Origin of the sequence: Chloroflexus sp. MS-CIW-1 (genome assembly GCF_030444705.1) — a bacterium.
In the GTDB taxonomy this organism is placed as follows: Bacteria; Chloroflexota; Chloroflexia; order Chloroflexales; family Chloroflexaceae; genus Chloroflexus.
Genome location: NZ_JAUBWR010000001.1, coordinates 1,032,501 through 1,263,186, shown reverse-complemented (window position 1 = coordinate 1,263,186; position 230,686 = coordinate 1,032,501). Strand labels below are relative to the sequence as shown.

Below are 230,686 nucleotides of genomic sequence, written 5' to 3'. Positions count from 1 at the left end.
GCTTCACCCAGCCATTGCGGATGGCGTCGACAACATACTTTGCATCGCTGTGGAGTTTTACCTGCATTGGACGTTTTAACGCCTGTAGGCCAACAATGCAGGCCATAAGTTCCATACGGTTGTTCGTGGTCAGGCGAAACCCACCGGAAAGCTCTTTGTAATGGTGGTTGTAGCGTAACACAACCCCGTATCCACCAGGCCCTGGATTCCCAATCGCACTACCGTCAGTGTACATTATGACGATGTTGGCCGGTGTTTGTGAATGGTCAGGACGGGCTACCATGTCTGACGTTGCCAGGATTTGTTGCGCCAGCGCCTGATCCCCTGGCGTGAGTGAACGAATCCATTCATCCGCAGCCTCAAGCGTCGCGAAGCCTTTGTATAGTGCATTGGGAAAGCCTTCAACCTGGGCTGCTGCCCCTTCTGCGCCATGCCATTGTTTGTAGAGAGCAGGCTTGCGCCCACGCACGACGAGGTAGTATGTTTTTTTCGGTGCCATTGTTGTGCCGTGTCTATACTAGTTAACCTGACGATACTATACCACCTTCGCGTCCGTTACAAAAACGCACTACGGATCACACTGAGCAAGATGATTCCAGGTAGAACTCTCCGTGATCTCTATGTACTCTGGTTAGGATCGCCTTTTTTGCCCTTGACTTTGGCGAAAATCTCAGGTATAGTGCTTATGTCAGTATTTGCACATTGAACAGCCGATCAGGCATGAAGGAGGTGATGCCCATGGGTAGTAGTAAGCATACGGGCGTCACCGCTGGTGAGGCTCGCTAGACTTCACCGAACCGGTGACCCCTTCCTCCGCGAGAGACGTTGCACAACAACGTCTCTTTTTTTGTGTAGCGGGTCTCCAATTCACACCAGTGCGGCATCGTTGATGGCACAGCAGCACTATCCCCTACCTGTTATGGTGTCGGTTGGGGAAGGTATATCCGACTGTGACGGGTGCGGCATTGCCTACCCGTCATCGTGCGGTACGGAAAAACGTGATCATGTCAAGCATTCCGTAAAGACTGGCGCTCTTGAAGGTGATACTTGTACCGGCTGTATGTTGTAGCGCGACAGCTTCCCATCGTAGCATTTCATTTTGCGCTGCTTCGGCCAGCGCTGCATTCGCGAAATAGCCCAACGTAATGTGAGGCATATATGGTTCGTATGCTGCAATGCCAAACCGATTACGAAACATTGCATTCCAGGTGCTTCGTAATTGGATCAACGTCATAAACGAGTCAGTGGTGTCAGGGGTTGGGGTTAACAAAGCCACTAACGCAGACTGATGAACAATGACCAACTTTTGAACGGTAAAGCTGACTGTCCACCCTTTCCGTCGGATAAGCGGTGAACCGGCAATTGTCCCGCTAATCAGGTTTCCGTGGCTGAGCGCACCGGGAATATCGATCAAGAGATCGTCCATCCGTTGTCGCATGTGCGGTAATGCCTGCCCCACATTCCCATCGTTTGGCCCATCCCATAACGTGACATGGTACGTCGATGGAGGAAGAGCACAAAACAGATACTTTTGCAACAGCAGATCGGGATTTAACTGACACATCGTGGCGCGCAGACCGCGATAAAGCGTATATTCAGGAATGGCATCTAGCGCGCAATCGAGCCGCAACCATGGTCCGTCACGGCGTAAACCAATATTATCAAAAAGAATGGTTAAACCGCGATATGAGGCCCAGCGTGGTGCGAAACCGGCAATTTTAGGATTGGTGATGGTCAACATGACGACCAGACGATTCGATAGTTCGTAGATGCCTATTAGCGTTAGGTCATTGGGTACAAGGCGTCATATATGTACGTTGTTCAGGTCTTCTCCCTCAGAATAAGTGTTCCAAACCCGCCCTACCGTTGTCGAAATATTCCATCTTTGATTGCACTGCAAAAACTCTCTACGGAGCACACAGCGTACACAGAGCGTGTAAAGTTTATGAATAAAAGGATAATTTTTGGCCATTAGGCGCATGGAAGAAAAATGTTCACAACCCTATGTTCAATGAAAGATAACATTATCTTTCGTCTCTGCGATCTCCGTGGTCTCTGTGGTGGAAAGATCACCTTTTTGCAGTGAAGTCATCTTTTTGGCTAAGATCGGTGTATACGTTATAGCATCTCACACTCGTTTTGCTGCCAAATATCCTGAAGATGGTCTTTAGCGAAGTGTGAATTCACCAATAAACAAGTGGTTCTGGTGAGGGCGAACAGTATCGAAGTCGGTTTGTTCGCCCCACCCAAAATTTTAGACGATGGCTTTACACATGCCAGTACCTGCGCTTAACCTTCAACCGCCTTCAGGTCTTGAAGTATCGGTTGTGCCGCCTTCGTTAGTTCATTATTCACATCGGCAAACACTGAGCTTGGTGCTTCGCCATTGACGATAATCCGCTCCAGACCTTTGCCGATGATCTGGTCGCCGTTACGCACAAAGACGCGGGCTGCATCCTGGGCACGGGTTTTCGGCAATTGATCGACGGCGGTCTTGAAATTCGGATTCTGCTTGAAGAACTCGATCATTTCTGGGGTTTGCTTGGTGCTGATCCGGACTGGCATGTAGCCGGTACTGCGCGCCCAGACTCCTGCACTGGTCGGATTGGTAGCAAAGGCGATGTACTTCATTGCTGCCAGTTGCTTCTCGGCGGGTGCCCGACTGACAATCGCCAGGCCGGCGCCGCCGGTCGGACAACCAAAGTTAGTCTCACGGGGTAGGAAACCAACGCCAACCGGGAAGGTTGCGTTCGCCTGGATGCCGGCCAGTGCACCGGTTGATGCCATCATCGAGGCAATCGCGCCACCAATGAAATCTTGATTCAGATTTGGTGACAACACAGCCCATTTCTCTTTGAGAACCGTATCCTGATAGAACTGGGCTGCACGAAGCGTGTTGGGATCGGTCATTGTCATAGTAAAGTCGGGGAGAGAGTATTGACCGCCGAATTGCCAGACCACACCCTGAAAGAGCCAGGCAATGTAGCTGGCGCCGTTGGGATGACCGAATGCTGCCCGACTGCCGTCGCTCTTTACCAGTTTTGGTGCCCACTCAGAAAACTCGGCCCATGTTTCTGGCGCACGGTCGGGCAAGCCCGCTTCAGCCCAGATGCTCTTGTTATAGTAGAAGAGGGGAGTACTGCGGGCGAACGGTATCCAGTAATGGACGCCTTTTCGCACCCCTTCATTGAGCAGAACCGGTTCGTAGTCGTTGAAATCGAGGTTAACCTGACGGGCCAGATCGTCAAGTGCTGTGATCGCGCCGGCAAGGTAGAAGCCGAACCACCATACATCTGAGAGCAAGATGACATCAGGGGTAGTATTGGCCTGCAATGCTGCCGTGAACTTCTGTGCCGTCTCTTCGTAGTTACCCTGGAACTGATACTCAACTTCGACCTCATTCTGAGATTCGTTGAACGCCTTGACCATCGCCTGCTCGGCTTCTCCCAGATTACCGCTAAATGAACCCCAGTAGGTAATCTTTACCTTCGAGCCGGGCTGGCTTACGACTGCTGGTGCAGTAGTTTGCTGGCTCGTTGATTGTCCACTCTGCCCACCACAAGCTGCCAAAACCGCTGCACCGCCGCCTACCATCATCAGACGCAGTAATTCGCGTCGGGTGAATGTCCGCTTCATGTTTGCTCCTTCTTTCACAGAACTTGGACCGAAGGGGAAAAGACCATCTATTTGCATACGGAGTGGATACCGCTATGCACCAAATGTTTTGCGAATTACCTGTATTACGAGAGCGATATGCCCTGGCACGAGAGAGACTCCACCGTCGTCCTAACCCTTCACCGCACCGGCAGTCATTCCTTCGACGATGGCGCGCTGGGCGAAGAGGAAGGTGATCAAGACTGGTATGATCAGAAATAGTGAACCGGCCATCACAACTCCCCAATTGGTTAGACCCTCGCTGTTGCGTAGCCAGAAGACACCAATCGGTAGTGTGCGCATATTGGTGGTGTTCGTGACAATGAGCGGCCAGAGGAATTCATTCCACTTGCTCACTATTGATAGCAATGCCATCGTGACGATAGCCGGTTGCGTTATCGGTGCTACGACACTGAACAAGATGCGCAAATGTCCGGCTCCATCAACATGCGCCGCTTCCAGTATTTCGTGGGGAACGGCCATAAATGCCTGGCGTAGCAAAAAGGTACCGTAAGCAATAGCCGCGCCTGGGATAATGATGCCCTGGTAGGTATTAATCCATCCGAGTCGAGCAACAGTCAGATAATTGGGCACAATGGTAATCTCAGTCGGTACCATCAGGGCTGCCAGCAATAGCAGGAAGACAAGGTCTTTGCGCGGAAAACGCAGATAGGCTAACGCATAAGCAGAAAACAGCGCCAGAATCACTTCAATCCCTGCACCAAAGAATGTGGTGATAAAGCTATTCAGGTAATATCGTCCGAAGGGGGCCGCTTCCCATGCTGCCGAAAAGTTGTTGAACGTAGGTTTGGCCGGCCACCACGTTACCGGTAGCGAGTAGATTTCCCGCGTCTCTTTAAAGGACGCCATCACCGTCCAATAAACTGGGAGACCAATGATAAGCACAGCAACAATCAGGGTAAGATAACCGGCAATACGCCATCCCAACAACGAAAGCGGGATGTGTCGACGGCGTACAACGACTGGTTTAATCGCCTGCTCAAGTTCGTTAATCGTTGCCATATCTATCCACGTTTCAACACAAACTGCTCTGTTATCACAAATGCCTGTGCCTTATCCGTAAGTTACTTGTCGCTCGATATACCGGATTTGCACAATCGTCAAGAAGAGCATGATCAGGAATAGGACAATCGCAACCACGCCAGCCTTGCCGGCATCGTAAGAGACAAATCCCAGCTCATAAAGGTGAAAGATGAGCGTAGTCGTTGCGTCAGCCGGGCCACCATTGGTTAGCACACGAATAATGTCAAAGGCTTGAAAGCAGGTCAGGACACTGGTCACTGAGAGGAAGAAGGCAACTGGCGAGAGGCCGGGGAGCGTGACATTCCAGAACCGCTCCCATGCGCCGGCGCCGTCTACCCGTGCCGCATCGTACAACTCTCGTGGAATATTCTGCAGACCGGCAAGATAGATAACAACAGCGTAGCCGAGATTTTTCCATACGTAGACAATGATCACCGCCGGCATCGCCCAAAATGGATCGGCCAGCCAGTTGGGTGAGTCAAGACCGATAAAGCCTAGCAATTGATCGATAAGTCCGTAGCGTGGATCGAAAATATAGCTCCAAACTACTGCTACAACCGCGCCTGACATCACTACCGGTGAAAAGACGATGGCACGCGCAGTGTTTCGGTAGCGTAGCGGTTGATTGAGCAGCAGGGCCAGGAGTAATCCTAAAATGAGGGTCAATCCAACCGAACATATCGTGAACGTAGCGGTTTGCCAAATAATGTTCCAAAACCGCCGGTCGCTAAACGCATCGATGTAGTTTTGTAGACCGACAAACGTCATTGTTGGGCGGAGAAAATCCCAACGTACCATGCTAAGGTAGATGTTGTAGAGTAGCGGCCAATAAGTGAATACTGCAAAAAGGAACAGATTAGGACCGATGAAAAGTGCAAACAATAACCATTCGCGGTGTTCGCGCCGTACCGTATTTGGGTGTTGCTCTTGTTTGGGCGTGTACGTGGCCATACAAATCCATTACATTGGCTTTTCAGTCGTGTGGTCATCGTAGTATACAGAGATTAATCGATCATCATTGAATTATTAAGAGAAAGTTAAGCACAATAGGTGGTTAGGTTAAGTTAAACTTTTCACAATTCGCCGATACAATAGTAATTTCTTTTCTGAAACGATAGCGGTATTGATTACGTATCATTAGGTGCGTTGATTTGATCAAGTTGGTAGTACATTGGTTTTGATAAGGTGCTACCATGGAAAAGGACTTGATATGTTATCGGTTGAGCTAGACAAATCGACGAACTGGCTTCATTAGGCTTTTCTAACGTCGATGATGTCGGATAGGGAAGACTGCTATCTACCGGTTTCACGGTATCGTCTATCGAGGTTGGGTGAAGATACAACCATTGAACTGCCGCAGTAGTCGAGCGAGGAGTGCATGCTCAGAATCTCCCGTGTCATTGCTAGTATCTACCTCTTAGCCACTATTCTGATGGCCACGACAACGGTGATTTTTGGCCCAATTGGATGGTCTCCATTTCCGCTCGCCGCTGCCGCGCCACCAATTCGGGTCGAACTGGCTGTCAGTTCCGAGAAAGAAGCCTGGATTCGGAGTGCCCTTGAACGGTTTGCTCAGACGAACCCAAACATCAACGGTCGCCGGATTGAAGTTCGCTTCCGGGTAGCCGGTTCGCGTGGCTTGATCGAGGCCATCGAACGCGAAGGGTATCAACCGACAGCCATCAGCCCGGCCAGTATGATTCAAATTGATGAACTGCGCCAGATACGACCCGATCTCTTGCGCGATTCGGTCTCACCTCTGGTCTTCTCGCCAATCGTGGCTCTCATGCGTGATGCCCAATCAACCGCCGGAATTACAAATCCGTGGTTATTATGGCAGCGTGAACTCCCCGATCAGGCTAAAGCGGTGAAGGTCGGGATTTCTTCACCCGTCTCAAGTAATGGGGGGTTGCAGACGCTAATCGTTTTGGCCGCACAGTATCATCAGACTGCTCAATTGAATGTTGGCCGGGTACGCGACCCTGGGTTTCGTGATTGGTTGCAACAACTGAAGGTACCGGCTTGGCCAGATAGTACTGGTACGTTGACAACCGATTTCGTTATTCGGCCCGGCGTGTATGACATCATTACGACCTACGAAAGTCTCGCGCTGCAGGTGTTTCGTCAGGCCGAAGGACGTTTCTTGGAGGTACGAGTCTACTATCCTGAGACAACATTGCTCAGTGATCATCCCTTTACCATTCTGACGGCGCCTTGGGTTGATAGCGCCGAACGAGCGGCGGCGCTTCGCTTACGTGATTTTTTACTCAGCCCATCAGAGCAGACGATTGCGATGCACGAATATGGTTTTCGTCCGGTTATCCCGCAGGTAACGATCAATCTTAATGACCAGGAATCGCTTTTTGGTCGTTACCGTGATCTCGGTTTACAACTCGATCTAAAGACACAACTCGAGAACCCTTCGCAAGCGGTTGTAGAGGCGCTCATTTCAACCTGGCAGGATGTGTTCAATCAGTAACAAAATATGTGTTGGTGGAATGACAGCGGCAGATGTGCAGATATACCGGTTCTGACAGACAATCATCAGGCTAGAACCGCTACGTACCGGGAAAGAATGTATGAATGCCTTACGTATAGCAGCCTTACGACCTCTCTACCTGCTCGTGCTGGTAGCGGCAATATTCGGCGGCTTAACTATCACCATCTGGTGGCTTCCGCTCGGCTTGATAGTTTACGGTGTTGCAGTGTGGATGGCCGCCCAAGACCCACTTCTGACGTTGCCCCCGCCTCGGCCGCGTCCGCGTATTACCAGCCCAACGCTGCGTGCGCTTATCCGCGAGATTGAACGCTCACAAAAGGAGATCGAACAGGCGGTCGCGGGCGTTCAAGGGCCATTAACCGGTATTCTCAATAATGTTGTATCACAGACTCGTGATTTGCTCGAAGAAGCGTACTACCTGGCTGATAAGGGACAGATTATTGAACGCTACTTCAAAGACAATAATTACCAGAAACTTGAACAACAACTGACGCAACTAAACTGGCAGATAAGTGCAACCATCGATCCTTTTACCCGTCAACAACTTGAAGAGCGTCGGCAAGCTCTTCTGACCCAGCAAAAACATTTTCAGGATTTGCGGGTTTATTTCGATCGTATTCAGGCACAACTGGCAAATATTGATGCCAGCCTCGATACTATTTTGGCCGAAACGATCCGTTTGCGTACTGCTGATGCAGTAGCGATGTCATCAGCCAGTGGTGCTGTTCAACAACGGCTAGACGATTTGCGTAGCGATATGGAGGTGTTCCGGAAAGTGCTCGACACGGCAATGACGGGTATCTAGGCTATTTGGGTTTTGTCGGTCTGGAACTTCAAGCGCACCGCCACTCTGTACAGAGACGTTCATACTGACCTTTAGCCTCCCATTCACACGGTACTGGCGTAGCGCTGACCCTCAGCATACGCCCGACATACCCTGTCGCCCTGGGAGCGCGGGCCGCTGGCCCGCATCCTGCGGTGTCCGCGTTGGAAGCGCACCTGTCTGGTGAACGAACAACGCGCCACGAGTGATAAGCGGCTTCCAGCCCCTCAGCATACGCCCGACACACCCTGTCGCCCTGGGAGCGCGGGCCGCTGGCCCGCATCCTGCGGTGTCAGCGGAGCAAGCGCACCTGTCTGAGGAGTACACCTCTAATGTATTGATAAGCATAATCGGCGAGAGAACAATCCCTGACGAAGACCACTGTTTGTACGGGAAGCAGTTCTACACATGCTGCGGATAGATTAAGGTGAGGGGATTGCTGTACCGTAAATCGACCGGTACGAGCGCAGTCGGACAACAGCTTCGACAAGATTTCACTCGAACAAAAAAGAACGCGGGCCTCTGGTACGCGCTCCCAAGGTATAGGAGTATGACCGTCGGAGCGAGGCGCTGCTTTGCCCTAGCGAACGGAGGTAATTCGTTTTCCGGCGAGCGTCGTTGTTCCCGTAGGTATGTACATTCTGACATAGTATAATCAAATTGTACATTCGTTCATCAAAAGGATGTTGCCGTATGATTTCTCGATGGTTCAGGCTCTGTATCACCCTGATGCTACTCCTCACGCTCCTCAGCGGTTGTGGGGAACGCTTACCTTTTGGTCTAAGCAACGCGGATGCGCTCAAGATTACTATTGCCTACAGTCCAGAAAAAGATAAATGGCTTACCGAACAAATTGCCCGCTTCAACGAGCAACGAATCACGGTCAACGATCGGCGCATCGTGGTAGAAGGGATCAACAAGTCGTCGGGGGCTGCCCGTACCGAGATTAAGAACGGTACGCTGAACGTCACCGTCTGGAGTCCATCGGCCAGCACCTGGCTCGAGGTACTTAAGCAAGAGACCGGCAACCAGAATGTCGCTGTTTCAAATAAGCCTCTCGTGCTGACACCGGTCGTTATCGCAATGTGGAAACCGATGGCAGAAGCGATGGGCTGGCCCAATCGACCCATTGGCTGGAAAGATATGCTCGAACTGACCAACGATCCGCAAGGCTGGGGGCGCTTCGGGCATCCTGAATGGGGGCGTTTTTCGTGGGGGCACACCGACCCTGAAATCAGTACCACCGCCCTCAGCACCTTAATCGCCGAGTTCTATGCCGCCACCGGTAAGCGCGATGGGTTGACCGTCGCCGATGTGCAGAGCGAACAGGCGACCGCCTTTATCCGTCAGCTCGGACAGAGTATTAAGCACTACGGTTACAATACGTTGGTCTTCAGTGAGAACATGAAGAAGTTTGGTATGAGCTACATCTCGGCTTTCCCGATGGAGGAGATTACGCTCATCGACTTCAATAAATTCAATCCACCACCGACGCCGTTAGTGGCGATCTATCCAGCAGAGGGTACCTTCTGGCACGATAACCCATTCATCATAATGGCGAGCGCCAGCGCCGATGAACGGGCGGCCGCCGAACGGCTCTACGAATTTCTGCTCAGCGAAGAGAGCCAACGGGCGGCGATGTCCTATGGCTTTCGTCCGGCCAACCCCAATGTTCCACTCACCGACCCGATCAGTCCGGCCTTTGGCGTTAATCCGCAAGGGATTCAGACGGTGTTGGCGGTACCTCCGGCTGAGGTAATCGTTGCCGTTAAAGACTCGTGGAAACTAAACCGCAAGCGTGCAGATATTCTGCTGGTGGTCGATACCTCTGGCTCGATGGAAGGTGACAAGCTGACGATGGTGAAAGCAGGTATCGAGACCTTCTTGCTGCGCATTTTGCCGGAAGACCGACTTGGGCTGATCACCTTTGACTCAAAGGCGCGGCTGGTCGTACCGATGGCGCCGTTAAGTGAAAACCGGATTGCGCTGCAAACGGCAGTACAGGAGATGCGGGCTGCAGGACGCACGGCACTGTTCGATGCTCTCGACCTGGCCCGGCAAACGTTAGAGGAACTTCCGCCAGCGGAGGATGACCGAATCCGGGCGATTGTGTTGCTATCTGATGGTGCGGATAACGCGAGCCAGATGTCCTTGGCTCAACTCCGTAATGCGTTCGATGAGAGTGGCATTTCGATTTTCCCGGTTGCCTATGGGAGTGATGCGGATCGGCAGGTGCTTGATGCTATTGCCGAGTTTAGCCGTACTATTGTCGTAGTGGGTGATACTGGCGACATTGCACAAATCTTTGAGAATCTCAGTCGTTATTTTTAGAGGGTTTATGTCTGCAGGATTGCTGGCGACCTCTGTCTTTCCTCCACTGCCCATCACGCAAGCGGGGGACGTAGCTACTGGAAACGGTATCATCCCATTTCAGAGATCTTATGGTATCATGAAGGCTCCTGATCGGCGAACAAACGGAGTACTGCAAGCGATAAACGTCATCGGAATACCCGACTCGCGCAGTCGTCTAGAAGCGCGGGCCATAGGCCCGCATCCTGCAATGGCAGTGGTGGAACAGCGTCCGTTTCAGAAGCACGCTACAGGGGCGGGTTCCAAACCCGCCCCTACCATACGCTCACAGGAATTACCAGCGCACGACCAGAGGCCTAATTATAGACTACTGTCGGCGCGGAACGCAGCGCGCCGTCGCCCACGCTACGGACATTCCGCTCACTCCTCGCGACTCTTCCCTCTCTTCTCACCACTGCCGGGCAAGATGAAAACTTTGAAAACTCCTACCTAACAAATCTGAACATCGTGTGCATTTTTCATAATCTTTCAATCTCCGCAACCACAGGCTACCTTCTCAAAATGCAATGATTGCCATATAATAGACGAACAAAACAGAGTTTCCAGAAGGATAAGGACAAATGGTTGCGCGCTCAATCCACCCTTCCCGCACGCCGGTGGCAACTCCCGATGAGGGGCTAGTCGCTGATCTCCTTCCTCCAATGTTGGTCTTGTTGGCTACGTTGGCAGCGGCTATCATTGGTCTCTTGCTCCTTAACCGGTGGGATGGTAATTTCTGGCCTTACGCGATCATTCTGCTGCTGATGGGCTTTCTGGCAGTGAGTGATCGCTTTCGGCGAAGAGGCGATTACGACAAGGCCAGTATGGTTCTTGTAACCGCTCTAACAATCTTGCCGGTACTGAGCTGTGCTGCTTTTGGTTTTGTTAACAACATCTTCCTGTATCTTTCAGTCCTTGGTGTCTTTGCCGCTGGAATTATGGTGTCTTCGCGGGCACCGTTTCGGGCTGCGCAGGCAGCTATTCTGCTCTATCTGATCCTGATTCTCGCAGCCGACCTGATCGGTCAGCCTCGACCAACTTGGTTTGAGGTTATCGGTCAGCTTCTCTTCCAGATCGCACTTTTACTGGGTGCAGCAACGCTCAGTTGGGCGGCGGCTTACGTAGTGCGGGGTACGATACGCTGGGCTATTGATACGGCTCAGAAATCAGAACGGCGTGAGCAGTTGTTGCGCGAGACACAAGCAAACCTGGAGCGAGCGTTGTTAGAACGTGATTTCTTGAATGAACAACTCTACCGCACAACCCTGGCCCTCGAAGAGGCGCGGGCGATGGCTGAGGCAGCCTATCGCTCGAAGTCGAACTTTATGGCGACAATGTCGCACGAGCTTCGTACTCCGCTCAATATTATTATCGGTTTTAGTACGGTAATTCTGGAACATCCTGAAATGTACGGCGATGTCAAGCTCGACGAGCAGATCTTGCAAGACATTGCTGAAATTCGGCGTAGTGGTCAGCATCTGCTCGGCCTGATCAACGATATTCTCGATCTGGCGAAAGTTGAGGCCGGTAAACTTGAGCTTAATAAGACAAATCTGCAATTACTGCCCTTACTTGAAGAGACCATACGTACCGCACAGGCATTGATCAACGACCGTCCCATTCAACTGCGCCGTGAATACTGTGAACCCCTACCGACCGTGTTTGCTGATGAAGTGCGGGTGCGGCAAGTCCTGCTCAATTTGGTCTCGAATGCCTGTAAGTTTACGCATTCGGGTGAAATTGCGGTTGGTGCCCGCGCCGATAGTAATGAGGTGATTGTGTGGGTGCGTGATACCGGAATCGGGATTGCACCAGAGGATCAGGAACGCATTTTCCAACAGTTTGAGCAGATCGAACATGCGGATACCCGCCAGCACGCCGGTACTGGGCTTGGTCTCGCGATCTGTCGCTGGTTGGTCGAATTGCATGGCGGGCGGATGTGGCTAGAGAGTGAGTTGGGGAAGGGTAGTATCTTTTTCTTCTCATTGCCGCGCACACGGGCAGGTGGGGAATCGCCGTTGTAGCGTGCTGGAAAGCCGTCAATGAAGTCGGCTCATTGTCATTGATGATGGTGTCTAGCGAAGGAGCAGGGAACGATGGCCAGAATTCTACTTGTCGATGATGTATACACGGCCCGTTCGATGTTTGAACGTGTGCTCCGTCATGTCGGCCGACATGAGGTGCTTGCGGTGGGGAGTGGTGCTGAGGCGCTGGCGAAGGTACGGGAATTTGCCCCTGATGTCATCATTCTCGATATTAGTATGGCCGACCGCGATGGTCTAATGGTATTGCGTGATCTACGGGCAATGGGTGTCACGTGTCCGATAATTGCCCACACCGCCCGTACCGAAAGGACACCGGGTGAGTTTGTGGCACAGGGTTTTGATGCCTACGTGCCGAAGACGGGTAATCTCACCAATTTGCTGAGCACCGTGCGCGATCTGGTTGGGCGCTGAACGAGCCAGATCGTTCGTTCAGATGACAATGAGGTCACATAGCGTCTACGGCAGGTGAATTGCATGAGGGAACTGTGGATGCTATCGCACGTCTCTGCCGGTATGTGCAGGTTTGTACTAGAAGTTCTTCGTGTAGTTAATGTGGAAAACTTGTGGAAAATCTGTGGATGCAAAACTGATGGCATTCCTCAATTGTGAATAGTAAGGGATTCCTACGTGTTCAGTGTCTATACGGCGGGCCTGGCACAGGAAACCCTGACCACGCAGTCGCTTGGAAGCGTGGTTTTCCGGCTCGCATGTTGCAGTGGACAGTGCAGGGAGTAAGCGGTTAAAAGCTCTCATCCTTCCCCAACTTCTGTTCTCTCCTGGACGAGGGTAAGGACGGGGATGGTCGAAGATGGTTGCGAACCCATCCCTCTCGCCATTGCTCACTTCTCTCCTCTCTCCTCTGTCAACATTGCCTGAAAAACTTTGCAAGGCTCTCTTGACCAGTGGGGGTCATGCAAGGTTCCGCTGGTTCGTTCAACACGAATACCATGCCTTCGGTTACAATTGAGAGGGAGGGTAGTGATCGGGTATGGGAGGTGTTGTGACCGTTGATCTTGTGCGCGGCATGCGTGATGTGTTACCGGCAGAATACACGCTGAGCCGACGTATTCAGACGATATTAGAACGGACGATGTCCGCTTACGGTTTTCAGATGCTCGATACACCGATTATTGAGCATCGAGAACTCTATCTCCGTAAATTAGGTGAAGATTTGGTTGGTAAGGTTTACGAGTTTAGCTTTGGTGGGCGCGATCTGGCGTTGCGACCGGAGTGGACGGCGTCGGTGCTGCGGGCATATGTGGCTGGGATGCAGGATCAGCCGTTACCCTTGCGTCTAAGCTACGCTGGGCCGGTGTTTCGCTATGAACGTCCACAACGCCACACCTATCGTCAGTTCACGCAGGTAGGTGGCGAGATTATTGGTGGGCTGCCACCACGTGCCGATGCCGAGGTGATCGCACTGGCTTGCGCAGGACTGGCTGCGGTAGGCGTAACCGATTACACAGTGCGGATCGGTCACATCGGTCTGGCACGTGAGTTGCTGAGCCGTTTCAATCTGCCTGAACGTACCCGTGGATTATTGATTTGGAGTCTCGAACGGTTGCGCGCTGAAGGAATAACACCGGTGCGCGAACGGGTGCTGGCGAACCTTGGGACACCGCCAGAGGGTCTTGAGTTACCGGTTGGGATCAATGACGAAGAGGCAGTCATCTGGCTTGAGCGAGTGCTGGCAGCAATGCAGATCGATCTCCGTACTGGTACCAGAAGCCCCTCAGAGGTCATACAACGCTTGCTCCGCACATTACGACGTGCTGATGAGCAACCACTGGTTGACGCGGCCCTCGATCGATTAGTACGCCTGGCGGCAATCGGCGGTGCACCCGCCCAGGCAATGCCGCAATTAGCCGATCTGCTCGGTGTCGAGTCAGTGGCGTTTCGTGAGTTACAGGCCATTCTTGAACTGTTAGAATCGCATGCGGTACCTTCCGCTTGTATTACCATCGATGGTGCGCTTGGCCGTGGTCTCCACTACTATACCGGCTTGATATTTGAGATTTATGATCGAGAAGGGAGTCAGCTCTGTGGCGGAGGGCGATACGACGATCTAGTAGGAGCGCTGGGTGGGCGGCAGCCAACTCCGGCGGTTGGTTTTGCCTACGGGCTAGAACGAGTAATGGCAGCCGCCGCTATTGAAGCCGATGAGGTGCCCCAGACCGTATTGGTCGCAGCCGTCTATGACGATGATTATCCGTATGCGTTGCGGGTTGCCAGACGGCTTCGCGCTAGAGGCTATACGGTGGTGCTCGATGTACGGGGACGTAGCGTGAAAGATAATCTACGCGATGCCACACGCCGTCATTTTACGGCCGCTGTTATCGTAGGGGCCGACGAACGGGCGGGGGAGTACATCGTCTGGCGCGATCTGGCGACGCGAACCGAACAGCGGATTCCCTTTGCCGCGTTAGGAGGAGACCTATGAGTTCTCTACCGTGCTGGGGGCGCGCTACAGAGTTGTTATTCGCGCAACAACAACAGATCGTTACTCGTACTCCGGTCTGTTGGCTGCCATGGGCGACCTATACGACGTATGGGAATCACTTGCCCTTTGGCACGCCTGGGTTTATCACGACAGCGATTGTTGAACGGGCTGCTCAGCGCGTGGGTGGGGTGGTGTATCCTGTCTTGTGGCGTGATCTCGATCTTGACATAAACCTGTTTCGCCAGATGCTCACGGCACGGTTGACCACGGTTGCCGGTCAAGCGTTTCAGATTGCCGTTGTTGTGGGTCGCTCGGAAAACACCACCGACGACCTGTCCATCATAGAAGTTGCAGAGTCAGCGCAACATCAGCATCGTATCCTCGTGCTGGCTGTTTCGCCGTTCGAGCTGGTTGACGAGCAGATGCAGGATCACGGTGCCATCTGGGAAACGTCGTTGATGCTGGCGATTCGGCCTGATTTAGTAGATGTGAACCAAATCGTAGACCACGATGGGCAAGATGTCCGTCATGTCGCCAGCCCATCGCTTGGCCAACAGGCATTGCATCTGGCCGGTGAACGGCTTGCTGTTGCGGTACGTGATCTTTTGGAACGTCGTGATACGTCAGTCATTGCTGCGCTCTATCAGCAGCGTCGTGTGCGCTATACTTCACAACTGCTATGACACTTCGTTTTGCAATCCCTTCAAAAGGCTCTGGTTACGATGCAACAATTGCCTTGCTTGAGAGCTGTGGTTTGCGAGTGACACGGGCCAATCCACGCCAGTATACGGCGGTGTTACGCGGGCTTCCTGATACCGAGGTCTTGCTGCATCGGCCGGCGGACATTGTGTTGAAGGTGGCCGAGGGGGCAATCGATCTCGGTGTAACCGGTTACGACCTCTTACATGAACTCCGTGGTGACGATGATGATGTGTTGATCGTGATTGACGATCTCGGTTTCTGGCGGGTAGAACTGGTCTTTGCCGTCCCGCAGAGCTGGATTGATGTAACCTCGTGGGCCGATCTGGCCGATCTGGCGGTAGAGTTTCAGTCACGCGGTCGCCGATTACGGATTGCTACCAAATATCCCAACACAGTACGACGTTTTTGCTATGCGCATGGTATCAATGTCTTTGAGCTGGTTGAATCGCAAGGGGCGACCGAAGCTGCGCCTGGCCTTGGCTATGCCGATATTATTGCCGACATTACTGAAACAGGTACTGCCATTCGCGAGAATCAATTGAAGATCGTCGGTGGGCCGTTGCTACGTTCGCAGGCGGTACTCATCGGTTCCCGGCGTACACTGCGCGGGAACCCTTCCCGGCTCGAGCTGGTGCGTCAACTTTGTGAATTGATCGAAGCGCGCCGACGTGGGCGTCTCTTCTACTCGCTGACTGCCAATCTCCCCGGTACCTCGGTCGAAGAGGTCGGGCGTAAGGTCACGGCTCGTCATGAACTGGCCGGTTTGCAGGGGCCAACGATTGCACCGGTCTGGAGTAAGTTTGCCAGTGATAGCGGCTGGTACGCTGTGAACGTCGTAGTGCCGCAAGAGGAGTTACTACCGGCTATCGATTATCTGCGGAGCATCGGGGCGAGCAGTGTGACAACAGTGCAGGTACAACACGTCTTTCGGGCACAGAGTGAGGCGTTTGCGCGACTCTGCGCACGTCTCGGTGAGGAGTAGGTATGAGCCAGTATAGTGCAGCTGGCGTTGATATTGCCGCCGCAACACGAGCTAAAGAGTTAATGGCAGCCGCAGTGCGTAGTACGCATGGGCCAGCAGTATTAGCCGGAATGGGTGCGTTTGGTGGTTGTTTTGATGCGGCTCTGGCGCTGGCCGGAATACAAGCGCCGGTGTTGGTGAGTAGTACCGATGGTGTTGGCACCAAGACCCTGGTGGCTGCCGCGGTAGGCCGCTATGATACAGTGGGGCAAGACCTGGTTCATCACGCGGTGAACGATATTCTGGTGCAGGGTGCACGTCCGCTTTTCTTTCTCGACTATATCGCCGTTGCAAAACTCGATCCGGTCCAGGTGGCAGCGATTGTGGCTGGGGTTGCCGAGGGATGTCGGGCCACCGGTTGTGCGTTGATCGGTGGTGAAACAGCCGAAATGCCCGATGTCTATGCACCGGGCGCCTTCGATCTGGCCGGTACGATTGTTGGCGTGGTCGAGCGGTCGGCAATGTTACCGCGTACCGATATTATCGCTGGTGATGCCATCGTAGCCCTTCCGAGTACCGGTTTGCACACTAATGGCTATTCGCTTGCGCGACGGCTCGTGAAGCACCATTTTGCGACCGAAGGTTATGCGGCGCGTCCGGCTATGCTCGGTGGGCAAACAATTGGTGATGCGTTGTTAGCTGTTCATCGTTGTTACCTGTCAGAGGTGATTGCATTGCGCGCCGTGGTGCCGGTGAAGGCGTTGTGTCACATTACCGGTGGCGGCATTTACGATAATCTGCCACGGGTCCTCCCTGCTGGGCTGGGGGCTGAGATTGTGCGAGGAAGCTGGTCTATTCCGCCAATTTGCCAGTTGCTGGTTGAACTTGGGCGCCTTGACGAACAGGAAGCGTTTCATACCCTCAATATGGGGCTAGGCATGCTGGTGATTGTGCCTGCCGAGATGGTGAACCAGGCTCTGGCAACAATCCCAGAAGCACGCCTGGTTGGCCGGGTAACAGCAGGACCGACTGTACGGCTGGTCGATGCGTGAAGGAGACAATTATGGAACTGGGCGCTGTACTCGCTGAAGGTAAGACCAAAATCGTGTATGCGCATCCATCCGATCCCGATCTAGCAATTCTGTATCACAAAGATGGGATTACTGCCGGTGATGGTGCGCGCCGAAGTGTGATTGAAGGTAAGGGGGCATTGGCCGGGCAGACAACGGCAAATGTGTTTCGATTACTTAATCGGGCCGGAATTGCGACACACTTTGTCGATGCACCTGAACCAACATTGACCGTCGTTCGCCGATGTACGATGATCCCCCTTGAAGTGGTCATGAGGCGCTTACCGGCAGGTTCGTATCTGCGTCGTCATCCTGAAGCTGTCGGCCAACGCTTCGATCCGCCGTTGGTCGAGTTCTTCTTGAAAGATGATGCCCGCCACGATCCCCAAATCTCACCCCAAGAGATCACGTCACAGGGCATTGCTTCGCCTGCTGAAGTAGAGCAGATGATTCATACCGGGCGTGAAGTCTTCTTGACGCTGGAAGCGGCATGGCAACGGCTTGACGTCACCCTGGTCGATCTCAAAATTGAATTTGGGCGGACTACCCAGGGGAGTCTGGTGGTGGCTGATGTGATTGATAACGACTCATGGCGTATCTGGCCTGGTGGCGACCCTGAACGCATGCTCGATAAGCAGGTCTACCGTAATGCGCAGATTGTGGATGATGCGCTCCTTGCCGATGTGCGTGCGCGTTATGCGTTTGTGACCGAGCTAACCGGTCGTTGGTGAGCCGTAACTGATCACAGTTTAGAGGGTATTGCCGGTTAGGAGTGAGTGGGACGATCGCGGTTCAATTCTGTCGCACGCTCCCCCTTCCTCACGAAGGGGGAGCGTCGCATTTGGGACGCTGAGAGCGAGGTTCAACCCTGTTACACGCCTGTCTTTCCACTCCACCGGCGGGTGAGAGTCGTCCACCGATATGGATCGTTCTTTCGCGTCACTTCGTCGTATCTCCCCTTCCTCTTCCACAATGGAAGATGAGAAGGGGGCTAGGGGGAAGGTGAGGGCGCTAGACGTGCCGGATGAGACGTGTGCTGGCTCCTACGCAGGCGCCTAGGTACGCGGCTGTAACCCATCGGTTGACGCTTTCGTACCCTATCGCGGGCGGGTTGGGCACAATCTCTGCACACAGCAACTGCTACGGTATCGCGGTCGGCATGAGCGTCGGCACCGGAATCCGTATCGGATCGAGCAAGAGTGGTGGTGTCGGGGTAACGACGGGGGTCGGTACTACCGTGCTACCAGGGAGGCTGATAACCTGGCTTACCAATACGATCAACACCAGTGAGGCAATAATGAGCGCAATGAGCTGAGGACGAAGACGGAATTGACGGCTTAGCTCCTGAATCCGGCGCGTCGGTACACCGGCATTCGTAGCGATTGGTGCAAAGCGCGGCCGACGTTGCTGTGGTATCGTCGTGCGAATAGTTCGCACTGCTACAGGAGGTGCTGGCGCCACCGGTGGTTCGCCGAGGCGAAAGAGTTGTTCGCCACCCGGCGCCAGATAAAGCTGGGGTGCTCCCCAGGCTTCCTGTGCACCGGCTAGCGCCGCTCGCCCGAGGGTAACAGCAAGATCAACCGGTTCGCCACTCGCCAGGGCCTGATAACAGGCCACACTCCAGCGTGCCTGCGCCGCAGCGCCGAGTTCGGGAAGCACGACTACAGCACGACCGTCGTGCTCGTGTAATCCGCTGGCGAAACTGGTACAAACTGAAAACGGACTACCAGCAACCGTTAGCAAACGCAAATCTTCGATCCCAACCAGCAATTCAGCAAGCTCACCAGCGGTCACTGCTCGTCCTAAACGCATACGTGCTGACTGACGGGGTGGTTGTTCAAACTCACCGATCAGATAGAGAATATGGCGCGGCTCGGCAGCCAGTTCGGCAACAATCTCATCGGCAGTTGCTTCACGCAATCGGTCAACAATGAACCGACCAGAACGCACCGGCTCAACCAGCGCCTCGCCCAAGGCGTCGGCAACCGCCTCGTAGCCACGCGCTACAGCAATCAACAGACGCAACGGCCCTGCCACCCGACGCGGAGGTAATGGACGCGGCGAACGTGCGCTAACACGCACCAGCGTGTAATCATCACGAATTGCAGGCTGCCAATGCTGATCACCTCTACTCAGTGAAAGCCACTCCCACGGCAAAACTACCAGCTCAGGTGCCTCAATTTCGAGTCGTAGTTGCATCCGGGCTTTGTGATCGATAGCTTCACGGGCGGTTTCGATCAATAACTGCCGTAGGGGAGGCGGCAACAACAATTCTCCCAATTCGCTGCCGGCTACTGCCGGTGTTTCCGACACCACTGGCGGGGGCATCACTGCTTCAGCCCTACGACCACCGCAGGTTGCCCGAAGTGGATAGCCCTGCGGAGTGCGTGTTGCAATCTGAATATGAAATGGTATGACAATCTCTTGCATGCCAATATGCAGATATAGACGCTTTGTCTCTGAATATAACACGCCTGACCGCGACTGTCTACCGCATATTGTCGTGTCGTTCAGGGATTTTCGGCGTTTTCCTTCTACCCAACAATAGTGTAGGGGCGGGTTCCCACCTCACGTAATGGGGTATGGAATCGCCAACCGCGCAAAACGCGAACAATGTAACCTTTACTAAATTTCTTATGGTATGATTACGGTCAGATCAAGGTGTTTCGTTTGGGGAGTTACCGGCACGGAACCCGTTTGAGGCATGGCAAGGGCGAGATATGCCCTTAGAAAGGACATCGCGATGACCGTGCCACTTGATGCAGCCTATGCCGATCAACTCGATGCTGCTGATGATTTAGCGGGGTTTCGGCAGGCGTTTGTGCATAAAGAGCCAGAACTGATCTATCTCGATGGCAACTCCCTGGGTCGCTTACCGAGAGCTGCTATCGATATGGTCACCGATCTGGTACAGCGGCAGTGGGGGGAACGGCTAATCCGTGGTTGGAACGAGGGTTGGTTTGATTTACCCGAACGGATCGGGGCCAAAATCGCACGTCTGATCGGTGCTGCTCCCGATGAGGTGATCGTTGCCGATAGTACCTCGGTGAATCTGTTTAAGCTGGTAGTAGCTGCACTCCGCGCCCGTCCTGGTCGAGTGCGTATTGTGAGCGATGACCTCAATTTTCCTTCCGATCTGTACATCTTGCAAGGAGTGGCCGATCTGCTCAATGCCGGGCACGAAATTGCGCTGGCCTATTCAGCCGACGGTATTCATGGCCCAGTTGAAACGATTCTTGGTCTGCTTGATCACAGCACGGCTTTGCTGACGTTATCGCACGTAACCTTCAAGAGTGGCTTTCTCTACGATATGAAGGCGCTTACTGCTGCTGCGCACGCTGTTGGCGCCTTGACCTTGTGGGATCTCAGCCATTCCGTAGGTGTGGTGCCGATTGATCTCAACGGCAGCGCTGTCGATCTGGCAGTTGGCTGTTGCTATAAATATCTGAATGGCGGACCGGGCGCACCGGCCTTCTTGTATATCCGGCGTGATTTGCAAGATCGGTTGGTGAACTCTATTGCCGGCTGGATGGGTCAGCAGAATATGTTTGATTTTGACCTTACCTATACCCCTGCATCCGGCTTACGCCGTTTTTTGACCGGTACACCGCCAGTGGTGTCGCTAGCGTTGATTGAGCCAGGGGTTGATCTGGTATTGGCGGCTGGGATTGAACGCTTACGTGCCAAATCGATAGCGCAAACAGAATATCTGATCGGCTTGTGGCAACAGCGGCTGGCACCGCTAGGGTATACGCTAAACTCGCCACGAGACCCGGCACGCCGTGGTTCACATATTTCACTCGGTCATCCGGCGGGGTTGGGTATTGATCTGGCGCTCATTAATGAACTGAATGTTCTGCCTGATTTTCGTGCTCCCGACAACATCCGGCTCGGTATTGCACCACTTTATACCAGCTTTCGCGATCTGCACACCGCCGTTGAACGATTGGCGCAAGCAGTCATTGAAAAGCGTTATCTGAAGTATCAGGCTAACCGTCCGACTGTTACGTGATTATTGTGCCTGTGCACGTTGCTGCAACCGTTCACGATCACGTATAACGATCTGTCCTCGGCCACTCCTGATCAAGCCATCGTCACTGAAATCGGCCAGAATACGACTGACCACCTCGCGGGATGTCCCCAGTTCGGCAGCAATGTGTTGATGAGTGGCGTAGAGAACAGGAGGTTCGCCGGCAGCATGTTGTAACAGAAATTCGGCCAGCCGTACATCGACCCGCCGAAAGGCGATTTCGTCAACGATAGCCATCACGGTCGCTAACCGCTGTGAGAGTAATTTAAAGACGTAATCGCGCCATTCACCATAGCGGTTGATCCAGTCGCGAAATGTGAACTGGTCGATCACGAAAGCGGTGGTGTCTTTTTCCACGACGGCAATGGCCGGAAACTGTCGTGCACTTAAGACACAGCTCGTGGTTAGAATGCAGCTCTCGCCGCGACCGAAGCGGTAGAGCGTGATTTCTCGCCCCGTTTCACCGATTTTGAACACACGCACAGTACCGCTGCTGAGCACAGCAAATACACTACACTCATCGCCTTCTGAAAAAATAGTCGTACCGGCTGGGAGATGAAGAAGCGTCGCTTGGGTGGCAAAATCGCGCCCAATCGGTGTTGTCGGATCGTTGAGAAAGGGCAGTATTTCACCGGCGATACGCAGCTCTTGCGGTTTGAGCATACCCTACCCCGTCTCACAATGGCTGTGTCTGTAAAACGCAGGATGTAGTTGCGAATTCATATCACTCCTTCTGTTCGAGCAGCATCGCAATCCGTTCGGCCAGCAACCGTAGGCGCACTGGCTTGGCGAGATAATCGTCAGCACCGGCTGCCAGACACCGCTCGCGATCACCCGGCATCACCAGGGCAGTCAAGACAAGGATCGGGATACGACGAGTGGTCGGTTGAGCACGTAAATGTCGCATAACCTCGATCCCGTCCATTGTGCGCAGGCGAACATCGAGCAGCACCAGACACGGAAGTTCACCCTGTACGTAGGCCAGCGCCTCTTCACCTGATTCGACATGGACAACCTGATAGCCACAGCGATTCAGGTATTGGGCAAAGAGGGTTGCACTCGCTCGATCATCTTCGACTAGCAAAATAGGACGATCACCGGCCAACGGTGATGCGGTTGGCACTGCTGTAGCATGGGCTTCTTCAGCTTCGCGCTGACTGGTGAGTTGCTCGAGAAAGGATTGCTGCTCTTGTGGTTCCCACGGCAACGTCACGTGGAAGCGGCTGCCAATACCTGGCTCACTTTCGAGACCGACACTCCCGCCGTGAAGCCGGGTTAGTTTGGCAACGAGTGCCAGACCAAGCCCACTGCCGGTTACTTCTTTTTGCCGTTCGCTCTCGATTTGTTGGAATGGCTCAAATAGACGAGCAGCATCTTCTGCTGAAATACCAATACCTGTGTCCCAGACTGTAAATCGCACTGCACCAACTTCAGGTTCACCGCGTACTTCCAGTCCTACCTGCCCTCCAGCAGGCGTGAACTTGATCGCATTTGAGAGCAGATTGATCAGAATCTGACGCAAACGACGGGCATCGGCCAGAATAACCTTTACACTCGGATCAATGTCGTAAACGAGCTTTAGCTTAGCCCGATGTGCCATATCGGCCACCATGGATCGTAAGGACTGACAAACATCTTGCACCGAGACCGGTCCTAGGTCTAGCTCAAGACGCCCAGCTTCAATCTTGGCAATATCGAGATAATCATTGATCAACGAGAGCAGGTGTTGTCCGCCTTGTTTGATGCCATTGATGGCGCTCATTTGCTGATCGCTGAGCGGTCCGACTAGTTGAGCTTGTAAAACATCAATCAAGCCAAGAATGGCAGTGAGTGGTGTCCGAATTTCGTGGCTCATACTGGCCAGAAATTCATCTTTGATCTTTGTTGCCTTGAGTAAGCCAGCATTCACACGGGCCAATTCAACATTCTGTCGTTGGAGACGATCTTTCAAGAGTTGCAATTCATTTCGCTGCTGCGATCGTAGTTGTTCGACGATACTGCGTTGCGTAGTATCGGTAATGATCTGGATCAGGCCGGTAATTGTCCCTCGATCATCAGTGAGTGGGATGGTCAAAAGGTCGAGGTAAAGTAGAGAACCATCGGGTAACTGACGGTTGATCAGCGGTAACTGAAGGCGATCACGCTCACCTTTGAGGATTTCAGCCAATGCGGTTTCATTGCCAAACAGTTCTGGTAGCAGATCGGTGAGCATCACGCCAATCGGTGGTACACCGCCTATCAGGGCCAGCATCCCACCCGCGCCCTGGATGCGCAGGTCGGGATCGACGATCAGATACGCACTGCCGGTCTCGCACAAAACCTGTTGTTCAACCGATAACGACATTGTATGAGCTCCTGGCTTAGGGTTGGGGGAATGGCGTGACAATGGCTGGCGGGATTGGCCGTACCAAACCAACCCACTGCGATGGTACCCAGCCGATAAGTTGTACCGCCTGTTGATCGATTCGCACATCAACGCGCACTTGATACCAGTCTCCGTATTGAGCGAGCACGATGACCGGTGCATTACGCGGCGCAACGATGAAGCTCCGCTCACTCTTTTCATCAGGCGCACTGTATAGAAACACATTTCCCGTCATTACACCGTCGTATGGTATTGGCGTTGCCGTTGGTGTCGGTGTACTTGTTGGGGTTGGTGTTCGGGTAGGTGTTGCCGTTGGCGTTGGGGTAGCGGTTGGCGTTGGGGTAGCGGTTGGCGTTGCGGTCGGGGTGGCCGTGGCCGTTGCGGTTGGTGTCGCGGTCGGGGTGGCCGTGGCCGTTGCGGTTGGTGTCGCGGTCGGCGCAAACAGTACTGCCATGCGCGCTTCGACACTCATAACCCACCAGCCGCACATAAAAAGTGGCGACAGGGCAATCAGGAACAGGATCACTAGAATTGCGCGTTGCAGAAAGGTGTTAGTCGGTCGAGAACGTTTGTCCTGTCCAGAAGATAACGAAATTCGTTGCCGTATCAGCGCTTCAGCTTCACGAATCAATGTTTCGTCGTCGCCTGCAAAGTTGCGCAGCCGTTCGTAGCGCCCTTCATGAATCGCTACCAGCGTTTGCCGTAACTGTTCACGAAATCCGGCCGGCTCAACGCCGCTAATAACGGCGGCGAGGTACGCTGCACTGCCGCTAGCAATCACAATCTGGCGTGACTCATAACTGATCGCGCCCAGTTCATCACCTTCGCCAAGCGCATCACGGGCAAAATCCCGAATCGCGGTCAACATCCCACTAACCAGATCGCGGTCAGCGGCGGGAATGCCAGGTGCAGCAAGATGGCAGATCAGAATACCAGAGTCGCGTTGAATCAGGAAGACCTCTTGCACCGAGAAGGGCAGTTGACGGCGGAGCGCATACTCACCCGCAGAAATTCCTTGGGCCCGCGCTTTCCAATATCCTGGATCAAGCATTAGGAGGGGACCACTGCGAATGCGCGAGTCAATCTGTGAAGCCAAATCGCGGATCGCTTCGGTCGCAGCGCGAGCGATCATAGCGCCAATCACCGGATAGAGCGCGTCGATTATATCTTCACGCGCCTGGTACACCTGCTGACGAATCGCTTCACCGATAACTGGTGCAAGAGCACGGGCGATCTCATCTTTAGACGTGTGAATCTGCTCGGCCAGAATGTCGGCAATGACCGGGCTAATCTTATCAACCAGCGCTTCTGGTTTTAAAAGCACACGTCGTAGCTCTTCAATCGCCTGACTCGACGGCGGTTCAGTGGTCATAGTCGCCTATGAATCCTCTTTTGTTGCAGAAAGGCCATCGAGCAAACCGGCTACTGTACTTCCAGTCTCGAGCCGGGTAGCAATTTCGATCAGCATACTGGCCAATGCCTTACGGTCAGTCTTCTGATTATCGAGGCGGTCAGCGATCCGACGCAACTCGGTACGCAAGGCATCTTCGGTATTGCGCAGCTCGCGGCGGAGCGACTGCGTTCGTTGCTCAAGCAGATCACGTGTCTCAGCCAATCCGGCTCGCCCAGAACGAATTTCCAGATCATGATGGTTCTGTACTCGTCGCAATTCGCTGACGCCTTCACCAAGACCATTGATGGCAGCTTCATGTTGCCGACTCTGGGCTACAACCTGTTGTAAGAGCGCCTCACGAGCACGTTGCCGCTCAATCTCGCGGCGCAGGTCGTCGTTCAGGCGGCGTGTCTCAATATCGAGCGCATCGAAGCGACGCTGTATCGTCTTTTCAACCTCACCTAGGCGGTCTTGCAACTGACGCACGTCTTCGGTTAGATGTTCGATCTGGCGCCGGAGATCGCTAAAGGTTCGTGCATATTCCTCCATCTGTGGGCCGAAGAGAATTTCGCGCAGACGATCAACTTCAGCCTGGCGTGGTTGGCGAGCACTCGAGCCGAGAATAATCTGCCGTACTCGCTCAAGCTCTTCAGCTTCCTGTGGGCTGTTAATGCCGTTCGCTTCGTTGGTCATACACGCCTCCTTTGCTGTCTGATCTGCTGTCCTAAGCTCTGGAAAGCCTCGCTCACTCCTTGACCGGTACGGGCGCTGGTAGCGTGCCAGGCAGCTTTCAGTGTAGCGGCAAAACTGGCAATCTCTTCGTCGTCGATCCGTCGTTGGTTGGTGAGATCGATTTTGTTGGCGGCAATAACCAATGGAGTATCAGGACTGGCTTGGTGAAAGGCGGTAGCGTATTCGCGTAATGCAGGCAATGTGTCAGGGCGCGTGACATCACAGACCAGGAGTGCACCAGCCGCACCGCGATAATAATTCTGGACGATCTGATCGAGTTTCTCGCCCCCGGCGGTGTCCCAGATGATCAGATCGATGTCAGTCTGATCGATCTGTAACGTGTGGCGACTGATCTTTACGCCAAGCGTACTGAGATACCGCTCATCGAAGATACCTTCAACAAAGCGGCGGACGAGACTGGTCTTGCCGACGGAGAACTCGCCGAGCAGGCAAATTTTGGCAACAAGTCGAGACACGGCAATGAACTGATGTGTATGCCATCTTTGCAGGGCAATATCTTTACTCTTGCGCTTAGTATACCATAAGTTGTGCGACCAAATTGTATTTTGTATACCATAATTTGCCCGACCGAATAGCAGTTTGTTTTGCGGTAACGCAGATGGTTCACAATCTTTTCTAATCCTTGACTGTCCGATAAAAGATCTTCTTTTCAACAGTGATCACAGGAAACGTAACGAGTTTTGATTTTTGCGAAATAAAAGGGGACATTTCACTAAGTAAAAATTGATCATTCAAAACAACTACAGCATGGAAACGGAAAAAGCTTATGTTCAACTCCGAACGCATTCGTATTCGCGGTGATAATACCTGCATTTTAGTCATTTCCCGATGCTTTCTAGCGTTGTAGCGCAATAATCGTCTCGATATGCGGTGTTTGCGGAAAGAGATCAATAGGTTGCACGAGTGTTATCTGATAATCAGCCGTAAGTAATGGCATCAAGTCACGCCCGATCAGGCCTGGATGGCACGAAATGTAAATGATTCTTGCTGGAGCATGCGCAATGATCGCCGAAATAAGGGCTGGATGGCACCCACGACGGGGTGGATCGAGAATTGCAGCCTGAAACGGGCCTGGTAGATTGGCAACCGTCCGCTCGGCAACACCGGCGATGAAGTGAACGTTCTGAATCTGGTTGTCTCGTGCACTCTGACGACCATCATGCACAGCCGGTTCATGCGCTTCAACCGCGATCACTTCATCGTAGAATCTGGCCAGAGGCAGTGCAAAACTGCCAACACCGCTGTAGGCATCGAGTAAACGACCGCCGTGAGGCGCCAGCGCGGTTTGTACTATAGCCACCATCCGTTCAGCCTGCGCGTGATTGACCTGAAAAAAGCTGTTGAGGCTTAGCCGAAAGACAACATCATCAAGTTCATCGTAAATGTGCGTCGTTCCCAGTAGTGGCTCGTCATTGAGAGTGATACCGGCCAGGCCAGGAGTTGATGCCATCCAGCTTGTAGCCAATCGCACCAGCGCCGGGTAGTCGGCAGGCAACGTAGGCGACAGGCGAGCCGCAGCATAGCCGTAAGCGGCGCTGGCTCGCAGCGTGACTTCGTTGATCAAACCGGCAAACGATAACTGGCGCAGGCCCGCCAGTGCTTCTCTCAGTACCGGCAGCAGCAAGGGATCGTCTGTCAGATCAATCACCGTCTTTGTGCCCGTAGCGTGATAGCCAAGCGCAGAACCGTCAACATGGAGACGAGCACTATTGCGGTAGCCCCAGGGTTGCGGTGCGGCGATGACCGGTTGGATCGGAACTGCAATATTCGGTAGAAACTTACGTATCTGTTCGGCAACAATTGCGCCCTTCAAACGTACCTGGGCCGGATAGTCAATATGTTGCCATGGCACATGATCGCCAGGGCTGACCCGAGGCGCTATCCGTTCGGGTGCTGCACGCAGGATTTCGCTGACAGTAGCGCGCAGGAAGCGGGTATGACGTTCGTAAACATTGGCTCGTACCCGTTCTCCCGGTATGGCTCCGCTTACGAAGACAACTAGCTCCTCTAACCGCCCAACGCCGTCGCCGCCCTGAGCGATCCCCTCAATCTCAAGTTCGATAGTCTCGGTCATACAAATCTCTGTCGCGTAAGATGTCGGCATTTCCATTCCGAATCCACGATAGCTCCTATGTGGTAGTTTTGGGAAATTATAACTGCCTCTACACTGGTGAAGATAGGCGAGGGAAAAAACCTTGAAAAGGTCGAATCCGCTCGCACTGATAATACCAAATGTCATACGAAGCATGCTTGTCAGGTTTGTTATATCTGTCGGAAATAAAATTCATAGATCTGTACATCTCGATACAAAGTTCCGGCAAGAGGTTATGGTATACTACTCTCTAAACAAATGCACAACGTGATGCGATTGGGCCATGCTGCCGAGACTTTACTCATGTTGGGAAGTGTTGTAAAACATCATGGCTGTTACAGACAGCCTTCCCGGTATCCGCTACTCATCACTGGTATGTAACCTGATGGGAGGATTGTAAAGGTGAACGATTCCATCGCGATTGAACTCCGTGATGTTGTCAAACGGTTTGGCGACGTGGTTGCAGTCGATCACGTGAACTTACAAATTCGTGATGGCGAGTTTTTTTCGTTGTTAGGGCCGAGCGGTTGTGGTAAGACATCAACGTTGCGCATGATCGCCGGTTTTGAGTTACCAACCGCAGGAAGTATCCTCATTCATGGGAGAGAGATGGGGATCACGCCACCACATCTGCGGCCGGTCAATACCGTTTTCCAGTCGTATGCCCTCTTTCCTCACATGACAGTAGCGCAAAACATTGCGTTTGGCTTGGAGATGAAAAAAACGCCGAAGGCTGAAATTGCCCAACGAGTGAAAGAGGCCCTTGATCTAGTACGGTTAAGTGGGTTGGAAGAACGCCGTCCCCGTCAGCTCTCCGGCGGTCAACAACAGCGGGTCGCCCTGGCCCGTGCACTCGTAAACCATCCTGAAGTGTTGTTGCTCGATGAGCCACTGGGTGCGCTTGACCAGAAATTACGCAAAGAGATGCAGCTCGAACTGAAGAGCCTACAGGCGCGGGTGGGGATCACCTTCGTATTCGTAACCCACGATCAGGAAGAGGCATTGACGATGTCGGATCGGATTGCGGTTATGAATAAGGGGAAGGTCTTACAGGTTGGAACGCCAACGGAAATCTACGAGCGTCCCAACTGTCGCTTCGTTGCCGATTTTATCGGCGAGACCAATTTCATCGATGGGCTGGTGATTGGGCGCGACGGGAACTATACCGTCATAGAGACGCCGGATGGGTTGCGTTTTCGTGGGCTGGCTACTCGGCCGTTGAGTGATGGCACAGCAGTAACCTATTCAATCCGCCCGGAAAAGGTGCGCTTGCTGGCAGCCAATGGTGAGGTGCCGATCGATGGCTTAGCCGGTACGGTGCTGACCGTTAACTATATTGGGAGTGACACGCGCATTACCGTTCGGATCAATGACCGTCGTACTATTGATGTGTGGGAACAGAATACCCGTTCGACACTTGACCGTGATGAGTACTGGCAACCGGGTGAACCGGCCGTCGTTGTCTGCCCGCCTGACAATGCGCTGGTACTGAGTGAATAGGGAGGGAGCGATGGCAATGCTTCAACAGCAGCAGCAACGTCGTGATCGCATACGGCTGATGTTGTTACTGACGCCTGGTTTGCTCTGGCTGGTGCTCTTTTTCGCCTTGCCGTTGGTGATTATTGTTATCTACAGCTTTATGACGAACGACGCTTTAGGTCGTGTAGTCTACCAGCCAACGCTCGATAACTATATTACGATCTTTACTCAGAGCCTGTACATCAATGCCTACTGGCGGTCGATCTGGACGAGTGTCTTGACTACAGTGATCTGCTTGTTGCTCGGCTACCCGCTCGCACTCTTCATCGCTCGTAGTCCGCAGCAATGGCGCATGCCACTGCTTATGCTCATACTAATTCCATTCTGGACAAATTTTCTGGTGCGGATTTACGCCTGGCAGATCATTCTGGCAAATAACGGTCTGCTTAACGGTCTGTTAGAGTTTATCGGTATCGGTCGTTTGTCGTTGATTAATAACGAGGGAGCAACACTGATCGGCCTGATCTACGGCGAGTTACCGTTTATGGTCTTGCCACTCTACGCGGCTATTGACCGTTTTGATTTTACCCTGATGGAGGCAGCAGCCGATCTAGGCGCTAGTAAGGTACAGGCTTTTCTACGTATTATGCTCCCGATGACAATGCCAGGAGTTGTTGCTGGCTCGGTGTTGGTCTTTATTCCTACGCTCGGTCAGTTTGTGGTCTCAGAACTGCTGGGTGGGGCAAAGGTTGACTATCTTGGGAATCTGATTCAGCGCCTCTTCCTGCGTGCCAATCCGATCAACTGGCCACTTGGATCGGCAATGGCTGTATTAATGATGATCGTCTTGCTGGTGTTGATTATGTTGTACTTCCGCGCCACCACGGAGGAAGAACGATGATCAAGACGGCGCCTGCTGCAACGACGCTGGCCCGCGCACGCGGGGTATTTGCTGAAGGTCGTTTGACCTGGAGTGGACTGGTGCTCACCATCTTTTCGATCTTGATCTATCTATTTCTATACGCGCCAATCGTCATTCTGGTGATTTTTTCGTTCACCCGCGATGAGTTCGGTGTTCGTTGGACAGGCTTTACCTTGGATTGGTACATTCGCCTGTTTAACAACCCCCGTATGATGGGCGCCGCCTGGAATACACTGGTTGTTGCCAGTGTGTCAACAGTCGTTTCGACCATTATCGGAACCCTGCTAGCTATGGCGATGGAGCGGTATCGTTTTCGCGGGCGTGGCGCGATGGAAGGGTTGATCTATTTACCAATCGTAGTCCCCGAGATCGTCATGGCTGTTGCGCTGCTGGCATTCTCGGCGATTGCGTTCGATGTGATCAAGCTGGTCACCGGCGAAACACTGCGCCGTAATCTTACAACCGTCACTATCGGCCACATCGCATTTAGCATCTCTTTCGTCGTGGTAGTTGTACGTACCAGTCTTAAGAACTTTGATCGGCGATTGGAAGAAGCTGCTGCCGATCTCGGCGCTAATAGCTGGAACGTCTTCTGGCGCATCACGTTTCCATTGATTTTGCCCGGTATTATCGGTGGCGCCTTACTTGCCTTCACGCTCTCTCTGGATGATTTCATTATCTCGTTATTCCTCTCTGGGCCGGGGACATCTCTGTTACCGGTCGAAGTGTATAATCGGGTGCGACGTGCGGTAACGCCGGAAATTAACGCGATCTCAACCCTGATGCTGCTCTTGTCGATGGTGCTGGTCGCACTGTCACAACTATTGCAGCGACGTCGATAGTCAGGAATCGCAGTAGCGAGGGAGGTCAAAATGCAGATGCTCCGAAGCGTGTTGCTGGTAATGCTGCTGGTACTAACCGCGTGTGGCGGCGGTGGTGCTGCAACCAGCCCAGGGAACGAGTACGGTACTGGCGGGGGTGACAGTGGATCAACCACGACTGATGGGGTTGATCGCAGTAAGCTCGCGAGTAAGCTCTACTTCTACAATTGGTCGGATTACATCGACCCTGCTATTCTCGAACAATTCAAAGCTGAATACGGGGTCGAAGTGGTCGTTGATACTTACGATAGTAACGAGGATATGCTGGCGAAGATACGTGCTGGCAATTCAGGATACGATATTGTCGTACCTTCTGACTATGCGGTGCAGATTATGATCGCCGAAGGGCTGGCTGTACCAATTGATAAGTCACTCCTCTCGAATATAGTCCATCTCGATCCGAATCTGCTCGATCAATACTTCGATAAAGGCAATGTCTATTCAGTTCCGTATATGTACGGTATCACCGGTATTGCCTACAACACGAAGTTCTTCCCGAATGGGATTGATAGCTGGGCGGCTATTTTTGAACCCGACCAGATCGCCCAATTTGCCGGTAAGTTTAGTATGCTCGATGACTCTCGTGAAACGCCGGGTGCTGCCCTGCGCTATATTGGTCAATCCCTCAACTCAACTGATCCGGCAGCATTGGCACGGGTGAAAGAGATTCTGTTGGCGCAGAAGCCGTACCTTGCCGCCTATAACAGTTCTGACGTCAATCGCAAGCTAGCCAGTGAAGAGTATGTGATGGCTCATGCCTGGAGCGGTACGGCAATGCAGGCGCGCAATGGGCTAGGCGATGAGTTCAGTGGTAATCCGAACATTGCCTTCGTGATTCCGAAAGAGGGTGGTATGATCTGGATGGATAATCTTGTTATCCTGAAAGATTCACCCAATGCCTATACTGCACACGTCTTCATCAATTTTCTAATGCGTCCAGAAGTTTCAGCTCAGAATACTGAATATATCGGTTACCTGACACCGAACAAAGATGCGCTTGAATTAATCTCGCCGGAAGTGCGTGAGCTATACGCGCAGGGATTTGCTCCTGATGAAGCGATGTACCAGCGTCTCGAGTGGGCAGTGCGTAACGAAGGTACAACTGCGTTCGATGATCTGTGGACGGAGATCAAGAGTAAATAATGACGATGCCGGTGAACGCTGTGTCGGAGCGTACTCATGCGCTCCGACACGACCCACGTTTTGCGATCGTTCCATCCCGTGCGCTGTTTATCCGGTTGCCTGCCGCCGTTTCAATTCGTAGCGAATCAGACCGGCTACACTCATTTGGGTCCAGCTTCGGGCAACGACCCCGGCTGGCCCGTCTTCCGGGTAGGGAACCCAACGAGCCGCCAGTGCTGCTATATCAGGATCGCCATCCGCCAATGCCCGATTGACCAGTTCAACCAGCTCCTCAAGTCGTTCAGCGGCCCGATCAAGCTGATAGGTCACGTCATCGTGAGGCCCGTAGTGCGTAAGATAAATCCGGGGGAGATCGAGAGCGCGTAACCTGGCAATGGTTGCCCGATGCGCTTCAAGATCATAGGTAGGTACCGGTGTAACCGGGAAAGCGAGGCCCCAGCGATCCATTGCCAACCCGGCGGCATCGCCGATGAACAATCCGCCGCTCTTGTGGTCGAGGTAGGAAAGGTGATCGGGCGAATGGCCGGGCGTTGCAATAGCCGTCAGGACAACATCACGCCCTAAATCCAGGTAAAGCTGTTCGGCAGGTCGGATACGTTCAGCGGGAATAGGGAGTAGTTCACCGTGTAGCGGCCAGGCTTCCTCTCCAACTGCTCGCCGCACGCTGGCCATCAGTTTAGTCGGATTCACCAGGTGTTCGGCTACACTGCTGTTGATGTAGACAAACGCATTTGGCAATGCCGCTGCCAGATGTCCTGAACCACCTGCGTGATCCATGTGGATGTGGGTACAGAGAATGTGTCGAACGGCGGCGCGGTCGATGCCCAGCGCGTCCAACCCGGCCAGTGTTTGCGGTACGGTCAGTGCCGTACCAGTTTCGATCAGAGCGATCTCCTCACCAGTTACGACGTAGGTCACACCGACGCCGGGTAGCCCTAGCAATTCATGGTCAATGGCCCAAATGTGACTATCGACTGCAAAAATCTCCATCCTTCTCCCTCGCTGGCTGAAATGAAGACAATCCGAGACGATTTCCTACTTCACGACAGGTAAAGCAGAGTCGCCAGGTTGTCAGAGCGTCACCTAATTTCGCCGACGTCGCCGACGCCTGACATCATTGCCAGCTTTCGCGGACGAATCCGGTGGTGCAGTTTTCGCTGGCGGGGTCGGCGTGGTGGCCCTCGGTGGCTGAGATGATGCTGGTTTGGCCGCCTTATTGACGGTAGTCGCTGTTTCTTTGTCTTGCTGATCACCCTGGCGACGGCCACGCGGCTTTGGTGTTGTCTTCGGCTCTGAAACCCGCTTTGATTCTACAGCGGGCGGTAACACAGGAGTAGGTAACACATGAGGAGATGGTGGTAGCTGAGGTAAATCATCGTCTTCCAGCAGACTCAGATCATCATTCCAATCAAAAGTATCAATCTCATCACGGAGCAGGCGCTGCTCACCACGTTCGGGCTTCAAGGTCGAAGCGGGTGTAATCCCTTCAGCAGCACGGGCACGGGCCAACGCAACCACCTGCTCGGTGGCAATCGTGATTTGCGGGATGTCGTAGGTTTCAATCATTCCACTGCTAGCCAGTTGTACCAACACCTGCTGTTTCAGCACATGTTGACCAATGACCTCACCCGGCCCATCTGGGGTCATGACCCATGTCCCGCGCTTGGGTAACTGGGCGCGCATTTCGATATACTGCTCATGCTCGTAGGAAAGGCAACAAAGCAGGCGTCCACAGACACCGCTAATCTTGCTCGGATTGAGTGGCAGGTCTTGATCTTTCGCCATCTTGATTGTGACCCGTGCGTAATCGGGTAAGAAAGCGGTGCAGCAGAGAATACGACCGCATGGTCCGATGCCACCAAGCATTTTGGCTTCATCACGTGGCCCGATCTGGCGTAATTCAATACGGGTCTTGAACATGCGTGCCAGATCACGCACTAATTGGCGAAAATCGACGCGCTGATCGGCGGTAAAGTAGAAGGTCAGGCGTGAGCCGTCAAACGAGTATTCGGCCTTTACCAGCTTCATTGGCAAGCCGTGCTCTTTCACCTTTTCGGCGCAGCGGGCCAGGGCCTCAGCGTGATACTGTTGCAGTTCGGCCATCCGTGCCAGATCGCTTAGCTCGGCTCGCCGCACTACTGGCTTCAGTTCACCGATAATTTCTTCATTACTGACTTCGCGGCGCTCAAAAGCTACTTTAGCCAGTTCCTGTCCTCGTACTGTTTCGACTATCACTTGATCGCCGACGTGTAGATCGAGATCTCGTGGATCAAAGTAGTAAACTTTTCCACTATCTTTGAAGCGAATACCAACGACAACCGGCATAGTGTATCTTTCCTTAAGGAATGTCTTTCATTCCTATAATCGTGGTAGTAGTGCACTTGCTGCACAATTATGGCCCGGTATAGGCAATCGTTGCCTGTCCACCTAGTTTAGATCGTCGTCCTAGCACTTTATAAGCACGAACCCGTTGCTGCTTCCCCTTCAATTGCAGCTCACCCATCTCTTGCAGTTCAAACTGGTCACTAACCAGACGTGCCGTATCTTCACCGATAAACACGGTTCCCGGTTCGGCGGCTGATTCCAGGCGCGATGCTGTGTTGACCGTATCGCCGATGGCCGTGTACTCTAGCCGATGACGGGTACCAAAAAAGCCGGTAAACGCCGGGCCGGTATTCACCCCAATCCGAATGGTAAAGGCTTTATCAGGATCAAGTTTGCGTACCAGTCGTTGTTGCGCCTGTTGCATTTCAACCGCCGCTGACACTGCACGGAACGCATGTTGTTCATCGAGCGGATCTTCCGGTAACCGTGGTGCACCGAAGATCGCCATAATGCCATCGCCGATATACTTATCAACCGTGCCATTGTAACGGAAAATGACATCGGTCATTTCATGTAAGTACTCGTTGAGCAAATCTTGCACTTCACGCGGCGACAGACGTTCAGAGAGGGCCGTAAAGCCTTTAACATCGGCAAAGAGAACGGTGACGATCTGCTCTTGCGCTTCCCAGAGTTTCCCGTGCTGGGCGACGTAACGAGCCAGGGCCTGGGCAACATTTGGCGAGAGGAAACGCTCGAGATTCTGCCGCACCTGACCCTGTACTCGCAATTCTTCGGTCAGACGGGCGCGCTCGATGGCAACGGCAGCCAGATTCGCGATAGCTACAACCATATCACGGTCGCGTACGGAAAACTGTTCACGGCCAGGCGAATCGAGCAAGATCACCCCAATCGCTCCGCCCTGGGTCAGCAACGGCGCACAAATAGCTGAACGGATGTTAGCGGCAATAATGCTCTTTGAACCGGCAAACTCGATCCGGGCATCGTGGGTCAGAACAGCTTCACCGCGTTCTATCGCTTTGCGCACAATACTCCCGGCAATCGCCACGTCACCGAGGCCGGGTGGGAAGATGACACGGGGAACCAGTTCATCGCCCTTTCGCAAGAGTAAAAAGCCACGCTGCGCGGGAACTAAGCGGATGATCTCTTCCATCACCAGATCGAGGAGTTCGCGGTAGTCTAGCGCCTGATTGATCCGCATACTGATCTGGTAAAAGGCCTGAAGGTCAGATGGTTGCAACTGCAACTCATGAGCTGCTACCACTCGTGATTCCGACGTTACCGGAAAATAGCGGTTATCGTCAAGAACAACACTTTGCGCAGCGCGGTCTTCGTAAATCAGCTCGAATGGGCCGATGCCGATCACATCACCATCGTTCAGTTGCTCTTCTTTTACCCGCAGCCGGTTAACCGTTACGCCGTTACGGCTGTTGAGGTCGATCACCCAGGCGCGATGACCACGCAGTTCGATCCGGGCATGCTTGCGCGAGACAATCGCGTGGTTGAGCACTATCTCGTTATCGAGCTGCCGGCCAATAGTCAGGCCGCGCTCGGTGATCGGGAAGGTATGCTGTTCACCCTGAATGGTGACCGTAACCCGCGCCATTCGTTCTACTCCAGCCTCTCTCGTAATCTGGCGGACAATCTTGCCAGGTAGCGATTACTGCTCTTCTTCAACATCACCCCAAATGAATTCGGCGATATGGGCTGGAACGGTAATCGACAGACCTGGCCGCTGCAATGTGACACCGATGGGAGTAGCGTTGTCTGCTATGGTGAAGCGTGCGCCAGGTACCAAACCGTTGGCTTCGAGAAAGGCTACAATTGGTGTCTCTTCCTCGGCCTCTTCGGCGATCCGCCTGATCGTAAAGACCTGACCAGCCTTCGTTGTATCGAGACGGATTTGACCGGCATACCCTTCATTCTGACCAGGGATCGGATTACCGTGCGGACATGTTGTTGCCTGGCCGACCAGCGCCATGATCCGTTCTTCCATCACCGGTGAAAGGGCGTGTTCAAGGCGAACTGCCTCCTCGTGAATCAGGTGCCAGGGTAATCCCATGACATCAACGAGGAATCGCTCTAATATTCGATGGCGGCGAACCATCGCTTCGGCTAATTGCAGGCCGCTCGGTGTGAGCGTGATTTCACCGTGTGCGTTACGCTCGATAAAGCCCTTTTCAAGTAAGCGGGTAACGATATGAGTCACCGTTGGTGGTTGAACCTTCATCCAGCGTGCCAGGCGGGCCGCGATCACCGGCTCGTTGCGCGACGCAAGATAATAGATGACTTCAAGATATTCCCGCTCTTTTGCGGTCGGCTCGCCAGCAGTACTGATGTGGCGGCGACGCAAGGTGGTGGTCGATTGCGAAGTACTCACACCTGCCTCCTTTTCGTCAGCAGTGTCGTTCTGACGCCAGCTCAACAGCGGCACGATCCACAATGTTGGCCGGGATTGAACGGATAAATAATACGCTGTTTTCCATTATAGCAGACGCAAAAGGCTTGCGACAGAGTGGTATACTGAAGTTGTCCAGTTTTGGCGCACATAAAGAAAGGAGCCTGAGATGAGTTCAGCCAAGACACTTGTCGACTTGATCCGCGAGAAGACGGGCGTAAGCGCCGAGCAGGCGCAGCAGGCGATTGATGTGGTGGTTGGCTTTTTGAAGGAGAAGCTACCCGAACCAATTGCTGCTCAGGTCGATACGGTGCTCAAGAGTGATGTCAGTGCGATTGCCGATCAGATCGATGCCGCCAAAACGATGTTAGGTGGATTGTTTGGGGGTAAGAAGGATTAATCAGAGGAATGTCTGACTTCCTCTTCCTTTCCCCTTAAGTCGGAGAGGAAGAGGATGGAATGTTGAGTTTCTGTAAATTGCTTTATCTATTTTTACGTGATTAACAATCAGTTTTTGGTATTTATTCGGTAAATAGTAAGGCGGATGATTCTACTTATCATGTGTTACAGGTTTCTGAGGAATTCACATGAGTGTACTTGTTTTCATCGGAATAGTATTATTAATCTTGTCTGTTCCCTTCTTGTTTGTAGCTCGCGCAAATGCCAAGTTGCTACACAGGCTTAATACAGTAGAAACATACGATGCAGCTACGTTAGACGAAATCCATCGTCGCATTACCACATCGCTGGGAGCAAGTTACTTTATTCGACCTTGTGAAGTCACCGGTATTATTGAGTGCGACACTCCTTTGATTGGTCCTGTCTCCGGTAGAGCATTTGTTGCGTACAAGTACAATGTTTACGAAGAGGGAGGAAGTCACAACGAGAGATGACGAAGGTCGTGAATCTACTACCACCGAGCGGCGTAGTACGTCAATTGAATCGGAAGAACGGTGCATACCGTTTTTTGTCCGTGATGATACCGGTAGGGTACTAGTATTACCGGATGGTGCAACTATTGATCTCATTGAAACGGTGAACCGTTTCGTCACAACACCGCAGTCACCGTCGTGGACGAGTTCCATCAATACGCTTGGGTGGCGTCAGATAGAGCGAGGTCTTGACGTTGGGACGCACGTGTTCGTGTCTGGAGTCGCAATTGACCACGATGGAAAACCTGCTGTTGCCAGCTACACACCTTATGGAAAGCAACCGCTCTTGATTAGTCGCAAGAGCGAGCAAGAATTAGTTGCTTCAGCAGCATTTTGGGCACGTAGTATGAGTTTTGCTGCTGTTGCCAGTGCGGTAATTAGGATGGCGCTTATCGTCGGTAGCTTTCTGATGGGTTGGTAGTGGTCTGTTCTCGACCTATCAGTTTGAATAAACGTACTGGCATTCAGGCATCTGGCTTCACCAGCACATACTGGCTTTCAGATCGGATGAAATCTACGACCACATAGTTCGCTGCGAAAGCTGCTTCAGCACAGGCCCGCACGTGATAGCGCCACGCCTGCGCTGCTGATGGATCATGCTGTTGGAGCTTAACAAAGTCAGAAGGAATACGCAATCGCAGTATCGGCGCACCGGTGATGTGCGGTGGCGCGTCGAGTGAAGGATTGATCAGCGGCGCTGTGGCAATCAGCTCGGCTGCGGGACGAGTTATTGGCGATTGTACCAGCCACCATTCAACTTGGAAACGATCACTCGGTAGGATACCATCGACCAACTCTGGCTCAGGGCCATAGACATTTCGCAAATAGGTGCGGCAGATCGCACCGAGTTTGTGAATATTAAAATGGGCGTTGCGCGCCAGTAATGGATCGAACGTCCACGTCATCAATTCAAGGTCTTGCGCTAAGGCAAACTCCCGTTGTGCCCGTTTGAGTCGTTCACCGACCCGAGAATCGCGCAGATCGGGACGAACTGCCGCCATATGCGAGGCATGCTTGAGCCGACCATCAGCGGTACGGGCAAGAAAGCCAAAGACGAACCCGACCAGCTCTTGACCGATAAATGCTCCCAACACTAGTCCGCCGTTGCGTTGCACGGTGGTCAACAAATTCAACGGTACGACAAATTCATCACCCCAAACCAGTTTCTGTAGTTGTTCACACGCTCGATATTCGGCATAGGTTTCGATTGGTCGGATGTCAATGTGCATGATACCCTCGCGATTGCATTCACGGCTACAGCATCGGAGCAGCAACGGGTGCGACAACGAAACGTTCTGGGTCTATTATACGCGGCCGCTTCAATCCGTTTGTCAGTGTACAGCTACGTTGTAGGACTTTCAACGTTCTTTTCCTACACAGATAGGATAGAGGGGTAGGGCGGGTTTGGAACTCGCCCCTACAGTGAGGGAAGCGCCGCATCGCCGCACTCCTAGTGGTGGTATCTCGGTTACTGAACGTAGCCGATGTGTTATAATCCAACTCTCGGTAGCTGCATGTATGAGGCGGGCACGACTATCGTGTTCGTCAGGGAGTCTTTGGTGCCTGCACGTCCATTTCTCAAGTGGGCTGGTGGTAAAAGTCAGCTTCTACCAGAGCTTTCGCGGCGCATTCCAGCGCGCTTTGGCCGCTATTATGAGCCGTTTGTCGGTGGTGGCGCCTTGTTCTTTTATCTCTGGAATAATGGATTGTTACGGCAAGGGGCATCGCTGAGCGATCTCAACGCCGAACTGATCGACTGTTATATTGCCGTTCGCGATGAAGTTGACGAGTTGATCGAACTCCTCTATCGTCTGCGTCCTTACGCAACGGATCGCGATTTCTTTTACGAGATTCGCAGTTGGGATCGCCGACCGGATTTCGGTCATCGGCCACGGGTAGAACGTGCAGCGCGTACCATCTTTCTGAATCGCACGTGTTACAACGGCCTGTATCGGCTCAACAATAAAGGCCAATTCAATGCCCCCTTTGGTTACTACAAAAATCCACTGATCGTTGATAGCGAGAATCTTCGTGAAGTAAGCCGGGCCTTGCACAATGTTGAACTACGAGTTGCCGACTTCGCTACGGTGCTTGATACGGCACAACCGGGCGATTTCATCTACTTTGACCCACCGTATGTACCGGTTAGTTCAACAGCATCGTTTACCAGTTACACCAGGCGCGGCTTCGATGAAACCGAGCAGCGTCGATTAGCACAGGTTTTTCACCAACTGGCTGCCCGTAATTGTCTCGTCATGCTCTCCAACTCGTCAACCGCGCTGGCTCGTCAGTTGTACGCCAATGCCTGCCAGGTCGATGTTGTTTTAGCCAGTCGTAAAATCAATTGCAACGGTTCTCGTCGCGGTATGGTTGAGGAGTTGATTGCCTGTAGCTTCTCTACAGCATCTCAGAGCCAGTATGCGGACGACACCCGCGTGGCCCTTCTTGCCGGTGACTGAACCACGTTGATCGTTGACTAGACTACTTGTGACCGTATTTGTTCCAGATAATGACTGAGAGGTATCCGGCAACGCCAATTGCGACTCCAACTGGCCACGAGTTACTGACCTGCGAACCGACCAATCCGACCAGCAAAGGACCTACTGCCGCCAACAGTGGGCGTAGATCGTCATCTGGAGGCGGATGCAGCCGCGGGCGCCGTGGTGCTGGCGGCGCCTCTTCAGCCTGCCACTCCGGTGCTGATGAATCCTCCTCGTCTTCATCCTCGTCGGTCTCAAAAATTGCCGGCGGTAAGGGATTATCTACCGGCGGCTGTTCACGCAGCTCTGCCCGATATGCCTTGCGCCAACGGTAAGTTGGTCGACGACGGGTTTCGTACAGATGGTAGGCAGCACGCTGTAAGAAGGCCGGTTGACCGGCACTGAGCGCCATAAGTTCGCGCACCTCATCGGCGCTAAAGAGTGGTTCACCTTCGGCGAGGTAACTGTCGAGCAGCAAGCGAGCTTCGGCGAAACTGAGCGGACCGAGACGCACCGTGGCGAAGGGTTCACTCAGCAATGGTGGCGTGCCACGCACAGCACCTACGACCATCAGATCGTAGGCCAGGCTCTGACCGGTTGGCCCGGCTACACCGTGGTAGCCAGGAGCACTCCGTCGGGCCAGTCGGCCTAGCCGTTCGAGCAGTTCGGTTCCCCAACCGGCAGCAATCGCCGATTCTACACCGTCAAGACAAATCAACACCGGACGACCACTGGCTGCCAGCCGTTGTTCAAGGACAGCGATCGTCGGTTCGTTGCCACCGAGGGCACGCACAATCAGCCCATAGGTAGTAGTGGCATCGGGAAGCAGTGACAGATCGAGGTAAAACGCATTGAGGTTAGGAATTTCCAGCACAGCGCCTGCCGCCTGAGCCAGATGAGTCAATAACGATGAACGGCCACTTCCGCTCGGCCCGTACAGCAACAGTGGCCGTCGCCGTTCGAGCTGTTCACAGGCAGCACCTAACTCGCGCCATCGCCCAACAAATCTGGCAGGATCGGTAATCCGTCCACGTTCACTGAAGGGATTGGTCATTCCTGTCTGCCTCCACCGGTGTTACCGAATATACCAGCGCTCAATATTCCACAGATAACGCGGCGTGGTCAGATCGATTGGCCCGTCAAGCGTGTGCAAGCGGGTATCGACAATGACTGCCGTGCGGTCAACCCACAAATACAGATACGGCAACGTCTCGGCTAGTCGCGCCTGGATCTGAGCAATCGCGCTACGCCGTTCGTCGCGCGTGTAGAGCTGACGGGCAATCAGGGCCTGCTCATCGTAGATCGAGTCATTAAAACCAACGAAATTCCGTGTCGCACGGGTATCTCCCGGCCCTTGTTCGAGCTGACTGGAATGGAAGAGAGCAAAGTCATCGGGATCGTAGAACATAGTATCAGCAAACAAGGGATCACCGGCGCCATTAATCCAGCTTCCCAGCAAGAGATCAAAATCGTAAGGCGCAACGTAACGCGCTAAAATCACTGTTGCGAAATCAGCCGGTTCGACCACGATCTGAATGCCAATGCTGGCCGCAATTTCGGCAATTCGGCGTGCTGCTACCAGTCGCCGTTCATCATCGTTGCGGACATAGAGGCGGGCAATTAAGGGCACTCCTTCACGTTGTCGTATCGTGGCGCCAGAGGGGAGCGTCCATCCCGCCTCATCAAGCATAGCGCGTGCAGCAGGCAGATCGCCGCTGGGAGGCGGTGGAGTGACATCGGCCCAACTTCCAGGCAATGCGCCATTGCCAACCGGAATCCCAACCCCTTTCGTCGCAGTTTCGACCAGTCGAGGCAGATCAATGGCAGTTGCCAGTGCCTGGCGCAGACGTACATCGGCAAATGGTCGGCCCGGACGCAGATTGAAGGCCAAAAAATAGACACCATTTTCAGGAATGCTACCACTGCGCAGGGTGGTCACATCGCCGAGCGCGTCTTGGCTTCCCCAGGGTAGCTCAGCCACCTGCAATTGCCCATCACGGAGCGCACGTTGACTAAGGGCAACGTCAGAAACAACTTTTAAGATGACTCGATCCAGGAGTGGTGTGCCATGGTGATACAGATCGAATCGTTCGAGCGTGAGACTCACACCGTCCTGATGTGCAGTCAGACGAAACGGCCCACTCCCGATAGGTTGATCAAGAAAATTGATCTGACTCAGATCGCGTTCGGCGAACAGGTGACGTGGGAGCACCGGCACAGCCAGCAAGCTCAGGATAGGGGCATAGCGGCTGCGCAGCTCGATAATGACAGTGCGCTCATCAGGTGCGAACGCGGTGGCGATGTAGCGCAAATCGGCCAGCAGTGCTGTGCTGGTTTCAGGGATATTACGCAATGCTTCGAGCGTAAACAGCACATCGGCAGCGGTAAGCGGTTCACCGTCGTGCCAGCGCAGATTTGGGCGTAAGGTAAACGTCAATCTGCGTCCGTCAGCGTCAATATCCAATCGCTCGGCCAGATCGGGTGTCGGCCACAGATCGGCATCGAGTCGCATCAGACCGTTGTACAGTAAGCTGATAAGATGCTCTTCATCACGTGAACGAGGTTGCCACGGACGCAGGCTGGTAATGTCGGCGGCGATGCGGATCGTTATTGTTCCACCACGGGGGAGCGGTGTTGCGGTTGGCGGCGGGGTTGCCGTTGGTAGAGGGGCAGTTGGTGTTGGCGGCAAAGGTGTCGTGCAGGCAGTCAGCCAGAGGCTCAACCCAATCAGCCAGATCAGCAGTAGTCGGTTGTGATTCGCAAACAAATGATGATCCATACGATTATTATACCAATGCTCATTTTATCAGGCTGCATGTACCGAAACCTTGTGGTACAATACAATACAGTAGCAACACAGCAACAACAATCCGGCCAGATACCAGGGCACGGAAAGGGAACGTACTATGACGTCACGGTTGTCTGAGTCAGAAGCGATCGTCTGGGAACGTCTGCGACATCTCGGTCAGGCACAGTCATTTCGCAGACACAGTACAATCTACACGCCAGCCCAACCGGCCCAAACCCTTTACCTGCTGGTAAATGGGCAAGTCGGTTTACACCTCGCTTCACGTGAGGGGCGATTGCTCACCGTGCGCGTCGTTGAGAATGGGCAGCCTTTCGGTTTAAGCGTCGTAGAACGTGATGTAGCCTACGATACCTTTGCCGAGGCCTTGACGCCAGTGCGGGCATTAGCCGTGCCACGGGCTGAACTACTGCGCGTTTTAGCCAGCGATGGCGTGCTGGCGACCGCAATGCTTGAACTGGTTGGTCAACAACGACTGGTCGTAAGTCGCCGGATCGAAGAAGTGGCCTTCAAGTCGGTTCCGGCTCGCCTGGCCTCAGTGTTGCTCGAGATGTCAGAGACTCAGCAGGTTGCCACCCCCCAACCTCCACGTTTACCGCGGCGTACCCATCAGCAGCTTGCCGACATGATCAACGCTTACCGCGAGACGGTTACTAAGGTTATCAATCAGTTCCGTGACGCACGGCTGCTCGATGTCGATAGTTCAGGAATTACATTACTTAATCCGTCGCGGTTGCGCGAACTGGCTCAAAGTTAGGAGCGCACTTCCTCGACGGCGGCACGTTTCTTCCGCTTGCGCATGTGTTCGCGCCGAACGACTAGCTTCCACCACAGCCCAATAAGTTGGACAAAGGTACGCCACAATCTTGGAAAGTTAAAGAACTGGCTCTTGCCATACGTGCGATGATAATGGTGCACCGGTACTTCGGCAAAGCGGTATCCGGCATCCTGTAATTTCTTGACCAGTTCAAGACAGATCGTTCCGCTATCCGACTCCAGTTCAATATCGTCGAAGACATGACGTCGAATCAGACGGAAATCACAATCAACATCCCGCAACTTAAAGCCGAAGAGCAATTTAACCGTGTGATGATAAATGCGCCCAATGATGATCCGATGGAGCGGATCACCTCGATCAATCTTCCAACCATTCACCACATCAACATCATCGCGTAACGCCGGTAGGAGCAGTTTCAGTTCACGCGGATCGTATTGTGCATCACCGTCGGTGTAGAAGATCAGGTCTTTCGTTGCTTTGGCGAATCCCACTCGCAATGCACCACCGTAGCCTAGCGCTTGACGATAACTGTATACTTTCAATCGATCATAATGTTTCGCCAGCGACTCGAGAACGTCTAGGGTGTAATCGGTACTGCCATTCTCGACCACAATTACTTCGTAATCATCAGTGAGTTCTTCCAGCGTCTCGATAGCCGCTACAACCATACTGCCAATGGTACCGGCATCGTTACAAGCGGGAAAGAACACGCTAATACTTGGTCGGTTTTCCATGCCTGAATACTCCATATGTCTGATAATCGCTCGCTGATTATAACATAGACGATTTGCATTTCATCTCAGACTAGGTGGATTCAGGTATTTTCAACGTTTTTAGTGATCAAGGAAGCAGTGTGGTGAAGATCAGCACAACCTACGCCCATTGTGGATTGCTGAAGCATAGGCTTCGCAGTTTGAGAATAATGTCCGGTATTAACCACTCCAGAATCACCAGTGCACATTCTAGCGAGTGAATGAGGAACCTGTCCTTCCTGCTCACTCCTCTTTCCTACATCACCACTGACAAGGAGAGAAAGAACGTTGAAACGCGCTGGAGTGTGTTATCATGCCCTTAACAACTCGAGTACAAAGTCTAGGGGGCACGTATGGCTGATCTCCTTTCCTGGTTACTGATCTTGATGATCCTTGTATCGGTCTGGTATATGGTGGCCTATACGGTTGCCTTCTTCCATATACGCGAGCGGATGTTGCTCTTACCGGTTGGCCAATGGTTACTGGTGGGAATTGGCCTTGGCTCAATCGTGTTCAACGATGGTACGCCAGTACTGGTCTGGGTGATGACGCCGTTGCTCATCGGTCTGGCGCTGGCCGGTATCTGGCGGCGTCATCCGCGTGGGCTAGCGCTTGTGTTGCGCTCGTACCCACGAGGGACCCTTGATATTCTCAGCTTTCGTCGACCGGTTTTGGATTTGAAGCGCCGGGTGCGGACAAAATGACGATGCGTGATAATTTGATAGCTGCCCTACTCCAAGTTGTTGATCCATCGATCGTTTTGCGTCGTCCTGAAGAGCTGATGCTCTACGAATACGATGGATCGGCCCTTGATCAAGGAATGCCAGAAGTGGTTGTGGTGCCTCGTACAACGGCTGAAGTCGCCGCATGTGTGCGGGTTGCCGCGCAGTTAGGTGCACCAATCGTCGCCCGCGGCGCCGGTACCGGTCTGGCAGGTGGCTCGGTTCCTGAACAGGGTGGTCTGGTCATTTCGCTGGCCCGTCTCAATCGTATTTTGGTCATTGATCCGGTGGCGCGCACTGCTCGCGTACAGCCTGGCGTAGTCAACACCGATCTGAGTCTGGCTGCCGCGCCCTATGGTCTCCATTTCGCCCCTGATCCCAGTAGTCAGCGCGCCAGTACAATCGGTGGCAACATTGCGACTAACGCTGGCGGCCCCCACTGTCTCAAATACGGGGTAACAACCAATCATGTGCTGGCTACGACTGTTGTTTTAGGTGATGGGCGGGTGATCGAGGTGGGCAGTGCAACACTCGATGCTCCCGGCTATGATTTACTGGGGGTGGTTGTCGGGAGTGAAGGCACGCTGGGGATTATTACCGAGGCGTTGGTAAAGTTGACACCAAATCCTGAAGCGATCCAAACCTTTCTCGCTATATACGATGATCTCGACGCGGCCAGTGCTACGGTGTCGGCTATCATTGCCGATGGGATCATTCCTGCGGCGCTTGAGATGTTAGTTGGGCAGGGAATTGCTGCTGTAGAGGCGGCAGTACAGGCGGGCTATCCGGCCGACGCACGGGCGGTGCTGTTGATCGAAATCGATGGTTTGCGTGAAGAGGTGATCGAGCAGGCGCAACAGATCGAGGCGATCTGTCGTTCGTTCGGGGCGCGTGAATTGCGTGCTGCACAAGATGAGGCGCAGCGTGCCAGGTTGTGGGCAGGCCGCAAAGGCGCACTGGCCGCCTGCGCCCGTATTGCGCCCCATTACCACATTCAGGATGGTGTGGTACCGCGGTCGCGTCTCCCTGAATTGCTACGCCTAACCGAAGAAGTGGCGAAACGCCACCAAATCACTATTGTCAACATTTTTCACGCCGGTGATGGCAATTTGCATCCGCTCTTACTCTTCGATCTCCGTCACCCTGGTGCGCTAGATCGAGCAGTTGCGGCCAGTGAAGAGATTCTCCAGGCGTGTGTTGCGGCCGGCGGGACGATCAGCGGCGAGCACGGTATTGGTATTGAGAAGCGTGATTACCTGGGCTGGATTTTTGGCCCGGCTGATCTGGCGGCTTTTGCCGATATTCGGGCAGTGTTTGATGCAGGCAACGTGATGAACCCGTGTAAACTGTTGCCAAGTGGTAGCAGTTGTGCTGATATTCGCTATGCTCGTGGCGCGTTGCGGGCAATCGACCGTGGAGCGTGGATTTAACCCATGGTTCAGAGGGTGTCGTCCGCTACCTCTTCCACGAGTAGAGAGGCAGTGATGCAGCAGAAGGTGAAGGGAGTTGCCGTGTGATGAGCCGACCTGCACGAGCATAGTTGGCTAAAACCGTTCACGTTAGGATGCCAGCCCGAGAATCATGCTCCCAAATCAGAGGCGTGTTGTTTTTTCAGAAACTTGCTTAGAGGCAGTGATGAATGAGTTATCTGACCGGACAATACCGTTGCCGGCAACGTATACCTTGGGGGATCGCCAGCCGCAACGAGTCGTGCAACCTACAACCGTCACTGAAGTTGGTGATCTGCTGGCGGAAGCAACGCACACGCATACTGCGGTCGTACCATGGGGAGCCGGTACGCGCCAGTTTATTGTTGATCCTCCACGACGATACGATGTGGCACTCGATTTACGACAATTGCATCGCGTGATCGAGTACCATCCTGCCGATCTGGTAGTGATGGTTGAAGCCGGCATATCACTGGAAGCTGTCCAAACATTACTGTCTGAACGCGGTCAGTGGCTACCCTGGGATCCACCAACACCGCCTGCGGCCACGATCGGTGGTCTCCTGGCAACCGCCGCCTGGGGGCCGCTGCGGTTGGGGTATGGTGGCCCGCGGGAATGGATCCTCGGTATGCAGGTCGTGCTCGGTGACGGACGGATCGTGCGCAGTGGGGGACGGGTAGTCAAAAATGTTGCCGGTTATGATAGTCACAAATTGCATCTCGGTGCATGCGGTACGCTCGGTGTGATCGCGAGTGTAACTTTCAAGGTTGCGCCGTTGCCAGCACAGATGGCCGTGCTGCACGCCACAGTACCCGACGTTCCCTCGGCATGGCGCCTTGCAATGGCTATGCGCCAACCTCCCTTGCAGCCGGTGGCTTTGGTTATCGAGGTTGCCGATACCGTCACACTGATGGCACGCTTCGCCGGTGTAGAAGCTGCTGTCGAGCGGCAATTGGCGCTGGCAACTGCCGCTTGTTCCGACGCTATTGCACTGATGACACGCTATGAAGATCGCACGCTGTGGCATAGTGGTTATCAAATGCCAACCACCGATCTGTTGTTACGGATCGGTGTACCTGATAGCATGCTACCCAGGGCCATTGATGCGCTGACACTGTTAGCCCCTGCTCGTACGCTGGTCTTTCCCGGTCTTGGTCTGATTGTCACCGGTTGCGCCGAGACAGCGGCTGCGCACCTGCCTGCTCTACGACAAACCCTCGGCGGGATAGGAGGGTATGCGGTTGTCGAACGTAGTTCAATAGGCGTTGATCGCTGGGGTATTGTGCCACCAACCATCGATCTTATGCGGGCTTTGCGTCAACGCTGGGATCCGGCTGGAATTCTCAATCCAGGCCGGTGGCTGATTGAATGAAGGGTCTCACGTCCTCGTTGTTGCTTGTGGAGGCAACTATGGCTTTACTCGGTTCTCTGATCGCATTGGGCGCAGCACTCGTGTTTGCTGTTCTGGCAATTGCAACACTCTGGGGCGGTTGGCAGGCAATTCGGCGTGAATTACTGCGCGGCTTCATCAGTACAAACCCCTCATCTGGTGAGCGTGTCTGGAGTCTCTTCCTGACCGTTGTTCCAATACTAGGTGTCGCCCTGCTTGGGTTGCTAGCAGCGTGGCGGATCGTACAAGTCGCGTTGGGTTTGGGATAAGGAGCATATACAATGACACGTCCACGTCCGGTGGTATTAATCATCATGGATGGCTGGGGGATTGCACCACCCGGCCCCGGCAATGCGGCCGATCTGGCCGATACGCCGCACGTTGATCAGTGGATGGCAACATGCCCCTTTACGACGTTAGGGGCTTCGGGTCTTGATGTCGGTTTACCGGCCGGGCAAATTGGGAACTCCGAAGTTGGTCATCTCAACATTGGCGCCGGCTTTGTGGTGTATCAAGAACTGACCCGGATTAGTAAAGCGATCGCTGATGGTGATTTTTTCACGAATCCAGCTCTGCTTCAAGCTGTCGAACACGTGAAACAACACAATTCGGCATTGCATCTGATGGGATTGTTTGGCCCCGGTGGGGTACATGCTCACGAAGATCATCTTCATGCCCTGCTCGAACTGGCTCATCGCCATCACCTTCAGCGCGTCTACTTACACCTCTTCCTCGATGGGCGTGACGTTCTGCCACGGAGTGCATTGGGTTTCCTCGATACGTTGGAAGGTGTGATCGCCCGGCTGGGAGTTGGCACAATCGCTACCGTCGCAGGGCGCTACTATGCGATGGATCGCGATAAGCGGTGGGAACGTACCGGACGGGCATACGCTGCATTGGTTAACGGTGTGGGTGAGAAAGCGCTTTCGGCGCGGGCCGCTATTGAAGCCGCCTATGCCCAAGATATTAGCGATGAGTTTGTCTTACCTACCGTGATCGTCACTGCAAACGGTGAACCGACGGCAACGGTGCGCGATGGCGATGCAGTTATCTTCACCAACTTTCGCCCTGATCGCGGGCGGCAGTTGACCCGCGCCTTCGTTGATCCGGACATCAACGAGCGTATCCGACAGCATTATGAACGGCAAAAGGCCGAAGGGCAGCCGCTACCGTCGCACATCTGGCAGCGTGAACGGCAATTACGCGATCTCTGCTTCGTCACAATGACCCAGTACGAAGAGGGATTACCGGTGCTGGTTGCCTTTCCCCCTCGCTATGTCACCAGCCCACTGGCCGCTGTCATCAGTCAGGCTGGCCTTCGCCAATTCCATATCGCCGAGACAGAGAAGTATCCGCACGTGACCTTCTTTCTCAACGGAGGGCGTGAAGAACCGTTTCCCGGCGAGGATCGCCAGCTTATTCCCTCACCGAAAGTCGCCACCTACGACTTGAAGCCAGAAATGAGTGCCCCTGAAGTAACCGAGGCGTTACTGGCAGCGATTCGTAGCAATCAGTATGATTTCATTGTCGTCAACTATGCGAACCCCGATATGGTTGGTCATACCGGTAGTATTCCAGCCGTCATCAAAGCCTGTGAAGCGGTTGACGCTGGTCTGGCACGTGTGGTTCCGGCCATCCTGGAACAGGGTGGCGTGGCGTTGGTGATTGCCGATCACGGCAACGCTGAACAAATGATCGATCCAGAGACTGGTGGGCCACACACGGCCCATACGACTAATCCGGCACCCTGTTTTCTGATCGGTGGCCCTGGTTACGGTAAAGAAGCGATCACCCTGCGCAGTGGTGGGCGCCTGGCCGATGTCGCACCAACGTTGCTTGAGTTACTGGAATTGCCGCCTGCTCCTGATATGACCGGTCAGAGTCTGATTGTACGTCACACGAGTTCGGTGTCGTGAGGGTATAGCGTTACAGACATCGTTCACCGCCAGATGATGAGGCCGCTGGTGTGCGTCGTGTGGTTATGCTGGGGCAGAACTCTTCAGGGGGCGAGTTCCCTCACCCCCTCGAAGCTCCTCTGGTGGGAGCGGAAAGGGGGTAGGAGAAGGTGTACCGTCGCTGCAAATCGCTGCTCCTCCCCACGTGGGAGAGACAAGTTTCCACACCCACTCCCTTCTTCTCGTTGAGGGGTCGCCGTAATCGCAGGCAACTGCGTCTGAAAATTGTTGCAAACCTCTACGAGCCTATCCGAATAATTGTCTCATAGTACAGCGGATGAAACCTGAGAGATGTACAGGCGCAGCGCCGCTGCGCCCCAACCGATCTTCTTCTGCGACAGGGTATTCCGGGTAGGCTCTTAATTTCTCTGCATCAATTTACGCACTAGCTCACGTAAATCATCACGGCGATACCGTCCCTTTTGCAAAACGACCGCTCCTGCTGCGGCAAGCGCTTCCAGTTCTTCTTTCTGTAAAAGCCGTGCGGTGACGACCACAACTGGCGTGTTCAATTCGTTGCGTATTTCACGCAAGATTGCTATCCCGTCAGTATCAGGGAGTATCAGATCGAGAATAACCAATTGTGGTTGGGTTGTGCGCCACAGCATCGCACCGAGCTGACCGTTACCTGCTTCGATTACCTTCCAACCGTCAATCTCTAGGGCGCGTCGGATAATGAGGCGCGTCGATATTTCATCCTCAATGACGAGGATATGACGAGCGGATGGTAGTGTCGAGCGGCGGGATAACACTGTCTGGAGGGTCTGGATAACGTTATTTGGGTCTCCAGGCCACAATGCACAGGTGGTACTGCTATCGTCAATGTCGTTGGTTAACCAGATGACCGGCACCTGCTGCCAACCGGCCGTGGATAAGATACGTTCTGCCAGCTCCCGCTGCTCTACGTCAACAAGAAGTGCTGTTGGCGGTTCAGAAAGGTTCGTGATAGCGTCGGTAAGCGTTGTTTCACACTGTACTTGCCAGCCAAGTTGCTCTAGGGCAGCCTGCAACACATGAGCGTCCGTTTTAGTAATCACTAATACGTCGGCTTGGGACAGGAACGTTGGATACATCGGCTGAACCGTCTCGTCGGCACTGTTCACCGGGATACGGATATGAAAGGTAACACCGCGCGGTCCAGATGAGGTAAGCTGAAATGTTCCCCCCATTAAGGTACACAACTGATAGCATAGTGCCAGGTTATGACCGGTATCGATAGGACGAGGTGTTTCTGGTGGAGGAGCAAAAGGAGTGAGCAGCGCATTTATCTGCTCTTCACTTAGGGCAGCGCCGGTATCGCTTATTGTCACCTCTATGATCGCGCCGTGATCGTCGTCGGTAGAGCGTTGAACGCTTAGGGTAATGACCCCAAGCTGTGTTGTGGTGGCGACAAATTGTAAGGGATAGAGCAGTACCTGCCACAACCGGTTCAGATCGGAGACAATGGTTCCTACTTGTGGTGGACGTTCAATAGCGAGTCGGTTACGCTGTTGACGGATAAGCGGTGTCACCTCGGCCAACACCTTATCGAGCAGCGTATCGAAAATGAAAGGTTCTGGTCGTAACTCAAACGTGCCAGTTTCAATTTTGGCGCTATCGAGAAGTACGTTTAGACGTGCAAGCAAGCGCCGTCCGGCGTTGCCGATTTTCGCCAAGTCTTCGCTGAACACTGAATGTTCGGCGAAAGAATCACGCAGGGTTTCACTCAGGGCGATAATGGTATTCAGCGGGTTACGTATGTCGTGATCGAGACGCGCTAAAAGTTTACTACGTTCACGATTGGTTTCTTCAGCCCGTTCTTTGGCTTGCCGCAACGAGGCGATCAAGCGAATGCGAGTCAATGTTTGTTCGGCCAGTCGTGCGGTGATGCCCAGATGGTCAATTTCGTCATCGGCAAAGGCATGGGGCTGTGGACGATAGACGACGAGCAAGGCCTCTGGGTAGGGGTCGGTCGAGAAGACAATAAATATTGCCGATCCCGATACACCAGTCAAACTTTGCACCTCATGCTGTCGTAAGTCTGGGATATAGAATGGACGGTGTGCCGGTAGAGTGGACACCGGTAGGTGCAATACAGTTGATGCGTGTTGTTGATAGCCAACGACGGCGCGAGGTACCCATTCGACACCATCTGGCTCACGAGTATATATCCCAATGCGGTCTTCGGTCTCTTTTGCAGTAGCCAGTGCTTCAACGACACGTCGGTATACTTCAGCAGCGTTAGGGGCTGTGCTCAACCGTGAACCGAGTTCAACCAGGGCCTGTGCTCGCCGCATCCGACGCTGTTCCTGTATCAAGAGTGCATCTTTTTCATTCAGGGCACGCCGTAGCTGAGCGGTTCGCTGTTCGATACGCTCTTCAAGGCTGGCAATCGTGTCATTTAGCGTAGCAGTCAGTCGGGCCAGTGCTCGTGCCAGATTGCCAATCTCATCGGTACCAATCAGGGGGATCGGTGTGTCACGCCAGCCGTCGGCTACCCGTTGGGCAGCGGTGGTTAATTCGATCAAGGGTTTGGTGAAGTAGTGATTAATTAATCTACCAATCACGATAAAGATCGTGGTACTACTAAAAACCATCCATAATACTAATCCTAAACCAATCCAGTTACTGGTTTCTGAGATATTCGTAATTTCGTTTTGTTCAGAGCTAAGGATTTGATCAATGTTTTCTACGACTTTTATTAAATCTTCTGTTTGATAATCTAGTCGTGAAGTGTAGTGAGATAGCTGTTGATCGAGTTTGGTTAACTGATTAAACAATGATATGTAATCGGCAAGCTGCCGTTGCACAACTTGTTGCTCAGAATCGGATAAGAGAGCGATGAACGCTTGTAAATTATTGATCTGAATCCGAACGTTATCAATGTATTCCTGACTTCGTGTTGAGAGATAGGCTTGCTCTTCAACCACAAGTCTGATCAAAAATGTATTGCTTCCATTCCGTGCAAGGCTTTGCCAGAGTTCGCGACGCGCCTGGCGTAATGTTTGTTCAATGCCACCATTCCGCTGGCGCAGGTCGATCTGGTCAGTAATCTGCTTCACCGTCGTCTGATACTGATCAAGCAGATGGTTAAGCTGCTGCCGATACGATTCAAGTTCCGGCAAATCACTACTGACGGTGTTGAATCGCTCTACCGCGGCCCGTACCTCTGTCAGGGCTGCTGTGTGCTTCGCTATTACGGTTGGCTCCGACAGATTGTGGCTGACAATCTCGATAAGCTGATAATCATACTGATGAGCGATCAGAAAGACCGTTTTGAGGTTAAGCATCGCTTCACGTATCTGAGCGAGATGATGCTGGCGCTGCACCATCTGCTCGCGGAGTTTGAACTGCCAGCCTAGCCCGATCAGCGTGATCAGCAGCGAAATTGCAATCGCGCCAATGATGCTAATGCTAAGGCGACGACGAAGGGAAGGAGTTGGCGTTGTCACTGTCGCACCTCAGCCCAGGCAGCGCGGTAGAGTTCCTGTATCGCAGGTTCAACATCGGTCAGGTGAAATAGCAAACCAGCTTGCTCTTGAGCTATATACTGAGCGAGGGAGGCACGTAGTTCTGCATCGATAAGCGGTAATGCCGTTCGGTTCGGCGTACCGTAACGACTCATATTGGCAAGCGCAGTACTGTGTTCAGGTGTGAGAACGAAATTGATAAACTGTTCGGCAGTTGATTGATGCACGGCATTGGCCGGTACACAGAGACTATCAGTGATAAGGATAGAACCCTCTTCCGGAACCGTAAATCGGATGTCACTATCTTCATGGGCTATTTGCAATATATCACCACTTCGTGCCACAACAATATCAAGCTCATCACGTTGCAACAACTCCTGCTCATTACCGGCGGTGAAGCGATTGATCTGGTTGGCCACGCCCAACCACCAGTTGCGGGCAGTGGCAATTGCTGCCGGATCACTGGAGTTTGGGCTGAATCCTGATTTGATTAGTGCCATCCCCATGCTCAACCGTACCTCATCCAGTACTCCTATGCGATCGGTGTATGCGGGATCGAACACGTCATCCCAGTTGTTGATCGCACGACCGGTTGCTGATTGCCGGTAACCAAATCCCAATACGCTCCACCGGTACGGAACACAGAAGCGATAATCTGGATCACCATTTGATCTGGCAAACATCGGATCAAGATGGACAAGATTCGGTAGTTGCGTATGGTTCAACACAGCCAACCGTTGTTCACGACGCAGCCGATGAACCAACGTATCGCTAACAATTATCACATCATACGCTTGATCCGCTGTGGTCAGAAAGCGGTACGCTTCTTCGCTCGTTCTATACAGATGAGACGTGATTGCGATCCTGGTTTCGGCACTGAATGTATTGAAGACCGGCAGATCAGTGGTCGAATGGCTGTCGAGCAAGTGTAGCTCAGACAGAATGGGAGTCGGTGAAGGTACTGGTGGTGGTGTTGTGCATCCTGTCAAGATGTAGCACAAAAGGATAGATGTCAAGATACGTGGCAGCATAGGCAAAAATAGGTGTAATTTTTTGTTGTAATGTACGATTCATATCATAGTACATCAATATTACCAGTACCGACAATCATGCGTGCAAAAGCCGGCCAAATCTGTTTGGGCAAACTGTATAGTATGCTCCTCACGGCAGTCCTTCGACGAGTAGCAGGTGGCGACCGGCCATGGAGGGCGCTTCAGTACTCCTCGGTAACCTCGTGGATTAGGGTGAACGATGTTTACCGCAAACCCACCAAAACCTGAAAACGCTGAACAGACTAACAAGAAGAGAGAAAGGGGGAGAATGACCAGGGAAAGAACGTCAAGTACCGCTCACTACCAGCAAAGAGAATGCTCTGCCACACGCTTAGCCTATTCGGCTATACGAAAACGACGTATAATAATCACCGCTTGCTAGCGGGCACTTTGCTTCAGGAGAAGAGATATGTCAGCGCGCCGTCAGCGTTGGGAAATCCGTCCGGCAGCACCTGCTGCGTTTGTTGAACAACTCGGCCTTCATCCGTTACTCGCCACGCTCCTCTACCAACGGGGTTTGCACGAGCCTGCCACTGCCAGGGCTTTTCTAACCGCCGATTACAACACTGGTTTACACAATCCTTTCACAATGCGTGGCATGGCTGATGCTGCCGGCCGCATTGCAGAGGCTATCGAGCGCGATGAACTGATGGCCGTTTACGGCGATTTTGATGTCGATGGAATTACCGCTGTGGCATTACTAACCCAGGCGATCAGTGCCATGGGTGGACGGATCCGCCCCTATATTCCTCATCGTGCCCGTGAAGGCTACGGACTCAACAATCTGGCAATCGGTCAGTTAGCTGCCGACGGTGTCAGGCTGTTGATCACGGTTGATTGTGGTATCTCGAACTATGCAGAAGTCGCCGAGGCCAATCGCCTTGGCCTCGATGTGATCGTGACCGACCATCATCATCCGCCGACCACGTTACCACCGGCGTTGACCGTTGTGAATCCGCGGCAACCCGACTGTGCGTATCCCTTCAAGGGATTGGTTGGAGTAGGGATTGCGTTCAAGCTGGTGCAGGCCCTGGCTCGTTACGGAAAACGACCGGCCAACCTGCGCGGACGTGATCTCCTCGATCTGGTCGCCCTGGGTACAGTTGCCGATATGGGGCCGCTGTACGATGAGAATCGAGTATTGGTTCGTGCTGGTCTGATTGCGCTCAACGAAAGTAGTCGTCCGGGTATTCAGGCACTGGTGGCGGCTGCCGGACTAACACCGGGGATGATCGACAGTGGCGCGATTGCTTTTGCGCTGGCGCCGCGCCTCAACGCTGCCGGGCGGTTGGCCGATGCCCGACGTGCTTATGAATTGTTACTGACGACCGATCGTACCAAAGCAGACGTGCTGGCTGCCGAGTTAAATGCCACGAATCGTGAGCGTCAATCGCTTACGCGCCAGTTACAAACGACGGCTGAAGCATTGGTGTCTCAGCACGGTCGGGCAGATCATCCCTTGATCGTGATTGCCCATCCGAGTTTCAATGCTGGCGTGATCGGTTTAGTCGCTGCGCGCCTGGTCGAGACCTACCATCGACCGGTGGTCGTGATCGAGCAAGGAGAGGAAACTTCCCGCGGATCGGCGCGTTCAATTCCCGGTTTTAGCATTATCGATTTGTTTGATGAGTGTGCTGAACTGTTCGTGCGTTACGGTGGGCATGCGGCGGCGGCAGGTTTCACGATTGCCACTCCTCAGATTGCGATACTTGAGCAGCGGTTACTGGCACTGGGCCGCCAACGGTTATCGGCTGAGCAGCTTGTTCCACGTCTCCTGATTGATGCTGTTGTGCCTCTGAGTGACATCTCGTGGGAGTTGTACACTGCCTTGCACTGGCTTGAGCCATTCGGCCAGGGGAATCCGCAGCCTGTACTGATGACCCCGAATGTGACTGTTATTGATCCGCAGCCGACCAGCGACGGTTCGCACTTACGGATGCGAGTACGGGTTGGTGATACGGTACTCGATGCTATCGGCTTTCACTTCGGACGTTTTGCCGAACCTTTACGGCGCCATTCCCAGATCGATCTGGCTTATCAGTTAGAAGCTGATGAATGGAACGGCCAGCGCCGCTTGCGCTTGCTGGTACGTGATTTTCGCCGAGCCGGGCAAACAGAGATGTCATAGGAGCGGCAGTGATGGGATGTTGCCGGAGAGGAAAAATGAGAAGTGCCAGTTGTGCCCCGATACGCCCGACGGGGCACGACATCGCTTGTGGTTTGTAAATGCCTCCGGAATACTCTGTCGCAGAAGAAGATCGGTTGGGCCACAGCGCCGCTGTGCCCGTACATCTATCAGGTGTCATCCGTCGTACCGTGAGACGATGATTCGGATAGGCTCTATGGTGCTGTCTCACTAGAATAAATCGCTCGCTGATCACGTCAGGGCGCCTGCGAGCAATGTAGGCGAGTCATGTCGAACTGACGATGGGTGCCCGATTACACTCTATGTGATCTCGTTCGTTACACTCATCACAGTCAATGATCGCTGACGCATACTTACCACTATGATTATTGCGGTCATGAAGAGGTAGACCAAAATACTTACCGCATTAAGCATGCCTCCCCAGCGTCGCCATTCGATTACCGGCAGCAAATCACCGGCAACACGCAAGAGCAGCGATAGGTGCAATAACCCTAATGGGACGTATGTCCAACCGCTAAAGCGGACGGGTAGGTTAAGTAGCGCCGGAATAATGATCGGTGCATGACCAAAAATCATGGCGAACACAAAACCAACAAAGATGCTATGCAGCACTGCATCGTAAAGGAGGCCACCGTAGGTTCCACCGACAATCGTCATGAGTAGACCGCCAAATGCGAGCCAGGCGCTGCCCGAAAGCATGCATGCCGCGCTAAAACGGGGTAAACCGGGACGATGAATAGTGCGTCGGCCAATGTCGTATGTTAACAGCCACAAACCACTACCGAGTAAGCCTGTTCCTGTTATACGTGATCCGTTAATGTAGTCAAACAACCCCCAGATCAGGCCCAGACCGAGCAGGCATACGCTCAGGCTAAAACTCCAGAAGGCACGGGTTGGTAATTGGCGTAATCGTCCCAGCTCGAGCCGCTCTCCGAAGATGGTTAGGGTAAGGAAGCCAACCCACCAGAGTGAGGCAACTGCTAATGGTTGACCACTGAGCCAGAGCAGGTTCCCACCAAACCATGCTAGTGCGCCAAGAGCCATCGTGATCAGAAACCGGGCTGGCTGGCGCTTGAGCAACAGTGCGAAGATGACCAACAAGCCGAGGCTTCCACCACTGATAAGCAGTGCACTAAAGGTCATCGGCAGGCCAGCCAGCAATCCTAATCCACCGAGAAGGGTCAAGATTGGTCCAGCAAACGCCCAGGATCGACCAATGGCAATGGCCCGCTCCAGCCCTATCACAGTTCCCAGCATCCCACCGATAAAGAGCTGTCCGTGCATTCCGGCCACTGACGATAGTGGGAGCGCCCATCCGATGCGCAGTAGTCCGGCCCAAAGCGCACTAACCATCATGACCATTACGCTGGCCGCAAATACGATTCGCCATACGATAACGTATATCGAACGGTTCATCATCAGCACCTTTCCCTCGAACTTGGAACCGTTTTGGGTTCGGCTAACCAATTCTGCTAGACCGATCTTGCGCCAAGGTCATCCACAAGTATAAGTCAACATAGCACTTCTTTCTGTGAAAAATGTCACATGGATCATTGGTCGGCCATTAACGTTACGTGGTCATCCAGGGTTGGTACGACCATAGCCGTTACTGCACCAAGCGTAACGATTCAGAGCTTGAATGTTCCGTATACAGGGACGAGACCAGTTGATCGACGATCCTGGTACGTGCGGTTATCATTGAGAAAGATCGATCTGAGCAATTTTTGTTGGTGATAGGGTAGAAGGAAGGTATGATTCTTAAGTTAGTTCAGCGACAGGAGTTCACTGCAACAACTTACCCCAGAGCGATAAGGATTCTCAAAGTTCTGTCTCGATACCGCAGTAGTGAAAGAGGAGAGATGAGAGTTCTGAGAAGAGCAGGAGATGCAGGTTCCCAATCCGTCTAGCAGCACGTTTCCGCACGCGCTGCTCCTAGGCGCGACGGCAATCTGCGACCAAACTCCATTATTCTCGTTGATTATACCTGTCAATACAGCGGTGGGGGCGGGTTTCCAGCCCGTCCGCGGCAATGCGGTGTTCTAGAACATCAGCCCATCAGCGCCTCAGAGAGACAGGTTTCCAATCCGCCCGATAGCGCGCTGATGAGCCAAACAATGATTTCCGGCCATGGACTGCACAGCGTGGGCTAGAAGACCGCACTTCCGGAGAAGCCTGTGGGTCGCGGATCATCGTGAATAGGTGTGTGATGTTGGTCGGCGTCGCTCCGTTGTTGAACCATTTCGAGCCTATCCGAAATGTTTCGCTCCAGAACATGCGGGTAAGCATCGTGGTCATTGTCGATGCGAGGGTGGGCAGCTCCTACCGGTAGGGGCGCAGCGCCGCTGTGCCCCTGCCCGAGATGACATCGGTGCCAGGTCAGTCGTCCATCGTGTGGGAGCTACTGACAGGGTGACAGGGTTCACCACGTCGTGGACGTAACGACAAGATGTTCGGAGAGGTACTTAGACATGCGACTCAAGACCGCTGTAGGCTCTGCGGTAGCATATCTCTCTTACGGTACGTTCAAGCCTGAGATGCGCTGCGACGATCCCTTCTCCCTACTACCGGTTGGCCGATGACGATCCTCCTTCGCGGATGGGTACAGTACTACTGTGACGATGCGATCTCATGTTGATCGACCGTCTGCCTTCTGCTCCACAACGTCTTACCCACGCAGCTTCAGCAACGCCTCAACCGGTGCAAAATCCCATGGTTCCCCCATCCCGATAATGATATGGGTTGCCCCCGCTTCGAGGTATGGCTCAATCGGTTCACCGGAGCGTGGCGATACACTCCGTTCAATAGTTGCCGGGTCACGGCCAATTTGGGCGCACCATTGATCGAGGATTGCATTCTTGCGCTTAAAGTTCTCAATCGGGCCAAAACCATGCCAGATGTCGGCATGTTCGGCTGTGATCCGCAGCGTCACTTTTTCGCCACCACCACCGATCAATATCGGAATCCGGCGTAGCGGGAGTGGTTGATCGACAGCCCAGCGCTCTTTAATAATTGGTAACGCCTTTCGCAGTGCTCGCAAGCGGTCGGCGGCTGTACCAAATTCGTAACCAAACGTCGTATAATCTCGTTCAAACCATCCGGCGCCAAGACCAAGGATCAGCCGCCCGCCACTGATATGATCGACCGTCTTTGCCATATTCGAGAGTAATGCCGGATTGCGATAGCTGTTACATGTCACCAGACACCCAACCTCGGCCCGCTGAGTGATAACCGCCATTGCCGTAAGCAGAGTCCAACCCTCGAAATGGGGGCCATCGGGTGGGCCATAGAGAGGGAAAAAGTGATCCCAGTTCCAGATCGTATCACAGCCAATCTCTTCGGCGTAGCGAACAGCTTTGCGGTACGATTCCCAGGTTGTGTGCTGGGGGTGGAGTTGAACACCAACGCGAAAGCGAGCCATTGATCATCCTTTCCTTCAGCTTCCATAAAAAATAAAATGACACTCTAAAAACCATTCACAAACTGCGTTTATGCTGTAAACTGTGAGATGCAGTGCTGTATTTCATTGTGCATCTGGTTTTATCAGCACGAAACATTGCATGGACGCATCCATGAGAGTTCGTATCTGGGGCACCCGTGGCTCATACCCTGTCGCTCATGCTCACATGTTGCGATATGGCGGTAATACAACCTGTGTTGAAGTCGAAGCAGAAGGTCACTGTATCATTCTTGATGCCGGTACCGGTCTGCGAATGTTGAGTGAGGCGTTGCAGCGATTGCCCGCGCAGCCGCGCCAGTACGATCTCTTGATAACACATACCCATTGGGATCATATCATAGGTTTTCCCTTTTTTGCACCGCTGTTTGATCCCAATGTGAGCCTCGATATCTACGGTCTGGCTCGCACGCAGTCGAGTTTACGAACTACCCTCGCGGGGGCTTTAAGCGATCCGCTCTTTCCCCTTCAATTCGATGACTTGCGTGCACAACTTAACTTTTTTGAAATTGGCGCCGGGTCTGAGTTCGAATTGGGACCAGTTAAGGTACGTACTGCGCTCGCCAATCACCCGTACCGCGCACTGGCCTATCGTCTTGAAACATCACGAGGTGTCCTAACCTTTATCCCTGACACCGGCCCGTTTCATACCGTCTTGTTTGGCGAACAACGGATTGAGTGGGCCGGTCAACCCACAGCCCGCAGTCAAAGTGAATTGCGCGAACTGGCGGCAATGAAAGAGGCTATCCTCGAACTGGCTTATGGCGCCGATTGGCTGATCTACGATGCCCAGTTTACGGATGCGCAATACGCCCGCTTTCCGCACTGGGGCCATAGCAGTGCCTCTCAAGCCCGTGAAATTGCCGAAGCAGCCCAGGTGCGTCAGTTAATCCTGTTTCACCACGATCCTCATCGTACCGATACCGAGCTAGATCAGATCGTTGCCAAACAACAGTCGCTGGCTGCACCGGGATTACTGGTTACGGCAGCGTTCGAGGGCATGGAACTGGAGAGGAGACCATGAAGGTGCGCTTCTGGGGAGTTCGCGGTTATGTTCCAACACCCGATGCCGCAATGCTACGTTACGGCGGCAATACCTGCTGTACCGCAGTAACCGGTGATCAGGGTGAACTGATTGTCCTCGATACCGGTACCGGCTTTTGTATGCTGGGTGATGAACTGATGCAGGGCGAATTTGGCCGTGGCCGTGGAACGTTGACCTTGTTGATCTCTCATACCTATTGGGATCATATTCTCGGTCTCCCTTTTCCCGGTGTCGTGCATATTCCCGGTAATCGCCTTGACATCTATGGCCCTGATAGTACTCGTGGCTCGTTACAGATGGTCTACGACGGTATGCTCTCACCGGTCTATTCGCCGGTTTTTGGACTTGCTCATATCGGTGCTACCCATCGTTTCACGCCCATTTCTACTGAACCATTCATTGTTGGTCAACTGACTATTCGCGCCATGCCGCTCTCATACCGTCCGCACTCACCGATCTGGGCCTACCGTCTGGAAGAACGTGGGCGAGTGCTAGTCTACATTACCGATGTGCGTTATGGCGAAAGTGGGATTCGCGAAGCTGCGATTGCATTTGCCCGCAATGCCCACGTGCTGATCCATAGCGCCCCATACCTGCGTGCCGAGGAAGTGGAAGATTACGGTCACAGTCGGATCGAAGATGCGATTGAAACGGCTCAAGCCGCCGATGTAGAACGTCTAGTACTGTTCCACCACGCCCCTACCCGCACCGACGATGAACTGGATGCGATTGTTGACCGCTTGCGCCAAATGCTGGCTGCGCAGGGAAGTGCATTACAATTGCTTGCTGCTGCAGAAGGTATGGAGTTGGTAGTATAACTGCAATATTACTGCACAGTGAACAGTTTCTCACTGTTCGTATCTTGCGAGAGCAGCGATCGCGTAGTAGAATACGGTCAAAGCTATTAGATGAATGCTACGGAGTGGTAGCTTTCTCTTGAGACATGAGGCCTTATGACCACATTGGTCAGCCTGATAACCCAACTGATATCCTTTTGAGAAATAGCTCGGTCCTCGCCGCGCTGACGGCGGGGGCCGGGTTGTTTTTTATCGCCCTGCCCATCGTTGTAGATGGGCCTCAGCGGATGGAGGACACGATGGAACTAACTATCAAGAGCCGGAACGGCAAGATTTCAGATCGTCAACGTGCACATATTGAAGAGAAGCTCGCGAAGCTCGAGCGTTATCTTCACGGCATTACCAGTATCACCGTCGAAGTACAACACGAACAACAACGCAATGCTGGTGAGGTCTATCGTGTACAGACGACACTGGTTGCCGAGCACGGCGTGATCCTGCGGGCTGAAGAGCGTGCACCTGACCTCTATGCCGCAATTGATGAAGTGCAGGAGGTGCTGCAACGCCAGATTTCACGCTACAAAGAGAAATATTGGCGACGTAGCCGCGAACAGCGCCGTGCCTCGAACGGTCTGACTCCGGCTGAAGAAGTTGCTATCGCCGAGGCAGAAGCTGCGGCTATTGCTGCATCAGGTGAGGCCGAGGCCACACCTCGCATTATCCGAACCAAGACGTTCCGTCTCCGCCCGATGTTTGTTGATGATGCGATTGAACAGATGGAACTGCTCGGTCACAACTTCTTTATCTTCCAGAATGCTGAAACGATGCAGATAAATGTCTTGTATCGACGACGCGATGGAAATTACGGGGTGATTGTACCGGAAGTTGGCTAGTACTTTAACTTCCTACACGGCGAGATGGCTTGCCATCTCGCCGTTTTGCTTACAGATTAGCCCCCAACACGATGGCAACGAATATACAGAACCCCAGTACCGTCAGTACGAGATGTGCATACCCTAATGCCATACCGGTGAGTGCAATGCCCCGACCAGTCACGGCGCCATTCCCACGCTTGACTGCGCTGTGTCCCAGGTGACCACAGATGACGGCTGGAATTGCCAGCAAGAGGGGGATGAAAAAGAGAATCCACGTCATCACGCCACAAATGAGGCTGGCAATCGCCAATCGACTGTTGTGTACTGGTATGAGCGGAATGGTTGTGTTGATGACCGGTGAGGGATTGTCTTGGTAACGCTGTAGTTGTTGACCACAAGTCGGGCAAAATCGCTCTGTACCACTTATCGTTTGACCACAGCCAGAACACTGTTGCACTGCTGTCACCCCTTGCTCCTAACTTCGCTGTTGCCACTACCAGGCAGACTGATGATCGGCACGATACACTCCGGTACCTCAAGCACTCACCAGCATCCGTACTTGTGTCGCAATGTCAGATGCTGTCACCAAGGCCTCGCCGACCAGGATTGCGTCAGCGCCGTAGCTGCGTACTTCGGCGACATGGTCGGGTGTGAAAATACCACTCTCGCTTACCAGGATTGGTCGCTGTGGCCCAATCGGCAGATGTTCCGCTATCACTTTGGTGGTTGTGCGGTCGGTTACGAAACGATGGAGGTCACGATTGTTCACCCCAATGATGGGAGGATGTACCTTCAGTGCTCGTTCAAGTTCACCGACGGTATGTACCTCGATCAAGGCATGCATCCCCAGTTCGCGGGTAAGTGCAAAGAGATGCACCAGCGTTTGGTCATCGAGAGCGGCTACGATCAACAAGATTGCGTCGGCGCCATACGCACGTGCTTCGTAAACCTGATACGGATCGATAATGAAATCTTTACGCAACAAGGGGGTTCCCGCAGTCTGTACTTCGGGCAGAGCACGGATACCGGCAAGGTAGGTCAGGCTACCCTGAAAGAACCGTTGATCGGTGAGAACCGAGATCGCCGCCGCGCCATTAGTAACGTATGTACGAGCCAGCGCGAGATGGTCGAAATTGGTCAGCAACACACCACGGCTGGGTGAGGCCTTTTTGACTTCGGCGATGAGTGCTGTGGCCGGTGTTCGCCGGAGGGCAGCCGCGAAGTCGCGAATCGGTGGTGCACGTTGAATTCGCTCTTGCAACACATCGAGTGGGATTTTGGCCTGCTGGCGTTGTACCTCGATTCGTTTGTGCGCCAGTATCCGTTCCAGGATGGTTTCACTCATGGATCTTCACCTGCTAAAAAAGGTCGGATTTTGCTATGTGCGAACGCATGGTAGCTTGCGCCACTTTCTGCTGCGACAGCCGTATCGCTCTCGCTGATACGTTCAAGTGAGAATGTCTCAGCCGTCTTTGTAACATAACAGAGTGCGCGAAAATTAAGGAAGGCGATGGGTCTATGCTACCGTTTCCCTGGCTCCCCCTCGCTACAAACGAACTTGTGCCGGGTTTCTGTCATCGATCCTTATTGTATCATCTGAAGCCTTTCCCGGAAATAGTAATTACCATCAAAGTAGGGCCTTGCAGAGCTTACAGCTTTGGGTTATGTTCAATAACCGAACGGTCCAACGACGGCGCGAGACCGACGAACATCAGGGGCCGCTGCTCGTCCCAAACCCGCACGCTTCCCCTGGGAGCGCGGGCCTCTGGCCCGCATCTGGTGGGAGCAAGCGTTCTCCCGACGGCGCGAGACCGACGAACATCAGGGGCCGCTGCTCGTCCCAAACCCGCACGCTTCCCCTGAGAGCGCGGGCCTCTAGCCCGCGTCTGGTGGGGGCAAGCGTTCTCCCGACGGCGCGAGACCGACGAACATCAGGGGCCGCTGCTCGTCCCAAACCCGCACGCTTCCTCTGGGAGCGCGGGCCTCTAGCCCGCGTCTGGTGGGAGCAAGCGTTCTCCCGACGGCGCGAGACCGACGAACATCAGGGGCCGCTGCTCGTCCCAAACCCGCACGCTTTCCCTGGGAGCGCGGGCCTCTGGCCCGCATCTGGTGGGAGCAACCGTTCTCCTCGGTTTGAAAAGCTTTCCCGTCCCGGCCTCTTGACTTCTCGCGCCGTTATCAATGAATTGAGCCAAAATCCGTCGTACATCACCGACACATTTCCAACCAGTCTGCGCTACAATAAAGAAGAAATATCTAACAGGAATCTTGCCATGATTGTACTGAATTATTCTCATCCCATCACACCAGCCCAGCAAGAGCAGATTGTCGCGCTTGTCGGGCAGGCTATTGAGCAGGTGATCGATATTCCCAGTCAGATTGATCAGCAACAACCGTTGGCGCCACAAATTGTCGCGATGGCTGATGCAGCGGGATTGTCAGCTCAACAGTGGCAAAGCGAAGCCATTTTGATCAATCTACCGGCTCTTAACTTCAGTGCTGCGGCGCTGTTGGCCGAACTGCACGGCCGTATGGGCTATTTTCCGCCAGTATTGCGTATTCGGCCGGTTGCTGGCTTTATGCCACCCCGCTATGAAGTAGCTGAAATTCTCAACCTCCAGGTACTGCGCGATGAAGCACGTACTCGCCGATCCCAGTAATTGATGGCGGAGAGATGCTTATGCACAATCGTCTGATCTACCTCGACCACGCTGCCACTACACCGCTCGACCCACGGGTTTTAGAGGCAATGCTGCCGTTCCTCTCTGGAATGAGTGGAAATGCTTCCAGTATCCATCAGGTAGGCAGAGCAGCTCTGCAAGCGTTAGACGATGCGCGTGAACAGGTCGCGCTCGTATTGGGGTGTCAGCCGAAAGAGATTGTCTTTACCAGCGGTGGCAGTGAGAGCATTAATCTGGCCCTCAAAGGGGTGGCGATGGCACTTCGTGCGCAAGGGAAAAACCATCTCATTAGCAGCACAATCGAACATCACGCAGTTTTGCACGCGCTCGATTATCTCGTTGAATACGAAGGTTTTCGCGTGACCCTCTTACCGGTTGATCGCAACGGTCGGGTGAATCCTGCCGATCTTAGTACCGCCCTCCGCCCCGAAACTGCACTGGTCTCAGTTATGTACGCCAATAACGAGACCGGTGTCGTCCAACCGATTGCTGACCTGGCCGCTATCTGCCGCGAACGTGGTGTGCTCTTTCACACCGATGCTGTGCAAGCACCTGGTCAATTGCCGCTTGATGTCAACGCGCTGGGTGTTGATCTGCTTAGCCTGACTGCGCATAAGTTTTATGGTCCGCAAGGCGTAGGGTTGCTCTACCTGCGTCGTGGGACGCCGTTGGTTCCGCAGATTAACGGTGGTGCTCAGGAGCGCCGTCGGCGTGCCGGTACCGAGAATATTGCCGGGATTGTCGGCTTAGCCAAAGCATTGACGATAGCCGAGAGCGAGCGTACAACCCACGCTAGCCGATTGCGTGCGTTAAGTGAACGACTGATTGATGGGGTACTAACTCGCATCCCCCAATCGTGGCTGAACGGCGATCGTGAGTCGCGCTTGCCGTCTATCGTGAATCTGGGTTTTGCCTGCATCGAGACTGAAAGTCTCTTGCTATTGCTCGACCAGCGCGGTATCTGTGCCAGTTCTGGCAGCGCATGTACGTCCGGTTCTCTTGAACCGTCGCATGTTTTACTGGCTATGGGGTTATCGCCTGAGGAAGCGAACGGTTCGATTCGTTTCTCGTTGGGGAAACAAACAACTGATGAGCAGATCGATATTGTGCTCGATCTGTTACCTGACCTGGTAGCACAATTACGAACAGTGACTCCGTGTGCGTAATGGTTGCCGATATACTACCGGTAGCGCAGATGTTGCGAGGACAGGGGACTACTGCGGGCGGGTCGAGAACCCGCCCCTCCCCCAAGATCAGGCTTGCGAGGCATACGTCGCCAGAACTGCCCCAGCTTCGACTGTTGAACCAACCTCGACCCGAACCTCGCCTATTGTCCCGCTGTGCGGCGCCGTGATCTCGTTCTCCATCTTCATCGCTTCTACGATAAAGAGTACCTGACCAGCCTCTACGGTCTGACCGTGAGCAACCCGCACCGCAACAACTCGTCCCTGGATCGGGCTGATGACACCATCAACCGGCGCCACTAGCTTTGTCTTCTTGGGTGTTGTCCGGCGCGGTAGGGCTGCGCGTGCTGCCGCCTGAACTGGCGCCACGCTCGTACCATTGCCGAAAACGGCCACTCCGAAGCGGCGACCATTCACTTCAACGGTAAACCGACGTGGCTCTGGAGGTGGCTCAGGCGTTACCACTTCCGTTGATGTCGGCATAAGCTCAGCAGTCCGCGTGAAAAGTTCAGGGTGACGGGGGATGAAATTTACGGTTGCTTCACCGGCCACAAACACCGGATGCTCGAGCGCTGCCCGATGGAAGGGAATGATCGTGGTAACGCCCTCAATGCGATATTCGGCCAGTGCTCGCCGCATACGGGCAATGGCTTCCTGCCGGGTGCTGCCCCAGGTGATCAGCTTCGCCAGGAGCGAGTCGTAGTGCGACGGTACTGTATAGTAGGCACGTACTCCGCTATCTACCCGTACACCTAACCCGACCGGCTCGCGATACTCGCCAATCGTTCCCAGTGCCGGACGGAAGTTGTGAAGCGGATCTTCGGCATTGATCCGACATTCGATCGCGTGACCACGGGGTGTTAGCTCTTCTTGCCGGAGCCAGAGCTTCTCGCCTTGCGCAATGCGAATCTGCGCTGCGACCAGATCAACACCGTAGACCATCTCGGTCACGGTATGCTCGACTTGAATGCGCGTATTCATCTCGAGGAAGTAGTAACGTCCATCTTGATACAGAAACTCCAGCGTCCCGGCGCTCACATAACCGACCGCTTTTGCCAGCCGTACTGCGGCGGCCCCCATCTCCGCCCGAAGTTCAGGGGTCAGGGCTGGCGAGGGGCATTCTTCGATCAACTTTTGATGCCGCCGCTGCACCGAACAGTCACGCTCTCCCAATGCTACCGCGTTCCCGTACTGATCGGCTAAGATTTGTATCTCGATATGGCGGGGATCATCGAGATACTTCTCAACGTACAGTTCGCCATTCTTGAAAGCGACTTCAGCTTCACGACGTGCTGCGGCAAAGGCTTCATCAACCTCGGCCGGCGAACGCACCACGCGCAGCCCACGTCCGCCGCCCCCGCCAACAGCCTTAATGGCGATTGGATAACCAAATTCCTTGCCCAGGCTGCGCACCTCCGCCGCACTGGTCACCGGTTCGAGCACGCCGGGTACGACTGGCACCCCAGCAGCGGTAGCTTCCCGCCGCGCAGCCGTCTTACCACCCATCCGCTCCATCGCTTCAGCAGGGGGTCCAATGAAGATCAGACCGGCCGCCGTCACCGCTCGTACAAAATGGGCATTCTCGGCCAGAAAGCCATAGCCGGGATGAATCGCCTCGGCGCCGGTGGCTTTGGCTGCGCGAATAATTGCTTCGATGTTAAGATAACTCTCTGCTGGTGATGGCGGACCGATCAAAAATGCATCATCGGCATACGCCACATGCGGTGCATCGCGATCCGCTTCCGAATAGACGGCTACGCAACGCAAGCCCAATTCCCGGCAAGCGCGCATAATGCGCAGGGCAATTTCACCACGATTAGCAACCAATACTGTCCGAAACATTGCAGCCGCTCCTCAATGCTGCTCTGCGTCGCTTCAACGCTGTGCGACGCCAACGCCAATTGTAGCATAGCGCATCGTGTTACATTGATGGTGCAGGTCGTCCTGACACTTGCTCGGCGGCAAATGCAGCACGGAGGAGAAGCGATTCGTGCCACGGACGAGCGATCAACTGTGCTGCACGGGGCAAACCATCATCACCTATACCGGTTGGCAGGCTAAGCGCTGGCCAGCCGAGAAAGTTCCACGGCCCGGTAAATGAGGTTGGTGTCGGTACACCCAATGCAGGCGCCGGTCCTGGTGTCACCGGGGTGATAAGCAGATCGATATGGTGCAATCGCTCTGCTACTCGTTGACGTAGCCCGGCCCGTGCCTGCTGTACGCGCGTGAAGTCAACCGGTGAGTAGATGAACGCGGCCAGAATCCGATGGCGCATGAACTCACCGTAGTCATCAAGCCGACTGCGCAACCATGGGAGATGTAACGCAGCCGCTTCCATTGCCAGCAGGGCCTGGTTGAGCAACCGCAGCTCTTCCAGTTCTGGCACTTCAATCGGTATGACATGAGCACCCTGATCGGCCAGAGCACTGGCTACCTGCTGCATCGCTGCCAGTTCTGCGGCGCCGGCCATCGCTTGTCCGCTCCCATCGGCCGTGAGCAATCCTATGCGTACATCACGGACTCCACCGGTCAGGCGACCAATCGCCGGCTCCGGTGCCGGACGTAAGGTGCGCGGGTCACGTGGGTCAGGCCCGGCAATGATCTGGAACAGTACAGCAGCATCGGCAACCGAACGGGCCAGCGGGCCAGCATGATCGAGTGACCACGAGAGAGGAAATCCGCCAGCCAGACTAACCCGACCGTGAGTTGGTTTGAGACCGACCACCCCACAATGTGCGGCAGGGATACGGATGGAGCCACCAGTATCGGTACCCAGCGCAGCAAAGGCCATACCGGTGGCTGTTGCTACCCCACTTCCACTGCTGCTACCACCACTATCCCGTTGAGGATCATAAGGGTTGGCAGTTGGCCCGTAGTGAGCATTGTTTGATCCAGGCGAGTAAGCAAATTCCGACATGCGGGTCTTGCCGATGATAATAGCCCCGGCTGCCCTCAAGCGGGCCACAACAGTCGCATCCTGCGCTGCGATAAACCCGGCTCGAATCCGTGATCCGGCTGCGGTTGGATATCCAGCAACATCAAACAGGTCTTTCACCGCGATCGGTACGCCATGCAATAGGCTACGAACTTTTCCAGCAGCTAATTCAGCATCAGCAGCACGTGCATCGGCCAGCGCACTCTCGGCCATCACAATCTGAAAAGCATTGAGCGCAGCATCGTGGTTGGCAATCTGTTCCAGCGCCTGTTCAACCAGTTCGACCGCCGAAACGGTGCGTTTCCGTAATTGCCCGGCAATGCCCAAAATCGTGGTTGGATCATCATTCATTGGTAGTTGTTCACCTTCGGAAGACGTGGGCATTGGCGGTAAGCTTACTGCATCGAGCATATCGGGCAACTGTTCATGGTCAACCGTGTTAAGCAACCGTTCCACATCGGGAAATCGACTGAGAAACCCTTTTTCAATAATTCCGGCAAAGTCGGCGTCGGTGGCCGGGATACCGGCAGCCTGGAGCGCTGCCCGCAGTCGGTCTATCAGTTCCATACCTTATTCCTTTCCAACTCGTTTCGCGCTAGCTTTTCGATAGCAAGACGGAATGAGACATAACTGATTATCGTTCCAAACGACTAGCCGGCGTTCCGCTTGTCCTCTTCAATCGTAAACCGCCAGCTGCCAACCCAGACAAGAGGTTGTGCAGGAAGCTGGGTGCGCGGGCCTGTGGCCCGCCAGTGCCGGGCGCCGCAACGAAGCTGGGTGCGCGGGCCTGCGGCCCGCCAGTGCCGGGCGCCGCAACGAAGCTGGGTGCGTGGGCCTGTGGCCCGCCAGTGCCGGGCGCCGCAACGAAGCTGGGTGCGCGGGCCTGTGGCCCGCCGGTGCCGGGCGCCGCAACCCGCTGCCCGCCGACCCAGACAAGAGGTTGTTCAGCGTGTATCTGCGAACTCCTTTCAGAACGTGGGATTTCGATGATCTGCTGAAGCATCGCTTGGCAGTCCATATAATCCCGATGCAGCTCAGGTAAGAGAATTTTCAGACACTCGCAGACATACTAACAGAGACACTCTCTGGCCGCCCGGCGGCCACTATCGATAGCGCCATGGACTGTCTGCGGATTACTGTCGTAAGCGGTGGCCTCGCCCGCAAAATGCAGACGCCCCTCTGCTGCTGCTAACGCTGGTCGGGCCCAGGCTAGCCCCGGCGCAAGATGCGCATACCCACCACGAGCATACTCGTCGGTAGCCCAACGATAACGTCGAAAACCAACACATCGTGCTGGAACGTCATCACGCCCCAAGAGTTTGCTTAGTTCAGCCAGACCGAGTGAGCGCACGATCTCTGCCGGTAACCGATCAAGCACCGCTGCCCGACTCGCTGTTACATAACAACAGAGCAGTGGTGCACGTACATCGGGATGGGCCGGTGTCCACCATCGAGCAAACAGACCCGAGTGAGCAGCGTAGGCAAATCCTTCATCCCAGAGTGGAGCATCGAACCAGAAGAAGTGTTTAGTTGCCGGTCGTGTGCGAAATGCGGCAATTGCTGCCTGTTTTGATGCTGACAGCGGTGGCGTAAATCGAATCAGGCCCGCTGCCAAAACTGCTACCGGCACCGTGACGATACAATGGCGGGCACGCAGTGCAGTAGCTGATACCTCGACGCGCACTTCGTTATCGTGACTAATAATTGCCCGCACCGGCATACCTAACCGTACATCAAGCCCCTGCGCCAGCCATGACAACAGGGTATCGTACCGTTCACGCAGGCGGAATTCACGAGGGCCGGTGCGATCGCCACGCTGTTCTCGCGCCAGATCAACACAACTGAGCGATTCTAACTCTGCACAACACGTCTGCGCCAACACGACATCGGCAATCGCCAGACCTGCCGGATCAAGCCCAAGATGATAAAGATCGGCGGCTAACGAGCGGTCTGGCGTATGATCGGCGTAACGAACAGCCAACGTATTCCAAAGCGCACGGGACTGCTCAATGGATCGGCGCTGCGGATCGTCTGATGGCAACGCACTCAGCGGTCGGGCCGGTGTTCCCCAACGCAAACCGTTGTACCGATCTACTTCATCCAGGGTCAGACCGGCCATCATCGCCAGCTCAACGGTGCTGGTCTGTGCACCGTGGATCAACTCGGCGCCCAACTCAATCGGATACGGCCCACAACTGCGATCTGTCCAGATCCGTCCCCCTATCCGTGGACGCGCTTCCACAACTACGACCCGTACACCGGCATCGTGCAAGGTGCGGGCTGCTGCTAATCCGGCAGCACCGGCCCCTACCACTACCACATCAAACGTCTCAGATACCGATTGAGACATACTTAATATCCAGATACTCGTCAATCCCGGTTGGCCCACCTTCACGGCCAATCCCGCTCTGCTTCACCCCGCCAAACGGCGCCTGCGCAGTAGAAGGGATTGGATCGTTAATCCCGATGATACCGTATTCCAATCCTTCGGCCAGCCGCCAGACCCGACCCACATCGCGGGTGAAGGCATACGCTGCCAGGCCATACGGCGTATCATTAGCCATACGGATCACTTCTGCCTCATCGTCGAACGGAATCAGTGGCGCTACTGGGCCAAAGGTCTCTTCACGAGCCACCAGCATATCACTACGGGCATCGAGCAATACTGTCGGTAACCAGAAATTGCCACCCAGTGGTGCTGGTCCACCACCAACTAACAATCGTGCACCGCCGACGAGTGCATCGTGCACGTGACGCTCAACTTTCTGGCGTGCTTGTTCATCGATCAGGGGGCCGATATTGACCCCCGGCTGCAACCCGTCGCCAACAGTCAGACGGCTCACTTCGGCGGCAAACCGCTCGGCGAAGGTTGCGTAAATCGGACGCTGGACAAAAATCCGGTTTGCGCACACACAGGTTTGCCCGGCATTGCGAAATTTCGAGGCAATAGCACCACGCACGGCAGCATCGAGATCGGCATCGGCAAACACGATAAACGGTGCATTTCCGCCTAGTTCCAGCGAGATCCGTTTCAGCGTATCTGCCGAACGGCGCATCAGTTCTTTACCAACCTCAGTGCTACCGGTAAAGCTGATCTTACGAACGCGCGTATCGGCGAAGATTGTATCGGCAAAGGGATGGGGATCGCGGCAGGTGATGATATTGACTACGCCAGGTGGCGCACCGGCTTCGGTGAAGAGCTGACCCAATGCCAGCGCCGAGAGCGGAGTTTGTTCGGCTGGTTTACAGATGACGGTGCAACCGGCAGCAAGTGCCGGCCCCAGTTTGCGTGTGATCATTGCGCTCGGAAAATTCCACGGCGTAATCATCGCTACGACACCTACCGGTTGGCGCAGCACCAGAATGCGCTTGCTATTCGTCGAAGCGGGAATCGTCATACCGTAGATTCGTTCGGCCTCACCGGCAAACCAATTGAGAAAGCTGGCGGCGTAGGCGATTTCACCACGCGCTTCAGCCAATGGTTTCCCCTGTTCGAGCGTCATGATTGTTGCCAGCTCTTGCTGGCGTTCAAGCATCATCGTAGCAACCCGCCGTAACAGCGTTGCCCGCTCACCTGCTGGTGTGGCAGCCCAACCGGGCTGGGCCGCCACCGCTGCCGCAATTGCCGCCCGTGTCTCTTCTACTCCGGCATCAGGGACATACCCCAGCACCGAACCGTTGGCCGGATTGGTAACGGCAAAGGTTGCACCGTTGTTCGCTTCACGCCACTCACCGTTGATCAGCAGACGAAATGGCAGGGTGGTGAGTACTTCTTCGCCGGTTAGCGTCATTGCTTCCTCCTTTCTGCGTGCGTACCATCTACGTACCAGGGATGAACGTGGTTAAGCGTCGCGTGGGTTTCACATCTGAATTGCCTGGTTGCCAGGTGTACTGGTTTCTGACCTGCATCTTATTGCAGCTTCGCTAAATGGATCGAGATACCTGCGCTGCGTCGTGTGCCATTCCCATTCCTGGTCACTATGACTCGCGCCACACGACGTTGTCTGTAGTCTCCTTTTTCCCCGACGGAGCAAGAAGAATAGCTGAAGACGGAATGGAACAAACGTTTCTCCTCTTCTGTTCCACCCACAGCGATTGTAATCGTACAATCTCTATTGTACAGCGTTTGCCGGACAGGTATACTGATGATACCATTCATCGCGGTTCTCTGGCATCGCTAGCCATCTGAAGATAAGTGCACAAGTCTCCTAATATCAGGATAGAGGTCGTATGCAACCATTTTCATCCATTTACCGGCATGGCCTGGCCCGGTTAGCAGTTGCCATTCCGGCAGTACGGATTGCCGAACCGGCCTTCAACGCTGAACGCACCATTGCGCTGGCCCGCCGCGCTGCTGCTGAAGGAGCGATACTCGTTCTCTTTCCTGAACTGGGCATCTCAGCTTATAGCAACGATGATCTCTTTCAGCAGACCACGCTTCTCGACGCGGTTGAACATGCACTGCAAACGATTGTGCTGGCTTCGCAAACAATGAATGCCATCCTTCTCGTCGGAGCGCCGCTCCGCCATGAGGGGCGTCTCTTCAACTGTGCTGTAGCAATTGCGAATGGGCACATCATTGGTGTCACCCCGAAGAGTTATCTGCCCAATTATCGCGAATTTTACGAAAAACGCCATTTTGCTGCTGCCCGTGACGCCATTGGCGACACAATCCGCGTCAACGGTCAGCACGTTCCATTTGGCACGAACCTGATCTACGACGTGGCAACCATCCCCGGCCTGGCAATACACGTCGAAATCTGCGAAGACCTATGGACTCCCCTCCCACCCAGTACCTTCGCAGCGCTGGCCGGTGCAACCGTCCTCTGCAATCTGTCAGCCTCGAACATCACCATTGGTAAAGCCGACTATCGGCGGGCATTATGTATGAGCCAATCGGCGCGCGCCATTGCCGCCTACCTCTACTCAGCAGCCGGGCTAGGCGAAAGCACCACCGATCTAGCGTGGGATGGTCATGCACTCATTTGTGAAAACGGTGAGCTACTGGCCGAATCACGGCGTTTTTGCGATGACGAACAGATCATCTTTGCCGATGTTGATCTCGAACGACTACAACAAGATCGTATGCGCCAGACCAGCTTCAGCGACTGTATCAGAGACTACCTGGCGTACCTTCGGCAGATGCGGCGCATTCCCCTGACTATCAACCCACCAATTGTTAACGACCTCCGCCGCACGATTGCCCGCTTCCCATTTGTTCCAAACGATCCGGCCACCCGTGATGAACGCTGCTACGAAGCCTACAACATTCAGGTCCACGGTCTGATCCAGCGCATGCGCAGTGCCCGCGTCGAAAAAGTGGTTATTGGTGTCTCTGGTGGCCTTGACAGCACCCAGGCTTTGATCGTCGCATCACGAGCGATGGATCGCCTAGGACTACCCCGTCAGAACGTCCTGGCCTACACCATGCCCGGCTTTGCCACCAGCAATCAGACTCGACGCAATGCCCATGCGCTTATGGCCGCGCTTGGTGTCAGCGCCAATGAGATCGACATTCGGCCATCAGCACTCCAGATGCTCCGCGATCTAGGTCATCCGGCTGGCGAAGGTGAACCGATGTACGACGTTACCTTCGAGAACGTGCAGGCAGGCGAACGCACCTCGCATCTGTTTCGCTTAGCCAACTACCACAATGCCATCGTCATCGGCACCGGTGATCTAAGCGAACTTGCGCTCGGCTGGTGTACGTATGGTGTTGGCGACCAGATGGCCCACTACAACGTAAACGCTTCAGTACCGAAAACGCTCATCCAACACCTGATCCGATACATCATTCGGAGCGGCGAACTGGGAGAAACGGCTAATCGTGTGCTCGAATCCATTCTGGCGACTGAAATCTCCCCAGAACTGGTACCGGCGGCAGCCAACGGCGATGACAAACCGGCGCAACGTACCGAAGAGATCATCGGGCCATACGCCCTCCAAGACTTCAACCTCTACTACATCACCCGGTACGGCTTTCGTCCGAGCAAAGTTGCTTTTCTGGCGCTTCATGCGTGGGGTGACGCCTCAGCAGGGGAATGGCCGGAAGGTCTGCCAGCGAATGAGCGCCGGTCGTATGATTTGCCAACCATCCTACACTGGCTGAAAGTCTTCGTTTACCGTTTCTTCCAGATCAGCCAATTCAAACGCTCGGCCATGCCAAACGGCCCCAAAGTCGGTTCGGGCGGTTCACTCTCACCTCGTGGCGACTGGCGGGCGCCAAGCGATTCCAGTGCCGCAACGTGGTTAGCCGAGATCGAGCGGTTGGAGGGGGAGGTGGGGGGATAAGCCCTCCTCATTATCGGCGAACAGTATCTTGCCTGAAGCTCAACTTTCGCAACATTTCCAAGAGGCATTATCTATGTCATTCGTAAGCACGTTACGTCACCGGGTAACGATGAATTCATCCCGAGTGTATTTGGAACGTTTTCTTCAACATGCTGCACAACAATTACCATCGGGCAGCCGTGTCCTTGATGCAGGAGCTGGTGATTGTCGGTATGCCCACTTGTTCCGTCATACAAACTACATTGCTGTAGATTTTGCCAAAGTTGCCAAACAGTATGGTCAACTTGATGTGATTGCTGATCTTGTCAAATTACCGTTTCCAGAAGGAAGTTTTGATGCGATTATCTGTACTCAAGTACTAGAACATCTGCCACAACCACAAGTCGCACTTGCAGAAATGTATCGCCTCCTTCGCTCTGGTGGTACCTTATGGCTGACTGCACCGCTCTACTACGAAGAACACGAAATACCGTTTGATTTTTACCGTTACACCCGTTTTGGTCTCAGCCATCTGCTATCAGAGGCTGGTTTTCACATCACATCGCTCAATGAACTGGAGGGTTATTGGGGAACACTTGCATATCAGTGGCGATCAGCCGCCCGCCAATTACCCTGGATATTCCCACCCCCTTATGGAAGTCTTCCTATTCGCTTTTTATCCTTACCTTTTCTGATCACAATGAAGCTACTATTAGCAATTGCCAGTGCATTAGCTACGCAGCTAGACATTCAATATTACGACACTTCTCGTTGGCACTGCAAAAACTACAAAGTAGTGGCTTGTAAACCTGTAGAGAGTACCTGAAGAGTATGATCGTCCTCTCCCCAGCGTGAACAGAGGCTGTATCGTGTTATTAATTTAACCGACCATAAAAACTCTCAGGTCGTATCCATAGACGGATACGACCTGAGAGTTTTATGTTTGCTCCTGAATTTAGTTGATTGGGATCCCGTTATAGTCTTCGGCCACGATATCTGCCGGATTGGTTGCCGAATTTGCCGATGCAATGCGCACAACTGCTACAATCTGACAACCACTGTTGGCACATTCAATAGTGGCACTGCCACCGAACCCGCCGATGTATCCGAACTCGTCTAGCTTGTCCTGCGTCTGACCTGCCGCTAGAGTAGCGGCTTTCGGATTTGAGTTCGTCTTCTGACCAGGATTGATAGAGCTAAGGGTATGAGTACCAATGAGGGTACCATCCAAACCGTAGTATTTGACGGTGATAGTCCCCGATGGTCCTGTACCAACATTTTGTATAGCAATAAATGCGCGCTGTCGATTACCAGGATTGATATCAAAACGAGTCTGCGTCCACCGTACATAAGGTGCTGCCAGTTTGCTGGCACCTGCAGATGCGCCGACGAATGCTGTTCCTAGAGCTGCAAATGAAGGACTGCCTGAGAAGACCTTCCCAATGGCTACGATCGGTGCGCCTGTACTGGTAATGGTTGCTGAGCCATTGAAATTACTGGGAATACCACTGGCACTGCACGTCAGGAAGCTCTGCTTTGCTCCCGCTGGAATAGTCGCAGTTTGGGTTGCGACAGTACTGTTGTTCAGATCCTTGTAGGTTACGGTGACGGTTGCTGAATTCGAGGTGCTGGTATTCTGTACCGCATAAGCAGTGCGTTGCACGGTTGTGCCAAAGTTGCAGAGAGCACTTGGCATGTAAATCGTATTACTACCTTGCGCTACACCTTCAAAAGCACTGACTTTATAAGAGCTGTCGGTAGTTGCTTCAATAGCTGTTGCCACAACCTTACCGGAGGCCTGAATTATTGCCGAACCATTAAAACTCGAGCCAAGTTGGGGAATGGTACCTGCATCAAAGAAGCGGGCAGTCCCAACGTTCAATGAAAATGTTTCGGTGTAAATTGGGGTAGCTGATCCAACAGGGAAGAATCGTAGCGTCGCGTTGACGCTGGTTGAGTCAGCATTCTGAATTGAGAACTTCGTTGTCTGATTAAACGTATTTTTCAGCACCGTAGCAATCAGTACATTGTTACTGCCATCATTACTGCCAAAACCATTCGACAACGGTCGATTTCGCACACTTGTGCTCTGCGGTATTTGGACAATAGTTGCCACAATTGGCTGATCCGACGAGATTACTGCCGAACCTTGACCGGAAAAACCGCTCAATTCTGATGCTTGACCAACATTGAGTGATGCTCCTGCGTTTGCTGCAAGAGTTCTGTTAAAAGAGATTGGAGAACCAGATGTCGGGTAAAAAGTAAATGTGATGTTTGCCATAGCCGTACCAACGTTCTGATACGTGATCGAGGTAATAAAGTTGGTGTTGTAGGCACTGCCCTGTGCACGTACTGGGATCGCTGAATGAGCGGCAATGAGTAGTGCAGCTATCGCTAAGAATAAGTTGAGTAGCCGACGCATACAAGTCTCCTTTGCTAAACCGAATATGACCGTTCGCCAGTATGTATATACGGTATTCACGATCTTGGCGATACTACCAACAGGTTATTTACTATACGTGCTTTGGGTTATACGCTTGCACTGAGCGATAATTGTCGGTAATATTGACAACGAATAGCTCACGGATCGTGCACAAGTTAGATGTTTCGCTAACTGCCAGAGCGGAGGGTTCCTTGCGAGTCGTCATTCTTTTGTTCACATTGATCAGTCTGGTAGCATGTACATCAGTGCAACCAACTCCAACTCCTGCCGATCAGTTTACCGTACCAACTCCTGCAAACGGACAGGCTGTGGTATTCGGGCGCATCATCTCTGATATTACTGGTAAACCGATCCATCGGGTACGGGTTGCTTTTGCCGAAGTGATTCGTAACGAAGAAAGTGCCATCTTTGTTGATGATGCTGCGCTCAGCCCGTTTGCTGAGACCGATACTGAGGGACGCTTTGTAGTTCCAAATCTACCGCCAAAGGAATATGTAATCGTCATCGGCGATCCGTTTGGTCTGAACGATGTCGTGCGTAATACCGATGGGTTGCCGAAGATATGGAACATCGAGGCTGGTCAGCAGCTCGATATTGGAGAGGTACGGGTTAATATCGGATACTAATACTTTTGGGTTATCGTCTCATGCTCATTAACCTGCAATACAAATGTTCATATTGTTTCACTGCACTAGCAATAGAAAACTGTGCCACCCGCTCGCGGGCAGCGACAACTAATTGTTGCGCCAGGTTCCTATCATTGATCAATCGCTCCATTGCCTGGGCCAGGGCTGGTGGATTCCGGGGCGGTACAAGTAATCCGGTTTGCTCGTGAAGGATCAACTCACGCGTTCCAGGAATATCAGTTGCTACAACAGGTATTCCCAGAGCCATCGCTTCGAGTATCACCGTGGGCAATCCCTCCCACAGTGAGGCTGAAACGAGTACATCAAGATCGGCAATAATATCAATTGCATCGGGGCGCGCACCCAACCAGAAAACTGATTGTGTTAAGTCTAGTTCGGTAGCCTGAGCCTTGAGGAGCCTTGGTTTTTCACCATACCCATCGCCAACAACGACCATTACCGCTTGTGGCAATCGCTTCCGCACAAGTGCAAATGCCTGCAACGCATCAGGAATACCTTTCTGTTCGGTGAGACGCCCAACTAGACCAAACAGCGGTATGTCCGCGGATAACCCTAATTCCCGACGAATACTGGCGCCGGTGCGTTGTCTCAGGACTCGATCGAGATCGATCCCATTGTTAATGAACCAGATCGGCTGGCGGGTAAGACGCACCAAAAAATGACGGCACAAATGGGCTACAATCGCGCTCGATACTCCTACCTGTACCGTTGCGACCAGCGGGTAAAGTGCTGAAGTCGCGAATCGCAACGGTGGATGATTGGGAAATTCAACAGTTGTATGGCATGTCCGGATTAAACGGGGCGAACGGGTCATAAAGCGCAATCCTACGCCGATAACTCCGGCATATTCCCCATGAGCGTGAATAATGTCTGGTTGGAGGTGTTGCATAAGAGGGCGCAGACCAGATAATGACCGGAGAACTGATGTTGTGATACGCTGGTCAAACGGAGAACCGTAATAAACATTAATGCCCTCATTTCGTAACTCGCTTTCCCATCGATGCTCAATCGGTCGATCAAAGCGCCAAAGACAAACCATCTGTACGTGGAATAGTGCTTTATCAAGGGCCTGCGCCAATCGAATGCTGTACAGCTCCAGACCACCACCTAGATCGCCGACTATCAATCCAGGGATTAACTGAACTACACTGATGCGTGTGTTCATTCTGCAACCTCTTTTTGCTTTCCATATCGTTCGGCAAGTTCACGTTGTAACGCTTGCTGGCGCTGACGGGTAGTCGTGACGTATGTTTCTACGTGCGGTGGTAAACCTTCCTGCTGCAAGCGAGTGAATGCCTGCCACAGTTTCGTTGTATTCAGATGTTGAATATCAAGACAGCGATCAGCTAATCCCATATCGCTCAAGATGCCAATGCTTTTCGTCAAATAGCCGATTGTCAGCGCTGGCACTCCGGCATTTGTCGCCAAAATAAATGAGTGAAGGCGAGTGGCGACAAAGTAATCCATACATCCGTAAAGTGATTGCAAAAGTGCAGGATGGATCGGTTCATTCAGCATGATAACCCGCTCTTGTCTACGAATGTTTTGGTAGATTCGCAGATTGACTAACCGATCATCTTCAGAGCGACTAGGGCCACATGTTTGTGAAAACAGGACAACAACAGCTCCCTGTTCAGTTAATCGATCAATAAAGTTAACTAATACTGATTCGTACTGTTGTTGGTGGTGAAAATGAGGATTTTGTCCATGCCAGTCGATAGCAGTTATCCCAACGTACATTGTGGCCGGTTCGGGAATAGTCTGTCGCCAGCGAAACCAGGCCTGTGCAAGTTCTGCTGGTGCTGCGGGAAGGGCAAAGGCGAGATCCGGCTCGTAACGAACTACATGTGCCCCAAGATCGCGTGCCCTGCGGAGGGAAATGGTTTCGCGAGCCAAGACTAGATCAGCGCCTGTTACGATTATCTTTGCCAGCCAGACTTGTAATGGATGATGAAAAGGGCCTATAGACTGTGGCAGGAGGACAAGCGGGCGTCGCATGATCAGCGCACAAATACTTAATGCCGCAGCAAAGGTAAACCAATGATAGATATAGCCACCACCACTTGCAACGACTAAATCGGCATTTGCCAGCTCTTCTAATAAAGCTTGTTTTTGCCGATCACGGAATATCCGTACAGGTTTGCCCAATAGTCGTACAAGCAGCGCACTGAAGAACAATAGCACGAGATTCCACCCACGAACTAACCGTGGTGCTTTCAACACTTGACGATGTTGATCAAGCTCGACCCCCCAGGCTGGAGGTGCAGCATAGATACGGTAGTTCGGCAGCAATGAACGGGCATGGATTGGATCGTTGAATGTTAAGCTAATTTCAGCTTGTGGAAAAGCGTTATGGAGTAGCTGAAGTGTTTGCAGCAAAATGGCATAATCACCAGCATTCAAGACCGAATGATTGTTGATTAAAACGATTTTCATAAACGTGTTTTGTGTAACGTGTAGATGGCTCCAACCCAATATAACAGACAAAGCACTCCCTCAACGATAATGTACGATAATGTTGCACCTTCTAAACCTAAATGAGATATGATAATCCAACCACCCAGTAGACTTATTAGTACAACCACACTCTGTAGTATCACTCGCAGTCGTTGCGCTCCTAAAGCAAGCATGGCCATAAGTGCTACAAAACTTAGCGATTTGAATAGAGGGACTATACTGAGTGGTACAAGTAATGGGATTGCCATTTCATATTTATTACCGTAAAGAAGTTGCAGTATGTTGCCTCCAAACCATATAAAACAAATAAGCACGGTGAATCCATAGAAAAAAGAGATGACAAACATTCCAGATAGGAGTAGATACCACTGGCGCCGGTCTTGATGCCGACGGCTCAGTAACGGTAATCCGACATTGAACATTGCCATTGGCACAAGAAAACTCATTGTAATAAGGTTAACAGCAGTTCGGAATATGCCAACATTCAAATCGTCAGTTAAGAAAGCCAGAATGGCGATCTGAGCTTGAGAGTAGATATTAGCTAACACATCAGCCAGAATAAAAAATCCAGCGTCACGTATCAAATGTCCCAAGCGTAAAGGACGCCATGTACCACGCCAGTGCTCAGCTAACAGGATTGAAATGATAAGCAGTATTATTCCACTCACAGAGCTCTGACTCACAATGAGCGTTGCTACTTGCGGTGGCCAGTGCATCAAGATCAGAATAAGACCAACGGTTAGCAAAGTGCTGACACTCTGCAACATAGCAACCAGGGAATTTCGGCTAAGGGCATGCAGTATGACATAACCAGTACTGATGTAGCTCTCAGCAATAATTCCGAACATTCCAATAATGATCAACCAATGAAGATCAGCTTGATTCCATGCTAATGTTAACGTTCCAATTAACAGGCTAGAAGTTCCAAACTTTAAGACGATCAGACGACGTGCATTAAATGACAGCTGTGCTGGATCTCGGCCACCTTCACGAAGTAACCAGGTGTCGAAGCCAATTCCTAGCAGATTTGATATTAACGACAGGATAGTAACGAGAGTAGCGTATTGTCCGTACAGTGCAGGATCATTGAAGTAACGAACAAGCAAGATACCGGCAATAGCACTGAGTACGCGACTGAACAATGCACCAGTAGCTACTGCTGCAAAGCCGCGTGTCAGTGTCATCATAGCTGGTGAGGATATCTGTTTGAAAAAGTGTTTCACTGTGAGTGATTTAAGGAAGGTCATAATGTGATACGTAAGATTTTTATTCTGTTCCGTCTGGATTATTTATATAATTAGAGGATAGAGTAAAGAAATTTAAATTTGAAAATGTATTGATAAAACAAATAGTCTGTTAAGATAGTTTTTTTGATAGTAGTTTACAGTTTTTTGTTTCTTGGCAAAACTTCTTGTATCAATTTTTAAAATTTCCATCAGATTATATCAGAGGTAAGGTCTCGTTGTCAATCAAGCAAAACACCTTTCATGAATTTATCTCGAAAATTGAACCGCCCTTCCTGAGCCATCACTGGTGTTTCTCACCTCGGTTTCGGTGTCAGGGTAGACGAGAGATATACTTGATTTGTCTTCATAGTGCCACCACGCGCATGTAATCTCATCGAAATCAAAAACACATGCCTGGAAAGCTTGTTATCTAAACACCAATCTCTTGTTACAATCCCCTGGTAATGTGCGGTATACTCTTAAGGATAAGTGTATCGTATGCAAACGAGGTCGCTATGCATCGCTTCATTATCGGATTACTCTGTCTAGTTGTGATTTCCGGGTGTGGCACCACAACAACACCTGAACCCTCTCCGACGGCACAGGCTGCGTATCCGGTCTATCCGGTCCAGCCACTTCCTACCCTCTCAGCTAGTTACCCGGCTCCTGAAAGTGGTAATCAACCGCAGCCGATGTTCTATATTGCCGAGCCGGTGCGAGTTTCTGATGGTCAAATACGGGGGGGCGGGCCACCTCAAGCACCGATCCGTGTGATCAATCTGTCACGTGGTAATGCGTTAATCGCTGAAACTGTTGTTGGCGCCGACGGTCAATTCACTGCACCGTTGCGCGACGTTGCAGCCGGTGACTCGGTGGCAATTATTTTCAACGAACAGGTTTCGTCTGCGTTTACCCGTGAGCAGTTACAACCGTTTAGTATTCAGGTTCTTCCCTCCGGGGAACTGGTCATGAGTAGTGTTGTTGTTAGCCCATAGTCTTGCTTGAGGACTGGTAGGCTATTTCCAGAATGCCTCACCAGTCCTCGGAAGAACGGGTTTGCCATTATAAAAGGGAAGGGTGACTTCGGCCTGCTGCTCTGAACTAGTCTGGCACCAGACATTTGAAAAAGTGTGGCTGTCAGTTCGCCTGTACCCTCAAGTCAGGGGTAGTTCTGTTTCCTCCCTGGCAGTGGGTGAGTGGAAAAAAAGAGGGTTGCAGCGGTAGGGGGGTTCATTATCCCTACCGCTTGCAGGAGGGAGTCTGCAGGGGAGGCTGGTTCCACCGAAGCATCGAAGGACGCAGGCCAGTGGCCCGCGCTCCCAGATAAACGGTGTCAGTTGAGAATCACGGTGAGCAGGTGCATAACGTTTGTCGGTGTTTCTCGGTTCTTGCGCAGTTTGGTCATCGAATACGAGCAGAAACTGAGAACTTTACAAAGCTCTACCCTTAAACCCTTTCCTCTACGGTGAAGAAGGGCGGAGGTATTGGTGATGTGGAAAGAATACCACTATCCCCTAGCCTCCCGAACGTGTGTCTGCCAGCCTGCTCACCGCATGGCGCTGTTCTCGCTTCAGCAGGGCCAGGTTTTGCAGCTTCCTCATCCGTGTATCATCACTCATCACCCCTCCCTACTCGACCTGCCGTGGTCGATACTGGATTGCCTCAGCAACATGGACTGCCGCAATCTGTTCGACACCGGCTAGATCGGCAATGGTGCGGGCTAGGCGGAGAATGCGATGATAGCTGCGTGCTGAGAGGTTGAGTCGCTGCACTGCCGATTTGAGCAGTGATTGACCGGCACTGTCTAGTGCACAGAATGCCCGAATCTCGACCGGGCCGAGATCGGCGTTGCTTTGACAACGCGGATGACCACGTAGGCGCTCGGTCTGACGGTGGCGGGCAGCGATGACCCGTTCGCGAACGGTCGCTGATGGTTCACCAGTAGCCAGACTGCTGAGTTTGTCGTACTTGACCCGCGGCGCCTCAACATGAATGTCGATCCGATCAAGCAGAGGGCCGCTGACCCGACGCTGGTAACGACTGACCAGTGTCGGTGAACAGGTGCAGGTGCGTTCAGGATCACCGTACCAGCCGCAGGGGCAGGGGTTTTGTGCTGCAACCAGCATAAAGGCCGCCGGATAGGTGATGCTGCCGTGCGCCCGGCTGAGGGTTACAACCCGATCTTCGAGCGGTTGCCGCAAGACTTCGAGCCGATTCCCAAACTCCGGGAGCTCGTCTAGGAACAGGATGCCGCGATGGGCCAGCGAGATCATTCCCGGTCGCACGCGACTGCCACCACCGACGAGGCCAGCCGTTGAGACGGTGTGGTGCGGTGCGCAGAAGGGTCGTTCCCGGATGAGCGGTGTATCGCGTGGGAGTTGACCGGCAACACTGTAGATTTTGGTCACTTCCAGCGCTTCAGCGAAACTGAGCGGCGGTAGGATTGAGTGAAGTGCTCTGGCGAGCATGGTTTTGCCAGAACCTGGCGGCCCACTCATCAAGATGTTGTGTCCGCCGGCTGCTGCTATCTCTAACGCACGCTTGACGTGTTCTTGTCCACGAACGTCGGCAAAGTCAACGGTGCCCGTCGGAACTGTTGGCGTGAAGCCGGTTGTACCTCGGTACGGCTGTAGTGGCCGTTCGCCGCTCAGATGGGTGATTAGCTCACGTAACGAGCGTACTGGTATGATGCGCAAGCCTTCTACCAGAGCAGCTTCTGCTGCATCTTCTGCCGGTAGATAGATGGTCGAAATGCCGTTCGCCCGAGCAACCGCCGCCATTGGCAGGATGCCATCCGTATGGCGCAGTGTCCCGTCTAACCCCAATTCACCGATGAAGACGGCATTACTCACATCGGCTGCAAGTTGCTCGGTAGCTAGCAGTAAGCCGAGCGCAATTGGGAGATCGTAGGCAGGGCCGACTTTACGCAGATCGGCTGGTGCCAGATTAGCGGTAATCCGACGCATCGGAAAGGTCATACCACTGTTACGTATAGCCGAACGCACCCGATCACGACTTTCATGAACGGCGGCATCACCCAGACCGACAACACTGAAGGCGGGTAAGCCGCCGGATACGTCAACTTCAACTGCGACCAATACGCCATCAAGACCGATGACAGCACAGCTTAGCACTTTGGCGAGCATAGTTTCTCCAGGTACGCTTCATAGGTGAACGGTGTCGTTCTTGTCTGCATCCCTCACCTGTGGAGTGGGTACGCTGCCCTTGCCCACAAGCAGCGACTCACAGATGTTGTGTCCTATTAAAGATAGCGTTTGAGATCACAAAAAGATACGCATTTTATTGAAAATTGGTGCAATTTCTGCGTGCAGCTCCGCCGGGATGCTGTTTACAAGACTGGTGAAGGTGCGTGTTCTGTTGGCTCAGGGCTTTTCAGCGGTTTTCCCAACCGGTAGAGGTGTGCGAGGAGAGGGTTCAACCTCCGATGACAGGGATGGGGCCGTAAGTGGGGAAGAGGGGGTAATGGTGTGCTGGTGCGCTAAACAATGGTCTCCGGCTATATATCGTACTATGCGGGCCAGAGGCCCGCGCACCCAGGGACTGCACTCCGACGGTGATTCTGAGTGATCACGCTGGAAAAGATGACGTGATGCGTCTATCGCTCCTCGCTCCCCAGACGGATTCGTGGATCGAGCAGAGCGTACATCAGATCGGCAAGCAGATTGGCAACCGTAAAAATGACGACCGTCACCATTGCTATTGCCTGTAACAAGAGGAGATCACGTCGATCAATGGCAAAGGTTAACAGACGCCCAATTCCCGGATAGTTGTACACGTTTTCAACTACAATCAAGCCACTGATCAGCCAGCCGAGACTGATCGCCACTACGGTGATGGTCGGTAATAGGGCGTTACGCAAGACATGGCGGCGTAGCATAGTCAGCGGAGATAATCCCTTTAACAGTGCCGTGCGCGTGTATTCTTGCTCTAGTTCGCTGATTACTCCGGCACGGGTCAAACGGGCGATGTACGCCAGTAAGACGAGGGTTGCCGTGATTGCCGGTAGCAGTAATTGGGGAAGAATCTCGAAAAATGGTGTGTCTGGGCGGATGGAGGAATTGGCCGGCAGCCAGCGCAGGCGGAAGGCGAAGAGATCGATAAGCAATAAGCCGGTCACAAATTCCGGCAACCCGGTCACGGCCAGGGTTGAGACACTGATCAGGGTGTCGTCGAGTTTACCCGCTCGCCAACCTGCCCATACGCCTAAAGCAATTCCCAATGGTAGTGATAGTGTTAACGTTGCCCCAGCTAAAAGCAGTGAATTGGCCAGGCGCTCTAGCACCATGGGCCGGATCGGTTGGCGGGTGCTGTAGGCCATTCCCCAATCGCCACTGACAAATCCAATCAGCCAGTCGAGGTATTGTATCGGTAAGGGCCGATCAAGACCCAGTTCGGCACGCAAGGCAGCCAGCGCTGCTTCACCTGCTTCGCGGCCAAGCAGAACACGGGCGACATCGCCGGGTAACAGACGGCAAATCAGAAAGATGATTAGCGAGCTGATCAGAATGGTACCACCGAGTAAGATCAGGCGACGTAATAAATATTGGATCATAATTCAATCAGCACTGAGCGCTGGACTATTTGCAGTTCTTCCAGTGGAATATAACAGCGAATCCGATGACCATTTCCCGCATCACGCCAGGGTGGTGGTGTGGTGGCGCAGATGTCACCGGGTGTCCGTGGGCAACGTCTGTAAAATGGACAACCGCTTTCGGATAGTGAGTCTGGTTCTTCTACTTCACGTAGGCGTACACCCCGACTGCTGGTAGCCGTCAACAATGCCTCTGTGTAAGGGTGCAGTGGTGGAGCCAGTACAGCCTGCACTGGCCCTGATTCGACGATTTGGCCGCGGTACATTACCACAACCTCATCGGCCAGATAGCTCACTACCGCCAGATCATGGGTAATAAAGAGATAGGAAACCCCAGTTCGTTCCTTCACTTCTGCCAGTAGATTAAGCACGGCAGCCTGCACCGAGACGTCAAGCGCCGAGACAGCCTCGTCGAGGAGAAGCAGATCGGGCATGGTGGCCAGCGCTCGCGCAATCGCAACCCGTTGCTTCTCACCGCCGCTCAGTTGCGCTGGTCGGCGATCTATGTAGTCTGGTGGAAGCTTTACCAGTCGTAATAGTTCGGGTATTCGTTGACGAGCTTCGCGGCGATTCATTCTGCCCAATCGAATCAGGGGGCGCAGCAAGGCTTCACCGACAGTCAGCGCCGGATTCAACGCCTCTTGTGGGTTCTGCAAGACCATCTGTAAACGACGTAGCTCTTCGCGACTGCGCCGTTGAATATTGGGTGCCAGCGGTATGTCGAGCAGCTTGATCGTACCGCTGGAAGGTTCGCTCAGGCCGATTAGACAGCGGGCTAGAGTTGTTTTACCACTACCACTCTCACCGACGACGCCCAAAATGCGGTTGCGGTGCACAGTTAGGTCAACGCCGGCTAGTGCCTTCACTACCGGAGCTGGTTGACCACGGAGTTTATCGAACAACGATTGCCGCCGAGAAATTGTTTTGGTCAGTTGATGGGCGGTAAGAAATACGTCATCGTTGTCGTTTGACGATGCCGATGGAGCCGCGACTGACGGTAGTGAGGTGCTCTGCGGTACCTGTTGCCAGTAGTGACAACGGCTAAGGTGGTGTGTAGCGGTAACAACCAGTGGTGGTTGTTCGCGCCGACAGCGATCATCGGCGAGGGTGCAACGTGGCGCAAAGACACAACCCGATGGTAATGTGCCGGGAGCCGGAATAGTACCATCTATCGGTTGTAGGGGGTGCTGATTGTAGCGCAACCCCGGTCGTGGCAGACTACGCAGTAATCCCTGCGTGTAAGGATGCCGCGGCTGTGCAAATAGCGACATCGTTGGTGCAACTTCTACTAATTCTCCAGCGTACATTACCGCAGTACGAGCGGCAAGACGGGCAACCAGGCCGAGATTGTGCGAAATAAAGATCGTAGCTGGCTGCTTTTCGGCGATCAATTCGGCTAACAAATCGATTACTGCTGCTTCAGTCGTCACATCAAGACTGGTTGTTGGCTCGTCGAGCACGAGGAGGCGTGGCGCGCCGTGCAAGGCCATTGCGATCATGACCCGTTGCTGCATACCGCCACTCAACTCGTGCGGATAGCTGCGCATGACACGTGCGGGATCAGGAATATGAACACGCTTCAGTACGTTTATCGCCTGTGCTGTTGCTGTCGGGCGATCACCACCGATAGCTTCAATCAGTTGCTCACCGATTCGCATCGTTGGATTCAGGGCTGCCAGCGGATTTTGGGGTACCAGACGTAATGAATTGGCCCATAGCGCACGTCGTGCGCTTCCTGATAAGCCGGTTAGTTCAACCCCATCGAGGAACACCTGCCCTGCGCAGATCCGTCCTGTAGATGGCAGGGCCTGCAAGATTGCCAGACCCAGCGTGCTCTTCCCGCTGCCACTTTCACCGACGATCCCGAGAATTTCACCTTCATGAACCGCCAGACTCACTTCGCGCACAACCGCTAATTCCCGTTGCCCAACACGGTAAGCTACTGTTAGATTGTTTACTGTTAATACTGGTGTTGTCATTGCTACCTTGTGACATCTTCGCGTATTGCCCGCCTCACACCCTCGGCCATTAAATTGACGCCAATCACCAGCAACGCAATGGCGGCTGCTGGTGCGTAGAGTGACCATGGAGCAAGGGCAAACTCATTGCGCGCTTCAAGCACCATCAACCCCCAATCTGGGCTTGGCGGTTGTACACCAACACCAAGAAAGCCAAGCGAAGCAACCAGGAAGATTGCGTATGAGAAACGGAGCGCCGCCTCGACTGCCAGCGTTGGCGCTACCAGCGGCAATAGCTCACGCCAGAGTATATATCCAAGGCGCTCACCACGCATACGGGCGGCTTCGATAAAGCCTCGTGTCTTAAGACTCAACACAACACTGCGCACCACGCGGGCAACAATCGGTGTATAGACGACCACAATGACCAGGAGTACCCCACTGCGTGAAGGGCCAACAGCACCCAGTAAGAGTAAGGCCAGTAGCAGTGCCGGCAGAGCGAGCAAGCCATCAAAGAGCCGAAACACAAGTTCTTCGAGCCAGCCACCCAGATAGGTTACACTCACCCCGATAAATGTTCCCAGCAACACTGCAAGGACGGTTCCACCACCGGCGAGCAGCAAAATATCGCGGGCGCCGTAAATGATCCGACTAAGCAAATCGCGACCAAGCCGGTCGGTACCGAGCACATGCGTTGTTGAGGGTGGCAACCGAATGGCATCGGCATTTTGCCTCGTCGGACTGTACGGTGCAATCAATGGCCCAAACAAGGCCAATCCGAGGAACAAGATGACAATAGTCGTACCGGTCGCTGTTGCTAGATCGGCGAAAAAAGCCCGCACAAATCGGCTTAACTTCATGCCAATATCACTGAACTACTCATTTACACAGAGAGTTGTTTCCTTTCCGTACCCTCTGTGTTCTCTGTGGTGAGTTTACCCGAAACATCACTCACCATACTACCAACCTTACACTGCAATCGTAGCCAAATCTGTACGTCCGGGAAACGCCTTGGCGACATAGCCGCGCAATCCGGCCCGATGAGCACTAAGCTGAGCAAAGAAATAGGGAATAATGATCGGGCCGCGTTCGATCAGAATCCGTTGAATTTCACGGTAGGCACGCACGCGCTCAGCCTCATCGAGAGTGGTTCGAGCCGTTGCAGCCAACGCATCAAACTCTGGATCGCTGAAGCGGCTCTCATTCCATATCGCACCACTCACCAGCATCACATCGAGGTAAAACTGCGGTACCGGTCGTGAACCCCAACCGGTAATCCCCAGATCAACCTCTAACCAGCCGTTATCACCGTAATAGACACTTTCTGGCTCGACAATCACATTGACATTGATCCCGGCTTCAGCCCACTGCTCTTTCAGCACCACAGCCAGATCGGGGCGATCACCCGAATCGGGCACATGCAGATCAAGCTGTAAGCCATTAGCGTAACCGGCACGGGCAAGCAATTCGCGAGCTGCTGCCGGATCGCGTGGGGGAAGAGGGGTTTCTTCCGAATAGTATGCGCTAAACAGCGGCCCAATTGGACTATCACGACCAATCGCGCCTAAACCGGCCTTTACCTGGCGAAAAATTGCTTCGCGGTCGGTTGCCAGTTTCAGCGCCCGAATGACCTCTGGCTTATTACCAGGCTCACGGTCAGCACGCAATCGTACCAGATCGAAGCCGTTGGTTGGCGTTTGCACGGTCACAATACCGCTCTCTTGTTGCAAGGTCTGGAAGAGCGGCGTTGGCATACGCAACACCAGATCGACTTGACCACCGCGCAGCGCATCAACGGCTGCCGCCTGGTCGGCGAAGAAAATAATCTCAAGATTGGCAACCGCTGGCTTACCAGGTTGAAAATAGGAGATATTAGCCGCAAGTTCAATGCGGTTTTCGGTACGATACTCGACAACGCGGAACGGGCCTGTTCCGTTGAATGCCGTTGCTGGGTTCTCACTCTCGGCGCGCAGTACCAATGCGTGGTTATCAGACAGATCGTAGAGGAAAAAGGGGTTTGCTTCGCTAAGGGTAAAGACAACCGCATTATCCCCGTCGGCAGCAATATCGGCAATGTTCGCGTAAAGATCGGCGGTTGGTAATTGCAACGCCGGATCACGCAACCGATTGAACGTCCAGACAACATCGACCGCGGTCAACGGACTGCCATCGTGAAAGGTCACTCCCGGCGCTAACACCAGCCGATAACGTAAACCATCTTCGCTAATCGTCCATTCACGAGCCAGTCGAGGAACGACGGCATTAGTCGCATCGATATCAACCAGATAATCGTATACGTGGTTAAGAATCAAGATTTCGGCATCGGATGAGGCAAAAGCCGGATCAAGCTGAACAGGAATCTCGCTAGCAACCCGTAACCGACCGGTTGGTCCACTACCGGCAGCTATTGGTGCAGTGGCCGTCGGCGCTGGTGTTGACGTGCCACCACATGCGACCAGTGCAGTAGCTCCTGCCGACAACCCAAGTGCCAGTCCCAAGCGTAAGAATGCACGGCGGCTCATTCGCCCGGACAGCACCTCTGCGCGGGCTACCTGTAAAACGTGTTGCTGCTCTTCTGATAAACTCATCTACTTTCCTTTCATTACCAATACGGTTGGTTCGACAGCGAACGGCTCGCAACGTTAGTGCCGGTCACATTCCTACCCTGCATCCTAGGGTAACTCCGTCGCATTGTATGCAGGACGGTCAACCCCGAACTACCATCCCCACGTTCCAGGCTCGCCCTTAAACGGACCAACAATATCACTGGTAATCCAACCGCCATAGAATCCACCTGGTTGAGGCGTCACCAACTCATCATCGACATAACATGCATCCATTGGCGCGGCGTAAAAGGCGAGATGTCCCCGAATCGCCTCGAACGTCGGTGTGGGATTAAGGTACGACCACGCGGCTTGCGGCGCAATGCGCTCGCCAACGACAACATCGTAATAAGACGCTATTCCCTTAAACTCACAAAATGAACGCGCCAGATTCGGACGTAAAAACTCCATGCGAATATCATCTGTTGGCACGTAATAGACCGGTGGATGACTAGTTTCCAAAACCCGGATTGCACGCCGACTGTCAACCAGAGTGATACCGGCAAATAGTACCCTGATACGCCGTGATGTCGGCTCTAGTCGCGGTGGGCGCGGATAATCCCAGACCGATTCCTGACCAGGGCCGGGTGGAATTCGTTTAACCATATGATATGCTCCTGACGAATACCTTCGTAAACTACTTGCAATATACCACAACTCAAGTCCTAAATGACCCTTCTGATACTCCTCTGCGCGCAGGGCTTTCCGCCGTTGGCAATAGTGAAGTGAGAACCTGATTAGAAACCCAACTTTCTCAGTGGGCACGTACCGTAACCGTGCAACCATTGCGTGAGGGAGTGCCAACGTGCTTTCGCGCCACCACGCGCCCTCCCCCCTTCCTCTCCCGCAGCGTGGGTAGCCCTCCCCCCCGGCCCCTCTCCCGCACTGCGGGAGAAGGGAGGGTCGTGAACGCGGTAGCGTTGCCAGCCGCAGGATCGCCCCTGCTCGGTTCATCTCCCCTTCCTCGTAGCACACCTCCCGCCCTCCCCCCTTTCTCGCCCCTGATGGGATAGGAAGAGGGCAGGGGGGAAGGTGAGGGCTGCTCTCCCCCCTTCCTCTCCCGCAGCGTGGGAGAGGAAGGGGGGCTGGGGGGGAAGGTGAGGGCCGCCAAATGATGCGGTCAGTGCCGTCCGCGGGCCTGCGGTATTAGCTTGGAATTGCTCTGCTGCTGAACCATTCGGTTATCGAATAGAATCCAAAGTTAAAAACGCCGAAAACTCTGTAAACAGTAAGAGAGTGTACCAAAACAGCGATGAGCGCGTTATACTAATAGGGAGGCAAATTTGACGTGATCCCTCTTGCTGAATTCGTACATATGTGCTATAATAGTACATATGTACGGGGCAGGCAACAACGTTGACAGCGCCCTCCCCATCACGTAGCATAGCAAGAGGAGTAAACGAGTGAACAAGAGTAATGGAGGAGCGCCCGCGATGGCTATCACCCCGGAGAAAGAAAAAGCGCTCGCGGCAACAATGGCGCAGATCGACCGCAAATTCGGTAAAGGCTCGATTATGAAGATGGGCGAGGCGAGCAGCCGGTTGGCCATCGAAGCTATTCCTACCGGTTCGATTGCGCTCGACATCGCCCTAGGCATTGGCGGCGTCCCGCGAGGGCGCGTTGTCGAAATCTTTGGCCCTGAGAGCAGCGGTAAGACCACTCTGGCCCAGCACATTATTGCAGAGGCGCAGAAGATGGGTGGAGTCTGTGCCTTCATCGATGCCGAGCATGCCTTTGATCCGATCTATGCAGCACGGTGTGGGGTTAAGATCGACGATCTACTCGTCTCACAACCGGATACCGGCGAACAAGCGCTGGAAATCTGCGAAATGCTGGTACGCTCGAACGCGATAGATGTCATTGTGATCGACTCGGTGGCTGCCCTTGTTCCACGGGCCGAGATTGAAGGTGAGATGGGTGACTCGATGCCCGGTATGCAAGCCCGCTTGATGAGTCAGGCTTTGCGCAAGCTGTCCGGTGCAATCAGCAAGAGCCGTACCGTTGTTATCTTCATCAATCAACTACGAATGAAGATTGGGGTGATGTTTGGTTCACCAGAAACAACAACTGGCGGTCAGGCGTTGAAGTTCTACGCCTCAGTACGACTCGACATTCGCCGCATTGAGACTCTCAAGCAAGGCCAGGAGGCGATTGGCTCGCGCGTGCGGGTTAAGGTGATCAAAAACAAAGTTGCGCCACCGTTCCGTCAGGCTGAATTCGATATTCTGGCAAATGAGGGCATTTCCCGCGAGGGTAACATCATCGATATCGGCACCGAATTGGGGATTATTCGTAAGAGCGGTGCCTGGTTCTACCTTGGCGAGGATCGTCTCGGTCAAGGACGCGAGAATGTACGTGAGTTTTTGAAGAATAATCCTGCCCTGACCGACGAGATCGAACGCCTGATCAAGGCGCAGGCACTGACGAATCCGGCAGTAATTGCACCGAGTGCTGATATTGATGAAGACGCCATCTTTGAAGAGTAACGCACACGCCGGCAGCCCTTGTAGAGAGATTACAATTGCTCGCCTGTGCGGTCGGAACGCTTGCTAAAGCCGGTGCTGATGAAGGTGTCAGTTACCACTGTCTGGCTCATCCCTCCCTCGTTAATGCGCTCCGAGGAAGGGGTGGTCGGTAGCGGGGAGTGGAGAAGGATGCTTCTCTGCAACGTTCGTAGTTCTGGGTATCGAGCGGCCAAAGACATCGCTATTCAACATAAAGCGTGGCTAAAGAATGTCGCAGACAGGTAACAGACTCACTCTCGGCCGTGGCCGTTGTTTCTATACTGGTCGTAGCCCTTTTCACAGTTCTCTCCCTCTCCGTTCGTCGTGATAGCTGGGGAGAGAAGGGAAACGTGTTGTGTAGTCTCCGCTTGATGCACGATGCCTGAGCAGTCAGGCTTCCTTATCCGCTCGTGCTGATAGTGGAGGAGAGAAGGGAAACGTGTTGTGTAGTCTCCGCTTGATGCACGATGCCTGAGCGGTCTGGCTTCCTTATACACCATCATGCCTGTCGGAACAATCACTGCTATTCGCCAACAACATAACGATTCCCGGCGCTTCAATATCTTTATTGACAATGAATTTGCGATAGGGATCAGTCTCAATACCCTTACCCGCACTCGTCTGGCTGTCGGAGTTTATCTTGACGAACAGGGTTGGGCACAACTCGTTGCCTGCGAACAGGCCGATCAGGCAATGCAACAGGCATTGCGTCAGCTCGAACGACGGTCACGTTCCAGCTATGAGGTCTACCGCTTCCTACAGCGTAAAGGCTTCAGCGAGGAGATTTGTACCCAGACGATTACCCGCCTGCAGGAACTAGGCTTGCTCAACGATGCCGACTTCGCTATCCGCTGGGTTGCTCAGCGACGAGCCATAGCTCGTCGCGGTGAACAGGCGTTACGAGCCGAACTTCGTCAAAAAGGTATCGCTCCGTCATTGATTGAGGCAGCTCTGCGCAGTGCCGAGGATGAATGCAATGAAGAAACTCGTGCCGAAATGGCTGCCCGTACCGTTTTGTCACGATACGCGGCCAGTCCCGACTGGAATACATTCCAACGGCGTTTGGGTGGATACTTACTGCGCCGTGGGTTTGCAATCGACCTGATCAGGCCGATTCTTGTCCGTTTATGGCGCGAGGTGCGGCCAGCCGATGACGTGTCAGACTATGCTGACGATAACTAGTGTTTTCAAGCGGGAGATAAGAACCAATGCCTCGCGTATCATGATGCCTTCTCAGAACATCGATGCCATTCGTATCAGAGTGTACTGTGTTTTCATGCGCCTTGAAGGAATAACGAGGTATTCGGACGGATACTTAGCGCCTATCCGAATAATTGTCTCACCGTATAGCGGATGAAACCTGATAGATGTACGGGCGCAGCGGCGCTGCGCCCCAACCGATCTTCTTCTGCGACAGGGTATTCCGGATATGCTCCTGGAGCATGATCGGAAACTCGTGGTCTTGATTAGGCGCTCAGCAGAGGCGTTGGCTGAAGTGGTGAGCAACGAAGCGTCTCATCAACAACCTAGGCTTGTGATGAGGCGCGATCATGGCATCGCCGACATGGTGCGCGGAATGGTGGTGGGCAATACCAGCCTCTCTTCGACGCGATGGAAACGCATGTCATGCCCGAACGGTGAGAGATGATACGTCGGTGGTGGGCAACACCAGCCTCTCTTCGACGCGATGGAAACTCGCTTTGCGGCGATCACCGAAACCAGGCGCCTTCACCGGTGGGCAACACCAGCCTCTCTTCGACGTGATGGGAACTCAAGCTGGTACGTCGTCAAATAAGGAACGACAAACTGAGGTGGGCAACACCAGCCTCTCTTCGACGCGATGGAAACGGTTAGCATCGGATTCAGCGCCAGTACTGCGGTGCACGCCTGGCGCCCCTCATCTTCCCCCTCGCCCTCTTCCTCTTCCACAAGAGGAGAGGAAGGGGAGCGTGGGGGGGGCTGGCGAGCAAGAACGTTGGCAATTCCTTACGAAATGGTCGTATATGCACGCTACGAGCCTCATGATGATTACGCATGGTTACATCTACGACAGATGAAGCCTGTCAGCGAGGCGCCGCCTCATCCCTACTAGGTATCCCGCAATCAGCGGATCGACTGTACTAACGCTATCTTCCCCGCAGCGCCGTCATCATGCGCATCCCATGCTCATTGTCCCGCTGGGGTGGTGCGCACACACCAACCTGCTACCATCAGCGGATAGGTGTGTAACGGATGTTGCTTCGACCGGTATGATCTGGATAGCGGTGCTGCACCTCGACTGTTCTTCAACCGGATATTTTGGATAGGCGCATCGAAACCGAGGATGCGAACAGACCGTCAGGTGCAACGTTTCGTGAAGGAACGGCAGGGTATTCGGGCATATTTTAGCGCATGATCTGGAGCAGATTGCTATAGTCATCAGTCCAGAGTGGCAGTGATGTTGTGTATCCGTTCATATTACGAGCACGAGTAGTCAATTCAGGAATTGATAAGAGCGATTCATCGCGTGAGAGGAGAAACCAACGTGAGCGGATAGCTCGTTCATTATCTCCTTCATCATCGATAAGCAGACGATGAAGCGAAAAATGATCGGCCAGTTTCCAAACAACTGGTACGAGATCGAGATGGCGGTTAGAAATATGTACAGCGATAATACCGTCAGGAGCGAGATGATCGAGATATAGCGCAAATGCTTCTCGATTCAATAAGTAGACTGGGATGGAATCACTTGAAAAAACATCCAAAACCAATACGTGGTAATTCTGTGAACCACTTTCTTGCAGCTCTCGTTCCAATGACAAACGTGCATCACCTAACACAACTTCAATTGTTGCACTACTATCTTGAAGGTAAGAGAAATAGCCACCTTTCCCTAATGCAATTTCAATAACATCGGGATTAATCTCATAAAAGCGATATACATCATCAGGTAATCCGTAAGCAGCCAGGGTGCCAATGCCCAGTCCAAGCACACCTACGCGCATACCATTCCGCCGCCTGGGATGATGGTTGATCGCTAATCCAACCCCACTCGTTTCGCTATAGTATGCAGTTGGCAGTTTACGTTTCTCTGGATCGAGATACTGAACACCGTGTAATGTCATGCCGTGGACAAGAACATACCGTTGGGACGACTCGTTCGTCGGTTCTAGAACTTTGATTCGAGTCGCGGCATAAAAGTTTCGCTGTAACAAGACAGAGCTTTCTAGATCAAGACTAATAAAAAGGTACATCAGGAATCCCGCGCAGATGAGACCGGCCCATAACATTAGGCGTTGCCACTTCAAACCTGTTTCAGAACGATGGAATGTGGTCAGGAAAAACAACAACCATGCCAGTACTAATCCTAACGGATATTCCCAATAGCCCTTGAAGATAACTGGGGCTACGAAAGTAACAAAGATGCCTCCTAATGCACCACCAACAGACACCAGCAGATAGAATGTAGTTAATTGTGATTGTTGAGGACGTAATCGGTACAGTTCTCCATGACAGATCATACAAACCGCGAATAAACACAAAGAGTAGATTGTGATTTGAATAATTATCGGTATTGTGGCCAGCCCAATCACGGCCCAAATAACTGCTAGAAAAGAAAAAATAAATATTCCAAGGAAGATATTTCGATTGTAATAACGTTCATTAGCAAAAGTTATAATGAAAGACAGCAGATATATTGTTAAAGGTAATACCCACAGAAAGGGAACAACAGCTATTTCCTGGGTTATACGGGCGGTTGTTGCCAAGAGAAACAACGAGGCAGTGGCAGCTAAGCCGATCCACAGCAATCGATCACTCCATGAGAGCCTGATCGGTCGATCACTCGCCTCAATTTCGGGATAGATAACCGTTGCTGACCGGTGTTGTAATGCCTTGATTGTCCCCCAAAGAGCAAACCCAACGTAGCAAAGATACCCGATTGACCACATCCATCCCTGTACCGGTAACGTGAACAGGGGTTCAACAAGCAGTGGATAGCTGACTAATCCAAGCAGCGAGCCAATGTTGGAGATGGCATATAAACGGTATGCTGTTTGCGTTGGAAAAAGACGGTGAAACCATGCCTGTACTAATGGACTATTTGAAGCTAACAAAAAATATGGTAAACCAACCGAAATCATAAGGAGCTTTACAATTTCTAATACAGGAATGGCTTCCGGGGAAGGTTTCCAGTCGCTGCTTGGTGTGATCGGTGATCGCCAGAACACGCTTAACATCAAGACTCCGATAACTGAGAGACATAGTAAGAGAATATGCCAGCGCTCACGTTTGTACCCTGGTTTACTAACCCAATCGGCATACGCATAACCAGCAGTTAATAAAATTTGAAAAAACATTTGCACGGTTGACCATACAGCCGGTACGCCGCCAAACCAGGGCAGAATATAGCGAGCAATCATTGGTTGAATTTGAAAAAGGAGAAATGCTGATAGGAAGATGGAGACGATGAAATAAAACATATTTCCGCACTCAGTATAAATAGCGTGACGCAAGACATCGCCTGGCCTAATCACGGTGAGCAACGTGCTCTGAGAGCATGATCAAAAACCTAGGCTCGCACTGGAACAAGGTTGTAGCGGTTTCAGTGCCTATGCTGCGGAGTAGGCTCGGCATCCACTCACCTTTCCCCTCGCCCCTTTCCTCTCCCCTTGTGGGAGAGGAAGGGGAAGATGCGACGGGATGAACCTGAACCCCGCTCACCCAACCCGTCACACGCATCGCCTGGCGTTGCCTGCTTGGCAGAGGAAACGGGCTGTGGATGAAGGAAAAGAACGTTGGCCACTGGCGTCATGGTCGCAGATGCACGGTGCGAGTCTCATAAGAAATCTGGGTTTTGATCAAGCGCTGAGAATGAAAGAGTAGCCTTACAAAAACTGAGTCGATGATCATGGTGACTACTGTAACTCAACGATCAGGGAATATGAGATTTGTATCAGTTACGATCATTATAACATCAAATCTCTCGCATGCAAAAGATGGTTTTAGAACGGGTTGATGCTTTGATTGTTGGTTTGGTTGATGCCTGGGCATCAAATCTCTCGCATGCAAAAGATGGTTTTAGAACTGGCCCTGTTTCTAGAGGACCCTAACCCTCACCAGGTTAGCAGATGCTCGGCAAAGATCATACGGCGAGTGCGCGTTTCACAGCGCAAGATTAGGGAGTTCGTTTCTGCACGGTCACCGGCTAGCCGAACACCACGAAGCAGGATGCTATCGGTGATGCCAGTAGCGACGAAAAATATCTGGTTACTGCTGACAATATCGTCACAGGTCAGAATCCGTTTCGTGTCCAGACCGGCGTGCGTAATCGCTGCACGCTCGGCTTCACTCTGCGGAGCGAGACGGGCTAACATTGCACCACCGAGAGATTTCACGGCGCAGGCAGCCAGTACTCCTTCGTGTGCTCCACCAATTCCCATCAATATGTCAACGTTTGTACCAGAAATTGCCGCCAGCAATGCACCGTAGATGTCGCCATCATCAGCTAGCATTACTCGTGCTCCGGCAGCTCGAATCTCGTCGATCAGGTGGACGTGCCGTGGACGATCAAGGACGAAGACGACTACATCACGTACCGAGCGTCGGGTTGCCCGTGCGACCAGTGCCAATGTCCAACCAGCCGGCGCATCGAGACACTCTGGAACCAAGTACGGCGCAACCTGAGGGCCAACAATAATCTTTTCCATATAAGCCGCCGGGTAAGGCGTCCACAACGCACCACGATTGGTTACGGCGGCAAAAGAGACAGCCCCAGCACGCCCCTGGGCTAACTGACGTCGTCCGTCAACCGGATCAACGATGAGGTCCGCAGGTGGGCCGTTACCAGTACCAACCCGTGCTCCACCCGATAGCGGCGTAGCAGCCATCGCTCGTACTTCTTCACCCATGACGAGACGACCATCAATTTCAAGATTAGCCAACGCGGCAGCCATTGCAGTAGCGGCTGCCTGATCGGCAGCGTCAATTTCACCGCGCCCCATCAAACGAGCGGCTGCAATAGCGGCTGCTTCAGTAGCACGCACGAGATCAAGGCCGGTGTTGGGGCCGAGCTTTTGTGTCGGTGGTATCTCCATAGTGGCTCCCTTCTTCTGCATCGCGCCCGTCAAAACTCCTCAACCGCTTCGAGCAGATTTGCCGCTTCCCACGCCAGCATCCCACCTTCCAGCACCAGCGGCGGTGGGGTGCGTCCGGCCAGCAGTGCTGCGGCCCGTAAGCTCCGCCGACCACTCCGGCACACCAGCACCAGCGGGCCAGGGGGCAGGTGCTCGCGTTGGTGGAGCAGTTGCGCAAGGGGGATGTTGCGGGCACCAGGAATATGTCCGCGCTGGAATTCACGCGGTTCGCGCACATCGATGACCTGTGGCGGCTGCGCTGTGTGCAGTTGTTCCCATAGCGTCCGTGCCGTAATCTGTGCCGGTGGCTTGCCGTCGCGAAGGGGGAGGGCTACTGGCGCAGGTAACAATTGCTTCGGCAACTCCTGACACTCGCGGAATACACGCCGGTCACACTCGTAAATGCAGACTGCCGGGTCAAGCACGCGATGAAACAGAAAGTCGATGGCCTTGTCTTCGTCGAGAAAGCGTTCAGCGCCGAGCTGCTCGTAAAAGCCGCTGCTCTGCATCCGGTGCATCACACTTGCCCGTACTCGCACAAAGTAGAGATCACCGCCGCGCACCCGCAGTGTACGCCGAATGGTTTCGAGCGCCCGGATCCCACTCACATCACACTGATTGACGCTGTGCATCCGTAAGAGCAGATAGCGCACGCTCTGTTGCCGTTCCAGCAGACCCAACAACTGTTCTTCCACGTGATTGACCGCGCCAAAATAGAGGTCGCCTTGCAGGTCAACTACCAGCAATTGCGGACACATTGGCTTGCCGTGCGCTGTATCCCAGTGGCGAAACTCGCTGTCGGGCACGACAGCTTCCACGCGCGGCATAGCGGTGCGGATCAGGTAATAGCCCAGAGAGGTGACTACCCCGATCAAAATTGCAAATTGCAACGGCAGCGTGAGTGTCAAGAACAGAGTCATAAACATAATGACAGCTTCACTACGCGACCCGTGCCAAATGCGAACCATCGAACGCTGATCAACCATACTCCAAGCAGTAACCGCTAATGCTCCTGCTAAAGCAGCGCGTGGTATTTCAGCTAGCAATGGCGAAAGGATCGTTGTAGCCAGAAATACGGTAATCCCAGAGACAATCGCCGTAAGTGCCGTCTTTCCTCCTGATTGATAGGCTAGTGCCGACCGATTAAATGATGCGGAACAAGGCATACCAGAAAAGATTCCAGAGACAATATTTGCCAATCCCTGTCCAATAAATTCCTGATTGCTGTCGATCCGCTGACCAGTGTAACCGGCAATTGCACGGGCAATAGCGGTTGCCTCAACCAGACCGATAATGGCAAGTGCCAACGCACCATTGGCGAGCTGCCCGATAAGCTGCGCATCGAAGACTGGCAGTTGCGAGAGAGGCGGTAATCCTGGCGGAATCACACCCATTACCCGAACTCCCTGCGCTTTAAGGTTCAGCAACCAGACAATTGGTGATACAACCACAATGCTCAGTAAGACAGCAGGAACTCGTCGAGTCAAACGAGGGGACAGCAAAATGAGAATAATGGTTGCCCCACCGACGGCCACTGATGGCCAATGAATAGCGTCGAGATGGGTAGCGACTTCGGTAATCGTTTGCAAAATACCGGCGCCGGGTGGTATATCGATCCGCAGGATTGGGCCAATCTGATTTGAAAGGATGAGAATGCCGGCTCCTGCTGTGAAGCCAACGGCCACTGCGTCAGAGACAAAGTTCACCAATATGCCTAATTGTGCAATCCCCATCATAACGCGAATGATCCCGGCCATAACGGCAATTAAGCTGGCGGCAGTCACAAATTCATTACTGCCAACGGCAGTAATCGGCGCCAGCACCGATAGGGTCAGAATTGCAGCAGTATTCGTTGGGCCGCTGTTGAGATGGCTTGACGATCCCCACAGCCCACCAACAATTGTAGCAGTTAGTGCACTATAGAGGCCAACAACCGGTGGTAGGCCACCCAAAATGGCAAATGCTAGCGATTGAGGAAGTAACACCAGGCCAACAGTTATACCGGCCAGAAAATCGGCACGAAGGCTATCAGGTGTAAAAGTACGCACCAATCGTACCGGTTGGGTAAACAAGACAATGATATAGCGTAGATAGTGCATCATAGGTCATGACAGTAGAAGTGACTATTTCTTGTTGCTGTCTCAGTAGCATGCACGAGATCAAGGCCGGTGTTGGGGCCGAGCTTTTGTGCCGGTAGTATCTCCATAGTGGCTCCCTTCTTCTGCATCGCACCCGTCAAAACTCCTCAACCGCTTCGAGCAGATTTGCCGCTTCCCACGCCAGCATCCCACCTTCCAGCACCAGCGGCGGTGGGGTGCGTCCGGCCAGCAGTGCTGCGGCCCGTAAGCTCCGCCGACCACTCCGGCACACCAGCACCAGCGGGCCAGGGGGCAGGTGCTCGCGTTGGTGGAGCAGTTGCGCAAGGGGGATGTTGCGGGCACCAGGAATATGTCCGCGCTGGAATTCACGCGGTTCGCGCACATCGATGACCTGTGGCGGCTGCGCTGTGTGCAGTTGTTCCCATAGCGTCCGTGCCGTAATCTGTGCCGGTGGCTTGCCGTCGCGAAGGGGGAGGGCTACTGGCGCAGGTAACAATTGCTTCGGCAACTCCTGACACTCGCGGAATACACGCCGGTCACACTCGTAAATGCAGACTGCCGGGTCAAGCACGCGATGAAACAGAAAGTCGATGGCCTTGTCTTCGTCGAGAAAGCGTTCAGCGCCGAGCTGCTCGTAAAAGCCGCTGCTCTGCATCCGGTGCATCACACTTGCCCGTACTCGCACAAAGTAGAGATCACCGCCGCGCACCCGCAGTGTACGCCGAATGGTTTCGAGCGCCCGGATCCCACTCACATCACACTGATTGACGCTGTGCATCCGTAAGAGCAGATAGCGCACGCTCTGTTGCCGTTCCAGCAGACCCAACAACTGTTCTTCCACGTGATTGACCGCGCCAAAATAGAGGTCGCCTTGCAGGTCAACTACCAGCAATTGCGGACACATTGGCTTGCCGTGCGCTGTATCCCAGTGGCGAAACTCGCTATCGGGCACGACAGCTTCCACGCGCGGCATAGCGGTGCGGATCAGGTAATAGCCCAGAGAGGTGACTACCCCGATCAAAATTGCAAATTGCAACGGCAGCGTGAGCGTTAATGCCAGTGTTGTAACCATAATGGCCGACTCACCACGTGAACTACGCCAGACCCGCGCCATTGCTTTGTGGTCAACCATACCGAGCGCGGCAACCATCAATGTTCCCGCTAGCACAGCACGCGGAATGATGGCGAGAATCTCGTTCAACAGACTGGTCCCGATTAGAACGGTAATACCTGAAATAACACCGGTGAGCGCTGTCTTGCCACCTGCCTGATACGCCAGCGCCGAGCGGTTGAATGAGCCAGAACACGGCATGCCGGAAAAGATTCCAGATGCAATGTTTGCTAATCCCTGTCCGACAAATTCCTGATTGCTGTCAATTCGTTGACCGGTGTAGCCAGCAATCGCACGGGCAATCGCAATTGCCTCAACCAGACCGATAATGGCCAGCGCAAGTGCACCATTGGCCAACTGCCCAATCAAGTGGAGATCAAATGGTAACTGCGCCAATGGTGGAAAACCTGCCGGCACTTCACCCATCAAACGCACACCCTGCTGTTCTAGGTCGAAAACCCAGACAATGAATGTCATGATGACAATACTCAAGAGAGAGGCTGGCAATGTGCGGGTAAACTTAGGAATCGTATAGATAATAATAATGGTCAATCCACCAATAATAAGAGACGGCCAGTGTACTTGTTCGAATTTCGCCAGTGTTTCAACAACGATTGTAGGAATATTCGCACCTGGAGGAATGCTAATGCGTGTAATAGGACCGATCTGATTGAATAAAATTAAGAGTCCTGATCCGGCTGTAAACCCAACGGCAACTGCATCTGAGATGAAGGTCACCAGCATACCTAATCGGGCAATACCCATAATGAGCCGGATTATTCCGGCCATTATCGCAACTAAACTGGCAGCCGTAACGAATTCGGAACTGCCGACCGGTGCAATCGGCAAAAGTACCGATAGAGTTAAAATAGCGCCAGTTGTAGTTGGGCCACTGTTTAGCAGAGTAGAGGATCCCCACAATGCCCCGATCATCGTGGCGACCATTGCACTGTACAAACCAACCACTGGTGGTAGACCACCCAAAATAGCAAACGCCAGTGATTGGGGTAATAAAACCAGACCGACCGTGACTCCGGCGAAAAAGTCCGCTCGTAATGCGTGCAGTGGATAAGTCTGAAATAATCGAACGGGCTGCGCGAATAAGGTTAGTGCCGAACGTATGTAATCGTACATAGTGATGTATTCATGTGTCTGACAAGAATCACCATCATTCATTGTGACCAAAATCGCTTGCTATCTGAAGGATAGTGTAGATGAAAGAGAGCAGTTGCCGTTTACTCCAGATGTTTTCCATCATACCGCGATTTCAGATTAGTAAAGCAGTGATGAATACTCTTGAACGTAGCTTTGTAATTACAGATACCGTATTCCTGTCAGATAGTCTATGGTATAGTGAAGGCGGTGGAGCTGTTGATCATTATGCTGAATCTCGATATTCAGTATAACGTTTCTCGAATGGATTCATTCCCAATGTGCAACAAGAGGTTTGTACGAACGATAGGATCAGTACCGTTGTTGGCAGTAATAACTGTGACCAGGGAGAGGATTTCACGAATTAATAGAGCTATGATCGACCGCCATTTATGGATGCTGAGTACTATTGTCGGTTTGATCCTCTTCTGGTTCTTACGGCAGCGCGGTTACGATGATCCGTACATTACATATCGTTACGCGATGAACCTGGCAAGTGGTAACGGCTTTGTCTACAATCCTGGCGTTGCGACCCTCAGCACAACAGCCCCCCTGTTCGGATTGATCCTGACCCCAGTGGCCTTATTCGGCTGGCCGATTCCACTGGTAGCTAACCTGATTGGCTGTCTGAGTCACGCCACTGGAGCACTGGCGTTGTGGCGATTGGGTCAGGAATGGAATGACAGGCTTGCTGCTGGAGCAGCAGCGCTCTTGTACCTGCTCTTTCCCTTTTCACTGACAACGCTTGGCAGTGAGACTTTGCCGGCAATGGCGTTGACGCTATGGATTTTTGTTTGGGCAGCACGTGGTCGGCAATGGCTTACCGGTACCCTTGCCGGGTTGTTGGTCTGGCTACGGCCCGATGGGATTCTCGTCGGGCCGTTAGCGCTCCTGTTGTTGACGATAACCGGCAAGCACTGGCGTAATTGGCGGCGCTGGCCGTGGTTAGCAGGATTGATCTGGATCGGGATCGTTAGTACTGGCGCAGGATTGGCCTGGTTCATATACGGTGCACCATTGCCGGTAACGCTCTATGCCAAGCAACAACAAGCGCTCATTCCTGGTTTCTACGATTTTGGTGATCGACTGTGGGTGACGTTGCGTAACCATCTTGCTCAGCCTGTTTACCAGATGGTCTTCTTGCTGGCCGGTCTCGGCTTGATAGCGAGTTTGCGCTCTTGGCGCTGGCTATTTTTGATCGGATGGGCAACGCTCTACGCTCTGGCTTATACGCTCTTGCACATAGCTGGCTATTTCTGGTATGTGGCCCCACTCGTTGTCGGTCTGGCACCTGCATTCGGGCTTGGGGTACATCTTGTCGGCAGATGGTTACAGCGGCTTGGTGGGCTGAGGTTAAGCAGTATTGGGATTGTCGTGATATTATGCGGCACTACTCTCTGGTTGAGCAGTGCTGTTTATCGGATCGGTCAACAGATCGATCCGCGTTTGACCGTCTATCGTGAGGCAGGAGAATGGCTGGCAGCCAATACTCCACCAAACGCTAGCGTTGCCACGCTAGAGATCGGCATTATCGGCTATTACGCTCAGCGTCCGATGATCGATTTTGCCGGTCTTCTACAGACGGACATTGCCGCCCAATTGGGATCAGGAGGGTTTGGCGCTTCGGCACAGTATGCGATTGAGCATTATCGTCCAGCATACCTGGTATTACAGGAACAAGCCCTCTCCCTGCTGAGTGGACGACCTGACCTTACCGCACGTTGCCCGATTGTCGCCGAGATTCCCGATCCACGGTATGCAGCACCATTGACGATCCACGCTTGTCGTTGGGAAAGCCCTTAATAGTCCATCAGGATGTACGCTACGCCTATCGACCAGAGGAGAAACGAATGAAACGATTGATCACTATCACCCTCTTGCTCATACTGTTAACCACGACGATTCCTGTCGCGGCTCAATCTACTGCACCCGTCTGCTTTCCCGATGTACCGCTCATTGATAACTGCCTTCATCCATCTTTCGTGGCCTACTGGCGCGATAATGGTGGTCTACCGGTGTTCGGTTATCCCATCAGCGCTCTCGAACTATTTACCGGCGATGAAGGGCGATTGTTGACTATACAATGGACAGAGCGTAACCGTCTTGAGTTACACCCTGATAAACCACCGGCATACCGCATCCAGATCGGGCGGATGGGAGCAGAAGCATTAGCCCGTGCTGGTCGTGATCCTTTTGCCGATCCGCCTGATAGCGGGCCACAACCCGGCTGTCTCTGGTTCCCAGAAACTGGTCACAATGTCTGTGATCAGGAACCAGGCAACGGCTTTCGTTCGTACTGGCAGAACAACGGGCTGCGGATTCCCGGACTGAGTCGCTATGCGCAATCGCTGGCGTTGTTCGGCTACCCTTTAACAGCCCCGCAGATGGAGCGGAATGCAAACGGTGATCTGGTATTGACCCAGTGGTTTGAGCGAGCACGTTTTGAGTGGCATCCGCAAAACCCGGCCCGTTCACGAGTGTTACTTGGGTTGCTGGGGCGCGAACTGTATACCACCCCGCAACCGCTGCCCGATCTGCGGAGTGGTCGGTCGGTATTCGGGGTGGAAATCAATCGCGGTACTGTTGCTGTCACTGCCAACCGTCTGGCCGAGCTTGGAGCTGACTGGGTGCGCTACAACGGTATTCTCTGGTCGGAAGTAGAGCCAACGCCAGGCGCTCGTAATTGGGATGCGCTGAAGCAGGTTGAAGCAGACTTGCAGGCGATCAGTGCTGCTGGCGCTGTACCAATGGTGGTTGTGCGCGGTGCACCATCGTGGGCACAGGCCCAACCGGATACCACCTGCGGACCGATTCGCGCCGACGCCTTACCTGCCTTTGCGTCATTCCTTAGCGATCTAGTCGCTCGCTATCGTCAACCACCGTACAACGTAACATTTTGGGAATTAGGAAATGAACCTGATGCCCCATTCCAGCTTGTCGGTAGTACAGCGCCGTTTGGTTGTTGGGGTGATGAGCAAGACGAAGAGAGCTATGGTGGTGCCGCGTATGCGGCAATGTTGAAGGTTGCCTACCCGGCAATTAAGGCTGCCAATCCGCAAGCTCAGGTCATTCTTGGGGGATTGATTCTCGATTGCGCACCGGATCGTTCGTTGCCGAATGGTCAGCCCTGTCGGGCTGGTCGCTTTTTCGAGGGTGTCTTACGCGCTGGAGGGGGTGATTACTTTGACATCGTCGCCTATCATGCGTATGGCTACTTCCGTCCTAATTACGACCCGGATCGCGAGCGGCCAAACTGGAGTGACCGTGGTGGGGCAACGCTGGGCAAGGCGGCTTACCTACGCGAAACGCTGGCGCAGTACGGTTATGCTAAACCACTCCTTATGAATGAAGGAGCCTTGCTCTGCTATCGCAGTTCGCCAAATTGTCGGCCCAACGGTTTTGAAGCAGCAAAAGCCGACGCAGTAGTACGACTCTACGCTCGAACGCTGGCAATTGATCTGCTGATGTCACACTGGTACACACTGAACGGTCCTGGCTGGCAGGAGAGTGGGTTACTCGATGCCAACCAACAACCGGTACCGGCCTTTCAGGCATTTCAGTTCGTGCGCCAGCAACTTGCCAGCGCACGCTACTTGCGTGCTGTTGACACTACCGGCCTGGAGGGGTATCACTTCCGCACAACCGATGACGAAGTGATTATCGTCTGGAGTGTTGATGGCAACGAACGAACATTTACCGTTCCAGCGGCAACTCGCGCTATTTACGATGCAACCGGTACGGCGTTGCCGTTATCAGCAACGCTGACCCTGACGACTGCACCTCGGATCGTTGTTGTTTCGAGACGGTAATGTGTGGCAGCATAAGTATGGTTGATGTGCCGCGAGGTATTGGTAAGGACGAGGCAGCACCTCGCCCTACTGACCAGGTTCATCTATCGTGGACATGACGATATTCGGATAAGCTCTAAGAGCCTATCCGAATCATCGTCTCAGGGTACAGTGGATAAAACCTAATAGATGTACGGGCGCAGCGCCGCTGCGCCCCAACCGAATCTTCTTCTGCGACAAGGTATTCTGGATAGGCACTAAACCTGCTCCAGCAATTGTTCCCACGTCAGGATTATCTACACCCTTCACCGGATCAACCACAGCTCTTCTTGCGGTTGACCGATCCACTCATACCCATCGGCAGTAACCAGAATTTCTTCCTCAAGCGAGATATAACCGTAACGAGTACGCACACCAAGTTCAAGGGTCAAGACCATTCCGGCGTCGATGGTACCGTAAGGCTTGTCGCCGTACCGCTCCCAGCGTGGATAGAAGCCAACCCCACCATCGTGTACCGCTCGTCCAACTTGATGCCCAAGTGCATGCGGGTACTCTGGATAACCGGCAGCGGTAATTGTCTGGCGGGCAATCGCATCAATTTCCCAGCCAATAACCCCGGGTCGTATTGCCGCTGCTGCATTCTGAATGGCAGCTTTGACTGCATTGAAGGCGTGTAGAACTTCGGCTGGCGGTTTGTCTTCGTTAGGCCGCAAACAATACCAGACCCGCTGATGATCCGAGCAGTAGTCATTCAGTTTGACGCCAAAATCCATGTGGAAGATTTCACCAGGACGCACGATTTCATCCGAGGGGCCAACGTGTCCCCATGGCGAAGATGGTCCGGCATTAAGGCCAGGACAATGGGCAGGGTCCCAGGCTGTCGTCGCCCCGCAGGCGTTGGTTTGCGCCTGCACAAATGCCGCAACCTCGCGTTCACTCACGCCAGGCCGTAGAAAATCACCGACCGCAGTAAAGATGCGCAGACCGAGATCGGCAGCAGCTCGTAAGCGTGCCACTTCCTGGGGGGTCTTGCGACTGCGTAGGGCAGCGACAAAGGATTCGGCAGAAACGAGGCGATTGCGATAGGGTGTATCGGCAAGATAATCGCACAAATTGAGATACATACCGTAGGTCAGGCCATCGGCGCTCACATCGCCGCGGCTGATGTTGATGCCGATACGTTGCGGATCGTAAGCGGAAAGAAGACGGACGAGTTCAGGGCCAATACTCTGAGTATAGGTGCGTATATCAGTAAACAGACCAGTTCGCCGAACCGCTTCATCATCACCCAAACCGGTCAGAGCTAACGCATAACCACTACGAGTAACCATGATGGCCGTCGGCCAGGTGAAAGAGAATTGACCGAGGAGTTTTAGCGATGGATCGGTGTGTTCAGCCGTTTCACGAACAAAAATGAGCCAGAGATCAAGATCATGCGCTGCCAGCAGTTCGCTAGCCTGGTGCAGTTTCTCGTGGTAGAGGTCCATTCGTTAGCTCCTCTTCCATGACGATGCGGCTGAACGTTGCGTTACGAGATCGGGTCTGGTATTCAATCCTCGTGTGGTGGGCAATCGAGCCTCCTCGGCTCTTCCCACCGCTGTACGCCAAACGATGTACTATCGCCACAAACTATTCCAGAGGTCTTGCAACGTGCTTTGTACACCGGCAATTGTTTGTCGGATAGGGTCAGGCGAAAGACGAGCATCGAGGCGTGTGCGGGCATCTTCGATCACCTCGGTGAGCATACGGTGAGCTTCTTCGGCGTAGAGCCGGGTTAGCAACTCGGCATAGGCATCGAGCAACTGTTCACGGTCGGCTTTAGGAGTTTCATCAAGTAAATTTGCTAAAATGTGCCGCGCACGAGTATAGAAATCTTCAATCGCCATAGGGTCTTCCTTCACGTCGATGATAGTGGTGGTTCTCCCCGTCTGAGGACTTCTCGGGATCGGCCACCTTCGGCAGGGCCGACATACCCCTGTTGTTCAAGGAGATCGATCAACTGTTGGGCCTTCGAGTAACCGATGCGAAGCCGGCGCTGGAGAAGTGATGCAGAAGCGCGCTGGTGTTGTGAGACGAGCGCAATCGCCTGGGGCAGCAGCTCATCTTGTTCGGCGGGCGAGAGAAATTCGGCTGGTGGTTTAAACTCGTTGCTACCGGTGGCTGCCTGAACGGTACGCGCATGACCTGCCGCTTCCGTCGCATTTGTCTCGGCAGGCGGAGCGGCATTGCGCCAGAATTCAACGATCCGCTCAACCTCGCGGTCGGCAACGTAAGTCCCCTGGATACGCACCAACTTAGACGAGTCGGCAGCCATGTAGAGCATGTCACCACGGCCCAGGAGATGTTCAGCACCGGGCATGTCAAGGATAACGCGGCTATCGACCTGTGAGGTTACCGCGAAGGCGATCCGTGAAGGGAAATTTGCCTTAATCAAACCGGTAATCACATCGACCGACGGGCGCTGAGTAGCGATGATTAAATGAATCCCCGTTGCCCGAGCCATCTGCGCCAACCGGCAGATGTAGGTCTCAACCTCATCGGCAGCCATCATCATCAGATCGGCCAACTCATCGATCACAATGACAATATACGGCATTGGTTCGAGATCGGCCCGTTTTCGTGCCAGTTGGCGATAACTGTCGATATTACGACAGGCATTATGGGCAAAGATTTTGTAGCGGCGTTCCATCTCGCGGGTGGCCCACTTCAGCGTTGGCACAACCCGTTCTACCTCAGTCACTACCGGCGAAAGCAGGTGCGGAATGTGGTTGTAGACGATCATCTCGACCATTTTGGGGTCGATCAGAATGAACTTAAGTTCGTCGGGAGTGTGTTTCAGCAACAAACCGCAGAGAAAGGCATTAATAGCTACTGACTTCCCCGAACCGGTAGCACCGGCGACCAGTAGGTGCGGCATTTTGGTTAAATCGGCAATCACCGGCGTGCCACTAACATCCTTCCCCAGCGGCAGTTTCAAGCGGCCACGATGCAATTCGTACTCTTCGCTGTCGAGTACCTCACGCAGAGTAACCATCGCGATGGCGCTATTGGGAATCTCAATCCCAACCACATTTTTGCCGGGAATTGGCGCCTCAATCCGGATCGATTGCGCAGCCAGCGCCAAAGCCAAATCGCGTTCGAGGGTCAAAATTTTCGCGACCTTAACCCCGACTGCCGGTTGTAGTTCAAACTGCGTCACTGCCGGGCCAGTATTCACACCAACCACCCGTGCTTCAACCTTAAAGCTGGCCAATGTCTCTTCGATCACACGGGCTTTCAGCCGTCGTTCTTCATCGGTGATACCACCATCAGCGGTACGTTCAAGTAACAGATCGAGGGCCGGCAGAGGCCAGGCTCGGCGTACCGATGACAGTTCAAATCCATCGAGCGGCTCCTGGACAACCTCCTGCACAGGCTCTGGTTGTGTCGGCGTGGGCGGCTTTGGCAGCGGAGCGGCTTTGGCGGTTGGTGATGGTAACTCAGGTGTTGGGCGCTGGAACAGACTGGCCCGCGTAGGGCGCGCTGCTATCGGCGTTGGCACAATATCATCGACAGATGTCTGCGGTGGTGGTACAAAGAGTACATCGCTACTGCCACGTTGCAGTGCTGTTGGTTGTGGTAATGGCGAGCGGTGCGGTACATTCCAGAGCATCCGCCAGAATGCAGTAGTACGCTCGATCATCCCCAACACCAGCTTGCGCACAGTGAGGTTGAACGTGAGGAGTAAGCCTGTCAGACCCAGCGCCAGGATCACCATCACTGCGGCAATGCGCCCAATAGCGAGCTGTAGGAGTTCTAGGAGCCAGTAGCCAATCAGTCCACCACCCTCATTCATTCTGTCAGGGAGGAGGATGTCATGCACCGGCACTTCTAGCAAGCCTAGCATTGCCAGCAACACTAGAACTGTCCCCAATACATTCGCACCGCTCAGGCTGGCATCGGTTATCTGTTCCTGCCACAAAATAGCGATACCAATGACCAGGAGGGTAAGCGGTACAAAGAAGATACCGGCGCCGAACAACGTATGCACCAGATCGAGGTAAAGACGCCCCAAACCACCAGACTCACCGGTAAAAACAAAAATGATTGTTATCGCGGCCAGCAGGATCAGACCGATGGCAAAGAGTTCACGTTGATGTTCGGGGCGCAGGGCAACCTGCCAGGCCCCGCGTGCCTTGCCCTTTCGACTACGATTACTCGTGGTGCGCTGTTTTCCTGACGCTTTGTTCCCGCTACGTGAAGCCATGGTTCCTATTTGTCGGGTGTTTATATATGCAGTTCGATTATAGCATATTTGTGCGAGAGAGGTATAGGAGAAAACCTGACATCTCACGGCACAATTCTCGGCGTCGGCTTGCACACAACGCCCCTCATGCAGGGGTTTTCAGCGTTCTCAACTTCAAAGTACGTTCGCTACGGTTCACCAACAGAGCGACACCAACCCCTATCACCCCGCTACCGATGAGTCCTCACCTGTGCAGTCGTTCTTGATGTACGAGACTCCCACTTTCGTAGAGTGGTGGGCAACGGGAAGACATTGGCTCGTGGATGAGCACAGCAGCGGGGGACGGGTTCCAAACCCGCCAATCTGGTGTGCTCCTGCAACGGGCACAGGTCAACCACTGCTACTGCAGGACGCGGTCAGACAGCCCGCACATTAGGGAAAGCCGCATCGCTTCGGCGATCGTCGTGACAGTGCGAACAACGTTCACCTGACCAAGAACTGAGAACTTTGAGAAGCCTTACCTTCGTGTCACCCTCTTTACAAATTGCCTGTGACCGCATATAATTGTCTCAAGATATGTGGTATTTGCACCACATATCATTTTCCAACTGAGAGATGCGCTCTCAGTTATTCTTTTTATATTAAGATTTTCCAACCGTCCGGTCAGACGGTATAGGCAGCGTAGAGGCAGTAGTGATGACAGAGAAGCCAACTTATCTGACTCGCGAAGGTCGCGCCCGTTTGGAGGCAGAGCTTGAGCACCTCATTACCGTAGAGCGTAAACAGATTGCCGAACGGATCGCCGCGGCCAAAGAATTAGGCGATATCTCCGAGAGCGGTGAATATGAAGATGCCAAGAAAGCACAGGCTCTATTAGAAGGTCGCATTCGCGAGCTGAAGCACTTGCTTTCACGCGCCGAAGTGATCGACGAAGATCAGGCCAGCAATGGCGAAGTACGACTTGGTTCGTCTGTAACCGTTCGCTTTGAAGATGATGGCACAGAAGAGACGTGGACGATTGTTGGTAGCGCCGAAGCTAATCCCCGTCAGGGGCGTATCTCCAACGAATCGCCACTCGGTGCTGCGCTACTCGGCAAGCGAGCCAGAAACAAGGTGACGGTACATACTCCTTCCGGCGTCATGAAGTTGACGATTCTCAAAGTGCGATAGTAAGAAAACACCGGGCGAACGCAGCGCTATGTCAGTAGCAACCGCGTGTCGGTTGCCTGTATGTTTGTGTGCTGTTTGCTTCTATCAGGCGTCGAGAGGCCGACGCCTGATTGTATTTTTCCGGTATAATGAGAAAAAGGCAAACCGACGTTGGTGGAAGACGTCGGCAATGCATACAGTTTCGGCATAATCCTATGGAATTAAACGATTTACAGGCCCAACGTGCCGCGAAGCTCGAGCAGTTGCGAGCGGCAGGTCTTGATCCTTACCCACCTCGCTGCCAGCGTAGCCATACGATAGGGGAAGTGCTTGCCGCTTTCGACGAACTGGCTGCCAGCGCTACGCCGCTGACGCTGGCGGGGCGGATTGTCGGTGCCCGCCGAATTATGGGTAAGATCGCTTTTGCGCATATTGAAGACGGCAGCGGTGAAATTCAACTCTGGTTGAGTCGCGCCGATGTAGGCGATGAGTGGTTTGACCGTTTTCGCGACCAGCTTGATACGTTTGATATTGTGCAAGCCAGCGGGGTCCTGCGCCGCACTAAGACTGGCGAGCGGTCACTGTTTGTACGTGAACTGGCAATCTTAGCCAAGGCGATCAATCCACCACCGGAAAAATGGGCCGGTCTACAAGACGTTGAAGAACGGCATCGCCAACGTTACCTCGACTTGATTGTTAATCGCGACCGCCGCGACATCTTTCGTGCTCGCGCTCGGATTATCAGCACGATGCGGCGCGTCCTCGATGAACGCGGCTTTCTCGAGGTCGAAACCCCAGTTTTGCAACCACTTTACGGCGGTGCTGCCGCCCGCCCGTTTATCACCTATCATAATGCGCTCGGCCAAAACCTTTATCTGCGCATTGCGACCGAACTCTATCTCAAGCGATTGATCGTCGGTGGCTTCCCTGGCGTGTACGAAATTGGCAAGAACTTTCGGAATGAGGGCGTAGATCGGTCGCATAACCCTGAATTTACGATGATGGAGTGTTATCAGGCGTATGCAGATTATCACGCCATGATGACCCTCGTTGAAGAGATGCTGAGCGAAATCTGTCTAGCCGTACACGGTACTACAACAATAATCTATCAGGGACGCGAACTCGACTTTCGTCCACCGTGGCCACGGATTGCGATGGCAACGGCTATTGCCGATCGTACCGGCATTGATATTACGCAACTGACCGATCTCGCTACCCTCCAGGCAGCTATCGCCGATCGCGGGCTGAGGGTTGAGCGCAAAGCGTCGTGGGCCAAACAGGTTGACGAACTCTTCTCTGAGTTTGTGCAACCACATCTCTTCCAGCCAACGTTTATCATTGACTATCCGGTAGCGATGTCGCCCCTCGCCAAGCGAATTCCTGACCGTCCCGACTTCACCGAACGGTTTGAGGCCTTTATTGCCGGAATGGAGATCGGAAACGCTTTTACCGAACTGAACGATCCATTCGATCAAGAAGAGCGCTTCCGTGAACAATTGCGCGCATTCGATGCCGGTGACGAAGAGGCTCATCAAATGGACGAAGATTTTATTAACGCTCTCTGCTACGGTATGCCACCGACTGGCGGCTTGGGCATCGGTATTGACCGATTGGTCATGGTACTGACCGACCAATCAAACATCCGCGAAGTGATCCTCTTCCCACACTTGCGGGAACGATCCGATTAAGCAAACGGTGCTGGCAAACCATCACCAGAAAGGAGGTTTTTATGCCCCGCTCATTTACGGTTGAACGTGAGAGTTTGCCGGCGGTTGTCCAGCGTTGGATTGAGGCCATTGGTCTTGGTGAGGAGGAGTTGATTGAGCTGGTGTTTACCGAACGCGAATTGCTGATCAGACGCCCGATGAGTCCACACTTGCGCGCCTGGGCAGAAGCGATGTGTGATCAGTACGATCGCGCTTTTCGGCAGATTGTTGGCATCTAGTAACGAGATAGCGCAATGCTTGACGAAGAATCGGCGGAGATCGTCTATCTGACAAAAGATGATGTCCTTGATCTGCATACGTTTGTGGTCGAAAGGTACGGCGGTCTATTCGGGATTAAGAGTCAGGATCGCTTGCAAATGGTATTACAAGCGCCACGACAACACCTCTTCGGCACAGAATTGTATCCCGATCTGTGCAGTAAGGCCGCCGTCTTTACCTTTTTACTGGTCAAACATCATCCCTTTAACTCGGCAAATGAAGCTACTGCTTTCCTGAGTCTGCTCCGTTTCCTTGCGATCAATGGCGCTTGTTTACGACCAGAAGTTGGACCAGATGAGATTGCCTGGGTATTTCGGGCGTTAAGCCATGGCGATATGGATCGAGAAGAGCTTGAGCGCTGGCTACGCGAGAATATAGGAACGTTACCATGACGCGGGTGCTCATTAACGGCGCAAAAGGGATGCTGAGCGCACGAGTGGCGCAGTTGCTGAGTCAGCAGGATGAGGTGATTGTTTTGGGGCGGCAGTTACCAGAAGCACCCATCGGGCGCGCTGACTGGCTAACCGCACACCTTGATCGTCATCAATTGCTTGAACTCTTGCGCGCTGAACAGATTGAGACGGTCGTTCACTTCGATTTGTTGGGTTTCAACGAGCCATTACCCGATCACGAAACCACCGTCCAGCATAACGTTATTGGCACAATGGAGCTTCTCGGTGCCTGTCGTGCTGCCGGAGTACGCCACATCGTACTGCGAAGTCATGGCTGGATTTACGGTGCCAGTCCCCTTAATCCGTTATTCATCAGCGAAGAACATCCGATCAGAACCCAGCATTATCGTGGACTGTTACGTACCCTGGGTGAGGTTGAGCAGATCGTTAGCGATTTCGCCGCACGCCATACGCAAATCACGGTGACGGTGCTGCGCTGTGCACCATTGCTGAATCCGCAAAGCCAGCTTATACGCTATCTCTGTTCGCCATCGCCCCAGGTATTGTTCGGTTTTGACCCAATGATCCAGTTGCTGCACGTAGACGATGCTGCCCAGGCGGTGGTCGCCGCCGTCCAGCAACCGATAGGTGGGGCATTTAATATCGCTCCGGCGCAACCAATGCCGCTCAGTCAGGTGATCCGACGGCTTGGTCATCAGCCGGTTCCGGTGTTAGGGCCGCTCTTCGACAATCAGCCACCACCAGGATGGCCCTTTGAAGTCGATTTTTTACGCTACCGCTGTACCATCGATCCGCAACGGGCCTGTCGTCTGTTGGGATGGTCGGCAAGGTACGATATGGCGACAGCCCTCGACTCACTCAAGCCACTATCACCGGAAGAGGAACGCGCAGCGGCCGCACGTGCGCTCGATGAATTTTTGAACCGCAGGAGAAGAACTGATGAACGATGAGCCGGTTGATCCCCAGGCTACACCTAAAGAGCCGCGCCGCTCACGCCGACGGCGAGTGCAGACGGTGACTGTGGAGACGGAGCAGGGACCGCTCCAGGCGGCAACTGACGACGGTGCAGAAGCAGGAGCAGTTGACCCGCCACAACCAACACCGCAACCTTTAGAATGGGATGAACCAACACCGGCTCGCCGAACGAGTGAGCAATTCTTTGAAGTGGAGGTTGATATTCGCCAGCAGAGTGATCAACAACCTTCACCACAGGCAGCATTAGGTCATTTTGCGGCTGGTGTTATACGGCTGATTGGGGAAAATCTCCAACGTATGACCCAGGCGCAGATCGAGCGCGTGAATAGCATGCTGCAAGGAGTCGATCTGCGCGATTACCTCGACCCCGATTTCTGGAAAGGCATCGGGATGGTGCTACGGTATCAGATCGACGAGCAGGTCAACTTTATTCAACGTCGGTTACGCGGTGAGTACAGCACCGATCCCTTCGGCATGGATCGTGAGATTATCGAAATCGCCCGCCCGTTTCTTACCTTCATGTACACAACGTGGTGGCGGGTAACGGCCACTGGTCTTGAACACGTACCCGCCCAGGGGCGCGCCTTACTGGTCGCAAATCACAGTGGGGTCTTACCCTGGGATGGGGCAATGATTGCAACTGCGGTTGCTAATGAACATCCGGCTCAGAACGAACGGATTGTGCGCTCGTTGCACTTACACTGGTTTACGACCCTGCCGGTGATTGCTCCGACACTGGCTGCTCTTGGTCAGGTGCCAGGGATTCCAGAGAATGCAATCCGGTTGCTCGAACAGGATGAATTGGTCTGTGTCTTCCCGGAAGGTCTGAAAGGGGTGGGGAAGCTCTTTAAAGATCGCTACAAGCTGGCTCGCTTTGGTCGTGGTGGGTTTGTACAGGCAGCGTTGCGCACTCAGGCGCCGATTATACCGGTCGCCGTTGTTGGCGCCGAAGAGATTTATCCGATGCTTGCAAATGCCGAGGGGGTGGCAAAGTTGTTCGGTTTCCCCTATTTTCCGCTCACGCCATTCTTTCCATGGTTTGGGTTGCTAGGGGTTATTCCCTTGCCAACGCGCTGGAGCATCACCTTTTGTCCACCCATAGCAACGGATAGTTATGAACCAGAAGCAGCCGATGATCCTATCACGGTGCTGGCGTTGACAGAGCAGGTGCGCGAGATTATCCAGGAGACAATCAACCAGAAGCTGGCTGAACGCACGTCAGTATTTTGAGTAGTGGCGATGGCGTCGTTTGATACATTAAGAGGAAACAAGGGGTGCAGTAGGGCTGCACCCTTATCATTTGTAGTGATGTAGAAGACAGAGATCGCTCAAATAAGGAAAATACCCTCCCATTGATGAGATGTTGGGTAATGTAGCCTGCCAAAAACGGAGGCTGGCGATGATTAAACATTTGCACAAAGCAGAGGAAAGGGTGCAGGTAACAGGAGCGAGAATAATTCTTTCTCACGTTACAAGCATACTTTTTGATAGCGCTTCATATCAATGCGTATATCTGGGATTTAACACCATTGCATAGCAGGCTGAAAGTGTGGTAAGAATAACATAGGATATGCTCTGGTTGCTAGATTAGGACCTCACATGCCATACCGCATCTGGATAATTGTGATCAGTCTCGTTGGCTTGATTTCCTGTACTGTTGTGCCAGGAAGCAGGACAGATGAACCATCTATACCGCCTACCGCGCCAATCGTGGCGTCGGTTGCAACAATTCAGCCCACCACTACCGTTACGGCAACTTCGAATACGTTGATAAGCAGCACTCCCGTTACAAATGAATCGACATCTACACCAGAACCGTCCATGACAGCTATTGATCCAGCGACATTTGATTATGCGCTTGAGCGTATCGCTGATGGCTTTTCGCATCCGACTCATCTCACCCACCCTGGTGATGGGAGCGGACGGTTGTTTGTAGTTGAGCAGGCCGGTCAAATTTGGATTTTGCACAACGGCAAACGATTATCAACTCCATTCCTCGATATTCGTGAACGGGTAGGATCACGTGGCAATGAACAGGGATTGCTCAGCGTCGCGTTTCATCCACAGTACGCGGCAAATGGAAGGTTCTTTGTAAACTATACCGATACGCGCGGCAACACGGTGATCGCCGAATACCGTGTCAGCAACAATCCTGACCAGGCAGACCCAAGCAGCGCCCGTGTGTTGTTGCGCATTGAACAGCCTGCCGCGAATCATAATGGTGGCTTATTACTGTTTGGCCCTGATGGCTACCTCTACATTGGCACCGGTGATGGTGGTGGGGCTGGCGATCCGATCAATGCTGGACAGCGGTTAGACACACTGCTTGGCAAGTTGCTGAGAATCGATGTGGACAATGGTCAACCTTATACGATCCCGCCCGATAATCCTTTCGTTGGATTGTCTGGCGCTTTGCCAGAAATTTGGGCTTACGGGCTGCGCAACCCGTGGCGCTTTACCTTCGATCCGGTGCGTGAGCTGATTTTCATCGCTGATGTTGGACAGAATGCGCAGGAAGAGGTCAACGTCGCTTCGGCTCAGGCAGGCGGTTTGAATTATGGCTGGCGGCTCATGGAGGGTGACCAGTGCTATCGATCAGCGAACTGCGATCCGACCGGTCTGGTTTTACCGGTAGCGGTGTATGGTCACGATAGCGCTACCGGTGGTTGTTCGGTGACCGGAGGTGAGGTGTATCGCGGTGGGCGTCAACCGCTGCTGAACGGTATCTATTTTTATGCTGATTTTTGTACCGGTAATCTGTGGGCGCTCTGGGCCGATGGTGAATCCTGGCAACATGCACTGATTACCCGTGTGCGAATTCAAACAACCTCGTTCGGATTAGATGAAGCGGGAGAGCTGTATTTGCTTGACCGGGCTGGTGGGGTGTACCGGCTGGTTGCCTCTGGACATCGAGACAGGTAATACCACATCATGGTTTTTCAGCGGTCTCAGCTTTTCGATCATGCGCTCACATACCCGCCAAAAACGCTCTGATCAGACGCATCAATTCGGCGGGTTGATCTTCTTGAATGGTGTGACCGCTATTGGCAACGAACACCAGTTGGCAATTGGGAATGGCGGCAGCCAGGCGTTGTACATCTTGTGGTAAGTTGTTCTTTTCGCCGTCACCATTGATGAGCAACACTGGACAGCGAATGTGCGACGCTGCACGCAGGCAAATGTCACCACCGGCGGCCAGTATGGCCTCGGCTGCCCTTACCCAACCCTCTATCATTGGTTCGAGCTGTTCACGACCGTGTAATGCAATAATCTCGTCTCGCCAGGCTGCCCGTTGCTCACCCCAGGCTGAAACCGGTAACCAGTCTTGCACAGCGTCAACCATGGCCTGACTGATCACACCAGAGACACCCCACGCCACTACACCACGCACCAGATCAGGATGCCGTGCTGCGAGAAGTAATGCACTCTCGGCGCCATCGCTAAACCCCATCACAACCACCGGTTCTGGTCGTAGCATATCGAGCAGTTCGGCCATATCATCCGCGTCGCGCTGATAGAAGTTGGGTGGAAAATCGCGATTCGGTGGCCGACTGGCGCCATATCCACGTAAATCGGGGGCGATAATCCGATAATCCGGGCTGAGTTCATCGATAAGCAAGCCCAAGTGACTGCGCGCTGTGCCGGTAAAACCGTGCATAAGTAAGAGCGGTAAGCCACTCCCTACATCGTGATATGCGATGATTGCTCCATCACGTAGCGTAACTTGTCTAAGCATAAAAATCCTATAATGATAACAAACAGCGATAATGTACTTACTGTGAAACCAAGATTGAGAGTTATGCAATGACCATAGAAGACTTGCGTGCCATTCCGTTGTTCGCCAGTCTTGATGAGGCAACGCTAGCCGATACTGCTCGTCGGGTACAAATCTGCAACTATCGAGCTGGTCAATATATCATACACGAAGATCAACCCGCCCATGCCATTTTCTTTGTTGTCCGTGGTCGAGTACGGCTGTCACGCACTGCCCCTGATGGTCGAGAGCAGGTACTGGCGATGGCAGGACCGGGTGAATACTTCAATGCAGTACCAATCTTCGACGGTGGAACGAGTCCGGCGTCAGCACGAGCGATGAGTCAGGTTACCTGTCTGATACTGGAACGTGATGATCTACTGATGCTTATTCGCAAACACCCTGATCTAGCCCTGGCCGCCCTTTCTGATCTAGCCGGTCAATTACGCGAACTGGTGATGCTGGTAGAAGACCTGGCTTTCCGTTCGGTACGCGCACGCCTGGCGCGATTATTACTGGCCGAAGCTGCCGAAGGAACTGCTGAAGTGACGCAGCAAGAGCTGGCTGAACGCACCGGTACCGTGCGTGAAATTGCCGGGCGAGCACTACGCCGGATGGCCGAGGAACGACTGGTGAAGTTAGAACGCGGGCGAGTCATCGTATTAGATCGAACGCGGCTGGCGAAAGTGGCAGAAGAATAGGGTAGGGTGACGAGTGTGCAGAACAGAATCACCCCACACGCTCGCAACGATAGAGTGAAGCGTGTGGGGTGGCAAGGGTATGCTCAGCGAGCACAAGCCCTACTGAAAGAGAGCAGCGACCGTATTATACATATCAGCCAGTGAACCGCCGACAGCACTGATCGCCAGAACACAAACAAGTGCAATTAACGTAATAATTAACCCGTACTCGGCCAATCCCTGACCCCGTTCGCGTTGCTGCCCTAATCGGCGTACCAGGAACAACACGTGGGTAAGCATAGCATGATCACCTCCTTTCTTTTTATAATGCCACTGTATCCTGAATTTACACAACATGCAATCAGAAGAGAGTACTATTACGCAATAGTACCAGCGTCATCGATGGAGCCTCCATTCCCTGGCAGTAGTAGATAGTCGGTGCGGCAGGTGCTTCCTTTACTCACGGGTTACCGCTCATCGTGGCAAGTGACCTCATAAGGAAACCTGGGTGCGCGGGTCGCTGGCCCGCATCATGCGGTGTATAGGCAGTGGCTGCGTTAGACGCTGACCGGCACCGCGTGCGCGGGTCGCTGGCCCGCATCGTGCAGTGTGTAGGCAGTGGCTGCGTTAGACGCTGACCGGCACCGCGTGCGCAGGTCGCTGGCCCGCATCGCACGGTGTATAGGCAGTGGCTGCGTTAGACGCTGACCAGCATCGCGTGCGCGGGCCTCTGGCCCGCATCGCACGGTGTATGGGCAGTGGCTGCGTTAGACGCTGACCGGCACCGCGTGCGCGGGCCTCTGGCCCGCATCGCACGGTGTATGGGCAGTGGCTGCGTCAGACGCTGACCGGCATCGCGTGCGCGGGCCGCTGGCCCGCATCGCACGGTGTATAGGCAGTAGCTGCGTCAGATGCTGACCGGCACCGCGTGCGCGGGTCGCTGGCCCGCATCGCGCGGTGTGTAGACAAGGACTATCATTTGTTCCCTCAACATGTCATTTGGGCCAGGATTGAAATACGCTCCCACTGCTCACCCCAATCTTCTCTACGACTACACGAAGGCTTTAAAATTTGCTCTAAGTGTACGGATCGTGCATACTACCGGTGGACATCTTAACCCTGAACTGAGGAGTTACATGATGAGCACAACCTGGCGCGTACCGTTTGGCGATCTGCGGCGTAGCCATCAAGCGATTAACACCGAACTCATCGCCGCCGTAAGGCGAGTTATTGAAAGTGGCTGGTATATTCTAGGCAACGAAGTGGCAGCGTTCGAGCAGGAGTTTGCTGCTGCCTGTGGCGTGAACCATTGTGTCGGCGTAGCCAGCGGTGCTGAAGCACTCTACCTGGCGCTGGTTGCAGCGGGGATCGGTCCAGGCGATGAGGTAATTACAGTTGCCAATGCATGCATGTACGACGTGTCTGCCATCTTACAGGCTGGTGCCCGTCCAATCCTGGTTGATGTCGATCCGACTACCCAGAATCTCGATCCGGCGGCAATGGCAGCGGCAATTACGCCGCGCACCAGAGCTGTGATACCGGTACATCTCTTTGGACGGCTCGCCGATATGGCAGCGATCAATGACCTGGCCAAACGACACGATCTCGTTGTTATCGAAGATGCGGCTCAGGCCCATGGTGCATGGCGAATCGATTCAACGGGGCAACCACGACAGGCCGGGCAGTGGGGTGATATTGCCGCATTCAGTTTCTACCCGACCAAGAATTTGGGCGCGTTGGGGGATGGCGGAGCAGTGGTAACTAACCAGACCTCACTCGCCGAACGACTGCGACGCCTCCGCATGTACGGTTGGGAGCGAAAATATTACACGACCGAAATCGGTGGACGTAATTCTCGCCTCGATGAGCTGCAAGCGGCTTTGTTGCGTGTGAAACTCGCTCATCTTGCAGCAGCGAACGCTGCCCGGCGCGAACGCGCTGGCTGGTATGCTGCGGCGTTAGCCGATGTACCAATTGGTCTACCCGTAGATGAACCAGGCCACGTGTATCACCTCTACGTGATTACCCTTCCCGACCGGGTTACTCGCGACCGGCTACGTGAGCATCTCCTCGCCCACGGTGTCGGCTGCGATATTCACTACCCAACACCTACCCATCTGCAACCGGCTTATGCTGAGCTGGGGTATCGAGCGGGTAGTCTACCGGTAACCGAAGACCTGGCTGGCCGGATTTTATCGTTACCCATGTACCCTGAATTAACTTACGAAGAAGTTATGTTTGTGGCTGAAACAGTACGAACGAGGGTCGTATGATTGATTTCCAGCAATTTGCCGGTGCAAATGTCCTGATCACCGGTGGTCTGGGCTTTATCGGCTCGAATCTGGCCCATCGATTAGTCGAGCTGGGTGCAAATATTACGCTGGTTGATTCGCTGATCCCGGAGTATGGCGGGAATCTTTACAACATCGCCGGTATTGAGAATCGGGTGCGGGTGAACATCGCTGACGTGCGTGATGAATACTCGATGAACTATCTGGTACAGGGGCAAGATTTTCTCTTCAACCTCGCCGGGCAAACCAGCCATCTCGACTCGATGCGCAACCCCTACATTGACCTCGACATCAATTGTCGAGCCCAGCTTTCCATCCTCGAAGCCTGTCGTAAAAATAACCCGCGTATCACGATTGTCTATGCGTCCACCCGCCAGATTTATGGCAAGCCTGACTATCTTCCAGTTGATGAACGCCATTTATTACACCCAGTTGATGTAAACGGGATCAATAAAATGGCCGGTGAATGGTACCATATTCTCTACAACAATGTTTATGGTATTCGCGCATGTGCATTACGCCTGACCAACACGTATGGCCCACGGATGCGAGTCAAAGATGCGCGTCAGACCTTTCTTGGCATCTGGATCAGAAATGTCATCGATGGTAAGCCGATACAGGTTTGGGGCGATGGAAAACAACTGCGCGATTTTACCTACATCGATGATTGTGTTGATGCGTTGTTACTGGCCGCACTACACCCAGCAGCCGGCGGACAAATTTTTAATCTAGGTGGACTCGAAGTGATTAATTTACGTGATCTGGCAGCACTCACGGTTGAGATTGCCGGCGGCGGGAGTTATGAAATTATTCCCTACCCTCCAGATCGCAAACCGATCGATATTGGCGACTACTACGCCGATGATCGCCGGATTCGGACGATGCTAGGTTGGCAGCCGCGAATCGATCTCCGCACCGGTCTGGCGCGAACCATCGCGTTTTATCGTGAACATCGCCGCCATTACTGGGAACCATCACCGGATGAAGGTTAATAAAAACCGCTACAATATTCATCAAACCGTCAAGATTGGTCACTACAATGTAAGTCAATGATATACAGAGGAGCACAACATCTATGCGCGTATTAATTACCGGAGGAGCAGGCTTTCTAGGTTCACACCTGTGTGATCGCTTTCTGGCTGAAGGGCATACGGTGATCGCGATGGATAATCTGATCACCGGCAGTACCGACAATATCGCTCATCTGGCCGGTCATCCTCGCTTCCTCTTTATTCATCACGATGTCACGAACTATATTTACATCGAAGGACCCATCGACGCCGTATTGCACTTCGCCTCACCGGCGTCGCCAATTGATTACCTTGAGCTGCCGATTCAGACGCTCAAAGTTGGTGCCCTTGGCACCCATAAAGCACTTGGTCTAGCGCGGGCAAAAGGTGCTCGCTTTTTACTCGCTTCGACTTCAGAAGTCTACGGCGATCCCCAAGTCCATCCACAACCCGAAAGTTATTACGGTCACGTTAATCCGGTTGGGCCACGCGGTGTGTACGATGAAGCCAAGCGTTTCGCCGAAGCCATGACGATGGCGTACCACAACTACCACGGTGTGGAGACGCGCATTGTTCGTATCTTCAATACGTATGGCCCGCGGATGCGGCTCCGCGATGGGAGGGTCGTTCCCAATTTTATTTCGCAAGCCTTACGTGGCGAACCACTCACCATTTACGGGGATGGCAGTCAGACCCGCTCGTTTCAGTATGTCTCCGATCTGGTAGAGGGCGTCTACCGATTGCTGTTTAGCGATGAAGTCGAACCGGTGAACATTGGCAATCCCAGTGAATTTACAATTGCCGAGTTCGCCCAGATCGTCAATGAAATAACCGGTAACAAAGCAGGGGTTGTCTACCGCGATCTCCGCACCAAAGATGACCCTCAAGTACGTCAACCTGATATAAACAAAGCCCGACGGATTCTCAACTGGGAACCAAAAGTATCCCTACGCGAAGGCCTAGAACAGACTATTCCCTGGTTCCGGCAGGAACTGCAACGACGTGGCGAGCTATAACTAGCACGAGGAGGCAGACTCAGCGTATGAAGGCGGTCATTCTGGCTGGCGGCTACGGTACCCGCATCAGTGAAGAGAGTGCCATTCGACCGAAGCCGATGGTTGAAATCGGTAATCGGCCTATTCTCTGGCACATTATGAAAATCTATTCGGCCCACGGAATCAACGAGTTCATCATCTGCTGTGGCTACAAAGGTCACATGATTAAAGAGTATTTTGCCAATTATTATCTGCATCATGCTGATGTGACCTTTGATATGCGCGAAAACCGTATGACAGTTCATTATACGAAGATCGAACCGTGGCAGGTGACGCTGGTTGATACCGGTGAGAATACCATGACCGGTGGACGAATCAAACGTATCCAGCCTTACGTTGGGAATGAGACCTTTTGCCTGACGTATGGTGACGGGGTAAGTGATGTTGATATTCGGGCTTTGATCGCTTACCATCGCGAGCAAGGGGTGACCGTAACCCTCACCGCCGTACAGCCGCCGGGTCGCTTTGGCGCCTTCTCGCTGAGTGAAGGGCAAACGTTGATCGAGAGTTTCAAAGAGAAGCCGAAGGGTGATGGGGCGTATATCAACGGTGGTTTCTTCGTTGTTGAACCAGCAGCATTCGATCTGATCGCCGGTGACGAGACAGTTTGGGAACGTGAGCCACTAGAGCAGTTGGCGCAGCGAGGACAACTGGCGGCCTACCGTCACCATGGCTTCTGGCATCCAATGGATACCCTGCGCGACAAGAACTACTTGGAAGGGTTGTGGCAGAGCGGCCAGGCGCCCTGGAAAATTTGGGAATGATGGAGAAGGAGCGGGCAATGAAAGTCCTCTTAACCGGCAGCGGCGGCTACATTGGCATCGTCACTGCGCCGTATCTGATGGAACGTGGTCACGAGGTTGTCGGTGTTGACACCGGCTACTACGAGAGTGGCTGGCTCTACCACAGTGGCATGCGACAACCACAGTTGATTGTCCAGGATATTCGTCGCTTAACCGCTGCTGACCTAGCCGGTTTTGACGCAGTGGTGCATATGGCCGAGCTATCGAACGATCCGTTGGGGCAGCTTAACCGTGATCTGACGTTTCAGATCAACCATCAGGGCAGTGTCAGGCTGGCTCGTGCTGCGAAGGCGGCTGGCGTCAGGCGCTTCGTGTATATGTCATCATGTTCGGTGTATGGCATCGGAGAGGAAGGTGAGATCAAAACTGAGGAGTCACCGGTTAATCCCCAGACCGCTTATGCCGAATGTAAAGTGTTAGTCGAGCGCGATCTGGCCCAGATGGCTGATGATGACTTTTCACCAGTATTTCTGCGCAATGCAACCGCTTTCGGCCCCTCACCGCGCCAACGGTTTGATGTGGTGTTGAACAATCTATCCGGTCTGGCCTGGACAACCGGCAAGATTGCGATGACCAGTGACGGAACGCCTTGGCGACCACTGGTACACATTCTCGACATTGCCCAGGCTGTCGCCTGTGCGTTGGAGGCGCCACGCGAAGCGATCCACAATCAGATTTTCAATGTTGGCGATAGCCGTTACAATTACCGTGTGCGCGAGATTGCCGAGATTGTCGCCGAAGTCTTTCCCGGTTGCGAACTAACGTTTGGTCGGAAAGATGCCGACAATCGCAGTTACAGGGTTGATTTTACCAAGATTGCGACACACTTGCCCGGATTTACCTGCCGGTATGACGCACTAGCCGGTGCTCAGCAATTGCGCGCTGTCTTCGAGCGTATTGGAATGACGCGCGAGATCTTCGAGGCCCCACCATACACGCGCCTGAAGATGCTTCGTCATCTGATCGCAACTAATCAACTTGACGCCGAACTGTTCTGGAGGAGCTGACTATGCGGTTTATTCCTACCGAATTAAAGGATGCCCACATCATTGAGTTGGAGCCACGTGAAGACAACCGTGGCTTCTTCGCACGGGTTTGGGCTGACGATGAATTCGCTGCTCATGGTCTGGTGAGTCGCGTTGTTCAGATGAACCTCTCGTATAATCGGGTGGCCGGTACATTGCGGGGGATGCACTTTCAGCACGCACCGTATGCGGAAACTAAATTAGTACGTTGCATCCGTGGCGCAATCTACGATGTGATTATCGATTTACGTCCCGATTCACCGACTTACAAGCGCTGGATTGGGGTAAAGCTCACTGCGGCTAATCGGCTTGCCCTCTACGTACCGGAAGGCTTTGCCCACGGTTTTCAGACGCTTGAAGACGACACGGAAGTGTTTTACCAGGTCTCACAGTACTACACGCCGTCTGCCGAAGGTGGCGTGCGTTATGACGATCCGGCCTTCGGGATTGAGTGGCCGTTGCCGGTCACCGAAATCAGTGAGAAAGATAAGCGCTGGCCGCTATTTAACGGTTAGCAATTATCGTGGATGTGTATCGTTTGCAACCTGCATCCACGCTTGATGTGACGGTGTGGATGCAGGTCAGTCTGCTCGCCTGGCCGGTTCGGTGTTTGAGATTACCTGTTATCCCCTCTCTGCTTGCAGGTGCATAACATCTACCGCAGGCACGTCTAACGAGCGCCTGCAAGCACAGAACAACCCCGCGGAGAAAACTATGATCCTGATCGACACTGCATTGCAACGCGCCGAAGCTGAGGGCCGGCCAATTCGAGTTGGCATGATCGGTGCGGGCTTTATGGCGCGTGGAATTGCCCTCCAGATGATCCGGTACACTCGTGGTATGCGATTGGTTGCCATCGCCAATCGCACCATTGAACGAGCAATCCAGGCGTATACTGAAGCTGATGTGCCGACTGAAGTGATCCGCCAAGTCGACTCACCGACTGCGCTAGCAGCGGCACTCGAGGCTGGTACACCGGCAGTAACCAGCGATGCGCTCTTGCTTTGCACTGCTGACGGCATTGATGTCATTCTCGAAGTGACCGGTGCGGTTGAATTTGGTGCCCAGGTAGCCCTCACCGCGATGCGCCACGGCAAACACGTAGTAACGATGAATGCCGAACTCGATGGAACCCTCGGTGCAATTTTGCAGGTGTATGCCCGTCGCAATGGTGTGATCTTTACCCTTTCCGACGGAGACCAGCCCGGCGTCATTATGAACCTCTATCGCTTCGTGCGCGGGTTAGGGGTCAAGCCGGTATTGTGCGGCAATATAAAAGGTTTGCACGATCCGTATCGCAATCCAACCACGCAGGCCAATTTTGCCCGTCAGTGGGGGCAGAACCCGTATATGGTGACCAGCTTCGCCGACGGTACGAAAATTTCGTTCGAGCAGGCAGTTGTGGCAAACGCGACAGGGATGCGGGTCGCGAAGCGGGGGATGTTTGGGCCAACCGTACCATCCGGTACGCCGCTGGCCGATGTCGTACACGAGTTGTACCCATTAGAGGCTCTCCTTGAGGGGCCAGGGATTGTCGATTACGTTGTCGGTGCAACACCGGGGCCAGGCGTGTTTGTGTTGGGTACCCACGACCATCCACGGATGCAGCACTACCTGAATCTGTATAAGCTAGGAAAGGGGCCACTCTACCTCTTTTACACACCGTACCACCTGTGCCATTTTGAGGTTCCCAATTCGGTTGCACGGGTCGCTCTGTTTGGTGATACGGTGCTAGCAGCGGCTGGCCGACCCACTGTTGAAGTGATTGCAGCGGCCAAAACCGATCTACGCGCTGGTCAAACGCTCGATGGTCTAGGGGGCTATATGACGTATGGGTTGGCTGAAAATGCCGAGGTGGTTCAGGCCGAACGCATCTTGCCAATCGGGCTGGCGGAGGGATGTACGCTGCTGCACGATATTCCGAAAGACGGTATCATTACCTATGCAGATGTACAGTTACCTCCCAATCGGTTGAGTGACCAGTTGCGGGCTGAACAAGATGCGATGTTCTGGTCATAGCGGTTCTATCTTTTCCCAGGGATTTGTCTTCGTGAAGAGTAAGAGCCTATCCGAATATTCGTCTCACGGTGCAACGGATGTAACTCATCGATGGATGGACGGATACAGCACTACTGCGCCTTGAAGCGGCGCTGCACCCCAACCGAATCTGCTGCGACAGGATATGGCGGATAGTCGCTCTGTGATTATCGTTGTGAATACCTGTGGGGGCGAGGTTACTGCCTCGCCCCTGCTAACAGAGTTATCCCGTCGTGGGTGTGACGATACAAGACATTCGGACAAGTTCTTAGAGCCTATCCGAATAATCGTCTCACGGTACGGCGGATGAAACCCGATCAATGTACGGGCACAGCGCTGCTATGACGCAACCGATCCTCTTCTGGGTATTCCAGACAGCCTCTAAATAACCCAGCCTCGGAACGTCACCTCTGCATCAATCAGCAGCAAAATTGTCGGCCTGATCATGGTGGTGATTCCGCGGTGTCCACTCTTTTTCTTCCACAATGATTTCAATCGTCTTAAATCGGCGTCCGGTGTCCGGGTCGTACCGATACCGAACACAGACGAGCCGATCGCCATACATTGCTTGTAGCTTCTTGGTACCGCGCTGACCAGGTTTTAATTTGAGACGAGTACGCATCGGTGGCTCCGTGGCATATCGACAACGGCTCTTTGTTGTACTATACCGACTCGCATTACCGTATCATTACCTCAACGCCGGTACAGCCTCAAAACAGTTCCTGTCGAACTACGATGTACTCGCCACCAGAGGCAACTGACGAGCTTCGCCAGCTAGCAATGTCTGAGCCGCTGCCGCGACAAAACCGCGGAAGAGCGGATGTGGTTTACCCGGACGCGATTGGAATTCGGGGTGGAATTGACTGGCTACGTACCAGGGATGATCGCGCAGTTCAATGATTTCAACCAGCCGCCTGTCTGGTGACACACCGCTGATAACCAGACCGGCTGCTTCAAGGATGGCCCGATAACGGTTATTAAACTCGAAGCGATGCCGGTGCCGTTCTTCTACCCGGTTGCAACCGTAAGCAGCATGTGCTCGCGTTCCCGGTATTAGATCGCACGGGTAGAGACCCAGGCGCATTGTGCCGCCCTTCTCGGTAATATCACGTTGATCGGGCATCAAATCGATGACCGGATGAGCAGTCTGCGGATTGAATTCAGTACTATTCACATCATGAGTGCCGAGGACGTGACGTGCAAAGGCAATGGTAGCGCATTGCATACCTAGACAAAGGCCGAGGTAAGGGATCCCATGCACCCTGGCATAGTCGGCAGCCGCAATCTTCCCCTCAATTCCTCGCTCACCGAATCCACCCGGTACCAGAATACCGTAGACGCCTGCTAGCAAGCGGGCTGCACCCTCGCGTTCTACTTCTTCGGCTGAGACCCAGCGAATATCGATGTCTATCGATTGTTCAAGACCGGCATGATGGAGCGCTTCAACAACGCTAATGTAGGCATCGTGTAGCTCAACATATTTCCCGACAAGGGCAATCGGTAAGCGACGCTTCTCCTGCCGGATGCGGGCGACCAGTGCACGCCACTCTTCTAGGTCAGGCGGGTTCGCCGGCAGTCCTAACCGTTCGACTAAATATTCACCCAGGCCCATATCTTCGAGGACCAGTGGTACTTCGTAGATTGAGTCAACGGTCGGCACCGGAATCACAGCGCGTACATCAACGTCGGCGAAAAAGGCGATCTTCTCGCGAATCTCATCATCAATAGGACGATCAGCCCGGCAAAGAATAATGTCGGCGCTAATCCCGACATTGCGGAGAGCCATCACCGAGTGTTGCGTCGGTTTCGTCTTCAGTTCGCCGGTGCTGATGTGCGGCAAGAGGGTAACGTGAATATAGAGAATGTTGTCACGTCCAACATCTTTCCGCATCTGACGGATTGCCTCTAGGAAGGGAAGACTCTCGATATCGCCGACAGTGCCACCAATTTCAACGATTACCACATCAGCCTGGCTGCTCCGCGCCAGGGCACCGATGCGGGCTTTGATCTCGTTGGTGATGTGCGGAATCACCTGGATTGTGCCGCCAAGGTAATCTCCTCGTCGCTCTTTCGCAATCACTGCCGAGTAGATTTGGCCGGTAGTGACGTTGCTCAATCGGCTCAGGTTCACATCAATGAATCGTTCATAATGCCCAAGATCGAGATCGGTCTCTGCACCATCAGCCGTGACGAAGACTTCACCATGCTGATACGGTGACATCGTGCCCGGATCAACGTTGAGGTAGGGATCGAGCTTCATGACTGAAACCGAGAACCCACGGCTCTTTAGCAAGCGACCGATTGAGGCAACACCAATCCCTTTCCCTACTGATGAAACAACCCCACCGGTAACAAAAATGTACTTGGTCATAGCACATTACTCCCTGTTCTAAAGATTTGTGGGTCGGTCAACCTTCGGGTTGAACCGACCCACACTGGCTCTCTTCTCGTTGTGTCAAATACGATTGCATCCCGAACAATCGGTATCTGCCGACGATTTGAACTGGCCGTACCTGACTTTGCGCTACCGTTTAAGCGTGTGTCTGAAGTCTTCTCTTCTCCCTGTGTTCAGCATCTCTGTTCCTCATTCATAGGAGAAGCAGAAGATGAAAGATGCAGGTCACACGCTGTTGCACTTCAATAACTAAGTATACCACAAATGGCCCCAGGTACTATCCGTGTATCGGGCGAAGAAAAACGATCCTGGTCTGCTCTTCATCATCCGGCAAGGCATTGGCATTGATCACAAACTTCTCTTCAGGGGTATATTCTTTCAATCCCATCTCGCTAACGAACCGCTCGATGGGGGCCAGTGGTGGATCGAAATTGGTTTGCCCCATTGCATAGTGCATTGGTATCACAAAGCGTGGCTCGATTTGGCTAATGACATTACTTGCCAGTGCTGGCCCAATCGTCTCACCACCACCAACCGGGACAAACAGCACATCAACATTCGAACCAATCTCTTCGAGCTGGCTCGTCGTTAGCTCGTGACCAAGGTCGCCAAGGTGACAGAAGACCAGGTCATCGAGGTGAATGATGTACACCGTATTGAAACCACGTTCGGCCCCCTTCACCTGATCGTGAAAGGTGCGCACACCGGTAATCAAGATCCCACCAATCTCGTATTCACCGGGACCATCAACAACAAAAACGCGATCACGGAGAGGTCGTACTGCGCTGGAATTATCGTGATCAGGGTGATGATGACTTACCGTAACGATAGATGCTGTCGGACGTCCGAGATCGAGACCAATAGAACGATGATAGGGATCGCAGACGATCGTACCATCACGACCGCGAATTCGGAAACAGGCGTGACCGAGAAACTGTACTTCTGGCATAGAACATCCTTACGCTTCCTCGTGAAAACGAGTAGAATACCTCTAAAAATATCTGGACAAGGCTGCTATCTGGCAATCCACTGGCAGATGGGGTGAAAACGTTGGAAAGCCCTGGTACTACCTTCCGCTACCCTTGCCTCTTTCACACCGTCAGGAGAAAGTAGCAGGTTTGGAACCCGCATCCCCACCGTTTACCTCTTTTTCCCCTCCCGACTACTGTGCAGGGACAATGCATCGAAAACCCTAAGCAAATGCACACAAGTATTAATCTTTTCCAGCTTGCAGTAGCGTGTATGGAAGTATGCGAAATCTTGTCGAGCAGAATGCCTTCGATTTACCCTAATTTCTCACTGCGGCATCGCACTGAGAACCATCGCGATGGCCTGTAATTCTCGACACTCTATTATACTTTCCTTTCCGCTAAAAGTTGCCAGCCTCGTGCGCCGGAATTGGCTTCCGGCAGATTTGAACCTTACAACATAACCTGTTTGGGCGTGCCAAACGGCCTACGTTGCCGCCATGTTGGCCGTTTTCAGCCATCGCGCCAGGTTTCCTTTGGGCACATGCCCCGTCACCGACTTCTTTTCGCGAAGGTGCCCCGGAAGCTTGACATCTTTGGGAAATGGCTGGCCGATCAACAGGCGGCGGAAGCGCCCTGGCGTTCGTTTAGGTTTACGATCCCAGAAGCCGGTTGGGGGAGCGGGGAATGTGGCCGCCAGGAAACTCAACATCGAGCCGGCCAGGAGCGCCAATGCGGGCAAGCGTTGGACACGTTCCGGGGTGTGCCCACACTGACGGTGGGCGCCGACCATTTGCGTGGCGCGCACCGGGATGTGCGCCACCGGCCAGCGGTCTGTGTCCATGGCCCGCACACGTTCCGGCTTGAGTTTGACAGGTGTCGCTAACAGCCAGGGCTGTTTGAAGGCCGGGTCGGAGATGGCGTACACGTCAAAAACCCGGTGCTGCGGGTCAGGCGTCACCTCATTCAAAACCAGGTTGCGCCAAATCTCGGCGCGTAGCTGGCGTCCGTCCTCCTCCCAGGTGTATGGTTCGTCGGGAGGGGTGGCTGCCAGCGTTCTGCCTTGATACTGGCGAGCCAACGGTCGCACCAACCTGCCATCCTTCGCCTTGCGCCCACGGTGATGGTCGGGGAGAACGTTGCGCCGTGCCGTGAAAGTGGTCGCCAGGCGGATGAGAGAGCGCTCAATCCCCGCCTCGTGCAGCGCGCTGATTGTCACCCCGGCATCCACCACCACCATTTCATCTTCCTGAAGGCCTTGCTGGACGTTTGTGCGCACCCTCTGCCACAAATTGTTCTCGCTCGTGTCTGTGGAATGGACCCGTTCAAAAACCCGTGGCAGGGCCATCCGCTGCCCATTCACTTCCCCCACTTCCCCGCTGATCCAAACGATCACCGCCGGTAAAGCCCGATTGGCCGCCGGGTGATCGTGCTTGCTCGGACATCTGTTCAGCGCCGGACGCCAACACGCCGTGACGTCCACCGTCACCGCAAGATATCCTTCGTAACGATGCTCCTGCCAGCCTTGCAATTCCTTCATCTATTCCCGCCACAGACGCAGCAGGACCGCTCTCTGCCAGGCGCCTTTGCGAACGGCTCCCCACGCCCTCCGCATGGCCGCATCCGACAATCCCGTTGCTTTCAGCGCCGGAAACATGGCTCCACGGTTCGGCAAGCGCGCCCCGCTCACCATCATCCCCATGAAATGGAACAGGGCAAGATTGGTCCCACCAGAAGACGGTGAAGCAACGTAACCAAAACACGTATGGTATGATTTGTCATAGTAATGGGCTCCTTGTTGTGGTCTGATGTTTGGGTGACACAAGATGACCACGCATTGAACCCATTACCAACCTTTTTATCAACATCAGTTAGCGGAAAGTGAAGCTGAATGGACCCTCAACTCTCTACTCAACTCGTGCAACTCCTCGCCCCCTTCCTGCCCTACCTGCTCAAAGGCGCCAAACTTGCCGGGCAGGAAGCGGCCAAAAACTCGGCGAAAAGACCGGTGAACAAGGCTTCGAGCAAGTCAAAGCCCTGTGGGACAGACTGCGCCCAAAGATGGAAGCCAGACCCGCTGCGCTCGAAGCCGCCCAGGACGCTGCCGCCCATCCCGACGACGAAGATGCCCTGGCCGCCCTGCGCCTGCAACTGAAGAAACTCCTCGCCGAAGACGATTCCTTGGCCCAGGAATTCGCCCGCCTGCTGCCGCAATCCGGCCCCGCCGGGCAGACCGTCATCGCCAGCGGCAATCGCTCTGTCGCCATCGGCGGGAACGCCAGCGGCAGCACCATCATTACCGGCAATCACAATCAGGTCAAGCGATGGGCCCATGAGTCGCCGCGCCATCACCATTCAAGGCAACGCCGAGCATACCATCATCATCACCGGTGACAACAACCAGGTGCATCTGGGTCACCAGGGCGGATTTGTCTTCCGCCTGCTTGACGAGGCCTTCCGCCAGGCGCAGGACGCGGGCCAACCGGCGGATTTCTACAACGGCGCCCGGCCCAACTGGGCGAACATCGCCCGCCAGCAGGACGCCCTGCGCACGCTCTTCCCCTCCCTGATGGACTTCATCCTTCATGGGACGCCAGCGCAGCGCCTGGGGGTGATCAGCGGGCTTTCCGGCGAGGGCAAGACCACCCTGCTGATGCGCGCCGCCTGGGGGCCGCCCACCAGGGGCTTTCCGTGCTCTGGCGACATTACGGCCACGTGACGCAGCCTTACGAACATCCTTTCGAGCAGAATGGGCCGCTCCTGATCTGCCTGGACGAACTCCCCTACGTGGACGAGCTGCCCGCCCTGCTCAGCGACCTGAACGAGAGCGGCCTGCCGTTCGTGCTCCTGGGCACGGCGCGCCTGCACGAGTGGTACAACAGCCCTCTCCGCCCCGAAGTGGAACGCCGGGTGACGGTGCAGGAATTCCGCCTGGAACGCCTGGACGAGCACGAAGCCCACGCCCTGCTCGAACGCCTGGAAGCGAACAACGCCCTGGGCGCCCTGCAGGAGAAGACCCCCTCAGAGCGGCTCGATTACCTGCTCGGCCGCCTGCAGGCGGATGGTCAGTTGCTCCCCGCCCTGATGACTAGCCGCGCCGGCCGCTCCTTTGAAGCCATCCTGGAAACCGTCTTTACCAACCTGGAAAAGCGCTATCGCGAAGAGCGCGTCGCCTTCCTGCTGCGCGGCTACGCTGGCATCGCCCTGGTGCACCGCTTTGGCTTCTGGATCAGCCGCCGCCTGTTAGCGGAGTTCCTGCCCTGCCCGGAAGCCGAACTGACCCCGCGCCTGCTCTCTCCCCTGCGCGGCGAACTGACCGAGATCACCGAAGAGGAGGCCGGGCGCCTATCCACCCGTCACCCCTGGATCGCCGAACGCGCCCTGGGCCTGCTGGCCGCCGCCTGCCCGAAGAACGCTACCTGTATCAAGACCTGTTTGCCGCCCTGGGTAGGGTGCTCGGCGCCGACCCAGGCGCCGAAGAGCGCAAACTGACAACCCTGCTCCCCCTGGCCTTCAAATACCAGGGACGCATCGCCGAAGCCCGCCGCCTCTTCCAGCAGGCCACGCAAGCCAATCCCAAAGACCCCGTCTCCTGGCAGGCCTGGGCGCTCCTGGAAAAAGAGCAGGGGGACATCGCCGAAGCCCGCCGCCTCTTCCAGCAGGCCAGCCAGGCCGACCCAAAAACGCCCCTACCTGGCAGGCCTGGGCGCTGATGGAAAAAGAGCAGGGGGACATCGCCGAAGCCCGCCGCCTCTTTCAGCAGGCCAGCCAGGCCGACCCAAAAAACGCCCCTACCTGGCAGGCCTGGGCGCTCCTGGAAAAAGCAGGGGGACATCGCCGAAGCCCGCCGCCTCTTCCAGCAGGCCAGCCAGGCCGACCCCAAACACGCCCCTACCTGGCAGGCCTGGGCGCTGATGGAAAAAGAGCAGGGGGACATCGCCGAAGCCCGCCGCCTCTTCCAGCAGGCCACTCAGGCCGACCCCAAACACGCCCCTACCTGGCAGGCCTGGGCGCTGATGGAAAAAGAGCAGGGGGACATCGCCGAAGCCCGCCGCCTCTTTCAGCAGGCCAGCCAGGCCGACCCCAAACACGCCCCCGTCTGGCAGGCCTGGGCGCTGATGGAAAAAGAGCAGGGGACATCGCCGAAGCCCGCCGCCTCTTCCAGCAGGCCACTCAGGCCGACCCCAAACACGCCCCTACCTGGCAGGCCTGGGCGCTCCTGGAAAAAGAGCAGGGGGACATCGCCGAAGCCCGCCGCCTCTTCCAGCAGGCCACTCAGGCCGACCCCAAACACGCCCCTACCTGGCAGGCCTGGGCGCTGATGGAAAAAGAGCAGGGGGACATCGCCGAAGCCCGCCGCCTCTTCCAGCAGGCCAGCCAGGCCGACCCCAAACACGCCCCCGTCTCTGGCAGGCCTGGGCGCTGATGGAAAAAGAGCAGGGGGACATCGCCGAAGCCCGCCGCCTCTTCCAGCAGGCCAGCCAGGCCGACCCCAAACACGCCCCCGTCTGGCAGGCCTGGGCGCTGATGGAAAAAGAGCAGGGCAACATCGCCGAAGCCCGCCGCCTCTTTCAGCAGGCCAGCCAGGCCGACCCCAAACACGCCCCCGTCTGGCAGGCCTGGGCGCTGATGGAAAAAGAGCAGGGGGACATCGCCGAAGCCCGCCGCCTCTTCCAGCAGGCCAGCCAGGCCGACCCCAAACATGCCCCCGTCTGGCAGGCCTGGGCGCTGATGGAAAAAGAGCAGGGGGACATCGCCGAAGCCCGCCGCCTCTTCCAGCAGGCCAGCCAGGCCGACCCCAAACACGCCCCCGTCTGGCAGGCCTGGGCGCTCATGGAAAAAGAGCAGGGCAACATCGCCGAAGCCCGCCGCCTCTTTCAGCAGGCCAGCCAGGCCGACCCCAAACACGCCCCCGTCTGGCAGGCCTGGGCGCTGATGGAAAAAGAGCAGGGGGACATCGCCGAAGCCCGCCGCCTCTTCCAGCAGGCCAGCCAGGCCGACCCCAAACATGCCCCCGTCTGGCAGGCCTGGGCGCTCATGGAAGCGCAGCAGGGACAGCCTGAGACCGCCGAGGCCCTCTTGCGCCGCGGGCTGGAGCAGGTTGAGGAACGGCGCGGGCGCGCCCTCTTGCTTTCCGCCCTGGGCAGTATCCTCGCCCACCGCGAGGCTTATCCTGAGGCCGAAGACGCCTTCCGCCAGGCACTGGATTTCGACGAGAAAAACCCCCTCACCCACTATCACTTTGCCGTGAATTGCCTGATCCCGCAGGGAAAGCTCGAAGAAGCCTGCCGCCACCTGGAGCGCGCCCGCTCACTCCGCCCGCGCAAAGAACGCGACCGTCGCAAAATCGAATCCGCCCTGCGCCGGCATTGTGGTTCATCGTCAGCCAGAGAACAGCCCTGAAAAGCATGTTTTCCCCCGCTAGTTTCTGAAAGAGGCCTCCCATGGATCAACTCCCCGCCCAACTTGTTCAACTCCTCGCCCCCTTCCTGCCCTACCTGCTCAAAGGCGCCAAACTTGCCGGGCAGGAAGCGGCCAAAAACTCGGCGAAAAGACCGGTGAACAAGGCTTCGAGCAAGTCAAAGCCCTGTGGGACAGACTGCGCCCAAAGATGGAAGCCAGACCCGCTGCGCTCGAAGCCGCCCAGGACGCTGCCGCCCATCCCGACGACGAAGATGCCCTGGCCGCCCTGCGCCTGCAACTGAAGAAACTCCTCGCCGAAGACGATTCCTTGGCCCAGGAACTCGCCCGCCTGCTGCCGCAATCCGGCCCCGCCGGGCAGACCGTCATCGCCAGCGGCAATCGCTCTGTCGCCATCGGCGGGAACGCCAGCGGCAACGTGATCATCACTGGCGACGTCAAACGCTAAAGCCCCGTTTCGTCAGGAGCAACCCGTATGGACCAGGAACAGGCCGAAAAGTCGCAACAAGGGGACGTGACCGCCAAAGGGAAGCGCAGCGTCGCGCTGCTGCAAAAATAAAGCATATGGCAAAGGGGTGTTCGGATGTAATGATGGGAGGATAAGTATGTCAATAACGCTAAAACGCTGGTGCCTGGATCCTCTAACTTTTGAAGAATGGCTGCGCTATGAGCGTGGTGAAGCCGTTGAACGTGTCATGACACCGTGCAAGTTGCCACAGTTGGAAAAACTGATCACTGGCATCTGCTACATCCAGGGCAGCTATCTGGTTACAGGCTATCGCGGTGTGGGCAAGACTTCTTTTGTGAACTATGCGTTAGCCAGGGCTTACAAGCAACTGGCAGAGCAAGAGCCACCTTGTATTTTGATACCGGTGTTTCTAAATCTGGCACGCAGTTATGATGTCGGGAAACTCCTACGGCGCACTATCCGCCAATTGTACAGAACGATAGCCGAGACTTAGAGCCTATCCGAAAAACGGGTATAATTGGGCACAGGAGGTGAACCGATGAGCGAAAAACGGACTCGGACCAGAACACCCACCAACAACACCACTACCGGCTTTCGCATTTCCGATGAACTGTGGGAGGTGCTTCAACCCCTGCTTCCGGAGCATCGGCATACCCACCCACTGGGTGGAGGTCGTCTGCGGCGGTCAGACCGAGCGTGCGCCGACGCCATTTTCTACGTCTTGCGCACCGGCTGCCCGTGGAAAGCCCTGGATGTGACCGATTTGGTTCCACTGCCCACGACCGTTTCCAGGCATGGGTAAAAGCGGGGGTGTTTTTGAAACGTTGGCAAGTGGAAGTGGAGCGCTTTGATGCGTGGAAAGGGATAGACTGGGAATGGTTGAGTATGGACGGAGCCATCACCACAGCCCCGCTGGGAGGGGCAGACACGGGCAAACATCCAACAGACCGGGGCAAGCACGGCACCAAAAGAAGTCTTCTGACCGAGGGGCATGGTGGGCCCATTGGCCTGGCTGTGGACGGAGCGAATTGCCATGCTATGAAGCTGGTGCGCGAAACGATAGAAAACATCGTGGGAACCCGTCCAGAACCGACTGAGGAGCATCCTCAGCACATGGGCCTGGACAAAGGGTATGACTAGCAAGCAGTGCGCGATACTGTGCTGGAGTTTGGGTTTCCTGCCCATATGCGTTCACGCGGGGAAGAGGCGAGAGCAATCGCCCGCGAGGCTGGTAAGCGCGCCCGACGGTGGGTAGGAGAGCGCACCCACAGTTGGCTGAACCGCCTCCGGCGCATCCTGATTCGTTGGGAGAAGAAGGCCGAGAACGATATTGCTTTTCTGCATTTTGCCTGTGCCCTCATTGCTCTGCGGGCAGCAGGGTTATTTGGATAGGCTCTAATCCGTATCCTGACGTAGGCGATTTCCTCTACCTCAACCTTTTACTCCTATTCTGTCGCATAGTGCAGAGGGCCAACCCATTGAGTTGACCCTCTGAGTCAGCCTACCCTTCCCACTGTTCGAGCCGCTTTTTCACTGTAGAAAGGAACTGGTCGGCGGTAGCACCATCGGCAATCCGGTGATCGAAGGTGAACGAGAGATAGCAGAGCGGGCGAATTGCAATGGCATCAAGACCGTTTTGGGTGATCACAACCGGACGCTTGACAACCGCCCCGATACCGAGAATGCCGGCCTGTGGTTGATTGATAATCGGCGTTGCAAAGAGGCTACCGGTTACGCCATGGTTCGTGATGGTGAAGGTACCACCTTGCGTCTCTTCGGGGCGGAGACGTTTGCTCCGTGCCCGCTCGGCTAGGTCGTTGACGGCTCGGGCTAGGCCGAGCAGGTTCTTTTCATCAGCATCAGGAATAACCGGTACCAGTAAGCCCTCGTTCAAGGCCACGGCGACGCCAATGTTTATGCGACGGTGAATGATAATGCCCTGGTCGGTGAAGCTACCGTTGAAGACCGGTACAGCCTGCAAGCCGGCTATCGCAGCCATAATGAAGTACGGCGTCATTGTGAGACGGACACCCTGGCGACTGAATGCTTCCTGGTGGGCTGCTCGATGCGCTATCACCCGACTTAGATCGACCTCCATAACGGTAGTGACATGAGGCGAGGTCCGAACTGAACGCACCATATGTTCGGCAATGCTGCGTCGCATTGGTGTTAACGGCACGAGTTCGGCATCAGCGGGGATTTCAGACGTTGCTGGCGCGGCAACTGGTGGCGGGGTGGGTGCAGACGCCATCGGTACAGGTGCCGGTGTCGGTGCAGGTGCTGGGGTAGGTGGAGATGCGGTGGATGCAGGCGATGGAGCGGAAGCAGGGGTCACGGGTGTTACTACTGGTGCTGAGGATTGTTTTTCGCGCTCGGCCAGGAAGCGCAGCACATCTTGTTTGGTAATTCGCCCACCCTGACCGGTACCGCGAATCTGCGCTGGATTAAGCTGATGTTCAGCCAGCAAACGGGCAACTACTGGTGAAAGATACGTGTTTCGTCCATCGCCAGTTGCCGGCGGGGCGGTGGTTGCTGTTACCGTGACCGTTGTAGAACTGGATTCGGTTGTTGCTATCTTAGTAACCGGTGCTGCTGTTGGCGCACCGGACACTGTTGTATCAGCCGGGGCCAGCCGGGCAATGACGGTACCAACCCGCACCGTTTCTCCTTCCGGCACCAAAATCTCGTGCAGAATACCAGCTTCAGGGGCGGGAACTTCTGTGTCAACTTTGTCGGTGATTACTTCAAGCAGCGGTTCGTACTTCGCGACCGGATCACCGGGGCGTTTTAACCACCGGCCAACCGTACCTTCAGTCACACTTTCGCCGAGTTGGGGCATTTTAATCTCAATCATGTATCTCACCTACCACATGGTTCGCAACGTATATCGAGAACGCACGATAACACGCACTGACCTGTTTCGTTGTCGTCGGATCATGCTGGGTTGAGCGTATCAATACGCTGCCAGGCGACGCATTGCTGCGGCAATCGAAGCTGGTGATGGCATAAAAGCCGCTTCCAGCGAATGGGCAAATGGCATTGCCGGTACATCCGGGCCGCCGATCCGAACAATCGGCCCGTCGAGATACTCAAATGCATGTTCGGCAATAATCGCCGCTACTTCACCGCCAAACCCGCCAAACAGATTATCTTCGTGCACGATCAACACCTTGCCGGTACGCCGTACACTGGCGAGAATTGTCTCGGTATCGAGTGGGCGCAACGTGCGCAGATCAACTACCTCAATACTGACTCCTTCCGCGGCTAGTGTTTGCGCAGCTTCCAGGCAGTAGTGCAACATCAGGCCATACGCAAAGACAGAAATATCCTCACCGGGGCGTTTGATGTCGGCGGGACCAATGGGAACCCGATAGTCCTCTTCGGGTACAAAGCCTTTGATCAGGCGATAGGTCTTCTTATGTTCGAGAAAGAGTACCGGATTCGGGTCCTCGATAGCACTTTTCAGCAACCCTTTGGCATCGTAAGGGGTTGAAGGAGTAACCACTTTCAAACCAGGGACATGGGCAAAGAATGCTTCAACACTCTGACTATGGTAGAGTGCGCCGTGGATACCGCCGCCGTAAGGCACACGGATCACCAGCGGCACTTCCCAATCACCGTTTGAGCGATAGTGAATACGGGCTGCCTCTTGCACGATCTGGTTGAATGCTGGCGCAATAAAATCGGCAAATTGAATCTCGGCAATTGGCAGCATATCGTTCATAGCGGCTCCGATACACGCGCCGACGATCACACTCTCGGCCAACGGCGAGTCGATAACGCGCATCGGTCCATACTTGTCGTAGAGACCTTCTGTGACACGGAAGACACCGCCACGCTTGCCAACATCTTCACCAAAAATAAATACGCGCGGATCGGCTGCCATTGCCTCATCTAGACCCTGGCGAATAGCTTCGAGCAGATTCATCTCAGGCATAACGTCCTCCCTGGCAGACTAACGACGTTGGCGTGGTGGTGCATAGACATGATCGTAGAGCGTTTCTGGCTCGGGCATTGGTGCCTGTTCGGCCTCTTCAGTTGCCCGATCAACAATGGCCTTGATCTCGGCTCGCATCTCTTGCTCTTCGGCTTCGCTCAAGATGCCGTGTTCCCGCAACTGCGCAACGAACCGCACAATCGGGTCTTGATGGCGAACCAGGGTAATTTCGTGCGGTGGGCGATAGGTGCGATCATTGTCATCGCTTGAGTGGGCCGTCATGCGTACTACCCGTGCTTCGATTAGGGTTGGCCCATCACCACGACGGGCACGCTCTACGGCACGGCGGGTTACTTCATAAACCGCCAGCACATCGGTACCATCAACACTTATGCCGGGAATCCCATACGCTGCGGCGCGTTCGGCGACACTCCCGATTGCCATCTGCTGACGCTGATGAACACTAATGGCGTATTCGTTATTTTCACATTGAAAAATGACCGGCAGCCGGTGTACGGCTGCCAGATTAACTCCTTCGTGGAAATCACCCTGACTAGTTGTACCCTCGCCAAAGGAAACCCATACCACCGCGTCGCCACCTTTAATCTTCTCGGCCAGTCCGATTCCGGCAGCATGCGGAATTTGCGTACCGACCGGTGATGATTGAGTGACAATCTTCAAACGCCGGCAACCGTAGTGGGCTGGCATCTGTCGGCCACCAGAGCTAGGATCGGTGGCGCGGGCAAACAGGCCTAGCATCACCTCAGTAGGGGTCATGCCCATCACCAGCACCATTGCCAGACCGCGATAGTACGGTAAGATAAAATCTTTTCCGCGCGTTAAGGCAAAGGCGGCTCCAACCTGGGCTGCTTCATGTCCCTGACAACTAATCACAAACGGCGCTTTGCCTGCGCGATTGAGTACCCACATACGCTCGTCGAGTGCGCGTGCCAACATCATGTACCGCAGCATATCGCGGAGCGTGTGCGGCGGTAGATCGTGCCCAAATCCCGGATCGGCACTGATTTCTTTGATCGAGACGGTCATCGGCACTACCTTCCTTTCCGTATGTTATGCATATCAAAGACCCGCCACGATTCGCCGTAGCGGGACGTAGTAACGCATGCGCACACTGGCTGACGCTTACGTTCCGTCCCCATCGACGGCGATCGGTCAATCAGGTAATCATGAATAGTATAGCCGAAAAATGAGGTTGGTGCGAACGGAGATTATCAGGGGTAGGTCGTTTCAGAGTGGTCAGCTCCGAGTCGCTTTTGATAATCGGACGATACCACTGTAGAGCGACACTGACGAACCGCGTGCATCCACTGCCGATGAGTCGCGACTCTCGCAATTACCTGTGAATGCAGATCTCCGTTTCGCGTTGTGTTGTGTACGATCTGACACGGTTTACACAGACAGAGTTGGTGTGAGCGTGTGAGATACCTTCATCGGTGAACACAACCACCAACCGAACATATTGATTTCCTCGTGCTCTCGTTCCTCACTCCTCATCTTCGCCGTGATATAATGATAGCCGAATCATCTCTCCCCTGTAAGGAGTACTGCCGTGAACATCAGCGAACGCCCGATTAGCCGGTTTCCGGTACCTGACCGAATTGCAGACCTGCCGGATGATATTCGTGAACGCATCGAGAAGGTTGCTGAGAAGAGTGGTTTTATCCCCAACGTTTTTCTGGCACTAGCGAAAAGGCCTGATGAGTTTCGGGCCTTTTTTGCTTATCACGACGCCTTAATGGAACGTCCTTCTAATCTGAGTAAGGCCGAGAAAGAGATGATCGTTGTTGCTACCTCGGCGGCAAATGATTGTTTGTATTGTGTCATTGCCCACGGTGCAATTCTCCGCATTCGCAGTAAAAATCCGCGACTGGCCGATCAAATTGCGACTAACTACCGACGCGCCGAAATCACCCCTCGCCAACGTGCCATTCTCGATTACGCTTTGAAGGTAGCGATCGACTCGGCCCGAATTAGTGAAGAAGATTGGCAACCCCTGTTCCAGCATGGTCTGACCCAGGACGACATCTGGGAAATAGGTGCGATTGCAGCCTTCTTCGCAATGAGCAATCGGCTGGCCAATATGAGTGCACTCCGTCCCAACGATGAGTTTTATACGATGGGCCGTTAAACGTGTTTCCTGCCTGCTCGCATAAAGGTAATTTTCATGGCTATTGTCATTCGTGTCCTGCTTCCCGCCGTTGTGGTAGGACTGATCCTTGTCAATGCAGGTTGTGCGATAGCACCGCCTTCGTCGCCCGCTGCAACCATCGCGAAACCGACGGAAATAACTTCCAGTCCATCGGACTCGCAGCCTGAACCGGCACGATCTCCGACCGCTACCCCTGTCGTTGGTCTCGCTAATCCGGCTGCCAATTATTGCAGCGAACAGGGAGGGCGGCTGGAAATTCAAACGACCAGCGATGGTGGGCAGATCGGTGTGTGTCTGTTTAACGACGGTTCGTTGTGTGAGGAATGGGCCTTCTTTCGGGGTGAGTGTCGGCCTGGCGATCAATACGCTTTACCGGAAGGCGCTGCTGAAACAACCACTATCGAGCCAAAATTCGCCGAACTCTTTGCACTGGTACGGGAAAATCTACCGGCAAACGCATTTGATGGTTTCGCAGCCCAGCCACTTACTGCTGATGGGGAACGCCAATTGTGGGTTGTTCACAGCACCGGCATGCGAAATTTCGACCTCGATCCATCAGTGCCACATTTTATTGCTGTGTACGAGTACACAGTTGGCGGCTGGCAACAGCTTGATCGTCAGTCGTTGCAGTCTGGTGAAGGCACAGAAACACTCGAACCGGATTTTATTGGCGTAGTACGACAGGTCAACATTGCGCCTGAACGAATCTGGTTGCAGATCGAGGGCGGATTGGGTGCTCACAGTGGTAGTTACCATCTGTTTAGTTTTGCCGACAATACGCTACGACAGGAATTGGTTGCCTTCTCGTCGAGTCCGGGATTCGGTACTATCGCAGACCTCGACGGCGATGGTGTTGCTGAAGTGGTGCTTGATCGGTCAGAACGCTACGTTTTTTGCTATGCCTGCGGAGTGTACTATCCTTTTTACCAGGTCTATAGCTGGGAAAAGAGTCAGATGGTCGAACGCACCATCAGTGAATTAGTGCCTGAATATCAAACAGCTCCGTTCGCCGATCAGAATCGACAGGCTGTTGCATTTACGCATGCCGATCTCTGGATAGATGCTCTAGCAGCAATCAATACTGTGGTAAATACTGCTGGTAATAGTGATCCACCAACGACTGGCGGATCGCTACGCTGGAATCAGCGCCTGATCCAGAAGATACACGATGCTCACCTCAGAGCAATTGACGAGAGAGCTTTTCCGCTGATCAATCACGTGTTTTTTGGTGATTACGATGGCGCAGTAGCCCTGATGCGCAGCTATACACCGGCTGACATCTTCAACGTTGAATCGCCACTCATTGTGGGGACGGTTGCGCAAGGATGGGAGACAACGCTGGGTGAATACCTGGTATCAGAGAGTGAGCGTGCGCTGGCGGTTGTTCCTGAACGTGCTGCCATCTATTTCATTCGGGCCTGGGGGCGCTTTCTAAAAGACTCTGCCGATCCTGAGATTGAATCCGATCTGGATCGCGCTGCTCAATTACAGCCTGATACACCACTGTTTGTTGAGTCTGCTACCTGGTGGAGGCAACGATAAGGTGAGTGAGCGGGTTTGCAGTTTTCAGCTTCAGATTGCATTCGATGACTACATTGCCCCTTACTGATGGCGGCTCTCGCCTGCGAGCGCGGGCCCCCGGCCCGCATCGCTAGGTGTGTGACGCCCATCGGGTTTCTGCGAGCACAGGCCTCCGGCCCGTATAATGGGGCATCCTGGGTGCGCGGGCCTCCGGCCCGCATCGCTAGGTGTGTGACGCCCATCGGGTTTCTGCGAGCACAGGCCTCCAGCCCGTATAATGGGGCATCCTTCGAGCACGGGCCTCCGGCCCGTATAATGGGGCATCCTGGGTGCGCGGGCCTCCGGCCCGCATCGCTAGGTGTGTGACGCCCATCGGGTTTCTGCGAGCACGGGCCTCCGGCCCGTATAATGGGGCATCCTGGGTGCGCGGGCCTCCGGCCCGCATTGCCGGGTGTACGACGACCATTGGGTGTCTGGGTGCGCGGGCCTCCAGCCCGCACCAGCGTTTATGGTCGAAACCTATCGCGTGCTGCCTCAGCACGTTATCGATGATAGGTTTAGAACTCGCTCTTGCCCCTCAATCTTCTCTCTCACCTCTGCTGAGTAAGGTGAAAACGTTGAAAAGCCCTAAAATCCAGCCTTTGTAGTTCTTTTGTTCTAAAAAATGATGGTATACTATCATGTAGGCTTGGCGTCGTCACCATTCGACGACGCTCTTGTTTCGCTTGTCTAGTAGCGGAGAGAGTCGTGGCAAAGACGACCATCGTCATTAAGGGCGCACGTGAACATAACCTCAAGGGCATTGATGTTGAAATCCCGCGTGATCGGCTGGTAGTGCTGACCGGAGTGAGTGGGTCGGGCAAGAGTTCACTGGCATTTGACACCCTCTACGCTGAGGGCCAGCGGCGGTATGTCGAGAGCCTGTCGGCTTACGCACGACAATTTCTTGGCCAGATGGAAAAACCGCAAGTCGATCTGATTGAGGGCTTATCACCGGCAATTGCTATCGAGCAAAAGAGTGCCAGCAAGAACCCACGCTCGACCGTCGGTACGATCACGGAAATCTACGACTATCTACGTCTGCTCTTTGCGCGGGTCGGTCATCAATACTGTCATCGGTGTGGTCAACCGGTTACCGCACAATCGGCGCAGCAGATGGTGGATCGTATCCTGACCCTCCCTCCCGGCACGCGCTTTATGGTGCTGGCGCCAGTGGTTTCGCAACGTAAAGGTGAGTACAAAGATATTTTTGCTGAAGCTAAAGCCGAAGGCTTCACTCGTGTGCGCGTTGATGGCGAAATTCGTTCGCTCGATGAAGAGATTAAGCTGAACAAGAAGGTCAAGCACTCGATTGAGGTCGTGATCGACCGCCTGGCGATACCAGCAGTTGCTGAAAACGGTGATGTTGACAGTTTCATCACCCGACTCACCGATAGCGTCGAAACAGCTTTGCGGGTTGGGGAAGGGAAGATTATTATCAGTCGCGCCGATGCGCCAGACGATCCCGATCAACCACGCGAGTGGATGATGAGCGAGAGCAATACCTGTCTGGCATGCGGGATTTCGTTTCCTGAATTGACCCCGCAGATGTTTTCGTTCAACTCACCGCAGGGGGCATGTCCGACCTGTACCGGTCTTGGTGCGCGCCTTGAAGTCGATCCGTCGCTCCTCGTTCCTAATGGCGCACTCTCCATTCATGACGGTGCGGTGACGTATTGGGGCGAAATGCGGAAAAAGCAGGATACCTGGGCATACAAGGCTCTGCTTGCTATCGCTGCCCATTATCACATTGATCTCGATGCACCCTGGGATTCGTTGACGCAACGTCAGCGTGATGCAATTATCTATGGTAGTGGTCAGGAACGTATTCGCTTCTCCTGGGAACATGAAAGTGGATCGCGCGGTGAGTATTACCGTATCTGGGAAGGACTGGCCAGTGAAATTCGTCGGCGCTATATGCAGAGTGGCTCCGACACGATGCGCGAGTACTACACGCAATACATGAGCGAACAACCCTGCCCTGATTGTCAGGGAGCAAGGTTACGACCGGAAAGTCTGGCCGTGCGGGTAGCAGGGCGTTCGATTCGCGATGTAACTCGGATGAACGTTGCCCAGGCGCTCGATTGGGCCCGTGAATTGCCTAATCAACTTAACGAGACAGAGCGGGCTATCGTCGGTGATGTATTGAAGGAGATCCGTGAACGTCTCGGTTTCTTACACAATGTAGGTTTGCACTATCTGACACTTGATCGCGCTGCGCCAACTCTTTCTGGCGGCGAAGCACAACGCATCCGCCTCGCTTCTCAGATTGGCTCCGGGCTGGTTGGCGTGATGTATATTCTCGATGAACCGAGCATTGGTCTGCATCAACGTGATAATCGCAAACTCCTCGATTCGCTGTTGCGGTTGCGTGATCTTGGTAATACTCTTATTGTCGTCGAGCATGACCTTGAGACGATGCAGGCCGCCGATTGGATTATTGACTTTGGTCCCGGTGCCGGTGTGAAAGGTGGTCAGATTGTGACTGCCGGAACACCAGAGCAGGTGGCGCAACACCCGACCTCACTTACCGGTCAGTACCTCTCTGGCCGCCTGACAATCCCGATCCCGACCAGTCGTCGTCAGGCCAACAACGGCTGGCTGACCCTGGAAGGAGCAACGCTCAATAACCTGCGTGATGTGACGGTCAGTTTTCCGCTCGGTTGTTTCATTGCCGTAACTGGTGTCTCTGGTTCGGGAAAATCATCGCTCATCACCGAAACGCTCTATCCGGCGCTGGCTAACCGTCTCAATCGTGCACAACTTAAGCCTGGTCCCTTCCGCAATCTGCACGGTCTCGAACGGCTGGATAAGGTCATCAACATTGATCAACAGCCGATTGGTCGTACTCCGCGCTCGAATCCGGCGACCTACGTGAAGCTCTTCGATTTGCTCCGTGAATTGTTTGCCGAAACACCCGAAGCGAAACTGCGTGGTTATGGTCCGGGTCGCTTCAGTTTCAACCTGAAAGGTGGGCGCTGTGAGGCGTGTGAGGGGAACGGCGAGATCAAGATTGATATGCAATTCCTGGCCGATGTCTGGGTTCGCTGTGCTGAATGTAAAGGGAAACGCTACAACCGTGAAACCTTGCAGGTTAAGTATCGCGGCAAGACCATCGCCGATGTGCTTGATATGGACGTGCAGACCGCGCTAGAGTTTTTTGCCAATGTGCCGCGGGTGCGTCGTATCTTACAAACTCTGCACGATGTTGGGCTTGACTACATCAAGCTCGGTCAACCTGCAACGACGCTTTCTGGTGGTGAAGCACAGCGGGTCAAGCTAGCAAAGGAATTGGCTCGGGTTGCTACCGGTCGTACCATTTACATTCTCGATGAACCAACGACCGGTCTTCACTTTGCCGACATTCAGAATCTGCTGCGCGTATTACACCGCCTGGTAGATGCGGGAAATACGGTCATCGTGATCGAACACAATCTCGATGTGATCAAGACGGCTGATTACGTGATCGATATGGGGCCTGAAGGTGGTGATGGCGGTGGCGAGGTGGTCGCTCTTGGGACACCTGAAGAGGTTGCCCGTCATCCAACCTCACACACCGGGCGATTTCTCCGCGAGATTCTTGAGTCGGTTGTTGCTTCTGGATAGGGGATGGGGTGGGTATGCTACTGCATACCCGCATCCCAATGTGTCGTTCACCGGACAATCCCTTTCGTTCCGGTCAAATCGCAGTCAGTCAAATCGGCATCGGTGAGATCAGCGTCGGTTAAATCGGCATCGGCCAGCGACGCTTCGCGCAAGTTTACTCCTCGCAAGTTTGCACCACGTAGATTGGCGCCACTCAGATTAGCCCGCGACAGATTGGCGCGGGTCAAAATGGCGCCACGCAAGTTAGCGCCACTCAGATACGCACCACTGAGATTGGCCTCACTGAAATCGGCATTGCACAGACTTGCTTCACCAAAATTGGCTTCGCTGAGGTTCGCGCCGATAAAATTTGCATCATCAAAGGTTACTTCTCGTAGGTTGGCGTGCATAAGATTCGCGCCTGCCAGATTGACGCCATTGCCATTGGCGCCGTTCAGACTCACCCGCAGGAGGATGGCACCACTCAGATTAGCGCCACTCAAATTAACCAACTGAGCTTCGCGCAGTTGAGCTTCACTGAGATTCGCGCCAATCATCACCGTATCGCGGAGATCGGCCCCGCTGAGATTGCAGAGACTGAGATTGGCGCCGTACAAGTTAGCGCCACTAAAATCGGCGGCGCTCAGATTGGCGCCTCTGAGATTAGCACCAACCAGCGTTGCGAACTCCAGATTGGCCCAGCTCAGATCCGCTTTGCGCAGATCGGCATCGCTCAAATCGGCCCGAACCAACTGTGCCCAATTGAGGCGCGCCTCGCGGAGATTGGCCCAGCTCAGATTGGCGCCGCCTAACTCGCAGATACTCAAATCGGCCCGATATAAGTTTGCGTCGGTCAGGCGGGCACGACTCAATTGCGCTTCGCTTAAATTGGCGCCACTCAGATTCGCAGCACTCAGATTGGCGCCACTCAAATTAGCACCAACCAACCAGAGTGGCCCTGGACGATTGAGAAGATCAAAGATCTGGTCAGGAGTCAGGTCGGCCATACGGCCCTCCTTTACACATCAAGAAACAGGGAGCATTGGTGATTTAGCTACCAGCCAGATCGAGGCTGGTGCACCCATTGAACGACAGGCAACCTGTTCGACTGCAAACTCACGTCCGGTTTGCCAGTGTAGTGCTTCTTGTAAGATACCACACTGAATGTACCCAATCGGCTCATCAGCCTGCTTGCCGGCCGACATTGAACAGGTGTAGTCGATGTATGCCCAACTATCGCCACGATCCTCTAATGCCAGTCGTCGATCCTGGTTTACCGTTTGACTAAGGCGGCGTAACCCAGCTTGCATCGCCGACAAACCTAGCTTCACCTGAGTGGCGAACGGTAACATCTTCGAGGCGATCAACGCAGCAGTACCAAACAATGCGCTCTGATTGGTAATTGCCAGCCGGGCCGTCTGACGTCCAATCCGTAGTGCCATACTGCGTGCCGAGCGACCGAAGAAGTTGATCAGGTCAGCGTTGAGTGAGGCATAGTGGTAAAACGTTAGCCCACTCGTTGCTTTCAGTTGTTCGGGCGGATAGTTGCCTATCAAATGGCTTAAGCCGGCCTGGCGCAACACAACGGCCAAACCGTTACGCCCAATCACTTCTTCGGCTGCGAGCAATGCCCAACGCATGTATGCATCAACTAACAGCAAATCAGCAACAGGATCGTGGTCGGGGCGGTCGCGGATCTCCATATTTTCCTCCTCCACGCCCTTGGTCTGTGAACAGGTTTAGGATACCACAAACCGACCACGGATAGCATTATCACAAAAATAAACGTAGATTATTCCAAAACCTGAGGAGATGTAGCAGTGAACGCAGGAAGACGAAAATGTTTGCATGTTCTGCCAGCGATTGGTATCAGTTCTGTTCTTCGTGTTTCGCGTTCGCGCTAGCCGATGTCTTCCGGTTACCCACCGCTGACACGGGCCGGAGGCCTGCGCTCCGAGCTTGTCAATCGGTATGATATGCAATATAATGAACTAAAGTGTTAATTGTAGGCAATGCGGGAGGCTGGCAATGGAGACGGAATATTCGCTGGCGCTGGCGCTAGAGGATTACCTCCCGGTAATCTTCTCGTTGATCGGTGTATGGTTTATTGCACGCACCATTCAGCAATTTGATCGAACGCTGGGGATGATGGCTTTTACCGGTTTGGCACTGCTGGCGGTTGGCGGCATCTTAAAGGCAACCTGGAAGGTGCTGATGGCAATCAACGGTACCGACATCTCGCTCTTCAGTCAGGCCCTGTTCCCGATGATTGCACCCGGTTTCACGTTGATCGCAACCGCCGTGTACAGTTACACGCGCCAGCTTCAGGCTAAGCCAGGCTTGCACCGACCCTGGTTGATCCCGCTGATCGTGATTAGTCTATTCGCAATAGGGTCAGCGCTGATCGCGGTGAACGGTGGGCCATGGCGCGTGCCGCTGATTATGTTAGCAACGATTGGAAATGTTGCCCTCCTGCTCATGTTGGCGATTGGGGCATGGAAACGCAGGATGCGACCGTTAGCCGTGGTGTTTGTGATCGTCCTGATCACGATTATTGGTTTGTCGCAAATGGCCACAAATATGCCGCAGACCATTCCGGTGCAGTGGTTTGAGCAAATTGTGCAGACGCTAGCGCAACTGGCGTCTTGTCTGGGTTCGTGGCAGTTGACGCAACGGATGGCTCAGGAGGCGCCAGCGGTTCGGCGTCTGGCGATGGGTGTGGCGTAACGCTATGGGTGCTCTGGCAACAAGAACCGGAACGTAACATCTCGTACCAGGACATGCCGGCAACGTTGACGTAATGGTGCGGTTGTCAGAGTTCTCGGTTTCTGGTCGTGTTCACTAACGAAAGTCTTTCAGGCCATTCCTGACCGATACGGTCGCCTAGGAGCGCGGGCCGAAGCCGAAGGCCCGCTTCCTACGGCAGTGGGTGCAACCCTGGCTAAGCAATAGTCCGACGTGCTCGTGCAGGTCGGCTTATGGCATGGCCGTCCCTCTCACCTTGCGTCGCAGCACAGACACTGAAACCGTCGAAACCCTTTGCCATCACGTCGCGGAGCTGCATACGTTGCCTGCCACCGGTTCCCTGACCACTATGGCGATGTTATGATCGAGACTCATCAAAAGCCCGGATTTTTGATCATCCTCTAACCTATCTTTGCTCCCTTCTCACATCAGCACTGTCGGGTAGGAAAGAAGGTTGGCAACCCCTAACAGTGCTGTGGTTGAGATGATTGATGGTCTCTGGGTGTGCTATAATATAGTACATTTAACCGCATCAATTCTCTCACACGCTGCACTTGCACGTCGCAGGAGTACAACATGCCACTCGAACGCGACCAAATCAGGGAATTGCTTATCCAGGAACTACCTGCACTCCTTGAACGCGATCCGGAAGTGCAGCGTCTGATCTTGCAACTTGCGCAAAAGTATTTTGCTGGTCGCTCGGAAACTGATAATCGGTTTGATCGCATTCTCGAGGAGTTGCGACAATCTCGCGAAGAGCAAACCCGGCTGTGGGCAGAACAAGCTCAGCGCTGGGCAGAACAAGCTCAGCGCTGGGAAGAACAAGCTCAACGCTGGGCAGAACAAGCTCAGCGCTGGGCAGAACAAGCTCAACGCTGGGAAGAACAAGATCGGCGCTGGGAAGAGAATCAACGTGAAATCCGCGAGATGCTGCGGCGGTTGGGCGAGATGGATCAGCGCCACGCGGAAATTGATCGCAAGTGGGAAGAACAGACACGCCGCTGGGAAGAACAAGCTCAACGTTGGGAAGAGCAAGATCGGCGTTGGGAAGAGCAAAGCCGGCTGTGGGCAGAGCAATCGCAACGCTGGGAAGAGAATCAACGTGAAATCCGCGAGCTTATGCGGCGGCATGCGGCGCTTGACCGAAAGTTCGACTCTACCATTGGCGCGCTTGGTGCGCGTTGGGGGCTGTATTCAGAGCAGTCGTTCCGTGACGCTTTGCGTGGTATTCTGACCGGCTTTTTCAATCTCGAAGTGATCAATGTCAACGAGTTTGATGAGACCGGCGAAGTATTTGGACGACCTGAACAGATCGAGCTTGATGTGATTATCAAAAATGGCCTGTTGCTCATTTGTGAGATCAAGTCATCGATGAGCAAGGCCGATATGTATCTGTTTGAACGTAAGGCGCGGTGGTCCGAACGCCGTCACGAGCGAAGAGCCGATCAGTTGATAGTCATTTCGCCGATGGTAGATGTTCCGGCACGGAAGGTTGCTGAACGCTTCGGGATTGTGGTCTACAGTTTTGCCGAAGATGCCGGCGACGCCTTGACCAGTGCAGAACGGTAGCGTTTCAGACGTGACCTTCCTCAATCTGCCGCACCGTGCTGCGCCGACTTCGCCGACGTCTGCTGTCGGTTGGCGGGAAGAGGGTGTCTAGTGCAGCAGCGATAGTCTCTTGCTCGGCCTGTACTCCGGCCGTATGCCGCTCAAACCAGTCGCTGTGGCGCCACGTTAATGCCAGCGGTGCGATTCGCCGAATATCTTCAGCGTTGACAACATTGCGAAAATCGGCTGCGGCCCGGGCGCGCGCCCCTTCTAGTAACGCTATTTCAGCACGATGAGAAGGGATATGCAGTTGCTGAACTAAGGCCAGGGCCTGCTCTTCCAACTCTGGCGGAATAGTGACGTGTGGGAGAATCTCACGGGCGATCATGATCTCTTCGGCGAGCGCTGCGGTCTGAGCTGCGTACCCTTGCCGAAAGCCTACCGGATCGTTGCGAAAATCACGGGCGCGTCGATAGATTTCGAGCCGAGCACGATGATCGGCAATAGGCGCCACCCATACCCGTAAACCAAAGCGGTCGAGAATTTGTGGTCGTAGTGCTCCTTCTTCTGGATTCATCGAACCGATAAGCACAAACTGACTGGGAAACAGACGCACCATTGCACCCCGCCGTACAAACGTTCGACCTTGAGCTGCTGCGTCGAGAATAGCATCAACGACTGCCTGATCGAGCAGGTTGATCTCATCGACGTAAAGGACATTACCGTGAGCGCGGGCTAAAATTCCTTCTTCCAGGCGTACAACGTGTTGCTCGATGGCAATGCGTTCGTTGATTCCACCAACCACGTCTTCCAGCCGGGCATTGAGCGGGAGTTCGATCAAGCGCATGCGCTCAACTAGTGTTTTCCCGTCAGCATCGGGATGCTCGCGGGTCACGAAGGGCATGACATCGAGCAGACCGCGCACGGCAGTCGTCTTCCCTACCCCATACGGCCCGCTGAGCAAAATGCCGCCAATTTGTGGGTTGATAAGGCCAAGGATCAGCGCCGTTTTGAGATCGGTCTGACCGACCATCGCCAGCAGCGGAAAGGGATAAATATCGTCAGCCATAGGCGAGAACCTTGCTTCTGCATCTTTCATTCGGAGGCGCGGAAGGGGAAGGTTGAGGTGGGTTGGCTCCCCTCTCACTGCCCGTATCTCCGCCCTCCATAGTCATGGGGAAGAGCTGTGAAAAGCTCTGCGTCACAACAGCTCGATTTCATACGTCAGTAGCGGACAATCAGGACGCTGACGTTCGATAAAGTTTACCACTGCTTCAAGCTGCTGCTGAGCGTGTCTGCCATCGGTTGCTACAACCGCTACTCCGAGGCGAGCGCTCTGCCAGCGGTCTTGATCGTCGATTTCGGCAACTGAGACATTAAATTCGTTGCGGATGCGGGCGATGAGTGAACGCACCACTTGTCGTTTCTCTTTTAACGACTGCGCTGTCGCGATGTGGAGATGAATGGTACATGAACCGATGATCATACGCTTGACGGTTAGTTGAGACTGTTCCAGCCGCCTAACAACGTTGATGGGTCGAGACCTTGCGGGCCGCGTGGCAGAATTGCCAGTTCAGTACGGATAGCCATTGTCAGACTACGGAGGCGTTCGGTGACTTCGGCTTCCAACCAGCGTTGCTTCTGCGCCTGATCAATCCGTAGCCGGTCGGCTAACATGTAGCTCAGACTCACCGGATCAACGGGTAACGGTTCAACATCAATTTCGGCGCCGGTCAGCGTAGCAATACGTTCCCAGTATCGTCGGTAGATATTGCGTAATTCGGCGGCAGCCGCCTTTGCTTGCTGATCGATGTGTTCGGGGAGCATTTTCACCTGAGCTATTAAATACGGCGATTGTTCGATAATCTGGATGATACGAAAGCGATTCTGACCGATCACCTGAAGCAAATAGCGGCCATCTTCCAGTCTGAGATGATCTTGAATCACTGCTACCGTGCCCACCTCGTAAGGTTCAGGGGCAATCGCCATTCGTTGTCCCTCAATCACTTCATGGCCGCGACGGAGCAAGACAATCCCAAACGGTTGTTGTTCGGCCAGACAACGACCGATCATCAGGCGATAACGTTGCTCGAAGATGTGCAAACTCATGATGCTACCGGGAAAGAGCAGCGAGCCGAGCGGAAATAATGGCAGAGTTTGTTCCATAAAGATTCACCCATCTGTCCACGTGCAGGTCCAGACGGTTGTTTCGGCCAGGCCAAGATTGAGGTCGATCACCAATTCTACTTCAGGGCCTGACATCGTCTGCACCAGGTTCGTTGGGTCAAACGGAACAGGGGTGCCGCGAAGCATAACCGGCACCGTCCCGATCCGAAGATCAAGAAGATCGGGACGCAACTCAACAGCGCTGGCGCCAATGGCAGCTAGAAGTGCACCCCAATCTGATGAGTTGCGCCGACAGGCTGCTCGCACCGAGCCTGAGCGGGCCACAGTGTGGGCAATCGTTTGGGCCGTTGCTTCATCTGCCGCCCCTTGCACCACCACTTTAATCACTTTACCAGAACCGGCCGCATCGCGCACGATTTGGTTTGCCAGATCGGCGCACAAGAAGTCGAGAGCTTCCTGAAAGACACCAAACTCCCAGGTACTTGAATCGGTGATCGGTGGATGATCGATAGCGCCATTGGCCAGCATAATCACACTATCATTCGGGCTACAGTCACCGTCAATATTCAAACGATTGAACGAACGATCAACACTTTGCCGTAGTGCTCGTTGTAACAGGGGTTGACTGATCGCCAGGTCGGTGGTGATAAGGGCCAGCAGTGTCGCCAGCCGGGGATGGATCATTCGGGTTCCCTTCGCCATGCCGGCCAGTGTGTAACGTGGACCGTTTCGCAACGAAACGCGCAGAACTCGTTCTTTGGGGCGTGTGTCGGTGGTAAGTATGGCCATTGCCGCTCGTCGCCCTCCGTTACTGTCGAGTTCACTTACTGCCCGTCGGATACCGTTGCGCATCCGTTGCATCGGTAGTGGTACCCCTATTAGACCGGTTGACATCAACAGCACCGAGTCGCGCGGTACTTCCAGCTCATCGGCTGTTATTTTGGCGCATTCAATTGCATCATTCAGCCCGTTCTGACCGGTACCAGCGTTCGCCTGACCGGCGTTAATCAACACGGCCCGGATCGCATCGTGGTTACGCAGCAAAATGGCCTGACTCAGAAACACCGGTGCCGCTTTGAAGACGCTAGTCGTGAACATGGCTGCTGCACGGCATGGATATTGAGAGTAGACGAGGGCCAGATCTCGTGCCTTGCTCCCCTCTTTCAGGCCAGCAGAAATGCCGGTGGCGCGGAACCCGGTTGGGCTAGCGATATGACCATCTTCAAAGATTGTGAAGTTCATAGCCGCTCAACAATAAACGAAGGATGCAAATAGTTTACCACACCCGACAGATCAATCCTTTGAGATATTCACTTTCTGGAAATGTCAGTAGCACTGGATGATCGGGCGCCTGGGTTAGCCGTTCGAGGATTTGTACATCACGCCCAGCATCAAGCGCGGCACCAAAGATGATTTTCTGAAAGAGTTCGGCTGAAACCAGACCCGAACAACTGAATGTTGCCAGTATCCCTCCGCTTCGGATCAGGTGCAGTGCCTGCAAGTTAATATCTTTGTAGCCACGAGTAGCGCGTTGCAGATGCGATTGCTGGTGGACAAATTTCGGTGGGTCGAGAATGACGACATCAAATTGACGATGCTCGTTGCGGTATTGACGCAGAATTTGAAACGCATCTCCCTCAACGAATTCAGTTGGTATCGACAGATCGTTTAGGCGAAGGTTATCAGCAGCCAGGGCGAGGGCTTCAGCACTGGCATCGATCAAGGTAAGCCGACGGGCACCGGCACGGGCAGCCGCCAGCGCAAATCCACCGGCGTAAGAAAAACAGTCGAGCGTATCGGCGTCGCTACAGTAAGCTCCTACTCGCAGATGGTTAATCGCCTGATCAAGGTAGATACCGGTCTTTTGACCGGTTTGTAGATCGGCGAACATACGTCGTTCGCTGGCAATCTGATCAAGACCGGTGATCAACGTTACTGGTAAACGAGGTGGCGCCTCACCCCAGCGCAACCCAACAGCCGGTGGGAGCGCTTCTTTCTCTCGTACCTCGGCATCGCTCCGTTCGTAGATACCACGTGGGGCGAGTAAATCTACCAATACTTGTATCACCCGCTCGGCTCGTATTGCCATTGCCTGCGTGAGCAATTGGATAACTAGATAGCAGCCGTACCGATCCACGATCAGGCCAGGAATACCATCTGACTCGCTAAACACCAGACGACAGGCAATCGCCGGCTGGTGGAGCCATTTTTCGCGTCCGGTAATTGCCCGTGCAATTGTGTCGTGGAGCCACGTTTCATCGAGCGGTTGGGTTCGTTCCCAGGTAGCCAGTCGCACGCGCAGTTGCGAACTACTGCTCCAAAAGCCTCGTGCCAGCCAGCTTCCGTCTTGAGCATAGACATCGACAACCGCGCCAGGTGCCGGATTTCCGCGTACCTCGGCGATAGCTCCAGAGAAGATCCACGGATGTCGTTGAATGACCGGTCGTTCGCGACCGGAAAGCAGAATAACAGTTGCCATAGTAGACTGACTCTAACACGCACCGGCAGAGTGGTCAAGCGCAAGGAGAGGAGTGAATGGGCGATTGAGTTGCCAACCCGTCTCTCGTGGAAGAGCAGGTGAACGACATACATCAGTGCATTAAACACGACCCAAAACCGGTAACGTTACAGACCGCTCTTTTTCTCGCACACGTGGTTCTGCAACCGGCCAGCTTCGTTATAATACGACTGTTACCCGCTTTTTGATAAGAGGTGTCATCGTATGCAGTACACACGTTTCGGCTCAACCGGGATGCAGGTTTCGCGGATCTGTTTGGGTTGTATGAGCTATGGTTCGCCGACCTGGCGTGAGTGGGTGCTAGACGAAGCTGCCAGTCGGCCTTTTATCTTTCGGGCGTTGGAATTGGGGATCAATTTCTTCGATACGGCGGATATGTATTCGTTGGGCTTGAGCGAAGAGATTTTAGGACGTGCCATTCGTGACTCGGGGGTACGCCGTGATGAACTGGTTATTGCGACCAAAGTCTACCAGCCGATGAGTGACCGACCCAACGACCGTGGACTTTCGCGCAAGCATATTATGCAGGCGATTGATGCCTCGTTGCGCCGATTGGGAATGGATTACGTTGATCTGTATCAAATTCATCGTTGGGATTACGAGACGCCGATTGAAGAGACATTAGAGGCGTTGAATGATGTGGTGCGCGCCGGTAAAGCACTCTATATCGGTGCATCGAGTATGTTCGCCTGGCAACTGGCAAAGGCCCTCGGCATCCAAGAACGACGCGGTTGGGCACGTTTTGTATCGATGCAAAATCATCTTAACCTTGTCTACCGTGAAGAGGAACGCGAAATGTTGCCTCTGTGTCGCGATGCCGGTCTGGCGGTGATTCCCTGGAGTCCGCTGGCACGTGGCTTTCTTGCCGGTAACCGACCGCAAGGCACCGACGCAGCTACGGTACGTGGCCGTTCAGATACGATCTCGCACGCGATGTACGATGCCAGCGATTACGTGATTGTCGAGCGGGTAAGTGAAATTGCTCGTGCCCGTGGGGTCAGTAATGCCCAGATTGCGCTGGCCTGGCTGCTTCATAAGCCGGAAGTGACTGCACCTATCATCGGGGCTACGAAAATGTACCAGCTTGAAGAGGCAGTTGCCGCGCTCGACGTGAAGTTGTCACCCGAAGAGATTCAGCGTTTAGAAGAGCCATATCGGCCAAAGCCGATTCGTGGTCATTCGTAGGCAGCGATCCGGTGTTCTGCTCCACGCTGGCAATAGGAATACGATCATGCGACAAACGTTCTTCCTTTCACCCGCCGACATCCTGGTGGCACATCAGCGTATCGCCGGGATTATTCAGCCAACCCCGCTCGAGATAAGCCGACCGCTATGTGCATTGACTGGTGCTGAAGTCTGGCTCAAGCTGGAACTGGCCCAGGTGACCGGTAGTTTCAAGATTCGTGGTGCAGCGAATGCTCTGCGTCAGCTTCCGGCAACCACTCACGTTGTTGCCTGCTCTGCCGGTAATCATGCGCTGGGCGTTGCGCACACCGCAGCTATGATCGGTACAACGGCCACACTCGTTGTACCGGCTACAGCTTCTCCGGCCAAAATCGCGGCCTTGCGCCGTTATCCGGTTGAGATCGTTTTGCATGGCACGGGCTATGATGCAGCCGAGGCTGAAGCGTTGCGCATGGCCGCCGAATATGGTTGGCATTTTATTTCGCCTTACAATGACCCACTGGTTATTGCCGGTCAGGGTACGCTGGCAGTTGAACTCTGGCAGACATTAGCCGATATTGATGTCGTTGTGGTTGCAGTTGGGGGCGGTGGTCTGGCGAGTGGGGTTGGTCTCTGGGCCAAAGCAATGAATCCACGAGTGCGCGTGATCGGGGTTCAGGCTGCCGCTTCTGCGGCTATGACTGCTGCGTTACGCGCCGGCAGAGTAGTACCGGTGGTCGATGAACCAACGTTAGCCGATGGTCTGGCCGGTAATCTTGCAGCCGATACCATCACTCTACCGATCCTGCAGCAGGTGCTTGATGACATGGTACTGGTCGATGAACCTGCTATCGCTCGCGCAATGCGCTGGCTTATCGAAGAACATCATCTTATTGCAGAGGGAAGTGCTGCGGTACCACTGGCTGCCCTTCTCGAACAACAAATCAGCGATCTGGTGGGACAGCGCGTTGTTGTGCTGATTTGTGGCCGTAATGTTGCTGCGACGACATTGCAACAAATCTTCGCTATTCCGTCAAAAGACTGAGCGAAATTCCATTGACAGTTCTTCATTACTATGCTATGCTGCACGGGCAAGAGGTGCGTAGTCACGTAGAGGAGGCCGTTCATGACACTTATCACCAATCAGTATGTAAAGACAGGCACTGTAGGAATGGTGTCGAACGACTCCGCTGACGTGAGAGAGGCTTCGCACAGCGCAGGCTAGACAGGCGTAACCTGTGATACCGGCGGGCTGTGGGAAGCCAGTGAGCATCCACAGCCCGCCCTTTATTTGGGCTGAGGTGCCAGTGGTACCACAGCCTTTTTCATTCCCTCCACGTCGCGATGGTTGTTCGGCACGGCAACGGTTAAGGATTACTGATATGTCAATTGACGATACCGCCGTGTATACCGCAAAACATCAGTTACCAGCCGACGTGGAGGGAACTATCGTGATCATCCTGGAACGAGATGGCTCATTATCGTATCATCCGCCGAAACTTGAGCGAAAATATCGAATACAACCTGCGATCACTGCGGCAACGCCAGAAGGTTTGAGATCGTCATCGTTTATCGACCGTATCATACGCATAGCTTTTGGTGTGTTGACTGTTTATGTATTGGCTGGAGCTGAAGATCGATGAGTCGTAAAACTACACCCACTACTGTTGTTGAGCCACCGCCAACGACTGGCGCAAACCGCCTGGTTGGGTCCGTCTTACGGGCACAGAGTGGTTTCTTCTGGGTGCAGACGGAACAAGGTATTCTGGAGTGTCGTTTGCGTGGACGACTCAAGAAAGAGCGTCAGGCAACCGATTTGGTTGTCATTGGTGATCAGGTTGAGGTACAACCGGTAGGAAATGGGCAGGGTGCTATCGAAGCGGTGCTGCCACGACGGAGTCGCTTGGCGCGACGTGCTGCCGGGTCTCGTGGTGCGTATAAGGAGGATGTGATTGTTGCCAATGTTGATCAGGTGCTCCTGGTCTTCGCCTGTGCCCAACCTGATTTCACACCCCGCATGCTCGACCGTTACCTGGTTATTTGCGAGCATAGTGAGTTGCCGGTTGTGATTGTCGCAACCAAGATTGATCTGGTCGAGCGCAGCGTGGCTGAAGCAATGTTTGCTCCATACGCACATATTGGCTACCCTGTCGTCTATACCAGTATTGTCACTGGTGTGGGTATTGATGAACTGCGGAGCCGTCTGGCCGGACGGATCAGCGTTGTAACCGGCAAGTCGGGGGTGGGTAAGAGTAGCCTGCTGAATGCGATTCAACCCGGCCTGAATCTGCGTACCGGTGAAGTCAGTGAACGTCTGTCGAAAGGCCGCCACACGACGACGGTCGCCGAGTTGATTCCGCTGAATCTGCCCGGTGGTGGCTATGTCGCCGACACGCCGGGAATTCGCGAGATTGGGCTTTGGAATCTACCGGCTAGCGACCTTGCCTGGTGTTTTCGCGAGTTTCGGCCGTTTCTCGGTGATTGCTACTTTGCCGGTTGTAGGCATCTCCATGAACCTCATTGTGCAGTGCGCGCCGCAGTCGAGCGCGGCGAAATTACACCAGCTCGCTACGAGAGCTACGTTCGCTTGATGAATAGTGATGAAGATGCGTGAAAGCGATAGTTCTGTCGTAACTGCCCAGGAGTTTCTCAATGAATAGTTCATTACCCCCCCGTCCAGTTGTGCTGGCCGGAACAAAGGTCTTTCTGAGTCACATTATTGCTGAAGATGCGGTATTGTTAGCACAGTGGTTTGCTGATCTAGAATTGACTGCACTGCTCGGTCAGCAGGGACGTAGCTTTACCCTTGCGCAAGAACAGCAGTGGATTGCGACAAGGGCCAACGGTATTGAACACGAGCGTACCTTTGCCATCGTGTTGCGGGACTCTGAGCGCTTGATCGGTACATGTAGCCTGCACAACATAAATCTTTTACACGGTACCGCTGAGTTAGGCATTGCTATCGGCGACAAAGCAGCATGGGGGCATGGCTATGGTCGCGAAGCAGTGCGGTTGCTGACTGGATACGGTTTTCAGTATCTCAACCTCTATAATATCAGTCTCTGGGTGTACAGTTTTAATGAACGGGCGCGTCGTGCATACCTGGCTGCCGGATTTCGTGAGGTGGGGCGTTTACACGGTGCAGTACATCTCAATGGTCAACGCTACGACCGCATCTTGATGGAGGTTACGCGCAACGACAATGGGCGCTGAAAGTGGTTGGTGTAAAGGGGGCGAATACGCTCGTAGACCGCATCCCAGGTCAGCTCACGCCAGACCCGCGCTCGTCCGGCTGCTCCCAACGCCTGTGCCAGCACCCGATCACGAAGCAGGCGGTCAATCGCGTCAGCAAGCACCGTAACATTGCCAAACGGTACGAGTAAGCCATCGACACCGTGGCGCACAACAGCCGGTACACCGCCTGCTCGCGCACCGATAACCGGTACACCGTTGCACCACGCTTCAAGATACGTGATCCCAAAGCTATCGGTGCGTGATGGCTGCACGTAGAGATCAGCCGCCGCCAGCGCATCACGTCGGGTCTCATTATCAACGTAGCCGAGTATTCGTACTCGTGCCTGTTCCGCTGGTTGCAATGCTGCCACCGCATCGGTAAATCCGCCAAAGGCTGGCCCACATTGTACCCACACCGCGTCGCTTCCCTGTGCCCACAGGCGCCGCATAGCGGCCAGTGTGTGAACAGTACCTTTGTCAAAAGCGGCTACGCCAAGGCTTAACACTATCGGGCCACGGATGTGATGAGTTGCCCGAAAACGCTCTCTATTGCCGCCGGTCACTTCAGTTGGGTTGACCCCCGCGCCAACAGTGACAATCTGGTCGGCCGGTACCCCACGTCGGATAAGATAGCCCCGCTCAATGTCGGTCATTGTCGCCACCCAAGTCGCCCGTCGGAGGAGTGCGATCTGGTGCGGCATGGCGTAATAACGTACCACCTGCTCACTCCCCGGTTCACCTAAATGAACAAAGGGTGTACAAATGTGAGCGATGCCACGCTCTGCTGCCCAGCATGCAACCGGGATCAGCGCAAAATCGAGCGTGATATTGGTAGTATGAACGATATCTACGTCGGCGAGTGCTGAATCGTTCAGGACTGTCGCCAGATCGGGTAGTTGTGGTGTCAGTGTTGCCAACCGGCGCAGGATGGGGATCGCAGGTCGCCCGACACGCCCTAACTCAACCATTAGCCGCCGAATGACCGGGTAGAGCATGGCCGATGCGGGTACACGCCGAACGGCCAACCGTCGAACCATCACGCCATCGTGCTCACCGGTTGGCTCACTAATCCGCCGTTTTCCGGCCATCCAGAGATGTTCAAGATCGAAGGCATCGGTCGTCAGTACAGTAACCCGATGACCTTCAGCTACCAGCCGCGCTCCGATCTCTTGGAAATAACGCGCTGCTCCGCTTGGTGCTGGCCAGTAGAGTTGAACGACGTGAAGAATGTGCATGCCGCGATGGTTCCTTAACTATCAGAAGAGCGGTCATCGTTGTTGGCGCTTGGATAATCATAACAAATTTCTGGTTCTGGGCCGCGACACCTTCCTTCACCACGTTAGGGGCAGGTTCTCAACCCCTGCTCGTCGTCTTCCCGATACCTCTGCTCAACCCAATTGCGCCTGGAGTGCTTCAGGGGTTGTCACCGGTAACTGACAGGCAAACTGCTCACAGAGATAGGCGGTGGGCCGACCGTCGATCATCGTGCGTCCGCTGAGCAGGGGGCTGAGCAACGTCATCGGATCATTGGGCATCGCTCGTGCAATGACCAGGCGAGGCCGGTATGCCGCACGGGCCACCGCAACCAGTGCCTGAGTTTGCGGATGATCAGACGGGCCAATAATTGCCAGTTCACGGGTTGGGCCAATCGCAATATCGGCTGCACATAACATCCGACCGAACCCAAGTGGAAAGCGCTTCAACATAGGCGTCGCCTGTTCAAGTACGTGCCGGGCGCGGGTTGCATACAGCTCTCGCCCGGTTATTGCGTAGAGCCGCAACAATGCGTAGGCCGCTGCCGATGAACCCGAAGGTGTTGCGTTGTCGCTCAGATCACGTGGACGAGTTACCAATGCTGGTTGATCGCAACCAGTGTCGAAGAACATTCCAGCCTGATCATCCCAAAAGAGATCGAGCAGCGCATCGGCCAGTTCAACGGCAATTGCCAGATACTGTGTTTCACCACTGGCCGCATGCAGGTCGATCAACGCATCACAGAGTAGTGCATAATCTTCGAGGAACGCAGTCGGCCCCGGTCGCCCGTCCTTCCAGCTTCGTAGTAATCGACCATCAGCACGCCGCAGATTTGTCAAGAGAAAATCGACGCACTGGCGGGCAAACCCCAGATATTCCGGTACTCGCGCACTCGCGACCGCCAGTGCCCGGATCGCCAGTGCATTCCAGGCGGTAATAATCTTTTCATCACGAAATGGGCGTGGTCGTCGCTCGCGGAAAGCACGCAAGAGTGGACGTGCACGTGCTACCGTCTCCTCCAACCGCTTGACCGACACACCGAGCATCGCCGCGACTGCGGCTGCCGGACGTGGCACGTGTAAAATCGAGCGACCTTCAAAATTTCCCTGGCGCGTTACCCCATAATAGGCGCCAACCAGCGTTGCATCGTCGCCGAGAGCGATACGCAATTCATCAGGCGTCCAGACATAAAACGCACCTTCCTCGGCATGGGCAGCCCCTGCTATCGGTAAGCTATCGGCATCCTCGCTGCTAAAGAATGCACCATCAGGATGGCGTAGATCGCGCAGGAGATAGGCGAAGGTCTCGTCGGCAATGCGGGCGAGGAACGGATCACCGGTAACCAGCGCCGCCAGGTGGTAGATCTCGGCCAACAGCGCGTTATCGTAGAGCATCTTCTCAAAATGTGGTACCAGCCAGCGGTCATCAACACTATAGCGGTGAAACCCTCCCCCAACCTGATCATACATCCCACCGCGTGCCATCTGCTCGAGCGTCTGGTGGAGCATCGGCAGAGCCTGAACATCACCGCGCAGGTGGGCACGTAATAAAAACTCAAGTATCAACGGCTGGGGAAACTTAGGCGCGTCACCAAAACCACCGTACTGGTGATCAAACTCACGCCCAATCTGAGCAGCAGCGGTGGTCAGCAACGCCTCATCGAGCGGGGCAGTCTCTGGAAGTGGACGGGCCAGGAGTTTAATATGATCAAGCAGCTCGTGGGCTGACGCTGTCACCTCGGCGCGCCGGGAGCGATAGGCTTCGGCAATTGAGAGTAACACCTGTCGCCAACTGGGCATCCGGTACCGTGCTGCCTTTGCGTCAGGAGGAAAATAGGTGCCGGCGTAGAACGGTGTCCCATCAGGTAGACAAAAGACATTGAGCGGCCAGCCACCACGTCCGGTCAGAGCTTGTGCTGCTGCCATATAAATGGCATCAAGATCGGGTCGTTCTTCACGGTCAACCTTAATGTTGATAAAATGTTCGTTTTGAATTGCTGCTATCTCAGGGTCGGCAAAACTTTCATGCGCCATAACATGGCACCAATGGCAGGCAGCGTAGCCAATACTGACCAGGATCGGCTTGTCTTCACGGCGGGCGCGCTCAAGCGCCTCTTCTCCCCACGGGTACCAGTCAACCGGATTATCGGCGTGCTGTTGCAGATACGGACTGGATTCGTGTGCCAGTCGATTCAAGGGACGTGATCCGGCACTCATGCCTCCTCCTTTTTGATAGATGTTCCTGTCAGAATTGTAACATAGTCGTCGGTGTCGAACAAATTTTCGACTTTTATTGGACAGAACCTCACGGATCGGGTATAATGTCAAATGGCGAACATCGCATAAGAATGCGCTAAAACCAATCTAACGGAGCAAACAATGGAAATCGGCATCGTTCGGCCCGTCAGCATTACCAACGAGATGCGGACGGCCTACCTCAGTTACGCGATGAGCGTCATCGTTTCGCGTGCCCTGCCTGATGCACGCGACGGCTTAAAACCGGTACAACGCCGCATTCTCTACGGTATGTGGGATATGGGCTTCCGAAGCAATCAGCCCTACAAAAAGAGTGCCCGTATTGTCGGTGATGTACTCGGTAAGATGCACCCTCATGGCGACAGTGCTGTCTACGATGCCCTGGCCCGTATGGCGCAGCCGTGGAGTATGCGCTACCCGCTTATCGACGGTCAGGGGAATTTTGGCTCAATCGACGGCGATCCTCCTGCCGCTATGCGATATACCGAGGCCCGTTTAGCGCCTATTGCTGAAGAGTTGTTGAGTGAGATTGAGAAAGATACGGTCGATTTTCGTGATAATTTCGACGGCAGCTACCGCGAACCGGTCGTCTTGCCGGCAATTTTGCCCAATTTACTTCTTAACGGTGCCTCTGGGATTGCCGTTGGCATGGCAACGAATATCCCGCCACACAACCTCAATGAACTCTGTGATGCGATCAGTTACCTGATCGATCATCCAGATGCCACGGTTGAGGAGTTAATGAAGATTATTCCCGGTCCAGACTTTCCGACCGCCGGCCTTATCTTGGGCACCGAGGGCATTCTAGCTGCTTACAGTACCGGTCGCGGCCAGATCACGTTACGGGCAAAAACCCACATCGAAGAGGCCGGACGTGGGGCTTTCATGATCGTGGTTACCGAACTTCCCTACCAGGTCAACAAAGCACGTCTCCAGGAGCGTATTGCCGAGTTGGTCAAGGATCGAAAGATCGAGGGGATTCGCGATGTCCGCGATGAGAGTGACCGCAACGGTATGCGGCTGGTCATTTTGCTGAAACAAGATGCTCAACCGAAGAAGGTGCTTAACGCACTTTATAAGCATACCCAGATGCAAACCACCTTTGGGATTAACATGTTGGCACTCGTTGAGCATGGCCGCCAGCCTCGCGTGCTGACTCTCAAACGGTTGCTGCAAGAGTACATCACCCACCGGCAAGAGGTGATTCGCCGACGCACTGAGTTCGATCTGGCCCGTGCCCGTGAACGTGCTCATATCCTGGAAGGGTTGAAGATTGCGCTCGATAATCTAGACGCGATCATTCAGACCATCCGCGACTCACGGACTGCCGAGAGCGCACGGAATAATCTGATGAGTAACTTCTCGCTCACCGAACGACAGGCACAGGCGATCCTTGATCTGCAACTGCGTCGTCTCGCTGCACTTGAACGCAAGAAGATCGAGGATGAGTATCAAGAGGTGATCAAGCTCATCTCCGAGCTGGAAGATATTCTGGCTAATCCACGGAAGGTGTTACATCTCATCCAGCAAGACCTCACCCGTCTTAAGGAAAAATATGGTGATCCACGGCGCACACGCATTATTCCCGATGTGACCGGCGAAGTGAGTGATGAAGATCTGATTCCCGACGTGCGGGTGATGATCACGCTGACCGACCGGGGCTATATCAAACGCCAGTTGCCCGATGTCTACCGTACTCAGCGTCGTGGTGGTCGGGGAATTAAGGGGATGCTCACCCGTGAACAAGACATCGTGCGCCACCTGCTCACCTGTAATTCGCTCGACAACCTGCTCTTTTTTACCGACCGTGGAAAAGTGTATCAACTGAAGGCGCATGAAGTTCCTGATAGTTCACGGACTGCCAAAGGGTTACCCCTGGTCAACCTGGTGTCACTCGAACCGGGTGAGCAAGTTACTTCGATGCTGGCCGTGCGTGAGTTTGATGCTGAGTATCTGGTAATGGCGACGGTACGCGGCAAGATCAAGCGAACGCAGTTGCGTGAATATAGCCAAGTACGCTCGAACGGTCTGATTGCCATCGGCCTTGAAGAGGGCGATGTATTGGGATGGGTTCGTGTCAGTCACGGCCACGAAGACATCTTACTAACTACGGCTCGTGGTCAGACGCTCCGTTTCGAGCAGAGTGAAGTGCGACCGATGGGTCGTCCAGCAACCGGCGTGATCGGTATTAATTTGGCCGAGGGTGATCGCGTGGTCAGCATGGATCTGGCTGAAGAAGGCGCCGATCTGCTGGTGGTCACTGCTCGTGGGATCGGCAAGCGTACCGCTCTCTCTGAGTATCCGGTCAAGGGCCGGGCGACTGGTGGGGTGATTTCTATCAGGCTTCGCAACGAAGATGAGGTTGCGGCTGCTGCGGTCGTGCACGATCATTCGTTGCTTACCTTCATCACCACTAGCGGTATGGTCATGCGCATCAGCGCCAGCGAGGTTTCGCGGCTTGGGCGGGCAACCCAGGGAGTAACGCTAGTGAATGTGGCCACCGGTGATCGGGTTGCTGCTCTGTCAGTTGAAGACCCTGAAGAGAATGGGAATGGCAACGACAAGCCGCCAACGTTGATTGATCCGCTGTCGTGAAGTCGAAAAGATGCCGTGTCAGCGAGGGGCGGGTTCACAACCCGCCCCTACTGATGTGGCAAACGATGGTTTCTAGCCGTACAACCAGGTTGTTGGAGCAGTTTAGACCTCCTTTAGACAAAGCATCCAATCCTCTTAGCGCAAGGATTGTACCCTCTTACCGTAGCAATACCCATCCTCAGTTAGTACACTAAAGATAGGTGCAGATGTTGCACGCTGCCTGCGTAGGCGCAATGGCCAACATTGGGGTGGCTTGAGAAACCGTTTTCGTTTCGACTTCAGCAGTGTTGCGTTTTGTCGGAAGAATTCGGTTACATACCAGGTCTGTTGCCTGCCACGCTTGTCGCGAATCATCTGCTTCCCAAACCATTAACAGTAAGGAATACGACGCCGCTGGTCATATACATGCCACGGCGTCGTTCCCTGTTTAAGGACCATGTTCGTTCTAGGGACCGCGTTCGTTCTAGTAAAGCAAGGAGTAGACTCTCATGGCGATGGATGCAAAAGGCGTAATCGAACTGATCAAAGCCAAAGGAATTCAGATTGTTGACACCCGTTTTACCGATCTTTTCGGCGGGTGGCAGCACTATTCACTGCCAGCGTCTCGCTTAACCGAAGATATGATCCGCGAGGGCCTGGGCTTCGATGGGTCGTCAATTAAGGGCTTTCAGGCGATCAACGAGAGCGATATGCTGATGGTGCCCGATCCGTCAACAGCGTTCATTGATCCGACCCTCAGCGTACCGACCCTGGTACTCATTTGTGATATTATCGATCCCATTACTCGCCAGCCCTACACACGCGATCCGCGCACCGTGGCAAAGAAGGCGGAAGCTTACCTGAAGACAACGGGTATTGCCGACACTGCCTACTTTGGGCCAGAAGCGGAATTCTTCCTCTTCAGTGATGTTCGTTTTGGCCAGAGTGCTAACCAGGGCTTCTACTACATCGACAGCCCGGAAGCGGTCTGGAATACCGGTGCTGAGGTGCCCGGTGGCAACAAAGGGTATCGCATCCGTCACAAAGAGGGGTATTTCCCGGTACCTCCCACCGATACCCTCCAGGATATTCGCTCGGAAATGATTCTGAAAATGATGGAAATCGGGATCGAAATTGAGCTGCACCATCACGAGGTAGCAACTGCCGGTCAGTGCGAAATCGACATGCGTTTTGACTCGCTGGTCAATATGGCCGACAAGGTACAGAAATACAAGTACATTGTCCGCAATGTCGCACGTGCTCACGGCTACAGTGCTACCTTTATGCCCAAACCGATCTTTGGCGATAACGGTTCAGGCATGCACACGCACCAAAGCCTGTGGAAAGATGGTGAACCCCTCTTCTTCGATGAGACCCAATATGCGCTGTTGTCGAAGACAGCGCAGTATTACATCGGTGGTATTCTCAAGCACGCACCAGCATTACTGGCAATCTGTGCCCCGACCACCAATAGCTACCGCCGTCTGGTACCGGGCTTCGAGGCGCCGATCAATCTAGTCTATTCAATGCGTAACCGCTCGGCGGCCATCCGTATCCCGACCTACAGTTCATCGCCGAAAGCACGCCGTATTGAGTTCCGAGCGCCTGATGCGATGTGTAACCCCTACCTGGCCTTTTCTGCAATGTTGTTGGCCGGTCTCGACGGTATCCAGAACAAGATCGAACCGCCACCACCACTCGACGTAGACATCTACGAGCTGTCACCTGAAGAGAAGGGGGATATTCGCAGTACGCCCGGATCACTGACCGAAGCGCTCGATGCTCTTGAACAAGATTATCACTTCTTGCTCAAAGGTAATGTCTTTACCACCGATCTGCTAGAGACATACATCGAAGCCAAGCGCAAAGAGGCTGTTGGTCTAGCTCTGCGGCCCCATCCTTACGAGTTTATGATGTACTACGATGCCTAAAAATAGGTGTTTAGCACAGGGGTTTTCAGAAATTCCGCCCTCTGATGCTACACTGGCTCCTTACCGGTGAACGAACGGAGCGATACGACGCAAGGTTCTGTGGTTAGCTGGGTGCGCGGGCCTCTGGCCCGCGTGAGGCGGCGTATGGCCGGAGCCTATCAGTTGGTGCATCTCCATCCCATTCCTCCCACCTGGGGTGCGCGGGCCTCAGGCCACAACGGCCCCTAATTCCGTCTTCAGCAGATCGGTCTGTGGTTAGCTGGGTGCGCGGGCCTCTGGCCCGCGTGAGGCGGCGTATGGCCGGAACCGAGGCATCGCCGCGTCCTCACGGTATCACACCCCTAGCGGCTCCATCACCTGTTTTCAATCAGCGCCGCAATTGCAGTCCGTGCCAGATCGATCCGCATCAACCAATTCCTTGGATCGGCATCAAATCGATCGCGCCACGCCTGCGCACTCCCCAAGACAGCCACCTCATCAGTATAGCGATCTAGGGTCTCGAATTCTAACCCCTCTGTCGCACGGTACGTCAGCGTCAGACCTGACTGTTGGGCCAGTAACAGCCAGGTGCAATCGGCGCCAATACTATCATCACGACTGGCGGTGGTAATTAGTGTTGCGGCGCGTCGCGATAAGCCACGGGCAGCGGCCATCACATCCCAGGCTTGTCCGGTAGTGCGGCGAAAAACCTCATTCACCAACGATTCGGTGGCGACCTGCGCTTGTGGATGAGTGGCGAGTGCCCTTGGCGTGCGTCCAAAGACCGTCACATCGGCTGCCGACAGATCATCGAGCATGATGCGCAGTTCATCAGGCCAGTATTCGATCCAGTGCAGAACTCGATCAAGATCACAAAACAAGAACCACTCGGCAGTAGGAAATGCCTGTAATGCTACCTCGACTGCCCCACGTCGCCAGCGCCCAAGATGTAAATGACCAATTGGTTCGTTCATCGGCGCTACCTTCAGCGCAATTTCCGCCCGTTCCAGCCAGGATCGCGTCATTGGCACACTGGTGGGCGTGAGCAGCACCGCGATCCCATCAAAGTACAGTTTCAGTGCTGTAAAGGTGCGCACCATCTGTTGGTAGAGTCGTCCATCGGGGTCATGATGAGTGGCCGCCAGAACCACGCTCATTGTTCATTCCTTTCCCAAATAAAACACCCCGCAAACAAGCGGGGTGTGTAATTTGTTCAGGCTGTTGATTGATTTACCGAACAACGTACTGTAAGATGAAAATCTCTTTGTCGTAGCAAGAGTCTACAGGTAAGAACGGTGCAACAATGTCTGGCTGATTGAAGGTAGAACGTTAGCTAAATGATAGGTTGACGGTAGCTATACCTTGCCACGCCTGCTAACAGCCTGAACAAACGGAACGGTAGAAGCAAAATGTGAAAATATTTTACCGTCCTTCCTCATCATAGCTGGTAACAGCCATCCCCGCAATAGGGTGATAGTCCTATCGCGCATTGAGAATGGTACTATTGACAAATAGTCCAAAAGTACTATTCAGCCGCCCCGAATGGCAGTGCTCTGCCGGAGATGGGCTATCCTTATTCCTCTGACGCACCCTATCCGCTCTGACGAGCCGCTGCGACAAATCGCCGTACTCGCGCAACATCAACCGGATTAGCAATATCACCATCCTGTTTGATGCTACTGCCTACAATGACACCATCAGCCACCTGCATAAAAGCGGCAATATTCTGTTCGTTGGTGCCGCTACCGAGGAGGATGGGGGTATCACCGGCCAGTGTTCGGGCCTGTTTTACTTTGGCGATGTCCGGCGCATCACCGGTCATCCGACCGGATATAATAAGCGCATCGGCGCCGAAAAAGCGCGTCCATTCGATGTGTGTTGCCAGATCGATACCCGGAAAGCGGACTGAATGTTTTTTATCTACATCGGCAAAAATCTTGATCGACTCTGCATGCAACTCCTTGCGTCGGCGCATCAGATCGGCAGCGCAGCCTTCATCCCAACTGCCGGCATCCCAGACTCCGGCACCGGTGAACATACAGACGCGAATAAAGCTGGCACCAGCAGCAATCGCAATTCCCAACAGAGATACCCCACCGTTGTGAACCAGATTGATACCGAGCGGTAATTCGGGGACAGCCTGGCGCACAGCGTAGGCTACGACCGCCTGTGCGGCAATACTCTCTGGTTGCACGTGTGGGCCAGCTCGAAAGGGAATATCCCACATATTTTCGACGATCAACCCGTCGCATCCACCTTCAGCCAGTGCTTCGGCATCACGGATGGCGTGATCAATAATGGTTTGCATTCCGTAACCGGTATAGCCAGGGGCACCGGGTAATGGCCAACAGTGGACCATCCCGATAATCGGCTTGGCAGTACGAAAGATTTCGCGGAGATCGCGTAATCGCCAGCGATCAAGTTGTTCTTTCCAGAGTGGTGGCATCAACAAGCTCCTTACTTTACCTATGAGCCAGATGGCCAGAGTCGATTGACAATCGTGTCGCTCAATCGATTACGAATCTCATCGGTAGCAGGAATTGCTTCCACAGCACCGTGACGAGTGGCAGTCAGGGCAGCGACAAGATTCGCGAGTGTCGCACTTTGCGAGAGATCGAGACCGTGAGTCAGACCCCACGCATACGCCGCACTAAACGCATCACCACACGCGGTTGTATCCACGACTGGCACGGCAGGAGGTAGGACATCAAGCCGTCGCCCCTCGTTGTTGGCGACACTGCACCCCTGGGCACCACGTTTAATGGCCACGTGGTGGACGCCGGCCCCAATTAAACTATCGATGGCCTGGGCGATGCTTTGTCCTGGTAATAGTACCCGCAATTCGTCTTCATTCATCGTTAGCAACCACAACTGTGGTAAGAGACGAACGATCAAGCGGCGTGCGACTCGAATTGCCGGTAAGCAAAGATCAAGAACGATTGGACACCCCTGCTCAATCGCCATCTCCATTACCTGTAGTGCGGTTGAGCGCTGTGGATCGTCAAGCAATGCATGGGCGCCAACCAGCAGTAATCGGCTTGAGCGGATCAATGACGGGGTAATGGTCGATGTGTCACAGAAGACGTTGGCTCCACGAAAGCTGAGAAAGCTACGCTGCCCGCCAGGAGTAACAATCACGCCGCACAAGCCAGTGGTTGCACCAGGATCAACCTGTACAGCGCTGACCTGCACCCCATGCATACGTGCTATCTGCAATGCAAATGAGCCGGCCAGATCGTTACCCACCCGACCAATAACATACGGGATTGCACCCAGCCGCCCGGCTGCCACTGCCATGTTCAGCCCGGCACCTCCCCCACCCCAATGAACGGCCATTGCCGGGTTGTCGTCGCCTTCGCGGGGAAAGTGCGGCAACAAAAAGCCGAGATCGACATTAATATCACCGAGCGTCGTGACAACTCGCCGTGTCTCCGCTTCCATGGTTATCCTTTACAAGGTTGCAGTAAGCGTAGCTTCCGTGTACAATTTTACCCTAGAGTCGGCTGTTGAAACTTGCTAATTATCACCAAACCGACGTCCTAATTCGTACTAAGATACACTCAGGCTCTTCACCATGGAAGAGATCCTTGTTATTGATGATAGCGAGCACGTCAGCCGGATGCTGGCGCAGACGGTGCTTCCAGAACTTGGCTATCGAGCGGCAATTGCGCTTACTGCGAAGAGCGGTCTTGAACGGTTGCGCGCTCGTTTGCCAGATTTGATCTTGCTCGATCTCCAACTGCCCGATATGAACGGGCTTGATTTTCTACGCATCTTAACACAAGAAGGGATTGATGTTCCGGTTATTTTGATGACTGCCCACGGTTCCGAGATGATAGCCGTTGAGGCATTTCGGCTCGGTGCTCGTAATTACTTGATCAAGCCGTTTTCCGATAACGAAGCCCGTGAAGTTATCGATCAGGCGTTGCGGGAACGTCGTTTGCAACGGGAACGTGATCGCTTACTCCAGCTCTTGCAGCAGCGCGTGCAAGAGTTGACCGTTTTGACTCGCGTTGGTAAGTCGGTGACGACATTGATGGATCAGCGTCAACTGCTTGATCGAATCGTCGAAGCAGCAGTGTACATGACGCAGGCCGATGAAGGGATACTCTTTCAGTATGTCGAGCAAAAGCATGAATTGATACCGCTCGCCCTGCGGAATGTAGCAGTGGAGTCGCTTGACCGGCTGCGTCTTCCAGTCGCCGATTCGCTTGTCGGTCAGGTGGTGCGGAGTGGTAAATCGTTGCGCTTGCATCGAGGAATGACCGACGAACCGATTGCCATTACGGCGACCATGGTTGTGCAGGCGACGTTGCAGACACCGTTGCAAGTAGGTGATCGGATTATCGGTGTGCTGGTGGTCAATAATCGGCGGAGTACTCGAGCTTTCAGTGATAGTGACCAGTATTTACTGGCTGCGCTGGCCGACTACGCAGCAATTGCACTTGAAAACTCGCGACTGTATCAGGCAGTTCAGAGTAGCGAGGCGCGTTATCGAACAATCTTTGCTAATGCGTCTGATATGGTGTTGCTCCTCGATACCAATTGGCGAATCATCAGCGGTAACCAGCGTAGCGCGCAGATTCTTGCCATGACGCCTGATGATTTGGTCGGTCATCCGTTACAGCGTTGGTGTTTACCACAGGAATGGCCGACAATTGCTCAGGCACTACAGCGTGTTGCACAAGGGTTGCCCCAGCCACCATTCACCATCTCGTTGCAGCGGACAGCGTATGAGTTGGCAACGGTTGAGCTAAACGCTCAGCGGCTTGATGCTAACGATCAACCGATGATTGTCTGTATTGGGCGTGATCTGACTGAGCGTCGGCGGTTGGAACAACAGCTTATTCAGTCTGATAAATTGTCGGCGCTTGGTCAACTGGTAGCCGGTGTAGCCCATGAGCTTAATAATCCGCTGACGAGTATTTCAGGCTATGCCCAATTACTGCTGCGCAATCGCACACTCAACGAGGAGATTCGCGCCGATCTTGAACAGATCCGGCAACAGGCCGAGCGTGCTGGGCGTATCGTGCGGAATTTGCTGATGTTTGCCCGTGAACATCAACCTGAACGTCTGGCAACTCAGATCAACGAAGTCATCCAGAGTACATTGGCCCTGCAAGCTTATCAGTTGCGCGTTGATAATATTACGGTTCAACTCGATCTCGATCCTGAATTACCATCGACGGTTGCCGATCCCCATCAATTACAGCAAGTGTTACTCAATCTGATCACCAATGCCCGTCAGGCTATGAACGAGCGTGGTTCGGGTATTCTGACGATACGTACCAGACGTTACGAAGCGGCTGATGGTCGGTATATTGAAGTTTCTATCTCTGATAACGGTATTGGTATTCCTGCTCAATATCTCGATAAGGTGTTTAATCCATTCTTTACGACCAAGCCGGTCGGTCAGGGTACCGGTTTAGGTCTTTCTATCTGCTACGGCATCATTCAGGAACATCAGGGGCAAATCTGGATCGAGAGTTGCGAAGGGGTGGGGACAACCGTTTTTATTCGCCTCCCGATTGTTGAGGCATCGGCTGGTGCCCCAACGCCATCGTCGACAGCGACAGCGACTGATGCCGAGAGTGGCCCGCAACAACGAGTACTGGTCGTCGATGACGAGGAACCAGTACTCCGCATGCTTCAGCGCTTGCTTGGCGAACTTGGTCATCAAACTACAGTGGTGAGCGATGTTGATTCTGCGCTTCGTGAATTAGCAACCCATCCGTATGACCTGGTGATAACCGATCTCCGAATGCCCCAGAAGAGCGGTTTCGATCTAAGCGAAGAGATTCGGCGTTCATATCCGCATCTAGCTGAGCGTATCATTTTTATCAGTGGTGACACGCTGAGTACCCTCAAACCTCATCAGAAAGAGCAACTACACGGTAGATTGCTTTCTAAGCCCTTTTCAATTCCGCAACTGGCTGAACTGTTGCGTAATCTCCCTCCCCGGCGAACGGATTGATTCTTCTCAGCACCGCCTGATTGTCCTATGGTAAGATTCGACAGGTGGGCATTATCAGATACATTGAATACCGGTACAGGAAATCCCATGGATCCATTTATCGCCCGATCCGTTGCCGAGATTGCGGCCGATACGGTCTCAGGCGCAGTGGAAATTGCCCAAAAGTGTGCGGGGATTCTGGCACGGGCAGTACGTAGTCGTCCGATGGCCGATCACGCCGATGTGCAACGTGAGATTCTGACCGTTGGGCGAGCATTAATTCGTAGCCACCCAACGATGGCGCCATTGGTGAATCTGGTTAACGGTTTGCTCTGGCGGTTAGAAGAAGCAACCGATTGTGAAACGGCGTTGCGTTTTGTTGATGAAACGACAAACGACTTTCGTCGTCGTCTCCATGTGCATGAGGCAGCAATTGCTGAAACGACGTTGCGTTTGATCGGTGAAGAAGCTGTTATTTTGACAATTGGTCGGAGTACAACAGTACGTGCCGCATTGCGCCACGCTCAACGCGCCGGTCGTCGGCCGCGGGTGATTTGTACCGAGAGTCGGCCGATTGGCGAGGGCCGTATGTTAGCCGGAGAATTAGCAGCCAGTGGTATTCACACGACCTTGATAACCGATGCTTCGGCGGCTACACACGTTGCGCAGTGTCATCTTGTTTTGGTCGGGGCTGATTTGATCGGGAGTGAAGGTTTAATCAACCGCGTGGGTACGTACCCGCTGGCTCTGGCAGCCCACGCGATGAGTGTGCCGTTTTATACGCTTTGTTCAAGTGAGAAGCTATTACCGCCAGGGTACCGCTTACCCCAACAGTTTCCGATGGTGTCGCATCAGGTCTGGTCAGATGTGCCCCCAGGTATTACGGTGCATACCGCCTATGCCGATCGCACACCACTCGATCTGCTGACTGGGATTATTTCCGAACGAGGTATTTCACCGCCGGTAGGCATCGAGGCCTGGTTAGCGGCAACACATTTGCATCCCCTGCTCCAGGCTGATTTGGATGAGCGGTACGAGTGAGACGTGTCCTTTGATCTGAACGGTTCCTGCCGGTAGGATGACCGACGCGGTTGTCCTACCGGCTCTGTTCCGGTGCAACCCTGCTTCAGCAAAGTTTGTCTCATCCGAGTTGATTGTTACTCATCTCGTCCGATCACTTGTCGGTAGAGGTGTAAGGTCTGCCTGGCCGCTGTTGTCCACGAAAAGCGGGCAGCCTGTTGTGGCCCACGTCGAGCGAGATCGCGTCTTGTTGCCTCATCGTGCCAGAGGTGCTCGATCAGGTCGGCCCAGGCAATCGGATCAAGAGGTGGCGCCAGCCAGGCTGCATCACCAACGACTTCAGGGAAGCTGCTGGTATCAGAGACAATGGCCGGTGCGCCGCAGGCCAGAGCCTCGAGCGCCGGTAGCCCAAACCCTTCATAGCGCGACGGGTTGAGATAAAGACGACAGGCTGCATATAACCAGTGCAGATCATCGCCGCCAACAAAACCGACCCGTGTAATGCGGTCACTTAGACCTAGCTCACCGATCAGTTCCAGAATTGGTTGATCAAGCCAGCCTCGTGCCCCGGCTAACACCAGGTGATAGTTGGTAGATGGTCTACGGTCGCAACAAATGCGTAGTGCGCGCAACAGCGTAGGAATATTTTTGCGTGGTTCAATCGTGCTGACGAAGAGCATAAAGGTATCGGCAGTGAGTGTTTTCCCATCAATGGTTCGCGTAGCACCAGGCGGTAATGACCATGGCTGAAACCGCTCATCGGCTGCCGCGTAAATAACCGTAATCCGTTCTGGTGGAACGCCAAGGCGATCAATAATGTCATCCCGCGTTGCCTGTGAGATGGTGATAATGGCCTCGGCACTAGTTGCAGCGCGCTGAATCTGACCGTAATAACGTCGCGCTGCCTGGTCGAGAATCTCCGGAAAGTGCAGAAAGGCCAGGTCGTGGATCGTAATGACTGCCGGGCAGGGGCGTAAGAAGGGTGGAATAAAATCGGGACTGTGTAACAGCGTGGGACGACGGAGCGTGATTTCAATCGGTAAGCAGATTTGCTCAAGACGATGATGCGGTGGGGTCAACAGATGTGTACGACGTGCGATTGGTACCAGCGGGATGCGGGATCGCACGTGTTCAAGGACAAGTAGCTCCTCATCGTCTGCCAGCAAGGGGATCATAGCCTTGATCAGGCTACGTGTATAGTGGGTAATACCGCCTTGCCGGTAAGCATGCAACCGCGCATCAATAGCAAATCGAATCATCTCGGTTTTTAGATTTCAATTTCAAGCCCATCGTAAGCAAAGGTAACGCCCGAAGGTAGACCATAATCGGCCCGATAATCGACCGTATGCGTCATATGGACGAGAAATGTACGTGGAGCGCCAATTATTCGGGCAACTTCACCTGCCTCAGCAATCGAGAGGTGGGTTGGATGTGGTTCTGCACGTAACGCATTGAGCACCAGCACTTGCACACCGCGGAGGGCCTCCATAGCCGCCGGCGGAATAGCGCTGGCATCGGTGACATAGCCCAATGGTCCGATCCGATAGGCAGTAATCGTCCAGGTGCCATGGGGAATGGCAAGCGGAAGTACCGTCAAAGGCCCGATCTGAAAAGGCCCCTCAATCGTATGAAGGGTAATCGACGGGCGCGAGGAGCCTTGGGAAGTGTCATCGAAGGCATACGCAAAGCGTTGCCGTACATCAGCCAGCGTTTGTGCACTCCCGTAGATTGGCAGCGTTCCCTGGCGCATACAGAATGGACGCAGGTCGTCGATACCGGCGACGTGGTCGAAATGGGCATGGGTAAGTAGTACCGCATCGATGCGACGCAGGTTTGCTCGTAGCGCTTGCATCCGAAAATCGGGACCGACATCGATGAGAATATGTAAACCGTGGCTTCGCACCAGGGCCGAGGTACGTAATCGGTGATGACGAGGATCCGATGAGGTGCAGATTGGGCAATCGCAGCCAATTACGGGAACTCCCATTGATGTACCGGTACCAAGAAAGTGTAGATGCATGCGTTCTGTAAAGATGAATAACGGATGAATACCACAATACATCGGTATTATAGCACGGTTGTTTGCAAGAGTACTGATACAGCAAAAGCTGGCTTTCATGCAGATAATAACATCTCATACGCCAGATTGTACTATTACCGATTGTATTAATAGCTTTATGTGCCTATATAAATAAACTGTTAACCATTTGCCATTAAAAAGGTATTCGCAAGCGCAACAACCTGTCTTATACTATTGGTGAGCGCTAGAGTTTGTGAGCCTGTTCATGATTGGGACCGATGGAACAATTCTTGTGACTCACATCCTTTTCGCTAATCAACGACAGACCTCCTTGTGCCGGGTAGGTTGTTATGAGGCGGCTAATAAAGGAGCTGCAAAGCCAACTCAAATATCAGATCATTGGCCCCTTCCTCGTCCTCGCGGTCTTAGTCGCCATCGTGGGCCTATCAATTGTTGCGTTTTTCCTTGCCCGGCAGCAACAAGATCGTTTTGATAATGAGTTAGCCGCAGCAACCAGGACGGTCAGCGATACTTTTTTTGTACAAGAACAGGCTAACCTTAGTTTTTTGCGCGAAGTCGCTTTTGCCCAGCGGAACGACAGTATTAATGCGCCGGCTGTTGCTGAAGCCTTTGCGTCCGACGATCGCGACGGTTTGCGCAGAGCGCTTGATCCATTCTTTCGTCAGGGTATCCAACGAATTGATGTCCGCCTTGATCGCTTGATCGCCTTTGGCCGTGATGGCCGCACTATCGCCGATTTCGAACGTCTACCTGAGGCAACCAACAACGAGTATATCACCCATGCTTCATCTGACCTTAGCAGTGCCTGGTTCACTTCCCTTGTTTTACAGGGTAAAGCCGACGAACGCGGTGACAAGTATGCCGGTCTGATCCAATTTAGCAATACGCAAACAGTGTATCTGGCTACTATCACACCAGTACGCCAGGGTGAAGAGGTGGTTGGCGGGCTGATTGTAGCCAATCGGCTCGATAAACTGCTCAATGAGATGCTCAAACAGGCACGACTGGATGGGATTATCCTATACGATAAGGACGGCGCGACTATTGCCAGCACATTTAGTAGTCTTGTTCGGCCACCATCGTTGAGATCGGATGTGGTGACAAAACTGATAGAAAAGAATGCTGACCTATACGGACAATCACTCTTTACCGTTGAAACCATTGATGGTAAGGAATATCAATTGGCATACGTGCCGTTAACGATCCGTGGTAGTCGGGTTGGTATTCTGGCGACTGTTCGTGCTCGGGAAGAAGTACTGCTGTCGTGGAATAACATTAGTCCACTGTTGGCAGTCGTGACGCTTGGCCTGGGGTTGACGATCGCTGTCATTGGCTTGTGGGTCACTCAACGCATTACGCGACCGCTTGAGGAGTTGGCAGAAACTGCTCGTGCAATTGTGGACGGTGATCTTCAGCGGCGCGCACGAGTATCTTCTCAAAATGAGATCGGCGAGCTGGCGCGACATTTTAACCGCATGACCGATTCTCTGGTTGAGCTTATTGCTAAGGTGCGGGCTGAGGCGCGCCAACGGGCGGCAATTGTCGAGAGTATTACTGACGGTATTATTTTTACCGATGTTCAGGGTGAAATTCGTTCAATCAATCGCGCAACCCGTCGCTTGCTTGGCCTGGCAGAAGATGCTTCTTTTCCCAAACGCTTGAGTGACTTGCCACTTACGCCATTGACCGAAGGTGTACCTGGGTTTGGTGATCAACGGGCGCACGATCTGTATTCGCTTGGCAATTATATTATCCGACTTTCAGTGGCCGAAGTGCGTGAGGATAACGGCCACTTGTTGGGCTATGTCGCCATCCTGCAAGATCTCACCAAGGAGGTGATGGTTGATCGGGCAAAGACAAACTTTATCGGTACGATTTCGCATGAATTGCGTACACCGCTAACGGTGATTCGCGGAAATGCTGATCTCCTGGCGCGTGGTCTGGCCGGTCCGCTCGCTGATGAACAGAAATCTTTTGTGGAAGCCATTCGCTTGCAGGCAAATAATATGACGACGCTGATTAGCAATGCAATCACCATTGCTAATCTCGACTCCGGAACACTTAGGTCTGTTATCGAGCCTATCGATGTACAACCGCCGATTGAAGATGCAATTTGGCAGGTTCGTGGGCCGATTAAAGCGAAAGGATTACAGCTCGAAGTTGAGCTGCCGAAGAAGTTGCCAAAAGTGCTGGCCGACGCCGAGCATGTACGTACTATCACGCTTCAATTGCTCGATAATGCGCGGCGGTATACCGACACCGGAAGGATTACGGTTTGTGCCATTCCCCAACGCGATGCGCTACGCATTGAGGTAAGTGATACCGGTCGCGGGATACCGCATCATCTCCACGAGCAAATCTTTGAGCGCTTTTTCCGCGGTGAAGGGGTTAACGAAGGGATTAACTCGAGTGAACGCGGTATTGGGCTTGGTCTGGCGATTTGTAAGCAACTGATCGAGCGCTTGGGTGGCACGATTGGCGTCGAAAGCACACCAGGACAGGGCAGTACATTCTTCTTTACATTACGGTACGCCGATGATACCACCACTCCTGAAAAACCGGCAACCCGCATGGAATCGGCTGCTTAGGTATGATCGTTGGCAACAACCGTTACCCTGGCTGATTCTCGCTGCGCTCCTCCTCCTGTTGGGGTTGATTTCGTTGGTCATCAATCTGATGATCAATCAGGTCGCCCCACGTATGGAGTGGTTTAGTGGTGATTTCAATACTGGTCGGGTTGATTACAGTCCCTGGGGTGGTGGGCTGCAATTGCCACCGATTAATCCCAGTATCATTGTACCTGATGAGAGTCCAACTCCAGTACAGACCCCTGAACCTGATCAGATAGAGGACGTACCGGTTGTGGTTATCGAGGTGCCCACCGCAACACCTACGCCGACTGCCACACCGACTGCTACGGCGACCTCCACGCCAACAGCTACCCGTACCCCTACTCCGACTCCGACAAATACACCGACCGCATTGCCAACCGCGACCCCGACCCGGACGGCCACACCTACTCGCACAGTACCGCCTACGCGCACTCCATTGCCAACGTTGACCCCAACGCCGATTGTAACTTCTCCACCTCCGCCGCCACCACCGCCACCAACGTCACTACCATCACCCACGGCGACGCCAACCCGTACTGCTACGGCAACGCCAACAGTGACGCCAACTCGTGTCGTTACCGCGATACCGACAAGTACTGCCACGCCAACGCGGACAGCAACACCGGTACCAACCAGTACCCCGACCCCGCGCCCTGGCGAGTCGATCTTCTTTTTTGCTAATGAGAATATAAGCGTCAATGAAAATGCAGGTACCTTGACGGTAACGGTTCGCCTTGGCTCGCCTGCCGAGCAGACGGTGCGCGTGCGGTATGAAACGATTGCCGGTAGTGCATTGCCCGATGTCGATTATCTCCCTACCAATGGGGTGTTAGTTTTTGCAGTCGGTGAACAGCAAAAAACATTTACCGTTCGTATCATCGCCGATGACCTCTACGAACCTGCCGAGACATTCAGACTACGCTTACTCAATCCAGAAGGTGGTTTTATCGGTATTCCCGGTACTGCAACTGTTACGATTGTCGATACCAGTCCACCACCAGTAGTCCGTTTTGTCAGTGCTGCCGGTATCATAGATGAAGGTGATGGTCTGGCTGCCGTGACCATCCGCCTGGAGCCGGTCTCGGCGGTTGATGCCCAGGTGAGTTATACCGTCACCGGTACAGCCTCTCTAGACGATCACGGTCTCCGTGCGGGCACAATTGTGATACCGGCAGGAGCCAGTGCTGCCCGTTTACTGATCCCGATTATTGACGATCCTGAAGATGAAGCTGATGAGACGGTCATTGTTCGGCTTACATCGGCGGTTAATGCCACGATCGGTTCACCAGATACCCATGCGCTCACCATCCAGGATAACGATCAGGCCGGTATCGTTGTCCAACCGTCGGTTGTTGATGTAGCCGAAGGTGGCCCAGATGGTACCTATACCGTTAGATTGAACAGCCGTCCGACAGCACCGGTGACGATTACGCTTACCGGCGTTCAGGTAACGACAATACCCCCAACTCTCATCTTTACGCCGGATAATTGGGCCGCTCCGCAAACAGTGACTGTGCAGGCGATCGATGATCGGATTGCCGAGGCAACCCCTCATCCGGGATCGGTGAGTCATACGGCAACTAGTACCGATCCCTTCTATCAGGGTTTGAGTCTGCCTGTGCTGAGCGTGCGGATCGCCGACAACGATGTGGCGGCTATTGTCACCTTACCCTTCAGTTTGACAGTAGCCGAAGGTGGGCCAGCGGTAAGTTATACCGTGCGTCTGGCAACGCAGCCAACAGCAAATGTGGTCGTGACTATTACACCGTCAACACAGGTCTTACTTGATGGCCAGACCACACCGGCACCGATAACTCTGTTCTTTACTCCAACCAACTGGAATGTTTTTCAAACAGTGCGTGTAAAGGCTCTCGATGATGACATTGATGAAGGTATCAGCGAGGTTGTGCAGATTACGCATAGCGCAAGTAGTACCGATACCTTCTACAATGGCCTGACAGCGAATGTTGCAGTCACTGTCATTGATAACGATCTGGCCGGTATTGTGCTAACACCGGCGAATCTGACACTGAATGAAGGGGCAACTGCTTCGTATAGCGTTCGTCTCAATAGTCGTCCTGTTGCACCGGTTACAATCACTATTACACCCGAAATTGTTGTACCACCTTCGCCATTGATCGGAAGTAATGATCAGGTTCGTCTCAATGGCTCGGCAACCCTGACTCTGACGTTCACGCCAGATAATTGGAATACACCACAGCTTGTTAATGTGCAAGTGATCGATGACCAGATCGATGAAGCGCTCGATCCGGCCACGACCTATCTTGTTCACCTACGTCATACTGCAACCAGCGCCGGTGATGCGATGTACAACGCGCTTCCACCATCGTTGTTGCCGGTGACGATCATCGAAAACGATAACGCTGCCCTTATCCTTAGCCAAACCAGCCTGACGGTAGCCGAGGGTGGGCCAGCGGCGAGCTATACGGTGCGTCTGGCAAGCCAACCTCTGGCGAATGTAACGGTCACCATTACGCCGGAGCTGGTAAGCGCGGCATCGCCGCTGGTGGGGAGCAGTGGTCAACTGCTGCTGAACGGTCAGCCGACGCTGACGTTGACCTTTACGCCGACGAACTGGAATACGGCGCAGGCGGTTGCGGTGCAGGCGATTGATGACAACGTGGTCGAGACGCTGACCACGACCTACGACCTCGACCTGCGACACGCGGTGGCGAGTAGTAGCGACCCGGTGTACGATGCACTGGCCGACCGGTTGGTGCGGGTGGTGGTGCAGGAGAACGATACGGCGGGGCTGATTATCACGCCCACCAGCCTGACGGTAGCCGAGGGTGGGCCAGCGGCGAGCTATACGGTGCGCCTGGCAAGCCAACCTCTGGCGAATGTAACGGTCACCATTACGCCAGAGCTGGTAAGCGCGGCATCGCCGCTGGTGGGGAGCAGTGGTCAACTGCTGCTGAACGGTCAGCCGACGTTGACGTTGACCTTTACGCCGACGAACTGGAATACGGCGCAAACGGTCACGGTGCAGGCGATTGATGACAACGTGGTCGAGACGCTGACTACAACCTATGCGCTTGACTTGCGTCACGATGTGGCGAGTAGCAGCGACCCGGTGTACGATGCACTGGCCGACCGGCTGGTGCGGGTGGTGGTGCAGGAGAACGATACGGCGGGGCTGATTATCACGCCCACCAGCCTGACGGTAGCCGAGGGTGGGCCAGCGGCGAGCTATACAGTGCGTCTGGCAACCCGTCCGTTAGCCGCAGTAACGATCACTATTACGCCAGAGCTGGTAAGCGCGGCATCGCCGCTGGTGGGGAGCAGTGGTCAACTGCTGCTGAACGGTCAGCCGACGCTGACGTTGACCTTTACGCCGACGAACTGGAATACGGCGCAAACGGTCACGGTGCAGGCGATTGATGACAACGTGGTCGAGACGCTGACTACAACCTATGCGCTTGACTTGCGTCACGATGTGGCGAGTAGCAGCGACCCGGTGTACAATGCGCTGGCCGACCGGCTGGTGCGGGTGGTGGTGCAGGAGAACGACAGCGCTGGGTTGCTCATCACGCCAACCAGCCTGACGGTGGCCGAGGGCGGTGCAGCGGCGAGCTATACTGTGCGGTTGGCGACCCGTCCGTTGGCCGATGTAAGGGTGACGATCACGCCGGAGCTGGTGAGCGCGGCATCGCCGCTAGTGGGCAGCGGCGGGCAACTGCTGCTGAACGGTCAGCCGACGCTGATGCTGACCTTTACGCCGATGAACTGGAATACGGCGCAGGCGGTTGCGGTGCAGGCGATAGATGACAACGTGGTCGAGACGTTGACCACGACCTACGACCTCGACCTGCGGCACGCGGTGGCGAGTAGTAGCGACCCGGTGTACGATGCACTGGCCGACCGGCTGGTACGGGTGGTGGTGCAGGAGAACGACAGCGCTGGGTTGCTCATCACGCCAACTAGCCTGACAGTGGCCGAGGGCGGTGCAGCGGCGAGCTATACTGTGCGGTTGGCGACCCGTCCGTTGGCCGATGTAAGGGTGACGATCACGCCGGAGCTGGTAAGCGCGGCATCGCCGCTGGTGGGGAGCAGTGGTCAACTGCTGCTGAACGGTCAGCCGACGTTGACGTTGACCTTTACGCCGACGAACTGGAATACGGCGCAAACGGTCACGGTGCAGGCGATTGATGACAACGTGGTCGAGACGTTGACCACGACCTACGACCTCGATCTGCGGCACGAGGTGGCGAGTAGCAGCGATCCGGTGTACGATGCGCTGGCCGACCGGCTGGTGCGGGTGGTGGTGCAGGAGAACGATACCGCCGGGCTAAGTTTTACCCCAACCACACTGACAGTAACCGAAGGTATCGCTGGTACCTATGAGGTCAGGCTAACCAGTCAACCGCTCGCTCCGGTGAGCGTGACCATCGACGGTCAGGGATATTTGCTGGTGAACGGCAGTGGAACCACTACGCTGACCTTTACCGCAGCGAACTGGAATAGTGCGCAAACGGTGAGCGTACTCGAACCCAATGTCGATCAGATTACTCGCCCGCCACGTAATCGTACCATATTGCACGCTACGACTAGTTCCGATCCGCCTTACAACGGTTTAAACAGTACGCTACCTGTAACCGTTACTGATGATGATATTCCGGGGATTCTTCTCAGCACTACGACCCTTACCGTCACCGAAGGTGGTAGTGTCAATTACACTGTGGCTCTGGCTACGGAACCCACGGCAGCCGTTACGGTGACAATTGACGGTCAGGGTGCGGTGTTGGTGAATGGTAGCCCGGTGACCACACTTACCTTTACCGCAACGAATTGGAATACACCGCAGACCGTCACGATCTCCGTGCCCGAAGATGCAATCGCTGAAGCTGTGCAGACGGTCGCTATCACTCATCAGGCAAGCAGTACCGATTCGTTCTACAACGGGTTAAGTGGCCCATCGCTTGCCCTCACCATTCTCGACAACGATACCGCAGGCTTTGTTGTTACTGTTCCAGCAGCCCCGTTGATTGTGTCGGAAAACGGCGACAGTATCACAATCAGACTGCGTCTGACCAGCCAGCCTACCGCAAATGTACAGGTCAGTATCTCAGTTAGTGATCTAACCGAAGGGAATGTAGCGCCGCCTAGTGTCATCTTCGACAATACGAACTGGAATACTGACGCGGTGTTTATCGTAAGCGGCGTTGATGATTCGCTTGAAGATGGTCATCAACCGTTCACTGTCCAGTTTGCGCCTGCTATCAGTACCGATCCCTTCTACAATGGCCTCTCGCCGACGCCGAACAGTGTAACTGTGATCAACCGCGATAACGAGCCGGTACGCATAAGTATTGAAGATGTCGTGCGGTTTGAAGGTGATAGTGGAGTCTCCAACAGCAACTTTATTGTGCGTCTGAATCGGGTTTCGGATCGCGATGTCCTGATCGACTATGTAACAAATGATGGTACAGCTACCGCTGGTCTGGATTATAACTCTGCGTCGGGAACGCTCACCATACCTGCCGGCTTATTGCAGGCGACGCTACCGATTGGCGTGATCGGTGATACCCTGGCCGAAGACGATGAATTTTTCACGGTCAGTTTGAGTAATCCGCGGGTGACATTACCTGGTCAGCCGACGAGTATTGTGACCGATGAGACGTTGGTCATTAGCGATGGCCTTGGGGTCGGCATCATCCTTGATGATGATCCACCTGCGATTCGGTTTGCCAGCAGTGACGTTGTTGTGCAAGAGAGCGGTGTTTCAGCTACGCTGACAGTGACGCTGAGTCGAGCGTATACCACACTGGTCACAGTTGATTATGCAACGCGAACTGGCGGCACGGCTCAACCTGGTGATGGCTCGCAGCCCACGCACGATTACGTACCGACGAATGGTACGCTCACGTTTGCACCGGGTGTAACAAGTCAGACGTTCACAATCCAGATATGGAATAACAGTGCTGACGATCAGCCATTTGAGACGGTTCAAGTCGAATTGAGTAATCCGACCGGCGGTGCGACGCTGGGTAATCCGGCAATTGCTACGGTCACGATTGTCGATGCGGAGGCGGTTTTACTCACGCAGAACCCAACCGCATTGCAAACGGCCGGTCCTAATTATACAACCTACAACTGGAATTTCTACGGAGTAAACGAGGGTGCATCAATCGTGCGCATCGATGTACCGTGTGGCGTAACCGGTCAGTTGGCAGTCGAATTGCTTAGCCCATCGATCAACCCAACTACTAATCTATGGGACGTTATTCGTGGTACTGCTGAAACAACAACCTTCGCCCTCTACCGTATGCCGGTAGGCTGGCAGGCTAGCGACGGCTATCCGCCGACGGTTGGTACGCTAGTGACTAGTGCTACCTATCTCCCCAATACTGGTGATGCTACAACGTGGGTCAGCTTGCCTGGAATTAGTAACCCAACGCCGTGTGGTGCCTATCTCCTGGTTGTGAGTGTTCCTGATGACGATACTAATGGCTGGGCGGTACGCAGTGGTTGGAGTGGTAGTGGGGCGCCGACGGTTGATTTAGATGGGATACCGGGAAGCGGTGATGAGATCGTCCAGGGTATCTTGCGTCAGAGCCTGCGCCACCCACCGGGAACACCTGTGTGTACGACCTTCTTCCAGTACGTGGCGCCGGGCTTGAGTAGTGTCACCTTCCACAACTTTGATTTGAACGATGTCGGTACAGCCTGGGTGCGCTATTACCCGCCCGGATCGCTCTACGATCCGACCGGTCAGAGTGGCGGGATTGTTGGCACGGCTTCAAACGATGGTCAATGGAACAACGGGAGCGCAACGGCGCGTGGTGGTGATGTCATTCTTTCTCCACAGCCTGGTTGGTGGCGGATTGTGACCTGCACGAATAGTGCTTCCAGTGAGAATCACTTCATCCAGGAAGGTCAGACCGGTGTACCACTGTACGTGACCCTACCGCCAGTACCTGATGTTGCCTTGCAGCTAACCTCTGCATCTTCGGTTACGACAGAGAGTAATTTCAATCTCACAATCAATTATAGCAATCAGGCCAATGGTATCACTGCCGGTGCAGCACGTAATCTACAACTTAGCATCACCTTGCCTGATGGAATAAGTTTCGCTCCGGGTGCGTGTACCGCTGCCCCTGGCCCGTGTACAATTAGTGGTCAGGTCATGACCATCAATGCTGGTTTACTGACAGCCGGGTCCGGAAACACCTTCACAGTTCCATTGGTTGCCGGTTCGGTTCCGGTAGGTGCGGCGCCGATAACAGTCCAGGCAAACGCAGCCGATCAGAGTGATCATCCGTACCTCTGGCGAGGTTATACAATGGTGCGGATCGTGCCGTAACTCGTAGTGTCAAGTTGTAATTGTCACATAACATTGCTCGGAAGGGTAACTGCTAGTATCACAGTTGAATGTATGTGAAACCTGTTTCGGAGAAAGGCTTGATGTTTCCATTGATTACTATTTCTGGTAAGCCATACGAACGAGGACTGCAATACGGCGCAGCCGCCGCCTCACTGATCAGGCATAGTATTGCCAATTATGCCCGTCTGTTTGCGTATCGGCGAGGGATGGCTTGGGAAGACGTTCAGCGTGAAGCCTTGACTTACGAGCCGTTATTACGTGAAATTGCACCTGACGTGTTGGTTGAAATGCAAGGGATTGCCGTTGGTGCCGGAAGGACACTGGCTGAAATTATCGCGTTGAATGTGCGTACCGAATTGCTGGCCGGAATCGGTGTCGGCGTTCATCATCCTGATGCAGCACTGGCTCTCGCACGCAATCGTGCGGTAGGGGTGCCGACACATGCAGAATCGGGAGCAACGAGTGGTCTGTCGGTTGGTGATGATGGCGAATGTACAACAGCGGCTGCGGCGCCACCGGCTACCGCAAACGATGAAGTATGGCTGGCGCAAACCTGGGACTGGCAGGGTGACCAGCGAGCGGCTTGTATCATATTGCGTATTGATGGACCTGGCATCCCCTCGTTCTTAACTCTAACCGAGGCAGGGATGGTGGCGAAGATTGGACTCAATCAGGCTGGAATTGCAGTTGGTTTAAATCTGCTTCGTTCAACCACAGATGGTCAGCGCCAGGGGATGCCGGTACATATCTTGTTACGCCAGATGCTACAGGCAACTGATGTTATGACAGCACGCCGTCTGGCTAAACAGATTCCGGCAGGTGGATCATCTTGTATTACATTGGCCAGTGCAGATGGTCAGTTGCTGGCCTTTGAACTTACTCCAACCGCTGTTGCCGAATTGCCGGCCCACGAAGGATTGCTGGCGCATGCCAATCATTGTCTCGATACCACTACTGCCGCCGGTGAGTGTGCTCTTGAACCGACTGCGACGAGTCGTGAACGGTATGGAAGGGCTTGGACATTGCTGCAGGAGTCTGCTGGTCGGATCGGACTAGATGTGTTACAGGCAATCCTCCGCGATCACGAGGGCGCACCACGCTGTATCTGTCGCCATCCCGACCCGCAAATAGCTGCGGTTGACCGGAATGAGAGCGTTTGCGGGGTCATCATTGATCTCCGGCACCGCACTATGCACGTTGCCCCACATATCCCCTGCCGGGTGCCGTTTGTACCGGTAACACTGTAAGGTCGGAAGAGAGGAAAGAGGAGTGAGAGGGAGGGACGGATGCCTCGTCCTTCCCCTTCCTCTCCCCGCGTAGGAGAGGAAGGGAGCAGGGGGAAGGTGAGGGGATTGTAGGCGTGCACTGTAGGTCAGTGGTCTGTACTCTCAGGGAGACGTCACTGGTTAGTGACGTGAGGGTGTGTATAACGTGCATCGGCGTATCATACCTGACCGAAAACCAGAAACGTCAGATCAGAACCTCCACTGCCCCATAAGGAGATTCGGAGTAGAGAACTAGCCTGGCCGTTCTTCCGACACGGTTTTACCCAGACCGGTCAGACGAGCAATCATCCAACTGATCGTGAAGACCGGAATCGGTTGCGTAAACGGTATCAACGCTTCAACTGCTGCTTTGTTACGCAGCCCTCGCAATCCCAACCGATCAAGTAAAAGCCAACTGATCGGAGCTGCCAGAATGTCAAATCCCAAATCGAGCACGTCGAGCACAATGGGCAGTGTAATGGGCAGGTAATGCATTGTTTCAAAGAAACCAGCATCGGGTGGGACATTTAAGCGACGCAGACGTTCCCAGGCAAGCCAGAGAACGATCATTGCTACGATGAGACACGTTAGCATGAACGTAAGGAGCCAGCTTAGAACGGTAGATAATTGTTCGGTCATCGTTGTGCTATCCTTCCCAACCAAACCCAACTCAAAGCTGTTAGACTGATTAGTATCAACAGCATCGCCAGCGTACTCAACTCTAGGATTGCGCCAAAGCGAGGTTGTTCGCGATCAAGAATAGACAGTGGCGCAACCAGCGGATTACTCAGGTTGTAGAGCCAGATCACTGCCGGACTATCTGGACGTGCGGCCAGTATTTTCAACACCAGTCGTGCAGTTAACAAACCGCATATCGCCCCGCTAAGTAGGGCAATTCCTTCCCGCATCCGAACAATAGTATCTCGATTCATCAGCATCTTCCTGATCAATGGAACTATCAGCGGCAATGATACGTCTAATATTGGCAATCGGCAACATCTGATGGTACAACGGTTCCTGAACGAAATATCAGACCGGTCAGCAGTAGGATGTGATATGTCATTGCCGCTGCTCCATCTATCTGTTCAGATACGTTGATAATTCTCAGCGAAATGTGACCGAAGACCTATGGCATTGGTAATCGCTATTTGCTACACTATAGTTCACTCACTACAACAACCTTGAAGGACATGGATCAATTAACGGTATCCGGTATCGTACCCAGGGACATTGTGATGATCAAGCCAATGGCGTCAGTTGGGGCAGAGCAGCGTATTACGAGCAAAAGTCGTTTTTGGGTAGGTCATTCTGGCCTGTTTTGGCTCATGATGGGTTTAGAGTTATGCTTGCTGCTGAGTGTTCTGGTCTGGTTGTTGTCATCGATACCGCTTCGCACGCCATTGGCAACGACACCGGACGTGACCGAATTGGCCCACGAGATTCAGGGGCGAATGAACGGTACTATCCTTGATCCGATGATCGAAATCAAACCGGGGATTACTGTTCATTCCAGCAACATTCGCGGTTTCCGCTTTCAAGGTCACATCTACTATTACTATGTGGAAGGTGCGGTCAATTATGATCCGTTGTCGCGTGGTTTACTGCGACTCGATCAAGTCGAGATCGTACTCCGTGATGAAAGCGGTGTGCGGCCAATTGTGATCTACCGTGTTCAATAGCGCATATACGTGCCTATCCGAATGTTCGTCGGTGGGGCACAACGGATGAAACCACACGATAGATGGAACACAATGGAAAGAATGACTCCTTTTTCATCCTGATGGACGAGTGCCGCGGCACTGCGCCCCTCGCTGGGGTGTGGGTGATGTGGACATAGGCGATGCGTCGGGTGACGGGGGAACGAGAGGCGCAGGACGACGTTGTGCCCCGACGCGGAATTTCGTCGGCACGATATTCGGATAAGCATCCTTAGATGCTATACATCATCTTTGCTACGAATCGCTCTGCACCTGGTCAACGACGGCGTCCTTCTTCCCAGCTTCCCCAGTCTCGTTCTTCGGCGGCGCGGATCGCTCGTCGCTTCAGGGCACGCCGTGAAATAGGGATCACCTGTTTTAAGGTCTCCCAAAGCTGTTCTTCAAGGTGAGGCTGACGCGCCAGTGCAGTCTCGATGGCTGCTATATCGAGACCGCGGTTATGCAATTCGGTAGCCAGCGCAATAGCACGTGCGTGATCTCCGCTGGCAAGTGCAGCGATCAGTTCCTCTTCAAGTTTCATACGCCCTCCTGGCAGCGCTGTGCTGCCAGTCGTGTCATTCAAGCGGTCAAGATAATCGGTCCATCTTCCGTTATCGCCAGCGTATGCTCGAATTGCGCCGACCGCTTACCGTCCGCAGTACGCACCGTCCAGCCATCGCGGTCGACTCTGGTAGCTGCCTTACCGGCGTTGATCATCGGTTCAATCGTAAACACCATACCAGCCACGATCTTACGTGTTTGCTGGGGATCATCGTAATGGAGGATCGTTGGTTCTTCGTGTAGATTTCGACCTAGCCCGTGGCCGGTGTACTCACGTACTACAGAGAAACCATTGGCTTCGGCATAACGTTGGATCGCTGCGCCAATAGCCCGGAGAGGATTCCCCACTCGTGCCTGTTCAATGCCCAGTTCAAGGCAGCGCCGGGTAACGTCGAGCAAACGCTGAGTCTCGTCATCAACGTCACCTACAGCGAAGGTCTCACATGCATCACCAATCCAACCGTTGAGGCGCAACCCAATGTCGATACCGACAATATCGCCCTGGTGGAGCCGGTCGCGTTTACTCGGAATGCCGTGGCAAATCACGTCATTAATAGAGGCGCAGATCGTACCCGGAAAAGGTGGAATATACCCGCGGCGACCAGCGGGCACGTATCCTTTGTATACCGGTTCTGCACCGTGAGAACGGATAAACTCTTCAGCAATTGCGTCCAGTTCAGCCGTGGTGACACCCGGTCGGATATACTCACGCAGCACATTAAACGTCTGTCGAACCAGTTGGCCCGCAGCGCGTAGAAGTTCTATCTGGGCCGGTGATTTCAGAATGATAGCCATAGACTACTCTCGCTCTATTTGCACTTACTGAGCATGTTATAGCACATTCTCGTCAGATGATGGTGCCGGTGGCCGTGGCAGCAGGCCAGCTTGTTCAACGACACGAGGAATTGCACGTGTCCAATCGACCGACATAATATGAACACCGGCAACACCCTCGATACTAAGGAGTTCATTCACCAACTCAGCAGCGAGGGCAATTCCTTCCGCTTCGCTATCGGCAGCGCGTTGCATGCGTTCGATCACAGATTCTGGCATAAGCGTGCCGGGTAGGTGATCGCGTAGATAGATTGCTGAATTGGGTCGGCGCAGGATCATCACACCGGCTAGGATGTACGCCTGTTGATGCAAACCGGCAGCCCGCACATCGGCCATCCATTGCCGAAAACGTGCAACATCAAAGATCAATTGGGTTTGGACGAACTCTGCGCCGGCTTCAATCTTCTTTTCCAACCGTGCGGCCCGTTCGACGTTCGGGTTCGCGACACTGCCGATAAAGAAACTGGGTGCTTCTTTCAGCGGTGTACCTGATTGGAAAGTGGCCTGATCGCGCAACGTGCGCAAGACGCGGATCAACTGGAATGAATTCAGATCGAGAACGTTTTTGGCCTCTGGATGATCACCAATGCGTGGATGATCGCCGGTCATTGCTAGCAAGTTACGTACACCGAGTGCGGAGGCACTGAGTGCATCAGCTTGTAAAGCTATCCGGTTACGATGCTGGCAGGTCATTTGCATAATCGGTTCAATACCGAGCTGCTGCAAAATGACGCTCCCCCCCAAAGACGACATCCGGGCGATCCCACGCTGATTGTCGGTCAGATTGACTGCATCGACATAATTGCGAATATTTTGAGCCAGGGTTTCGAGATGGCTTCTGGCCGCCCCCTTTGGCGGAGCAATCTCGCCGGTAACTACAATCTGGCCGGCGGCCAGCCGGCGTTGGAGGGTTGAGTGCATAGCTTATTCGTCGGCAAGAGCTTGTTGCAGGTCGGCGATCAAGTCACTCGCATCCTCAATTCCGCATGAAAGCCGGATGAGATTGTCGCGGATACCGACCGCCAGTCGTTCTTCACTACTCAATTCATAGTAACTCATGAGCGCTGGTTGTTCAACCAGACTTTCCACCCCGCCAAAGCTTGGCGCAATGTAGGCGAGACGCATCCGATCAACAACCGCCATTGCAGTCTGGAGATCACCAACCACTTCAAACGACACAACTCCGCCAAACCCTCGCATCTGAGCACGGGCTATGGCGTGGTCAGGATGCGAAGGTAAGCCTGGGTAATGTACCCGACTGACCCGTGGATGACGGCTGAGAAATTCAGCGACTGCCTGCCCATTTTGATTGTGACGTTCCATACGGAGAGCAAATGTCTTCAACCCTCGGCCAAGCAAGTAGGCGGTATGCGGGTCACAAATGCCACCCAAAATCCCCTGCGTTTCGCGCAGAGCACTGATAAGGGGCGGTCGACCGATGATCACACCAGCCAGTAAGTCGTTGTGCCCGGCCAGGTACTTGCTACAGCTATGAACAACCAGGTCGATACCGTATTCAAGAGGACGCATATTATACGGTGTGGCAAAGGTGGCGTCGATCACGGTTTTGATGCGATGTTCACGGGCGATCTGAGCCACTGCTGCCAGATCAATGACGCGCAAATAAGGGTTTGTCGGCGCTTCAGTAACGATCAGTCGGGTACGTCCTGGTTGAATAGCTGCGGCAATGGCAAGTGGATCGGCTGCGGCAACCACACTATGCGACACGCCGAGCCGTGCTAACATTGTGCGGACAAACTGGCGAGTGCGCCGATAACCGTCGTCAGTCAGAATAACGTGGCTACCGCTAGGGAGCAACGCCAGCATCACGGTGGTGAGCGCATTCATTCCCGAAGCACAAAGGAGAGCGGCTGCTGGCGCTGATGGTGACTCAAGGGCGGCAAGGCGAGCCTCAACGGCACGAACGGTTGGATTTCCGTAGCGACCGTACTCTTCTCGTTCGAGTTCACCTGATTGAAATGCGATCAGCTCGGCGCTATCACGAAAGGTGTACGTTGCACTGTGCACAATAGGTGGCGTAATGGCATCGAATGCGCGCTGGCGGGGTTCTCCAGCGTGGACGGCGGCCGTACTGAGGCCAGAAAACTGTTCATTTGGCATAAAAAACCTCTCATCAGGGCGATGAGAGATTAGGTGACGTGCTCCTGCCGATTGGCGAGAAGACGCCGCTCTCCTCTCATCTGCCAGCGTTCTGCTGCCGGAGTTGCCACCCGTCAGGTATTATGCCGCCGGGTTGGCGCGGTTTCGTAGGGCCGGTCCCTCCACCGCTCTGGATGAGTGCAGCGTTCTGCAATACAATTACGGCTGAGTATAACAGGGTGATGGGTTATTGTCAATGGTGAATTGGACGATCTTGGGGTTCTCAAAGTTCTTTCCTCTCTGACAGTGGTCACTGAGGAGAGAGTGGAGAGGAGTGAGAGGTTCTCAACCTATCCGTAGCCTGTACGGAGTCGCGCAACTTCCCGTCCTGCCGAACGTCTGTGCCAATCTCCCGTTGGCTTGCCGATCATGCCCGTCAGCGCAGTGGTAGGGACTGGCGCCCCCGTAAACGAGGGTTGATGGTATGCTAATGCGCTAACCAATGGGGTATAGCCGCACCGCGTCCGACGCGGGCCAGAGGCTCACGATCCTAGACTTGCACTAACAGCGCACGGGCAATCTGCGCTGAAGCATAACATCACACATGCGGGCCAGAGGCCCGCACTCCCAGGGAAAGAGCGAAGATCAGGGTTTGCTGTCAGCGGGTGCGTAATGTGCGTCGTGTCACTCTACATTTTGAACAGTTTGGTTGTCGAATGTGACCCGAAATTGAAAACTCTGAAAAACCTTACAGCCGCCCTACACCTTCAAGAATGCCGACATAATCACCACATCGTGCAGTTCACCGTTACGGTCAATGGCGTGGCGCGTTAACTGGCCTTCGACGGCAAATCCCAATCGTGAGAAGATGGCCTGACCGGCCTTCAAGGCAGCCAGCATAGCGACCGTCACCTTTTGGGCGCCCAGATCGCGAGCGGTTTCAACAATGGCCTGGGCCATCTGCATTCCAAGCCCGCAGCGTCGCCAACCGGGTTTGACAAGGAGCCGTAGCTCGGCCACGTGATTTGACCATCCTGGCACGCGGCGAGCTGAAGCGTATGCGGCTATCGAACCGTCGTCGGCAATAGCGACAATTTGTCGCCAATTCTCGGCGTATGAGGCATTGACTAAACGGGTTATGATTTCGGGATTAGTGAAGTCTTCTTCGAGATAAAGCAGATCATCTTTGGGCAGACTTAATCCGAAATCGGTCAATGCTGCACGATCACTCTCGGCTAGGGGTCTGATGGTAACCTGCCGGTTGTCCTTCAATGATACACTGCTCATCGCTACACTGCGTTGGGCCATGCCCAGCCTCCTGCCGTGGGTTAACGCGGAAATCTGTTGTATGAAGTGTGTGAAATATACCACATGAAGTTACACTCTGGTTACTCGGTGTAGGTATCGCGAGAGAGGCAAGTGCAATGCCCGCGTACCTAGGTGCTTGTATCGCGACAGACGCGAGGTACTCTTGCGCACATTGTTGCGGAAGCGAGGGCATTTTGCCCTTGAGGACCGCATCGGCTCTCCGAGATCATCGTTTTTAACTCTTACATATTTTGCAGCCACGTTCAGGCCCTCCCTGAAGATCCGACGCACGGCTACCCTCCCTCTTCAGAAGGGGTGTACAGCCTGAACGTGCTCATCATCCTCGAGACGTTTTTTCGACACCCACCACCTGCGGATATTCAGTATAAAACATGTTGCTGATACTGATATAATTGTAATCGTTCCTTGAAGTTCGGCAAGTAACCGGCGGAGTCGCCCGGCGATCCGTCGCAAGGAGGTTGTCATGAGTGAGAAGCGCGAAGTCGTAGTGCTTAGCGGCGTGCGCACGGCTATTGGAACGTTTGGCGGTAGTCTGAAAGATCATCCCCCTACCGAGCTGGCAGCATTGGTTACCCGCGAGGCAGTGGCACGGGCTGGTGTTCAACCTGATGAGATTGGTCATGTGGTCTTTGGGCACGTGATCAATACTGAACCGCACGATATGTATATGGCCCGCTATGCAGCCGTTCGTGGTGGTTTATCGGTAGAAACACCGGCGTTGACGCTCAACCGGCTGTGTGGCAGTGGTTTGCAGGCTATTGTTTCGGCAGCTCAGTACATTTTGCAGGGTGATGTTGAAGCGGCGGTCGCAGGTGGTGCGGAATGTATGAGCCGTGGGCCGTATAGCCTCCCGGCAATGCGCTTTGGTGCGCGGATGAACGATTCGAAGGTGGTCGATATGATGGTCGGCGCCCTGACCGATCCGTTCGACGATTGCCATATGGGGGTAACGGCTGAAAACGTGGCTGCGAAGTGGGGTATTAGCCGTGAAGATCAGGATCAACTGGCATACGAGAGCCATATGCGGGCTGCACGCGCTATTGATGAAGGGCGCTTTGCCGGTCAGATTGTGCCGGTTGAGATTAAAGTGAAGGGGGGAACGGCTGCGTTCACGGTGGATGAAGGGGTACGACGCGATACAACCCTCGATAAACTGGCGAAACTCCGACCGGTGTTCTTGAAGGACGGATCGGTGACGGCCGGTAATGCCTCGAGTATCAACGACGCGGCTGCTGCCGTAGTATTGATGGAGCGGGCTACTGCCGAGCGACGTGGCTACAAGCCGTTGGCGCGGTTGGTAGGGTATAGTCACGCGGCAGTCGAACCCAAATATATGGGTATTGGCCCGGTGCCAGCCGTGCGCCGCTTGCTCGAACGCACCGGCCTACGGATCGCAGATATCGATCTCTTTGAAGTCAATGAAGCCTTTGCTGCGCAAGCATTGGCGGTGATGCGCGAATTAGAATTACCGCCAGATCGCACGAATCCTAACGGCAGCGGCATTTCGCTCGGCCACCCGATTGGTGCTACCGGTTGTATCCTCACGGTGAAGGCGATCCACGAGTTGCATCGGATCGGGGGACGGTATGCTCTGGTGACCATGTGTATTGGCGGTGGACAGGGTATTGCCGCGATATTTGAACGGATGTAGGTGTGCTACAATTGTGAGGTTCGAGCCGGTGGTGCTGCGATTGCTACCATCGGCTCAAGGAATACAAACACAATCATGCGTTGGGGAGGCAAGAATGGGAAAGTTGACCGGTCGGGTGGCGATTGTGACAGGTGCTTCAAGAGGTATTGGGCGGGCAATCGCGCTGGCTTTGGCCGCCGAAGGGGCAAAAGTCGCTGTTAATTACAATAGTAGTGAGGCAGCGGCACAGGAGGTGGTGAACACAATTATTGCCAATAATGGCGAAGCCATGCCAATCAAGGCTAACGTTAGTCAGGCTGATGAAGCACGGCGTATGGTTCAGCAAGTCCTTGATCGGTGGGGTCGGGTTGATATTCTGGTCAATAATGCCGGTATTACTCGTGACCGCACGTTGCGCAAGTTGACTGACGAGGATTGGAGCACGGTTATCCAAAATAATCTCAACAGCGTTTACTATTGCACAACGGCGGTTATGCAGCCAATGATCGAACAGAAATACGGTCGGATCATCAACATCAGCTCGTTTGTTGGGCAAGCCGGGAATTTCGGTCAGGCCAACTATGCAGCTTCAAAAGGAGGCATTATTGCTTTTACCAAGACGGCAGCGCTAGAGCTGGCGAAATATAACATTACCGTCAACGCATTGGCCCCCGGCTTTACAATCACCGATATGTTGGCCAAGGTACCTGAGCAGATTCAGGAACAAATCAAGGCCCGTATCCCCATGGGACGGTTTGGATTGCCTGAAGAGATTGCTAAAGCCGTTGTCTTTCTTGCCGCCGATGGTGATTACATTACCGGCCAACAGATCAACGTGAACGGCGGCGTGTATATGTAAACGGTACCGCGTTGCTGACGCGATTATTTGCGCATGCGTCGGATGATAGATTGAATGTCTCCTACGTATCCCTGCCACGCCTGCAACATTTCCTGGCTCAGGCGTTGCTGGGTGCGAATCGCGTCGGCAACAGCCTGTTCGGTAGAATGGCGCAAACTTCGACTGTAATCCCAGTTCTTCAGAACCAGGTCGAATGCCATATCGGTACTGGCGGCAAGGAGTTCGTTCCACGCCCGGATCGACTGGAACATCGGATCGGTTAGATCGGGTGTTACGGGTCGATCGGATGTTGGATGTCGGTGTTCTTCGTTGTTGTTCGACATTGTATCTGACCCTGTGTACAATAGACAAGCATTAACGGTTATGGTTGAGCGACGAAGATCTCTGCCTCTCTCATGGTATCACAAACGGTTACAGGTGAGTACAACGAATCTCTTTTGCGACCCCGTCTGCTGCCGCCGCCAGCGCCGTTACACCGGGTGCGTCGTGGGCGTGTAGATCAGCTTCTCGCAATGGCTCTCGAGGCACCGCTTACCATTGTCGTGGCGCCTCCTGGAAGTGGTAAGACGGTCGCCTTAGCGATGCTGGCTACACAGGGTGGCTGGCCGGCAGCCTGGTGTCGTGCTGATGCCGGTGATGATCCGCGCAGTCTCCTTCGCCATCTGGTGGCTGCGTTGAGCCGGATGGTGTCGTTTGCCGATCCCAATCCACCGTTAACGATTGACGCGCTCATTAATGCCTTAACCAGTGAACTCGATGATGAGACCCTCCTGGTCATTGACGATGCTCACTATATCGATGAGCAGCCAGAGCTGCGATCATTGATCGAACGGCTGATCGTTGCCCAACCTCCGCGTTTGCACCTGGTGTTGTCTGGACGCCGTGAGCCTGACTCACCGTTGATTGCTACTGCACGTCTGCGAGGTGAGGCATTAGTGATCGAGCCAACTGATCTTGCTTTTACTGCTGATGAAGCAACTGCGCTCTGGCAGCAAGCCGGTCGTCCGTTGCCACCTGATTTCGACGAGTTACTTACGCTGAGTGCCGGTTGGGCGCTGGCTCTCCGTATCGCGCTCGATGCACCTGATTGGCGGCGTGCGTTAGGGTTGCGCGATCAGCCAGCCCCCGCGCTTGATGAATATCTCGAACGTGAAGTGTTGGCGTCGCTCCCTGCACCGCTACAACGTTGTCTGCAACGAAGCGCCGGTCTCCGCTGGATTGATCCCGACATTTGTACTGCGCTCGATCCCTCACTTCAGGCGTCGCTGCTGATGACCGAGTTGCGTCGTCGTCGTCTCTTTGTTGAACCGTTTGGTGAACAGGGTCTGCGGTTTCAACCCATTATCGCAGCCTGGTTGACACGTCGGGCTGCTGCCGATCCAGAGTGGCCACAGCTTCACCGGCGTGCAGCAGCATACTTTCAACAGCGCGGCGATCACGAGAGCGCACTTTACCATCAGATTGCTGCCGGTGATCCGACGGCTGTGACGACATTTCTGCCCCTGGCTCGTCAATTGCTTGCCGAACGACGTGCTGAAGCAGTGCTTGATTGGATGCGTCGATTATCGCTGGTAAGTGATGAAGTGCCCGAACTGGTTGAGATTCAGGCAGCGGCGCTGCATCAACTAAATCGTCTGGAAGCAGCGTTAGCCGCGTATCGGCGTGCTGAACGGGCATTCGCAGCTCTGAATGATCCGCTAGGGCAGGCACGTTGTCTACGAGGCCAAGCTGCAATCTACCTCGATACAGTTCAGCCAGCTCCGGCGACCGAACTTCTCCGTCGTGCTCTCAAGTTGTTACCACAACAATACGCTGCCGAGCGGATCGAACTGTTGTTGATGCAGGCCGAAAATTGGACGAACCGTGGTCGGCCTGGGGTTGGTCAGCGGCTCGTTCAGACGGCGTACCGGTTGGCGCGTGAGCATGGGCTGGTCGAGTTCTATCAAGCGCGGGTTGAGCCGTTGCAACCGCGCTTATTGCTCCGTTCTGGACGACTACGTGAGGCCCGTCAACTCCTCGAAGAACGGCTTTGGAATGAACAACCGCTGATGCGGGCAACGGCTCATCGAGAACCGCTGTTACTGTTGGCGCTGATCAGTGCTATGCTTGGCATTGGCCCCCAGGCACTGGCTTTCGCGCATCGTATGTTGAGTGAAGCTCAGCAGAGCAATAATCCGGTGACTGAAGCTATCGCCGAGTTACGCCTTGGTCACGCCTATCAGGTCATTGCCCGTGGCGATGATCAGGCCGCACGCCAGCACTATAGTCGAGGGTTACGGCTTTTGCAACAGGTGAGTGTGCCTCGAACCCGCGCTGAGGGCTATTTAGGGCTGACGCTGTTACACGGTCACGCCGGTGACCTGGCTCGTGCTGAGGCTGATGCTCGTGAAGGACTCTTGCTGGCGGCGTCTGCCGGTGATGAATGGGTTGCCGCGTTGATTTTGCTGGCGTTGGGTAGTGTAAACCTGGCAGCGGGTGATCCACGTGGCTATGAATGGCTCGATCAGGCCGAACAACGGTTTCAGACCGGTCGTGATGCGTTTGGTTTGTTTCTAGTGCACCTCTGGCGGGCATTAGCCGCGTTACGCTCAGGTCGAACGACCGCCGTAGAGCCGCTAGTCGCACAGGTGATGCAGGAAGCGGTTGAATACGGATACGAGAGTGTCTTGATTGGCCCCAGTCTCTTCGGTCCCCGAGATATTGCTGCACTGGTGCCATTATTGTTACGAGCACGCTCACTGCCTGCGTATCGCGAGGTTGCAGTTCATCTCTTGCGACAGGGATTTCCCTCGATTGCGTCTGATGAGACGGTTGACGACTACCATCCGGGGTTTACCCTGCGAGTACAGATGCTAGGGGCATTTCGGGTCTGGCGTGGCAATCAAGAGATTCAGGCCCGTGAGTGGCAACGGGAAAAGGCACGGCAGCTCTTCCAGTTATTGCTCACAATGCGCGGGAATTGGATCCAACGCGAACAGATTTGTGCCTGGCTCTGGCCGGAAGCCGATCTGGAAGCTGCGGAGCGTCAGTTCAAAGTAACGCTTAATACCCTGAATACAGCGCTCGAACCGCATCGTCCGCCACGAGTGCCGCCCTTCTTCATTCGTCGGCAAGGGCTGGCGTACAGTTTTGCCCCTTCATTTGGGGTGTGGATCGATGTTGATGAGTTTGAACTACGCGCCAGTGGCGCATTAACGAGCACCGATCCCGATTTTGCCCGCCGGAGTGCGCAGGCAGCCCTCCAACTCTATCGGGGTGATTATCTTGCCGAGGCATTGTACGATCCGTGGACAATAGAAGAGCGTGAACGCCTGTTGGCGCGGTATCTGGCGACGGCGATTGCGTATGCAGAGCAACTCAGTACCGAGGGTCGTCATAACGAAGCCATTCAAATCGCCGAACAGGTGCTACGTCGTGATCGGTGCTATGAAGAGGCCTATCAACTGCTGATGCGGGCCCATGCCCGTGCCGGTAGTCGTTCTCAGGCTATGCGTTCGTATACGCGCTGTGTGCAGGCATTGCGTGAAGAACTTGGGATCGAACCACTTCCCGAAACCGAAGCGCTCTATCGCCGCATTCGCCAGAATGAACCAATTTGACGCTACTTGTGAAGATTTGTACAATGAGCTTGGTGACTGTAGCCCTGGTTATGGGGGCACAGACAACCTTCTCATCAGTGCAACCATCGTTCATTGCTTAAAGGAGTGATTCCGTATGGATCCGATCTTCGCTACTGTTCGTTCCATTCACGCGATATTCGGTCGTGAGGTGTTAGCGGTTATTATTGTTGCAGCAGCAATTTATCTGGCGTTTACATACCGGCCTGGGGCACCCCGCAGTCTTGTGACCCGTATCTTTCCGGTTTTGATCGATATTCAGGCAACGTTAGGTTTGATCTACTGGTTGGTTGGTATTTTTGCCGGTGTCAACTATTTCCTTACTTTCCCTTTCATTTTGCATCCCTTGCTAGGTTTGGTTACCGCTGTCGTTGCGCATATTTTAATGGGAGTGCGTACTCCCTTTGCCCGTCTCGGACGTTGGGCAGGGCCTTCGGCACTTGGGATAATTCTGGTGTTGGTGCTCAGCAATGCGATGATTGCTATTATGGCGTAAATCGTTCGCTGGCAGAGGTGTCTTTCATTGTCAGCGCAATCTTCATAGCGCAGCAAGTGCAGGTAATGAGCTGATACGCGAACCGATGGCTTTACACGCACTGTACAATGCGGATCAGTAGCCCGCGCACCCGATGGGCTATGTTCGTCGGTGTTGCGCGGTTGTTACTCCCTATCTCGAATGGTTTAATGAGAGGCTGAAGCTGAGAACTCTGAATAGCCTTACCACCAGGATTTTCTGGATAGCCGCTTATCTCTCACTCCTCACCCTAGCGCTCCCGCCTCACTCAACAGCCAGTCGCTCTCTTCATCTGCTGGGCCGAGGGCGAGCCATGCGGCTTGTTCGGCCAGAGCCTTGTGCGCAGTTTCCAGATTGGTTTCGGTGAAAGACAGACGGTCGCCGGGTAAGAGTTGCGCTGCCAGTGGGAGATCGGCACTGATGACGACGGCGATCACCGGGTAGCCACCGGTCGGTTGGGCGTCGGCCATCAGTAAGATCGGACGACCATCAGGTGGGAGCTGGATCGCTCCCGGTACGACACCGAATGATGGCAACGAGAGCTGGTGATGCGGGAGCGTTGATCCATGCAAGCGATACCCCTGCCGGTTGGCCGCCTGGTCGATAGAAAATGATTGATTGAGCAATTGTTGCCATGCTTCAGGTAGCATATCGTGTTGAGGGCCAGGTAAGACGCGCAGGCACGGTTGAGCGCGATATGGAGGTCGGCGATCAATCGGCCACCAGCGCGGTTTGTAGTAGTGATGGAGAGAAGGCAAACGCACGCTTATCTGGTCGCCGGAGCGTAGCGATCGTCCCTGATAGCCGCCAAACCCACCGGATAGACAAGTGCCAGCACCACCAACTGCCCATTCAGCTTCAAGCTCACCAGCGATTGCCAGATAAGCCCGCCCACCCCACGTACCGCGCCGTCTGTGTACGATCAGCAGGCTGCCTGGCAAGGCAAGCGTGTTCTGCCAGGGTGCCAGTGGACGCCCATTGAGTTGCGCCTGAAGATCGGCGCCGGTCAGGCTGATCAGCATCGTCGCATTGAAACGTATCTGTACCCCACCGGCAGTGAGTTCAAGCGCTGGGGCATGAGCCGGGTTACCCACCAGTTGATTGGCCGCTGCCAGGGCAAACCGGTCCATCGCTCCACCGACCGGCACGCCGTAACGACGTGTCTTTAGGCGACCGCCATCCTGAATGGTCAATAATGGTCCACTGGCAAGAATATCGATCGTGGCAACAGGCATTTTATCATTCCGGGCACGTCTGCGATGATGTAAGCAGCGTATGAGATGAGGAAGAGGCGAGACGATCCGCTTCGTCTCGCCCGTATTTACCGATCTCAGCGTATCTGCGCTCTTGTTGTCGTCTTCACCTGCTCTGGCGCACTACCTATCACACGGCGGTTATGGGTGACCATTTGTGGCCCTTTACGCCTGCTCTGGTGTGACGCCAGCAGCCAGTTCGAGGAGTCGCAAGATGCGCGGGGCCATTGATGCCGGATCGCGATGTAATCCCTCGATCAGCAACGCATTATCGTACAGTTGTTCAGCCGCCAGCGTCAGCAGTGGATCGCTGGGATTTTCCTTCGCCCGACGTGCTAATGCGGCGATGAGCGGGTGAGCCGGGTTCAGCTCCATAATCCTTGGCCCAAGCTTTACATCCTGACCAAGGATTTGCTGAATCCGTTGCATCTCTCGTCCGAAGGCTGCCTCTTCCGCTACCAGGCGGGCCGGGCTATCACGTAGCACCTGCGAAGCACGCACCTCTTTCAGTCGTTCGCCGAGCACAGCGGCGATGCGCTCGGCCAGAGCGGTAAATTGTTCATCGTCAATGACCGGTGTTGGACGTTCAACTTCACCAGGTAGATCAAGGTTTCCTTCATCAATGTTGCGCAGGCGCAGCCCCTCGTATTCACGCAACCCTGATAGCATAAAGCCGTCCATCAGGTCGGTGAAGAGGATCACCTCAATATCACGCGCTCGCAGAGGATCAAGGTGTGGGCTGTTCAGGGCGGCTTCGCGGCTGGCAGCCATCAGATAGTAAATCTCCTTTTGGCCGCTCACCATACGCTCTTTGTAGGTGGCTAGCGTGATCCACTCTTCACCACTCTTGGTTGTCTGCACCCGCAACAGTTTGAGGAGATCATTTCGATGCTCGTAATCGGTAGCAATACCCTCTTTGATAAAGGGGCCGAATTCCTTCCAGAAGGTGCGATACTTCTCTGGGTCACGTTCGGCCAGATCGTTGAGTTCTTTGTGCAACCGACCGGTAAGCGTCTTGCGTAGTCGTTGCATCACCGGCGAGCCGCCAGCGGTGCCGCTCTGCACACTCTCGCGCGATACATTCAGTGGCAGGTCTTCGCTATCAACCACGCCCTCAACAAAGCGGAAGTAGGTAGGCAGCAGATCCTTCGCTTCTTCAAGGATCAGCACCTTGCGCGAATAGAGCTTGATTTGGCCTTCGATCCGTCGTTCGAGAATGCCACGCTCACGTCGTGAGGGAATGTAGAGAATGGCGTGGAGATCGACCGGTGCATCGGTTGAAATGTGAATGACACTGAGCGGTGGTTCACTATCGAGTGTAAGTTGACGATAATAATCGTTATACTCTTCGGTCGTGACATCACGCGGCGCTTTCCGCCAGATCGCCGTGCGTGCGTTGATCTGACGGCCATCGAGCATGATCGGGAAGGCAACATAATTGGAATGGCGGCGTACAATCTGTTCAATCCGCCAGGGATCCGCAAATTCGGCAGCGTCCTCTTTCAAGTGGATCGTAATCGTCGTACCGCGCCGTTCGCGTGTAGCCGGACCAACGGTAAAGCTATCGCCGCCGCTCGACTCCCACATTGCTGCTGGCGCATCAGGACGATACGACTGGGAAACAACTGTCACCTTGTCGGCCACCATAAAAACTGAGTAGAAACCGACACCGAATTGACCGATAATTTCACTCGCCGTCTGTTTCGCTACCTCACCGGCCTTCTGAACAAACGCACGTGCTGCTGATTGAGCAATGGTGCCCAAATGCTCAACCATTTCCTCAGCCGTCATACCGATACCGGTATCGCTGATCGAGAGCGTGCGTGCCTCTTTGTTGACTTCAATCGTAATTTGGGGCTCAAGATCGGGATCGCGCACATCGCGGTTGGTCAGCATCTCGAATTGTACCCGATTGATGGCGTCGGAAGCGTTTGAGATCAGCTCGCGCAAGAAAATTTCCCGATCAGTGTACAGTGAGTGAGCCAGGATATAGAGTACTTGCTGAACTTCTGCTTTGAAGGTATGCGACTGTCGTCCGGTTTCAGTCAACGGTTCGGTTGTCATAGGTCTCCCTCGTTACAGTTCTTCCTGATAAGAGATAACATACGCCATCTTCCATTTTAATTATCTGGCAGCCATTTGATCGTTAGAGAGTTGTTGGAAAGTTGCGGTTGTTATACTCATTCTGTCAAGCAGCATCGAGTGTCATATAACCAAACTCAGATAGCAACTATCCTATTGTCCTATTGTGCACTGCCTTCCACACACTGACGCATGCGGTTGGTGGGATTGGACACAGCTTGATTTGTATGATGATGTTGTTGTTATGGTTTCAGTAGAGAAACAAGCTGTTGCTATAGTTGTTGCGAGAATTTCAGCCTGTTTTGGCAGTTACCCGCAATTTCTGCTCGCGTCGCGTCTGAAAAGAAAAGAGGGTATTGTGGTTCGCGCCAAACACTTCTCGTGGTTGCGTCCAAGGTCACTGATAGGTGCCTGCATATTGGGAGCCGTGCTTGTTTTAGTGCTCTATACTGTGCCGGTATCTTCAAACCAGACGCTCACGACACCGACGTCAATAAAACTGGCGCCTACTGTGTTTGAGACGGTGCGAGGTCAGCACAGTAATACTCCCCTGGAAGCGTTGTCTCGGCTGGAGATGACAGAATGGAATAGTGAGCCGGAAAGTGCTTACAAGGAGTTTTATCCAATCGGAGACGGTTACGAAGGTCTGTTTACCTATAAGCTGCCTGGCGGTGTTACTTCTGCTGATGTCGTCGCGATCCGTGTGCACGTCAATTATCGTGGGCCGGTACGAGCGGTTCAGCGTTGGTGGTGGGAATTGCGTCATTTCCAGAACAACACCTGGGTTGAATTAGGCGATAATACTGGTGCAGAAAGGTGGCGGTGGACAAATCGCGTGATTGATTCGCCGATTCCGCCTGCTTATAGCATCAATGCCAATGGTGAGATACTGATCCGTTATCAAACTGATGGTAATGCAGAGGCGAGTGCTATTGACTACCTGATGGTAGAGCTTGTGGCAACGACGGCGTCTTCAGGTAGTAGCTCTGTGTTCATCCCCCTCGTACAACACGTATCGTCAAGCACAACGCCTACGCCATTGGCAAGTCCTACAACCGTACAAACTCCTACAACGTCACCTACGCCTGTTACGACACCTGTACCACCACCTGCTGGCGGTGTATGTGCGTTCAACTCAACAAATGGTATTGTCTTTGCCAGTAGTATGGAACGCTCAAACTGGTATCAGCTCGCCAATCGCGGGAACTCCGCCTCAGTCCTTGCACCGTATCTGCCGAATCGAGTCTATAAAACCTACCCAAGCGACTATGTCAGTGCGGTGAATAATCCAGTACGCCGGGGTAACTGGGCACAGCAGTTCCAGAATGTTGCTGGGACCCACGAGCCGTTGTACTCATTTAAGTTTGCTCTCCCACGGAGCGATGTCTACTACTGGCGTTTCTACCGCCAGTACGAGGCTGGCTATCAATTTACCTGCGAATCTAAAGCATTTGTGGTATCTGCCCATAACCCGATCACCTTTACGTTGCCGGCGGGACAGTACCCCGATGGTACCAATGAAGCAAGTTGTTTTCTTCAGATTATGCCGAACTGCTGGTACGACAACTCTGCGGGTACCAGACGCTGTTTTGATCCCGAAAATGTGAACAATCGTGGTGAACCGGTACTATACTGCTATCATCTCGACCAGCCGACCGGTTATGGTGAGAAACTGCGTCAGAACATTGGTACGCCTACCTACATTGCTGGCGGTCAATGGAACGATTTTCAGATCATGATGAAGCTGAATACGCCCGGTCAGGCTAATGGCGAGGTGAAGTTATGGATCAACGGTGAGTTGAAGTTGTATTACAACACCATTCGCTTCCGTACTATTCCGGAATTACAGCTCAATGCAGCATCGATGCCAGGGTATATCGGTGGTCACTGCACCAGTATCCGCGATCAAAAAATCTGGGACGATCACTACATGATCTCGAAGGTGTATATCACTGATGAGATGTTTAACGCTATGTGCGAGACCAAAACCGAGTGGTTCGATACCGGTGTACCATACTTGTGGGATCTGGAACGACAGTGCTGGCCTGGGGTCAATTGTCCTTCACCGTAAGGTGATGGGCTATGGGATGAAGCACGTGCTCGTTTGAATAACAGTGAGAACATTTCCTTACGAGTCAGGTCAGAAATTCAGATTTCTGATCAGGCTCTAACGACCATACGACCAGAAAACTAACGTTTCATAATGGCGATGACGAGAGGGGATAGAAGTTCCCCTCTCTGGCAACTGCTGACTCTGCTGCCGCGTCAGGCAGGTGACTTCTCTCCTCATCGAACCGAACCGGCTTACGAATAACCGAATTGCTTGCTGCCAGTTCATTCCGAACCCAGGATTCCTTCCAGTCGTGAAGGTTGGGGTGCAGCCTGGGCCTGGCGACCAAAATCGTCGCGGCGGAAGATGATTTTGCCGGCGGCCATGGTGAGCATCACCTGTCCTTTTAACCGCTGCCCGCGCAGTGGTGTATTGCGGCCCTTCGACGCAAAGTGCTCAGGTTCAACAACCCAACTCCGTTCAGGATCGAAGATAACAATATCGGCAGTTGCGCCAGGTCGGAGATTGGCCGGTGAACGGTTGAGGACTTGAGCTGGTCCTTCGGTGAGTTTGGCAATCAAGTTGACGATGTCCATCTCTCCACGGTGAACGAGGGTCAACGTTAAGGCCAGTGCGGTTTCCAGGCCACTGATACCAGGCGGAGCAAGCCCGTATTCGCAATCGCGGTCTACCAGCGCGTGGGGGGCATGATCAATCGCGATGGCGTCAATAACCCCATCGCGTAGCCCTTCAACCAGTGCCTCAACGTGTTCAATGCTGCGCAATGGTGGATCAACCCGTGTCGAACTATCGTATGGCGGCAGAAGAGCGGGATTAAGCCATGACGGCAGGCTCAGATCGGGGTGAGCGCCGGATCGTCCGCTCTCGATTTCAAGCCGTTCTTCGAGCCAACCGAGTAACCAGCGGTCGGTCAGGGTCAGGTGATGGGGTGTCACTTCGGCAGTGACGTGAACGCCCCGCGCCCGTGCTGCCCGAATCAGTGCGACACTACCGGCGGTACTTACCCGACTGATGTGAAGGTGAGCGCCGGTTGCTTCGGCAAGCGCAATATCACGAGCCACGATGGCCTCTTCGGCAGCGGCAGGGATGCCTGGCAAGCCGAGGCGCACGCTGACTGCCCCTTCATGAGCAACGCCGCCAGCCGCCAGATATGGGTCTTGACAACTCACCATGACCGGTAGGCGAAGTGCAGCGGCATACGATAGGGCATTTCGCATCAGGGCAGAATTCGTAATCGTTCGCCCGCCATCACTAAACGCGATACAACCTGCCTCTGCCAGCTCGCGCATCTCGCTCAAGACTTGACCTTCGTTCCCGAGCGTAAGGGCGCCGATGAGATCGATCCGTACTCTGGCCCACTGGGCAGTTAGTTCACGCAACTGACGAATGGTAGCAGCGTTGTCAGGAGTAGGGCGGGTCGTCGGTCGCGCGCACAGTGTTGTAAAGCCACCAACCGCAGCCGCTGCACTTACACTAGCAATGGTCTCTTTATGTTCTTCGCCCGGTTGACGGAGATGGGTGTGCAGATCGGTAAAGCCAGGTGCTACGACACAACCGCGTGCGTTAATCACTTCAGTATCGGGTGAAACCGGTTCGCGGTCGCTGTGGAGATCGGCCAGATCGTACAAGCGCTCAACTTTGCCGTTGGCAACCAGAATATCGCCGATAGTGGCTACACGATTGGCCGGGTCAATGATCGTGCCATTTTTGATGAGATAGCGCATGAAACCTCCCTTTCAACCGGCCATCCGATAGAGTAACGCCATACGGACGGCAACCCCATTGGTAACCTGCTCTTCGATAACCGATGGGGATGCGGTTGCCACTTCAGGAAAAATCTCAATTCCCTCATTCATCGGGCCAGGATGCATCACGATTGCATGAGCCGGTAAACGGGCTAGGCGTTCGGCAGTCAGGCCGTAGATGCGGGTATACTCGCGTAACGCCGGTAACAATCCGCTCTGCATCCGTTCCTTCTGCAAGCGTAATGCCATCACGACATCGGCATCGGGCAGCAACGGGTCTAGTTCGTGTGCAATCCGTAGCTGGGGCCATGTTGCTGTCCAGAACGCTGCCGGCCCGATGAGCGTTGGCGGGCCACACAGGGTCACGTGGGCGCCCAGTCGAATCAGCCCCCACAGGTTAGAGCGTACTACCCGGCTATGTAAAATATCGCCCACGATCACGACCTTAAGCCCCCTGATCTGACCAAAGCGACTCCGCATCGTGTAGAGATCAAGCAGGGCCTGCGTAGGGTGAGCGTGGCGACCATCACCAGCGTTAATCAACGAGCCACGAAAGTGGTGGGCTACCAGATAGGGGGCACCCGATTGGCTGTGCCGCATAACGATAATATCGGCTCCCAGGGCTTGCAACGTTCGCACCGTATCAACAAGCGATTCGCCCTTCTCAACACTGCTTCCGCGAGCGGTGAAAGCCACCACATTCGCCGACAATGCTCGCGCTGCCAGCTCAAAGGAGATGCGGGTACGGGTGCTCTCTTCAAAAAACATATTGACGACCGTCTTCCCACGTAAGGCTGGCACTTGCTTGATCTCGCGCCCCAACACCTCACGCATACTTTCAGCCGTTTCGAGAATCTCTTCAATCTCGGTAGCACTGAAATCATCAAGATCGATCACATGACGACGTTGTTCAATCATTGACGGTACCTCGCTGGATCACAACTTCATCAACCCCGTCGGTTTCACGTAGGCGTACCATTACCCGTTCAGAGAGCGCGGTCGGCACATTCTTACCGACAAAGTCAGCACGAATGGGCAATTCACGGTGACCACGATCAATCAAAACGGCTAACTGAATACGGGCCGGGCGTCCGAGATCGGCAATCGCATCGAGTGCTGCGCGCACGGTGCGACCGGTAAACAGAACATCATCTACCAGTACGACCGTTTTTCCGGTAATATCAAAAGGCACATCGGTCTTACGTACTCGCGGAGCCGGGCCACGCAGCTTGAGATCATCGCGGTAGAGCGTAATATCGAGTTGACCAATCGGCACTCGCGTACCATCAAAATCGGCGATGGCTGCTGCAATCCGTTCGGCCAGCGGTACACCGCGACTCCGAATCCCGACGAGAGCTACGTTACGCAGACCGCCGTTGCGCTCGTCAATTTCATGGGCAATGCGCACGAGGGCGCGTCGGATCTCATCTGCCGATAGGATCTGTTTTTCGTTGCTCATACCTTCCTCCGCAACTAACGGACTGCGCACAAAAAACCCTGCCCACGGGCAAAGGAATGGGCAAGGCGGCATGATCAGCTTGAGGAAGCGGTTGTTCATGAAACATCTCCTTCACAGCCTCACGGGGCTGTATTAAAGGCAGATGGATCGTACCATAGCCCATTCTGAGCGTCAAATAGAGGGGATGGGGAGAGATTACGGATTGATGAAAACACGATGTGAGGTCAGCGTGATCTTGAAAATTCTTTGCGCAGTACTAGTAGTAGAGAACGGTACAGGCAGGTTCAAAACCCAGGGCGTTTCGAGGTGTTCAGCTTGAGGTTGCACGCGATGCGTGAACTGTTCAACAACGGAGAGCGACTGACGAACATCACGAACCCGCTGATGACGATCCCCGACCAGCGCCGCTTGCCTAGGATCGCGGGCCATTGGCTCGCGTTGTGCGGTGCATAGCAACCCACTGGTTGGCGCATCAGCGCTCCATTACTCTCCCAGGCCCCCCCTTGTGGGGGGGTAACTTGGCGCGTCATGTATGATTGACAAGACAACAGGGTGTTGTTGGGCAGACCGGTCGGAACGGGAAGCTGCGCGCCTCTGCGCGTGCTGCGAACGGGTTGGGAACCGCTCGCTCCCGTTCCCTATCTTTATCTCTTCTCCCTCACTACTGCCGGATACAGAAAAACTTTACAAACCCATATACCAAACCCGCCCTTACGAGGAACATACTGCTTGCTAGCTCACGTTTCATACCTCGGCGATTGCCTGGCGTGAACGGGCTTGTTCGCGCAGAATAAACTTCTGGATTTTACCGGTTGAGGTCTTCGGTAGCGGGCCAAATGTAAACTTTTTCGGTATCTTATACCCGGCCAAAAAGCGCCGACAATGTTGCTGTAACTCCTCCTCGGTCACCGTTACTCCTTCTCGTAGCTCGATAAAAGCGTGAGGAACCTCACCCCATTTCGGGTCGGGTGCGGCGACCACGGCTGCCAGCATCACCGCTGGATGTTTGTAGAGCGCATCTTCAACCTCGATAGACGAAATGTTTTCGCCACCTGAAATGATAATATCCTTTGCGCGGTCGGTAATCTTGATATAGCCATCGGGATGCACCACGGCTAGATCGCCTGAATGGAACCAACCATCACGGAAGGCCGCTTCGGTGGCGGCTGGATTTTTGAGGTATCCTTTCATCACAATGTTGCCGCGGAACATCACTTCACCCATTGTCTGACCATCCCAGGGTACCGGTTGCATCGTAGTCGGATCAAGGACACTGATGGCCTCTTGGGCGTGATAGGTAACTCCTTGCCGACCGTTGAGATGCGCTTGGTCTGCGATCGGCAGTGTGTGCCAGTCAGGTTGTTTGGCGCAAACCGCTGCCGGACCGTAGGTCTCGGTCAGACCGTAGACGTGGGTAATATCAAAACCAATCTCGGCCATTGCCTGCAATACGGCAGCCGGTGGCGGAGCAGCGGCAATCAAGCCACTGACTTTATGGGTACCGCGCCCTTCGCGCCAGTGCGGTGGCGCATTATTTGCAATCATTGAATGCACTATCGGCGCACCACAGTAATGCGTTACGCGGTATGTCTCGATAGCATGCCAGATCGCTGCTGCATCGACTTTACGCAGACAAATATTCGTTCCCGCGTTAGCGGCCATTGTCCAGGGAAAACACCAGCCGTTGCAGTGGAACATAGGAAGAGTCCACAGGTACACGGCGTGATGAGGCATTCCCCACGACACAATGTTCGAGAGCGCATTGAGATAGGCACCACGGTGGTGATATACGACACCCTTCGGGTTTGCGGTCGTGCCGGAGGTGTAGTTAAGCGTAATCGCCTCCCATTCGTCAGGTGGATAGATGAGATCGAATGAAGGATCACCACCGGCAAGAAACTCTTCATAATCAACGGTTCCTAAACGATCGCCCGGGCCAATGTACATCGGGTCATCAACGTCGATGATCATGATTGGCCGATCAAGCAGCTCAAGCGCAGCTTTGACAACCGGCGCAAATTCGCGGTCGGTAATCAAGACTTTGGCTTCACCGTGGTTGAGAATGAAAGCAATGGTTGCAGCATCCAGACGCACGTTAATGGTGTTAAGAACGGCGCCAGCGCCCGGTACCCCAAAGTGGCATTCATACATCTCAGGTGTATTGCTCAGGATTGCTGCCACTGTATCGCGGTATCCCACGCCGATTGCACGCAGCGCCGAAGCCAATCGCCGGGTTCGCTCGTATACCTGAGACCAAGTGTAACGCCGCTCGCCATGGATAATTGCCGGTAGATTGGGATACACCATCGCCGTCCGCTTAAGGAATGAGAGGGGGGTTAAGGGTGTGTAGTTTGCCGCGTTCTTCTCCAGGCCAAGCTCGTACATGTGCATAGTGCGCTCCTTCCTATCGTCGGCAGTATCGTGCACGTAGGTTCGTTGCCCTCCTGCTTCCCGGCAGGAAGCGAATGGCGCGAAGTGTGGAATGTTACCTGGTCTTTGTAGACACCGGCTGATCATTCGTGAGACACGGTGAGACGAATACTCTACACCGGTCAATTTCTCGCGCTCACTTCAGATTCCAGGCAACCGCACGGGAGATATTGGACATATTATAATCGGTTTTGCGTTGCTTGATAACGAACGTGCAATCGTCATTAACAAATTTCTATCGCAAGACCGATTGACATCGCACTGAAACGAGCTATACTATCAATACGGCTGCGGGGATGCTCTGGTTTCGACAGGGAGTGAACATCGTAGACTGCAGGTCGTGTCGCCCAGTCACGTAAAAGGGGCAAGGCAACAACTGCCAACACCAACACTCGGGTTCAGCCTCGGCTGGCCCTCGCCGCTTAAGATATAGCGGCGCGCTCGCTACAGCTCCCCCGATGGTTGTAGGTCGAGCGTCATCAGTCGGGTGCTCCGGTAGCGCAAGCCTGGACGCTATCGGCTAAGACATCAGGCTGGCCCAACGGTCGCTCTGCCACTCGTGCGACTGCGGGCGAGATCAAGCGAGGGGCTAAACCTGTAGATGTCTGCGGTCTAGCTCTCTGGACGGGGGTTCGACTCCCCCCATCTCCACCATACGAACGGCGCGGAGCACATTGCTCCGCGCTTCGTTTTTCTGCTGACTGCCTCACCAATCCATCCCGCTATTAGCGATGCAGGTCCTCGCTTCGTTCCGCTATCAGATTGGTGTGACGCTGAACAGATGTTATCCCGCCTGCAAGCAGGAAAGCGCGGGTGTGTTGATCGCCGACTGATGGCTTGCCGTTGACCTGGCACTCCCTCACCTTTCTCTGGCCCTCCTCCGCTGCCATTCGGAGATTGGAGGGACATTCATTACCTGGCAACATTCGTGCTGAAAACGTGGTCTGAACGACGTCTCTTTAGGTAGAGCGAGGATGACGGTCGGTCGATACAACTCACTTCAGCCACCAACGAAAGGATCATACGATGTCTTCGCCATGTACCGGAACGCTCGATGAAAAACTACTCCGTGAGCCGGAGATTGTGAAAAAGTTTCGTCCAATGTGACCGTAGTTGTCACATCTGCCTGTTACGCTGTACGTAGCCGTATCGTATGACGATGGATTGCAGGAGTGAATGATCTAGCGACGTTGGGTCAACCAAACTACAGACATGGTGTAGTCCTTGCTTTGTCTGGACTATATCGCTCGCGCGAAGGAGTAGCTATGGGCACGCAACAACCTGATGGACAACCGTCTCTGCCAGAGCTTCTTGCTCGCTACCGGCCCAGGCGAATGTTTCTACGCTGGCCTGAATTGCCCGTTATTGTCGTGACAGCGCTGTGGATAGTGCTGGGAGGGGTGGCCTTCATAAACATATTCCTTTGCGGGTTGTTCAGTCTCTGGCTGATGGTTCGGTTGCTCCTTACCGCTCAGGCAAAACAGTGTCTGGTTCGGAGACAATACCACGAAGCGATGCAGTTGGCCCAGATTATCAAATGGCTCAATCCCTTTGCTATCGAAGCTCGTTGGCTTTCAGGGATAAGTGCCCTGGCTCTCAATCGACCGCGAGTCGCAGTCAGATATTTTTGGCAGGTATACCAGATCGATCCCAGAGATGCAGTCATCCATGGAGCCTTGATTGTGGCAGTAATTGAGGCATTAATCGAATCTGAACAATTCCACATGCTTATTCAGCTTAGCGATACGATATGCAAGCCTATGTCAGATGTAGGTGTAGGAACTGTAGAAATGAACGGTGGTATGAAGATGAACGATCAGATTGAGAATTACCTGCAATACGCAATCAATGCTGCTCGCCGTCCGATAGATCGCGTGATCGCTTATTGTGCATTGACCACTCATTTACTTGACCAGGGGCAGCGTGTTAAAGCTGAAACCTGCATTGCTCAGGCATCACGCCTGGTTCCAGCTTGCCCGGCTGCGATGCGTGGTCAACTTCAGGCTCGCCTCGCTGAATTGTTAAGCAGGTGTGGTAGATATGAGATGGCCTGTGGCGATCTTCAAAATGGTATAGTACACGAGGCTCATCGCGCTGCTGATGCTGATCAGCCTGCCACCTATGAGTACAGCCCGAAGCCAACGCTGGCGAGGCAAGCAATCCTTGAGCTTGAGCAATCGCCGTCGCAGAAAGTTTTCTGAAAACGTGACTGAGGGGTTAGGAGTTGGTCCTGTTTTTACTGACTTTTGGCGTCAGAGACGAGAAAACGCACGAATATTCAGTCTACGTGAGAGGGATAAGCCGAGGCTTTTCAGAGTTCTCTGCTTTGGCGTACATCTGATGACTGAGCGGTTCAGCGGTAGAGCAACCCCGAAGAACATCACTCATCGGCTACCGCTGACTCTCGATCCACGCGGTTATCTGCGCATACGGGCTACAAGCCCTCGGCCTATGGTAGTGTAGTTCTTATCTGAATACCCGTCTCACAGGGCAACGGATGCAAACTACCGATGGATGGACGGGCGCAGCGCCGCTGCGTCCCAACCGAATCTGCTGCTGCGACAGGATAGGTCGGATAGGTTTTCCGTGACCATCGTCGTGGATTCTTGTAGGATTGAGGCGTCGCCTCGTCCCTTCTCGTGCATCGTTGTACATCCATTGACGAGGTTCATCCGTCGTGATATGTCGTGATATGATGACCGATTATTCGGATAAGCTCATTGTCGGCAACCATCCGTTTGGCGCACCAGCATACTACCACCCCAGGCTCCGCTTGCGAGGATGGGGAACCCTTCCCGCCTGCTGCGGTCACACGCATCATCGGCGAGTCTAGGGGGCAGAGTACCGTCAGAACGGGACATGCTACTACACGCACGGCGGACAGGTCATTCCACGCCAGGTAGCGGGAAAACGTTGAAAAGTCCTGCCGATTACCGGAAGTACCTTCTCGAAAATGTGATTATGAATTTAGCGGGTTGGCTGTTCAAACACCTGATAATTGAGCGGATTCTGATTGACCCACCGGTTATCTTGCCATACCCAGACCTGATAATCGAGATGCGGCCCACTAGACATACCAGTCGAACCGACATATCCAATGACATCACCAGGTTTGACCCACTGCCCATCACTGACAGCAATACTGGCGAGGTGGGCATAGCCGGTGCGGTAGAGCTGGTTGACAATCCAGACGTGATTACCCGCTGGCCAGCTATTGAGAGTGATCGTTACCTGACCGGCATGAGTGGCATAGACCGGATGGTTCCAGGTTCCTTCAGGATCGGCCTGCCCATCGCCATTTCCGTCAATGGCCAGATCGATAGCTCCCCATATGGATGCCGGTGCGTGTGTACCGACGCCATACCCCTGAGTCATGACCGTATTGGCAGCTCGTAATGGGTTACCGGTCGGTACGAGTGTTGCATCAAGCCCCCGTCCCTGTGGCTCCGCCATGCCGGTCAGGCTCTGAACGTCGCTCATACTGGCGGCTAACGCCTCACCAGCGCTCATCGGTCCGCGCCAGGTACTGAGAATTCGAGATTCAGCCCTGCTCATGTGCTGGAACAGAATGAACCCCAATAACGAGATAACGGCCAGAATAAGAACTGAAAGGTTTCGCATATCAAGTTCTGAAAACAAATACCGTATCGCTTATGAACGCAGGAGCAGGTCTGTTGGTCTCGAATATGGCTGGAACATCTTTACATCCGTGCGTACACGGTAGAGATAAGTTTCAACCCGCCTGTTTGGCGACCGCATGTTGCTATGTCTGCTTCCTCAGAGGTGCATACTCAGTGGACGGCGTGTAGACACAGCGTAACATATGATACAGCGCAGGTCTTCTGCGCAACTTGTTTGCCAAACGCAGGCGTGATGTCTCAATCGGCTTGATGATCTTCCAATCGTCTCATCAAGGGATATTGCCCGCACGCCATTGATCGACTAGACGGGTAACGACGTTGATATAGCCTTGAACATCATTCTCAATAGATGGCGCGTAGATTGGGATGACATCAGTCACCGTCTGCAAACCTCTACCACGAATATATTCAACATCTATTAAACGATACCAATCAGCGATACCGGTCGCCCAATCCGGGTAATCACGGAAGCGGCCATAGCACGTCGGATAACCGGCGCAGATAATATTACCGACATTATGCGTTGTACGGCCATCAGGTTTCAAACCAGCCCAATTTGGATTGGTACCGGCACCGCTTTCGTGAATGAAAAACGCCAGCGCGTAGGCTGGATCGATATTGTATTCAACACCGAGCCGATACCAGATTTCACCGGTACCGGTTGCCGGCGATCCATAACTACGCAAAATCTGATCAATCTGCTCAGGTGAGAGACTGGGTGCGGTACGTAATCGGTAATCACCGCGAGCTGGCAGCGGTCTGGTTGCCGATGCGATATTGCCCGCGATAGTCCGTTCGTTCCCAACCGCATACTGGAGACTCAAGATCGGTGATTGAAAAGTGATGATGAACCATAGCACGATGACGACAATACTGATAACCGAAATTCCCAGCATGATGATGGGATGATTAAACAACCTTGCCATCGATAGCGGCTTGGCCTGGTAATATGTTGATGACGGTAATACCAGTTCATCGGCAAGCTCTGTTGGTACCGGTACAAATGGCAGGGGCCGCTCGCCACGAGGTCTTTCAGCTATTGCCCATGCCGTCGGCGCCGGGTCTGTGCTGGACGATGGTCGACGCGATAAGGCAGCTCTCGGTCCCTCAGAGGAGGCAACGTTCGTTGGGATACCCGCCGGTGTTCCGCGCTGCACAGCAGATGTGGAAGACGTATGTGACCTGGTGGTTCCGCTACCGGCTCGATGTGCATTTGTTGGCTCGCGATCAGGTGTGCAGGGTAGGCGACCACTCGCTGACGTTCCAGGTACAGTATCGGTGCGCTGACCATTGGCCGGCTGGCGAGGTTGATAAGCAGGTGCAGGAGAACGAACTGGCTGACGGGTACGTTCATAAGCCGCTCGAATCTCTGCCGGAATTTGCAGACCGAGCGGTTCTGTTGCCCGAGGATGCTCTGATGGCGCCGGTGTTAGTGCCTTGTCGAGGTCGGCAATGAGATCGGCTAGCGGCTGTGTCGGCAAGTGCACGATCTCCGGGTCTGCGATGGGAAAGAGAGGCTGTCCCAGCCGCCTTGTTCGTTGTTTGCGATTGGAGAATGTGCTCACTTGTCCCGCTCCTGAGCTAGCCGATACCATTCTTCCGGTGTCGGGAGTCGAAACGTGCCATCGCGGTTCAGGTACACCAGTTGTTCCTGGTGAATGGTGACCAGGAGATCCGCCAGACCATCCCGGTCTTCATCTTTTAACGATAATACCACAGGTGTCAGATCTTCGTGTAACCCAAACAGATATGGCCCCTGCCACGTTTGCAGTTGTCTGACATCACCTCCGGGTATGACAATGATGACGACCTGCCGGTCGAGGTTGAGCGCAATAAATCGCGAGGGCTGACCGGATCGTTCGGCAGGTAAGCCGGCGTAGCCGGATAAATGGGTTGTTCGTGGCCGTCCGTAGCGCCAATCGTCAAGGAAGACACGACCAGATTCGGCGATGATACTGATCAGTATCGTCAGTGCAATGATGACCAGGATGTGCATGAAACCTCGTAGCAACTGACCAAAGTTGTAGACTTGTCGCACCGGTGGGATTTCACGACTGGTAACGGCCATTCCAGCCCTCCTTCCTGGCAGGCGCCATCCTGTTTACGCAATGGTGGAATTATCCACCAGATAGTAGCGTCGCACAGTTCTAGAATTAGAACTTTTGTTCTAATTCTAATAGAAACCGTGACACTCGTCAAGCCCATTTTTGATGACGATCGGGCATATTCGCTGCCAAACCCTGTCTTTTGGTAGTACTGTGGTTCGCCGGAGACGGTACAATAACAACCAGCAAATCTCCTGGCAATGTTGCCTCTCTGTCCCCATGAAAGCAGCGACTTTTCCCACTCGATATAGTATGTCTCGATGAGGTGTATATGCGCTATCTTCTTGATCAACGTTCGTATGACGAAATGCTGGCACGCAAGAGCCATCCGCGCGATTGTTATGTGCGTAATCAAGAGTATTGTCATCACCTTTACATTGACGGTGTCAAATACACCGTCGCTCGTGCCGTATATGCTTGCTTAAAAGAAGCGCAAGCCAAAAATGATGTCGATGCTCTGCTCCATCTTCAGATGCACGTCAGCGATCTCGAACGCTTGATCGGTGAAGCACGGGCACGGGGTGAAAACGTAGCGACGCTGCGTATGCTTGGCGATCCGCCACCGACCGATGATGAAGCACGCCCGCAACTGAATAATTCGTTTCTGCCTGCACAACCAGCAACTCTGGAGGAAACCGGACTAAACCGAACCTTCCTCACCGAGCAATTCCTGCGCATTCTCTACAACAAAGGACGGGCCACCGGTATGGAGCTGGCCGCAGCTATGGGATTGTTTTACCGGATCATTGAGCAGATTATTATCGATTTGCGGAACGTTGAACAGATCGATATTGTCGGTCAACGTGGTTTTGGCGACATCAATTACGAATATGTATTGACACCGCGTGGTCAGACCGCAGCGCAAGCGGCAATGGAAAAAGTGCAATATACGGGTGTTTGTCCGGTGCCGCTTGAACAGTGGATCGAGTCGGTGAAGGCACAGACGGTGAAGAATGTGAAGGTTACCCGGCGCAATATCCGGGATGCGTTTGAGGGGTTGGTGATCGATGAGTCTATCTTGAACATGGTGGGGCCGGCGGTAAACTCTGGCTCGTCGGTTATGCTGTTTGGGTATCCTGGCAACGGCAAGACGACGATTGCCGAACGGATCACCTACCTGATGGGTGACGACATCTTTATTCCGTATGCAGTGTATGCCGATGGTGCGATTATCAAGTTGTACGACTCGGTTATCCACGAGCCGCCGCGGCGGCCTTTACCGGAAGATACCGAGTACGACCATCGCTGGATTCGGATCAGTCGTCCGGTGGTGATTGTCGGTGGTGAATTAACCCTCGAACAACTCAATCTGGTATACAACCCGACCTCAAAAGTGTACGAAGCGCCGTTTCAGATGAAAGCAAACTGTGGCATCTTCCTCATCGATGACTTTGGTCGGCAACAAGTACGAGTTTTCGATCTCCTCAATCGCTGGATTGTGCCGTTGGAAAAGCGTTATGACTTTCTTAACACTGTTTCAGGGCAGAAGATACAGATTCCATTCGATCAGCTCATCATGTTCAGTACAAATCTTGATCCGAAAGACCTAGGTGACGATGCACTCCTGCGTCGGATCAAATTTAAGATCGAGATTATCGATCCGACGGAAGAACAATGGCGAGAGATTTGGAAGATTATGTGTCGAGTGCGTAAGGTGCCCTACGATGATCGGAGTATCGATTATCTGATCGCGAAGTGGTTTCGTCCTGATCAACGGCCGTTTCGGATGTGTCAGCCGCGTGATATTCTTGATCAATTGATCGCGATTGCCCGTTACAATATGGAGACGCCAACTCTGAGTCCTGATTTGCTCGATGCTGCATGCCTCTCGTATTTCCCCAGTAAGGAGAAGAAGAACTTTGGGGCTAAGGTTCGGCTGGATCTCTAATCATTCCACCCTGCTGGCCTATCTGTGCGTGATCGGGTCTCATCCAGAGGGGTTTTCAACGTTTTCAGGGCTAAGACTCTGCACCATTGCTGTGTAGGATGAAAACGTTGAACAACCCTAACTTATTCCTAACACCTCTAGCCATCCACTATCGTTTGCGGCATAATATGCACTTCCTTGCAGACTTTTTTGCTATCGATTCAAGATCGAAGGGTTCTGCACGGTTCCATTGGCTTGGGCTAAGAAAGCGATCTAGCGCTTTGCGAAGCCTCGTGTCTTTCTTCACAAGGTATTACTGCATCGTTGCATTCGGTAGACAATTGATCGTAATTCCGTTATAATTCTACAGAGCAAGATACTTCGTGGGATAAGTCACAGGTATTTCCCTGCTGCTGGCTCTAGCCGGCGGTTACTAATCATCTGTTTTTGTTGTGCAGATGTTGTTCTGGGAAGGATGGAACGATGACAGGAGTGCTCACCCTCACCCGCACGTCGGTCGGTAAAAAGGTGATAATGGCGCTGACCGGCTTCATTCTCGTCGGCTTTGTCGTCTTTCACATGTACGGCAATCTGAAGATGTATCAGGGCCCTGAAGTGTACAACGCTTACGCAGCCGGATTGCGCGAACTTGGTTATCCGGTCTTCGGTCACGAGCATCTGCTCTGGATCGCACGCTTTGTGTTACTTGCCTCGGTTTTCCTCCACATCTGGGCCGCTACTAGTCTAACGTTGCAAAGCCAGCGCAGCATCCGAGCAAATAGCATTTCAACGGTGCGTCGCTATGGTCAGCATAAGCGGCAATCAGGGTATGCCGATTACACGATGCGGTTTGGTGGTGTGCTAATCTTCTTCTTTATTATTTATCATATCCTGCATCTAACCTTTGGTATCGTTGGTTATGAACCAGGACAATTTCTCCATCCTCACGACGGTGTATACGAAACCTATAGCAATGTCGTGTATGGCTTTCAGAACCCATTTATCGTTGGCTTTTATCTCCTGACCATGGTGTTTCTCGGTTTACATTTGTACCATGGGGTCTGGAGCATGTTTCAAACGTTGGGTTGGAATAACCGCACGTATGATCGCCTGTTGCGCGGTTTAGCCATTTTGATTGCAGCAGCCGTCTTTATTGGTAATGTTTCCTTCCCATTGGCGGTCTACTTTGGCTTTGTCGCGTAGAAGATCACCAACCAACGCTAGAAGAGCGAGGAACCCGCATGAGCGAGACGAAGAACGAAACGACAGTTCGCACCGGCACGCGGCAAATAGAGTTTGTAAGCGCGCTAGATTCTAAGGTACCGAGTGGTCCAATTGAGCAACGCTGGGATAAGCACCGCTTCGAGATGAAGCTGGTCAATCCGGCTAACCGACGCAAATACACGATCATCGTGGTTGGTTCTGGTCTGGCCGGAGCTTCAGCGGCGGCGACTCTGGGTGAAGCTGGTTACAATGTGCTCTGCTTCTGCTATCAGGATAGTCCGCGTCGTGCGCATAGTATTGCTGCCCAGGGTGGCATTAACGCAGCGAAGAACTACCGCAACGATGGTGACAGCATTTACCGACTCTTTTACGATACGGTAAAGGGTGGTGATTTCCGCGCCCGCGAGAGTAATGTTTATCGCCTGGCACAGGTTTCGGTGAATATTATTGATCAGTGTGTTGCCCAGGGCGTGCCGTTTGCCCGTGAATATGGTGGCTTGCTTGACAACCGCTCGTTCGGTGGGGCGCAAGTAGCCCGTACCTTCTATGCGCGCGGTCAGACCGGTCAGCAATTATTGCTTGGTGCGTATCAGGCGCTTAGTCGTCAGATTGCGGCCGGTACGGTGAAGATGTTCCCCCGCACCGAGATGCTCGATCTCGTTGTGGTTGATGGCCGGGCACGCGGAATCATTGTTCGTGATCTGGTCACCGGTAAGATTTCGCGCTATGCAGCCGATGCAGTGGTACTGGCGACTGGTGGCTATAGTAATGTCTTCTATCTCAGTACGAACGCGAAAGGATGTAATGCGACGGCTATCTGGCGTGCGCATCGCCGTGGCGCCTTCTTCGGTAATCCTTGCTTTACGCAGATTCACCCAACCTGTATTCCGGTGAGTGGTGAATATCAGAGCAAACTGACGTTGATGTCCGAGTCACTGCGTAATGACGGTCGCATCTGGGTGCCGAAGAAGAAGGGTGATACCCGTCGTCCGCAAGATATTCCCGAATCCGAACGCGACTACTATCTTGAAGAGCGTTATCCGAGCTTCGGCAATCTGGTTCCGCGCGATATTGCCTCACGGGCTGCCAAGCAGGTCTGTGATGAAGGCCGCGGTGTGGGCCCTGGTGGATTAGGGGTCTATCTGGATTTCTCCGATGCAATTAAGCGCCTAGGACGACAGAAGATCGCTGAACGCTACGGTAATCTCTTCGATATGTACAAGCAGATTACCGGCGAGGATCCGTATGAGACGCCGATGCGGATTTATCCCGCACCTCACTATACAATGGGTGGTTTGTGGGTTGACTATAACCTGCAAAGTACGATCCCCGGTCTGTTTGTGATCGGCGAGGCTAACTTCTCGGATCACGGGGCTAATCGGCTTGGTGCTTCGGCGTTGATGCAGGGATTGGCCGATGGATATTTCATCCTACCCTACACTATCGCGAATTTCCTTGCCCAGGTGAAGCCCGGTGGCATCAGCATCGATCGTCCTGAGTTTGCTGAGGTGGAAGCTGAAGTTCATCAGCGTGTTCATCGCTTGATGAACGCTCGTGGCAAGCGTACCGTTGACTCGTTCCACCGCGAGCTGGGTAAACTGATGTGGGATAAGTGTGGGATGGCGCGCAATGCAGCCGGTTTGCGTGAAGCATTGCAGCGTATCCCCGAGATTCGTGCCGAGTTTTGGGAGAATGTCAATGTACCCGGCGAAGCGAGTGACCTCAATCAGGCTCTGGAAAAGGCAGGACGAGTCGCCGATTTTCTTGAATTGGCTGAGCTGATGTGCCTTGATGCACTTCATCGCGAAGAGTCCTGTGGTGGTCACTTCCGCGAAGAGTATCAAACTCCAGAAGGTGAAGCGCTACGGAACGATGAGCAGTTCTCGTATGTAGCAGCGTGGGAATTTACCGGCGATCTCGCCAGGCCACGTCTGCACAAAGAGCCGCTGGTCTTTGAGTACGTGAAGCCGACTCAGCGCAGCTATAAGTGATCCGACTATCGTCGTCTGAGATTAGTTTTATTGTCACCGGTTGGCCTCACCAGCCGGTGACCGGAGTATAGAGTATGAAGATCACACTGAAGATCTGGCGGCAAAAGAACCGCAACACTCCCGGCGAGTTCAAGACCTACGTGATGGACAACGTTAGCCCTGATATGTCGTTCCTCGAGATGCTCGATGTGCTCAACGAGGAACTTGTGTCACGTGGTGAAGAGCCGGTTGCCTTTGACCACGACTGCCGCGAAGGTATTTGCGGCATGTGCTCGCTAATGATCAATGGCGTGGCGCACGGCCCCAAGAATGCGATCACGACCTGTCAGTTGCACATGCGTAGCTTTAACGACGGTGACACGATTACGGTCGAACCATGGCGAGCTGCGGCGTTCCCCATCATCAAGGATTTGGTCGTTGACCGGAGTGCCTTCGACCGGATTATTCAAGCTGGAGGATATATCAGTGTCAGTACCGGTTCGGCACCTGACGCCAATACTATTCCGGTGCCGAAGGTAGCGGCTGATCGGGCAATGGATGCTGCTGCCTGTATCGGCTGTGGGGCTTGTGTTGCCGCCTGTCCAAATGGCTCGGCGATGTTGTTTACGGCTGCTAAAGTTACTCATCTGGCACTACTACCGCAGGGTCAACCCGAACGCTATCAGCGGGTTGTGAATATGGTTGCCCAGGCTGATTTCGAGGGCTTCGGAAACTGCACCAATATTGGTGAGTGCGCGGCGGTTTGTCCTAAAGAGATCAGCCTCGAGACTATTGCCCAGCTCAACCGCGATTTGGTCATGGCAGCCTTGCGTGGTATCGAACCCAATACGCCGATCGCGCCAGCTACAACTAGGTAACTGCATCGGTAGGGGGCAGTGGTTTCAGCAGCCCCTTACCATCCCTTCAGCCCCCTTCCGCTCCCAAACAGGGCACGGAAGGGGGTGTGTGAATTGTGGCTATCCGAATAACCGTCTCACGGTATAAACGGATGCAACCCGTCGGTGGATGGATGGGTACAGAGCTGTTATGCTTCAGGGCATAGCAGTGCCCCGATCAATCTGCTGCAACAGGCGATGTCGGATTGGCACTCCGTGATCATCGTCGTGGACATCTGTAAGGGCGAGGCACCGCCTTGCCTTTCCTCGCACATCTATTGACAAGGTTCATCCGTCGTGATGTCATGATAGATTATTTGGATAGGCTCTGAGAGAGTGTCTGAAAATTCTATGAAGAGTCGTTGATATCGATGCGGGCCAACCGTCTGACCATAACGTGAATCATGGCGACATAAATGAACGCTTCGCTCGTAGCGGTGCGTGCGTCGTCGTCCTTCCTCAAGCGACGATACCTCCCCAGCCAGGCAACCGTCCATTCCACCACCCAGAGTCTCGGCAACACGTGGAAGCGCGATACCCCATCGGGACGCTTGCTGCTGTATAGGGGCCAGCCACCAACGCGCTGCGCCCATTCCACCACCTGGTCAGCATCGCCCCCATCGGCCCACATCACCCGCAGGCGCGACTGCTTCCCGTGGAGGTTGCCCACCACCAACCGCACCCCGTCGCGGTCTTGGATATCGGCGGTATGCACCACCGTCACCACCACGCCCACGGGATCCACCAGCAGATGGCGTGTGCGTCCGTGGACGTTGTTGCCAGCATCAGCCCCGTGCGGCCCCCGTTTTCGGTCGTTGTGACCGACTGGCGGTCGAGAATCGCAGCGCTCGGTGCTGCCTCCCGCCCTGCGGCAACGCGCACGTCCGTGCGGAGGGCCGCATGGATGCGTACCCAGGTCCCATCCCGTTGCCAGAACCGAACGGAATGAGACACGGTCTGCCAAGGAGGCACGTCATCAGGACGCATCCGCCAGGCGCACCCACTGCGCACGATAGCGAAGATGGCGTTCAGCATCTCCCGGTACGCATAGACGCGATGTCGCCCTCGGCGTGGCGTCCGTTCCGGCAGAGCGGGGGCAATCCGTTGCCATTCGGCATCCGTAAGGTCGGTAGGATAGGGTTTTCGTGTGTTCTGTTCGTTCATACCATCACGTATCCATCAAAACCCTCGACCAGATACATTTCAGACACTCTCTGAGAGTGATGTCTGCCCGGTTTGTCAAAGATTGCAAGAATGGTTACATACAAAGATAAACCGCTCGCTCTATATGGGATTTGCCTTCCACGAGCCGTATGAATCTTATGTGGGACGGATGTGGAGGAGAAATCTCGCGAGAGCTTTTCAACAAAGGAGGGAGGTAGTATGATTATCGGGAGGATAGCTATGATGTATCAAGTCGAGGAGAAATCTCGCGAGAGCTTTTCAATAAAGGAGGTGTAAAGAAGAGGAGGTGTAATTATGTCTTGGAGCAAGATCTTCGAGCCATACATGCACCAAAGATTGCAGAGTTGGAAAAGGCAAATTTCAGGATGGCTACCGGGCATCAGGACAGGGAAAAGAGAGACGGCTGGGAGGCTAACTCAGAGGGTTCTTGACCCCAAGACCATCGCGATTTGTCGTATTGATATGGGGTGAAAAGGGCGGTTAAAATGTTGTTCATCGCGCTGATTGCCCTGGGCATAGTTCCTCAAGCTTGGCAGGTGCCTGTCCATGCGCAGACAACTTTACGTTGACCGTAGGGGGTGCGGGTCGGGGCAGCGGAAAAGTCACAAGCTCGGATGACGCGATTAACTGCACCATCTCTGCCGGCGTGGTGTCTGGAGACTGCACAGAAAACTATCAAAGCGAGATCATTATCCGGCTAACAGCGACCCCTGATCCCGGCTCAAGCTTTATCCGGTGGTCGGGAGATTGTTCGGGCACTTCGCCCAGTATTTGGGTGGACATCAGGCGAAACATGACCTGCACTGCCACCTTTGGACCGCCCCGGGTGCTGTTTGAAGAGGATTTCAGCGAGGGCATCCCTTCCACCTGGCAGGTGGTGGATGGTGGATATGG

180 protein-coding genes, 1 other RNA gene, 4 pseudogenes and 1 riboswitch (2 of these 186 only partly in view) are annotated in these 230,686 nt (G+C 53.9%); of the genes and pseudogenes, 94 read left to right on the top strand and 91 right to left on the bottom strand.

What is annotated here, in order from left to right; genetic code table 11:
• From rnhA to QTO31_RS04985, 5 genes are all read right to left on the bottom strand, one after another.
• On the bottom strand, window positions 1-499 hold the 5' portion of the coding sequence (rnhA, locus tag QTO31_RS05005; protein ID WP_301428321.1) for a ribonuclease HI. Its footprint begins 242 nt before the window's first position; 499 of the gene's 741 nt are visible here — the first part of the coding sequence; the start codon lies at window positions 497-499; its stop codon lies beyond the left edge, outside the window.
• Between the two features lie 477 nt (window positions 500-976).
• Window positions 977-1,741: a hypothetical protein gene (locus QTO31_RS05000; RefSeq protein ID WP_031458908.1), complete on the bottom strand. Its 765-nt coding sequence runs from the start codon at window positions 1,739-1,741 to the stop codon at window positions 977-979.
• 548 nt (window positions 1,742-2,289) lie between these two features.
• On the bottom strand, window positions 2,290-3,636 hold the full coding sequence (locus QTO31_RS04995; protein ID WP_031458909.1) for an ABC transporter substrate-binding protein: 1,347 nt from the start codon (window positions 3,634-3,636) through the stop codon (window positions 2,290-2,292).
• A gap of 150 nt (window positions 3,637-3,786) precedes the next feature.
• Window positions 3,787-4,677, bottom strand: coding sequence for a carbohydrate ABC transporter permease (locus tag QTO31_RS04990; RefSeq protein WP_301428320.1), 891 nt, complete (start codon window positions 4,675-4,677; stop codon window positions 3,787-3,789).
• A 51-nt stretch (window positions 4,678-4,728) separates the two neighbouring features.
• The gene (locus QTO31_RS04985) at window positions 4,729-5,649 is read right to left on the bottom strand and encodes a carbohydrate ABC transporter permease (protein ID WP_301428319.1); all 921 of its coding nucleotides are present in this window, start codon (window positions 5,647-5,649) and stop codon (window positions 4,729-4,731) included.
• Between the two features lie 427 nt (window positions 5,650-6,076).
• On the opposite strand from QTO31_RS04985, the gene QTO31_RS04980 reads away from it, so the two are divergent.
• The 10 genes from QTO31_RS04980 (at window position 6,077) to QTO31_RS04935 (ending at window position 18,319) form a co-directional block, all read left to right on the top strand.
• Complete coding sequence (locus tag QTO31_RS04980) at window positions 6,077-7,177, top strand: substrate-binding domain-containing protein (RefSeq protein WP_301428318.1); 1,101 nt, start codon at window positions 6,077-6,079, stop codon at window positions 7,175-7,177.
• Window positions 7,178-7,277: 100 nt separating this feature from the next.
• Window positions 7,278-8,003, top strand: a complete 726-nt coding sequence (locus QTO31_RS04975) for a hypothetical protein (protein WP_301428317.1) — start codon at window positions 7,278-7,280, stop codon at window positions 8,001-8,003.
• Between the two features lie 711 nt (window positions 8,004-8,714).
• Complete coding sequence (locus QTO31_RS04970; protein WP_301428316.1) at window positions 8,715-10,352, top strand: VWA domain-containing protein; 1,638 nt, start codon at window positions 8,715-8,717, stop codon at window positions 10,350-10,352.
• A 599-nt stretch (window positions 10,353-10,951) separates the two neighbouring features.
• The gene (locus QTO31_RS04965) at window positions 10,952-12,394 is read left to right on the top strand and encodes a sensor histidine kinase (protein ID WP_301428315.1); all 1,443 of its coding nucleotides are present in this window, start codon (window positions 10,952-10,954) and stop codon (window positions 12,392-12,394) included.
• 72 nt (window positions 12,395-12,466) lie between these two features.
• Window positions 12,467-12,826, top strand: a complete 360-nt coding sequence (locus tag QTO31_RS04960; RefSeq protein ID WP_031458916.1) for a response regulator — start codon at window positions 12,467-12,469, stop codon at window positions 12,824-12,826.
• A gap of 589 nt (window positions 12,827-13,415) precedes the next feature.
• The gene (hisZ, locus tag QTO31_RS04955; protein WP_367620618.1) at window positions 13,416-14,855 is read left to right on the top strand and encodes an ATP phosphoribosyltransferase regulatory subunit; all 1,440 of its coding nucleotides are present in this window, start codon (window positions 13,416-13,418) and stop codon (window positions 14,853-14,855) included.
• Window positions 14,852-15,538, top strand: a complete 687-nt coding sequence (locus QTO31_RS04950; protein WP_301428313.1) for a creatininase family protein — start codon at window positions 14,852-14,854, stop codon at window positions 15,536-15,538. Before hisZ ends, QTO31_RS04950 begins: the two co-directional genes overlap by 4 nt.
• Window positions 15,535-16,539, top strand: coding sequence for an ATP phosphoribosyltransferase (gene hisG, locus QTO31_RS04945; RefSeq protein WP_301428312.1), 1,005 nt, complete (start codon window positions 15,535-15,537; stop codon window positions 16,537-16,539). Before QTO31_RS04950 ends, hisG begins: the two co-directional genes overlap by 4 nt.
• Before the next feature lie 2 nt (window positions 16,540-16,541).
• Window positions 16,542-17,570 carry a phosphoribosylformylglycinamidine cyclo-ligase gene (purM, locus tag QTO31_RS04940; RefSeq protein ID WP_301428311.1) on the top strand — a complete coding sequence of 343 codons (1,029 nt, stop codon included), beginning with the start codon at window positions 16,542-16,544 and terminating at the stop codon, window positions 17,568-17,570.
• A gap of 11 nt (window positions 17,571-17,581) precedes the next feature.
• Entirely contained in the window at window positions 17,582-18,319 is a 738-nt protein-coding gene (locus tag QTO31_RS04935; protein WP_301428310.1) for a phosphoribosylaminoimidazolesuccinocarboxamide synthase, read from the top strand.
• Window positions 18,320-18,728: 409 nt separating this feature from the next.
• Here the strand turns inward: QTO31_RS04935 and QTO31_RS04930 are convergent, their stop codons facing one another.
• Window positions 18,729-20,018 carry a polysaccharide deacetylase gene (locus QTO31_RS04930; protein WP_301428309.1) on the bottom strand — a complete coding sequence of 430 codons (1,290 nt, stop codon included), beginning with the start codon at window positions 20,016-20,018 and terminating at the stop codon, window positions 18,729-18,731.
• Window positions 20,019-20,331: 313 nt separating this feature from the next.
• On the opposite strand from QTO31_RS04930, the gene kynU reads away from it, so the two are divergent.
• Complete coding sequence (gene kynU, locus QTO31_RS04925; RefSeq protein ID WP_301428308.1) at window positions 20,332-21,600, top strand: kynureninase; 1,269 nt, start codon at window positions 20,332-20,334, stop codon at window positions 21,598-21,600.
• Here the strand turns inward: kynU and QTO31_RS04920 are convergent, their stop codons facing one another.
• From QTO31_RS04920 to rlmD, 6 genes are all read right to left on the bottom strand, one after another.
• On the bottom strand, window positions 21,601-22,281 hold the full coding sequence (locus tag QTO31_RS04920; protein ID WP_301428306.1) for a Crp/Fnr family transcriptional regulator: 681 nt from the start codon (window positions 22,279-22,281) through the stop codon (window positions 21,601-21,603).
• 61 nt (window positions 22,282-22,342) lie between these two features.
• The gene (locus QTO31_RS04915; protein WP_301428305.1) at window positions 22,343-23,962 is read right to left on the bottom strand and encodes a hybrid sensor histidine kinase/response regulator; all 1,620 of its coding nucleotides are present in this window, start codon (window positions 23,960-23,962) and stop codon (window positions 22,343-22,345) included.
• 16 nt (window positions 23,963-23,978) lie between these two features.
• Window positions 23,979-25,355: an SH3 domain-containing protein gene (locus tag QTO31_RS04910; RefSeq protein ID WP_301428304.1), complete on the bottom strand. Its 1,377-nt coding sequence runs from the start codon at window positions 25,353-25,355 to the stop codon at window positions 23,979-23,981.
• A gap of 6 nt (window positions 25,356-25,361) precedes the next feature.
• Window positions 25,362-26,069 (bottom strand): hypothetical protein, encoded by a 708-nt coding sequence (locus QTO31_RS04905; RefSeq protein ID WP_301428303.1) that lies wholly within the window; start codon window positions 26,067-26,069, stop codon window positions 25,362-25,364.
• Complete coding sequence (locus QTO31_RS04900; RefSeq protein ID WP_301428302.1) at window positions 26,066-26,584, bottom strand: Rab family GTPase; 519 nt, start codon at window positions 26,582-26,584, stop codon at window positions 26,066-26,068. Before QTO31_RS04900 ends, QTO31_RS04905 begins: the two co-directional genes overlap by 4 nt.
• 380 nt (window positions 26,585-26,964) lie before the next feature.
• The gene (gene rlmD / locus QTO31_RS04895; protein WP_301428301.1) at window positions 26,965-28,203 is read right to left on the bottom strand and encodes a 23S rRNA (uracil(1939)-C(5))-methyltransferase RlmD; all 1,239 of its coding nucleotides are present in this window, start codon (window positions 28,201-28,203) and stop codon (window positions 26,965-26,967) included.
• A gap of 420 nt (window positions 28,204-28,623) precedes the next feature.
• Between rlmD and QTO31_RS04890 the strand changes: the two genes are divergently transcribed.
• Genes QTO31_RS04890 through QTO31_RS04875 form a run of 4 tightly spaced genes read left to right on the top strand, consistent with a single transcriptional unit; the run spans window position 28,624 to window position 32,646 of the window.
• Complete coding sequence (locus QTO31_RS04890) at window positions 28,624-29,721, top strand: ABC transporter ATP-binding protein (RefSeq protein WP_301428300.1); 1,098 nt, start codon at window positions 28,624-28,626, stop codon at window positions 29,719-29,721.
• A gap of 10 nt (window positions 29,722-29,731) precedes the next feature.
• Window positions 29,732-30,601: an ABC transporter permease gene (locus QTO31_RS04885; protein ID WP_301428299.1), complete on the top strand. Its 870-nt coding sequence runs from the start codon at window positions 29,732-29,734 to the stop codon at window positions 30,599-30,601.
• A complete protein-coding gene (locus tag QTO31_RS04880; RefSeq protein ID WP_301428298.1) occupies window positions 30,598-31,464 on the top strand; it encodes an ABC transporter permease in 867 nt (288 codons plus the stop codon). Before QTO31_RS04885 ends, QTO31_RS04880 begins: the two co-directional genes overlap by 4 nt.
• Before the next feature lie 30 nt (window positions 31,465-31,494).
• A complete protein-coding gene (locus tag QTO31_RS04875) occupies window positions 31,495-32,646 on the top strand; it encodes a spermidine/putrescine ABC transporter substrate-binding protein (protein ID WP_301428297.1) in 1,152 nt (383 codons plus the stop codon).
• 87 nt (window positions 32,647-32,733) lie between these two features.
• On the opposite strand, the gene QTO31_RS04870 is transcribed toward QTO31_RS04875, so the two are convergent.
• The 4 genes from QTO31_RS04870 to QTO31_RS04855 all read right to left on the bottom strand — a co-directional run bounded on the left by QTO31_RS04870 (window position 32,734) and on the right by QTO31_RS04855 (window position 37,369).
• Entirely contained in the window at window positions 32,734-33,636 is a 903-nt protein-coding gene (locus QTO31_RS04870) for an MBL fold metallo-hydrolase (protein ID WP_301428296.1), read from the bottom strand.
• Between the two features lie 93 nt (window positions 33,637-33,729).
• Window positions 33,730-34,971 carry a stage 0 sporulation family protein gene (gene ricT / locus QTO31_RS04865; protein ID WP_301428295.1) on the bottom strand — a complete coding sequence of 414 codons (1,242 nt, stop codon included), beginning with the start codon at window positions 34,969-34,971 and terminating at the stop codon, window positions 33,730-33,732.
• 67 nt (window positions 34,972-35,038) lie between these two features.
• The gene (locus QTO31_RS04860; protein ID WP_301428294.1) at window positions 35,039-36,595 is read right to left on the bottom strand and encodes an adenylate/guanylate cyclase domain-containing protein; all 1,557 of its coding nucleotides are present in this window, start codon (window positions 36,593-36,595) and stop codon (window positions 35,039-35,041) included.
• Window positions 36,596-36,649: 54 nt separating this feature from the next.
• Window positions 36,650-37,369, bottom strand: a complete 720-nt coding sequence (locus QTO31_RS04855) for a metal-dependent transcriptional regulator (protein ID WP_031459051.1) — start codon at window positions 37,367-37,369, stop codon at window positions 36,650-36,652.
• 187 nt (window positions 37,370-37,556) lie between these two features.
• On the opposite strand from QTO31_RS04855, the gene QTO31_RS04850 reads away from it, so the two are divergent.
• Window positions 37,557-37,787, top strand: coding sequence for a hypothetical protein (locus tag QTO31_RS04850; RefSeq protein ID WP_031459052.1), 231 nt, complete (start codon window positions 37,557-37,559; stop codon window positions 37,785-37,787).
• A 455-nt stretch (window positions 37,788-38,242) separates the two neighbouring features.
• Window positions 38,243-38,740 carry an E3 ubiquitin ligase family protein gene (locus QTO31_RS04845; protein WP_301428293.1) on the top strand — a complete coding sequence of 166 codons (498 nt, stop codon included), beginning with the start codon at window positions 38,243-38,245 and terminating at the stop codon, window positions 38,738-38,740.
• Between the two features lie 43 nt (window positions 38,741-38,783).
• Here the strand turns inward: QTO31_RS04845 and QTO31_RS04840 are convergent, their stop codons facing one another.
• The gene (locus QTO31_RS04840) at window positions 38,784-39,548 is read right to left on the bottom strand and encodes a hypothetical protein (RefSeq protein ID WP_301428292.1); all 765 of its coding nucleotides are present in this window, start codon (window positions 39,546-39,548) and stop codon (window positions 38,784-38,786) included.
• Window positions 39,549-39,878: 330 nt separating this feature from the next.
• Between QTO31_RS04840 and QTO31_RS04835 the strand changes: the two genes are divergently transcribed.
• Window positions 39,879-40,778: a DNA adenine methylase gene (locus tag QTO31_RS04835; protein ID WP_051871087.1), complete on the top strand. Its 900-nt coding sequence runs from the start codon at window positions 39,879-39,881 to the stop codon at window positions 40,776-40,778.
• Between the two features lie 22 nt (window positions 40,779-40,800).
• On the opposite strand, the gene QTO31_RS04830 is transcribed toward QTO31_RS04835, so the two are convergent.
• Together QTO31_RS04830 and QTO31_RS04825 are read right to left on the bottom strand one after the other, a co-directional pair.
• Window positions 40,801-41,853 (bottom strand): AAA family ATPase, encoded by a 1,053-nt coding sequence (locus tag QTO31_RS04830; protein ID WP_301428291.1) that lies wholly within the window; start codon window positions 41,851-41,853, stop codon window positions 40,801-40,803.
• Between the two features lie 21 nt (window positions 41,854-41,874).
• Window positions 41,875-43,578 (bottom strand): peptide ABC transporter substrate-binding protein, encoded by a 1,704-nt coding sequence (locus QTO31_RS04825; RefSeq protein ID WP_031459056.1) that lies wholly within the window; start codon window positions 43,576-43,578, stop codon window positions 41,875-41,877.
• A gap of 127 nt (window positions 43,579-43,705) precedes the next feature.
• Here QTO31_RS04825 and QTO31_RS04820 point away from each other — a divergent pair, with 127 nt between their 5' ends.
• On the top strand, window positions 43,706-44,362 hold the full coding sequence (locus QTO31_RS04820; RefSeq protein ID WP_031459057.1) for a Crp/Fnr family transcriptional regulator: 657 nt from the start codon (window positions 43,706-43,708) through the stop codon (window positions 44,360-44,362).
• Here the strand turns inward: QTO31_RS04820 and QTO31_RS04815 are convergent.
• A complete protein-coding gene (locus QTO31_RS04815; protein WP_301428290.1) occupies window positions 44,359-45,117 on the bottom strand; it encodes a glycosyltransferase family 2 protein in 759 nt (252 codons plus the stop codon). The genes QTO31_RS04820 and QTO31_RS04815 overlap by 4 nt on opposite strands.
• A gap of 371 nt (window positions 45,118-45,488) precedes the next feature.
• On the opposite strand from QTO31_RS04815, the gene QTO31_RS04810 reads away from it, so the two are divergent.
• The 5 genes from QTO31_RS04810 to gpmI all read left to right on the top strand — a co-directional run bounded on the left by QTO31_RS04810 (window position 45,489) and on the right by gpmI (window position 50,611).
• Window positions 45,489-45,839: a hypothetical protein gene (locus tag QTO31_RS04810; RefSeq protein WP_301428289.1), complete on the top strand. Its 351-nt coding sequence runs from the start codon at window positions 45,489-45,491 to the stop codon at window positions 45,837-45,839.
• A 2-nt stretch (window positions 45,840-45,841) separates the two neighbouring features.
• A complete protein-coding gene (locus QTO31_RS04805) occupies window positions 45,842-47,287 on the top strand; it encodes an FAD-binding oxidoreductase (protein WP_367620635.1) in 1,446 nt (481 codons plus the stop codon).
• A 205-nt stretch (window positions 47,288-47,492) separates the two neighbouring features.
• Entirely contained in the window at window positions 47,493-48,677 is a 1,185-nt protein-coding gene (locus QTO31_RS04800) for an FAD-binding oxidoreductase (protein ID WP_301428287.1), read from the top strand.
• A gap of 38 nt (window positions 48,678-48,715) precedes the next feature.
• Entirely contained in the window at window positions 48,716-48,964 is a 249-nt protein-coding gene (locus QTO31_RS04795) for a hypothetical protein (protein ID WP_301428286.1), read from the top strand.
• 12 nt (window positions 48,965-48,976) lie between these two features.
• Window positions 48,977-50,611 (top strand): 2,3-bisphosphoglycerate-independent phosphoglycerate mutase, encoded by a 1,635-nt coding sequence (gene gpmI, locus QTO31_RS04790; protein ID WP_301428284.1) that lies wholly within the window; start codon window positions 48,977-48,979, stop codon window positions 50,609-50,611.
• A 398-nt stretch (window positions 50,612-51,009) separates the two neighbouring features.
• Here the strand turns inward: gpmI and QTO31_RS04785 are convergent, their stop codons facing one another.
• Complete coding sequence (locus QTO31_RS04785) at window positions 51,010-54,081, bottom strand: response regulator (RefSeq protein WP_301428283.1); 3,072 nt, start codon at window positions 54,079-54,081, stop codon at window positions 51,010-51,012.
• Entirely contained in the window at window positions 54,078-55,115 is a 1,038-nt protein-coding gene (locus tag QTO31_RS04780) for a spermidine/putrescine ABC transporter substrate-binding protein (RefSeq protein WP_301428282.1), read from the bottom strand. The genes QTO31_RS04785 and QTO31_RS04780 overlap by 4 nt, the downstream gene beginning before the upstream one ends.
• A 445-nt stretch (window positions 55,116-55,560) precedes the next feature.
• On the opposite strand from QTO31_RS04780, the gene recJ reads away from it, so the two are divergent.
• Window positions 55,561-57,279, top strand: coding sequence for a single-stranded-DNA-specific exonuclease RecJ (gene recJ / locus QTO31_RS04775; RefSeq protein ID WP_301428281.1), 1,719 nt, complete (start codon window positions 55,561-55,563; stop codon window positions 57,277-57,279).
• A gap of 318 nt (window positions 57,280-57,597) precedes the next feature.
• On the opposite strand, the gene QTO31_RS04770 is transcribed toward recJ, so the two are convergent.
• Both QTO31_RS04770 and QTO31_RS04765 read right to left on the bottom strand, forming a co-directional pair.
• Window positions 57,598-58,716, bottom strand: coding sequence for a hypothetical protein (locus QTO31_RS04770; protein ID WP_301428280.1), 1,119 nt, complete (start codon window positions 58,714-58,716; stop codon window positions 57,598-57,600).
• A gap of 1,246 nt (window positions 58,717-59,962) precedes the next feature.
• A complete protein-coding gene (locus tag QTO31_RS04765; RefSeq protein WP_301428279.1) occupies window positions 59,963-60,715 on the bottom strand; it encodes an LLM class F420-dependent oxidoreductase in 753 nt (250 codons plus the stop codon).
• Between the two features lie 151 nt (window positions 60,716-60,866).
• Between QTO31_RS04765 and QTO31_RS04760 the strand changes: the two genes are divergently transcribed.
• The 3 genes from QTO31_RS04760 to hpf all read left to right on the top strand — a co-directional run bounded on the left by QTO31_RS04760 (window position 60,867) and on the right by hpf (window position 63,486).
• On the top strand, window positions 60,867-61,775 hold the full coding sequence (locus QTO31_RS04760; protein WP_031459068.1) for an MBL fold metallo-hydrolase: 909 nt from the start codon (window positions 60,867-60,869) through the stop codon (window positions 61,773-61,775).
• Entirely contained in the window at window positions 61,772-62,614 is an 843-nt protein-coding gene (locus QTO31_RS04755) for an MBL fold metallo-hydrolase (RefSeq protein ID WP_031459069.1), read from the top strand. The genes QTO31_RS04760 and QTO31_RS04755 overlap by 4 nt, the downstream gene beginning before the upstream one ends.
• Window positions 62,615-62,892: 278 nt before the next feature.
• Window positions 62,893-63,486: a ribosome hibernation-promoting factor, HPF/YfiA family gene (gene hpf / locus QTO31_RS04750; RefSeq protein WP_031459070.1), complete on the top strand. Its 594-nt coding sequence runs from the start codon at window positions 62,893-62,895 to the stop codon at window positions 63,484-63,486.
• Between the two features lie 49 nt (window positions 63,487-63,535).
• On the opposite strand, the gene QTO31_RS04745 is transcribed toward hpf, so the two are convergent.
• Together QTO31_RS04745 and trpC are read right to left on the bottom strand one after the other, a co-directional pair.
• A complete protein-coding gene (locus QTO31_RS04745) occupies window positions 63,536-63,925 on the bottom strand; it encodes a DUF4190 domain-containing protein (RefSeq protein ID WP_301428277.1) in 390 nt (129 codons plus the stop codon).
• A gap of 78 nt (window positions 63,926-64,003) precedes the next feature.
• The gene (gene trpC / locus QTO31_RS04740; protein ID WP_301428275.1) at window positions 64,004-64,813 is read right to left on the bottom strand and encodes an indole-3-glycerol phosphate synthase TrpC; all 810 of its coding nucleotides are present in this window, start codon (window positions 64,811-64,813) and stop codon (window positions 64,004-64,006) included.
• Window positions 64,814-65,741: 928 nt separating this feature from the next.
• Here trpC and csx15 point away from each other — a divergent pair.
• A complete protein-coding gene (gene csx15, locus QTO31_RS04735) occupies window positions 65,742-66,128 on the top strand; it encodes a CRISPR-associated protein Csx15 (protein WP_301428273.1) in 387 nt (128 codons plus the stop codon).
• Between the two features lie 20 nt (window positions 66,129-66,148).
• On the top strand, window positions 66,149-67,315 hold the full coding sequence (locus QTO31_RS04730; protein WP_301428271.1) for a cysteine desulfurase family protein: 1,167 nt from the start codon (window positions 66,149-66,151) through the stop codon (window positions 67,313-67,315).
• Window positions 67,316-67,402: 87 nt separating this feature from the next.
• Here QTO31_RS04730 and accC read toward each other — a convergent pair whose 3' ends face one another.
• From accC to QTO31_RS04705, 5 genes are all read right to left on the bottom strand, one after another.
• Complete coding sequence (accC, locus tag QTO31_RS04725; protein ID WP_031459074.1) at window positions 67,403-69,175, bottom strand: acetyl-CoA carboxylase biotin carboxylase subunit; 1,773 nt, start codon at window positions 69,173-69,175, stop codon at window positions 67,403-67,405.
• 79 nt (window positions 69,176-69,254) lie between these two features.
• Window positions 69,255-70,835, bottom strand: coding sequence for an amidase (locus QTO31_RS04720; RefSeq protein ID WP_301428270.1), 1,581 nt, complete (start codon window positions 70,833-70,835; stop codon window positions 69,255-69,257).
• 67 nt (window positions 70,836-70,902) lie between these two features.
• Entirely contained in the window at window positions 70,903-71,286 is a 384-nt protein-coding gene (locus QTO31_RS04715) for a hypothetical protein (RefSeq protein WP_301428268.1), read from the bottom strand.
• A gap of 51 nt (window positions 71,287-71,337) precedes the next feature.
• On the bottom strand, window positions 71,338-72,618 hold the full coding sequence (locus QTO31_RS04710) for a flavin monoamine oxidase family protein (RefSeq protein ID WP_301428266.1): 1,281 nt from the start codon (window positions 72,616-72,618) through the stop codon (window positions 71,338-71,340).
• Window positions 72,599-74,059: an NAD-dependent succinate-semialdehyde dehydrogenase gene (locus QTO31_RS04705; protein WP_301428265.1), complete on the bottom strand. Its 1,461-nt coding sequence runs from the start codon at window positions 74,057-74,059 to the stop codon at window positions 72,599-72,601. Before QTO31_RS04705 ends, QTO31_RS04710 begins: the two co-directional genes overlap by 20 nt.
• 439 nt (window positions 74,060-74,498) lie before the next feature.
• Between QTO31_RS04705 and QTO31_RS04700 the strand changes: the two genes are divergently transcribed.
• Together QTO31_RS04700 and QTO31_RS04695 are read left to right on the top strand one after the other, a co-directional pair.
• Complete coding sequence (locus QTO31_RS04700; protein WP_301428264.1) at window positions 74,499-76,559, top strand: NAD(+) synthase; 2,061 nt, start codon at window positions 74,499-74,501, stop codon at window positions 76,557-76,559.
• Between the two features lie 124 nt (window positions 76,560-76,683).
• The gene (locus tag QTO31_RS04695; RefSeq protein WP_301429439.1) at window positions 76,684-77,364 is read left to right on the top strand and encodes a class I SAM-dependent methyltransferase; all 681 of its coding nucleotides are present in this window, start codon (window positions 76,684-76,686) and stop codon (window positions 77,362-77,364) included.
• Between the two features lie 129 nt (window positions 77,365-77,493).
• Here the strand turns inward: QTO31_RS04695 and QTO31_RS04690 are convergent, their stop codons facing one another.
• Window positions 77,494-78,960, bottom strand: a complete 1,467-nt coding sequence (locus QTO31_RS04690; RefSeq protein WP_301428263.1) for a hypothetical protein — start codon at window positions 78,958-78,960, stop codon at window positions 77,494-77,496.
• A gap of 212 nt (window positions 78,961-79,172) precedes the next feature.
• On the opposite strand from QTO31_RS04690, the gene QTO31_RS04685 reads away from it, so the two are divergent.
• Window positions 79,173-79,607, top strand: a complete 435-nt coding sequence (locus QTO31_RS04685) for a carboxypeptidase regulatory-like domain-containing protein (protein ID WP_301428261.1) — start codon at window positions 79,173-79,175, stop codon at window positions 79,605-79,607.
• 10 nt (window positions 79,608-79,617) lie between these two features.
• On the opposite strand, the gene QTO31_RS04680 is transcribed toward QTO31_RS04685, so the two are convergent.
• The 3 genes from QTO31_RS04680 to QTO31_RS04670 are packed head-to-tail and all read right to left on the bottom strand — an operon-like array spanning window position 79,618 to window position 83,332.
• Window positions 79,618-80,793: a glycosyltransferase family 4 protein gene (locus tag QTO31_RS04680; RefSeq protein ID WP_301428260.1), complete on the bottom strand. Its 1,176-nt coding sequence runs from the start codon at window positions 80,791-80,793 to the stop codon at window positions 79,618-79,620.
• Window positions 80,790-82,064: a polysaccharide pyruvyl transferase family protein gene (locus QTO31_RS04675; protein ID WP_301428259.1), complete on the bottom strand. Its 1,275-nt coding sequence runs from the start codon at window positions 82,062-82,064 to the stop codon at window positions 80,790-80,792. The genes QTO31_RS04680 and QTO31_RS04675 overlap by 4 nt, the downstream gene beginning before the upstream one ends.
• The gene (locus tag QTO31_RS04670; RefSeq protein ID WP_301428258.1) at window positions 82,061-83,332 is read right to left on the bottom strand and encodes a lipopolysaccharide biosynthesis protein; all 1,272 of its coding nucleotides are present in this window, start codon (window positions 83,330-83,332) and stop codon (window positions 82,061-82,063) included. The genes QTO31_RS04675 and QTO31_RS04670 overlap by 4 nt, the downstream gene beginning before the upstream one ends.
• Before the next feature lie 494 nt (window positions 83,333-83,826).
• Between QTO31_RS04670 and QTO31_RS04665 the strand changes: the two genes are divergently transcribed.
• A complete protein-coding gene (locus QTO31_RS04665; RefSeq protein WP_301428257.1) occupies window positions 83,827-84,306 on the top strand; it encodes a hypothetical protein in 480 nt (159 codons plus the stop codon).
• 633 nt (window positions 84,307-84,939) lie between these two features.
• Here the strand turns inward: QTO31_RS04665 and QTO31_RS04660 are convergent.
• The 6 genes from QTO31_RS04660 to QTO31_RS04635 all read right to left on the bottom strand — a co-directional run bounded on the left by QTO31_RS04660 (window position 84,940) and on the right by QTO31_RS04635 (window position 93,090).
• Complete coding sequence (locus QTO31_RS04660) at window positions 84,940-86,457, bottom strand: YifB family Mg chelatase-like AAA ATPase (RefSeq protein ID WP_301428256.1); 1,518 nt, start codon at window positions 86,455-86,457, stop codon at window positions 84,940-84,942.
• Window positions 86,458-86,927: 470 nt separating this feature from the next.
• Complete coding sequence (locus QTO31_RS04655; protein ID WP_301428255.1) at window positions 86,928-87,884, bottom strand: ABC transporter permease; 957 nt, start codon at window positions 87,882-87,884, stop codon at window positions 86,928-86,930.
• The gene (locus tag QTO31_RS04650) at window positions 87,881-89,902 is read right to left on the bottom strand and encodes an ABC transporter ATP-binding protein (protein WP_301428254.1); all 2,022 of its coding nucleotides are present in this window, start codon (window positions 89,900-89,902) and stop codon (window positions 87,881-87,883) included. The genes QTO31_RS04655 and QTO31_RS04650 overlap by 4 nt, the downstream gene beginning before the upstream one ends.
• Before the next feature lie 2 nt (window positions 89,903-89,904).
• On the bottom strand, window positions 89,905-90,741 hold the full coding sequence (locus tag QTO31_RS04645) for an ABC transporter permease (protein WP_301428252.1): 837 nt from the start codon (window positions 90,739-90,741) through the stop codon (window positions 89,905-89,907).
• A 108-nt stretch (window positions 90,742-90,849) separates the two neighbouring features.
• Entirely contained in the window at window positions 90,850-92,469 is a 1,620-nt protein-coding gene (locus tag QTO31_RS04640) for an ABC transporter substrate-binding protein (protein WP_301428250.1), read from the bottom strand.
• Window positions 92,470-92,598: 129 nt separating this feature from the next.
• Window positions 92,599-93,090: a DUF427 domain-containing protein gene (locus QTO31_RS04635; RefSeq protein ID WP_031460625.1), complete on the bottom strand. Its 492-nt coding sequence runs from the start codon at window positions 93,088-93,090 to the stop codon at window positions 92,599-92,601.
• A gap of 827 nt (window positions 93,091-93,917) precedes the next feature.
• Here QTO31_RS04635 and recA point away from each other — a divergent pair.
• Window positions 93,918-94,970 (top strand): recombinase RecA, encoded by a 1,053-nt coding sequence (gene recA, locus QTO31_RS04630; RefSeq protein ID WP_301428249.1) that lies wholly within the window; start codon window positions 93,918-93,920, stop codon window positions 94,968-94,970.
• 519 nt (window positions 94,971-95,489) lie between these two features.
• A complete protein-coding gene (locus QTO31_RS04625; RefSeq protein ID WP_301428248.1) occupies window positions 95,490-96,170 on the top strand; it encodes a regulatory protein RecX in 681 nt (226 codons plus the stop codon).
• Window positions 96,171-97,372: 1,202 nt separating this feature from the next.
• On the opposite strand, the gene QTO31_RS04620 is transcribed toward QTO31_RS04625, so the two are convergent.
• The 4 genes from QTO31_RS04620 to QTO31_RS04605 form a co-directional block, all read right to left on the bottom strand.
• Window positions 97,373-99,388 carry a hypothetical protein gene (locus tag QTO31_RS04620; protein ID WP_301428247.1) on the bottom strand — a complete coding sequence of 672 codons (2,016 nt, stop codon included), beginning with the start codon at window positions 99,386-99,388 and terminating at the stop codon, window positions 97,373-97,375.
• Between the two features lie 693 nt (window positions 99,389-100,081).
• Window positions 100,082-101,062 carry a fructose-bisphosphatase class II family protein gene (locus tag QTO31_RS04615; RefSeq protein ID WP_301428246.1) on the bottom strand — a complete coding sequence of 327 codons (981 nt, stop codon included), beginning with the start codon at window positions 101,060-101,062 and terminating at the stop codon, window positions 100,082-100,084.
• 29 nt (window positions 101,063-101,091) lie between these two features.
• Complete coding sequence (locus tag QTO31_RS04610; protein ID WP_301428245.1) at window positions 101,092-103,203, bottom strand: SulP family inorganic anion transporter; 2,112 nt, start codon at window positions 103,201-103,203, stop codon at window positions 101,092-101,094.
• A 133-nt stretch (window positions 103,204-103,336) separates the two neighbouring features.
• Window positions 103,337-105,445 carry a SulP family inorganic anion transporter gene (locus QTO31_RS04605; RefSeq protein WP_301428244.1) on the bottom strand — a complete coding sequence of 703 codons (2,109 nt, stop codon included), beginning with the start codon at window positions 105,443-105,445 and terminating at the stop codon, window positions 103,337-103,339.
• A 393-nt stretch (window positions 105,446-105,838) separates the two neighbouring features.
• Here QTO31_RS04605 and QTO31_RS04600 point away from each other — a divergent pair, with 393 nt between their 5' ends.
• Both QTO31_RS04600 and QTO31_RS04595 read left to right on the top strand, forming a co-directional pair.
• On the top strand, window positions 105,839-107,266 hold the full coding sequence (locus QTO31_RS04600) for a glycosyltransferase family 39 protein (protein ID WP_301428243.1): 1,428 nt from the start codon (window positions 105,839-105,841) through the stop codon (window positions 107,264-107,266).
• A 47-nt stretch (window positions 107,267-107,313) separates the two neighbouring features.
• Window positions 107,314-109,272, top strand: a complete 1,959-nt coding sequence (locus QTO31_RS04595; protein ID WP_301428242.1) for a hypothetical protein — start codon at window positions 107,314-107,316, stop codon at window positions 109,270-109,272.
• A gap of 284 nt (window positions 109,273-109,556) precedes the next feature.
• Here the strand turns inward: QTO31_RS04595 and QTO31_RS04590 are convergent, their stop codons facing one another.
• From QTO31_RS04590 to QTO31_RS04580, 3 genes are all read right to left on the bottom strand, one after another.
• Window positions 109,557-110,738 (bottom strand): M24 family metallopeptidase, encoded by a 1,182-nt coding sequence (locus tag QTO31_RS04590; protein ID WP_301428241.1) that lies wholly within the window; start codon window positions 110,736-110,738, stop codon window positions 109,557-109,559.
• Window positions 110,739-110,867: 129 nt separating this feature from the next.
• On the bottom strand, window positions 110,868-111,137 hold the full coding sequence (locus tag QTO31_RS04585; RefSeq protein WP_301428240.1) for a hypothetical protein: 270 nt from the start codon (window positions 111,135-111,137) through the stop codon (window positions 110,868-110,870).
• A gap of 11 nt (window positions 111,138-111,148) precedes the next feature.
• Window positions 111,149-113,497, bottom strand: a complete 2,349-nt coding sequence (locus tag QTO31_RS04580; protein ID WP_301428239.1) for a DNA translocase FtsK — start codon at window positions 113,495-113,497, stop codon at window positions 111,149-111,151.
• A 675-nt stretch (window positions 113,498-114,172) separates the two neighbouring features.
• Here QTO31_RS04580 and greA point away from each other — a divergent pair.
• The 7 genes from greA (at window position 114,173) to QTO31_RS04545 (ending at window position 120,920) form a co-directional block, all read left to right on the top strand.
• Window positions 114,173-114,646, top strand: coding sequence for a transcription elongation factor GreA (gene greA / locus QTO31_RS04575; protein WP_028458119.1), 474 nt, complete (start codon window positions 114,173-114,175; stop codon window positions 114,644-114,646).
• Between the two features lie 194 nt (window positions 114,647-114,840).
• Window positions 114,841-116,313: a lysine--tRNA ligase gene (gene lysS / locus QTO31_RS04570; RefSeq protein ID WP_301428238.1), complete on the top strand. Its 1,473-nt coding sequence runs from the start codon at window positions 114,841-114,843 to the stop codon at window positions 116,311-116,313.
• Between the two features lie 41 nt (window positions 116,314-116,354).
• Window positions 116,355-116,570 (top strand): hypothetical protein, encoded by a 216-nt coding sequence (locus tag QTO31_RS04565; RefSeq protein ID WP_031460061.1) that lies wholly within the window; start codon window positions 116,355-116,357, stop codon window positions 116,568-116,570.
• A 15-nt stretch (window positions 116,571-116,585) separates the two neighbouring features.
• Window positions 116,586-117,002, top strand: coding sequence for a type II toxin-antitoxin system death-on-curing family toxin (locus tag QTO31_RS04560; protein WP_031460062.1), 417 nt, complete (start codon window positions 116,586-116,588; stop codon window positions 117,000-117,002).
• Window positions 116,999-117,973 (top strand): NAD-dependent epimerase/dehydratase family protein, encoded by a 975-nt coding sequence (locus QTO31_RS04555; RefSeq protein ID WP_301428237.1) that lies wholly within the window; start codon window positions 116,999-117,001, stop codon window positions 117,971-117,973. Before QTO31_RS04560 ends, QTO31_RS04555 begins: the two co-directional genes overlap by 4 nt.
• A complete protein-coding gene (locus QTO31_RS04550) occupies window positions 117,963-119,228 on the top strand; it encodes a lysophospholipid acyltransferase family protein (protein WP_301428235.1) in 1,266 nt (421 codons plus the stop codon). Before QTO31_RS04555 ends, QTO31_RS04550 begins: the two co-directional genes overlap by 11 nt.
• A 591-nt stretch (window positions 119,229-119,819) precedes the next feature.
• Window positions 119,820-120,920 (top strand): PQQ-dependent sugar dehydrogenase, encoded by a 1,101-nt coding sequence (locus tag QTO31_RS04545; RefSeq protein WP_301428233.1) that lies wholly within the window; start codon window positions 119,820-119,822, stop codon window positions 120,918-120,920.
• Window positions 120,921-120,966: 46 nt separating this feature from the next.
• Here the strand turns inward: QTO31_RS04545 and QTO31_RS04540 are convergent, their stop codons facing one another.
• Window positions 120,967-121,734 (bottom strand): alpha/beta fold hydrolase, encoded by a 768-nt coding sequence (locus QTO31_RS04540; RefSeq protein ID WP_301428232.1) that lies wholly within the window; start codon window positions 121,732-121,734, stop codon window positions 120,967-120,969.
• Between the two features lie 68 nt (window positions 121,735-121,802).
• On the opposite strand from QTO31_RS04540, the gene QTO31_RS04535 reads away from it, so the two are divergent.
• Window positions 121,803-122,453, top strand: a complete 651-nt coding sequence (locus QTO31_RS04535; protein ID WP_031460067.1) for a Crp/Fnr family transcriptional regulator — start codon at window positions 121,803-121,805, stop codon at window positions 122,451-122,453.
• Between the two features lie 99 nt (window positions 122,454-122,552).
• Here QTO31_RS04535 and QTO31_RS04530 read toward each other — a convergent pair whose 3' ends face one another.
• On the bottom strand, window positions 122,553-122,732 hold the full coding sequence (locus QTO31_RS04530) for a Flp family type IVb pilin (protein WP_031460068.1): 180 nt from the start codon (window positions 122,730-122,732) through the stop codon (window positions 122,553-122,555).
• Window positions 122,733-123,571: 839 nt separating this feature from the next.
• On the opposite strand from QTO31_RS04530, the gene QTO31_RS04525 reads away from it, so the two are divergent.
• The 7 genes from QTO31_RS04525 (at window position 123,572) to QTO31_RS04495 (ending at window position 130,635) form a co-directional block, all read left to right on the top strand.
• Window positions 123,572-124,705, top strand: a complete 1,134-nt coding sequence (locus tag QTO31_RS04525; protein WP_301429437.1) for a DegT/DnrJ/EryC1/StrS family aminotransferase — start codon at window positions 123,572-123,574, stop codon at window positions 124,703-124,705.
• Window positions 124,702-125,715, top strand: a complete 1,014-nt coding sequence (locus tag QTO31_RS04520) for an NAD-dependent epimerase/dehydratase family protein (protein WP_301428230.1) — start codon at window positions 124,702-124,704, stop codon at window positions 125,713-125,715. The genes QTO31_RS04525 and QTO31_RS04520 overlap by 4 nt, the downstream gene beginning before the upstream one ends.
• Window positions 125,716-125,798: 83 nt before the next feature.
• Window positions 125,799-126,749: a UDP-glucuronic acid decarboxylase family protein gene (locus QTO31_RS04515; RefSeq protein WP_301428228.1), complete on the top strand. Its 951-nt coding sequence runs from the start codon at window positions 125,799-125,801 to the stop codon at window positions 126,747-126,749.
• Window positions 126,750-126,775: 26 nt separating this feature from the next.
• On the top strand, window positions 126,776-127,552 hold the full coding sequence (gene rfbF, locus QTO31_RS04510; RefSeq protein WP_301428227.1) for a glucose-1-phosphate cytidylyltransferase: 777 nt from the start codon (window positions 126,776-126,778) through the stop codon (window positions 127,550-127,552).
• Between the two features lie 17 nt (window positions 127,553-127,569).
• Window positions 127,570-128,598 (top strand): NAD-dependent epimerase/dehydratase family protein, encoded by a 1,029-nt coding sequence (locus QTO31_RS04505; RefSeq protein ID WP_301428226.1) that lies wholly within the window; start codon window positions 127,570-127,572, stop codon window positions 128,596-128,598.
• Window positions 128,599-128,600: 2 nt separating this feature from the next.
• A complete protein-coding gene (gene rfbC / locus QTO31_RS04500; protein WP_028458133.1) occupies window positions 128,601-129,131 on the top strand; it encodes a dTDP-4-dehydrorhamnose 3,5-epimerase in 531 nt (176 codons plus the stop codon).
• Between the two features lie 199 nt (window positions 129,132-129,330).
• The gene (locus tag QTO31_RS04495; RefSeq protein WP_301428224.1) at window positions 129,331-130,635 is read left to right on the top strand and encodes an NAD(P)H-dependent oxidoreductase; all 1,305 of its coding nucleotides are present in this window, start codon (window positions 129,331-129,333) and stop codon (window positions 130,633-130,635) included.
• Window positions 130,636-131,068: 433 nt separating this feature from the next.
• On the opposite strand, the gene QTO31_RS04490 is transcribed toward QTO31_RS04495, so the two are convergent.
• From QTO31_RS04490 to QTO31_RS04470, 5 genes are all read right to left on the bottom strand, one after another.
• The gene (locus QTO31_RS04490; protein WP_031460812.1) at window positions 131,069-131,275 is read right to left on the bottom strand and encodes a hypothetical protein; all 207 of its coding nucleotides are present in this window, start codon (window positions 131,273-131,275) and stop codon (window positions 131,069-131,071) included.
• A 108-nt stretch (window positions 131,276-131,383) separates the two neighbouring features.
• The gene (locus tag QTO31_RS04485) at window positions 131,384-133,024 is read right to left on the bottom strand and encodes a CTP synthase (RefSeq protein ID WP_031460813.1); all 1,641 of its coding nucleotides are present in this window, start codon (window positions 133,022-133,024) and stop codon (window positions 131,384-131,386) included.
• A gap of 301 nt (window positions 133,025-133,325) precedes the next feature.
• Window positions 133,326-133,997, bottom strand: a complete 672-nt coding sequence (locus tag QTO31_RS04480) for an MBL fold metallo-hydrolase (protein WP_301428223.1) — start codon at window positions 133,995-133,997, stop codon at window positions 133,326-133,328.
• Between the two features lie 506 nt (window positions 133,998-134,503).
• On the bottom strand, window positions 134,504-135,556 hold the full coding sequence (locus QTO31_RS04475) for a hypothetical protein (RefSeq protein WP_301428222.1): 1,053 nt from the start codon (window positions 135,554-135,556) through the stop codon (window positions 134,504-134,506).
• 404 nt (window positions 135,557-135,960) lie between these two features.
• The gene (locus QTO31_RS04470) at window positions 135,961-136,350 is read right to left on the bottom strand and encodes a hypothetical protein (RefSeq protein WP_301428221.1); all 390 of its coding nucleotides are present in this window, start codon (window positions 136,348-136,350) and stop codon (window positions 135,961-135,963) included.
• Between QTO31_RS04470 and QTO31_RS04465 the strand changes: the two genes are divergently transcribed.
• The 10 genes and pseudogenes from QTO31_RS04465 to QTO31_RS04435 all read left to right on the top strand — a co-directional run bounded on the left by QTO31_RS04465 (window position 136,349) and on the right by QTO31_RS04435 (window position 141,298).
• Entirely contained in the window at window positions 136,349-136,735 is a 387-nt protein-coding gene (locus QTO31_RS04465; RefSeq protein WP_301428220.1) for a hypothetical protein, read from the top strand. The genes QTO31_RS04470 and QTO31_RS04465 overlap by 2 nt on opposite strands.
• Entirely contained in the window at window positions 136,708-137,508 is an 801-nt protein-coding gene (locus QTO31_RS04460; RefSeq protein WP_301428219.1) for a hypothetical protein, read from the top strand. Before QTO31_RS04465 ends, QTO31_RS04460 begins: the two co-directional genes overlap by 28 nt.
• Complete coding sequence (locus QTO31_RS19245) at window positions 137,469-137,729, top strand: tetratricopeptide repeat protein (RefSeq protein ID WP_367620617.1); 261 nt, start codon at window positions 137,469-137,471, stop codon at window positions 137,727-137,729. Before QTO31_RS04460 ends, QTO31_RS19245 begins: the two co-directional genes overlap by 40 nt.
• Window positions 137,720-137,818 (top strand): annotated as a pseudogene (locus QTO31_RS19240) (hypothetical protein); the annotation flags it as partial. The gene QTO31_RS19245 and the pseudogene QTO31_RS19240, both read left to right, overlap by 10 nt.
• 31 nt (window positions 137,819-137,849) lie before the next feature.
• Window positions 137,850-138,074 (top strand): annotated as a pseudogene (locus tag QTO31_RS19235) (tetratricopeptide repeat protein); the annotation flags it as partial.
• Entirely contained in the window at window positions 138,014-138,442 is a 429-nt protein-coding gene (locus QTO31_RS19230) for a tetratricopeptide repeat protein (protein ID WP_367620634.1), read from the top strand. The pseudogene QTO31_RS19235 and the gene QTO31_RS19230, both read left to right, overlap by 61 nt.
• On the top strand, window positions 138,328-139,419 hold the full coding sequence (locus QTO31_RS04450; RefSeq protein WP_301429436.1) for a tetratricopeptide repeat protein: 1,092 nt from the start codon (window positions 138,328-138,330) through the stop codon (window positions 139,417-139,419). The genes QTO31_RS19230 and QTO31_RS04450 overlap by 115 nt, the downstream gene beginning before the upstream one ends.
• A gap of 208 nt (window positions 139,420-139,627) precedes the next feature.
• Window positions 139,628-139,885, top strand: coding sequence for a hypothetical protein (locus QTO31_RS04445; protein WP_301428217.1), 258 nt, complete (start codon window positions 139,628-139,630; stop codon window positions 139,883-139,885).
• 157 nt (window positions 139,886-140,042) lie between these two features.
• Window positions 140,043-140,399 (top strand): ATP-binding protein, encoded by a 357-nt coding sequence (locus QTO31_RS04440; protein WP_031461147.1) that lies wholly within the window; start codon window positions 140,043-140,045, stop codon window positions 140,397-140,399.
• 45 nt (window positions 140,400-140,444) lie between these two features.
• Window positions 140,445-141,298, top strand: a pseudogene (locus QTO31_RS04435) (IS5 family transposase).
• A gap of 109 nt (window positions 141,299-141,407) precedes the next feature.
• On the opposite strand, the gene QTO31_RS04430 reads toward QTO31_RS04435, so the two are convergent.
• The 3 genes from QTO31_RS04430 to QTO31_RS04420 form a co-directional block, all read right to left on the bottom strand.
• Window positions 141,408-142,760, bottom strand: a complete 1,353-nt coding sequence (locus QTO31_RS04430; protein ID WP_301428216.1) for a dihydrolipoamide acetyltransferase family protein — start codon at window positions 142,758-142,760, stop codon at window positions 141,408-141,410.
• Between the two features lie 99 nt (window positions 142,761-142,859).
• Window positions 142,860-143,843: an alpha-ketoacid dehydrogenase subunit beta gene (locus tag QTO31_RS04425; RefSeq protein WP_031461143.1), complete on the bottom strand. Its 984-nt coding sequence runs from the start codon at window positions 143,841-143,843 to the stop codon at window positions 142,860-142,862.
• Window positions 143,844-143,861: 18 nt separating this feature from the next.
• Window positions 143,862-144,890 carry a thiamine pyrophosphate-dependent dehydrogenase E1 component subunit alpha gene (locus tag QTO31_RS04420; protein WP_031461142.1) on the bottom strand — a complete coding sequence of 343 codons (1,029 nt, stop codon included), beginning with the start codon at window positions 144,888-144,890 and terminating at the stop codon, window positions 143,862-143,864.
• Window positions 144,891-145,413: 523 nt separating this feature from the next.
• On the opposite strand from QTO31_RS04420, the gene QTO31_RS04415 reads away from it, so the two are divergent.
• The 3 genes from QTO31_RS04415 to uvrA all read left to right on the top strand — a co-directional run bounded on the left by QTO31_RS04415 (window position 145,414) and on the right by uvrA (window position 151,179).
• Window positions 145,414-145,992: a peroxidase-related enzyme gene (locus tag QTO31_RS04415; RefSeq protein WP_031461141.1), complete on the top strand. Its 579-nt coding sequence runs from the start codon at window positions 145,414-145,416 to the stop codon at window positions 145,990-145,992.
• 36 nt (window positions 145,993-146,028) lie between these two features.
• Window positions 146,029-147,555: a DUF333 domain-containing protein gene (locus QTO31_RS04410; protein ID WP_301428215.1), complete on the top strand. Its 1,527-nt coding sequence runs from the start codon at window positions 146,029-146,031 to the stop codon at window positions 147,553-147,555.
• Between the two features lie 726 nt (window positions 147,556-148,281).
• Entirely contained in the window at window positions 148,282-151,179 is a 2,898-nt protein-coding gene (gene uvrA / locus QTO31_RS04405; RefSeq protein WP_301428214.1) for an excinuclease ABC subunit UvrA, read from the top strand.
• Window positions 151,180-151,226: 47 nt separating this feature from the next.
• On the opposite strand, the gene QTO31_RS04400 is transcribed toward uvrA, so the two are convergent.
• Together QTO31_RS04400 and QTO31_RS04395 are read right to left on the bottom strand one after the other, a co-directional pair.
• Window positions 151,227-152,165, bottom strand: a complete 939-nt coding sequence (locus tag QTO31_RS04400; RefSeq protein ID WP_031461271.1) for a pentapeptide repeat-containing protein — start codon at window positions 152,163-152,165, stop codon at window positions 151,227-151,229.
• Between the two features lie 18 nt (window positions 152,166-152,183).
• Entirely contained in the window at window positions 152,184-152,861 is a 678-nt protein-coding gene (locus QTO31_RS04395; RefSeq protein ID WP_301428213.1) for a 4-vinyl reductase, read from the bottom strand.
• A 325-nt stretch (window positions 152,862-153,186) separates the two neighbouring features.
• Here QTO31_RS04395 and QTO31_RS04390 point away from each other — a divergent pair, with 325 nt between their 5' ends.
• On the top strand, window positions 153,187-153,885 hold the full coding sequence (locus QTO31_RS04390) for a hypothetical protein (protein WP_301428212.1): 699 nt from the start codon (window positions 153,187-153,189) through the stop codon (window positions 153,883-153,885).
• Window positions 153,886-154,479: 594 nt separating this feature from the next.
• Entirely contained in the window at window positions 154,480-155,472 is a 993-nt protein-coding gene (locus tag QTO31_RS04385; RefSeq protein WP_301428211.1) for a PD-(D/E)XK nuclease family protein, read from the top strand.
• A gap of 4 nt (window positions 155,473-155,476) precedes the next feature.
• Here QTO31_RS04385 and QTO31_RS04380 read toward each other — a convergent pair whose 3' ends face one another.
• From QTO31_RS04380 to QTO31_RS04360, 5 genes are all read right to left on the bottom strand, one after another.
• Entirely contained in the window at window positions 155,477-156,520 is a 1,044-nt protein-coding gene (locus QTO31_RS04380; protein ID WP_301428210.1) for an ATP-binding protein, read from the bottom strand.
• 132 nt (window positions 156,521-156,652) lie between these two features.
• Window positions 156,653-156,937: a DUF503 domain-containing protein gene (locus QTO31_RS04375; RefSeq protein ID WP_031459783.1), complete on the bottom strand. Its 285-nt coding sequence runs from the start codon at window positions 156,935-156,937 to the stop codon at window positions 156,653-156,655.
• Window positions 156,938-156,948: 11 nt separating this feature from the next.
• The gene (locus tag QTO31_RS04370; RefSeq protein WP_031459782.1) at window positions 156,949-157,617 is read right to left on the bottom strand and encodes an LON peptidase substrate-binding domain-containing protein; all 669 of its coding nucleotides are present in this window, start codon (window positions 157,615-157,617) and stop codon (window positions 156,949-156,951) included.
• Window positions 157,618-157,623: 6 nt separating this feature from the next.
• Entirely contained in the window at window positions 157,624-158,820 is a 1,197-nt protein-coding gene (gene argJ, locus QTO31_RS04365; protein ID WP_301428209.1) for a bifunctional glutamate N-acetyltransferase/amino-acid acetyltransferase ArgJ, read from the bottom strand.
• A 34-nt stretch (window positions 158,821-158,854) separates the two neighbouring features.
• Window positions 158,855-160,057, bottom strand: coding sequence for a class I SAM-dependent rRNA methyltransferase (locus QTO31_RS04360; RefSeq protein ID WP_031459780.1), 1,203 nt, complete (start codon window positions 160,055-160,057; stop codon window positions 158,855-158,857).
• A gap of 243 nt (window positions 160,058-160,300) precedes the next feature.
• On the opposite strand from QTO31_RS04360, the gene QTO31_RS04355 reads away from it, so the two are divergent.
• The 5 genes from QTO31_RS04355 to QTO31_RS04335 all read left to right on the top strand — a co-directional run bounded on the left by QTO31_RS04355 (window position 160,301) and on the right by QTO31_RS04335 (window position 164,473).
• Window positions 160,301-161,281 (top strand): aldo/keto reductase, encoded by a 981-nt coding sequence (locus tag QTO31_RS04355; RefSeq protein ID WP_031459779.1) that lies wholly within the window; start codon window positions 160,301-160,303, stop codon window positions 161,279-161,281.
• A 46-nt stretch (window positions 161,282-161,327) separates the two neighbouring features.
• Window positions 161,328-162,305, top strand: a complete 978-nt coding sequence (locus QTO31_RS04350) for a threonine/serine dehydratase (RefSeq protein WP_301428208.1) — start codon at window positions 161,328-161,330, stop codon at window positions 162,303-162,305.
• A gap of 337 nt (window positions 162,306-162,642) precedes the next feature.
• Entirely contained in the window at window positions 162,643-162,903 is a 261-nt protein-coding gene (locus QTO31_RS04345) for a hypothetical protein (RefSeq protein ID WP_236631207.1), read from the top strand.
• Entirely contained in the window at window positions 162,900-163,874 is a 975-nt protein-coding gene (rsgA, locus tag QTO31_RS04340; protein WP_051871134.1) for a ribosome small subunit-dependent GTPase A, read from the top strand. Before QTO31_RS04345 ends, rsgA begins: the two co-directional genes overlap by 4 nt.
• A 38-nt stretch (window positions 163,875-163,912) precedes the next feature.
• On the top strand, window positions 163,913-164,473 hold the full coding sequence (locus QTO31_RS04335; RefSeq protein ID WP_301428207.1) for a GNAT family N-acetyltransferase: 561 nt from the start codon (window positions 163,913-163,915) through the stop codon (window positions 164,471-164,473).
• Here the strand turns inward: QTO31_RS04335 and QTO31_RS04330 are convergent.
• Together QTO31_RS04330 and QTO31_RS04325 are read right to left on the bottom strand one after the other, a co-directional pair.
• A complete protein-coding gene (locus QTO31_RS04330; RefSeq protein ID WP_301428206.1) occupies window positions 164,425-165,729 on the bottom strand; it encodes a glycosyltransferase family 4 protein in 1,305 nt (434 codons plus the stop codon). The genes QTO31_RS04335 and QTO31_RS04330 overlap by 49 nt on opposite strands.
• Window positions 165,730-165,882: 153 nt before the next feature.
• Window positions 165,883-167,964 carry a thioredoxin domain-containing protein gene (locus QTO31_RS04325; protein WP_301428205.1) on the bottom strand — a complete coding sequence of 694 codons (2,082 nt, stop codon included), beginning with the start codon at window positions 167,962-167,964 and terminating at the stop codon, window positions 165,883-165,885.
• Window positions 167,965-168,126: 162 nt separating this feature from the next.
• On the opposite strand from QTO31_RS04325, the gene gyrA reads away from it, so the two are divergent.
• Together gyrA and glnA are read left to right on the top strand one after the other, a co-directional pair.
• Window positions 168,127-170,598, top strand: a complete 2,472-nt coding sequence (gene gyrA / locus QTO31_RS04320; protein WP_301428204.1) for a DNA gyrase subunit A — start codon at window positions 168,127-168,129, stop codon at window positions 170,596-170,598.
• A 488-nt stretch (window positions 170,599-171,086) separates the two neighbouring features.
• Window positions 171,087-172,508 carry a type I glutamate--ammonia ligase gene (gene glnA / locus QTO31_RS04315; RefSeq protein ID WP_031459772.1) on the top strand — a complete coding sequence of 474 codons (1,422 nt, stop codon included), beginning with the start codon at window positions 171,087-171,089 and terminating at the stop codon, window positions 172,506-172,508.
• 353 nt (window positions 172,509-172,861) lie between these two features.
• Here glnA and QTO31_RS04310 read toward each other — a convergent pair whose 3' ends face one another.
• The 3 genes from QTO31_RS04310 to QTO31_RS04300 all read right to left on the bottom strand — a co-directional run bounded on the left by QTO31_RS04310 (window position 172,862) and on the right by QTO31_RS04300 (window position 175,928).
• On the bottom strand, window positions 172,862-173,644 hold the full coding sequence (locus QTO31_RS04310; RefSeq protein ID WP_301428203.1) for a hypothetical protein: 783 nt from the start codon (window positions 173,642-173,644) through the stop codon (window positions 172,862-172,864).
• A gap of 434 nt (window positions 173,645-174,078) precedes the next feature.
• Entirely contained in the window at window positions 174,079-174,933 is an 855-nt protein-coding gene (locus QTO31_RS04305) for a BtpA/SgcQ family protein (RefSeq protein ID WP_301428202.1), read from the bottom strand.
• 20 nt (window positions 174,934-174,953) lie between these two features.
• Window positions 174,954-175,928, bottom strand: coding sequence for a carbohydrate kinase family protein (locus QTO31_RS04300; RefSeq protein ID WP_031459769.1), 975 nt, complete (start codon window positions 175,926-175,928; stop codon window positions 174,954-174,956).
• A 133-nt stretch (window positions 175,929-176,061) separates the two neighbouring features.
• Here QTO31_RS04300 and QTO31_RS04295 point away from each other — a divergent pair, with 133 nt between their 5' ends.
• Window positions 176,062-178,461, top strand: a complete 2,400-nt coding sequence (locus QTO31_RS04295; RefSeq protein ID WP_301428201.1) for a response regulator — start codon at window positions 176,062-176,064, stop codon at window positions 178,459-178,461.
• Between the two features lie 87 nt (window positions 178,462-178,548).
• The gene (locus QTO31_RS04290; RefSeq protein WP_301428200.1) at window positions 178,549-179,481 is read left to right on the top strand and encodes a translation initiation factor eIF-2B; all 933 of its coding nucleotides are present in this window, start codon (window positions 178,549-178,551) and stop codon (window positions 179,479-179,481) included.
• Window positions 179,482-179,597: 116 nt separating this feature from the next.
• Here the strand turns inward: QTO31_RS04290 and QTO31_RS04285 are convergent, their stop codons facing one another.
• Complete coding sequence (locus QTO31_RS04285; protein ID WP_031459766.1) at window positions 179,598-180,719, bottom strand: glycosyltransferase family 4 protein; 1,122 nt, start codon at window positions 180,717-180,719, stop codon at window positions 179,598-179,600.
• Between the two features lie 8 nt (window positions 180,720-180,727).
• Window positions 180,728-181,480: an MBL fold metallo-hydrolase gene (locus QTO31_RS04280; RefSeq protein ID WP_031459765.1), complete on the bottom strand. Its 753-nt coding sequence runs from the start codon at window positions 181,478-181,480 to the stop codon at window positions 180,728-180,730.
• Window positions 181,481-181,830: 350 nt separating this feature from the next.
• Between QTO31_RS04280 and QTO31_RS04275 the strand changes: the two are divergent.
• From QTO31_RS04275 to QTO31_RS04265, 4 genes and pseudogenes are all read left to right on the top strand, one after another.
• A pseudogene (locus tag QTO31_RS04275) lies at window positions 181,831-183,546 on the top strand (HAMP domain-containing protein); the annotation flags it as partial.
• Between the two features lie 141 nt (window positions 183,547-183,687).
• Window positions 183,688-184,089: a sensor histidine kinase gene (locus QTO31_RS19385; RefSeq protein WP_411278399.1), complete on the top strand. Its 402-nt coding sequence runs from the start codon at window positions 183,688-183,690 to the stop codon at window positions 184,087-184,089.
• Window positions 184,037-191,437: a Calx-beta domain-containing protein gene (locus QTO31_RS04270; RefSeq protein ID WP_301428198.1), complete on the top strand. Its 7,401-nt coding sequence runs from the start codon at window positions 184,037-184,039 to the stop codon at window positions 191,435-191,437. Before QTO31_RS19385 ends, QTO31_RS04270 begins: the two co-directional genes overlap by 53 nt.
• 101 nt (window positions 191,438-191,538) lie before the next feature.
• The gene (locus QTO31_RS04265) at window positions 191,539-192,705 is read left to right on the top strand and encodes a C45 family autoproteolytic acyltransferase/hydolase (protein WP_301428197.1); all 1,167 of its coding nucleotides are present in this window, start codon (window positions 191,539-191,541) and stop codon (window positions 192,703-192,705) included.
• 270 nt (window positions 192,706-192,975) lie between these two features.
• Here the strand turns inward: QTO31_RS04265 and QTO31_RS04260 are convergent, their stop codons facing one another.
• A complete protein-coding gene (locus QTO31_RS04260; RefSeq protein ID WP_031459515.1) occupies window positions 192,976-193,362 on the bottom strand; it encodes a hypothetical protein in 387 nt (128 codons plus the stop codon).
• Window positions 193,359-193,655 (bottom strand): YggT family protein, encoded by a 297-nt coding sequence (locus QTO31_RS04255; protein WP_301428196.1) that lies wholly within the window; start codon window positions 193,653-193,655, stop codon window positions 193,359-193,361. The genes QTO31_RS04260 and QTO31_RS04255 overlap by 4 nt, the downstream gene beginning before the upstream one ends.
• Before the next feature lie 303 nt (window positions 193,656-193,958).
• On the opposite strand from QTO31_RS04255, the gene QTO31_RS04250 reads away from it, so the two are divergent.
• Window positions 193,959-194,402, top strand: coding sequence for a hypothetical protein (locus QTO31_RS04250; protein WP_236631186.1), 444 nt, complete (start codon window positions 193,959-193,961; stop codon window positions 194,400-194,402).
• A gap of 295 nt (window positions 194,403-194,697) precedes the next feature.
• On the opposite strand, the gene QTO31_RS04245 is transcribed toward QTO31_RS04250, so the two are convergent.
• The 5 genes from QTO31_RS04245 to QTO31_RS04225 form a co-directional block, all read right to left on the bottom strand.
• On the bottom strand, window positions 194,698-194,961 hold the full coding sequence (locus QTO31_RS04245; protein ID WP_031459518.1) for a hypothetical protein: 264 nt from the start codon (window positions 194,959-194,961) through the stop codon (window positions 194,698-194,700).
• 38 nt (window positions 194,962-194,999) lie between these two features.
• Entirely contained in the window at window positions 195,000-195,776 is a 777-nt protein-coding gene (map, locus tag QTO31_RS04240; RefSeq protein ID WP_031459519.1) for a type I methionyl aminopeptidase, read from the bottom strand.
• Between the two features lie 36 nt (window positions 195,777-195,812).
• Entirely contained in the window at window positions 195,813-196,736 is a 924-nt protein-coding gene (locus QTO31_RS04235) for a methylenetetrahydrofolate reductase (RefSeq protein ID WP_031459520.1), read from the bottom strand.
• 3 nt (window positions 196,737-196,739) lie between these two features.
• The gene (locus tag QTO31_RS04230; RefSeq protein WP_301428195.1) at window positions 196,740-197,936 is read right to left on the bottom strand and encodes a trans-sulfuration enzyme family protein; all 1,197 of its coding nucleotides are present in this window, start codon (window positions 197,934-197,936) and stop codon (window positions 196,740-196,742) included.
• Window positions 197,937-198,009: 73 nt separating this feature from the next.
• Window positions 198,010-198,116, bottom strand: a riboswitch (SAM riboswitch).
• A gap of 558 nt (window positions 198,117-198,674) precedes the next feature.
• The gene (locus tag QTO31_RS04225) at window positions 198,675-199,223 is read right to left on the bottom strand and encodes a GNAT family N-acetyltransferase (protein ID WP_028458068.1); all 549 of its coding nucleotides are present in this window, start codon (window positions 199,221-199,223) and stop codon (window positions 198,675-198,677) included.
• A gap of 484 nt (window positions 199,224-199,707) precedes the next feature.
• On the opposite strand from QTO31_RS04225, the gene QTO31_RS04220 reads away from it, so the two are divergent.
• Window positions 199,708-200,895, top strand: a complete 1,188-nt coding sequence (locus QTO31_RS04220) for an acetyl-CoA C-acyltransferase family protein (protein WP_031459522.1) — start codon at window positions 199,708-199,710, stop codon at window positions 200,893-200,895.
• A 94-nt stretch (window positions 200,896-200,989) separates the two neighbouring features.
• Window positions 200,990-201,733, top strand: coding sequence for a 3-oxoacyl-[acyl-carrier-protein] reductase (fabG, locus tag QTO31_RS04215; protein WP_031459523.1), 744 nt, complete (start codon window positions 200,990-200,992; stop codon window positions 201,731-201,733).
• A gap of 23 nt (window positions 201,734-201,756) precedes the next feature.
• Here the strand turns inward: fabG and QTO31_RS04210 are convergent, their stop codons facing one another.
• Entirely contained in the window at window positions 201,757-202,056 is a 300-nt protein-coding gene (locus tag QTO31_RS04210) for a hypothetical protein (protein ID WP_031459524.1), read from the bottom strand.
• Window positions 202,057-202,170: 114 nt separating this feature from the next.
• Between QTO31_RS04210 and QTO31_RS04205 the strand changes: the two genes are divergently transcribed.
• Together QTO31_RS04205 and QTO31_RS04200 are read left to right on the top strand one after the other, a co-directional pair.
• Window positions 202,171-205,332 (top strand): BTAD domain-containing putative transcriptional regulator, encoded by a 3,162-nt coding sequence (locus QTO31_RS04205; protein WP_301428194.1) that lies wholly within the window; start codon window positions 202,171-202,173, stop codon window positions 205,330-205,332.
• Window positions 205,333-205,447: 115 nt separating this feature from the next.
• Window positions 205,448-205,846: a hypothetical protein gene (locus QTO31_RS04200; RefSeq protein WP_031459526.1), complete on the top strand. Its 399-nt coding sequence runs from the start codon at window positions 205,448-205,450 to the stop codon at window positions 205,844-205,846.
• Window positions 205,847-206,109: 263 nt separating this feature from the next.
• Here QTO31_RS04200 and QTO31_RS04195 read toward each other — a convergent pair whose 3' ends face one another.
• Both QTO31_RS04195 and htpG read right to left on the bottom strand, forming a co-directional pair.
• Window positions 206,110-207,099: a biotin-dependent carboxyltransferase family protein gene (locus tag QTO31_RS04195; RefSeq protein WP_301428193.1), complete on the bottom strand. Its 990-nt coding sequence runs from the start codon at window positions 207,097-207,099 to the stop codon at window positions 206,110-206,112.
• 183 nt (window positions 207,100-207,282) lie between these two features.
• On the bottom strand, window positions 207,283-209,181 hold the full coding sequence (gene htpG, locus QTO31_RS04190; RefSeq protein WP_031459528.1) for a molecular chaperone HtpG: 1,899 nt from the start codon (window positions 209,179-209,181) through the stop codon (window positions 207,283-207,285).
• Between the two features lie 376 nt (window positions 209,182-209,557).
• Between htpG and QTO31_RS04185 the strand changes: the two genes are divergently transcribed.
• A complete protein-coding gene (locus tag QTO31_RS04185) occupies window positions 209,558-211,270 on the top strand; it encodes a polysaccharide lyase (protein ID WP_301428192.1) in 1,713 nt (570 codons plus the stop codon).
• Window positions 211,271-211,533: 263 nt separating this feature from the next.
• On the opposite strand, the gene QTO31_RS04180 is transcribed toward QTO31_RS04185, so the two are convergent.
• The 5 genes from QTO31_RS04180 to QTO31_RS04160 all read right to left on the bottom strand — a co-directional run bounded on the left by QTO31_RS04180 (window position 211,534) and on the right by QTO31_RS04160 (window position 216,865).
• Window positions 211,534-212,994 carry a dihydroorotase gene (locus QTO31_RS04180; RefSeq protein WP_031459531.1) on the bottom strand — a complete coding sequence of 487 codons (1,461 nt, stop codon included), beginning with the start codon at window positions 212,992-212,994 and terminating at the stop codon, window positions 211,534-211,536.
• A gap of 12 nt (window positions 212,995-213,006) precedes the next feature.
• A complete protein-coding gene (locus QTO31_RS04175; protein ID WP_301428191.1) occupies window positions 213,007-213,933 on the bottom strand; it encodes an aspartate carbamoyltransferase catalytic subunit in 927 nt (308 codons plus the stop codon).
• A complete protein-coding gene (gene pyrR / locus QTO31_RS04170) occupies window positions 213,926-214,474 on the bottom strand; it encodes a bifunctional pyr operon transcriptional regulator/uracil phosphoribosyltransferase PyrR (RefSeq protein WP_031459533.1) in 549 nt (182 codons plus the stop codon). The genes QTO31_RS04175 and pyrR overlap by 8 nt, the downstream gene beginning before the upstream one ends.
• A gap of 195 nt (window positions 214,475-214,669) precedes the next feature.
• Entirely contained in the window at window positions 214,670-214,903 is a 234-nt protein-coding gene (locus QTO31_RS04165) for a hypothetical protein (protein WP_031459534.1), read from the bottom strand.
• Window positions 214,904-215,218: 315 nt separating this feature from the next.
• Complete coding sequence (locus QTO31_RS04160; RefSeq protein WP_301428190.1) at window positions 215,219-216,865, bottom strand: acyl-CoA synthetase; 1,647 nt, start codon at window positions 216,863-216,865, stop codon at window positions 215,219-215,221.
• Between the two features lie 331 nt (window positions 216,866-217,196).
• Here QTO31_RS04160 and ssrA point away from each other — a divergent pair.
• Window positions 217,197-217,558, top strand: a transfer-messenger RNA (tmRNA) gene (gene ssrA / locus QTO31_RS04155).
• A 611-nt stretch (window positions 217,559-218,169) separates the two neighbouring features.
• The gene (locus QTO31_RS04150) at window positions 218,170-219,105 is read left to right on the top strand and encodes a hypothetical protein (protein ID WP_301428189.1); all 936 of its coding nucleotides are present in this window, start codon (window positions 218,170-218,172) and stop codon (window positions 219,103-219,105) included.
• Between the two features lie 766 nt (window positions 219,106-219,871).
• Here QTO31_RS04150 and QTO31_RS04145 read toward each other — a convergent pair.
• The 3 genes from QTO31_RS04145 to QTO31_RS04135 form a co-directional block, all read right to left on the bottom strand.
• Window positions 219,872-220,525: a M23 family metallopeptidase gene (locus QTO31_RS04145; RefSeq protein WP_031459537.1), complete on the bottom strand. Its 654-nt coding sequence runs from the start codon at window positions 220,523-220,525 to the stop codon at window positions 219,872-219,874.
• A gap of 289 nt (window positions 220,526-220,814) precedes the next feature.
• Window positions 220,815-222,110, bottom strand: coding sequence for a glucosaminidase domain-containing protein (locus QTO31_RS04140; protein WP_301428188.1), 1,296 nt, complete (start codon window positions 222,108-222,110; stop codon window positions 220,815-220,817).
• The gene (locus tag QTO31_RS04135) at window positions 222,107-222,613 is read right to left on the bottom strand and encodes a hypothetical protein (RefSeq protein WP_031459539.1); all 507 of its coding nucleotides are present in this window, start codon (window positions 222,611-222,613) and stop codon (window positions 222,107-222,109) included. The genes QTO31_RS04140 and QTO31_RS04135 overlap by 4 nt, the downstream gene beginning before the upstream one ends.
• A 308-nt stretch (window positions 222,614-222,921) precedes the next feature.
• On the opposite strand from QTO31_RS04135, the gene QTO31_RS04130 reads away from it, so the two are divergent.
• The 4 genes from QTO31_RS04130 to QTO31_RS04115 all read left to right on the top strand — a co-directional run bounded on the left by QTO31_RS04130 (window position 222,922) and on the right by QTO31_RS04115 (window position 228,589).
• On the top strand, window positions 222,922-224,538 hold the full coding sequence (locus tag QTO31_RS04130; RefSeq protein ID WP_301428187.1) for an ATP-binding protein: 1,617 nt from the start codon (window positions 222,922-222,924) through the stop codon (window positions 224,536-224,538).
• A 462-nt stretch (window positions 224,539-225,000) separates the two neighbouring features.
• The gene (locus QTO31_RS04125; protein ID WP_031461089.1) at window positions 225,001-225,720 is read left to right on the top strand and encodes a succinate dehydrogenase cytochrome b subunit; all 720 of its coding nucleotides are present in this window, start codon (window positions 225,001-225,003) and stop codon (window positions 225,718-225,720) included.
• A gap of 38 nt (window positions 225,721-225,758) precedes the next feature.
• Window positions 225,759-227,732, top strand: a complete 1,974-nt coding sequence (locus QTO31_RS04120) for a fumarate reductase/succinate dehydrogenase flavoprotein subunit (RefSeq protein WP_301428186.1) — start codon at window positions 225,759-225,761, stop codon at window positions 227,730-227,732.
• 74 nt (window positions 227,733-227,806) lie between these two features.
• Window positions 227,807-228,589 carry a succinate dehydrogenase/fumarate reductase iron-sulfur subunit gene (locus tag QTO31_RS04115; RefSeq protein ID WP_031461091.1) on the top strand — a complete coding sequence of 261 codons (783 nt, stop codon included), beginning with the start codon at window positions 227,807-227,809 and terminating at the stop codon, window positions 228,587-228,589.
• Window positions 228,590-228,956: 367 nt separating this feature from the next.
• Here the strand turns inward: QTO31_RS04115 and QTO31_RS04110 are convergent.
• Window positions 228,957-229,771, bottom strand: a protein-coding gene (locus QTO31_RS04110) for an IS5 family transposase (protein WP_301428185.1) whose coding sequence is annotated in 2 segments (ribosomal slippage) — window positions 228,957-229,414 and window positions 229,414-229,771 — 816 coding nt in all. Because the reading frame shifts where the segments join, the coding sequence is not laid out codon by codon here.
• A gap of 667 nt (window positions 229,772-230,438) precedes the next feature.
• On the opposite strand from QTO31_RS04110, the gene QTO31_RS04105 reads away from it, so the two are divergent.
• A protein-coding gene (locus tag QTO31_RS04105; protein ID WP_367620633.1) for an InlB B-repeat-containing protein crosses the window boundary here: on the top strand, window positions 230,439-230,686 show its 5' end (the start). The gene runs 496 nt beyond the window's last position; the window shows 248 of its 744 coding nt (coding positions 1-248); its start codon is at window positions 230,439-230,441; its stop codon lies off the right edge, out of view.

Excerpts from the sequence above, each read along its gene's own strand:
- QTO31_RS04130 (WP_301428187.1), top strand. The coding sequence starts at position 222,922 with ATGCGCTATCTTCTTGATCAACGTTCGTATGACGAAATGCTGGCACGC.
- QTO31_RS04380 (WP_301428210.1), bottom strand. The coding sequence starts at position 156,520 with ATGGCTGACGATATTTATCCCTTTCCGCTGCTGGCGATGGTCGGTCAG.
- QTO31_RS04445 (WP_301428217.1), top strand. The coding sequence starts at position 139,628 with ATGGAAGCCAGACCCGCTGCGCTCGAAGCCGCCCAGGACGCTGCCGCC.
- QTO31_RS04200 (WP_031459526.1), top strand. The coding sequence starts at position 205,448 with ATGGATCCGATCTTCGCTACTGTTCGTTCCATTCACGCGATATTCGGT.
- QTO31_RS04995 (WP_031458909.1), bottom strand. The coding sequence starts at position 3,636 with ATGAAGCGGACATTCACCCGACGCGAATTACTGCGTCTGATGATGGTA.
- QTO31_RS04650 (WP_301428254.1), bottom strand. The coding sequence starts at position 89,902 with ATGACAACACCAGTATTAACAGTAAACAATCTAACAGTAGCTTACCGT.
- QTO31_RS04625 (WP_301428248.1), top strand. The coding sequence starts at position 95,490 with ATGCCTGTCGGAACAATCACTGCTATTCGCCAACAACATAACGATTCC.
- QTO31_RS04920 (WP_301428306.1), bottom strand. The coding sequence starts at position 22,281 with ATGCTCAAACCGCAAGAGCTGCGTATCGCCGGTGAAATACTGCCCTTT.
- QTO31_RS04605 (WP_301428244.1), bottom strand. The coding sequence starts at position 105,445 with ATGTACGATTACATACGTTCGGCACTAACCTTATTCGCGCAGCCCGTT.
- QTO31_RS05000 (WP_031458908.1), bottom strand. The coding sequence starts at position 1,741 with ATGTTGACCATCACCAATCCTAAAATTGCCGGTTTCGCACCACGCTGG.
- QTO31_RS04235 (WP_031459520.1), bottom strand. The coding sequence starts at position 196,736 with ATGCACTCAACCCTCCAACGCCGGCTGGCCGCCGGCCAGATTGTAGTT.
- QTO31_RS04330 (WP_301428206.1), bottom strand. The coding sequence starts at position 165,729 with ATGCACATTCTTCACGTCGTTCAACTCTACTGGCCAGCACCAAGCGGA.
- QTO31_RS04795 (WP_301428286.1), top strand. The coding sequence starts at position 48,716 with ATGGCTTTACTCGGTTCTCTGATCGCATTGGGCGCAGCACTCGTGTTT.
- QTO31_RS04150 (WP_301428189.1), top strand. The coding sequence starts at position 218,170 with ATGGGCACGCAACAACCTGATGGACAACCGTCTCTGCCAGAGCTTCTT.
- QTO31_RS04765 (WP_301428279.1), bottom strand. The coding sequence starts at position 60,715 with ATGGCTCGCTTTCGCGTTGGTGTTCAACTCCACCCCCAGCACACAACC.
- QTO31_RS04870 (WP_301428296.1), bottom strand. The coding sequence starts at position 33,636 with ATGGAGATTTTTGCAGTCGATAGTCACATTTGGGCCATTGACCATGAA.
- QTO31_RS04125 (WP_031461089.1), top strand. The coding sequence starts at position 225,001 with ATGACAGGAGTGCTCACCCTCACCCGCACGTCGGTCGGTAAAAAGGTG.
- kynU (WP_301428308.1), top strand. The coding sequence starts at position 20,332 with ATGACCGTGCCACTTGATGCAGCCTATGCCGATCAACTCGATGCTGCT.
- QTO31_RS04755 (WP_031459069.1), top strand. The coding sequence starts at position 61,772 with ATGAAGGTGCGCTTCTGGGGAGTTCGCGGTTATGTTCCAACACCCGAT.
- QTO31_RS04220 (WP_031459522.1), top strand. The coding sequence starts at position 199,708 with ATGAGTGAGAAGCGCGAAGTCGTAGTGCTTAGCGGCGTGCGCACGGCT.
- rfbF (WP_301428227.1), top strand. The coding sequence starts at position 126,776 with ATGAAGGCGGTCATTCTGGCTGGCGGCTACGGTACCCGCATCAGTGAA.
- QTO31_RS04250 (WP_236631186.1), top strand. The coding sequence starts at position 193,959 with ATGATCAAGCCAATGGCGTCAGTTGGGGCAGAGCAGCGTATTACGAGC.
- trpC (WP_301428275.1), bottom strand. The coding sequence starts at position 64,813 with ATGAGTGAAACCATCCTGGAACGGATACTGGCGCACAAACGAATCGAG.
- QTO31_RS04860 (WP_301428294.1), bottom strand. The coding sequence starts at position 36,595 with ATGGCGCGGGTTACGGTCACCATTCAGGGTGAACAGCATACCTTCCCG.
- QTO31_RS04280 (WP_031459765.1), bottom strand. The coding sequence starts at position 181,480 with ATGCATCTACACTTTCTTGGTACCGGTACATCAATGGGAGTTCCCGTA.
- QTO31_RS04495 (WP_301428224.1), top strand. The coding sequence starts at position 129,331 with ATGATCCTGATCGACACTGCATTGCAACGCGCCGAAGCTGAGGGCCGG.
- QTO31_RS04300 (WP_031459769.1), bottom strand. The coding sequence starts at position 175,928 with ATGGAAGCGGAGACACGGCGAGTTGTCACGACGCTCGGTGATATTAAT.
- QTO31_RS04325 (WP_301428205.1), bottom strand. The coding sequence starts at position 167,964 with ATGAGTGCCGGATCACGTCCCTTGAATCGACTGGCACACGAATCCAGT.
- QTO31_RS04665 (WP_301428257.1), top strand. The coding sequence starts at position 83,827 with ATGCATCGCTTCATTATCGGATTACTCTGTCTAGTTGTGATTTCCGGG.
- QTO31_RS04980 (WP_301428318.1), top strand. The coding sequence starts at position 6,077 with ATGCTCAGAATCTCCCGTGTCATTGCTAGTATCTACCTCTTAGCCACT.
- QTO31_RS04885 (WP_301428299.1), top strand. The coding sequence starts at position 29,732 with ATGGCAATGCTTCAACAGCAGCAGCAACGTCGTGATCGCATACGGCTG.
- QTO31_RS04680 (WP_301428260.1), bottom strand. The coding sequence starts at position 80,793 with ATGAACACACGCATCAGTGTAGTTCAGTTAATCCCTGGATTGATAGTC.
- QTO31_RS04935 (WP_301428310.1), top strand. The coding sequence starts at position 17,582 with ATGGAACTGGGCGCTGTACTCGCTGAAGGTAAGACCAAAATCGTGTAT.
- QTO31_RS04410 (WP_301428215.1), top strand. The coding sequence starts at position 146,029 with ATGGCTATTGTCATTCGTGTCCTGCTTCCCGCCGTTGTGGTAGGACTG.
- QTO31_RS04470 (WP_301428221.1), bottom strand. The coding sequence starts at position 136,350 with ATGGGCCCATCGCTTGACCTGATTGTGATTGCCGGTAATGATGGTGCT.
- QTO31_RS04965 (WP_301428315.1), top strand. The coding sequence starts at position 10,952 with ATGGTTGCGCGCTCAATCCACCCTTCCCGCACGCCGGTGGCAACTCCC.
- QTO31_RS04480 (WP_301428223.1), bottom strand. The coding sequence starts at position 133,997 with ATGCCAGAAGTACAGTTTCTCGGTCACGCCTGTTTCCGAATTCGCGGT.
- QTO31_RS04345 (WP_236631207.1), top strand. The coding sequence starts at position 162,643 with ATGTCAATTGACGATACCGCCGTGTATACCGCAAAACATCAGTTACCA.
- QTO31_RS04975 (WP_301428317.1), top strand. The coding sequence starts at position 7,278 with ATGAATGCCTTACGTATAGCAGCCTTACGACCTCTCTACCTGCTCGTG.
- QTO31_RS04600 (WP_301428243.1), top strand. The coding sequence starts at position 105,839 with ATGATCGACCGCCATTTATGGATGCTGAGTACTATTGTCGGTTTGATC.
- rlmD (WP_301428301.1), bottom strand. The coding sequence starts at position 28,203 with ATGACCGAGACTATCGAACTTGAGATTGAGGGGATCGCTCAGGGCGGC.
- QTO31_RS04910 (WP_301428304.1), bottom strand. The coding sequence starts at position 25,355 with ATGACCACTGAACCGCCGTCGAGTCAGGCGATTGAAGAGCTACGACGT.
- QTO31_RS04720 (WP_301428270.1), bottom strand. The coding sequence starts at position 70,835 with ATGGAACTGATAGACCGACTGCGGGCAGCGCTCCAGGCTGCCGGTATC.
- QTO31_RS04590 (WP_301428241.1), bottom strand. The coding sequence starts at position 110,738 with ATGGACCTCTACCACGAGAAACTGCACCAGGCTAGCGAACTGCTGGCA.
- htpG (WP_031459528.1), bottom strand. The coding sequence starts at position 209,181 with ATGACAACCGAACCGTTGACTGAAACCGGACGACAGTCGCATACCTTC.
- QTO31_RS04390 (WP_301428212.1), top strand. The coding sequence starts at position 153,187 with ATGGAGACGGAATATTCGCTGGCGCTGGCGCTAGAGGATTACCTCCCG.
- QTO31_RS04120 (WP_301428186.1), top strand. The coding sequence starts at position 225,759 with ATGAGCGAGACGAAGAACGAAACGACAGTTCGCACCGGCACGCGGCAA.
- QTO31_RS04295 (WP_301428201.1), top strand. The coding sequence starts at position 176,062 with ATGGAAGAGATCCTTGTTATTGATGATAGCGAGCACGTCAGCCGGATG.
- QTO31_RS04565 (WP_031460061.1), top strand. The coding sequence starts at position 116,355 with ATGCCCCGCTCATTTACGGTTGAACGTGAGAGTTTGCCGGCGGTTGTC.
- QTO31_RS04990 (WP_301428320.1), bottom strand. The coding sequence starts at position 4,677 with ATGGCAACGATTAACGAACTTGAGCAGGCGATTAAACCAGTCGTTGTA.
- glnA (WP_031459772.1), top strand. The coding sequence starts at position 171,087 with ATGGCGATGGATGCAAAAGGCGTAATCGAACTGATCAAAGCCAAAGGA.
- QTO31_RS04710 (WP_301428266.1), bottom strand. The coding sequence starts at position 72,618 with ATGTCTCAATCGGTATCTGAGACGTTTGATGTGGTAGTGGTAGGGGCC.
- QTO31_RS04400 (WP_031461271.1), bottom strand. The coding sequence starts at position 152,165 with ATGGCCGACCTGACTCCTGACCAGATCTTTGATCTTCTCAATCGTCCA.
- fabG (WP_031459523.1), top strand. The coding sequence starts at position 200,990 with ATGGGAAAGTTGACCGGTCGGGTGGCGATTGTGACAGGTGCTTCAAGA.
- QTO31_RS04520 (WP_301428230.1), top strand. The coding sequence starts at position 124,702 with ATGATTGATTTCCAGCAATTTGCCGGTGCAAATGTCCTGATCACCGGT.
- QTO31_RS04310 (WP_301428203.1), bottom strand. The coding sequence starts at position 173,644 with ATGAGCGTGGTTCTGGCGGCCACTCATCATGACCCCGATGGACGACTC.
- QTO31_RS04505 (WP_301428226.1), top strand. The coding sequence starts at position 127,570 with ATGAAAGTCCTCTTAACCGGCAGCGGCGGCTACATTGGCATCGTCACT.
- QTO31_RS04515 (WP_301428228.1), top strand. The coding sequence starts at position 125,799 with ATGCGCGTATTAATTACCGGAGGAGCAGGCTTTCTAGGTTCACACCTG.
- QTO31_RS04355 (WP_031459779.1), top strand. The coding sequence starts at position 160,301 with ATGCAGTACACACGTTTCGGCTCAACCGGGATGCAGGTTTCGCGGATC.
- QTO31_RS04395 (WP_301428213.1), bottom strand. The coding sequence starts at position 152,861 with ATGGAGATCCGCGACCGCCCCGACCACGATCCTGTTGCTGATTTGCTG.
- QTO31_RS04350 (WP_301428208.1), top strand. The coding sequence starts at position 161,328 with ATGCGACAAACGTTCTTCCTTTCACCCGCCGACATCCTGGTGGCACAT.
- QTO31_RS04825 (WP_031459056.1), bottom strand. The coding sequence starts at position 43,578 with ATGGATCATCATTTGTTTGCGAATCACAACCGACTACTGCTGATCTGG.
- QTO31_RS04930 (WP_301428309.1), bottom strand. The coding sequence starts at position 20,018 with ATGCAAGAGATTGTCATACCATTTCATATTCAGATTGCAACACGCACT.
- QTO31_RS04760 (WP_031459068.1), top strand. The coding sequence starts at position 60,867 with ATGAGAGTTCGTATCTGGGGCACCCGTGGCTCATACCCTGTCGCTCAT.
- QTO31_RS04175 (WP_301428191.1), bottom strand. The coding sequence starts at position 213,933 with ATGATTGAACAACGTCGTCATGTGATCGATCTTGATGATTTCAGTGCT.
- QTO31_RS04490 (WP_031460812.1), bottom strand. The coding sequence starts at position 131,275 with ATGCGTACTCGTCTCAAATTAAAACCTGGTCAGCGCGGTACCAAGAAG.
- recJ (WP_301428281.1), top strand. The coding sequence starts at position 55,561 with ATGTCAGCGCGCCGTCAGCGTTGGGAAATCCGTCCGGCAGCACCTGCT.
- rfbC (WP_028458133.1), top strand. The coding sequence starts at position 128,601 with ATGCGGTTTATTCCTACCGAATTAAAGGATGCCCACATCATTGAGTTG.
- QTO31_RS04530 (WP_031460068.1), bottom strand. The coding sequence starts at position 122,732 with ATGCTTACCCACGTGTTGTTCCTGGTACGCCGATTAGGGCAGCAACGC.
- QTO31_RS04145 (WP_031459537.1), bottom strand. The coding sequence starts at position 220,525 with ATGCGAAACCTTTCAGTTCTTATTCTGGCCGTTATCTCGTTATTGGGG.
- QTO31_RS04960 (WP_031458916.1), top strand. The coding sequence starts at position 12,467 with ATGGCCAGAATTCTACTTGTCGATGATGTATACACGGCCCGTTCGATG.
- greA (WP_028458119.1), top strand. The coding sequence starts at position 114,173 with ATGACAGAGAAGCCAACTTATCTGACTCGCGAAGGTCGCGCCCGTTTG.
- pyrR (WP_031459533.1), bottom strand. The coding sequence starts at position 214,474 with ATGAGCAACGAAAAACAGATCCTATCGGCAGATGAGATCCGACGCGCC.
- ricT (WP_301428295.1), bottom strand. The coding sequence starts at position 34,971 with ATGCCGGTTGTCGTTGGTATTCGCTTCAAAGATAGTGGAAAAGTTTAC.
- QTO31_RS04165 (WP_031459534.1), bottom strand. The coding sequence starts at position 214,903 with ATGGCCCGCGATCCTAGGCAAGCGGCGCTGGTCGGGGATCGTCATCAG.
- QTO31_RS04915 (WP_301428305.1), bottom strand. The coding sequence starts at position 23,962 with ATGTCGTTATCGGTTGAACAACAGGTTTTGTGCGAGACCGGCAGTGCG.
- QTO31_RS04670 (WP_301428258.1), bottom strand. The coding sequence starts at position 83,332 with ATGACCTTCCTTAAATCACTCACAGTGAAACACTTTTTCAAACAGATA.
- hisG (WP_301428312.1), top strand. The coding sequence starts at position 15,535 with ATGACACTTCGTTTTGCAATCCCTTCAAAAGGCTCTGGTTACGATGCA.
- QTO31_RS04360 (WP_031459780.1), bottom strand. The coding sequence starts at position 160,057 with ATGGCAACTGTTATTCTGCTTTCCGGTCGCGAACGACCGGTCATTCAA.
- QTO31_RS04810 (WP_301428289.1), top strand. The coding sequence starts at position 45,489 with ATGGCTGATCTCCTTTCCTGGTTACTGATCTTGATGATCCTTGTATCG.
- QTO31_RS04610 (WP_301428245.1), bottom strand. The coding sequence starts at position 103,203 with ATGATGCACTATCTACGCTATATCATTGTCTTGTTTACCCAACCGGTA.
- QTO31_RS04645 (WP_301428252.1), bottom strand. The coding sequence starts at position 90,741 with ATGAAGTTAAGCCGATTTGTGCGGGCTTTTTTCGCCGATCTAGCAACA.
- QTO31_RS04335 (WP_301428207.1), top strand. The coding sequence starts at position 163,913 with ATGAATAGTTCATTACCCCCCCGTCCAGTTGTGCTGGCCGGAACAAAG.
- QTO31_RS04655 (WP_301428255.1), bottom strand. The coding sequence starts at position 87,884 with ATGATCCAATATTTATTACGTCGCCTGATCTTACTCGGTGGTACCATT.
- QTO31_RS04485 (WP_031460813.1), bottom strand. The coding sequence starts at position 133,024 with ATGACCAAGTACATTTTTGTTACCGGTGGGGTTGTTTCATCAGTAGGG.
- QTO31_RS04850 (WP_031459052.1), top strand. The coding sequence starts at position 37,557 with ATGAGTTCAGCCAAGACACTTGTCGACTTGATCCGCGAGAAGACGGGC.
- QTO31_RS04245 (WP_031459518.1), bottom strand. The coding sequence starts at position 194,961 with ATGAAACTTGAAGAGGAACTGATCGCTGCACTTGCCAGCGGAGATCAC.
- gyrA (WP_301428204.1), top strand. The coding sequence starts at position 168,127 with ATGGAAATCGGCATCGTTCGGCCCGTCAGCATTACCAACGAGATGCGG.
- purM (WP_301428311.1), top strand. The coding sequence starts at position 16,542 with ATGAGCCAGTATAGTGCAGCTGGCGTTGATATTGCCGCCGCAACACGA.
- argJ (WP_301428209.1), bottom strand. The coding sequence starts at position 158,820 with ATGAACTTCACAATCTTTGAAGATGGTCATATCGCTAGCCCAACCGGG.
- map (WP_031459519.1), bottom strand. The coding sequence starts at position 195,776 with ATGGCTATCATTCTGAAATCACCGGCCCAGATAGAACTTCTACGCGCT.
- QTO31_RS04545 (WP_301428233.1), top strand. The coding sequence starts at position 119,820 with ATGACAGCTATTGATCCAGCGACATTTGATTATGCGCTTGAGCGTATC.
- QTO31_RS04800 (WP_301428287.1), top strand. The coding sequence starts at position 47,493 with ATGAATGAGTTATCTGACCGGACAATACCGTTGCCGGCAACGTATACC.
- QTO31_RS04555 (WP_301428237.1), top strand. The coding sequence starts at position 116,999 with ATGACGCGGGTGCTCATTAACGGCGCAAAAGGGATGCTGAGCGCACGA.
- QTO31_RS04385 (WP_301428211.1), top strand. The coding sequence starts at position 154,480 with ATGCCACTCGAACGCGACCAAATCAGGGAATTGCTTATCCAGGAACTA.
- QTO31_RS04265 (WP_301428197.1), top strand. The coding sequence starts at position 191,539 with ATGTTTCCATTGATTACTATTTCTGGTAAGCCATACGAACGAGGACTG.
- recA (WP_301428249.1), top strand. The coding sequence starts at position 93,918 with ATGGCTATCACCCCGGAGAAAGAAAAAGCGCTCGCGGCAACAATGGCG.
- QTO31_RS04845 (WP_301428293.1), top strand. The coding sequence starts at position 38,243 with ATGTTTACGAAGAGGGAGGAAGTCACAACGAGAGATGACGAAGGTCGT.
- QTO31_RS04440 (WP_031461147.1), top strand. The coding sequence starts at position 140,043 with ATGTCAATAACGCTAAAACGCTGGTGCCTGGATCCTCTAACTTTTGAA.
- QTO31_RS04815 (WP_301428290.1), bottom strand. The coding sequence starts at position 45,117 with ATGGAAAACCGACCAAGTATTAGCGTGTTCTTTCCCGCTTGTAACGAT.
- QTO31_RS04180 (WP_031459531.1), bottom strand. The coding sequence starts at position 212,994 with ATGCGCTATCTCATCAAAAATGGCACGATCATTGACCCGGCCAATCGT.
- QTO31_RS04615 (WP_301428246.1), bottom strand. The coding sequence starts at position 101,062 with ATGGAGATACCACCGACACAAAAGCTCGGCCCCAACACCGGCCTTGAT.
- QTO31_RS04560 (WP_031460062.1), top strand. The coding sequence starts at position 116,586 with ATGCTTGACGAAGAATCGGCGGAGATCGTCTATCTGACAAAAGATGAT.
- QTO31_RS04285 (WP_031459766.1), bottom strand. The coding sequence starts at position 180,719 with ATGATTCGATTTGCTATTGATGCGCGGTTGCATGCTTACCGGCAAGGC.
- QTO31_RS04970 (WP_301428316.1), top strand. The coding sequence starts at position 8,715 with ATGATTTCTCGATGGTTCAGGCTCTGTATCACCCTGATGCTACTCCTC.
- QTO31_RS04715 (WP_301428268.1), bottom strand. The coding sequence starts at position 71,286 with ATGGACTGCCAAGCGATGCTTCAGCAGATCATCGAAATCCCACGTTCT.
- QTO31_RS04425 (WP_031461143.1), bottom strand. The coding sequence starts at position 143,843 with ATGCCTGAGATGAATCTGCTCGAAGCTATTCGCCAGGGTCTAGATGAG.
- QTO31_RS04640 (WP_301428250.1), bottom strand. The coding sequence starts at position 92,469 with ATGAGTTTATCAGAAGAGCAGCAACACGTTTTACAGGTAGCCCGCGCA.
- QTO31_RS04805 (WP_367620635.1), top strand. The coding sequence starts at position 45,842 with ATGCGTGATAATTTGATAGCTGCCCTACTCCAAGTTGTTGATCCATCG.
- rsgA (WP_051871134.1), top strand. The coding sequence starts at position 162,900 with ATGAGTCGTAAAACTACACCCACTACTGTTGTTGAGCCACCGCCAACG.
- QTO31_RS04550 (WP_301428235.1), top strand. The coding sequence starts at position 117,963 with ATGAACGATGAGCCGGTTGATCCCCAGGCTACACCTAAAGAGCCGCGC.
- QTO31_RS04985 (WP_301428319.1), bottom strand. The coding sequence starts at position 5,649 with ATGGCCACGTACACGCCCAAACAAGAGCAACACCCAAATACGGTACGG.
- accC (WP_031459074.1), bottom strand. The coding sequence starts at position 69,175 with ATGTTTCGGACAGTATTGGTTGCTAATCGTGGTGAAATTGCCCTGCGC.
- QTO31_RS04830 (WP_301428291.1), bottom strand. The coding sequence starts at position 41,853 with ATGACCAATCCCTTCAGTGAACGTGGACGGATTACCGATCCTGCCAGA.
- QTO31_RS04160 (WP_301428190.1), bottom strand. The coding sequence starts at position 216,865 with ATGCACATGTACGAGCTTGGCCTGGAGAAGAACGCGGCAAACTACACA.
- QTO31_RS04540 (WP_301428232.1), bottom strand. The coding sequence starts at position 121,734 with ATGCTTAGACAAGTTACGCTACGTGATGGAGCAATCATCGCATATCAC.
- QTO31_RS04465 (WP_301428220.1), top strand. The coding sequence starts at position 136,349 with ATGAGTCGCCGCGCCATCACCATTCAAGGCAACGCCGAGCATACCATC.
- QTO31_RS04270 (WP_301428198.1), top strand. The coding sequence starts at position 184,037 with ATGATACCACCACTCCTGAAAAACCGGCAACCCGCATGGAATCGGCTG.
- QTO31_RS04770 (WP_301428280.1), bottom strand. The coding sequence starts at position 58,716 with ATGATGAACCGTTCGATATACGTTATCGTATGGCGAATCGTATTTGCG.
- QTO31_RS04635 (WP_031460625.1), bottom strand. The coding sequence starts at position 93,090 with ATGGTTAAACGAATTCCACCCGGCCCTGGTCAGGAATCGGTCTGGGAT.
- QTO31_RS04840 (WP_301428292.1), bottom strand. The coding sequence starts at position 39,548 with ATGCACATTGACATCCGACCAATCGAAACCTATGCCGAATATCGAGCG.
- QTO31_RS04580 (WP_301428239.1), bottom strand. The coding sequence starts at position 113,497 with ATGGCTTCACGTAGCGGGAACAAAGCGTCAGGAAAACAGCGCACCACG.
- QTO31_RS04595 (WP_301428242.1), top strand. The coding sequence starts at position 107,314 with ATGAAACGATTGATCACTATCACCCTCTTGCTCATACTGTTAACCACG.
- QTO31_RS04730 (WP_301428271.1), top strand. The coding sequence starts at position 66,149 with ATGCACAATCGTCTGATCTACCTCGACCACGCTGCCACTACACCGCTC.
- QTO31_RS04255 (WP_301428196.1), bottom strand. The coding sequence starts at position 193,655 with ATGAATCGAGATACTATTGTTCGGATGCGGGAAGGAATTGCCCTACTT.
- QTO31_RS04660 (WP_301428256.1), bottom strand. The coding sequence starts at position 86,457 with ATGCTCGCCAAAGTGCTAAGCTGTGCTGTCATCGGTCTTGATGGCGTA.
- QTO31_RS04290 (WP_301428200.1), top strand. The coding sequence starts at position 178,549 with ATGGATCCATTTATCGCCCGATCCGTTGCCGAGATTGCGGCCGATACG.
- QTO31_RS04620 (WP_301428247.1), bottom strand. The coding sequence starts at position 99,388 with ATGATTGCTCGCTATATTCTGCCCTGGTTTGGCGGCGTACCGGCTGTA.
- QTO31_RS04535 (WP_031460067.1), top strand. The coding sequence starts at position 121,803 with ATGACCATAGAAGACTTGCGTGCCATTCCGTTGTTCGCCAGTCTTGAT.
- QTO31_RS04875 (WP_301428297.1), top strand. The coding sequence starts at position 31,495 with ATGCAGATGCTCCGAAGCGTGTTGCTGGTAATGCTGCTGGTACTAACC.
- QTO31_RS04820 (WP_031459057.1), top strand. The coding sequence starts at position 43,706 with ATGACGTCACGGTTGTCTGAGTCAGAAGCGATCGTCTGGGAACGTCTG.
- QTO31_RS04880 (WP_301428298.1), top strand. The coding sequence starts at position 30,598 with ATGATCAAGACGGCGCCTGCTGCAACGACGCTGGCCCGCGCACGCGGG.
- lysS (WP_301428238.1), top strand. The coding sequence starts at position 114,841 with ATGGAATTAAACGATTTACAGGCCCAACGTGCCGCGAAGCTCGAGCAG.
- QTO31_RS04420 (WP_031461142.1), bottom strand. The coding sequence starts at position 144,890 with ATGACCGTCTCGATCAAAGAAATCAGTGCCGATCCGGGATTTGGGCAC.
- QTO31_RS04905 (WP_301428303.1), bottom strand. The coding sequence starts at position 26,069 with ATGACCAACGAAGCGAACGGCATTAACAGCCCACAGGAAGCTGAAGAG.
- QTO31_RS04675 (WP_301428259.1), bottom strand. The coding sequence starts at position 82,064 with ATGAAAATCGTTTTAATCAACAATCATTCGGTCTTGAATGCTGGTGAT.
- QTO31_RS04260 (WP_031459515.1), bottom strand. The coding sequence starts at position 193,362 with ATGACCGAACAATTATCTACCGTTCTAAGCTGGCTCCTTACGTTCATG.
- QTO31_RS04115 (WP_031461091.1), top strand. The coding sequence starts at position 227,807 with ATGAAGATCACACTGAAGATCTGGCGGCAAAAGAACCGCAACACTCCC.
- gpmI (WP_301428284.1), top strand. The coding sequence starts at position 48,977 with ATGACACGTCCACGTCCGGTGGTATTAATCATCATGGATGGCTGGGGG.
- QTO31_RS04430 (WP_301428216.1), bottom strand. The coding sequence starts at position 142,760 with ATGATTGAGATTAAAATGCCCCAACTCGGCGAAAGTGTGACTGAAGGT.
- QTO31_RS04370 (WP_031459782.1), bottom strand. The coding sequence starts at position 157,617 with ATGGAACAAACTCTGCCATTATTTCCGCTCGGCTCGCTGCTCTTTCCC.
- QTO31_RS04210 (WP_031459524.1), bottom strand. The coding sequence starts at position 202,056 with ATGTCGAACAACAACGAAGAACACCGACATCCAACATCCGATCGACCC.
- QTO31_RS04700 (WP_301428264.1), top strand. The coding sequence starts at position 74,499 with ATGCAACCATTTTCATCCATTTACCGGCATGGCCTGGCCCGGTTAGCA.
- QTO31_RS04225 (WP_028458068.1), bottom strand. The coding sequence starts at position 199,223 with ATGGCCCAACGCAGTGTAGCGATGAGCAGTGTATCATTGAAGGACAAC.
- QTO31_RS04305 (WP_301428202.1), bottom strand. The coding sequence starts at position 174,933 with ATGCCACCACTCTGGAAAGAACAACTTGATCGCTGGCGATTACGCGAT.
- QTO31_RS04585 (WP_301428240.1), bottom strand. The coding sequence starts at position 111,137 with ATGGCGATTGAAGATTTCTATACTCGTGCGCGGCACATTTTAGCAAAT.
- QTO31_RS04690 (WP_301428263.1), bottom strand. The coding sequence starts at position 78,960 with ATGCGTCGGCTACTCAACTTATTCTTAGCGATAGCTGCACTACTCATT.
- QTO31_RS04475 (WP_301428222.1), bottom strand. The coding sequence starts at position 135,556 with ATGAAGGAATTGCAAGGCTGGCAGGAGCATCGTTACGAAGGATATCTT.
- QTO31_RS04375 (WP_031459783.1), bottom strand. The coding sequence starts at position 156,937 with ATGATCATCGGTTCATGTACCATTCATCTCCACATCGCGACAGCGCAG.
- csx15 (WP_301428273.1), top strand. The coding sequence starts at position 65,742 with ATGATTGTACTGAATTATTCTCATCCCATCACACCAGCCCAGCAAGAG.
- QTO31_RS04525 (WP_301429437.1), top strand. The coding sequence starts at position 123,572 with ATGAGCACAACCTGGCGCGTACCGTTTGGCGATCTGCGGCGTAGCCAT.
- QTO31_RS04195 (WP_301428193.1), bottom strand. The coding sequence starts at position 207,099 with ATGCCTGTTGCCACGATCGATATTCTTGCCAGTGGACCATTATTGACC.
- hpf (WP_031459070.1), top strand. The coding sequence starts at position 62,893 with ATGGAACTAACTATCAAGAGCCGGAACGGCAAGATTTCAGATCGTCAA.
- QTO31_RS04705 (WP_301428265.1), bottom strand. The coding sequence starts at position 74,059 with ATGACGCTAACCGGCGAAGAAGTACTCACCACCCTGCCATTTCGTCTG.
- QTO31_RS04230 (WP_301428195.1), bottom strand. The coding sequence starts at position 197,936 with ATGCCAAATGAACAGTTTTCTGGCCTCAGTACGGCCGCCGTCCACGCT.
- QTO31_RS04135 (WP_031459539.1), bottom strand. The coding sequence starts at position 222,613 with ATGGCCGTTACCAGTCGTGAAATCCCACCGGTGCGACAAGTCTACAAC.
- QTO31_RS04950 (WP_301428313.1), top strand. The coding sequence starts at position 14,852 with ATGAGTTCTCTACCGTGCTGGGGGCGCGCTACAGAGTTGTTATTCGCG.